This window comes from Ruegeria sp. AL2 (assembly GCF_056540845.1).
The window spans coordinates 1-225,168 of record NZ_JBQFXM010000004.1 but is presented as its reverse complement, the minus strand read 5'-3'; the positions used below and the strand labels follow the sequence as shown (position 1 = coordinate 225,168).

Genomic DNA, 225,168 nt, shown 5'->3' with positions numbered 1-225,168 from the left:
GAAGGGCTGGATTTCGCCCTGCCCCCCGGCGGCATCGTCGGCGTCATCGGCCCCAACGGTGCCGGTAAATCGACGCTCTTCAAGATGCTCACCGGTCAGGAACAGCCCGACAGCGGCACCATCACGTTGGGCGACACGGTCGAGCTGTCTTATGTCGACCAGTCCCGCGACGACCTGAAAGACAACGACACCGTGTGGGAGGCGATCACCGGCGGTGCCGAGATCATTCAGCTGGGCGACGCGCAGGTCAATTCCCGCGCCTATTGCTCGTCCTTCAACTTCAAGGGCGGCGACCAGCAGAAAAAGGTCTCGCTGCTATCCGGGGGTGAGCGCAACCGCGTCCACATGGCCCGCCTGCTGAAAGAGGGCGGCAACGTCCTGCTGCTTGACGAACCCACAAACGACCTCGACGTCGAAACCCTGCGTGCGCTGGAGGACGCGCTGGTCGATTTCGCTGGCTGCGCCGTCGTCATCTCACACGACCGCTTCTTCCTCGACCGGATTTGCACGCATATTCTGGCGTTCGAGGGCGATGCCCATGTGGAATGGTTCGAGGGCAACTTCGAGGATTACGAAGAGGATAAGAAGCGGCGGTTGGGGCCTGATGCGCTGGAGCCTAAGCGGTTGAAGCATAAGAAGTTTGCGCGGTAAACTTTGTCAATAACTTGGGAAAGAACACCTGAAGACGTCCCCTTTCTGGACGGCGAGAGAACGATTGATTTCGTCATAGGCGAATACGACTATTCGTTGACACTTCGACCTCTCTCGCCCAACAAGCTGCTTTTCGCGGATGACAGCCGAACCGAAGATTGGATCGTGGAAATTGTCAAAACAAATGGAGAATTGCTGCAGTTGCATGGATGTGCGTTCAGCGTTCCTGGCGCGGAATACACCGACTGCTGGTTCGAATTGGAAGTAGGCTCAGTAGCCAAGGTTACCTATTGGGGAGACCAAACTTTACTGAGAACCGACAAATCCAAACAAGCTTAGCAAGCGTAAGTTGAGTGCTCGCTCCCTTCACGCCAACTGGTAGGCCGGGCTTCAGCCCGACACGACTCGAAACACCCACAGGCGAAAGAAACGCAAAATCAGGAGTTTTTCTTTGTTCTCAAAGATAATTGCGACAGTGTTCATCTCAGCCATTCTTGGATCGTCGGGACAGGCCGAAACAATTCTCGTTCCAGCACTTCCCGACGGGCAAGTCGACGCGACTGCGGTGTTCGAATCCCTGACTATTAATAACAGCGAGTTCGACGGGGACGATCCGAATTTGTAATGGGGTGACGTACTCGGGAAGCGCTTTGGTGCAATCTTCGGCTCGCCTCCGTCTAAACAAATTTTCTCATTAACCATTGGGGTAGAAGAGCTTCCAGAGCCAGTGGTTCACTTGCTCGCGAATATACTAACAGCAAACCATTGCGCCAAAGCTGAGTTCGGTGGAATCAACATAGACTGGGCGGGTACCGCAATTCGTTTCGAAGGTGAACCATTCGACGGTGGGTGGTCAATGAAAACAGCGTGCCGAGACAAACTGGAACTAGATTGAGGAGTGTCAGAAAACGGAAGTTGGTCAGGCAACTGGAAGGCAAGCCTTTGGAAGGGTTTCTCAGAGTCAAACCAGAACGCACTTTGGATCAAGCGTAGGATGGGTGCTCGCACCCATCACCCCTTGCCCGTAGGCCGGGCTTCAGCCCGGCAAATCTGCCGGATTTCACAACGGGCAGAACTGTCGGTATCGGTGCCGGGCTGAAGCCCGGCCTACGGTTTGCCCTGTTCACGCCTATGGTGAACCGCGCCTTGATCGCACCCCACCGCGTGGAATAATCCGCATCGCCCGGCGGCAAGGTTCACACCGCGTGCGCATGATCCGGCAACACCACAAACGCATCACACCAAAACGGACGCTCCCACTGCGCTTCGGCAAAAGCCGCGCGCAGATGTGCGACCTCGCGGATCAACAGGTCCGATGACCGGTCGGCCAGCGACACCGTAATGAAATATCTGGCTCCGGGAATGCGGGCGCGGCGATAATCACTCATGCGCGCAAGGTGGCGCAGGTATGACTACCAAGTGTTTAACACGCGCCTTTGCAGGCAACTGCCGCAGGTCGCATGCTCCACCAACCTCCAGAGTCCCATATCACAGCATTCAAGGATGATTGCAGGCGCGGCGCTTATCCGAACCGGTTGCCGCGCAGCCGTCCGACGCCGAGCAACCCCGTCAGCGCCCCAAGCAGCAGCAGCCAACTGGCCGGAAGCGGAACGGCCGAGACGTTCACGTCCACCGGCGTTTCTTCGGTCCCGGGCTCATTGCACCACAGCTCACAGAACTCGGGCCCTGATTCCTCCACGACCTCCGTCCGTTCAGTCAGTATCTCGGGCAAATGCTTGGGTCCACCAAGCTCGACAAGACGACGACGTCTTTCATTACGGCGCGGGTTCTCTTTCGCGAAGACCGGAGCCTTCAGCTCGTGTTCAAATTCGAACATGTTGTAGAGTTTGAGCCCGCCTTCACGCGCGCCCGGCATAAAATCCTCTGTTTCATATGGAACAGTCAGGGCCTGCGCGGCTCCGGCCCAGCACAACAAGGTAATCGTATAGACAGCTTTCATATCCGCCCCCACAGCTGCCACGCAGTATAGCACCAGATCGCAAATTTTTCAAACATAGCGATTTATGAATAAAAACCGCCAGTTGTGAGGGGAACCCACGCTGAACCGGTCAGAATGACACTGGTCCTGAACACGTGCCTGCGACGAAAAAGTGTCACCCTCCCGCGCAGGCGTGGCACGTGGCGACCGCTCCGCATGGCCGACCGGGAAGGTGTGAGTCCGGGTTTCTCACTGCTGTCGCGCGCGTCAACAGACAGGGTGACCAGAGCACCCAGAATGCTGTCAAACATCGCCAAAATCAGCCTGAAACCCATCAGCGGATTCTTGTACAAATCAAGCTATCTGCCCTCTGGCACTAGTACAATCCGTACAAACCACTCTTGCCACAGGCTTACCTCAATGCCATATGCAGGGTGCTAACGTTTTTCTATTTCGACCTACTGTCTCCTTCTACGGCGCTCAGTCTATCGATACAGACATACGACGCCAGGCTGCCGCAACTCCGTGGGCAGCACCAAACAGGAGACACGGATATGCCAGCAGGCACCGTAAAATGGTTCAACACCACTAAAGGTTACGGCTTTATTGCGCCAGAAGATGGCGGCAAGGACATCTTCGTCCACATCTCGTCCGTCGAACGCTCGGGCCTGACCGGTCTGGCCGACAACCAGAAAGTCACGTACGAACTGCGTTCGGGTCGTGACGGCCGCGAGAGCGCCGACAACATCCAGCTTGCATAAGCTCTTGAAAGGGTGAGGGAAATTCCTCACCCTTTTGTTCAACCGCTGCCGTTTCAGGTGGCCGATTGATCACATCACGGATGCGTGATGCTTGCCCCAGAATTGACCAAATAACATATCATGATGAAACTGGTTCTTGGGTTTCTTTGGTCAATTGATGAGGGTTTCGATGTTTACACGCCGAGTTTTTCTGGCCGGAACAGCAGCCACGCTGCTGCCGGGCATCGCCAGCGCCAAGAAAGCGGTCGAGTATGATCCGACACCGCAATTCGTGCGCATCAAAAAGCAGTTCCTGCCCGGGCAGCTGCTGGTCGCCCCCCGTTCATTCTATCTTTACTATGTCACCGAACCACGCAAAGCGATCCGCTATGGCTGCGGTGTCGGCAAGGCAGGTCTGGAATTCACCGGCACCGCTACTATCGATGTGAAAAAGGAATGGCCGACCTGGCGCCCGACCCAAGAGATGATCCAGCGCGATCCGGTGGCCTATGCAAAATTCAAGGACAATGACTATGTCCAGCCGGGAGGTGGGGATAACCCCCTCGGCGCGCGTGCGATGTATTTGTTCCAGAACGGTGTCGATACCTATTTCCGAATCCATGGCACGACCCAGCCACAAACCATAGGCAGGGCGGTGTCAAACGGGTGTATTCGGATGCTGAATGAACATGTCATCGATCTGTATAACCGGGTCCCTATCGGAACGGTTGTCACGGTCGTCTGATCGCTATCGCGGGAATGGCTAACCTTCCCCGCCCGCCTGCGTCACAAGTTGCAACACAGAGGGGCCCAGCGCTTCGACGATCTTCGCCACCCCGGCCGCATTTGGATGAATGCCGTCCGATTGCATGAATTGCGATACGGCTGCGGGGTCACCCTCCGCTGCAAGCCCTTCAAAGAAACTGCTGAAAAACAGAACTTCAAACTCCTGCGCCAGTGCAGGGTAAATGCCATCGAACGCCTGCTTGTATTCAGCGCCGTAGTTGCCCGGCGCCTGCATTCCGATCAACAAGACAGGAACCTTTGTATCGCGTGCAACCTGAAGTATCTTGCGCAGATTGGCTTGCGAAACTGCAGGATCGATCCCGCGCAACACGTCATTCCCGCCTAAGGCAACGATCAGTCCGTCCACATCGGGTGTCAGGGTCCATTCTACCCGCGCAGCGCCACCCGCCGTTGTATCGCCCGAAACGCCTGCGTTGATAACGCGAACATCTTCGCCCTTCGCCTGCAACCAACGGTCAAGCTGGGGAACAAACCCGTTCTCCTCCACCAGCCCGTAGCCTTGCGTCAGCGAGTCCCCAAGGGCTGCGATCACCACCTGATCGGCTGTGGCCGCAAAACCGCAGAACACAAATGGACTTGCCATCAAAACCTTGCGCAATACGGTGATCACTCCATATCCCAAAAACCGCTCCTTTATCGGGAAGACCCATGACGCCTGCTGTTCTCGCTCTTCAGAATGCCGCTTTATCGCTGGATGGCAATGCCGGGCGGGTCGATATTTTGCATGACATCACGTTGACCGTGAACAGGGGGGAAACGCTGGGGCTGATCGGGCCATCGGGGTCGGGAAAATCGTCGCTGTTGATGCTGATGGGTGGGTTGGAACAGGCAACAAGTGGTCAAATCTTGGCCTTGGATCAGAATTTGACAAGCATGGACGAGGACGCCCTGGCGCGGTTTCGGCGCGACAACATGGGCGTCGTGTTTCAGAATTTCCACCTGATCCCAACGATGACCGCGTTGGAGAACGTGGCGACACCGCTGGAACTGGCGGGGCACAAAGATGCGTTCGACCGGGCCGAGACTGAACTGAATGCCGTGGGGTTATCCCATCGTCGCGATCATTACCCGGCGCAGTTGTCGGGCGGCGAGCAGCAACGAGTTGCCCTGGCGCGTGCATCGGCACCACGCCCCAAGATCTTGCTGGCGGACGAACCAACCGGGAATCTGGACGAGACAAACGGTGCCGCGATTGTTGATTTGCTGTTCGGGCTTCGGCGCAAATATGATGCGACGCTGGTTCTTGTAACGCACAGCCGTTCACTGGCTGAACGATGTGACCGGGTGATCAGGCTGCGCGACGGCAGGATTGCCGAAATAACCCGGCAGGAGGCCGCAGAATGAGCCTTCGGCTGGCCGCGCGGCTGGCCCGTCGAGAACTGCGCGGGGGCCTGCGCGGCTTTCGCATCTTTCTGGCCTGTCTGGCCTTGGGCGTCGCAGCCATCGCAGCCGTCGGATCGGTGAGTCAGGCGATTCAGACCGGGCTGACCCGTGAAGGCGCATCCCTGCTGGGCGGCGATGCCGAGCTTGAGTTCACCTATCGTTTTGCTACTGAGGCCGAGCGCCTCTGGATGCAGCAGTCATCCGAACAGGTGTCAGAAATTGTCGATTTCCGCTCGATGGCGGTTGTGCCCCGCGACGCCGGGCCGGAACGTGCGCTGACCCAGGTCAAATCCGTCGATAAGGCTTACCCGCTCATCGGATCGGTCAAACTGGAGCCGGGCATCACGCTGGACGACGCCCTGAATGGCAGGTCCGGATTACCCGGTGCCATTATGGAACCCGTTCTGATAGACCGGCTTGGTTTGTCGGTCGGTGATCACTTCGCGCTTGGCACGCAAGAGTTCATTCTGATGGCCGCACTTCGGAATGAACCCGACAGCGCCGCGGCTGGTTTTGCCTTGGGGCCACGTACAATGGTGCGTACCGAAGCGTTGCAGGCATCTGGCCTGCTGGAGCCCGGAACGCTTTTTTCGACCAGGTACCGGCTGACCTTGCCCCAAGACGCGAACCTGTCGGAGGTGTCCGCAAGAGCCAGCGCGGCGCTTGAAGGCTCGGGGATGCGCTGGAGCGATGCGCGCAACGGCGCGCCGGGCATATCGGAATTCGTCAACCGCCTGAGTGCCTTTCTGGTCCTTGTCGGATTGTCGGGGCTTGCCGTCGGTGGCATCGGTGTGTCCGCCGCCGTGCGAGCCTATCTGAGTCAGAAAACGGAAACCATTGCGACATTGCGGACATTGGGGGCGGATCGCTCCACCATTTTTCAAACTTACATGATTCAGATCGGGGTGCTGTCCCTGACTGGCATTGTAATTGGGCTGGTACTGGGCGGGATGGCACCGCTTTTGCTGGCACCGCTGCTGGAATACCAGTTGCCCGTTCCAGCAGTGTTTTCTCTGTATCCGCAACCGCTGATAGAGGCTGCGCTTTATGGCCTGCTGACAGCATTTCTTTTCACGCTCTGGCCGCTGGCCAGAACCGAAGATGTGCGCGCCGCAACCCTGTTTCGCGATGCGCTGAGTGCGGCTCGTCCCATCCCACGCGCAATTTACGTCGTGGCAAGCGGGATTGGATTGGCGTCCCTGATCGCGATTGCGTCCTGGTTCAGCGGCTCAACGCGCCTAACCCTGTGGACCAGCGGCGGACTTGCGGGCGCACTGATCCTGCTGGCGCTCGCAGCCCATGCCATTCGCAAACTGGCACGGGCTGGGACACCTTTGGCGCGGGGCCGCCCTGCCCTGCGATGGGCTTTGTCCGCCATCTCTGATCCGCGTGAGGGTGCGGGGTCAGTGGTTTTGTCACTTGGTCTGGGTTTGTCAGTGCTGGCGGCGGTTGGGCAGATTGACGGCACGCTGCGCAACGCGATCTCCGGCAATCTGCCGGATGTCGCGCCCTCATACTTCTTTGTCGATATTCAAAAAGACCAGATGCCCGGTTTTACCGAACGGCTGCAAACCGATCCTGCTGTCAGCCGCATTGAAAGCGCACCAATGCTGCGGGGCATCATCACCCAGATAAACGGTCGCCCTGCGCGCGAGGTGGCCGGAGATCATTGGGTTCTGGAGGGAGATCGCGGCGTCACCTATTCAGCCCGCCCCCCGGCAAATGCACGGGTGACAGCGGGGGAGTGGTGGGCAGAGGATTATTCTGGCGCACCACAGATCAGCTTTGCAGCCGAAGAAGCCGAAGAGATGGGTCTGAAACTGGGCGATCAGGTAACTGTCAACATCCTGGGGCGGGATATCACCGCAGAGCTGACCTCAACCCGAGAGGTGGATTTTTCCACAGCGGGTATGGGTTTTGTCATGTCGATGAACCCGTCGGCACTGGCGGGTGCGCCACACAGCTTTATTGCGACGGTATATGCAGAAGAACAGGCCGAAGCCGCCATTCTGCGAGATCTTGCAGGCCAGTTCCCGAACATCACGGCCATCCGTGTGCGCGACGCAATTGACCGTGTTTCGGGCCTTTTGGCAGGGATCGCCGCCGCAACCTCGTATGGCGCGGGCGTGTCTTTGTTGACAGGATTCCTGGTGCTGATCGGGGCGGCAGCCGCCGGCGAACCCGCCCGCAGATACGAGGCGGCAATCCTCAAGACGCTGGGGGCTGACCGTGGCCGCATCCTGCGCAGTTTTGGACTACGCTCGGTCCTGCTGGGCGCCGCAGCGGGCTGCGTCGCCTTGCTGGTTGGCATCCTGGGCGGATGGGCTGTGGCCACCTACATCTTCGACACAGGTTTTACCGTGATCTGGTCTTCGGCCTTTGGCATCGTTCTGGCCGGTGTCGGCGTCACGCTCTGCGCAGGTTTCGCATTCGCGCTGCGCCCTCTCTCTGCCCGGCCAGCCCGCATTTTGCGGGCCAGCGACTAAGGTCAGCGTACGCAGGCCACGGGCTGCAACAGCTTCAGCAACGGGTCGTTGTCACAAACCAGCGCATCCAACGACACTTCGTCCAGAGATGCATAGAAAACTTCCGCCGCATCCTGCAATGCCAGCCGCAGCCTACAGGCATCGGTCAAAGGACAGGTGTTGTCCGCATCCGCAAAACACTCGGCGATGGGCAAGGCCCCTTCGACGTGCCTGAACACCGCGCCGATCCGGATTTGGCTTGCCGGACGCGCCAACGACATACCGCCGTTGCGGCCGCGCTGAGTGCTCAGGTAATTCAACTGGCTTAACTGGTTGATCACCTGAGCCAGATGGTTTTCCGAGATGTTGCAGACTTCGGCGATCTCGGCTTTGGTGACCAGCCGGTCCGGGTGTGCGGCGCAATACATCAACAGGCGCACAGCGATATTCGTCCGTTTGGTAATCCGCATGAAGGCCTCCCTGAATAAAAGATGAAGCCTTATTGCATGTCGCGGAAAAAAGCGGTTTGACATACATCAATCGACCCAAAGGACACCTCTCGCATGGCCGACCCCTATTTCTTTGGTTATGGAAGCCTTGTGAACCTCGCCACACATGATTTTCCCGACCCCCGCCCAGCAAAACTGAAGGGGTGGAAACGCGCATGGCGACACACTGATCTGCGCCCGGTCGCGTTCCTGACAGCTGTCCCGGACCCCGAGTCTGAGATCGAAGGCATGATCGCACATGTCCCCAAGAACGACTGGGCTGCGCTGGATGAACGGGAATGGGCCTATGACCGAATTCCGGCAACCCGGTCGGTTTCACATCCGCTGAAACATGAAGTTGAAATAGCTGTCTACGCCGTCCCGCAGGATCGGCACAACGAGCCCAGCAACCGCCATCCCTTGCTGCTCAGCTATATCGACGTTGTTGTTCAGGGTTATTTGCGGGCGTTCGGAGAAGACGGGGCAGACCGGTTCTTTGCAACAACCAGCGGCTGGGATGCCCCGATCCTGAATGACCGGGCCGAGCCACGTTACCCGCGACATCAACAACTCAAACCTGTCGAGCGTGATTTTGTCGATGACCGCCTGACCGGTTTGTCGGTTCGGATTGAACAACCGGTTTGACGACAAAGGGCCACTCCGAAGGCGTGGCCCTTAAATGTCGCGTACTACCGCGTTAGACGCGCGCGCGGATCACCTGCAGCAACGGCAGCAACGCCGCCATTTCCGGGCCACGTTCTGCACCTGTCAACGCCTTGCGCAGCGGCATGAACAGGCCTTTTCCCTTGCGGCCTGTTGCCTCTTTCACGGCATTGGTCCAGGCTCCCCAGGTTTCACCATCGAACGGGCCTTCGGGCAGCAGCGACATGGCCTGAGCGATGAATTCGCGATCTTCATCGGCAACCAACGGTTCGGCGCCGTCACGGCACAGGTCCCACCACCCTTTGAGGTCGGCCAAAGTGATGATGTTTTCGCGCGCCATGGCCCAGAACGGTTCGGCCAGTTCGGCAGGCACCCCGGCATCCGCGACAGCATCGGCCACATTCGCCAGCGGCAGCGATTGCAGGTATTTGGCGGTCAGCGGGAACAGGTCCTGCACGTCGAACTTGGTCGGCGCGGCACCAAACCGGCTCACGTCAAAGCCGTCGATCAACTCGGCCATATCCGAGCGCAGCTCGACCGGATCGGACGAACCCAGTCGCGCCATCAGGCTCAGCAGTGCCATCGGCTGCACGCCCTGTTCACGCAGATCGCGCAGGGCCAGCGTACCCAGGCGTTTCGACAGAGCTTCGCCCTGCGGGCCGGTCAGCAGCGAGTGATGCGCAAAGCGCGGGCAATCCCCGCCCAGTGCCTTGATGATCTGAATCTGGGTCGCAGTGTTGGTCACGTGATCCGAGCCGCGCACGACATCAGTCACGCCCATTTCAGTGTCATCCACCACCGACGCAATCGTATAAAGAACCTGCCCATCACCACGGATCAGAACCGGATCAGAGACCGAGGCCGCATCGATCGAGATGTCGCCCAGAATTCCATCGGTCCACTCGATCCGTTCGTGATCCAGCTTGAAACGCCAGACACCGTTGCCACGTTCAGCGCGCAGCGCATCCTTCTCGGCATCCGACAGGTTCAGCGCGGCTCGGTCATAAACCGGCGGTTTGCCCATGTTCAGCTGTTTCTTGCGCTTCAGGTCCAGCTCGGTCGGCGTCTCAAACGCTTCATAGAACCGCCCCATCGCGCGCAACTTGTCAGCCGCTTCGGCGTAGCGGTCCAAACGCTCGGATTGACGCTCGACACGATCCCAGTGCAAACCCAGCCATTCAAGATCCTGTTTGATGGCATCGACATATTCCTCTTTCGAGCGTTCGGGGTCGGTGTCATCGATGCGCAGGATGAACGTACCGCCCGACTTGCGGGCGATCAGATAGTTCATCAGGGCGGTGCGCAGGTTGCCCACATGGATGTAACCGGTGGGCGACGGGGCGAAACGGGTGGTGGTCATGGGTGTCTCCTGTTGGCGCGGCTCTTGTCACATGGGCGCGTTTTTGTCCAGCCGCCGCTTGATCCATCAGGTGATTCAACGCGGTTCCACGGGCCATATCCTGCCAAGGTCGTCCAACCCGGCGCGAATGAGTTCCGACAGAACCTGCATGTCGATATCCGCCAGCTTGTTCACATACAGGCAGGACTTGCCCAACTTGTGCTTACCCAACCGGGCCAGAATGCCGCCAAAATCCGCGTAACCCGGCATGATATAAATCACCAGCGCCGACTTGCGCGGGGAAAATCCGGTTGCCAGAAAATCGCCCTCTCGGCCCGAGGCGTAGCGATAGTGATAACGGCCATACCCTATCATCGACGGCCCCCACATGACCGGATCAAATCCGGTGGTAGCCCGAAACAGGTCGTCCAGAGCGCGCGTCTCTTCGGCCCGACGTTCTGATTGGACCGAATTAAGGAAGTCTTCTACACTTTGATCCGTTGGAACGGTTTTGTTCTGCGATCGCGACATGAACAAAAATTAACACGTATTGTTCATCCATGCACCCTGCGTGGATGTCGTAACATCTGGTCAGAATCTCACACCGTTCTAGTTTTTCTAAAGGTGTTCTGACAGGGAGAACGATAATGACGATCAAACTTACTCGCCGTGCCGCCTTGGGAACCGCTGCCGCCTTGCCGTTTGCCACGGCAGCAGCGCCGGTTTTGGCCGCAGGCTCTGACGCCAAGGCCAACTCGACCATCGCCAAGTCATTCCATGTCGGCGACTTTACCGTCACGACCTTGCTGGATGGCAGCCTGCCCCGCGATGGCGCCCAGGATATCTTTGGCGGCGGAGCGTCAGATGAAGACTTCGCAAAGGTTTCGGCCGAGAACTTTATTCCCGCCGACACCGCCCAATTCTTCTTTACCCCCTCACTGGTCAACACCGGATCGGAACTGGTATTGTTCGACACCGGTCTTGGGCAGGGCGGCATTCAGGCCGCTTTGGCCGATGCAGGTGTCAGCCCGGATCAGATCGACGTTGTCGTACTGACCCACATGCATCCCGACCATATTGGCGGCATGACAACGGATGGCGCACCGACCTTTGCCAACGCACGCTATGTGACTTCGGCAACGGAATACGATTTCTGGTCCGCGCAGGAGGCCGGAAACAATGTCGGTGATCTTGTGGCCGCAAAAGTCACACCGATGGCCGAGAAGATGAGCTTTGTCGGTGATGGAGAGCAAGTGGCGTCAGGCATAACTGCGGTTGCGGCCCACGGCCATACCCCGGGTCATACGGTTTATCATCTGGAGAGCAACGGACAGCGCCTTCTGCTGACAGCGGACTTGGCCAACCATTACGTGTGGTCCTTTGCCCATCCGGAATGGGAGGTTCGGTTTGACATGGACAAGGCCGCCGCAACCGCCGCGCGCCGAAACGTTCTTGGCATGCTGGCAGCCGACAAGGTGCCGATGGTCGGCTATCACATGCCCTTCCCTGCCGCGGGCTTTGTCGAGACACGGGGCGAGGGCTTCCGCTTTGTTCCAGTCAGCTATCAGATGATGGGCTAAGCCCCTAGTAACCTGGATCCGGTCGCACTTTTGAGCCGTCAGTGAACCGAGACAGACGGAACGCGGTCGGATCCACACAAGGGGTTGAATCAGTGACAAGGTCCGCTGTCAGGCGGCCGGCGCCGGGCCCGATGCCAAAGCCGTGGCCGGAAAAGCCCGTGGCGATATACATACCCGGTACGTCATCCACGCCCGAGATTACGGGAATGGCGTCGGGGGTGACATCAATCATACCCGCCCAACTTTGGACGATTTCACTGTCCAGCAAAGCAGGAAATCCTTTTCGTGCACTGGCCCAGGCTTGTCGCAAAAACTTCTGCGAAGGTTCAGGATCCAAAACCCGGCACAGCTCGAACGGGGTTATGTCGGTCGGCAACCATCTTCTGTTTTGACGGGCCTCGATAGCCCACTGATTTGACCAGCGAAAGCGCAGGGATTTCCATTCCTGCGCAAAGGCAAAGCGAAACTGCAACCCCAGCCGGAAACTGTCCGGTACGATATCGACCGTGTTCTGATGTCCGGACGCGATGGTGTGCCCCCCATCAGCGCGCTTTCGGATCGCAACATCATCCGACCATAACGCAGTTTCGGGCCCATCTTTCACCGGAGAAGTCCGCAGAACCGTATTCAGAACCTTAAGCTGCGGCAGGTTGATACCTGCATTTCCCGCAAACAAACGCGACCACGCGCCCCCCGCCAGAACCACGCGCCCGCAGGCGACCTTGCCGCGCTCGGTGAATACACCAGCAATACGCCCATCCTGAATGTCTACACTTCGCACGGCGCAGCCTGTCATGATTACAGCACCCAGACGCCGTGCGGCTTCGGCTATGGCCGGGGCAGCCCATTGCGGCTCGGCGCGCCCGTCCTGCGGCATGTACAGGGCAGATGTCAGGCCGGTTTCATGCCCGTGCAACAACTCTGCCAACTCGCGTCCCGACACCATTTTTGCCCCGGTCTGTAATCCTTCTACATGGCGCATCCAACGCTTCAGATTGACTTCGCCCCGCTTGCCGGACGCGCCAAAAAGAATGCCGGATTGCGTATATCCGGTATTGCCATCCAGGCGGGCATCAAGGGTCGGCCATATCCGCAACGCCTCTTGCATCAGGGGAATTTCGCGGGGGTCTCGCATACCCAAACGCACCCACCCCCAATTGCGCGAGCTTTGTTCAGCCGCAATCTGTCCCTTTTCGCACAAAAGGACGGAAGCTCCGCGTTCTGCCAGTTCCAGCGCTGTTGAAACGCCGATTATGCCGCCGCCAACAACGACGACATCAACAGATTTGGGAAGGGCAAGATTGGATTCTACGGGGTTCGGTTTTGGTGCCGTCATAAATACGCATTACTCTGTCGCCTGAACCCGTATGGGGACCAAGGTCTAGAAGTTTGGCAACACGAATTGTCGCAATGTTGGCACTATTTATGACGCCTGTGGCCCAGACGCCAACGGCATCGAAAATCCTCAGCACATCACGCTGCGCCGGACAGTTCCGCCCATTTCTGACGCAGCTTCGCGGTCAACCCGGTGTCTTTTTGCACGGTCTGGGCGGTTACGTCCTTCTGCGGCAACAAGCTTGGAAACTCAGCCCGAAGCGACGCCGCTGCCTGTTCGTCGGACAGCCGCTGTTCATTCAGGACACCGACAATCGCCGCTTCCAGCTTTTCCTCATCCAACTCCTGCGGCGGAGATTCCATCGTCCGCCGTTTCAAAAGAGCATGATGCGATCTCTGATATTCACTATACATGTCAAAACCAAACCATTTACTCAGACATCCAACCCCGGATGCGTCACACTTCATCAAAATCGGCTTGCGACTTTGAGAATTGCATCGCACCAGCCCCACATAGGGCAATTTTCAAGCTGAAATGTGGCAGAAAGTTGTCACTGCAACAAGTCAAAGGCCGGATTTTGTTCCTCTGGCAGGCCCAAAACGAGAAATCGGAAAACAATCAAAAGGAGGGAAACTTTACTGTTTCCAATGCAACGCGCGAATTGCGGCAATCAGGGGCGATCGCGCCAGCGATTCACAATTGGATACCGCCGGTCCAGCCAGAACGCGCGGTTGCTCAGGCGCGTACCGGGGGCGGACTGGAACCGTTTATACTCGCTGATATAAACCAGATGCTCGACCCGCTGAGCATCTGCTTCGTTGTACCCGGCGGCGACGCAGTCCGCGATCGATCCGTCCTGATCGACCAGGATCTCAAGTATTCCGTCCAGCACCGGGTAATCCGGCAGGCTGTCGCTGTCTTTCTGATCTTCGCGCAGTTCCGCACTGGGCGGTTTGTCGATGACAGAGGGACGGATCACTTCGCCTGCAGGGCCCATCATCCAGTTGCGGTGATTGGCATTGCGCCAGCGGCAGGTTTCAAACACACGGGTCTTGTACAGATCCTTGATCGGATTATAGCCGCCGTTCATGTCGCCATAGATCGTGGCATAGCCCACGGCGACCTCGGATTTGTTGCCGGTGGTCAACAACATTTCGCCGAACTTGTTCGAGATCGCCATCAACAGCAACCCGCGCAGGCGGGATTGAATGTTTTCTTCGGTCAACCCTTCATCCAGCCCTGCAAACAACGGGGCCAAAGTACTGGTGACGGCTGCGCGGCTGTCCGAGATCGGCACGTAGTCATAATGGACGCCCAGCGCTTTGGCGACCGCCTCGGCATCGTCAAGCGAGGCCTGACTGGTGTACTCCGACGGGAGCATCACGCAGCGGACATTTTCGGCCCCGATGGCATCGACTGCAATGGTCGCGACCAGCGCGGAATCAACCCCGCCGGACAAGCCCAGCAGCGCCTTTTTGAAACCGGTTTTCCCCATGTAGTCGCGAAGAGACTGCACCATCGCGCGGTAATCCTGCTCCCACTCATCCGGTTGGGGCACGATTTCACCTGATGCGATCCGCCAGCCGTCTTCGCCGCGCTCAAGGTCGACTTGAGAGAGTAGCTCGTCGAAAATAGGCATCCGGAACGCCAATTCCCCGCCCGGGTTTAGGCCAAAACTGGCACCGTCAAAGACCTGATCATCCTGCCCGCCAACCATATTCAGGTAAATCAGTGGCAGTCCCGTTTCGACCACGCGCGCGACCATATGGTTCAACCGCACATCGTATTTATCCCGGAAATAGGGCGACCCGTTGGGGACCAACAAAAACTCGGCCCCGGTTTCCTCCAGCGTTTCTGCCACGTCCGGGTGCCAGCTGTCTTCGCATATCGGGCTGCCAATCCGGAAATTCCCTACCGAATACGGCCCACCCAGAGGTCCCGCATCGTAAAGGCGCACTTCGTCGAACACCGTCTCGTTCGGCAGGTGGTGCTTCAGAACCTTGCTGGTGATCCGGCCACCCTTCAGGATCAGGTAGGCGTTGTACAGCTTTCCATCATCGACCCAGGGACCACCTATGGCAATTGCAGGACCTTCGGCGCATTTTGCAGCCAGCGCTTCAACCGCAGACATGGCTGCGCGGTGGAATACCGGTTTGAGAACCAGATCCTGCGTGTTGTAGCCGGTGATGAACATCTCGGGGAAAGCCACCAGATCCGCGCCCGCTGCCTTGCCTTGTTCCCATGTCGCAAAGGCCTTTGCTGCGTTGCCTTCGATATCGCCAACGGTCGGGTTCAGTTGCGCCAGAGTGATGCGGAAACGGTCGGCCATGCTGCCCTCTTGCCTCGTAAGTCCTATTGCCATTTAGCAGATCACCGCGCGAGTAAAAGACCAATGCGGCAAAAGCCGTTGCTCTGCCTGCAACGGTACCTTAGTTTTGCGCAAGAGATATCACCAGCGACGACCGGGCAGACAGGACCAGAAATGAACGTGATCCGAAACTCAATTTTGGCAGCGGGGATGAGCCTGGCAGCTGCCACTGCTTTCGCGCAGGACGGGACTGTCATCGTCAAGGATGATGAAGTTGGCGGTGTCTATGAAGGCACTTACGAGAACGGGTTGCGGCACGGGACAGGAACGTATCGGCTGCCGAATGGGTTTGAATACACGGGGCAGTGGGTAGAAGGCGAAATTCAGGGTCAGGGTACGACACGCTACCCCGACGGGTCAGTCTACGAAGGCATGTTCGCCAAGGGTCAGCCCGAAGGGCGCGGCAAGATCATCTATGCCAATGGCAGCAGCTACGAGGGCGATTGGTCCAAAGGGTCAATCAACGGCACCGGCATCGCTGAATTCGCGAACGGCACGCGCTATGAGGGTGAGTTCAGGAACGCTCAGCGACATGGCAAAGGCGTGCTGAGTTTTCCCGACGGATATATCTATGATGGCGACTGGGTCGACGGTGAGCGGCAGGGCAAGGCCAGGATCACCTATACGGATGGCAGCGTTTACGACGGCGACGTCAACGCAGGTTTGCGCGATGGAACCGGCACGCAGACGATGCCCGACGGAATGGTGTATTCAGGGGATTGGTCCGGCGACCAGATCACCGGGACGGGCAGCCTGACTTATTCCAATGGCGATATATACGAAGGCGAACTTCAAGAAGGGCGCCGCTACGGTAAGGGCAAAGTGACCCACGCGCAGGGGGATGTGTACGAAGGCGATTTTGTCGACGACCGTCGCCACGGCAAAGGAACGTTCACCGGAACAGACGGCTTTGTGTATACCGGCGACTGGAACGCCGGGCAGATTGAAGGCCTAGGCGAAGTGACCTATCCGGATGGCTCTGTCTATGTCGGCGATTTCGTTGCCGATCTGGCCGAAGGAAACGGCAGCATCATCTATCCGGACGGGTCGACCTATGAAGGCGAATGGATCGCGGGTGTTATCGAGGGTCAAGGCACGGCCACGTATACCAATGGTATGATCTACAAAGGCCAATTCAAAAACGCGCAAAGCCACGGCAAAGGTGTGGTTACGCGCGCAGATGGCTCGGTATATGACGGCGACTGGGTTGAAGGTGTGCGTCAGGGCAAAGGCAAGGCGACCTATTCCGATGGCACGGTCTACATCGGTGATTTCCTGAACGGAAAACGGCATGGCAAAGGCGAAATCGTAACCCCCGCCGGGTTCAAATATTCGGGCGACTGGTCGGACGGAAAAATCAACGGCGTGGGTACCGCCACCTACTCGAACGGCGACGTGTATGAGGGCAGCTTTGTTGACAACAAACGGCAGGGCAGTGGGACGATGCGCTATGCCAACGGCCAGGAGGAAAGCGGTGTCTGGGAAAACGGCGTGTTGCCGGACCAGACCTCGGACCAGCAGAGTGACGCTGACACCCCTGCCCCGCAACCCAGCCCGGATGCAAATACTGAGGCAACCGGAAGCTCGGACGGGTGAAGGCTCACCACGGGACCGGCTTACCGGCCCAATCATAGAACCCACCGGTATCAGCCAGCGTTAACCCGCGTATCACGTTCAACAGGTTGTCGGCGGCTGCTTCAGGTTCGACGGCAGGATGACGACCCAGGTATTTGTTCGTGAACTCTGTTTTTACCGTGCCGGGGTGAAGGGCGACGCAAATTGCTTGTTTATGTGTTCGGGCCAATTCAATTGCGGCGGTATGGACGACCTGATTGACCGCTGCCTTAGCCACACGGTAGCTGATCCAACCACCTGTCCGATTATCCCCGACTGATCCCACCCGCGCCGAAAGCACCGCGAATACAGATCGTCTATGTCGCGGCAACAGCTGATACGCGCGGCTTAGCACCAATGCTGGACCAACGGCATTCAACGCAAACTGATCCATCATGGCTTTGGCTGAAATCGCCCGAATGGTCTTTTCCGGCACAGCGCCGTCTATCTCCAACGCGCCCGAAGCCACCAGAATCAGATCAAACTGGTCTGGCAGGCTTTCAAGCATCAGCATCACCCTGTCCCGATCAGTCAGGTCAAAGCCGTCCTCCGACCGGGACAAACGCGTGACCGAAACGCCCTGCTCAACCAGCCGTCCGGTAACAGCTGCGCCAATCCCGCCAGAAGCACCAATTATCAATGCAGTTTCCATCCGTGACCAGCTAGCGGCGCAGTGCGAACAATCAAGGCTGTCGAAAAAGGGCAGTTGCCAGAAGTTCGCGTATTGCAAATTGGTTCTTTCCATTCCCGGCGGGCTCTGTATAACCTCAATCCCATGATCAACCGCGCAGATATCCCTTGTGTCGACACCGCCCTTCGCGGTGCGTCGCTGCGTGGCCTACTGATCCTAATCCGCCTCTGAGCGTGCCATCCGGCGCGCCCGCTCAGAGGAGGACGCCAGCGCGCCATAGGCTTTAGGACAGAAGAAGAAAGAGAACCCCATGACCAACGTGACCGACCAAGACCGCGTCTTGATCTTCGATACCACTTTGCGCGACGGCGAGCAGAGCCCCGGCGCCACCATGACCCATGACGAAAAGCTCGAAATCGCCGAGCTGCTGGACGACATGGGCGTCGATATCATCGAGGCCGGTTTCCCCATCGCGTCCGAAGGCGATTTCAAGGCTGTGACCGAAATTGCACAGCGGTCGAAAAACAGCCGCATCTGCGGTCTGGCCCGTGCAAATTTTGCCGATATCGACCGCTGCTGGGAGGCGGTAAAACACGCCGAGAAGAACCGCATTCACACATTCATCGGCACTTCGCCGCTGCACCGCGCCATCCCGAACCTGACCATGGACGAGATGGCCGACAAGATCCACGAAACGGTCAGCCATGCGCGCAACCTGTGCGAAAACGTGCAGTGGTCTCCGATGGACGCGACCCGAACCGAATGGGATTACCTGTGTCGTGTGATCGAGATCGCGATCAAGGCCGGGGCAACCACGATCAACATCCCGGATACGGTGGGCTATACCGCTCCGGTGGAAAGCGCGGACCTGATCAAGCGGCTGATCGAAACGGTGCCGGGGGCGGATGGCGTGATCTTTGCCACCCATTGCCACAACGACCTTGGCATGGCGACCGCGAACTCGCTGGCCGCTGTCGCAGGCGGTGCGCGCCAGATTGAATGCACCATCAACGGTCTGGGCGAACGCGCAGGCAACACGGCGCTGGAAGAAGTGGTCATGGCACTGCGCACGCGCAACGATATCATGCCGTGGCACACTGGCATCGACACCACCAAGATCATGCACATCTCGCGTCGGGTCGCGACGGTCTCGGGCTTTCCGGTGCAGTTCAACAAGGCAATTGTCGGCAAGAACGCTTTTGCCCATGAAAGTGGCATCCATCAGGACGGGATGCTGAAAAACCGCGAAAACTTTGAAATCATGCGTCCTGAGGACATTGGTCTGTCGGGAACATCCTTGCCGCTTGGCAAACATTCGGGCCGCGCAGCCTTGCGCGACAAGCTCGAAACGCTGGGGTTTGAGGTTGGTGACAACCAACTCAAGGATATCTTCGTCCGGTTCAAGGATCTGGCGGATCGCAAGAAAGAGGTGTTCGACGACGATCTCATTGCGCTGATGACGCTGGACGAGGCTGACGACCACCTGCAACTGGTTTCGATGAAGGTGACTTGCGGCACGGGTGGTCAGGCGGAATCGACGGTCGAGCTGGAAGTTGAAGGCGTGGACAAAATCGCCACCGAACATGGCGACGGCCCGGTGGATGCAACCTTTAAGGCGATTCGTGCGATTTATCCCAACACGGCGCGTCTTCAGCTTTATCAGGTTCATGCCGTAACCGAGGGCACGGACGCGCAGGCAACGGTTTCCGTGCGCCTGGAAGAGGATGGCATGATCGCAACAGGCCAGTCGGCAAACACCGATACCGTCGTGGCGTCAGCTAAGGCTTATATCCACGCTCTCAACCGCCTGATCGTGCGCCGTGAAAAGGCTGGACCGGGCGCAGATGCGCGCGAGATCAGCTATAAAGACCTGACCTGATCGACGAAGCTCCAGAAAACGGCCCGAACTTCCGGGCCGTTTTTTACCTCAGGACAATCCGGCCTTAGCCAGCCCCTGGATAAGATGCTGCAAATCCTCTTCGCGTCCGTAATGAAGGTTCGCGACAAGGTCCTGAACAGTCAAATCCGGCTGTGACACATGGATTTCCTTGACATGTTGGCGGGCTTTGGCCTCGTTGCCCAGCCAACTGTGACACGCCGCAACATAGGCGTGCTGAACCACATCCAATGCCGGCAAGCGCGAAAAGTCCTCGATCGCAGCTTCATATTGCTTTGCGCCGAAATGGGCTTTGCCCAAATGGCTCCAGAACCGGGCCGGATGATGGGGGTTCAGCCGCATCGCTTTTTCGATCCACTCGGCGCCTTCCTCGGGCCGACCAGACCAGGTCAGCAACTCTCCCATCTGCACCACGACCAAATCGTAGTTTGGATTCAAAGACAGCGCGCGTTCCTGATGGTAGCGGGCGCGCCCAAGGTCATTTTGCAAAATTTCCACCGCCGCCATCAGTCTGTGTACGTCGGCATCGTTATCGTCCAGTGATGCCGCCTTCTTGGCCGAATCCAGCGCCAGCATCTTCATCGCCTCGCCGTCCTCGGCCCAGCCGTACCCCCAGGCCTGACCGCGAATGCAACCGCGCCAGGCATGGGCATGAGCATATTCCGGGTCCAGTTCGATGGCCCGCTCGATCAGTTTCATCGCTTCGGCATTGTCCTCACGTGTGCTGCGGTGGTGCAGAACCTTTGCGGCCAGAACGCATTCATACGCCGCGAAATTTGAAGGGGTCTTTCGCTTTAACTCTTCCTGTTGCGACGCTTCGATGCGGCCCGGCAGTGTCGCCACAACTGCCGAAGTGACCTCGTCCTGGATGGTAAAGATATCATCCAGGTCACGGTCGTATTTCTCGGCCCAGATATGGGCGTCGTTCTGACTGTCGATCAACTGTACCGTGACGCGCAGGCGATTTCCGGCTTTGCGCACACTGCCTTCGACGATGTATTGCGCGCCCAGAGTCTCGCCGACTTGGCGAAGGTTCACGGCCTGCCCCTTGTAGACGAAACTGGAATTGCGCGAAATCACGAACAACTCGTGCCGACGGCTGAGTTCGGTTAACAGGTCTTCAGTCAAACCGTCGACGAAGAACTCCTGTTCGGGATCGCCGCTCATGTTCTCGAACGGCAGAACCGCAATTGTCGGTTTGACGACTCTGGTTGAGCCGTCCTCTTTGGAATTTTCACCAGCCGCCGCAGCGGGCGCGTCCAGTTCAACGCGGAAGGCATGAACCGGCTGGGAAATATTCTTGAGCGACAGCTCCCCCAGATCCTGAAAGCGAAGATCCAGCCGACTGGTCACCTGGGTGTGCACCGCGCCGGAAATCAACACGTCACCAGGAGAGGCAGATTGTTCCAGGCGCGCGGCCACATTGACCCCACTGCCGAAAATATCCCCGTCTTCAAAGATGATTTCATCCAGATTGATGCCGATCCGAAATTGGATGCGCTGATCCTTAGGCACATCGGCATTTCTGCGAAACATCCGGTTCTGGACTTCGACGGCACAAGCCACGGCATCGCAGGCGCTGGTGAACTCGACCAACATCCCGTCGCCAGTTGTCTTGATAACAGTGCCTCGGTTTTTTTCGATCGACGGGTCGATTAATTCGATCCTATGAGTGCGCAAACGGGCCAAGGTGCCTTGTTCATCCGCTTCCATCAGGCGGCTGTAACCCACCATGTCTGCTGCCAGAACTGCTGCGAGTCTGCGATTCATTGCGATCCCCCCAGCGCCAAGTCTAGTGCCGCATGCCCTGACCGAACAAGAATTTTAATCGGTACATGCAGGGCGTGTATCGGCGAGGTGGCGTGCGCCTTCAACATGTCGTCTGGTGTCAGCCGAGACCGGAAAACAGCGCATCCAGTTTTTGCGTTTCTTCGGCAAATCCGAATGGCGCATTCACAAAGAACATCCCGGACCCCACCATCCGATGCCCCGCGCGCGCGGCGGGAAAGCGGACCTCATGACGCACAGATTTCGGCATATTCTGAGCCTTCAAAGCGGCGACCATCCTGACGTGCCTCTCATCTGTCAGGATCGGGTACCAAAGGGCAATCACGCCCACATTCCACTTGCGGTGCAGCTTGGCGATAATGCCGGGCATGCGGTCGTAATCGGTTTTCACCTCGTAACTGGGGTCAATCAGCATCATGCCCCGGCGCGGAGTCGGAGGCAGCAAAGACTGTGCCAGATCGAACCCATCCTGCTGATAGACCTTCGCCCCAAACGGCGACATCGCCAACGACAGGGCGGCAAATTCCTGTGGGTGCAGTTCCGCGAGGTTCAAACTGTCCTGTTCCCGCAACATAGTCGCGGCAATCATCGGCGATCCCGGATAGGCCGTGTCGCCGTACCGGGCCTGTACCTGCTTCAGGACCTGCTCCATCGGGTGGTCGGGCCCGAACCACCCTTCCCGCTGTGCGCGACCGATCCCTTCCGCTGCCTCTCCTGTCCGAATGGATTCGTCTGCATCCAACCGGTACAACCCACGCCCGGAATGCGTCTCGATATAGCTGAGCGGCTTGTCTTTGCGTGTCAGATAATCCAGCACCCACGCCAGTAATGCGTGCTTTTGGACATCCGCCAGATTCCCGGCGTGGTAAATGTGTTGATAAGAGAGCATTTTGCCTTCTAAAGTCCCATTCAATAAGGCGGAAAGGTGCTGATTGTCGCGGAATCAGCCCTTTTACCGGGCGTGATGGCACCCTATAAGTCATCCGTCCCGGAACCGTCGAGTCGCGGGCAGTAGAAAACCGACATTACAGGATCAGGGAAAACATGGGGATCTTTGGCAATCTGGGCGGCCTGTTCACAGCGGACATGGCTATCGACCTTGGAACAGCAAACACGCTGGTTTACGTCAAGGGGCGCGGTGTCATCCTGTCTGAACCTTCGGTTGTGGCCTATCACGTCAAGGACGGTGTGAAGAAAGTTCTGGCCGTTGGCGAAGATGCAAAGCTGATGCTGGGTCGGACACCCGGTTCGATCGAGGCCATCCGTCCGATGCGCGAAGGTGTGATCGCCGATTTTGATACTGCCGAAGAAATGATCAAGCACTTCATCCGCAAGGTGCACAAGCGCTCGACTTTCTCGAAACCCAAGATCATTGTCTGCGTTCCCCATGGCGCAACCCCGGTCGAAAAGCGCGCAATTCGTCAGTCGGTCCTGTCAGCAGGTGCCCGTCGCGCGGGCCTGATTGCCGAACCGATTGCGGCCGCGATCGGGGCCGGCATGCCGATCACCGACCCGACCGGCAACATGGTTGTCGATATTGGCGGGGGCACCACCGAGGTTGCGGTTCTGTCGTTGGGCGACATTGTCTATGCCCGTTCGGTCCGTGTTGGTGGTGACCGGATGGACGAGGCCATCATTTCCTACCTGCGTCGCCAACAGAACCTTCTAGTGGGTGAATCCACGGCTGAGCGCATCAAGACAACCATCGGCACCGCCCGCATGCCCGACGACGGGCGCGGTCAGTCGATGCATATCCGGGGGCGTGACCTGTTGAACGGCGTGCCCAAGGAAATCGAGATCAGCCAGGCCCAGATAGCCGAAGCGTTGTCAGAGCCCGTGCAACAGATCTGCGAGGCGGTTATGACCGCACTTGAGACAACGCCGCCCGACTTGGCTGCGGACATTGTCGACCGCGGTGTGATGCTGACCGGTGGCGGTGCGCTGCTGGGCGATCTGGACCTGGCCCTGCGCGAACAGACAGGCCTGGCGGTTTCCATTGCGGACGAAAGCCTGAATTGTGTGGCTTTGGGCACCGGCAAGGCACTGGAATATGAAAAACAGCTGCGCCACGCGATTGACTACGAAAGCTAAGGCGCGCACCCTCGGAAGATAGGGTTATATCGGCGCGAGCAGCACGGGAAGGTAACCTGTGGCAAAAGACCGATCACAGCGCGATGAGTACACGACCCCCCTGCGACGCTTGTTGCTGGGGATCGTTGTGTTGTGCCTGCTTGGTATCTTCCTTTTGTGGCGGATCGACAGCCCGCGCGTAGAACGGTTCCGCGCGCGAATCGTGGATTCGGTTGTACCATCGATGGAATGGGCCATGGTCCCGGTGACTGCCGCCGTCAATCTGGTGCGTGACTTCCAAAGCTATCAGCGCCTGAGCGAGCAAAACAGGGAACTGCGTAGCGAACTGCGCCTAATGCGCGCCTGGAAAGAGGCTGCTTTGCAGCTTGAACAGGAAAACGCGCGACTGCTGGATCTGAACAATGTCCGCCTTGACCCTCGTCTGACCTACATCACCGGCGTTGTCATGGCCGACAGCGGGTCGCCATTCCGGCAATCCGTTCTGCTGAATGTCGGAGAGCGTGACGGGATCGTAAATGGATGGGCCACGATGGACGGCATTGGCCTGGTGGGCCGGATATCAGGTGTTGGCCCTGACACGGCACGCGTGATCCTTGTGACGGACGCGACCAGCGCCATTCCCGCAACCATTCAACCTTCTGGGCAGACCGCTCTGATCAAAGGCGACAACAACCCCGCGCCCGCGGTGGAGTTTCTTGAGAACCGCGAGTTGGTTCGCCCCGGTGACCGGGTGATCACTTCGGGTGATGGCGGCGTGTTTCCTGCGGGCCTGCTGATCGGTCAAATCGCGGCAGACCCAGGGGGGCGCCTGCGGGTCCGACTGTCGGCAGATTTCGAAAGGCTCGAGTTTCTCAGGGTTCTGCGGTTTCACTCGGCTCCGCCCATTCAGGATCCGGGCAGTATCGTAGGCCCCACCCGCCCAGAGGTGGCATTGACCCCGGATGAGGTCAGCGATGGATAGACCGACCTCGCAAATCTGGGCCATGCGCAGCCTTTATGCCTTGCTAGCTTTTGCTGTGCTTTTTCTGCACCTGTTGCCATTGGACGCTCAACCCGATCGTTGGCCTTTTCCCGACGTCCTGATTGCCCTGACTTTTGCCTGGGTGTTGCGGCGGCCCGATTACGTCCCGACTGTTTTGGTCGCGCTTGTCATGCTGATGGCCGACTTTCTGCTGCAACGTCCACCGGGTCTATTGGCAGCGCTGACCGTAGTCGGGTCGGCCTATCTGCGGTCAGCGGCTTTGGGTATGAGGGATGCGGGATTTGCCGGGGAGTGGATGTCTGTCGGCATTGTGATCACGGCGGTCATCTTGATGAACAGGTTAGTACTAACGGTGATGTCCGTGCAGCAGGCTGCACTGGGGCCGGTCGTGGTTCAGCTTGTGCTGACGGTCGCTGTCTACCCGTTGGTCGTGTTGCTTAGCCAAAGCGCGTTGGGAGTCCGCCGCATATCCGCTGCTGATGTCAGCGCTGTGGGAAGCCGGGCATGAAACAGCGCAAATCCAAATCCCAGGGCCTTGCCTATAAGCGACTGCCACGCAGAGCGCTGTTGCTGGGTGGTCTACAGGCGGTGTTCATAGGCAGTCTGGCGGCACGAATGCGGTTCATGCAGGTAGAACAGGCCGACGAATATCGTCTGTTGGCCGAAGAAAACCGCATCAACATCCGGCTTATCCCACCGACCCGTGGGCGTATCTATGACCGGAACGGTCAGATCATCGGCCAGAACTCACCTTCCTATCGCATCGTCATTGTGCGTGAGGATGCCGATGACGTGGAAAAAGTCATCGCCAAACTGTCGGAACTGATCCCTCTGAACGAAGATGAGATCGAGCGCGCCAGGACTGAAATGCGCCGCTCGGCCCCGTTTCTGCCGGTGACGCTGGCGGATCAGGTTACGTGGGAGGATATCTCGAAGGTTGCGGTCAATGCTCCGGCGCTGCCGGGCGTAACGCCCGAGGTCGGCCTGACGCGGCAATACCCACGATACGAGGATTTCGCCCATATCGTCGGCTATGTCGGCCCGGTCAGCGACTATGACCTCAGCAAAATCGAAGACCCTGAGCCGGTATTGCGCATCCCAAGATTCCAGATTGGAAAGGTCGGCCTTGAGGCAAAGCAGGAAATCGAACTGCGCGGCAAAGCCGGTGCAAAGCGGGTCGAGGTCAACGCGACGGGGCGTGTCATGCGCGAGCTTGACCGGCAGGAAGGACAACCCGGGGCAGATCTGCAACTGTCCATCGACGCTGAACTGCAACAATATGCACAGGCGCGACTGGCGGGCGAAAGTGCGGCCGCAGTTGTCATAGACTGCGAAACCGGCGACCTGCGCGCGGTCGCCTCGGCACCCAGTTTTGATCCGAACCTGTTTGTTCGCGGCATTTCGGTCGCCGATTACCGGGCACTGACAGAAGACAAGTATCGTCCGCTGGCGAATAAGTCCGTGCAAGGCACATATCCTCCGGGATCGACCTTCAAGATGGTCACCGCGCTGGCCGCGTTGGAAGCTGGCGTAGTCTCCCCCGGCAACACCGTGTACTGCCCCGGGCACCTGAAGGTCGGCAGTCGTCGCTTCCATTGCTGGAAACGTGGTGGGCACGGGACGGTCGACCTCAACCTCTCGCTGAAACGCAGCTGCGATGTCTATTACTATGACGTGGCTCTGCGGGTTGGCATCGACAAGATCTCTGACATGGCCCGCACTTTGGGACTGGGGGTCAAGCATGATATCCCGATGTCTGCAGTGGCAGATGGGCTGGCCCCCAATCAGGAATGGAAGCAGCGCGCGTATGGTCAGGAGTGGCTTGTGGGCGATACGGCAAACGCGTCCATCGGTCAGGGCTTCATGCTGGCTTCGCCGCTGCAACTGGCTGTGATGACCGCCCGCATCGCCACCGGTCGTGCAGTCACGCCGCGCCTGGTGCGCTCGATCGACGGTGTTGAACAATCCTCGGGCGCCGGAGAACCACTGGGCCTCAATTCCTACAATCTGGAACAGGTCCGCAAGGCCATGTTCTCGGTCTCGAATGACAGGCGGGGCACGGCATATCGAAGCCGCATCATCGCGGATGAGTTCCGGATGGCAGGGAAAACCGGAACCAGCCAGGTTCGAAACATAACCAAGGCCGAACGGGCGGCAGGCGTGATCCGCAACGAGGACCTGCCGTGGGAACGCCGCGACCACGCACTGTTCGTTTGCTTTGCACCGTTTGATAACCCGAAATACGCCGTAGCCGTGGTTGTTGAGCATGGCGGCGGCGGGTCCACGGCCGCAGCCCCGATTGCACGCGACATCATGCTGCAAGCTCTTTATGACGGCACTCCGCCGCTTGAAGCCTACCCCGTCGCCGACCGCGAACACATCAAAGAACAGCAAAAACGGCTGGAGGGTGAAAAACGCCCCAAGGCGCGACCGGATGGAAAGGACCGTGCATGAGCTATCTTGAATATGCCGTCAAATCCACGCCGTCGGGGTTTCGCAAATTCCTGTATATGAACTGGCCGCTGACGTTGCTGTTGATCAGCACCGCCAGCGCGGGCTTTCTGATGTTGTATTCCGTTGCGGGCGGTTCGTGGACGCCCTGGGCCGAGCCGCAGATGGAACGTTTCGGGCTTGGTCTGGCAGTGATGTTCATCATCGCACTGGTTCCGATCTGGTTCTGGCGCAACATGTCGGTGCTGGCCTATCTCGGCTCGGTGGCTTTGCTGGTATTTGTTGAACTGTTCGGCACCATCGGAATGGGTGCGCAGCGCTGGATCGACCTTGGGTTCATGCGCCTGCAACCCTCGGAGGTCATGAAAGTCACGCTGGTCATGTTGCTTGCGGCCTATTACGACTGGCTTCCCTCGCATAAAACATCCCGCCCGCTTTGGGTTCTTATCCCGGTTGTCCTGATCATCCTGCCTACATTGCTGGTTCTGAAACAGCCCGATCTCGGCACATCTATCCTGCTTCTGGCCGCAGGAGGTGGGTTGATGTTTCTGGCAGGGGTTCACTGGGCCTATTTTGCCGCCGTTATTGCTGCTGTCGTGGGTCTGATCGCCACTGTTTTCAACAGCCGTGGGACCGACTGGCAATTGCTGAAGGACTATCAGTTTCGGCGCATCGACACCTTTCTGGACCCGTCCACCGATCCCCTGGGGGCCGGTTACCACATAACCCAATCCAAGATTGCCTTGGGTTCCGGGGGCTGGAACGGGCGTGGGTTCATGCAGGGCACGCAGTCCCGCCTGAACTTCCTGCCCGAAAAGCACACCGATTTCATTTTCACGACGTTGGCCGAAGAGTTCGGATTTGTCGGGGGAACGACCCTGTTGACCCTTTATGCCTTGATTCTGGTTTTCTGCATGGTCACGGCACTGGCAACCAAGGACCGGTTTTCATCTCTGGTCACGCTGGGTATCGCGCTGAACTTCTTCCTGTTTTTTGCCGTCAACATGTCGATGGTGATGGGCATGGCTCCTGTCGTGGGTGTACCATTGCCGATGGTCAGCTATGGTGGCTCGGCCATGCTGGTTCTAATGGCAGCCTTTGGCATCGTCCAAAGCGCCCATATTCACCGCCCCCGTTGATCTGAAAGGTCTCTGATGTCTGTGAACGTCCTGTTTTCCGCGCGCCCTGCCCTATGGCCGGTGTATGAGCCGCTGCTGACACAATATCTTGATGAGGCGGGTCTGGACGTTCAGCTTGGAACCGAGTTCGAACCGGATCAGGTCGACTACGTTGTTTACGCCCCAAACGGAGGGGTACAGGATTTCAGACCTTTCACGCGCCTGAAAGCGGTGCTGAGCCTTTGGGCCGGGGTCGAAAAAATCGTGGGTAACGAAACACTGACCGTTCCGCTGGCGCGGATGGTGGATCACGGTCTGACGCAGGGTATGATCGAGTGGGTGGTTGGCCACGTGCTGCGCTACCATCTGGGGATGGACCGGCACATCATGGTACAGGACGGTGTCTGGACCCCAGACGTCCCACCGCTGGCGCAAGAGCGCAACGTTTGTATTCTGGGGCTTGGTGCATTGGGCGAAGCCGTGGCCCGCGCGGTGACAGCGCTTGAGTTTCGGGTCTCAGGCTGGAGCCGTACAGCCAGGGACATTCCCGGTGTAACATGCCTGCATGGTGCCGAAGGGTTGCGCCAGGCGCTTTCTCACGCAGAAATTGTAGTACTGTTGCTGCCCGATACTACTGCCACTGAAAATGCGCTGAATGCGGAAACGCTGGCCCTGCTGCCCAAAGGTGCGCGGATCATCAACCCGGGACGCGGGCCGCTGATTGATGATGATGCGCTGTTGAATGCCCTGAACTCGGGTCAGGTGGGCCACGCAACGCTGGATGTGTTTCGTGTCGAGCCCTTGCCCGCCGACCACCCCTATTGGGCGCATCCGAATGTCACCGTGACCCCTCACATAGCGTCCGAGACACGCCCTGTCACTGCCGCACAGGTCATTTGCGAAAACATCCGGCGTGGCGAAGCCGGTGAGCCCTTTTTGCACCTGGTCGACCGCACGCTGGGCTACTGACGTCACGCCGCAATCAAACCGCGGCCTTTTAGCAGGGCATCCACGCCCGGCAATCGCCCCCGGAACGCAAGATACAGGTCCTCTGCCTCGCGCGAACCGCCGGTGGACAAGATACTATCTTCCAGCGCTTTGGCCCGTTCGGGATCGAAGGCGCCACCTGCTTCTTCGAAGGCGGCAAAGGCGTCAGCATCCATCACCTCGGACCACATATAACTGTAATAGCCCGAGCTATAGCCATCGCCTGCGAATACATGCGCAAAGTGGGGCGTGGCATGGCGCATTCCAATGGCTTGCGGCATCCCCAACCCGGCTAGAACCTCGGCCTGTTTTGCCATCGGGTCTGCTGGGGCGTCGCCATCGTGGAAGGCCAGATCAACAAGGGCCGAGGCGACATATTCCACCGTCTGGAACCCCTGGTCGAAATTGGCAGCATTCAGCACTTTTTCAAGCATCTCTTGCGGCATCGGCTCGCCCGTTTCGGCATGGGTGGCAAACTCGGCCAGAACTTCGGGCACTTCCAGCCAGTGTTCATAAAGCTGGCTGGGCAGTTCGACAAAATCGCGCGCAACCGAGGTACCCGAGATGCTTTCGTAGGTCACATTGGACAGCATCTGGTGCAAGGCGTGGCCAAATTCGTGGAACAGGGTGCGTGCATCGTCATAAGACAGCAGTGCCGGATCACCCTTGGCGAAGTTGCAGACATTGATGACAATCGGTGCCTGTTCATTCGGGAATCTGGCCTGTGCCCGCATCGCGCTGCACCAGGCACCTGATCGCTTTGACCCCCGTGCAAAGTAGTCACCGATGAACACGGCGACGTGCCGACCGTTGCGTGTAACCTCCCACGCGCGGCAATCAGGGTGATAAAGCGGCACGTTCAAAGGCTTGAATTCCAGCCCGAACAGGCGATTTGCGCAAGCAAACGATGCCTCGATCATTCGGTCAAGTTGTAGGTAGGGTTTCAGTTCCGCCTCATCCAGATCATGTTCCGCCTTACGCCGCTTTTCAGCATAATAGCGCCAGTCCCATGCTTCCAGCGGGCCGTTGACGCCGTCGTCCTGCATCATCCGGGTCAGGATTTCTGCGTCCGCATCGGCGCGGGCCCTGGCAGGTTCCCACACCTGCATCAACAGCTCACGCACCCGGTCCGGCGTGCGCGCCATCTCGGTTTCCAGCTTGTAATCGGCGAAACTGTCATAGCCCAACAGCTTGGCGCGTTCCTCACGCAAGCCCAGAATCTCAGCCGCGATCTCGCGATTGTCGGTCTCGCCGCCATTCGCCCCGCGGGCAGCCCAGGCGCGATATGCTTTTTCGCGCAGGTCCCGACGAGGTGAAAACTGAAGAAACGGCACGATCAGCGACCGGGACAGAGTAACAACCGGCCCCCCCGCACCCTTTTCCGCACCAGCAGCGCGCGCCGCATTCACAACGAAATCCGGCAGGCCCTGCAGATCTTGTTCGGTCAGGTCCATGAACCAATCCCGCTCATCCGCCAGAAGGTTCTGGGTAAAGGATGTCCCCAACGAGGCGAGGCGCGACTTGATTTCTTGCATACGAGTGTCTTCCTCCCCGTCCAACGCCGCACCTGCACGAACAAAACCTCGATGGGTCAGCATCAGAACGCGTGCCTGTTCCTCAGTCATTTTCAGGTCATCGCGCCGTGCCCAAAGGTCGGCAACGCGTTCAAACAGCGCCTTGTTCGAGGAAATCCCCGAGAAATGCGCCGACAACTTGGGGGAAAATGCGCGCTGCAACTCCTCCCGCTTGGGGTTGCTGTCTGCTCCTGCAACGGTGAAGAAGACCGACAGAACCTTGTCCAGCTGCTCGCCCGCAGCCTCGAGGGCTTCGACCGTGTTGGCGAAAGTAGGGGTCTCTGCATTTGCTGCAATCGCGTCGATCTGGGCGTTATGCACGGTCATCGCCTGATCCAGAGCCGGGGCAAAATCATCATCCGAAATATCGGCGAAAGGGGCTATTTCGAATGGGGTGGTCCAGTTGGACAGGATCGGGTTGGTCATGCGGATCTCCTTTGACCCTATAGCTAGTTCGCCATGGCCGGGTGTTCCAGAACCCCCAGCCCACGTTAAGAAAGGTTAATTGCTTGCGGTACCGCAGATGGGGCAATCGGCACGGCGGGTCAGAGTGATCCTGCGGCTTTCGCCGTATAGGGCGTCGTAGATCAGCATCTCACCCCGCAGCGCAATGCCAGCGCCCGTGATCACCTTTATCGCCTCAACCGCCATCATCGATCCGACGACGCCCGGCAACGGGCCAATCACACCGGCCTCGGAGCAGGACGGGGCCAGATCGGGGGCCGGGGCTTCGGGAAAGATACACTGATAGCACGGGCTGCCATTGGCTGGGTCAAACACGCTGAGCTGCCCTTCCCATTGCGACAAGGCCCCCGAAATCAGTGGCTTGCCCAGCGCGGCGGCAGTCCGGTTGGCCAGATAGCGGGTCTCAAAATTATCCGTACCGTCAAGGATCAGATCGAAGTCGGCAAAAAGATCTGCCGCGATTTCATCGCTCAATCTGCGATGAAAGGGCAGAACCAGCACATTCGGGTTCTGCGCCTCCATCGCTTGCTGGGCGGAAAAGACCTTGGGCATATCGATATCTGCATCGCGGTGGATCACCTGCCGCTGAAGGTTCGCATTCTCGACTATGTCGTCGTCAATGACCCCGATTGTACCCACACCTGCGGCCGCCAGGTATTGCAGCGCCGGGGCGCCCAAACCTCCCGCACCGATCACCAGAACACGGGCTTGTTTCAACTTTTTCTGACCCGGCCCGCCCAATTCGCGCAGCACGATGTGGCGGGCATACCGGTTCAGCTCGGTTTCAGTGAAACGGTCAGCGGGCATGGTAGATTCCGGTTTGGAGGCCTGTACTGCGCGGTTGCGCAGGGCCTTCAGCACACGGCCATATAGCAAAACGATGGCAGCGAATCCCGCAAGGTTCAGCCACAGTGCCGCAGACCCACCGGTTGCTTCGCGCAGGGGATGCCCATCCGGCAAGATCAGATGAGACAGGATCACCCCGACCAACAACACACTCACCGACACCACGCGCGCGGTTTTTGACGCGCCCGCGATATAGCCGACGCCCCATAGCCCCGCTGCCAGAACAAGAACCAGCAGCATCAGCCGCGCCCGGTCGAGCCGAAACCACCAGCCCCGCGATCTGTTTCACCCAATGCCTCAGCCAGTTCGAATGCCGCCTGCACGACAGGGGCAACTACCAGCTGCGCGATACGATCACCATGGGCAATCTCGAACCGTTCCTGACCGGCATTCATCACGATCACCCCCAAAGGTCCGCGATAGTCACTGTCGATAGTGCCCGGCGTATTGGGCAGCGTGATCCCGTGTTTCAGTGCAAGGCCCGAGCGGGGTCGAACTTGAACCTCGTATCCCTGCGGGATTTCAATGCGCAGACCGGTCGGCACAAGCGCCCGCTGTCCGGGCTCCAGCATAATCGAAGCCCCCTCGGGCAAGTTGGCACGCACGTCCGCGCCAGCAGCACCCGCAGTTTCGTAGGACGGAAGCGCCACGGCGGGGTCTGCCCCGTCTTCGCGGATCACTCGAATTGCAACCATGGTTTTGCCTTTCCTTCAGCCCGCCAACGCGTCTGCGATCCTGCTTGCCAACCGCCGCGCAACCTCGGCCTTGCCCATACGCGGCCATTCTTCGGCTCCGCTGTCCGAGATCAGGATAACTGCATTCTCGGACCCGCCCATGATCCCTGTGGCAGGGCTGACATCGTTGGCAACAATCCAGTCACAGCCTTTGCGCAGTCGCTTGGCGGTGGCATGTTCGATCACGTCATCGGTCTCGGCTGCAAAGCCGACAACCAAAGGTGGGCGCCCATTTTCCATCCGCGAGACGCGTCTGAGAATGTCGGGGTTCTCGGCAAATTCCAGAACCGGCAGACCGTCGCGGCTTTTCTTCAGTTTCTTGTCCGACGCACTGGCCACACGCCAATCTGCCACCGCCGCCGCAAACACGCCCGCGTCGACGGGCAGCGCCGCATCAACCGCGTCCGACATCTGCTGCGCGGTCTCGACCGGCACGACCTGCACACCCGCCGGTGGCGGTACGTCAGCAGGGCCCGTGACAAAGATCACCTCGGCCCCCAAATCCGCAAGCGCCTGTGCCACGGCCGATCCCTGCGCCCCGGAAGAGCGGTTCGCGATATACCGAACCGGATCAATCGGCTCATGCGTCGGGCCCGATGTTACCAGCACGCGCTTTCCTACCAAGGGTCCTGCCGCAAGCTGCGCCTCAACCGCCGCGACGATTTCCAGCGGTTCTGACATGCGTCCGGGGCCATATTCACCGCAGGCCATATCACCTTCATTTGGGCCAACAAAGCGCACGCCATCCGCTTGAAGCTGCTTCAGGTTGCGTCGCGTCGCCGGGTGTTCCCACATGCGCACATTCATCGCGGGCGCGCACAGAACAGGCGTGTCCGTCGCCATCAGAAGGGTCGATGCCAGATCATTTGCCAACCCCCCGGCCATCTTGCCCATCAGGTCCGCGGTTGCTGGGGCCACAACAATCAGATCGGCAGAGCGTGACAGCTGGATATGGCCCATCTCGGCCTCGGCGGTCAGATCGAACAGATCGCCAAAGACCTTTTCTGAGGCAAGAGCAGACACGGACAGAGGTGTTACAAATTCCTCTGCCGCACGCGTCAGCACAGGCGTCACGGCCGCGCCACGCTCACGCAGCTTGCGGATCAGATCCAGCGATTTGTAGGCCGCTATGCCGCCGCCAATGATCAGCAGAATGCGTTTGGATGACAGCATGTTCAGCCCTTCCTGTCCCGGTCGGCCCCGACATTAGGCAAGGCCAGCAGGTTGTTCCAGCGATTAATTCTGAACCTGAAACGCCACACAGGGGTCTTCACGCTCTACTGTGGGGCTATCGATTACGAGATCAAAGTCGCCATCGATAATATCGTCCTCAGACTGTCCGACCGAGACCACCTTCCATCCGGGTTGTAGCCGTTCAAGATACGTCGGGATACCTCGGTCTTTGCGCGCATGTCCGTTCCCAGTGATCACGGCAACCGGGCCACCCGTTTCTTCCATCGCGCGCATCACGGCGCGAGCCAGCACAGCATCGCGCAGTCGCTGGATCGCAACCATCTGGGGTAACATCTCTGGCGGGAGAGCATCGCAATGCGCGGCCAGTTGATCCGCCTCGCGCGCCTCCTGCTCCTCAGGCGTCAGCGGTACAGTCAAACCATAGCGCGCCGCATCTGCACCCAACGCGGTGGCTGCTCCGCGTTCCATCGCGGCCCGCGCGGCAGCACGCGGCACCATGGCCCCGTAAACCGGCGCGCCTGAGGCCTTGAACACCGGATAATACAGCCTAAGAGGTGGCCAACCGCTTTCTGCCCATTGCAGAATGCGGCTCAACTCTTCAGGGTTGGACACCGCTTTTTGCGCCAGCCGTTGCGCGCCTTCTTCGGTAACCATCTCCCAGACAACAGCCGAGGGTGAGATTTTCATAATCGCTTCAGCTTGAATAAGGTGGTGGCGGGGATTGTCGTGAACCTCTCCCAGAATGACCACATCCGCATCCCGCATCGCGAGAGCCACATCATCAGAAATAAGATTTTCCGCCAGTCCGGGTCGCGCTGCTGTAACCGTAAGGCCCAGAACACAGGCAAGAATCGCAAGCTGTTTCATGCGATGAAGTGTTGCACCTCGCTCGACTGGGCTTCAAGGTTCTTGCGCATTTTTGCGAACGCCGCAGCCTCAAGCTGTCGCACGCGTTCCTTGGACAGACCCAACTCGACGCCGAGACTTTCCAGTGTCCGCGCAGGCTCGCGCAGTTTGCGTTCGCGCACAATGAACCGCTCGCGGTCATTCAGTGCGTTCATCGCGATCAGCAACCATTGGCGCAATTGTTTGGTATCGTGGGTGTGTTCAACTGCTTCGGCGGCCTGTTCACGTTCATCTTCCAACGCATCGATCCATTCACGCCCGTCTTCGTCGGCGGATTGCACCGCGTTCAGGGAAAAATCCGACCCTGACAGCCGACCTTCCATCAGTTCCACGTCGCGCAGAGGAACCCCGATTTCCGTGGCGATCATCTGATGCAACTGGTGGCGATCCAGTTCAAGACCTTCGGTCGCGGCCTCGCGTTCAAGGCGAGCCTGAACCCGACGCATGTTGAAAAACAGCGATTTCTGCGCCGAGGTGGACCCCGTTCGCACCATGGACCAGTTCCGCATCACATAGTCCTGAATGCTCGCCTTGATCCACCACACCGCATAAGTCGAAAACCGCACGCCGCGATCAGGGTCGAACTTGTCTGCGGCCTTCATCAATCCCAGACCGGCCTCTTGGATAAGGTCATTCATCGGCGCGCCATAGCGTTTGAACTTGGCTGCCATCGAAATTGCCAGCCGCATATACGCTGTGATCAGGCGGTGCAGTGCCTGTTCGTCACGCTGGTCACGCCAGGCATAAGCCAGCTTCAGTTCCGTTTCCGCATCCAGCAACTCGGCCTTCATCGCTTGCCGGGACATCGAAAAATCTGTCGCGTTGTCCAGTGCCATAAACCTCTCCCCTGTTTTGCAGGCGTTGGCCGGGCTTGCCATGCCGACCTATGACCGATACGCAAAACAGCACCAATTGGATCATCTTTAGGTAAGTACTGTGACGTCAGATTTAACCTTAATTCTGGGTGGAGCTGCTTCGGGCAAGTCGGCATTTGCCGAGAACCTCGTTGTTTCCACTGGGAAAAATCGAGTTTACCTAGCGACATCACAAGTGTTTGATGACGAGATGCGGCAGAAGGTTGATCGCCATCTGGTACAGCGGGGCGGCGGTTGGACCACGATTGAAGAGCCTCTTGACCTGGGACCGGTGCTGTCCAGCCTATCCTCGGATCAGGTGTGTCTGGTAGATTGCGCCACTTTATGGGTCAGCAATCATTTGCTGGCCGAAACCGATCTGGGGGCAGTCCAAACTGACCTGCTAAAGGCCCTGCGCGCATGCACAGCGCAGGTAGTGATCGTGTCGAACGAGGTCGGGCACGGTATTGTTCCCGATAACCCGCTTGCCCGTCGCTTTCGCGAAGCGCAGGGTCGGCTGAACATCGCACTTGCGGCACAGGCTGATCTGGTGGTGCAAGTGACCGCCGGGTTGCCGTTGGTCCTGAAAGGGCAGCTGCCGTGACGCGACTGCATCTTGTTCGCCATGGGCCTACGCATGCAAAGACGATGGTTGGCTGGTCCGATCTGCCTGCTGATCTAAGCGATACAGCAGCGCTGAAGCGCCTGCACGATCATTTGCCACCCGATGCATTTGTGATTTCGTCCGACCTGTCGCGTGCAATTGACACTGCTTCGGCCATTCAGGGCCAGCGTCACCGTCTGCCACATCACCCGAACCTGCGGGAAATCCATTTCGGTCAGTGGGAGCTTCGCGGGTTTGCCGATATTGTAGCCGAAGACCCCGAGCTGGCTTTTGCCTATTGGGACAACCCCGGTGATGTCCGCCCACCGCAAGGTGAAAGCTGGAATGAGGTCCGCGACCGGGTCGATTCCGCGATCGACGCGCTTATGTCCGCGCATACGGGCCGCGATCTGGTGATCGTCGCGCATTTCGGCGTAATCCTAACTCAAGTACAACGCGCCCTTGGTCTGGACGGGCAGCGGACCTTTGCGCATCGGATCGACAACCTTTCCGTTACGGATATTGCTGTCAACGGCGGGGTGTGGACTGTCGGATCGATCAATCACCTTCCGTGAACAGGTCCAACACAAATCACTGATTTACCGGTCCGCAAAGCTGAGGCATCGTCCGCGCATGACTTATGACCTTTATATCGGCGATCGCCTCTTCTCCAGCTGGTCAATGCGCGGCTGGTTGATGCTTGAGAAATTCAACCTGCCCTATCGCAGCCACATGATCGGCCTCTATTCCGGCACCATGGCGCAAGACATGGAACCGCTGGCCCCTGCCCGCCTTGTCCCTGCCCTGCGCATGCCGGATGGAACGGTTGTGGGGGAAAGCCTGGCGATGGCCGAAACCCTGGCCGAACGCCACCCCGATGCCGGGTTGTGGCCTTCGGATGCCGCAGCCCGGGCAACAGCCCGCTGGCTATGCGCCGAAATGGTAGCCGGTTTCAGCGCCCTGCGTGGAGAATGCGCCATGCAGCTGCGCAACGTGTGGCAAGGCTTTACGCCGTCTGAGGCGACTTTGTCAGACCTGGAGAGGATTGAAACACTCTGGGCACATGCGCGGAGCGTGTCAGGGGCAGACCAAGGCCCGTTATTTGGTGCCTATTCACTGGCAGACGTCTTCTACACACCCGTTGCTGCGCGGATTATAGGATATGGGCTGCCGGTGTCAGAGGCGAACCGGGCTTATTGCATGGAATTGCTCTCTGATCCCATAGTCAGACAGTGGCGCGCCATGGGATTGACCGTTGTGTACGACACCTTCCCATACGCGCAGGATTTACCGTCCAGCCCCTGGCCGGTCGGGGGTGTATCTGCTGCGAAGCCGGTTTCAGGTGGTCCGTCAATCAACGCCGCCTGCCCGTATTCCGGCAAGCCTGTCACCGATTTCCTGGAGCTAGACGGACAATGTTGGGGGTTCTGCAACCCATTCTGCCGGAACAAAACCGTGGCCGATCCCGAAGCATGGCCCAAATTCGCGGCCATGCGCGCAGCCGTTAACGACTCTTAAACCAGAACCGTGGCAGCAACGTCCTGTTAACCAAAACAGGACTGCCATGGTCGCCCGCGCCCACACCGTTGCTTTTCAAGGCGTTGATGCCCGCCCGGTCGAGGTGCAATGCGCAGTCTCACCCGGACTGCCAGCCTTTTCCATCGTGGGCCTGCCCGACAAAGCCGTGTCCGAGGCGCGTGACCGCGTCCGCAGCGCGCTGAACGCTATGGCCATTGCGCTGCCGTCCAAGCGGATCACCATCAATCTGTCCCCTGCCGACCTTCCTAAAGAAGGCAGCCATTTCGACCTGCCCATTGCGGTCGCGCTTTTGTCCGCGCTCGACATCATCCCTGCCGATGCCGCGGAAAGCACCGTTGCGTTGGGGGAGTTGTCACTCGACGGTTCTCTGGTGCCCGTTGTTGGTGCTTTGCCCGCCGCGATCACGGCCGCGTCAGAAGACCGCACATTGCTTTGTCCGCGCGCCTCCAGCGCCGAGGCGGCCTGGGTCGATGCCACTCAGGTGATCGGTGCCGGATCGCTTGGAGAGGTCGTGCGCCATTTCTCAGGCCAATCCCCTTTGCCAGCGGCACAACCCGGCGAAGTGAACCTGACACCGTCCAACCGCGACCTGCGCGATGTGAAAGGGCAGGAGCGCGCCAAACGCGCCCTGGAAATCGCCGCCGCCGGACGTCATCATCTGATCATGATCGGCACGCCGGGATCGGGCAAATCCATGCTGGCGGCGCGGCTTCCCGGAATTCTACCGCCGCTTACAGCCGTGGAAGCCCTGGAAACGTCGATGATCCAATCGCTATGCGGGTTGCTGGATGAAGGCGGAATAAACCGCACACGCCCGTTCCGCGAACCGCACCACACGGCCTCGATGGCGGCCATAGTTGGTGGTGGGAAAGGGGCCAAACCGGGCGAAATCTCATTGGCCCACAATGGTGTGTTGTTCATGGATGAATTCCCTGAGTTTCCACGGCCGGTTCTGGAAACCCTGCGCCAACCCATTGAAACCGGCGAAGTCATGGTGGCGCGCGCGAACGCCCATGTGAAGTACCCTTGTCGTTTCATGCTGGTGGCCGCCGCCAACCCTTGCAAATGCGGCTATCTGACCGACCCGTCCCGTGCCTGTTCGCGGGCACCGGGATGTGGCGAAGATTACCTGAACCGAATCTCGGGCCCTTTGATGGACAGGTTCGATCTGCGGATCGAAGTTCCGCCCGTGGGCTTTATTGACCTTGATCTGCCCCCATCGGGCGACAGTTCGTCGACGGTTGCAGCACGTGTCGAAAGGGCGCGTGCCATACAGGCAGACCGGTTCCGTGACACGCCGGAGTTACGACAAAACGCTGACGCAGAAGGCAAAATACTGGAAGAGATCGCCACGCCCGATGCCGAAGGAAAAGAACTGCTGTTGAAAGCTGCGGATCGGTTCGGCCTGTCAGCTCGGGCCTTCCATAGAATCCTGAGGGTGGCGCGCACCATCGCCGATCTGGACGGCGCGACCGATATCCGCCGCCCACACGTGGCCGAGGCACTGAGTTTTCGCATCTCTGCCCGGGTTATGGCCTAAAGCCTGGCCTCGATGGCCTGCCAGATCTTTTCCGCAATATTTACGCCATCAAACCGTTCCAGCTCTTGAATGCCAGTCGGTGAAGTCACGTTAATCTCGGTCAGATAGTCGCCAATAACGTCAATTCCGACAAAGACCTGACCCTTTTCCTTCAGCAGAGGCCCAATCGCCGCGCAGATCTCAAGATCGCGTTCGGACAAGCCGATCTTTTCCGGACGTCCGCCAACATGCATGTTCGACCGCGTTTCGCCTTCGGCTGGTACACGGTTAATCGCGCCGACCGCTTCGCCATCCACCAGGATCACCCGTTTGTCGCCATTGCTGACATCCGGCAGGAATTTCTGCACGATCAAAGGTTCGCGCGAGAATCCGGTGAACAGCTCATGCAAGGAAGTCAGGTTGCGGTCATTGGCATCAAGCCGGAACACACCCGCGCCGCCGTTCCCGTAAAGCGGTTTGAGGATGATATCGCCGTGCTTTTCCTTGAACGCCTTGATCGTCTGCAAGTCGCGCGCAATCGTTGTTGGCGGGGTCAGTTCGGGGAAATCCAGCACCAGCAGCTTTTCCGGGTAATTGCGCACCCAGAACGGATCGTTGACGACAAGCGTCTGCCCCTTGAGACGATCCAGCAAATGCGTGGACGTGATGTAATGCATGTCAAAAGGCGGGTCCTGACGCAGCCAGACGACATCGAAATCGGCCAGATCCACCTCACGTTCGGGGCCCAGAACCGCAGGATCTCCGGCAACCCTTTGCACGGTCATGTCGTGACCTCGCGCGGTGATGCGACCTTGCTGATAGGCCAAGTGATCCGGACCGTAGAAAAACAATGAATGCCCGCGCGCCTGTGCCTCTTCCGCCAGACGGAATGAGCTGTCGGCGTTGATATCCACGGCCCCGATCGGGTCCATTTGAAAGGCGATTTTCATGGCATGTCCCTCAGTTTCCCGCCAGATACATGGACCAGCACGCCTGTGGGTTCAATGGGGCTTAGCCAAAACCAAAGGCGTTTTCGATGATGTGAACAGCGCCAGAGCCATCCACAAGTGCCGCGTCAAAGCGTACGTTTGTCAGCTGCCCGGTCGGCTCGTTTTCCAAGAACTGAGCGGCAGAGGCATAGATTCGTTCGATCTGCCTGCGGCTGATCCGGGCAGCGGCCTTTTCAAAGCTGGTGCTTTTCTTAACTTCGATGAACACAAGCCCGTCGCCGTCGCGTGCAATCAGGTCGATCTCTCCGCCAGCGCCCCGCCAGCGGCGATGCGCTATGGCAAAACCCCGACGTTCGTAATCTGCGGCGACCTGTGACTCTGCGGCCTGTCCAGCGTGGTATGAGATCGAACCCTGTCGTTCACGCCGCCCCATGTCATCCCTTGCCCAATTTCAGAGCTTTCTGGTAAATCGGTCGGCGCGGCAGGTCGTACATTTCCGATACAAGATCCGCTGCATCCCGAACCGAGTGATTTTCCAAAGCTCGTTTCAAAGCTTCTTCTAGGTCGGATTCGTTAACACTTTGCGAATGACTGCGGTCCACCAACAGGACGATTTCGCCTTTGACGGTCTTGCCCCGATACTCCCCTGCCAGTTCGGACAGGCTGCCGCGGCGGACCTCTTCAAACTTTTTCGTTAGCTCTCGACAAAGCGCAGCCTGCCGTTCAGGTCCCAGGCATTCAGCCAGGTCCGACAGACAGGCGGCAAAGCGTTTCGGAGATTCGTAGAACACCAATGTGCCGGGGATGTCCTTCAACGCCTCGATGCGGGTGCGGCGCGCTTTGGTTGCGTTAGGAAGGAAGCCTGCAAAAAAGAAGGCGTCGGTGGGAAGCCCCGCCAACGTCAGGGCCGTTACAACGGCAGACGCGCCGGGGGCACAGGTCACGGTATACCCGGCTTCTGCGGCCTGCTTGCCCAGATCATAGCCCGGATCGGCAATAAGCGGCATTCCCGCTTCGGACGCGTAGGCCACCGATTGCCCTTGCGCCAGCGCCTCCATAATCTTGCCGCGTGCGCCTGCGCCGCTGTGGTCGTGATAGGCCTGGATACGCCGGCCTTCCAGCGGGATGCCATGTATTTCCATCAAGCGACGTAAACTGCGGGTGTCTTCTGCCGCAATTACATCGGCTGAGGCCAAAACATCCAAGGCTCTGAGCGTAATGTCGCGTGCTGTTCCAATCGGAGTGGCAACAAAATACAGGCCCGCAGCCAACTTGATCTTTTGGAAATTCAAAGCTGGACCCTCACAGCGTGACGTTTATTATCGCGGCTCAACAGAACAGAAGCATTCGCAGCCGTCGGATCAGGGAGTTTTCATTTAGATGTTTACCGTTTGCAAGCCCGTAAGCAAGCTGGCGAAAGTCGCCGCTGCCCTGACGACCGCAGCGTTTCTTGCTGCCTGTGAACCGGGTGGTCTTGGCGGAGGCCCCTCGATCAATACCTCAAAGCCGGTTCCTGTCGCCTTGCTGGTTCCCAGAGGATCTGCGCAATCTGGTGATGCGGCGCTGGCGCAAAGCCTTGAGAATGCCGCGCGGCTTGCGATGTCGGATTTGCCGAATGTCCAGATCGACTTACGCGTTTATGACACAGCCGGAAACCCGAACACGGCGACAGCCGTTGCACAGCAGGCTGTTGCGGACGGGGCAAAAATCATCATTGGTCCGGTATATGCCCAGGCAGCAAATGCTGCCGGGTTGGCGGTGCTGAGCAAGAACGTCAACGTTCTTTCGTTTTCAAACAACGCCAGCATTGCAGGCGGCAACGTCTTTGTATTGGGCCCGACCTTTGACAATACGGCCAACCGGCTGGTGAATTATGCGGGCAGTCAGGGCAAGGTCAACACGGTGGTCGTGCACAGCAACGACGCCGCAGGACAACTGGGCCAGTCCGCAATCGCCAATGCCATAGCGAACAGCCGGGTCAACAATGCAGGGACCGTCGCATACGACCGGTCGCAACAGGGCGTCATCAATGCGGTTCCCACGATCAAGGCCACTGTTGATTCGACAGGCGCGGATTCGATCTTCCTGACGGCGACCACGGCGGGGGCATTGCCGCTGTTCTCGCAATTGCTGCCAGAGGCCGGTGTTTCTCCGGCAACCACGCAATACATTGGCCTGACACGTTGGGATATCCCTCCTCAAACTCTGGAGCTTCCGGGGGTTCAAGGGGGGTGGTTTGCATTACCTGACCCGTCCAAGGCACAGGCCTACCGTCAGCGTTACAACGCAACTTACGGCGAAGCACCGCACCCAATCAGCGGTCTGGCCTATGACGGTATCGCCGCAATTGGTGCCTTGGTCAGCCAGGGCAAATCAGACGCCCTGACCGCTTCGGCCCTGACACAGAACGCCGGTTTCCAGGGCGTTGGCGGCATCTTCCGCCTGCGCCCGGACGGCACCAACGAACGCGGTCTGGCAGTTGCCACGATCCAGAACAAACAGGTGGTTGTGATTGACCCTGCCCCACAAAGCTTCTCTGGCGCCGGTTTCTGATCTGACTGGCGCGATCAACGTGCCCGAAAGCGCGTTGATCTGCCCTGCCGGGGACATCTTCGACAGCACTGCCGTCAATGATGCACTGGCTCAGGCCTTTGAGGCCTGCCCGGACAACACCAAAATGCGGTCCGAGACGGTGCGCATTCTGCGCGAGGCTCAAAAGTCTGGCCGCGCGGTCATTGCAGAGGCATTTGGCGAACGTCCTTTCGACGCGCGGGCACTCACGCGCTCATACACTTACCTGACGGATCAACTGGTTGGGACGGCGATGCTGGTCTCAAGCACACGCCTGCATCCGCTTGCAACGCCCACCCAAGGTGAAAAGATCGCCGTTCTGGCTGTTGGCGGTTATGGGCGCGGGGAAATGGCGCCGTTTTCCGACGTCGATCTGCTGTTTCTCACCCCCTACAAGATCACCGCATGGGCCGAGAGCGTTATCGAGTCGATGCTTTATATCCTTTGGGATTTGCGGCTGAAGGTCGGGCATTCCTCACGCACAATCAAGGATTGTCTGCGGCTGGGCGCCGAGGATTTCACGATCCGCACAGCGATGTTGGAGCAACGCTATCTGGCCGGTGACAAGGCGCTGGCGGACGGGTTGGACCGAAGGCTGAAAGACGAACTGTTCAAGGGAACTGAACGCGAGTTCATCGAAGCAAAGTTGCACGAACGTGATGAACGCCACCACAAACAAGGCGAGCGTTACATGGTCGAACCCAACGTGAAGGAAGGCAAAGGCGGCCTACGCGATTTGCAATCCCTCTACTGGATCGCGAAATATGTCTATGGCGTTCAGGACGTGGCCGAACTGGTGCCTTTGGGCTTGTTCACACCCGAAGAGTTCAAGACCTTTGTTCAGGCCGAAGAATTCCTTTGGGCTGTGCGTTCGCACCTGCATCTTGTCACCGGCCGTGCGACCGAGCAGCTTACCTTTGACATGCAGGTCGAGGTTGCCGCGCGCATGGGGTACGAGGACCGCGCCGGGCGTCGTGCGGTCGAAGTGTTCATGCAGCGGTATTTCCGCGAAGCCACCCGCGTGGGTGAGTTGACGCGCATCTTCCTGACCAAACTCGAATCGCTGCACATGAAAGGTGCGCCGTTGCTGGAACGCATTTTCCGCAGGCGTCGACGGGTCAAGGCAGGGTACAAGGTGGTTCACGGCCGTCTGGATCTGGTGGAACCTGAAAAATTTCTATCCGACAAAGTGAACCTGCTGCGCCTGTTCGAAGAAGGTTTGCGGACAGGTATGCTGATCCATCCCGATGCCATGCGGCTGGTGAGCGCGAACCTGCATCTGATCGATGACGAGATGCGCGGCGACAAGGAAGCCCAGCGCATTTTCCTGGATCTGATGTTGAAACACGGCAACCCGGAACGTGCATTGCGACGTATGAACGAACTGGGCGTGCTGTCCGCTTTCCTACCCGAGTTCGAGCACATCGTGGCGATGATGCAGTTCAATATGTATCACAGCTATACGGTGGACGAGCATACGATCCAATGCATCGTCAATCTTGCCCAGATCGAACGCGGAGAGCTGGTCGAATCCCTGCCTCTGGCGTCATCGATTCTGAAAGGCGGGGTGAACCGAAAGGTGCTGTACGTCGCGCTTCTTCTGCATGACATTGCGAAAGGTCGCCCCGAAGATCACTCGATCCTTGGGGCACAGATCGCGCGCAAGGTGGCGCCTCGGCTCGGCCTGAACAAATCGGATTCCGAAACCGTTGAATGGCTGGTGCGTTATCACTTGCTGATGTCCGACATGGCGCAAAAACGCGATATCTCCGACCCTCGGACGGTGCGCGATTTTGCCAAAGCCGTTCAGACAACCAAACGGCTGGATTTGCTGACGGTTCTGACGGTTTGTGACATTCGCGGTGTTGGCCCGACCACCTGGAACAACTGGAAGGCCACCTTGCTGCGCGCCCTGCATGCTGAAACAAAGCGTGCACTGGAAACCGGTATGGAAGATCTGAACCGGGCGAACCGGGGGGCCGAGGCCAAAACAGCGCTACGCCGCGCCTTGGACAACTGGTCCAAGGCTGACCTCAAGGTCGAGACCGGGCGCCACTACGCCCCGTATTGGCAGGGCCTGAACCTTGCGACGCATATCGAGTTTGCCGAGATGCTGTACGCGCTGGAACAAAGCGGCGATCCCGGCGCGATGGAAATTCGCCTGCAACCTGATGAAGACCGTGATGCGACGCGGGCCTGTTTCGCCATGGGAGATCACCCCGGTATTTTTGCCCGCATCGCCGGGGCACTGGCTCTGGTCGGCGCGAATGTCGTGGATGCACGTAGCTATACCACCAAAGACGGCTACGTGACGGACGCGTTCTGGATTCAGGACGCCGAAGGGCACCCGTTCGAGGCATCGCGCCTTCCACGCCTGACGCAGATGATTCACAAGACCCTGCGCGGCGAAGTCGTCGCCAAGGAAGCGCTGAAGTCGCGTGACAAGATCAAGAAACGCGAACGCGCTTTCAACGTGCCAACTCATATCACGTTCGACAATGAGGGCTCTGAAATCTACACAATCATCGAGGTGGACACACGCGACCGCCCAGGCCTGCTGTTTGATCTGACCCGGACCCTGGCCGCGGCGAACGTGTATATCGCCAATGCCGTGATCGCGACCTATGGCGAACAGGTGGTCGATACGTTCTACGTCAAGGATATGTTTGGCTTGAAGTATTACTCGGAAAGCAAGCAGCGCGGGCTTGAGGCCAAGCTGCGCACGGCAATCACCGAAGGCGCCGAGCGTGCGGCCTCATGAAGCAAATACGGTTGTTCTCTGGCCTGTTCACGGTCGGCTTCTGGACGCTCGCCAGCCGAATTCTGGGGTTTCTACGGGAAATACTGCTGACGGCCTATATCGGACCGGGCCCAGTGATGGATGCCTTTGTTGCTGCCTTTCGCCTGCCCAACATGTTCCGCCGCTTTTTCGCCGAGGGGGCATTTAACGCGGCCTTTGTGCCGATGTTCTCCAAACGACTGGAAGCCGACGAAGACCCTCAGGGTTTCGCGCAGGACGCATTCAATCTTCTGGCCGTGGCTGTTCTGGCGCTGGTCGGGCTGGCCATGGTTTTCATGCCCGGTCTGGTGTGGCTGACCGCCGAAGGGTTTTACGGCGATGAACGGTTCGATCTGGCGGTGGATTATGGATATGTTGTGTTTCCATACATCCTGTTCATGTCTCTGGCTGCCTTGTTTTCTGGTGTTCTGAATGCAACCGGGCGGTTTGCGGCAGCGGCAGCTGCACCTGTTCTGCTGAACATTTTCGCCTGCACCGCCCTGATCGCCGGTGCCATGTCCGGCGGCGAAGTGATCCGGTGGTTGATCCCGGTCATTCCGGTGGCCGGTGTCGCGCAACTGGCGCTGGTCTGGGTTGCTACCGAACGCGCCGGCATCCACATCCGCCCCAGCATGCCGCGTCTGACGCCCGAAATGCGACGGATGGTACGTATCGCAGTCCCGGCCGCGCTGGCGATGGGGGTCACGCAGGTCAATCTGGTTGTCGGGCAATTGGTTGCGTCGAAAACCGAAAAGGCCGTCAGCTGGTTGTTTGCCGCAGACAGGCTCTACCAGTTGCCTTTGGGTGTTGTAGGCATTGCTGTCGGCATAGTCTTGTTGCCGGACCTGTCCCGCCGCTTGCGCGCGGATGACAAAGAGGGCGCACGCAATGCCTTTTCCCGGGCCGGTGAGTTCACACTGCTGCTGACGCTGCCTTCGACTGTCGCCCTCGTGGTTATGCCAACCCCCCTCGTATCCGTGCTGTTCGAACGCGGCCAGTTCGGCCCCGAGGATACGGCCGCCACGGCCCTTGCGGTTGCCATCTACGGGGTAGGGCTTCCGGCTTTCATGTTGCAAAAATTGCTGCAACCGCTGTTTTTTGCGCGCGAGGATACACGTTCCCCGTTTCACTACGCGGTTGTTGCGATGATCGTGAACGCAGCTCTGGCGTTTGGTCTGTTTCCACTGGTGGGCTGGATCGCACCGGCAATTGCTGCATCGACTGCCGGGTGGGCGATGGTTGTGCTACTGGCCTTGGGCTCACGACGTATGGGTGAAGAGGCACGCTTCGATGTCCGGTTAAAAAAGCGGGCGAACAGGATTGTGGCCGCTTCGCTTGGGATGGGCGCGATCTTATACGCCGCGCTCTACCTGTTCGGGTGGGCGTTGGAAGTTCCCGGCTGGCGTTATCTGGCACTGCTGATCCTGATCATGGTCGCTGCCGTCTCATATTTCCTTCTGGGTCATATCTTCGGCGCCTTCAAACTGTCGGAGTTCAAACACACTCTGCGCCGGTCCTGATCAATCCCGGCGAATGCGTCCGACGATCCGGGACCACGCGCCCGGTGCAACAAGAAAAGACAAGCCAAAACCGGTGGCAAACCCACCCAGATCGGCAACCCATTCCCAGTTGCCACCAAAGATCAGGCCGAAAAGAAACTGTATGCCCATAAGGACTGCAATCAATTGAAATGCCCGTGCTTGGTTTGCACCTACAAGTGACAGTTTGCGCCACAACAGCCACGTGAATGCGCCGATCAGGCCATACACCGGCGGGAACCCTCCAATCAGCGGATAGCGTGGGTCCAGTAACACAGCGTAGGCAAGCGCGCCGCCAATGCCTGATACGATAAAAATCAGCAGCATCGAGAAACCGCCGAACACTTCGCCAACCATTTTGCCCATCGCCAGCACGAAAACACAGACGAAAATCGCCTGCGTGAAATTTGCGGACACGAAGGGGTAGGTCACGAAGCGGATGACATGTTCGAATGGCCAGCGCCCGTTCAGTACCATCCAGTCGAAAATATCCGCCGAGAACGCATAATGCTGGATCGCATCCAGCCGCCAGCCCACCGCTGCTGGTCCTCCAACCAGCCCGCGTGATCCCAGCGTGAAGGCAATTTCTATCCCGATGATGAACAGAACCAGCGCCACCACGGCAGGGGGCAGGGGGTTCACAGGCGGTGTGTAATGTTCACTGCTCATTGGGCTGGCCTTTCGCGGCTGTTGACGTCCCTTTGCCTCATGGGTAAGCGACGGGGGCTGATTTTTCCAGACAGGAGTTCCCTTTGATGACTGAGTCCCAATTCACGCCGCGCGTGTTTTCTGGTGCGCAGCCTTCGGGCAATCTACACCTCGGCAACTATCTCGGGGCGCTTCGGAACTGGGTGAGAATGCAGAGCGAGGAGTTTGAGACTATCTATTGCATGGTCGATCTGCACGCGATCACCGTCTGGCAAGACCCAACCGAGTTGCAGCATGCAACGCGGGAGCTTTGTGCCGGTTACATCGCTTCCGGTCTAAACCCGGAAAAATCAATCTTGTTCAACCAAAGTCAGGTGCCGGAACACGCGCAACTGGCCTGGATATTCAACTGTGTCGCGCGCATGGGATGGATGCAGCGCATGACCCAGTGGAAGGACAAGGCTGGCAAAAACCAGCAGAACGCTTCGCTTGGCCTGTTTGCCTACCCTGCTCTGATGGCAGCCGATATTCTGATCTATCACGCAACCCATGTGCCAGTTGGCGAAGACCAGAAACAGCATCTGGAGTTGACCCGCGACATCGCCATAAAATTCAACAACGATTTTGGCGTCGATTTCTTTCCCATCACCGAACCGGTGATCGAAGGGTCAGCGACAAGGGTCATGAGCTTGCGGGATGGGTCCAAGAAGATGTCAAAGTCCGATCCCTCGGACATGAGTCGGATCAACCTGACCGACGATGCAGATGCGATCGCAAAGAAAATCCGCAAGGCCAAGACCGACCCTGACGCTTTGCCGTCGGATGTCGAAGGTCTGGAGGGCCGCCCCGAAGCGCGTAATCTGGTCAATATCTACGCAACACTCAGCGAACAAAGCATCGAGCAGGTTCTGGCCGAAGTTGGCGGCAAGCAGTTCGGTGATTTCAAACCGATGCTGGCTGATCTGGCGGTCGCCAAGCTGGCCCCAATCTCGACTGAGATGTCGCGCCTTATGGGAGAACAGGCCGAGATTGACCGGATTCTGGCTCACGGGGCCGAACGCGCCCGCCAGATCGCTGCTCCGATCCTGCAAAAGACCTATGAAATCGTCGGTATGGTCGGATCGGCATCACGCTGAATGCACTGGACCTTCGCCTGACGCCCACCTAGGGTCTGCCTGAACCACAGGAGGGCGTCATGGCAACCGGCAAAAACATCCGGACCTACTTTCAGGGCCAGTGGCATGACGGGGATACTCCTATCATGCGCGCAGCGGATCATGGGGCCTGGCTTGGATCATCCGTATTCGATGGTGCCCGCTATTTCGACGGGTTGGCCCCTGATCTGCACGCCCATTGCGCCCGGGTGAACCGGTCCGCTGAAGCCCTGATGCTGACACCAACCATGACAGCCGAACAGATGGTCGAATTGGTGCATGAAGGGTTGCAAGCCTACAGCCCTGACACAGCTGTTTATATCCGCCCGATGTATTGGGGCATTGATGGCGACAGCACGGCAATCGTTCCGCAGGAAAACAGCACAGGGTTTGCCATCTGTCTGGAAGAAATCCCGATGGCACCGGAAACGGCTTCAGCCACGCTGTCGACCACGCGATTCCGTCGCCCGGTACTGGAATCGGCTGTGGTCAATGCCAAGGCCGGGTGCCTTTACCCCAACAATGCGCGCATGTTGCAAGAGGCGCGCTCCAAAGGGTTCTCGAACGCACTGGTCGCTGACGCGATGGGCAATGTGGCCGAAACGGCAACAGCCAACATCTTCATGGTCAAGGATGGCGAGGTCTTTACCCCGATCCCCAACGGCACATTTTTGGCAGGGATCACGCGGGCGCGACATATCAAGAATCTGCGCGAGGATGGTGTTACAGTTCATGAAACGGTCTTGGGTTTCGAGGATTTTCATCAGGCGGACGAGGTTTTCATGTCCGGCAATATGAGCAAGATCACACCGGTGACTGCGCTAGAAGACACACAGTTTCAGCTTGGTCCAATTGCCCGCCGTGCCCGCGCACTTTACTGGGACTGGGCTGCAAGCGAACGCTAGTACATCGACATGAACGTGTCCGAGTTGCCAGCACGCAAACGCTCGGGCATGATCTCTTAAAATTGAAGAGGACACCCATGCGTAAGTTCTTAGTTGTTCTGGATGACAGCCGTGAATGCCTGAACGCAATGCGGTTCGCCGCGATGCGTGCCGCGCATACAGGTGGCGGCGTGACGATCTTGTCGGTTATTCCGCCGGACGAGTTCAATCACTGGATCGGTGTTGCCGAAACCATGCGCGAAGAAGCCCGGGAACGTATCCATGCCCATTTCGAAGTCTTCGCCAAATGGATGCGCGACAAACAGAATGTAGAACCTGAACTGGCCATTCGCGAAGGTGATCCGGTGCCGCAGATCATCGAACATGTTCAGTCTGACCCTGAGATCGGCGTTCTCGTTCTTGGGGCGGGAACTGACAAGAAAGGCCCCGGCCCGCTGGTGACCCAGCTCACAAAGAACTCTGGCAGCCTGCCGATCCCGATAACGATTGTTCCCGGTGATCTGAGCAAGGAAAAGCTGGAAGAAATCACCTGAGGATAGAACGTGGCGAAGACGTTGCAGTTCTGGTTCGACTTCGCCTCGACCTATTCTTATCTCAGCGCGATGCGAATCGAACAGGCCGCACGGGGCACAGGTGTCTCGGTCGACTGGCAACCTTTTCTGTTGGGGCCGATTTTCGCGGATCAGGGATGGCGCACATCGCCGTTCAACCTGTATCCGGCCAAAGGGCGCTATATGTGGCGTGACATGGAACGTCTTTGCAGCGCACGCGGGCTGAAATTAGTTCGGCCTGACCCGTTCCCGCAAAACTCCCTCACCGCAGCGCGCCTGACTCTGGCCCTTGCGCATCGCGAAGAACGGGCTGCCTTCGCAAAGGCTGTCTTCAGCGCTGAATTCGGGGACGGGAAGAACATCTCTGACGAAGGCGTGCTTGAGGATTGCCTGAAGGTGGCAGGTCTGCCTGCGGCAGTGATGAATCGCGCAAAAGATCCGAGCATCAAGGCTGCTCTGTTCGAGCAATCCGCGCGCGCAAAAGCACTTGGCCTGTTCGGCGCACCGAGTTTTGTGGCGGGGGCAGAGCTGTTTTGGGGAGATGACCGGCTGGATGAGGCGATTCGTTACTCGCTCACGATTTAGAATCGTTCCAAATATTGACTTCTCCGACCCCTGAGCGCATATCAGAAACACCTCAGACGGAGCTGCCTCATGTTCATCCAGACCGAATCCACCCCAAACCCGGCCACATTGAAATTTCTGCCCGGCCAAACGGTGCTTGAGGCTGGAACCGCGGATTTCCCGACAGCCGAGGCTGGTGATAAGTCCCCACTGGCCAAACGAATCTTTGCGGTAAACGGTGTGACCGGTGTGTTTTTTGGAAACGACTTTGTCACTGTGACCAAATCCGACGAAGTTCAGTGGGATCACATCAAACCTGCAATTCTTGGCGCAGTGATGGAGCATTATCAATCCGGCCAGCCTGTCATGGGTGCAGACGCGGCAGCGGCCTCGGGTCATGCCGAACATACCGGAGAAGATGCGGAAATCGTCAATCAGATCAAAGATCTGCTGGACAGCCGCGTGCGCCCGGCCGTGGCACAGGATGGTGGCGACATTACCTTTCATGGCTTTGATCGCGGCGTGGTCTATCTGCACATGCAGGGTGCCTGCGCGGGGTGCCCGTCATCGACCCTGACACTGAAGATGGGTATCGAAAACCTGCTGCGCCACTACATCCCTGAAGTGACCGAGGTTCGACCAGTTGCCGTCTGACCCGACGATCCTGGCATTTGATACATCGGCCGCGCATTGCGCGGCCGCTTTGTTGCGTGGCGGTGTGATCGCAGTATCCCGTGTCGAAGACATGGCACGCGGCCAGGCCGAACGGTTGATGCCCTTGTTGCAAGAATTACTGACCGAAGCCGGTTGCGTATGGGCCGATCTGGACGCCATCGGTGTTGGGATTGGGCCCGGCAATTTCACGGGTATACGCATCTCGGTCTCTGCCGCCCGGGGCCTTGCCTTGGGCCTTGGCGTCCCCGCGGTGGGTGTTTCTGGATTCGATGCTCTGATTGAACTGGCAGAAGAGAGCCAACGTCCAGCCATCCCTGCGCCGCGCGAACAGGTGTATGTACAACTTCCCGGAACCGGCCCTTGCCTGTTGCCTTTGGGCGAGGCCGAACAGCATGGGCCTTTGTATGTCTGCCCCGACCCCGCATTGCAGGTACAAGCCGTTGCCAGACTTGCCGCAAGACGATGGCACAGCGTCAGTGCGCCTCCAGCCCCGCTATATGTCAGACCTGCGGACGCGGCCCCGTCCCGAGATGTGCCGCCTGTGTTGCTGGACCAATGACGCCTTACGAGATGGCAGCGACACATGCAGCGGCGTTCACCCAGTCACGCCCATGGACTGCCGATGAATTCGCCAGCCTTTTGGAAAACCGGTTCACTGATTACGTTGGGGATGCCCGTTGCTTTGCCCTGTTTCAGGTGATCGCGGGTGAGGCAGAGTTGCTGACGATTGCGACTCACCCCGCGTTTCAAAGACAAGGGCTCGGGTCACAGGCGATGCACGACTGGCACGACCGGGCAGTCACTTTGCAGGTAAACCGCGCTTTTCTGGACGTCGCTGCCGACAATGTTGCAGCAATCGCTTTGTATTGGCGATGCGGGTATCGCCAGTGCGGTCAGCGCAAGGGTTATTATTCCAGAAAAACAGGCCCAAATATCGATGCTCTTGTGATGGAACGCCGACTGCCCTTACGGCAACCAAAGATTTTTTAGACCATTTGGTCAGAAATCAATTGACCATGACGGTTGCAAACGTCCTTAATTCCCGCCATCACAACACTTATGCTCGCTAAAAGTGGGTAAACGGGGCTAATCTTACCTCGTGCCAACAAAAAAAATGGGAGACTTAAATGACCCTGATGAAATCCTTGATGGGTGCTGCCGCTGCTGTCGCTCTGACCGCAGGTGCAACTTTCGCCGAACCGGCGCTGATCTTTGACCTGGGCGGCAAGTTCGACAAATCTTTCAACGAAGCCGCGTATAATGGCGCGCAGCGTTGGGCCGATGAGACCGGCGGCGAGTACCGCGAGATCGAGATCCAGTCGGAAGCACAGCGCGAACAGGCTCTGCGCCGTTTCGCAGAATCAGGTGCCAATCCGATCATCACCATGGGCTTTGGTATGGCCGATCCGTTGTCGGCCGTTGCAGGCGATTATCCCGAAACCAAATTCGTGGCTGTCGACGTGAACTGGCTGGACATCCCCAACATCCGCCAGATCGGCTTTGCCGAGCATGAAGGATCGTACCTGGTTGGCATGATGGCAGCGATGGCATCGAAATCGGGAACCGTTGGCTTTATCGGCGGTATGGACATTCCGCTGATCCGCCACTTTGGCTGCGGATACGCACAAGGCGCCAAAGCCGTGAACCCGGACATCAATGTTGTCGCCAACATGACCGGCACCACCCCTGCGGCATGGAACGACCCGGTAAAAGGTTCGGAACTTACAAAAGCACAGATCAGCCAGGGTGCTGACGTGATCTATGCCGCGGCTGGCGGTACAGGTGTTGGCGTTCTGCAAACGGCAGCCGACGAAGGCATCCTGTCGATCGGCGTGGACAGCAACCAGAACCACCTGCATCCGGGCAAGGTCCTGACGTCGATGCTGAAACGTGTGGACGTCGCGGTGTATGACGCGATGAAAGCAGGTGACGCCGTAGAAACCGGCGTGTTCACCATGGGACTGGCCGAAGAAGGTGTAGGCGTCGCCATGGACGATAACAACAAAGAGCTTGTTTCGGTCCAAATGAACGATGCGGTGGAAGAAGCCCGCAAAGCCATCATCAACGGCGATATCACCGTTGTCAGCTATTACGAGAACGACAGCTGCCCCGCACTGCAGTTCTGATATCGCGCGGGGCGGAAGGAACCCTTCCGCCCCGCCATCCACACTGCCATCCGTGCCACCTGCCGGATGGGCTTTTCGGCAGTTGAGGGTAAGACATGACCGTCCCCGCCATTGAGCTCAAAGGGATTTCCAAATCCTTTGGGCCGGTTCAGGCCAACAAAGACATCTCAATCAGCGTCGCCCCCGGTACGATCCATGGGATCATCGGTGAAAACGGTGCGGGCAAATCCACGCTGATGAGCATCCTCTACGGCTTTTACAAAGCCGACAAAGGTGAAATTTGGATCAACGGGACAAAGACCGAAATCCCTGACAGCCAGGCGGCTATCGCCTCGGGCATCGGGATGGTGTTTCAGCACTTCAAGCTGGTGGAGAATTTCACTGTTCTGGAAAACATCGTTCTGGGTGCCGAAGATGGCGGCCTTCTGGCTCCGTCTCTGGCCAAGGCCCGCAAAGAACTGAAAGAACTGGAAGAAGAATACGAACTGTTCGTTGACCCCGACAAACGCATTGATGAGATCGGTGTGGGGATGCAGCAGCGTGTCGAAATTTTGAAGGCATTGTATCGCAAGGCCGAGATTCTGATTCTGGATGAACCGACTGGCGTTCTGACCCCGGCAGAGGCTGACCAACTGTTCCGTATTCTGGATCGTCTGCGGGCCGAAGGGAAAACGATCATCGTGATCACCCACAAGCTGCGCGAAATCATGGAAAACACCGATACCGTTTCGGTCATGCGCCGTGGGCAGATGACGGCTACGGTGAAAACTTCGGACACCAGCCCTGAAGAACTGGCCGAACTGATGGTAGGCCGTAAGGTTTTGCTGCAAGTCGACAAGGTGCCTGCGACGCCGGGCAAACCCATTCTTGAGATCGAAAAGCTGAGCGTTTTCGATTCCGCCGGTGTTGAACGGGTCAAAGGCATCGACCTGACCGTGCGTGCCGGTGAGATCGTCGGCATTGCCGGTGTGGCGGGCAATGGGCAGTCGGAACTGCTGGAGGTTCTGGGCGGGATGCGTCCGGGACAAGGCTCGATCAAGCTGAATGGCGAACCGCTGGCACTAAGCGGTGCCGGATCAGACGGTCAGGCGCGTCGTGCACAGCGCATCGCGCATGTGCCCGAAGACCGTCAGCGCGAAGGCCTGATTATGGATTTCCACGCGTGGGAGAACGTGGCCTTTGGCTATCACCGGGACCCCGCTTATCAGCGAGGCCTGTTCATGGACAATTCCGCGCTGCGCGCTGATACCGAAGCCAAGATCGAGAAATTCGATGTTCGGCCACCGGATCCTTGGCTTGCCGCCAAGAGCTTTTCGGGCGGGAACCAGCAGAAAATCGTCGTTGCCCGCGAAATCGAGCGAAACCCTGACCTGCTGCTGGTCGGCCAGCCGACACGTGGCGTTGATATTGGTGCGATCGAGTTCATTCACAAGCAGATCGTTGCCCTGCGCGACCAAGGCAAGGCGATCCTGCTGGTTTCGGTTGAGTTGGAAGAGATCTTCTCGCTGTCCGACCGGATCGCAGTGATGTTCGACGGGCATATCATGGGCGAACGCCTGCCCAGCGAAACAGATGAAAAAGAACTTGGCCTGCTGATGGCCGGTGTTGCAGGAGAGGCCGCGTAGGATGGAAAAAATGCCTAAATGGGCCGATGTCGTTCTGATCCCGCTGATCAGTCTGTTGCTGGCCGCTTTCCTGTCTGCGCTAGTCATCCTCGCCATCGGAGAAAACCCCGTCGAAGCTGTTAAGCTGATGGTTACAGGCGCGTTGGGGTCAACCTATGGCTGGGGCTATACGCTCTATTACGCGACAAACTTCATGTTTACCGGCCTTGCGGTCGCCGTCGCATTCCACGCCCGCTTGTTCAACATTGGTGGCGAAGGTCAGGCGATGTTGGGCGGTCTTGGGGTGGCCATGGTTTGCCTTTACGTCGACTGGCCGCATTGGAGCATTGCATTGCTTGCGGCCTGCGCGGCATCAATGCTGTTCGGTGCGTTTTGGGCCGCTATCCCAGCCTACCTTCAGGCCAAGCGCGGCAGCCATATCGTGATTACCACGATCATGTTCAATTTCATTGCCGCTGCCTTTCTGAACTACATGTTGGTCAACATCATGCGCCCGCAAGGGTCGCAGGACCCGGCAACCGCGCGATTCCCCGAAACCGTCCATCTGCCAACTTTCCAGTCAATGTTCTCGACCGCAGAAAACGTGGTGTTCCGGGGGGCTCCGGTAAACATTACATTCTTCATCGCGTTGCTGGCCTGTGTCGTCGTCTGGGCGCTGATCTGGCGGACCCGGCTGGGCTATGAAATCCGAGCTTATGGCCACTCTGAAACCGGCGCGGTCTATGCCGGTATCTCACCGGTTCGCATTACTATTGTTGCGATGCTGATCTCGGGTGCGCTGGCAGGTTTGATGGCCATCAATAACGTCATGGGCGAGGCGGAGCGCCTTGTCCTGAACTCGACCGAAGGCGCTGGGTTCATCGGGATTGCCGTGGCCCTTATGGGGCGCTCACATCCTTTCGGCGTATTGCTGGCCGCGCTTTTGTTCGGGTTCCTGTATCAGGGCGGGGCCGAGCTGGCACTGTGGGCATCGATCCCGCGCGAGCTGATCGTGGTCATTCAGGCGCTGGTGATCCTGTTCACCGGTGCGCTGGACAACATGGTACGGATGCCGCTTGAGAAACTGTTCCTTGGTATGCGGAAGAGGGCAGAGTAATGGACTTCTTTGTAACCCTCATCCAGGTTCTGGATTCGACCATCCGCCTATCCACGCCTCTTTTGCTGGCCTGTTTGGCCGGTCTGTATTCGGAACGGGCTGGCATTTTCGACATCGGGCTGGAAGGCAAAATGCTGGTGGCCGCGTTCTTTTCTGCGGCTGTCGCGGCGGTTACGGGTTCAGTCTGGCTGGGCTTGCTGGCTGGCATCGGATCCTCATTGGCGCTGTCAGGGCTGCACGGGTTGGCATCGATAACCTTCCGGGGCAACCAGCTGATTTCGGGTGTTGCAATAAACTTTCTCGCCTCGGGCCTGACAGTGCTTGTCGCCCAAAGCTGGTTCCAACAGGGCGGTCGTACGCCCTCGCTCTTTGGTGGCGGCCGGTTCGAGCCTATCAATTTTCCATTTGCCGATGCGCTTGGAGGGGTTCCGATTGTCGGCCCGATCTATTCCGAACTGCTCTCGGGCCATTCGATCCTTGTTTATGTGGCATTCCTGATGGTTCCAGCAACGTGGTGGGTGCTTTTCCGCACACGGTTCGGCCTGCGCCTGCGGGCTGTGGGTGAAAACCCGGCAGCCGTCGACACGGCAGGCGTATCCGTGGTTGGCCTGCGCTTCGCAGCCGTCGCGATCTGTGGCGTACTTTGTGGTATCGCAGGCGCTTATCTGGCGACGGCTTTGCAGGCGGGGTTCGTCAAGGAAATGACTGCTGGTCGTGGCTTTATTGCGCTGGCCGCCTTGATCTTTGCCAAATGGCGCCCGTGGCACGCCATGTGGGCCTGTTTGCTGTTTGGCCTGCTTCAGGCGGTAGCACTTCGGTTCCAAAACATCGATCTTGGTGGCGTAGTGATTCCGGTCCAGGTGATGGACGCCCTGCCCTATATCCTGACAGTTGTTATTCTGGCCGGTTTTGTCGGCAAGGCCGTGCCACCACGGGCAGGCGGAGAGCCCTACATCAAAGAGCGCTGATAAGGCCAGTTCCGAATGGAGTTTCGGTCCTGTTCGCTGCAAGGCGGCATGCAGAGTTGATTTTGCATGCTGCAACCGTTCTAAGAGGGTATGCACGTATACCTTCCCATAGCCGAAGTTTCTGTCAGCCCATTCCTGCTGTTGGGGATCGGTGGGGTCGTCGGTGTTTTATCTGGTATGTTCGGGGTCGGCGGAGGATTTTTGATCACTCCGCTGCTGTTTTTTATCGGCATTCCCCCGGCGGTTGCCGTTGCGACATCAGCCAATCAGGTTGTCGCTTCTTCCATTTCGGGATTGTTGGCGCATCTCAGGCGCAAGACCGTGGACCTGAAAATGGGAAGCGTTCTGCTGACCGGAGGGTTGTTTGGCGCGGCCCTGGGTATGGTGGTTTTCAATTTTCTCAAGCATCTCGGACAGGTCGATCTGGCTGTACAGATTTGCTATGTCGTGTTTCTGGGGGCCATCGGAACCCTGATGTTCATTGAAAGCCTTGCCGCCATCCGAAAAGCCAGAAAGTCCGGGTATCAACCTGCCCCCAAGCGACGCCAGCGTACATGGGTTCACGCACTGCCCTTCAAGATGCGGTTTCGGGCATCAAGCCTTTACATCTCGGTCATACCACCTGCACTGGTCGGGTTTGGTGTTGGCATCCTGTCGGCGATCATGGGTGTCGGCGGCGGGTTCATCATGGTACCCGCGATGATCTATGTTCTTGGCATTCCGACCAAAGTGGTTATCGGGACATCCCTGTTCCAGATCATTTTCGTCGCCGGTTTCACAACCATGATACATGCGTCGACAAATTTCAGCGTCGACATAGTGCTTGCCCTGTTCTTGTTGCTTGGCGGCGTTCTGGGCGCGCAATTGGGGACGCAGATCGGTGCACGTCTGAAAGCCGAACAGCTGCGCATTCTGTTGGCGTTGCTGGTCATGGGCGTTGCCGGAAAGATCGGATTTGACCTTCTATTGCCGCCGTTGGAGATCTTTTCTCTGGCAGAGCCTGGAGGGGTATGATGTTGTTTTCTCCGTACCACGCGACAATAACCGCTCTTGAATTCGAGTTTGATAGAAGGCAAGCCAAGACCCAGCGCAAAGTGACGGTATCATGCATATTTACCTGCCCATAGCCGAAGTCTCGGTAAATGCATTTCTACTCCTTGGTCTGGGTGGAATGGTTGGAATTCTGTCGGGGATGTTCGGGGTCGGCGGCGGGTTTCTCATGACGCCGCTGCTGTTTTTCATTGGCATACCACCGGCTGTTGCGGTTGCGACAGAGGCCAATCAGATTGTTGCATCGTCCTTTTCCGGGGTGCTGGCCCATTTTCGACGAAAGACCGTTGACCTCAAGATGGGTACGGTTTTGTTGACAGGCGGTCTAGTCGGGGCTGCATTGGGCGTTGTTGTCTTTAACTATCTAAAAAGCCTAGGCCAGGTCGACCTTCTGGTAACCCTTTGTTACGTGGTCTTCCTTGGTATTATTGGCAGCCTGATGTTCATCGAAAGCTTGAGGGCGCTGCGCAAAGCCAAGAAAGGCGGGGCAGCGCCAGCCAAGCGCCGCCAACGTGGCTGGGTTCATTCGATGCCCTTCAAGATGCGCTTTCGCACATCAGGTCTTTATATCTCGGTCATTCCACCGGTTGTAGTTGGTCTAAGCGTCGGGGTCTTGTCCGCGATTATGGGGGTCGGTGGCGGCTTCATCATGGTCCCGGCGATGATTTACCTGCTGGGAATGCCCACGAAAGTCGTTGTCGGCACATCGTTGTTTCAGATCATCTTCGTAACCGCATTTACCACGATGCTGCACGCGACCACCAACTATACAGTGGACATTGTCCTGGCGGTATTGCTGCTGGTCGGGGGCGTCATTGGCGCCCAGATCGGAACCGTAATCGGTTCGCGCATGCCGGCAGAACAACTACGCGTTCTGTTGGCGGCGCTGGTTCTGGTCGTCTGCGGCAAGCTGGCCCTTGATTTGCTTCTTGAACCATCCGAGCTTTATTCGCTTGGCAACAGCGGGGGGCATTAAGAATGCTGCGCTATGTCTTTGCCGCTTTGTGCCTGTTCTGCCTGCCCGCAGCAGCCGATGAAGAGCAGGTCGTCCTGGGCCTCAGCCAGGATCGTGTTGCGATCACTGCCGACTTTGACGGGTCTGAGATCCTCATTTTCGGGGCCATCAAACGGGAATCACCCATTCCGCCAGGCCCACCAGTCGCGGTTATTGTAGCGGTTGCAGGCCCGTCCGAGCCCGTAACGGTTCGCCGCAAAGAGCGAAAGCTTGGGATTTGGGTAAACACCGATAGCGTTCTGGTCGACCTGGCACCAAGTTTCTACGCAGTTGCCACCAGCGAACCGTTGGATCAAATTCTGACCGATACCGAAGACCTGCGTCACCGCATTTCGATCGAACGCGCGATCCGGTCGGTCGGAGCGGCGATGCACATCCGTGGTGCTCAGGATTTTGCAGATGCCGTGATCCGTATCCGTGAATCTGAACAGCTGTATTCCATCCGCGAGAACACTGTGGCCGTGGACGAACAAACCTTGTTCCGGACGTCAATTGACATGCCTGCGGACCTGACCGAAGGGGATTACTCAGCTCGGATCTTCCTGACCCGCGGAGGAGAGGTTGTATCGCAATACGAAACCAAAATCGACGTCCGCAAAGTCGGGTTGGAGCGGTTTCTGTACAATATGTCCCGTCAGCAACCCGTTTGGTACGGGCTGATGTCATTGGTTATCGCAATTGCCGCGGGTTGGGGCGCGTCGACAGCGTTCCGTCTGTTGCGGGAAAACTGACACTCACCCCCTGCCGATATAGGGCATGGTCGTGGCCATGACCGTCATGAACTGCACATTCGCTTCGGGCGGCAGGGTGGCCATATGCAGAACGGACCGCGCGGCATCTTCAACCGCCATGGTTGGGTCCGGCGTCTGGCCTGCCGCCTGCGCCGCATCCACCAGATCCTGAACCATCTGCGTGCGTGCGTTGCCGATATCGATCTGACCACATGCAATTCCAAAGGATCGTCCATCCAGTGAAAGGCTGCGCGTCAGCCCCGTAATGGCATGTTTGGTCGCCGAATAATGTACAGAATTCGGACGCGGAACATGCGCTGCAATCGATCCGTTATTGATGATCCGCCCGCCCTGCGGGCTTTGATGACGCATGATCCCAAAGGCCTCACGCGCGCATAGAAACATACCGTTCAGGTTGACGTTGACGGTTTGATACCAATCGTCCAACGCGATTTCGTCGATTGTGCCCCCGCGGGCAAAAATACCAGCGTTGTTAAACAGAACATCAAGTCGCCCTGTCCGATCCATGAATACGTGGAACGCCTGTTTGACTGCGTCCGGGTCGGTCACATCGGCGGGCATTGCTATGGCCGCCGGGTATTCTTGCGCGAGGGCATTCAGCTTGTCCGCGCTGCGCGCCAGCAGCCCGACCGTCCAGCCCTGCGCCAGAAAAAGCTCGGCGGTGGCCCGACCGATGCCAGAGCTTGCACCAGTTACGATTATGGAACCCATGTCTCTTCTGCCTCCAGTGCGAGTGAAACTGCGGGGACCGCGCGCAAATCATCTATCTGCAACGGGTAAGTGGGTTTTGACAATCGATTGCGAACCACCCAGATCAAACGCTCCTGTGCGCGGGTGATCGCGACATAAGCCAAACGCTTCCACAAAGGCTGCCCGGCCTCAGTACGGCCCATCCGGGCGGCGGCGTAAATGTCAGGGGCAAACACCTGAACCGTGTCCCACTGTGATCCTTGTGCCTTGTGTATCGTCACTGCAGCCCCGTGCAAAAACGTCGCCCCCATACGGGCGGCAAAAGGAATGAAGGGCTCTTCCTCATCCGGTTTTTCGATCTGGACAATCGACGCGGCGCTGACCTGTGGGTCTTCGGCCCCGATCACATGCAAGCGAGAAAACCCCGGCTTGCGACCGGGACCAAGATAGACAACCTGGGCCCCCTTGATCAGGCCGCGCGCCTCAAGATCCAACCGCTTTTTGCGGTGCTTCAACGGCAACTCGATCCCGTCGCAGATCAGCGGCTCACCTTCCAAAAGCTCCGTATCCGGTGCGCCATGAACTTGCCTGAACGCCTGTATCAAACGAATGCGCGTGGCGTTGCGCCAGACCAGAACCGGGCTGCGCGCCATCAGATCAACTTCGACCCGCTGCCCCCTAACGACCCTGTCATCCCGGCGGGCGGTGTCTTCGACCAAACGCTCAAATTCTTCAAATCCCATCGACGGATTGGCAAGAGCGTGCGCCAGATCCAGGATCGGGTTATCCGCGTCTTGCCGATGTACCCGCTGAAGCGTCAGCTTTCGTGGTTCGGGCAAGGCTTCAAACACCATGCTGCCGGACTGATTGACCGGAGCCAGCTGTGCGGGATCACCGAACAGCAGAAGGGTCGGGAATATCTCTTTCAGGTCTTCGAACTGACGATCATCCAGCATCGACGCCTCGTCGACAAACCCGATGTCCAGCGGTTCCTCGCGGCGTTTCCAACCTGTAATGAAGTCAGATCCGCGCAATCCGGCAGCGGCCAGCGCTCCGGGAATCGATTTGTTGTTACGATAAAACGCAGCAGCACGGTCCAAAGCTTCGTCTGTCAGACCTTCGATCTCGGGGCGCTCGTCATTTCCGGCCAGCCATTCGGCGATACGCTCGTATTCCGGGTCATAGACCGGCGTATAAAGGATGCGGTGAATTGTGGTTGCCGGAACACCTCGAAGGCGCAGAACACTTGCGGCTTTGTTCGTAGGGGCCAGAATAGCAAGGCTGCGCTTGTCTCTGGATTTACGACTTTCGTAGTCGCCGGACACGACCTGAACACCGGTCTCAGCCAGCGCTTTGTAAAGTTTGGCCAACAGCAACGTCTTGCCGGACCCGGCCTTGCCGATCACAGCCATCACGCCAGACTTCCCTGCCCCCGGCAGTTTCAGAAGGGCATCGTCCTCCAGGTCGACACCGGCTGAGCGCAGCATCTCGGCGATGCTGTCATACGCGGCGGCCTGATCATCTGAGAAGGTCACATTCGGCAAAGACATGGCGCGACCCTACAGGGCCGCGCCAACCATCACCAGATGCGGATTTGCGTTTTCCGGTCCTTAGGCAGACAGGGCAAATCGGTGCAGTTTGGATCGCCCGAAAGCTGCATTGAACCACATGCGCGAAAGCTCACGCGGGATGCCCGCCCGTTCGGCCACGCGGTTGCAATCATCCGCTGAATAGGGCCATAGCCCGACCGAGATCTGGTCACGCCCTGTGCCTTGGGTTCCAAGAACCTCGGGGGACGACCCGATCAGACGATAGATCCGGATCATGCGGGCATCAAATACACCGGCAATATGCGTCAGGCCAAAGCCCTCCATCATCTCACCGCCGCTGAGCATGATGGCCCCGGCAGTGTGCGGGCTGGCTGTGCGGGACAGGCAGAACCGGGTCACCTCCCAGATCAGAGGGCTGCAAATCGGCTTTCCACCGTTGAGATGCCCAAACACCTCATTGATCATTACCCGGCCGGTTGTCGGCAATACCCGCATTGACCCACCATGGCTGCCATCCGGTTCTTCCCAGATGACATAAAGCGGGTTGAGGTCGTCGTACTCATCCCGCTCTTCTCCTTTTTTGTTGACATGGACGTCCCACCCCAACCGGGTTTTGAACTGATCTGCGCGATCCTTGAACATCCCCTCAGCCAGAGTCGGAAATCTGTGTAACTCATCGGCATATAGATAACGCAACATGACTTTTCCCCTTGTCGTCCTGTGCAGGAACGAAGGGGGTACAGAGTCGTGGTTAATATTGCGTTTTGAGGACGCTTTGCCCTTAAACGACTATTAATCCCCGGCTGAGTGCCGTTGCGATTGCGTGGGTCGTGTTAAGGGCTCCGAGTTTCGATCGGGCGCTTTCAATGTAAACGCGTAACGTGTGTTCGGAAATCGACAGGGAATGCGCCACCTGAGCGCGGCTGTAACCCAGTGCCAAAAGGGTAATGGCGTCGATTTCACGGGGCGACAGGCTGCGCGTTGCATCCGGTTGCCTGTCTTTTTCAAACTCCAGCGCTTTGCGATTGATATAGTGCGCAACAAGAATCAACTCGCGCCCAAAGGTCGAGATGAAGGTCTGCCAAGTTTGATCGTCGCAACTATGGTTAACGGTAAAAAGAGCGAACTGGCCGTTTGGCCCTCGGATCGGGATCGAGTATCCCTGATTGCCGACCCCATGGTCGTGGGCATCCTGAAGGAATGATTTGGCCACCTTGCTGGACCAGTCCAGAGACTTCCAGTCAACCGGGTGAAATCGCTGGAAACACCCCAGAATTACAGGATCAATACGATGATAGTTTTTTTCCCTGTATCGTTCGTCCCAGGCGTCTGAGTAGGTCGTATAGCCGTATTGGTCCCCCGCGCCGTCAACCCAGTGATATGTCAGATGTGCGACCTTCAAAGTGTCTCGCAGACATTCGGCAACGGTGCTGAGCTCTTCAAGCGTGCTGGTGTTTTCCAAATCCTGAAGGATTTGACCCAAATCGGTTTTCGTTCCCATCCGCGGGCGCCCGTGCCTCGTTCTTTAGGGACGCGATCTCGGCCGCCGCAATCAGCCTTGTATCATCAAGCTGTTCTGCAAGCGCGCTCAACCCATTCGCAACGGCAAAAGCGTTGAGGTCCGATAGTACGTCCAATATCCACTCATTTTGCGCCATCAGGGTCTCTCTGAAACAGTTAACGAAGCGTTAACACAATCATAACATGTATGATCTTTTTCGACCTATTCACCGGTTTCTACTCCCCAAAAATAGCGGGAGTAATAATCGCAAGCATTTGAAACCATGAAAAAGGTCTGCAAACAGCAAACCACCCGCGAACCGGCAGTGCGATTCGCGGGTGGTTTTTGTCTAAGGTCCTGAACTGTTTCAGCCTGCGTCCAAAACTTCTTCGAGTGTGCGCAGCCCGGTACGCGGCGCCTGAACAAGCACAGACATGTTGCCCGGCTTGTGTTCATTCCGCAGCATTTTCATATGTGCTTCCGGAAGGTCGTTCCAGGCAAACACCTCGGACATACAGGGGTCCAGACGGCGCTCGACCATCAGCTTGTTCGCCGCTGCCGCTTGTTTCAGATGGGCAAAATGCGAACCCTGCAGGCGTTTCTGGTGCATCCACATGTAACGTACGTCGAATGTGCAGTTGAACCCGGACGTCCCCGCACAAATCACAACCATGCCGCCTTTTTTCACCACGAAGGTCGAGACCGGGAAGGTGCTTTCGCCCGGATGCTCGAACACCATGTCGACATTGTTGCCCTTGCCGGTGATATCCCAGATCGCCTTGCCGAACTTGCGGGCCTCTTTGAACCACTCGGCGTATTCAGGCGTATTGACCGTGGGCAGTTGGCCCCAGCAATTAAAGTCGCGGCGGTTCAAAACCCCTTTTGCGCCCAGACCCATGACGAAATCGCGCTTGCTTTCGTCCGAAATCACCCCGATCGCGTTTGCCCCGGCTGTGTTGATCAACTGGATAGCATAAGACCCCAGACCGCCCGAGGCACCCCAGACCAGAACGTTCTGACCCGGTTTCAGGTCGTGCGGTTCGTGACCAAACAGCATACGGTAAGCTGTCGCGAGTGTCAGCGTGTAGCACGCCGCTTCTTCCCAGGTCAGGTGCTTGGGGCGCGGCATCAACTGCTGAGCTTGCACGCGTGTGAACTGGCTGAACGAGCCGTCAGGTGTTTCATAGCCCCAGATCCGCTGACTGGTCGAGTACATTGGGTCGCCGCCGTTGCATTCTTCGTCGTCGCCATCGTCCTGGTTGCAGTGGATGACAACTTCATCGCCAACCTTCCAGCGCTTGACCTTGTCACCAACAGCCCAGACGATACCCGATGCATCAGAGCCTGCGACATGGTACGGTGCCTTGTGGCCATCGAAGGGGCTGATCGGCTGGCCCAGTGCAGCCCAGACACCGTTGTAGTTAACGCCTGCTGCCATCACCAGAACAAGTACCTCATTGCTGTCCAGCGTGGGTACATCGACCACTTCCTGCTGCATCGCAGTGTTTGGCTCGCCATGGCGTTCCTTTCGGATGGCCCATGCGTACATTTGTTTCGGGACATATCCCATCGGAGGGATCTCACCCATTTCATAGAGGTCTTTTTCAGGTGCCTCATACGACGCGATACCGGTTTCGGTGTCCAAAGCCATGCTGGCCTCCTTTTTCAATACTTTTGCCGCGACGCAGAATCGCGTGCTTTATCAGATGAAATATTGGCCATCGCGAAATATTGCAACCGTTTTTGATGCTAAATTGTAATTTTATGACCCAGCGGTTGCAGAAATTATTTTGCATACGCAGAAACAGAAGGGCGCGCGGAAACCGGTACAGATGCTGCATAATACTCCAGCAAATCACCGCGTTGCCCAGATTCGGAAAGAACATGCCCCTGCCGCTTGAGTATCCGTCGTTCAATCAACTGATCCAAAGCGCTTGATATGGCCGACGCATTGTCTTGGGTCTGCTTACCGTCACGTTCCATCATCGCCTGAATACAGGACCGCAGATCCTGTTCCGCCATCGGCCCATTGTCACGTATCAGCAAACAAGCCGCAGGGGCCGGGACCAACGGGATCGCGTTCTGGATACGCTGCATCAATGTGCGCGCCAGATCGGTCATCATGTCATCACTGCCCTTGGCCCGGAACTCTTTCAGAGAAATCGGGATTCCGTACCGGACCGATGCCAGCCCAAACCGCTTGTAACGCCCGATCACTCGCCGCCAGAACTGTTTGAGAATCCAACGCGTGATGACCCCGATCCGGGCCCGAAAACGACGCTCTTTTCCCAGTGCCGCACGGGTCAGAATGGTGTCTTCGAGCACACGGTCATAATTCAAAGCGACAGGAACGAATACGACATCACGCCCCTGCGACGTCGTCCCATCCATTATATACTTGAGCAATCCAAGCTTTGGGCGGGCGAGCGCTCCTGTCAGGCTTAAACCACCTTCTGGAAACATGGCTTGCGTAACACCGGCTTCGGTCGCATGGCGCACATAGGTGGACAAAACCTGCCGGTAGAGCTCGCTGCCTGACTTGCGCCGGATAAAGTAGGCCCCCATTGCCCGGATCAACCGGCTCAGCGGCCAAACCCGCGCCCATTCTCCTACTGCGTAGGATAAAGCAGAGTGCGGGGCCGCCAGATATGTAACCAATACGTAGTCCATATTGCTTCTGTGGTTCATCACAAAAACAACGGTTGCATCAGGGTCGATTGTCCTGACCGCGTCTTCGTCCTCGTAGCTAAGCCGCACCTCGTAGAACGTGTTGCTTAACAGCCGGGCTAGCCGGATCGCAAAACTGAAATAGGCGAAGGCGGAAAAGGACGGCACGATCTCGCGGGCATAGCGGCGTGCCTGCTCGGACGCAACGGCTTCGGGTATTCCAGTTTCGAGGGCGTGATGCTGAACCGCTTTACCAACCTGCGGATCATAAATCAGCCGTTGAATCATGTCGTGCCGACGGGCCAGCTTGAACGGTTGGATCGGACGTTGCAGGCGCTGGTTCAAACGCGCCACGGCACGTTCCAACCGGCGGCGGAAAAACCATCGGACTGACGGGAACAGAAAATGTGAAGCGAAAGTAACCATGGCAAAGACCACGATCAGCACAAAAAGCCAAAGCGGAAGTTCCACGGTTTGCGTCATGGCCGCACCTTGCCACCAATCGAAGCTGCTCACAATCTGAACAATTGCAGGATGCCGCAACGCAGCGAATTGACATGTCCCGAAAATTGCGCTTTAGAACCTCAGGACGTAATTTTATTGCCCACCGAAACGCGAGGCCCCTTCATGACGCAGATGCAGAAAGATCGCCCCTGGCTCATCCGGACCTATGCCGGTCATTCCACCGCCAAGGCCTCGAACGCGCTTTATCGTGGCAACCTCGCCAAAGGGCAAACCGGTCTTTCGGTTGCCTTCGATCTGCCCACCCAGACCGGATATGACAGTGACCACACGTTGGCACGTGGCGAAGTTGGCAAAGTCGGGGTGCCCGTCTGCCATCTGGGCGATATGCGGGTTTTGTTCGATCAGATTCCGCTGGAACAGATGAACACGTCAATGACGATCAACGCGACCGCCCCTTGGTTGCTAGCCCTTTACATCGCCGCGGCCGAGGAACAAGGCGCTGACGTTTCCAAATTGCAGGGCACGGTCCAGAACGACCTGATCAAGGAATATCTGAGCCGGGGCACTTATGTTTGCCCGCCAAAACCGTCGCTGAAGATGATCGCAGACGTGGCTGAGTATTGCTATTCCAATGTCCCCAAGTGGAACCCGATGAATGTGTGTTCCTATCACCTGCAAGAGGCAGGCGCGACACCGGAACAAGAACTTGCTTATGCGATGGCAACAGCCATTGCCGTGCTGGACGAGCTGCGCCCCCGTGTTCCGGTCGAAGATTTTCCGGCACTGTGTGGTCGGATTTCGTTTTTCGTGAATGCAGGAATCCGTTTTGTTACCGAAATGTGCAAAATGCGCGCGTTTGTTGATCTTTGGGATGAAATTCTGCAACAGCGGTATAGTGTTGAGAACCCAAAGTTCCGCCGCTTCCGCTATGGTGTGCAGGTAAACTCACTGGGCCTGACCGAACAGCAGCCTGAGAACAACGTATACCGCATCCTGATTGAAATGCTGGCCGTGACGCTGTCGAAAAGCGCGCGCGCCCGCGCGGTGCAGTTGCCTGCATGGAACGAGGCACTTGGCCTGCCACGCCCCTGGGACCAGCAATGGTCCATGCGGATGCAGCAAATTCTGGCCTATGAAACTGATCTGTTGGAATTCGATGACCTGTTCGATGGCAACCCGGCTGTTGATGCCAAGGTCGAAGAATTGAAAGCAGGCGCGCGGGCAGAGCTGGCAAACCTAGATTCGATGGGCGGTGCGGTTGCGTCTATTGAGTATATGAAATCCCGCCTTGTGGATTCCAACGCCGAACGTCTGAACCGGATCGAACGCAACGAAACCGTCGTTGTCGGCGTGAACAAATGGATGGAAGGCGAGGCTTCCCCCCTTCAGACTGAAGATGGCGGCATCATGGTCGTTGATCCTGCCGTGGAACAGGAACAGATCGACCGCTTGAATGCGTGGCGGGCTGAGCGGGACGAAGCGGCTGTTGCAGCGACCTTGGCCGCGTTGCGCCAAGCGGCTCAGACAGGAGCAAACGTCATGGAGCCGTCCATTGCCGCTGCCAAGGCAGGTGTGACCACCGGCGAATGGGCCGAAGAGATGCGCAAGGTCTTCGGCACTTATCGTGGTCCGACCGGCGTTTCCGGATCGGTCTCGAACAAAACCGAAGGGTTGGATGACCTGCGCGCGGCGGTTGATGCCGTCAGCGACAAACTGGGGCGACGCCTGAAATTTCTGGTTGGAAAACCGGGATTGGACGGCCATTCCAACGGCGCCGAACAAATCGCGTTCCGTGCCCGCGACTGCGGCATGGATATCAGCTATGAGGGTATCCGGCTGACCCCGGAAGAAATTGTCACCTCAGCCCGCGACGATGACGCAGATGTCATCGGGTTGTCGATCCTGTCCGGTAGCCATCTGCCTTTGGTCGAAGATGTAATGGATCGGCTGCAGAAGGCTGGCTTGTCTCACATTCCCGTGGTTGTTGGCGGAATTATTCCGGATGACGATGCCGCAAAATTGAAAGCCATGGGTGTAGCCAAGGTTTACACCCCCAAAAACTTTGAACTTAATGCGATCATGAGCGATATCGTAACACTGGTTGACCCCAAAAACCTCGCAGCCGAGTAACTGAGGTTTTAGACCCTTAATTCCCCGTTTCTTCCCTTTTGATATTTGGGATGGAATAAACCATTCGTTAGAATTACGGTGCGCACTCAAGTGCACCGTAAATAATATCCTTCGGAGATGAATGATGGGGGTCAATCTTGAACAGATGTCGCGTAAAGACCTTTTGGCATTGCGTGACGATGTCGAAAAAGCCTTGGTAGGAGCCGAAAAACGCGAGCGCCGTGAGGCTTTGAAAGCCGCAGAAAAGGCTGCCGCGGAATTCGGATACTCGCTGTCCGAGCTTTCAGGCGACGCACCCCGCGCATCCAAGAACACGAAAACAAAAGAAAAATACCGCAACCCTGCCAATCCGGAACAAACCTGGACAGGTCGTGGCCGCAAGCCGAAATGGGTGCATGACGCGTTGCAGGCGGGTGCCGATATTTCCGATCTTGAAATCTGATCGGGGCGGAACAAACAATGACAATTCATATCGGCGCTGAAAAAGGTGAAATTGCAGAAACCGTTCTATTACCCGGAGATCCTTATCGGGCGAAATGGGCGGCCGAGACGTTTTTGGACGATGTGAAGCAAGTCAATAACGTTCGGGGGATGCTTGGGTTTACCGGAAATTGGAAGGGAAATCCTGTAACGATACAGGGTAGCGGCATGGGAATGCCCTCGCTCTCCATTTACGTAAACGAGTTAATTTGCGATTACGGCGCAAAAACCCTGATCCGAATTGGGTCGTGTGGCGGAATGCAGGACAGCGTAAAAATTCGAGACGTCATTCTGGCAATGACGTCAACAACGCTGAGTACGCCGTCACGCGGTATCATGAAAGAACTGAACTTTGCACCCTGCGCCGATTGGAGTTTGTTGCAGGCGGCCGCAAAGGCGGCGGCTGCCAAAGCAACCCCTACCCATGTCGGCGGGATTTATTCTTCGGACGTTTTCTATGATGATCGCCCGGACCTGAATGAACAGATGGTGCGCCACGGGATTCTCGGCGTCGAAATGGAGGCGGCCGAGCTCTATATCCTTGCAGCGCGCCACAAATGCCGTGCTCTGGCAGTTCTCACCGTTTCCGATCACCTTCTAACGGGAGAGGCTCTGCCATCCTCGGAACGTGAAAGCAGCTTTGGAGACATGGTGGAAATCGCGCTACAGGCCGCATTTCCGAGCAGCTGACAATGATGTAGTTGCCCGCTGAACCTAGCGCCCGTGCGTGCGATCATAGCCATTGCGCGCCGGGCTTTCCCAGCTGTCCAGGTCTGTGACCGTCGCGGCAAATGTTTCGACCAGCAAGGGAAAACACGCGGCTGTGTCCGAGGAATGTTCGGAGGAACAATCCCCACCCGGACAAGCGCTGAGATTGCCCAGCAGATCGATCTCAGCAAAGAACTCCAGATAGTCGCCGGGGCGAACGGGCGATGCTTTCATGAAATACTGACCTGTATCCCGAGTGAAACCGGTACACATGAAGACGTTCAGAACGTCGTGCACCACAGGTTCGGCCTCATCCATCGGAATACTCAGATGATCCGCCAGCGCGCGGGTCAGGTTGGAATGACAACAGTGGTGATACTGCGTGCCGGACAGCAAATTGCCCGTATATGGATCACAACGCGTGCCGATTACGTCATGAACCGATCCCCCGTATGCATCGATCCCGTACCATTCCAGTGTATCCGCTATGATCGTGGCCATCGGGCGCAGATGTGGGAAACTGGACCACATCCGCTCTCCGGTGGTCAGGTGCGTGCCATGCAAAGCCCGCGTTTTTCCGGAATAAAAGCGCTCGGATAAATCATTGCGGTTCCACAGGTTCAAATCGCCAACCTGCGGGCCTTCAACCGATGTGATGCGAAAGAAATGCCCGGCAGGTACATCAAAACAGCACGCCTCACGCGGAGGAACCAGGACTTCGCCGGTTTTGACTGCCCGTTGGCGTACAGATCTCATCCAGGGCAAATCTGGTCGCGGCAAGGCATCGTTCGGATAACAAATAACAGGGGCGACCGAACGACGGGCTTCGGCATCTTCGGGGGGGCGGGCAGTATTCTCAGAACCAGTCATGGCGTGCAGAGTGGCGGATTCTCTGGCTCGCGAAAAGCCCTATTCTCAACCATCACTTGCCTTCAGGCATCGCATAGGTTGGTCCGTCGCAGCGATTTCCGCTCCACAATAGTTGCACCGCCAGATGCCATGACGTCTGTCCTGTCGCCAGCGACAATCACGTGTCAGCGTTGAATGGCGCGAGCGCCAGAAAAAATAGGCGAACACTCCGGCGACCAACAAAAGCAGAAGAACAGGCATTCCTCTGCTTTGCCGATTGACCGAAGTTTTTCAAGGGCTGTCGTATTGGATCAGGCCGCGTTTGCGTATTCGAACAGCTCGGGCTCTTTGTCGGCTTTAACCGGTTCCGGCGTGTAGTAGGCCCATGCCTGCTCCAGCAGTTTCAGCGCCTCTTTAGCGTCGATTTTTTGTTTGGATGTGTTTGCATTCATTGGAGTGATCCTGACTCGAACTCATCACTCCTCCCTGACCAAAAAATAAGGCAATGCAGCCGGGGCCACATCGCCTTATTTTGCAAGATCGACATGCGTTTACCGCAATTCGGTGCAGGTTATTATACCGCGCGTTCGACCATCATCTTTTTAATCTCGGCAATCGCCTTGGCCGGGTTCAAACCTTTGGGGCAGGTCTTGGCACAGTTCATGATGGTGTGGCAGCGATAGAGCTTGAACGGATCTTCCAACTCGTCCAGACGCTCACCCGTGGCCTCATCCCGGCTGTCGATGATCCAGCGATATGCGTGCAACAGAGCAGCAGGGCCGAGATACCGGTCGCCGTTCCACCAGTAGCTCGGGCACGAGGTCGAGCAGCTGGCGCACATCACACACTCATAGAGACCATCCAGCTTTTTCCGATCTTCGATCGACTGCTTCCATTCCTTTGCAGGACGGTTGGTCTTGGTTTCCAGCCACGGCATGATCGACGCATGCTGGGCATAGAAATGGGTCAGATCAGGGATAAGGTCCTTGACCACAGGCATATGCGGCAGCGGATAGATTTTCACGTCGCCCTTGATCTCATCCATCCCATAGATACAGGCCAGCGTGTTGATCCCGTCAATATTCATCGCGCACGAGCCGCAGATGCCTTCACGGCATGACCGGCGAAATGTCAGGGTCGGGTCGATTTCGTTCTTGATCTTGATCAGCGCGTCCAAAACCATCTGCCCGCACGTGTCCATATCGACAAAGTAGGTATCGACACGAGGGTTCTGTCCGTCATCCGGGTTCCAGCGATAGATCTGGAACTTTCGCACATTGGTCGCGCCATCCGGCTTTGGCCAAGTCTTGCCGGTGATAATCCGGGAATTTTTGGGCAGGGTCAGTTGAACCATGTCAATTCTCCATTCAGCACAAGGCCGCCTTTCAGCCTGTCCGGGCGCGCTGAGACGCCCCTCGGTTATAATGCCCCCAATGGGCGATGTTCACGTCAAAATCCGACGCGAGCCAGTCCGCAACGCGTTGCGGATCGTCACAGTCGATATCAAAGCGCAGGAAGCGCGGGTTGCCGTGGAAATAGGCTTCTACTTCGGCATGGTGCACATCATACATATGTGCCCAGCCGTGTTTCACTTCATCGGCCGTTTGTCCATTGGCCTTGCAGCATCGCTCAAGGTACCTACCGCCGGAATGGTTGGCACGGGATGCGATCCAGTCATCGCGATTGCGCGTGTTCAGCAAGAAAAAGGCGTCCGGGTAAGCCGCATGCAATTCACGGAAGAAACGCGCCCCGTCCAGCATGAAGCGTGAGCTGACGAAAGCGATGTCGGTGAAGGCCCGCACCGCTCCGAACCCGTCCAGTGGTCGTCGCCCCATGGCTATGTTGGTCAACATGCGGTGCGCAAGGTTTCGGCCCTGGTCATCTTCCCAATGAACTGACGGTATCCCGCTGTTCTGGAACAGCCTGTGAAACGAGGTCGTTGCACAGCGGTTCAGCCCGATCAGGATGATCTTGGGATAGCCTGAACCGGATTGCAGGACCTCGACCGTCATGACAAGCACCGGACACGGACCGACCACTGGCCAATGGCCTTTGCGGTTTTCGTGGGTATTTGGCGCTTGCTCACCATTGCCTGCTGTCCGAGCCTTTTAGAACGTACGTGCCTTGGGTGCGATTTTCTTCAGGCTGATGCCACCTTCGTCTTCGGTCGTCAGCGGATCGACGATCACGGGACGATAGCTGAGCTCAACCTTGTTGCCTTCGACCCGACTAACCGTGTGAACACGCCAGTTTTCGTCATCACGTGCAGAGAAATCCTCGTGCGCGTGGGCACCACGGGATTCCTTGCGCGCCTCTGCGCCGACGATCGTGGCCAGCGCGTTAGGCATCAGGTTGGTCAGTTCCAGCGTTTCCATCAGGTCACTGTTCCAGACCAGCGACCGGTCGGTGACTTTCAGATCGTCCATCTTCGCAGCGATTGCCGTCATCTTCTCGACGCCTTCGGCCATGGTCTTGGCGGTACGGAACACGGCAGCATCCGCCTGCATGGTTTTCTGCATCTCAAGCCGCAACTCGGCGGTCGGGATGGAACCGCTAGCGTTGCGCACCGCGTCGAACCGGTCAAAGGCCTTATCGACCGATGCCTGGTTCAGAACCGGGTTCGCAGCTTCAGGATTCACGACTTTGCCTGCCCGGATCGCCGCCGCGCGGCCAAAGACCACAAGGTCAATCAGCGAGTTCGAGCCCAAGCGGTTCGCGCCGTGGACCGAGGCGCAACCGGCTTCGCCCACTGCCATGAGGCCCGGAACCACAGCTGTCGGGTTCTCGGCCGTTGGGTTCAGAACTTCACCCCAATAGTTTGTGGGGATACCGCCCATGTTATAGTGCACGGTTGGCAGAACCGGGATCGGTTCCTTGGTGACATCCACGCCGGCAAAGATCTTGGCGCTTTCCGAGATGCCGGGCAGACGTTCTGCCAAAGCTTCGGCTGGGAGGTGACTGAGGTTCAGGTGAATATGATCCCCTTCCGCACCGACACCACGGCCTTCGCGGATTTCCAAGGTCATCGAGCGCGAGACGTAATCGCGCGGTGCGAGGTCCTTGTACTGGGGGGCGTAACGCTCCATGAACCGTTCACCTTCCGAGTTGGTCAGGTAACCGCCCTCGCCACGCGCGCCTTCGGTGATCAGGCAGCCCGATCCGTAGATGCCGGTCGGGTGGAACTGAACGAACTCCATATCCTGCAGCGCCAAGCCCGCGCGGGCCACCATACCGCCACCGTCACCGGTGCAGGTATGGGCCGAGGTCGCGCTGAAATAGGCGCGGCCATACCCGCCGGTCGCCAGCACAACCATCTTGGCATTGAAGACATGCATCGTGCCATCGTCCAGCTTCCAGCAGACAACACCCTGACACTGGCCGTCATCGGACATGATCAGGTCGATGGCGAAGTATTCGATATAAAACTCGGCATTGTTCTTCAGCGACTGGCCATACAGCGTATGAAGGATCGCGTGGCCGGTCCTGTCCGCAGCGGCACAGGTGCGCTGGACTGCCGGGCCTTCGCCGAATTCAGTGGTGTGACCACCAAACGGGCGTTGATAGATCTTACCCTCTTCGGTTCGGCTGAACGGAACGCCATAGTGCTCCAGTTCGTAAACAGCCTTGGGCGCTTCCCGAGCTAGGTATTCCATCGCATCGGTATCGCCCAGCCAATCCGAGCCTTTCACAGTGTCGTACATGTGCCACTGCCAGTGGTCGGGCCCCATGTTTGACAACGACGCGGCGATACCGCCCTGAGCGGCCACAGTATGCGAACGGGTTGGGAAAACCTTGGTTACGCAAGCCGTGCGAAGACCCTGTTCCGCCATACCCAGTGTTGCCCGCAGACCGGCCCCACCGGCACCGACAACGACCACGTCATATTCATGCGTTTCGTATTCGTATGCAGCCATTTCTTTCAGCTCCGGGAATTAAAGGGCAATGCGAGCGACGGCAAAGATGCCAGCCGCAGCCGCGCCATAAGACAAGCAGGTCAACAGAATGATCAGGACCTTTTCAAGCGTGCCGTGAACATAATCTTCAAGCATCACCTGCGCACCGTCCGCGAAGTGTTTGAAGCCAACCGCCAGCGTCAGTGCTGCCACGATGGCAGGGAAAGGTCGCGAGTAGTAGTCGAGAACGACCTCGAATGGCTGGCCCAGGATCGGGCCAAAGGTGAATACAAACAACGGCACAAGGATCAGCAAAGCAACCGAGCTGACTTTCATCGCCCAGAAATGGGCAGTACCGGATTTCGCCGAGCCAAGTCCAGCGGCGCGTTTGCGGTCGGTCAGATAACGCATGTCATGCCTCCAATCACGCGACGAGGACAAGGGTCAGAAGGGTCAAGACGACCGATCCGATAACAACAGCCCAACCCATTTTGTTCGCTGTCGGAATATCCAGACCAACTGCATTGTCCCAGATCAGATGCCGCACACCGGCCAGCGTGTGATACCAAAGCCCCCAAACGGACAGCGCCATCACAAGGTCTCCAAGCATCGAGGTTATTACCCCATTCGCTACGGCAAAGGCCTCGGGCGAGGTTGCAGCGGCCAGAAACCACCAGACGATCAACAGAGCTGCGAGCAGAAGGGCGTTACCGGTGATGCGCGTCAGGATGGACGTGATCGACGTCAGCTGCGGGCGATAAATCGACAGATGCGGCGAAAGTGGGCGATTGCCCCGATTTACATCGGCCATGGCGGCTCCTTTTCGGTTGGCTACCGAACGTTTTACTGGTTTTTGCGACACTGTCACGTGCTGCGAGTGCAAAAACCATCAAATTGCGCTCAATTATACGGATAATTCAATTATGTGATCACACAAAATAATCTCGTGATCACATATCACATTCCGCACTGTCAATGTTAGCGTTTTCAAGGCCGAAGAGATGTGATCACGAATCTCTCAAGCCGTCATTTCAGGTCTGCCGTTTGCTGCGTCACTTCGCGCAGCAGTTTTCGACGAATTCGTTCCGGGTAATCCGCGAACCCGGTGGCAGAAACGACAAAGGCACCTTCGCCCACGATGACATTCTCAAAGAAATATGCCGTCAGGTCCGGTTCGCTTTCCTCAATAGCCAGCGCGTTGACAACGATTCCCTCGGCGCGCAGGGCCGCATGTACCCGTGTAGGTTCAATCCCTTCATTGGACACACCGTCCCCTGACAGGTCAATCAGATGCCGTCGGCAGTCGGAAACCGAATCGAATGAACTCAGGGTCATTTGAAGCGCCTCGCCGATTGCCGTCGAAAAATTCCGCCAGATGCGCGGATCGGCGGCGACCCGGTCTGCAAACTGATCCAGCGTGGCAAAGCTATCGATACGGGTCCAGGGGATAGTGATCCGCTGGCGTGATGAGCCGGTCCACTGCACTAGCATCAGCCGCGCCTGCCCCCGCACCAGTGCCTCGGACACGATCGGGTCGCGCAAACTTGCGGCCAACCCATCCATCTGGATGCGATATTCGCTGCTATCGACCGAACCAGAAACGTCCACAGCCAAAGCCAAGGCCAGATCGCAGGCCTGAGCCGCAGGTGCCAGAGTGACGCTGGCCAATATCGCGCGTAGCAGGTTCATTGTGCAAACCTATCACGCCTTGCAAGCCGTGGCGTCACATATCCGTCAGATCACCTATTTGGGCATCAATGCCCAATAGTCGAGATCCAGAAGAACATCTGGCAGGTACCGCCCTTCTTCGTTCTTCAGCTTGAACGGATCACCGCCCTTGGTCGCGACCAGACGCAATCGCACAGCGCCTATGCCGTGAACCCCGGTTTCCGCTTTGTCCAAAACTTCGGACCATGCCTTGATCGTATCACCCGCAAAACACGGGTTAGCATGGGCGCCACCATTCAAGCCGACAATCATCTGCGCATTTGCAAGGCCATTGAAGGACAATGTCCGCGCCATCGAGATTACATGCCCACCGTAAATGAGCCGCCCTTCCGGACGGAACGTCAGGTCGTAATGCACCTTGGCGGTGTTCTGCCACAAACGTGTGGCCAGCATATGCTCGGCCTCTTCCACGGTGACACCGTCCACATGATCGATGGTTTCACCGACCTCATAATCGCCCCAGCGGTGCGCCTCGCCCGCGAGGGCAAAATCGTAGTTTGCAAAATCGAGCCCTTCCGGCACGATCAGGTCCTGCGGATCAAGCACAGCCTTCAAATCGGGAACAACCGTCTCGGGCGCGGGTGCATCCATGTTTGCCTTGCTCACCATGACCCAGCGCACATATTCAAGAACCACCTCGTCCAACTGGTTCAACCCGCGGGTACGAACCCAGACAACACCAGTTTTTCCGTTGGAATTCTGCTTCAGGCCGATAACCTCTGATACGGATCGCAGCGTATCGCCGGCAAAAACAGGTTTCAGCCAACGACCTTCGGCATAGCCCAGATTGGCAACCGCGTTCAGAGAAACATCAGGCACGGTCTTGCCGAACACGATGTGGAACGCGGCCAGATCATCTATCGGGCTTTCCGGCAACCCACAGTCCCGGGCAAATTCATCCGAGGAGTAAAGCGCGTGACGTGCGGGATAGAGCGCGTGATACAAGCCGCGCTCTCCCTCGGTCACGGTGCGAGGTACTGCATGCTGCAACACCTGCCCGACAGAATAGTCCTCGAAAAATCGGCCCGGATTTGTTTTTGCCATTACTGCTGTCCCAGTTTCATGTCGGGGGAATAGTCGGCCTCGACCTCTTTGGTCACGGCCTGCGCGCAACGCATTACATTGCCGTTGGCATCAAAGGCGTACGCCGGGTCACCATACAGCTCCCATCCCTTTGAAAGGGCGTCGGACACCTTGTGACAGAAGGCCGAAGTGTCTTCTTCGGTCAGCAAGCGATAAAGCTTCGACATCAAATCAAATCCTTATGAGCCGAACGGAGATGGGCCAACCAGCCCATGGATGTATCCGATAATTCCCATCAGAACGATCGAAGCCACAAAGAACATCGCATCCTTGCCGTAAGTGCCAGGCTCTGCCGGGGTCCACTCGGGTTCAGACTTGTTGATTACAATGACTTCGACCACCGCCCAGGCCAGAAGGCCACCAAACAGGATGATCGAGGCCAAATCGCCGTTCACCAACAGGTGCGCAAAAGCCCACAGTTTGAACCCGCCCAGCATCGGGTGGCGCAGCTTGTACAGCAGCCGGCCTTTTGTGCCCGCAGGGCTCATCAAATAAATCGCGATCAAAACCAACAGATTGTTGACGTGAATCAGAAAGGTCGGCGGCGCCCAAACATGGATGAAGTCGGTCATGCGATACCCGAAGATCATCAGAAGGATCGACGCGACCAAAGCCAGGGCAACAGCGCCTTTACCCGCGTTACCCATTGCGGCGCGGCGTTCAGGTGCCACACGTTTGAACAGATGCGCCCCCCACCACAGCGCCACACCCAAGATCAGAAGAACAAAGCCCATGCTGGCCTACCCCGCTTGCAAAGCTAATATCGCCTCTGCTTTTGCCAGAATTTCGCGGGCAGTTACAACGTGCAGATTTTCGACAATCTTGCCATCGACAACGGCGACCCCTTGGCCTTGGGCTTCGGTCTCTTCAAAGGCCGAGATCTGGCGGCGAGCCAGGTCGATCTCATCATCCGATGGCGCGAAGGCGGTATTTGCCACTTCGACCTGGGCCGGGTGGATCAGCGTTTTGCCATCAAAGCCCATATCGCGGCCTTGCGCACATTCGAACGCCAGACCTTCGACATCCTTGAAGGCGTTGTAAACACCGTCGATGATGATCAGCCCTTCGGCCTTGGCAGCCAACAAGCACAGCCCTAACGAGGTCATCATCGGCAGGCGATCTGGGCGGAAGCGGGTTTGCAGCTCTTTCGCCAGATCATTTGTTCCCATCACGAATCCGGCCATCAGCGGATGCGCGGCGATTTCTGCTGCGTTCAGCATTCCACGCGGGGTTTCCATCATAGCCCAGATCGGCAAATCTCCGGTGATCGCAGCCAGCGCGTCTACGTCAGCCGCCGAATTCACTTTAGGCAACAGGACAACGTCGGCATCCATTTCGCGCACAGCCTCGGCATCCGCACGGCCCCATTCGGTGTCTAACCCGTTGATCCGAACAATCTTGACGCGTGATCCGTACCCTCCGGCAGCCAAAGCCGCCTTGAGCGTTTCGCGCGCATTGTCCTTTTCGTCGGCTGCGACCGCATCTTCCAGATCAAATATGATTGCATCTACCGGCAGAGTGCGGGCCTTTTCCAAAGCCCGATCCCGGGACCCGGGGATATAGAGAACCGAACGATAGGGGCGCTGACGAGGATCCATGGACCACTCCCATTGAAATAAAGTTGCGCGGAATGGGGCATTTTTTACCGGAAAGTTCAAGCCCAAAATTGCCGCACCGCAGCAAACACGACGCAACGTGCTTTGCCTTAACTGAATTTCGGCCCCTGAGCGGCACCCTGACCGGCAGAGGGAACCGAAAGGATTCGGGATGCGAAAGACAATGTTCAAGATGACGATGGGGCTTGGGATCATGGTACTTGCGGCACAACAGGTGCAGGCCTAGGGGCAAAACTGCGCACCGCGAGAGGATGTGCTGGAAAGGCTGACCGACACTTATGACGAAACGCGCAGGGGCTTTGGTCTGGCCCAGCAAGGCGCGGTCATGGAGCTTTTCGCCTCAACTCAAAGCGGCAGCTGGACCATCACGGTGACCTTGCCCAACGGGATCACCTGCCTTGTCGCTTCGGGACAAGCTTTTGAGGCTGTAGCCGAAGCGCTGCCCCCGAACGCCTGATCAGGTAAGTGCGTCCCAGATCAGCTTACCGCCGGTGAGGGTCAGCAACACATACGCAATTCCAAAGAACAGGCGTTCGGACAACATGAAATGTGCACGGACGCCCAGCCAGGCACCGAGAACAGCAAACGGTGTTAACAGCATATCGGCCCATGCCGTCTGCCACGTGAACATGCCAAGATAAGCGTAGGGTACAAACTTCGCGATATTAATAACCCAGAAAACCAACACTGTACTGGCTTGAAACTCGGTCTTTGTCAGCCGTTGGGACAAAAGATAAACGGCAGCCGGAGGGCCTCCGGCATGGCTGACAAAGCTGGTGAATCCCGCGACCAGCCCTGCAAACAGGCCAGCGGAAGGCGGCAACCGTCTGGCAAACCCGCGCACCCAGCCTTTTGACTGTGCGATGTGCCAGATCACGAACCCGACCGAGATGCCGCCTATCAGCAGGCGCAGCAGGTCATCATCCGTTGAACGGTAGAGCCATGCCCCCATTGCCACACCGGGTACAGCACCCAGGATCAGCAGGCGCGCATCCCCCCAGTTCCACCGCTTCCAATAAGGGCCCAAAGTGGCCACATCGATCACCATCAGAATCGGCAGCATCAGGGCCAGGGCCTGCCCAGGTGTTAGGATCAAGGCCAGAATCGATGATGACGCAAAGGCCACGCCCGAGCCGAAACCACCCTTCGAGATACCCGCAAAAATCACCGCCGGGATCGCCACTGCAAAAAACATCAGGTTCAATTCAAACATGCACCGGTCCCGGTTTTGGCTTGTCTCAAAGGCCCTTTAGCGCAACCACATAGGGTCTCGCAAACGGTATGCGGTTGTATGCCACGTCGCAGAACTCTTGCCTAATGCCGTTTTAGCGACTAGCACAGCCGCGATTTCAAAACCGACCGGAGATATTCCAAATGGCCAGACCCAAGATTGCGCTAATCGGCGCGGGGAACATCGGCGGCACGCTTGCGCATCTTGCAGCTGTCAAAGAACTGGGTGACGTTGTCCTGTTTGACATCGCTGACGGGTTGCCACAGGGCAAGGCGCTCGACATCGCCGAATCCGGCCCGTCCGAAGGCTTTGACGCCTCGATGAAAGGCACTAGCGATTATGCCGATATCGCCGGCGCGGATGTCTGCATCGTGACCGCAGGCGTAGCCCGCAAACCGGGCATGAGCCGCGATGACCTGCTGGGCATCAACCTGAAAGTCATGAAGTCGGTCGGCGAAGGTATCGCAGCACATGCGCCCGATGCGTTCGTGATCTGCATCACCAACCCGCTGGACGCCATGGTCTGGGCGCTGCGCGAATTTTCGGGCCTGCCGCATAACAAAGTCTGCGGCATGGCTGGCGTGCTGGATTCGGCACGTTTCGCGCATTTCCTGTCGGAAGAGTTCAACGTCTCGATGCGCGATGTCACCGCGTTCGTATTGGGCGGCCATGGCGACACCATGGTGCCGTCGGTTCGTTATTCGACCGTTGCCGGTATCCCGCTGCCTGATCTGGTTGAAATGGGCTGGACCTCGCAAGAAAAGCTGGACGCCATCGTACAGCGCACCCGTGATGGTGGCGCCGAAATCGTAGGCCTGCTGAAAACCGGATCGGCTTATTACGCGCCCGCCACCTCGGCGATCGAAATGGCCGAAGCCTATCTGAAAGACCAAAAGCGTGTTCTGCCTTGTGCGGCGTACTGCAGCGGTGAGTTGGGCGTTAACGGCCTTTATGTCGGGGTGCCGACAGTCATTGGCGCAGGCGGCGTCGAACGCATCGTAAACATCAAGCTGAACGAAGACGAGCAAGCCGGTTTCGACAATTCGGTCAACGCCGTGAAAGGCCTGATCGAGGCGTGCAAAGGCATCGACAGCTCGTTGGCGTAAAACTGCCAGACAATCCGAATTTGAGGCCGGCCCAATTATGGGCCGGTTTTCATTTTCCACCGCGGACCCCGGCCGCATATGTTGGCGCAAACGTCGCAAATCCCTTTTTTCGAATGTGATTTCAAAAAACTGTGCAGGAATATCGAATCAATCGATGGCACTTGAATTTTTGTGATCACACCCTAAAAACCCGTGATCACAAATGTTGAAAATCTTCGACAATTTCCCGTCTCAGGTCAAAAAACCCTTTAAATTTGCCCGCTAGACACGCCTATAACGGTTAAACGCAGTCAGACGGGACAATTTCGATGAACATTCACGAATATCAGGCCAAGGCTCTTCTTCGCAGCTACGGCGCTCCGGTCTCCGATGGTCGCGCCGTGCTGCGCGCCGAGGAAGCCAAAACCGCAGCCGGTGAACTGGATGGGCCGCTTTGGGTCGTCAAGGCGCAGATACACGCGGGCGGCCGCGGCAAAGGATCCTTCAAAGAGGCCGATGCAGGTGAAAAGGGCGGTGTCCGTCTGACGAAGTCGGTCGAAGAAGCGGCCGAAGAAGCCAAGAAGATGCTGGGTCGCACTCTGGTCACTCATCAGACGGGTCCGGCAGGCAAGCAGGTCAATCGCATCTATATCGAAGCCGGTTCCGGCATCGAGCGTGAACTGTACCTGGCCCTGCTGGTGGATCGTCAGACCAGCCGTATCTCGTTTGTCTGCTCGACCGAAGGCGGTATGGACATCGAAGAGGTTGCTGCCGCGACGCCCGAGAAAATCCTGTCCTTCTCGGTTGACCCGGCCACCGGCTACCAACCCTACCACGGCCGCCGCATCGCATTTTCGCTGGGTTTGGAGGGCGCGCAGGTCAAGCAATGTGTCAGGCTTATGGGCAACCTCTACAAGGCTTTCGTCGAGAAAGATATGGAGATGCTGGAGATCAACCCACTGATCGTATCCGACAGTGGCGACCTGAAAGTGCTGGATGCCAAGGTTGGCTTTGACGGCAATGCGGTCTACCGCCACCCGGATATCGCCGAACTGCGCGACACGACCGAGGAAGATCCCAAGGAACTGGAAGCCAGCAAATACGACCTGAACTACATCGCACTGGATGGTGAGATTGGCTGCATGGTGAACGGTGCCGGTCTGGCGATGGCTACGATGGACATCATCAAACTGTATGGTGCCGAACCTGCCAACTTCCTCGACGTGGGTGGCGGTGCAACCAAAGAGAAGGTGACCGAAGCGTTCAAGATCATCACCTCGGACCCGCAGGTCAAAGGCATTCTGGTCAATATCTTCGGCGGCATCATGCGCTGTGACGTCATCGCCGAGGGCGTGGTGGCTGCGGTGAAAGAGGTCGGTCTGCAGGTTCCGCTTGTCGTGCGACTGGAAGGCACCAATGTCGAGAAAGGCAAAGAAATCATCAACAACTCGGGTCTGGACGTGATCGCGGCGGACAACCTGAAAGACGGTGCCGAGAAGATCGTCAAGGCGGTTAAGGGGTAAGCAAGTTGCTGTGGAGTGGGCTACAGGCCGACCCCACGGCAACTACAATCCAACTTTATCCATTTCACGCAGGAAATCGAAAGAAACAATCGATCTGATGTCCATCCCCATCTTCCTCATAGGTCTTGAACGCGCCACCGGGCGGGCGCGTTTGATGGCGCAGGAGCTGCAAAAGGCAGGCCTGTCGGCGACGCGCATCAACGCTGTTGATTGCGACTCCGCCACCCGCGAGGATTTTCTGCGTGAATGCCGGTCCGAGGGACCTTGGGGTTATTTCCATACCAAGGACATGGCCTGCACCCTAAGCCATGCCAAAGCGTGGGAGGCCGTTGTCGCCTCCGGTGCGGAACTGGCCTTGATACTTGAGGATGATGTTTTCCTGTCGCCAGAAATGGCGGAATGGTTGAACGATGCGTCCTGGTGGCCAGAGGATGCCGATATCGTGCGGTTCGAACGCTGGCGCAGTACAAAGTTTTACCTCGCACTTGGGCGCAAGCGTTTACCCCATCTGGGTCGGGAGCTGTGCCTGATGCGCTCGCGCCACCCTGGCGGTGCCGCATATGCGTTGACCCGAAAAGCAGCAGAACATTTTCTGGCGCAAAAGCCTTATGACATCGCGCTGGATGGCCTGTTGTTCAACCCGTCAGCCTCGCCCGCGGCGCGTCGGGTCAATGTCTATCAGGTGATCCCTGCCATGGTCGAGCAAGGCAACGATGCACCGGACGAAATCCAGATGGGTGCCCCCCGCGCACGCCCTACGGGCTGGCCGCTGGTCCGACAAAAAATCAGGCGCGGTATCGCCGAAATCAGCAGCGGCCTGCGCACGATGGCCGATCTGGCCCTTGGTCGCGCCACGCTTCAGAAAATCACCTATGCGCCGCAGGTTCTTCCAGCGGCTGAACCCTATCAATCCCACACCGCCTAGAGAAAGGGACAAAATGGCAGTCCTCATCGATGAAAACACCAAAGTGATCTGTCAGGGCTTTACCGGCTCGCAAGGTACATTCCACAGCGAACAGGCTATTGCCTATGGCACCAAGATGGTCGGCGGCGTGACCCCCGGCAAAGGCGGGATGGAGCATCTGGGCCTACCCGTGTTCAACTCGGTCCACGAGGCCAAGCACGTGACCGAAGCCAACGCATCGGTGATCTACGTACCGCCCCCATTCGCGGCGGATTCGATCCTCGAAGCGATTGATGCCGAGATGGAAGTGATTGTCTGCATCACCGAAGGTATCCCGGTTCTGGACATGATGAAGGTGAAACGCGCGCTGGAAGGCAGCAAGTCTCGCCTGATTGGCCCGAACTGCCCCGGTGTCATCACGCCTGACGCCTGCAAGATCGGCATCATGCCCGGCCATATTCACAAACGCGGCAGCGTGGGTGTCGTTTCCCGCTCGGGTACGCTTACTTATGAAGCCGTGAAACAGACAACGGACGTAGGACTGGGCCAGTCCACCTGTGTGGGCATTGGCGGCGACCCGATCAAAGGGACTGAGCATATCGACGTGCTGGAATGGTTCCTGGCAGATGACGAGACCACGTCGATCATCATGATTGGCGAGATCGGCGGCTCGGCCGAGGAAGAAGCCGCACAGTTCTTGGCGGATGAGGCCAAGAAGGGCCGCAAAAAGCCGGTTGCCGGTTTCATCGCAGGCCGCACAGCCCCTCCGGGCCGCCGCATGGGCCACGCGGGCGCGATTGTCGCCGGCGGCAAGGGTGGAGCAGAAGACAAGATCGAAGCCATGCGCTCGGCCGGTATCGTTGTGGCGGAAAGCCCGGCTCAGCTGGGAGAGGCTGTGTTGGAAGCGATTGGGTAAGATGCCCGCTCGCAGACTCTATGGTGGATTGGTCGCGGCAGCGCTTTGCTTATCAGCAAACGCGCTGGCTGCCGATGAACTCAATTGGCCCGAGTCTGTTTGCAGTGAGACTGAAATTGACAGCCGGGAAATCGTATCCCGGCTGCGTCAAGAGGGCTGGATCGACGCGGATGACGCAACTCAAAGATCGGCTATGTTATCCGAACAATGGATAGGTATTCTTAACACTTATTTCTGGGAAAATGGCCTAGATGGGGCAGAGAAACGTCTCGAGGTCCTCAACTCGTACACTGGCGATATAAAGGAGCTATATTTTGATGCGTATACGAGCCGCCCGGACATTTTAGTCGACCCAAAAGGTGAGGAGATCATAATCGCAGGCACCACTGCAATCAAAGGCGCAGAAGCCAACCGTTTCTATTTTGATTTGTGCTACCACTTGATGAAAAAAAGCCAGATTACATCAGAGTTTATATCGGCAGCGGTTGCAGAAGAAGCTTATGGAACGAAAGTGACACCCGCTTCTCGAGCATACAATGTCAGTTTCAGAAAAGGTGAGCCAAGACGCACCGACGGGTTACTCTACGTAGAATTATTGCCGGATGCCTTTGAGGTCTTTGGTCCTAACGCGCCCGTCTACTGGACCCAAATCAGGCGAACCTCTCAGCAATTAGTCGCGCCAGAGGTCAACGAGTAAACATGACCTTCTCCGACGCCATACGCACCTGCTTCTCCAAGTTCTTCACCTTTTCGGGCCGTGCTTCGCGGCCCGAATACTGGTTCTTTTTTCTGTTCATCGTGATCTGGAACATCATCGCTGGGATCATCGACTGGCAGTTCTTCACGCAGGTCGCGGTGACGGAAACCGAAACCTCGAAATCCGTGTCGGCCACGTCCTCGCAACCGGTGCAGGGCATCGTCAGCCTGATCGTCTTCTTTCCCCATCTGGCAGTTGCTTTCCGGCGGATGCACGATACCGGGCGCAGCGGGCTGTATGCTCTGCTGCCGATTCTGTTGATCCTTGGCGCCGGAGCTGTGCTCGTTTTTGGTATCGGCTTGGCCTCTCATTTCCAGCATGGTGGCAGGCTGGATATTCTGTTCACCCGCGCCACGTTGCTCATCGTTCTTCCGACACTACTGGTACTGGTCGTGTCGCCCCTCCTGGTTCTATGGTGGCTGACACGCCCCAGCCAGCCAGGCACCAATCAATACGGTCCCAACCCAACAGAGGTAGCCCTATGACCGAACATTCGCCCAATTCCGCCTTTCATGCCTCAAGCTTCATGCAGGGGCATAATGCCGAATATCTGGAGCAGCTTTATGCGCAATACACAAAGAACCCCGGTGCGGTGGATGCCGCATGGGGCGCGTTCTTTGATGCCATGGGTGATGATGCCCCCGATGTTCAACGCGAAGCCGAAGGCCCGTCCTGGGCGCGCACCGACTGGCCGCCGATGCCAGCAGACGACCTGACTGGTGCGCTGACTGGTGAATGGGCCGAGATTGACGCTAAAGCGGCGGGCAAGAAGATCAAGGACAAGGCGGCTGAAAAAGGGGCTGAGGTCAGCGACGACCAGATCAAACGCGCCGTGCTGGACAGTTTGCGAGCACTGATGCTGATCCGGGCCTATCGCATCCGGGGCCATCTGGCCGCGGATCTGGACCCGCTGGGCATGCGCGCTGCCAGCACCCATCCTGAGCTGGACCCGAAGACTTACGGTTTCACCGATGCCGACATGGATCGCCCGATCTTTATCGACAACGTGCTGGGATTGCAGGTCGCTTCGATGCGGCAGATCGTTGAGATCGTGAAACGCACATATTGCGGCACCTTTGCGCTGCAATACATGCATATCTCGAACCCGGAAGAGGCCGCGTGGCTGAAGGAGCGGATCGAGGGCTATGGCAAGGAAATCGCGTTCACCAAGGAAGGCCGCAAGGCGATCCTGAACAAGATGGTCGAGGCCGAGGGCTTTGAGAAGTTCCTGCACGTCAAGTACATGGGCACCAAGCGGTTCGGTCTGGACGGTGGCGAGGCGCTAATCCCGGCGATGGAACAGATCATCAAGCGCGGTGGCGCGCTTGGCCTCAGTGACATCGTCATCGGGATGCCGCACCGGGGTCGCCTGAACATTCTGGCCAACGTGATGGGCAAGCCTTATCGCGCGATTTTCAACGAATTCCAGGGCGGTAGCTTCAAGCCAGAGGACGTGGACGGCTCTGGCGATGTGAAATATCACCTCGGCGCCTCCAGCGATCGCGAATTCGATGGCAACAGTGTGCATCTGTCATTGACCGCCAACCCCTCTCACCTTGAGGCGGTAAACCCGGTAGTTCTGGGTAAGGTTCGCGCCAAGCAAGACCAACTGGGCGACACGGACCGTACCAGGGTCATGGCGATATTGCTGCACGGTGACGCGGCCTTTGCCGGTCAGGGTGTTGTGGCCGAGGGCTTTGGCCTGTCCGGCCTGAAAGGGCACAGAACCGGCGGCACCATGCACATCGTGGTCAACAACCAGATCGGGTTCACTACCGCGCCGCATTTCAGCCGCTCGAGCCCCTATCCCACCGATATCGCGCTGATGGTCGAGGCCCCGATCTTCCATGTGAACGGCGACGACCCCGAGGCGGTAGTTCACGCCGCGAAGGTGGCGACCGAGTTCCGCCAGAAGTTCCATAAAGACGTGGTTCTGGACATCTTCTGCTATCGCCGGTTTGGCCATAACGAGGGCGATGAGCCCATGTTCACCAACCCGATCATGTACAAGAAGATCAAAACCCATAAGACAACGCTTTCCTTGTATACCGAGCGGCTGGTCAAGGACGGGCTGATCCCCGAGGGTGAGATCGAAGATATGAAGGCCGCCTTTCAGGCCCATCTGAACGACGAATTCGAGGCCGGGAAAGACTATAAACCCAACAAGGCCGACTGGCTGGATGGGCGCTGGTCGCATCTGGACAGGAACAAGGATGATTATGTCCGGGGTGAAACAGCGATCTCGGCAGAGACACTGGCGGAAATCGGAGCCGCGCTGACCAAGGCTCCTGACGATTTCGCAATGCACAAAACCGTTGAGCGGTTGCTGGAACATAAGAAACAAATGTTCGAGACCGGTGCAGGCTTCGACTGGGCCACGGGCGAGGCACTGGCGTTTGGCTCGTTGCTGACCGAGGGATACCCCGTGCGTCTGGCCGGACAGGATGCAACACGGGGCACGTTCAGCCAGCGTCACTCTGGGTTTGTTCATCAGGAAACCGAAGAACGGTATTACCCGCTTAACAACATCCGTGCCGGGCAATCCCAATACGATGTCATTGATTCGATGCTGTCCGAATACGCGGTGCTGGGTTTCGAATACGGCTATTCGCTTGCAGAACCGAACGCTCTGGTTCTGTGGGAGGCGCAGTTCGGCGACTTTGCCAACGGTGCGCAGATCATGTTCGATCAGTTCATCAGCTCGGGTGAAAGCAAGTGGCTGCGGATGTCCGGTCTGGTCACACTGCTGCCGCATGGCTTTGAAGGGCAAGGCCCAGAACACTCGTCAGCGCGTTTGGAACGGTTCCTGCAAATGTGCGGTCAGGACAACTGGATCGTGGCGAATTGTACGACACCCGCGAACTATTTCCACATCCTGCGCCGTCAGTTGCACCGGACCTTCCGGAAACCACTGATCCTAGTGACGCCGAAGTCGCTGTTGCGTCACAAGCTGGCCGTCAGCACGGCGGATGACTTCACCACAGGCTCCAGCTTCCACCGGGTGCTGTGGGATGACGCGCAAAAAGGCAACTCTGACACCAAGCTGGTGGCCGATGACAAGATCAAGCGCGTCGTCATGTGTTCCGGCAAGGTCTATTTCGACCTGTTGGAGGAACGCGATGCGCGTGGCATCGACGACATCTACCTGATGCGGATCGAACAATTCTATCCGTTCCCGGCACATTCACTGATCAACGAACTCGAACGGTTCAAGAATGCCGAGATGGTCTGGTGTCAGGAAGAGCCCAAGAACCAAGGTGCGTGGACCTTTATTGAACCCAACATTGAATGGGTCCTGTCCCGTATCGATGCAAAACACACGCGCCCGACCTATGCCGGTCGCGCCACATCGGCCTCGCCCGCAACGGGGCTGGCCAGCCAACACAAAGCCCAACAAGAAGCGCTGGTAAACGAAGCGCTGAGCATTGAAGGAAAGTAAGCGATGACGATTGAAGTTCGTGTTCCCACGCTTGGCGAATCGGTCACCGAAGCCACAGTTGCAACCTGGTTCAAAAAGCCCGGTGATGCGGTCGCCATGGATGAGATGCTGTGTGAGCTGGAGACAGACAAGGTCACCGTCGAGGTTCCTTCACCCGCAGCGGGTGTAATGGGTGAAATCGTGGCAGCCGAAGGCGAAACCGTCGGTGTTGATGCCTTGCTGGCAACGATTGCGGCTGGAGAAGGCGCAGCGCCAGCTGCAGCTCCGGCAGCGGCACCTGCCGCATCGGCCGGGTCGGTTGAAGTGATGGTGCCGACACTTGGTGAATCTGTGACAGAAGCAACCGTTTCGACCTGGTTCAAAAAGGTTGGCGACAACGTCGCGCAGGACGAGATGCTGTGCGAATTGGAAACCGATAAAGTCTCGGTTGAAGTTCCCGCACCGACTTCGGGTGTTCTTGCAGAAATCGTTGCTCCAGAAGGTTCGACCGTGGATGCGGCTGCCAAGCTGGCTGTCATCTCCGGAGCAGCCGCTGGTGCAACAGCCGCGCCGGCCCAGGCAGCGGCGGCTGCGCCCGCAGCAACCAGCACAGGAAAAGACATCGCAAACGCGCCGTCAGCCCAGAAGGCAATGGCCGAAGCCGGACTGTCAGCTGATCAGGTCACCGGAACAGGCCGCGACGGTCGCATCATGAAGGAGGACGTGGCCAAAGCCGTTGCAGCAGTTTCGGCCCCGGCACCTGTGGCGGCTGCCCCCACCCCTGTGGCCCAAGCCCCGCGCGCCCCTGTGGCTGCCGAGGACGAGGCACGCGAAGAACGCGTGCGGATGACCCGCCTGCGTCAGACAATCGCCAAGCGTCTGAAAGATGCACAGAACACAGCCGCGATCCTGACCACCTACAACGAGGTGGACATGACCGAGGTCATGGCCCTGCGCAATCAGTACAAGGACCAGTTCGAGAAGAAGCACGGCGTAAGGCTGGGCTTTATGTCCTTCTTCACCAAGGCCTGCTGCCATGCCCTGAAAGAAGTGCCCGAGGTCAATGCCGAGATTGATGGGACCGACATCGTCTACAAGAACTTCGTGCATATGGGCGTCGCCGCCGGTACGCCGCAGGGTCTGGTCGTGCCTGTCATCCGCGATGCGGACAGCATGTCCTTTGCCGCGATCGAAAAAGCCATCGCCGAAAAGGGCAAGCGCGCCCGTGACGGCAAGCTGAGCATGGCTGAGATGCAAGGTGGCACCTTCACCATCTCGAATGGTGGTGTCTATGGCTCACTGATGTCCTCGCCGATCCTGAACCCCCCGCAGTCGGGTATTCTGGGCATGCACAAGATCCAGGACCGTCCGATGGTCATCAATGGTGAGATCAAGATCCGCCCGATGATGTATCTGGCCCTGTCCTATGACCACCGGATCGTCGATGGCAAAGGTGCCGTGACCTTCCTCGTCCGTGTGAAAGAGGCGCTGGAAGACCCGCGCCGCCTGCTGATGGACCTGTAAGCATGGCAACGCATGTCCTCTGGCAGGCCGATGTAGCCGATTTCAACGCCTGGCTGAAAGTGTTCCGCGAGGACAAACCGATGCGCAAGGCCGCGGGTATCCGCGACCTGCACGTCTGGCGCGACCCCGACCAAAAGGACCACGCTATCGCGATGTTCGAGGTTACAAACCTGGACAAGGCCAAAGCCTTCTTTGGTTCCGAAGAATTGGCAATGCATCACGAGCGGGGCGGAATTGCCCATATCTCGATCAAGCTGCTGGAACCTGTTTGACAAAGACTATTTCCAACCCGCGAAATCGGGTCGGGGAAGCGCCGGATCGTCCGGTCGATTTAGGAGAATGTAATGGCAAATTATGACGTCATCGTAATCGGCGCCGGACCCGGCGGCTATGTCTGCGCGATCCGCTGCGCTCAACTGGGTTTGAAAACCGCCGTGGTCGAAGGGCGCGAAACACTGGGTGGCACTTGCCTGAACGTGGGCTGCATTCCCTCTAAGGCGCTGCTAAATGCCAGCCATCAGCTGCACGAGGCCGAGCATAACTTTGCCAAGATGGGCCTCAAGGGCAAAGCGCCTTCGGTCGATTGGAAGCAGATGCAGGCCTACAAGGACGAGGTCATCGACGGCAACACCAAGGGCATCGAATTCCTGTTCAAAAAGAACAAGATCGACTGGCTGAAAGGTTGGGGATCAATCCCTGCCGCAGGTCAGGTAAAAGTGGGTGATGAAGTCCACGTGACCAAGAACATTATCATCGCATCCGGGTCGGAACCATCTTCCCTGCCCGGTGTTGAAGTTGATGAGAAAGTTGTCGTGACCTCGACCGGTGCTTTGTCACTGAACAAGATCCCGAAGAAAATGGTTGTGATCGGCGCGGGTGTGATCGGTCTGGAGCTGGGATCGGTTTACAGCCGCCTGGGCGCTGAAGTTACCGTGATCGAGTTCCTCAAGGAGATCACGCCGGGCATGGACCCAGAGGTGCAAAAAACCTTCCAGCGCATTCTCAAGAAACAGGGCCTGACATTTGTCATGGGCGCGGCGGTGCAGAAAACCGAAGCGACCAAGACCAAGGCCAAAGTTACTTACAAGCTGCTCAAAGACGACAGTGAACATGTGATCGACGCCGATACCGTGCTGGTGGCCACCGGGCGGAAACCCTATTCGGATGGTCTGGGATTGGACGCTTTGGGCGTCGAGATGACCCCGCGCGGCCAGATCAAGGTGGGCAAGGACTGGCAGACCAACGTACCGGGCATCTACGCCATCGGCGACGTGACCGAAGGCCCGATGCTGGCACACAAGGCCGAAGACGAAGGCATGGCCGCCGCCGAGCAGGTTGCAGGAAAGCACGGTCATGTGAATTATGGCGTGATTCCGGGCGTGATCTACACTTGGCCCGAAGTTGCCAATGTCGGTGAAACCGAAGCGACGCTCAAAGAACAGGGTCGTACCTATAAGGTCGGCAAGTTCATGTTCATGGGAAATGGGCGCGCCAAGGCGAATTTTGCGGCAGACGGGTTCGTCAAGATTCTGGCCGACAAGGAAACCGATCGCATTCTGGGTGCCCATATCATCGGCCCCGGCGCGGGTGATCTGATCCATGAGGTCTGTGTGGCAATGGAATTCGGTGCTTCTGCCGAGGATCTGGCGCTCACCTGCCACGCACATCCGACCTATTCCGAAGCGGTGCGCGAGGCTGCCCTGGCTTGCGGCGACGGCCCGATCCACAGCTAACATCCCGGACCCCGGTGGCGATCAGCCTGCCGGGGTCAACCACGCATCCAGATATGTTTCCAGCCTGTCTGTGAACGTTGTTGCTGAGTGCAACGCACAATACTGTAAGGACATGGCCTGAATGGCAAAGGCCTGCACGCCTTCTGCCAACAGCTCAGATGGTACATCCTTGCGCACCTCTGCGGTTTCAAGCCACATCATCACGACCCGAAAATATCGTTCAAAACAATAGGCAATCGGCCCGATATCTGCGATGGCCGTTGCCCCCGAGTATCTGATCAACAGATCGAACACGTACCGTTCGGATGTCATGAATTCGTGGACCGGTTCCAACGATGCGATGATCTCTGGTACCGTTTTGGGTGGAGTTTCGGATTGGGCCTGATCCAGACAGGCATTCAGCTTGTCCGCGACCAGGATTTCCATCAGTGCGTCCTTGTCGCGGAAATGCGCGAAGAAGGTCCCCTTGGCAACACCCGCGGCCTTTACAACTTCTTCTACCCGCAATGCTTCATATCCGCCATGTCGGATAACCTCTTCCGCAGCTGAGAGAAGCTTGGCGCGGGTCTTGATCGTACGTTTCTGGATCGTTTTTTGCATACCGCTCAGTCGCACATTTTTTGACCGTGGTCAAATTTAATGTTGACCGTGGTCATTTTTTGATTCTATAAACTGACCGTGGTCATTTTTAGGAGAACCCCGATGCACCCCAAGAAAATCCTCATCCTCGATGGACACCCGGCAGAAAGCAGCTTGTCACGCACATTCGCAGAAACCTATGGCGAGGCAGCCCGCAAAAACGGACATGATGTCCGAATGGTCCATCTGAGCGACCTGCAGTTCGATTTTGACTTCGGTCAGGGCAACTATCACGACTTCAAGCCGCTTGAACCGGTTCTGGAACACGTGTTGCAGGACTTCGAATGGAGCGACCATCTGGTCCTGACCACACCTATGTGGTGGGGCGGGCTGCCTGCAAAACTCAAAGGATTGATTGATCGGATGTTCATACCTGGACGGACATTCGACACCCGCAACACGACGATGGCCGGCCTGCCAGCCCCGATGCTGACCGGGCGCACCGCGCGCGTTATCCTGACCTCAGATACGCCCGGCTGGTTCATGCGTCTGATGTACAGGCAAGCGCTTATTCGGCAGGTTCGCGGCCAGATCCTCGGGTTTGTTGGCTTCAAACCAACGCGGTTTACGTACTTTTCAGGCGCAAGCTATCCCAAACCGGGCAGCGTTGATCGCTGGATCAAAAAGGTGTCCAGAATCGGAGCCGCCGCAGCTTGACTGAACAGCCGTCCGTTACCTACCACATTGTTTTGGCGGCGCGTGCAGCCCAGTCTTTGTCATATTGCGCGCCGCCCTCTTCACCTTCTGACGCCTCGGACAGAAGCTGCCCAATCGTCGGAAGGTCCTTGCTTTCGTCGCCACAAGTCCAAGTTCGGGCGCGTATCAGTGCACGCGCGCACTGGCTGTAAATTTCATCAATCTGCACAACGATAACCGTCGCCGGAACCTTGCCAGCCTTTTCGAACTGGTTGCGCAATGCCGCGTCTGCAGTCAATCGGGCCGTTCCGTTCACCCGAACGACATTGTCAGAGCCCGGCACAAAGAACATCAGCGAAACGCGCGGGTCCCGAACGATGTTACGCAAGCTGTCCAGGCGGTTGTTTCCCCGCCAGTCAGGCAGGGCCAATGTTTTTTGGTTCAATTCGCGCACAACAGCACCATCGTCCCCGCGTGGGCTTCCGTCTACCCCCTCGGGACCAACTGTACTGAGAATGCAAAGACGCGAGGCTTCAATCCACTTGCGATAGAGCGGAGTTAAGTGTCGAACGACCTTTCGTAACGAAGCAGCACCTGGCGTTCCGTACAACGCCTCGAGATCTTCTACTTTTTCAATGAATTCCATCAGGATCAAACCCCACTTCGCGCATCAATTCGTTCGAGCGTGTTTCTATGACTTCCTCCAACCGAGCGAGGAACTCATCGCGGGCAACACCTGGTTTGATCGGCTCCAGAAAATCTACAATGGCAAGGCCGGGTTTACGCAAAACGCCTGTGCGGGGCCAGAACACGCCAGCATTCGTCGCAACCGGAACGCACGGAAAACCAAGGCCTTCATACAGAATCGCCGTACCAACCTTGTAGGGTTTCTTTGCGCCCGGCGCCACACGCGTGCCCTGCGGATAGATTACCAGCTGTCCAGGTTCAGAAAACTCTTTTGAGACGTCCTTGACCATTTTTGCCACAGCCGCACCGCGCTTGCCTCGATTGACCGGGATACAGCCAAGGCGTCGCGCATACATGCCAATAACGGGTGTGAACAACAGCTCGCGCTTCATGATAAACTTGCCGTGCGGAATGGCGTCGAAAATCATGATGATATCAAGGAACGACTGATGTTTGGCCCCGATGACCACTTCATTCGTCGGGGCATTGCCCCGCACCTCGCAGTGAATACCAACCATCCACCGGGCCAGCCACATGGTGCTTTTGGCGTAGGTTTTACACGCTTTCAGCGCACCGTTTCTGGAAAACAGCGCATAAGGCAGAAACGCGATGCCAAGGATCAGCATCCAGGCATAGATCACAATCATGAAGATGAGGGAACGAACCCACTGAATTGCCATCAACATCAGGAAAGCTCCTTCAACTTGCGTCGGGCTGCGGCCCATGTGGCAACAAAGGCAACGGCTGCCCCAAGGACGGGGATAAGAACCGGCAACACCCAGTCTTTACCCTGAAATCCAACTCCGGTCAGAAATCCACCCGCATCCGAAGCCTCGGGCAAAAGCAAGACACCTGTCATTCCCAGCAGGGTCCCAACCGAGGCGCCGAAAAACGCGCGATAGGTAAACCGCCGTACAAAAGCACCTGCGATGAAACCATCCTGCGCGCCAACCAATCGCAGAACTTCGATAATCTGCGCATTGGCCGCAAGTGAGGCGTTGGCTGCAAGGGTAATCATCGCAGCGGTCGCACCGCCAATCAGCAGGATTGATATCCACCCCAGACGACGCAGGGACATCGCAGCATCGACCAGCGGTTCGCGCCATCGCGTATGATCATCCAGAACCGCGCCGGGTACCTCGGCCCCCAATCGCAATCGCAGCCCGAGCGCATCCAGACCGGGTTCGCCCTCGATGATCTCGATCAGCTGTGGGATTGGCAAAGTATCCAACGGCAGGTCCGGCCCGAACCAAGGTGACAGCAACGCGGCTTGTTCATCTGCGCTAAGCGCACGGGCAGACGCGACACCGGGTGTCTGGCTGAGGACGGTCAATGCCGCTTCTGTTTGGGCAGCAAGCTGCTCGGCCGGTGCATTGATGCGTAAGGTTGCGGCGCCTGCCAGTTCCGAAGCCCACCGATCCGCGATGCGGCCAGAGGCGAGGGACAAAGCCAAAGCGAAAACAGCAAGAAATGCCATGGCACCAGCGACAAACAGGGTCAGGTGGGCAGTGTAGCCGGTTGGCGGAACAACGCGGTCAGCACGGGTATCGCCGCGCAGCAGGTTTCGGATATCAGCCCCAGTCACAGGTCTGCCCCCGCCAGATGCAGCTTTCGCTGCGAAATCCGCAAAACACGCGCCTGAACATGGCTTTTTGCAGCTCGGATCAGGCTCAGGTCATGGGTGGCAATCAGAACGGTCTTTCCCATGCGGTTCAGTTCAACCAGAAGGTGCAACAAACGTTGCGACATCTCCCAATCGATATTGCCCGTGGGTTCATCCGCCAATATGACATCGGGCGACAGGATGACGGCACGCGCCAGAGCTGCTCGTTGACGTTCACCGCCGGATAATTCCGGTGGCCGTGCTTCGAGACGTGCACCAAGCCCCACCCAGCTAAGCAGTTCGGTCAGATTGTCTTGCCCGGACGATTCCCCGCGCCCGGACACCATCAGTGGCAAGGCGACATTTTCAGCAAGCGTCATATGGTCAAGAAACTGGCAATCCTGATGCACAACGCCGACACGGCGGCGCAGCACGGCCAGCTGATCCCGATCAAGGGTCGAGACGTCCTGATCAAACACGCTAAGACGCCCTGAGGTCGGCAACAGCGCCCCGTAACACAACTTGAGCAATGTCGTCTTGCCCGCCCCCGACGGCCCGGTCAGAAAATGGAACGACCCTGGCTGTAATTGAACCGAGACATCGCTCAGCAACTCGCCGCCACCGTAGGTATAGCTGACATTTTCCAGCTCGATCACACGTGCCCCCAATATTTTGCCGCTCTTCTTGCCCGAGCAGGGCGACGGTTTCAATGGCTCTACCGAGTCCAATTGGTGACACTTGACCTATGAAACCGAAAACGCCCTTTGCTGTTGGGTCTTAACGGAATATCATCCCTGAAAAAACTATTATCGGCCCTTCACCCGGTCGAGGAGGCAGTATGCGTCTTACATGTCCGAATTGCACTGCGCAGTACGAAGTTCCTGACGAGGTCATCCCCGAGGAAGGCCGCGACGTGCAGTGTTCGAACTGCGATCAAACCTGGTTTCAGGCCAAGCATCCATCCGAGCCGACGGTTGAACCGAACGCGCCCGAGGACAAGCCTGTTGTGGCAGATACACCTGACACCGAGGTCGAGGCCCAGAAGGACGCCGAGCCCGCAGAAAAAACAGCGCCAGAGGTTGAAAAACCTGCTGCATCCACAGGAAATGTTGCCCCATCAGTCGCCAGTATCCTGAAAGAAGAAGCCGCACGAGAAGCAGAGTTGCGCGCGCAGGAAGGCGGCGGCCTGGAAAGCCAGCCCGATCTGGGCCTAGAAGCCCCACCAGAGCCAAAGGTCAGGCCCAAACGCCCTGCAACTTCGGAAACCGCCGTTGATGCCGGGCAAAAGGATGCACTGCCGGATGTCGATGCCATCAACTCGAGCATGCGGTCCGACCCCGCAGAAGATGTGGCGCAGGCGCCCCGCAAGTCCGGCGGGTTCTTGCGCGGTTTTGCGCTGATGCTGATCATCGGCGTGGTTCTGTACCTGATCTACGGGAATGCCCGCCAAATCAGCGAGGCTGTACCGCAGGCCGATCCGCTGCTCAGCTCATATGTGTCGCTGGTGGATCAGGCGCGAATCTGGCTCGAAACTCAGGCAGGATCTGGAGCGCAGAACTGAGAGCTAGAACCGCTCCAGCAACCGCTTGAGGTATTCCAACTCGATCTGGGGACGGTCTGTTTCACCGGTCCGGCGACGGATTTCATCCAGCAACTCGCGGGCCCGGCGATAGACATCTTCGCCTTGCAACAGGTTCTCGTCGGTTGAAATCGAACCCGCAGCACCCGGGTTTCGGCCCAGCGGATCGCGGTTGTTGGCCTGCATGTCGCCGTCTTGTGTTCCCTGCCCCGGTTGGTTCTGCTGTTCCTGCGCCATAGCTTCACCCAGCGACCGCATCCCTTCGCGCAACGCTTCCATCGCTTCGGACTGACGGTCGATAGCTTCGGCGAGATCATCGCCACGCAGGGCCTGCTCGGCCTCGTCCATGGCACGCCCGGCCCGATCCAGCGCTTCGCGGGCGGCGTCACCTTCGGGTGTGCCTACACCGGGCAGTCCTTGTTGCTGGCGACCCAGCTCGTCTCTCAACGCTTGCTGTCGGTCGGCGAGCGAACCTTGCCCCTGCTCACCGTCTCCCGCCTGATCCGAACCTTCACCCTGTCCGCCCTGCCCTTCGTGGCTTTGCCCCCGACCTTGACCACCGTTGCGGCCTTCGTTCCCTTGGCTTTCACCTGATTGCGCGCCGGGGTTGAACTGTTCCTGCAAATCACGAAAGGCCTGATCGCTAAGACCCTGCTGTTCGCGCAGGGTTTCGGCGAGACCTTCCATGGCCTGCTGGCCTTCAGATTGCTGCCCTTGGCCCTGACCCTGAGTTACACGCATGTTCTCCATCATCTGCTGGAATTCTTCCAGCGCCTGCTGAGCTTCGGCCATGCGACCTTGTTCCATCAGTTCCTGAATACGGTCCATCATGCGTTGCAGGTCATCCTGCGTCATTTGCAAAGATTCACCATTCTGGCCGGGCTGACGCTCGCCGTCTTCACCATTTTGCTGTGCCAGCCGTTGTAATTGCTGCAGGTAATCCTGCGTCGCCTCGCGCAATTCCTGCATCAACTCCGCTATTTCTTCATCGCTGGCCCCGTTCTTCATCGCTTCGGTCAGACGTTCCTGCGCGCGGCGCATTCGTTCCAATGCATCCGCCAGCGTCCCGTCCTCGATCAGTACGGCAAGGTCCCACAAGGCCTGTGCAATCTCTTCTTGTTGTTTGGGTTTCAACCCGTATCGATGAAAAGTTTCCAATCGCCGCAGAACAACCCGCAGACGCAGATAGGCTGTGTCAGAACGAAACAGTTCCTCAGGGCGGTGCGACACAGCCCTCAGGACTTGCGAGACACGAGGCGCATTGGATCGCGACCAAAGAAGATCGCGCCTTTGCTCAATCACGGCTGCCGCGAGGGGATCAAAGAAGCGCCGTGCTGGCAATGCCGTCGCATAGGGATCCGAAGACGTTTGCTGATCCGCTGCATCCGTTGCCATCAAGGTAACCCTGACCGGCAGATGCGCCCACGGATGTTGCGAGAAATCCTCGATCAGGTCTTCGGTGAAATCTGCGCGGTCGCCGGTGATCGGCATTGGCAATTCGATTTCGATCACCTCGCGCGGCTCTGGCTCGACCGCCAGTCCGTACCGACGGTCAATCGCCGCCTGATCCAACTCGATCCGGGCCAAGCCCGAAACCACGCCGTAATCATCGCTGGCGGAAAATGGCAGCTTCATCTGCCCGCCCGCTTCAGACTCGGCGGTTCCGGAAACCGCGATCTTCGGAGCCGCGTCATCAATGACCAGCACCGACCAGTCCTGCCCCGCCGGTCCATCTATGCGCAACTGACCCGAGCGTTCGGCGACAAACTCCAGTTCCGGGTCTGTTGCCGCCTCGGTTCCGCTGGCAGAACTGCTCTCGGTCAGACTATGTGCGCCGACCTCACCGTACAGTCTCAAGGTGATGCGACTGCCCTTGGGAACAGAAAGCGCCGCCCCCGTTTGGTCGGCAAGATATAAGGTCGGCAAACCTGTGTATCTGGGGGGTTCCACCCATCCTTCCCAAGTTGGACCCTGTCCAGCCACGGCCGTGCCCGGGGTCATGTCCGCCACTGAACCCACACGCCACAACGATCCAAAGATCAGCGCCACAACAAATGCCAGCAGAGCGGCATAGCGCAACGCATACGGGTCGCGCGACGCAAGCCGAAGATCTGGTTTCACAGCCTCAGCAGTGGCCGCACGCTGTGCCATGCGGGCTTTGTGCGCCTGCCACAAGGCAACCGAGTCCCCATCGTTGGCACCGATTGCCTGATCATCGAGCAAAGCCTGAATCGGTCGACCGGGCAGAGCCTCATCCAGCCGCGCCAGCGCATCAGCGCGGGACGGCAGTTTGAATTTCGTGACACCCCGGACAGATGCTGCACCAAAAGATATCAACGACAGCGCACCAGCACCCCAGACAATTTCAACGGGCAGATGATCCTGCAACCCCAGCATCAGAGCGGCGAGCAAAGCCAGAACAATCGAGAACGCAGGCCAGAACGCGCGCAGCACCTGTTCAGCCACCATACCGAGATGGGTTAGCCACAGGGACAGGCGCGGAATGGGCAGGTTCGTTCTGTTGGTCAAGACGGGCCTCCGGGACGGGCCCGCGCGGTTATCGCGTCAAAGCCACGATGGTATGGTATCGCGGTTTATGATTTCGTCAAAGCTTGGCCGTTCACGAATGACTGCAAATTGATCGCCATTCACCAGAACTTCGGGGATCAACGGGCGGGTGTTGTATTCGCTGGACATCACCGCACCGTATGCACCCGCGCTGCGAAATGCGACCAGATCACCCGATTTCAGCGGCGGCATATTGCGCTGCTTGGCAAAGGTATCCCCGGATTCGCAGACCGGACCGACAATGTCGTAAGGGCGCTGTTCCACACCGGCGACAGGTTCCTGCACCGAAACGATATCATGGTAAGCTTCGTACATTGCGGGGCGGATTAGGTCGTTCATCGCCCCATCAAGGATCAAAAAGTCGCGACCTTCGCCTGATTTCACATAGATCACCTTGCTGACCATGATCCCGGCGTTGCCCGCGATCAGGCGTCCGGGCTCAATCTCGATCTCACAGCCCAGATGGCTCAGAGTTTTCTTGACCAGCGCACCATATTCAATCGGCAATGGGGGTGCGTTGTTCGACCGGGTGTAAGGAATGCCCAGACCGCCACCCAGATCAAGACGCCGAATGTTGTGACCTTCAGAGCGGAGTCGTTCGGTTAGCTCGGCCACCTTTGTGTAGGCCAGCTCATACGGTTCAAGTTCGGTCAGTTGCGAGCCAATATGAACGTCGATGCCGATCACCTCCAGCCCCGGCAGGCTGGCGGCGTAGGCGTAAACTTCCGAGGCACGGGCAATCGGAATGCCAAACTTGTTCTCAGACTTGCCGGTGGCAATCTTAGCGTGCGTCCTGGCATCGACATCCGGGTTCACCCTGACGGTGATCGGCGCGATTACGCCAAGCTCAAGCGCAATGGCGTTGATCACTTCCATCTCGGGCTCGGACTCGACGTTGAACTGGCGAATGCCACCGCTCAGCGCTATGCGTATCTCGTCCGCTGTTTTCCCCACACCTGAGAACACGATTTTGTCACCGGGAACACCAGCCGCCTTCGCCCGCAGATATTCTCCGCCCGAGACCACGTCCATCCCAGCGCCTGCTTGGGCCAATGTCTTAAGGATCGCCTGATTGCTGGCCGCTTTCATCGCGTAGCAGATCAGGTGATCGGTGCCGTCCAACGCGTCATCGAACAGTTTGAAATGCCGCAACAATGTAGCCGTGGAATAGACGTAGAACGGTGTTCCAACCGCGGCTGCAATTTCGGAGACGGGGACATCCTCGGCGTAAAGCGCGCCGTCGCGGTACAAAAAGTGATCCATGCTTGCGCGCTTAGACCATAAAAGGACTTCGGATCAATGGATTCCGTATCCTTGGTCGCGGTTTAGTTTTGAGTTGAAACACCAACTCGGCCATAGCCCGAGATAGAAATGCCGGTGCCCGATTGTTTTGGTTCGGCCGCAGGTTCCGGGCGTCGCGCTGACGAAGGCTCACAGGCCGCCAAAACCGCAAGTGCACAAACCAGTCCCAGAATTCTCATCTCAATACCATTCCTTTGTGTGACAGGTTATCGATACGCGCGCGCAACATGAGGTGTCAGGACCGGAGGCGCAACACGCAAAGGGGTCAGAATCCAAGATAAATGCCCAGCGGCCCGCGACTTAGGCCGACACCTCCGCCGACATACGCACCGCTTGATCCAACCCCGATTGTGGCACTGACCGTGGGCTGAGGGGCAGTTGGTTGGTCAGGCTCGCCATCAGCCCCGCACCCGGCCAGTACCAGGCCGGAAACCGTAATCAGGGTCGCACGTAGCGCGGTCGTCATACCATTGCCTTCCATCGTTCGATCTGGACCCGCACCTGATCGGGGGCGGTACCGCCGTAGGACTGGCGCGAGTTTACCGAATTGTCGACGCCAAGGACAGAGTAGACGTCATCCGAAATTTCACCATGGACCGATTGCATATCGTCCAGTGTCAGGTCGGGCAGGCCACAACCCTTACCCTCGGCCATGGCCACCAGTGATCCGGTGACGTGATGCGCATCCCGGAACGGCAGGCCCAGCACGCGTACCAGCCAGTCGGCCAGATCCGTCGCGGTCGAGAAACCCGAGCCGGCGGCGGCGGCAAGGCTGTCGCGGTTGGCGGTCATGTCCTTGACCATCCCTTCCATCGCCGCCAGCGCCAGCATCCAGTTGTCGGCGGCGTCAAAGACCTGTTCCTTATCTTCCTGCATGTCCTTTGAATAGGCCAGCGGCAGGCCCTTCATCACCATCATCAGCGCGGTGTTGGCCCCATAGATGCGCCCAACCTTGGCGCGGATCAGTTCAGCTGCATCCGGGTTCTTTTTCTGCGGCATGATCGACGAGCCGGTCGAAAACCGGTCGGACAGGGACACGAAACGGAACTGGGCCGAAGACCAGATCACCAATTCCTCGGCAAAACGCGACAGGTGCAAGGCGCAGATCGAGGCGGTCGACAGGAATTCCAATGCAAAATCGCGGTCGCTGACGGCATCCAGCGAGTTGGCGGCGGGGCGATCAAAGCCCAACGCCCGCGCTGTCATATGGCGGTCGATGGGGAAGGATGTGCCTGCCAGCGCGGCAGCCCCCAACGGGGATTCGTTCATTCGGGCACGGGCGTCGCGGACTCGGCTCAGGTCGCGGCCAAACATCTCGACATAGGCCATCATGTGATGCCCCCAAGTTACGGGTTGCGCAGTTTGCAGATGGGTAAAGCCCGGCATGACCCAATCGGCGCCTGCTTCGGCCTGCGCCAAAAGCGCGCGGATCAGGGCCAGAATACCGGACTCCGCCGCATCAAACTGATCCCGGACCCACAGTTTGAAATCCGTCGCCACCTGATCGTTACGCGAACGCCCTGTGTGCAAACGGCCTGCCGGCTCGCCAATGATCTCTTTCAGCCGCGCCTCGACATTCATGTGGATGTCTTCCAGCGCGGTCGAAAACTGAAACGTGCCGCTCTGGATTTCTGACAAAACGGTGAGCAGCCCTTCCCGAATGGCCTGCGCATCACTATCACTTATGACGCCTGTGGCAGCCAACATGGCCGCATGGGCGCGCGAGCCTGCGATGTCCTGGGCTGCCATCCGCTGATCGAACCCGATCGAGGCATTGATCGCCTCCATGATCGCGTCTGGACCGGCGGCAAAGCGGCCGCCCCACATCTGGTTCGAGGATTGATCGGTCATGTAAGAAAACCCGGAGTTGATATGCGCCTAATTCGTTTGATCCCCCTTTATATGGCCCTTGCGCTGGGTGCAAACGCCGCTTTTGCGACCGATGCAGAAACGCTGGCTCCTCTGCGGGAAGACAGCCTGAAACGTCTGATCCTGCACGAGGAGCCCAAACCGGCAAAAGTGATCGAGTTTCAGCGGGAAGATGACGGGGGTGTCGGCACGCTGGCCGATTATGAGGGTAAGTATGTTCTGCTGAACTTCTGGGCCACCTGGTGTGCCCCCTGCCGCAAAGAAATGCCGCAGATCGCCGAATTGCAGGACGAGTTTGGGGGTGACAAGTTTCAGGTCCTGACCCTTGCCACAGGCCGCAACTCACCAGCAGGGATCAAGAAGTTCTTTGAAGAGAATGGCATCTCCAACCTGCCGCGTCATCAGGACCTCAGCTCGGCTGCCGCGCGCGAGTTTGGCATCATCGCGTTGCCCATCACGGTCATTCTGAATCCCGAAGGTCAGGAAATCGCGCGGCTGATCGGTGATGCTGAATGGAACTCGGATAGCGCGAAGGCGATTATCTCGACGCTTGTTGGCGCAGAAAACTGAGGAAATAGCCTTAATATCAGCAAATCTTGATTTCCTCCGGGCATTCAACTCGGAGGATTTTTGATGAATTCTATTGCAGGAGTTGTCGCGATGGCGGGTGTTTTTTGGATGGCCACCGATGCTGCTACCACCAAAGATGTACGCAAGAGAGGCAAGGGAGATCAAGTAACCTACATGATCTCCGACTAGTATTCCTGCTTGTCGGATGGCTGCGATCAAAGCCTTGGTTTTGGAACACAGCTGACGCGACGCCACCTTTGACAGTGTTTCGACTCCTTTGCACTCTGCGCTAAGGAGGACGGAATGCCGCTGGAAATTCTATTGGTGTTGGTCGTTGGGGGCATAGCCGGGATTACGCTGTTGCTGCATCTGACAGGCAAGTCGCGGTTGCATGTGCTGACGCCGGACACGGCGCCACGCCAGTGGCTCCGGCATTTTCCCGATGACACGGTGATCGGAGTGACAATCGCCCATGACGGTCACGCGGCGCTGGTGCGGACACAGAATGGGGCCGGGTTGATCTGGTCCTTCGGGGCCGACACCGTTGCGCGGCAACTCCAGGATTTCGACTGGCTTGAGACTGCCAATGGCATCGAAGTTCGGTTTCACGACTTCAGCACCCCACGCGCGACCCTTCACCTTGACCAGACCGAACGCCAACACTGGCAACACTTGATGAGCCCCGCATGACAGACCAGGTAAGCTTCCCCGATGCGGTGCAATGGGCCGTCCCGTTTTTTATCGCTGCTATTCTGGCAGAATTCCTGTGGATCGCAGTCAAAGGCAAAGGCGGTCGGTATGAAACGCGCGATGCGGTGACCTCGCTGATCATGGGGGCCGGGAACATCGCGTCGGGCTTTTTGCTGGGCTTTATCGCCTATGCGTTTTTCATGTGGCTTTGGCAGATCACTCCTCTGGATCTTGGCACGTCAATTCCCGTTATCATTCTGTGCTTTGTTCTGGATGATCTTCGCTATTACTGGGTACATCGTTTTGGGCATCGCATTCGCTGGGTCTGGGCCAGCCATGTCAACCACCACAGCTCGCAGCACTACAATCTGACCACAGCGCTGCGGCAAACTTGGACCTATACCTTTACGTTCATGATGGTCGTTCGCGCGCCGCTGATCCTGCTGGGTTTCCATCCGGCCATGGTTCTGTTCGTTGGCGGATTGAACCTGATCTATCAGTTCTGGATTCACACCGAGGCCATCGGCAAGATGCCCCGATGGTTTGAGGCGGTCATGAATACCCCCAGCCATCATCGCGCGCATCACGGCCGAAACGCACGGTATCTGGATTGCAATTACGCCGGAGTTTTCATCATCTGGGACAAGATGTTCGGGACATTTGTGCCTGAACAGGAAAACGACCGGGTCGATTACGGGCTGGTTCACAATATCGGCACCTTCAACCCTTTGCGCGTTGCGTTTCACGAATGGGTCGGCATCTGGCACGACGCCACGCAGCCCGGCCTGACACTGCGGCAACGTCTGGCCTATTGTTTCGCACCGCCGGGTTACAGCCACGACGGCAGCCGCGACAACTCGGAACAGATAAAAGCTAAGCACCTGGCTCGCCACCCCGAGGACCGGGGAACGCCCGGATTTGAGCAGGTCGACAAGATCCTGCCGAAAGGACAGGCGGAACAGGCCTGACACAGCTGTCAGGCCCCACTACGACTTGAACTCCAGCCTTTGCACGCCATATCGGTCATTGAATGTGGCGCATAGTTGAGCGAGGGGCGGCATGAAACGTTTGGCAACCATTTCGACCTTCGTCGGGTTATTTGGCCTGTTGCTGGCCATGCTTGCCGCGCTCGGCAGCTTTGTTGGCACGCTGATCGCACTGGGTTTTGTCCTGATGATTCTGGGTGCGACAGGAGCCCTTCTTGGAGCCGCGGTATCACTGGCCCGTGCCGGACAGTCCGCGCGCTGAAACCGCATTAAGCAACTTCTTCTGACGCTTTAACCGCAGATTCATCTGTTTGCCCCGAAACTGTGTCAAAACACCTGTTTCGGACACAAGAGAATCTGCGCCTATGGGAAACAAAAAGCTCGCCAATCTTCCCGAAGGGTTGGACACCCCTTTGAATGCAGCAGTGTCAACACGGGATCGTTCGGTGGTTCAGATGGCAACCGATGCTGTGAAGCACAAGCAATGTCGGTTGGCCTTTCAGCCAGTTGTTCAGGCGCACCCGCCGCATGGCATCGCGTTTTATGAAGGGTTCATTCGCGTGATGGATGAAACAGGGCGTGTTATACCCGCCCGCGAATTCATGCCGCAGGTTGAAAACACCCCGATCGGACGTGATCTCGACTGCGTCGCGTTGGAACTTGGTCTGCGCACGTTGGTGAAGAACCCCCAGATCCGCCTGTCGATCAACATGTCCGCCCGCTCGATCGGTTATTCCAACTGGTCCGGTATACTGGACCGGTTTCTGAAACGGGACCCGCAGCTGGGCGAATGGCTGATCCTAGAAATCTCCGAAAGCTCTTCCATGCAGGTGCCTGAATTGGTGGTCGACTTCATGGACCGCCTTCAGGATCGCGGCATCGCCTTTGCGCTGGACAACTTTGGTGCCAGCAACTTCAGTTTCCGCCACTTTCGCGAATTTCTGTTCGACGCCGCAAAGATCGATGGTCAGTTTATCAGGGGTATCAGCGACAGCCCCGACAACCAGGCTTTGGTGCGGGCCTTGATTGCCGTGGCGCGTGAGTTTGAAATTCTGGTCACTGCCGAATCAGTCGAAACACAGAAGGATGCGGCATTTTTGCTTGCAAGTGGCGTGGATTGCATGCAGGGATTTTTGTTCGGTGCGCCCAGTGTTTCACCCCCGTGGAAGCAGGAAAGAAGTTCAAAAACAGCAAGTTGATCCGTGGGTGATCGACATTTTTCCGCCATTTCCCAAGCTGAGACAAGCTGCCCGTTGCTGCAAGTGCAGCATTACGCTATTGCAGAAGTACTTGAGCGGGGGATAACGGGGCGCTCTTGTTTCGAGAGGGAAACTCTCGGCCTGCGCCGTCAGACATTCCGCCAGATAATGACGGTAAAGGACTGATCATATGACCAACGTAGTAATCGCATCCGCCGCACGAACAGGTGTTGGCAGCTTTAGTGGTTCGTTTGCGAACACCCCCGCACATGATCTGGGCGCGGCCGTCCTGGAAGCAGTTGTCGAGCGCGCCGGGATTGAAAAAGGCGAAGTCAGTGAAACCATCATGGGTCAGGTTCTGACTGCGGCTCAGGGCCAGAACCCGGCTCGGCAGGCGCATATCAACGCCGGTTTGCCGCAGGAAAGCGCCGCCTGGGGAATCAACCAGGTTTGTGGCTCGGGCCTGCGTGCCGTCGCATTGGGCGCTCAGCACATCCAGCTGGGCGATGCCGATATCGTCGCCGCTGGTGGCCAAGAGAACATGACCCTGTCACCCCACGCCGCCGCCCTGCGCGCGGGTCACAAGATGGGCGATATGAAGTATATCGACACCATGATCCGCGATGGTCTGTGGGATGCCTTCAACGGCTATCACATGGGTCAGACGGCGGAAAATGTTGCCGAGAAATGGCAGATCAGCCGCGACATGCAGGATGAATTCGCTGTCGCTTCGCAGAACAAGGCCGAGGCGGCGCAAAAAGCTGGCAAGTTTGTCGACGAAATCGTGCCCTTCACCATCAAGACCCGCAAGGGCGACATCGTGATGGACAAGGACGAATACATCCGCCACGGCGCTACAATGGAAGCCATGGCAAAGCTGCGCCCCGCCTTTACCAAGGACGGATCGGTCACAGCTGCAAACGCTTCGGGCCTGAACGACGGCGCCGCCGCGACCCTGTTGATGTCGGCTCAAAACGCAGAAAAGCGCGGAATCGAACCTTTGGCTCGCATCGCGTCCTACGCAACTGCCGGGCTGGACCCGTCGATCATGGGCGTTGGCCCGATCTACGCTTCGCGCAAGGCATTGGAAAAAGCAGGTTGGTCCGTCGACGATCTGGACCTGGTTGAAGCCAACGAAGCCTTTGCGGCGCAAGCCTGCGCAGTGAACAAGGACATGGGCTGGGACCCGTCGATTGTGAACGTGAACGGCGGCGCAATTGCCATCGGCCACCCGATCGGTGCATCAGGTTGCCGCGTTCTGAACACGCTGCTGTTCGAAATGAAGCGCCGCGACGCAAAGAAAGGTCTGGCCACTCTGTGCATCGGCGGCGGCATGGGTGTCGCCCTGTGTGTGGAGCGCGACTAAGTGCGCCAATACCCAAATAGAAAAGGGCGTCCATGGGACGCCCTTTTTTGTTACACTGGGGTCGTACCCCTTAGATGCGACGATATTGCCATCCGAAATAAACACCTTAACGACGAAACAATATTGCGCACAAGCATCTCTCAAAGTAACAGCATTACCAAGGCGACTAAAATTGGAGGAGTCCTAAATGGCACGTACAGCACTCGTTACCGGCGGTTCTCGCGGCATTGGCGCAGCAATTTCCAAGGCGCTCAAAGCCGAAGGATATAACGTTGCGGCCACCTATGCAGGGAATGACGAAGCCGCCGCGAAATTCACCGAAGAGACCGGCATTAAGACCTACAAGTGGAACGTCGCCGATTATGACGAATCCAAAGCAGGTATCGAAAAGGTTGAGGCCGAGGTTGGCCCCATCGATATCGTTGTCGCCAACGCTGGCATCACCCGTGATGCACCTTTCCATAAAATGACACCCGATCAGTGGAAAGACGTGATCGACACCAACCTGACTGGCGTGTTCAACACTGTGCACCCTGTCTGGCCTGGCATGCGCGAGCGCAAGTTTGGCCGTGTCATCGTCATCAGCTCCATCAACGGTCAGAAGGGCCAGTTCGCTCAGGTGAACTATGCTGCGACCAAAGCTGGCGATTTGGGCATCGTGAAATCTCTGGCGCAGGAAGGCGCGCGGGCGGGCATCACGGCCAACGCAATCTGCCCCGGTTATATCGCAACCGAGATGGTGATGGCGGTGCCTGAAAAGGTACGCGAATCGATTATTGGCCAGATCCCTGCCGGTCGTCTGGGCGAGCCTGAAGAGATTGCACGCTGTGTGACCTTCTTGGCCTCGGACGAATCTCAGTTCATCAACGGCTCGACCATCTCGGCCAACGGTGCTCAGTTCTTCGTCTGATCCAGGCTTGTGAACAAAAAAACGGGCCGGCCCCTTTGGACCGGCCCTTTCTGATCCCGTAAGAACGCGCGCGCTGCGATCAGCGGGAACCCAATACCCAATTCCACATCTGCCGGACCACCTTGCCACGCTCTTCATGAGCGCGCAGGATCGCCACTTGGGCGGCGGGATTTGTTGTCATCTCGATCATGTCAGCCGCCTTTCAATTCAGTTTTGCTTGACCTGATGTGAATATGAAGGTCACTTAAAGCCGTGACAAACGAAGTTTCCTGAACCTTCAGTTAAGAATTTCTTGGCTATGAGTGATTATCTGCCCCCACTTACCGCGCTTCGGGCTTTTGATGCCGCGGCCCGGCACATGTCCTTCGCGAAAGCGGCGGAAGAGCTGCACGTGACGCCAGCGGCCCTGTCCTTACAGATCAAATCGCTTGAGGAGCATCTGGGCCGCCCTCTGTTCCGCCGTCTGAACCGCGCTGTGGAACTCACCGATGCGGGCCGCGCCCTGGCCCCCGGCGCGGCAGAAGGCTTTGCCACCTTGCAAGCCGCGTGGCGTGCCGTACGCAGGCAGGAGGATGGCACCGGACTGACCGTCACCGCAGGTCCGGCGCTGACCGCAAAGTGGCTGGCGCCTCGCCTTTACGAGTTTGCCCGTGCGCATCCGGAAATCGATCTGAAATTCTCGGCCACGTTGCGCAACATGGATCTGGAGCGGGATGATGTAGATGTTGCCATCCGGTTTGGCAATTCCGCCGATGAGGGGCTGTATTCCGTACCTGTAAGAAAGGAGTGGCTGACCCCAGTCATGACCCCGGAGCTGGCGGAACAATTCACCACGCCAGACAGCCTGCGCGACGCACCGTTGATCCACGACGATTCGATCAACTTTCTGACCCCACCCTGCGACTGGCCTGCCTGGTTCCGCGCTGTGGGTATCGATTTCATACCCACTCATGGGGCGTATTTTTCCAACGCAGATCACGCGATTGACGCCGCTGTCGCCGGTGTTGGTGTCGCCCTTGGACGGCGTGCCATGATCCTCAAGGACTTGACCGAAGGTCGGCTGGTTGCCCCCTTCAAGGTCGCGCTGGAAACGCAGGGCCGGTTCCGATTCCTGTGCCTTCCGGGGGCCGAGAAACGTCCTCAGATCGCAGCATTTCGGGATTGGTTCCTGACCGAGATTGAAAAGACCGCACATATTTCGGATGAGTTCGACATTATTCCGATCGAAGAGGTTCCCGGATCATGACCAAAACGCGCGCAACAGCCATCGGTTTTGGGGCCGTACTATTATGGGCTTTGCTGGCGCTTTTGACCGTCGGCTCTGCACCTACACCGCCTTTGCTGCTGAACACGATCTGCTTTTCGATTGGTGGTACACTTGGGTTGATCTGGACAGCCGCAACCGGTGGGTTCAGCGGGTTGAAACAGATCCCCTGGACGACCTACCTGTTCGGTTCATTGGGCCTGTTCGGGTACCACGCATTGTATTTTTCAGCCCTACGCATGGCCCCCGCGGCCGAGGCCGGACTGATTGCCTATCTCTGGCCCCTTCTTATCGTTCTGTTTTCCGGCCTGCTACCGGGCGAGCAGCTTCGCGCTGGTCACTTGATCGGGGCGTGCCTTGGCTTTGCTGGGGCTGCTTTGATCATCACCGGAGGCGGGAGCGCAGGTTTTCAGGCGCAACATCTGCCAGGATACACATTGGCCCTGCTTTGCGCGATGACATGGTCAGGCTATTCAGTTCTGTCACGCAGATTGGGTGATACGCCGACCAGTTCGGTTGCGGTCTTTTGTCTGATGGCTGCGTTGGCTTCGGGTCTGCTGCATCTGGCCATTGAAGACACCGTGCTGCCCGACTCGACACTAGGGTGGGTTTCTGTACTGGCACTTGGCCTTGGGCCCGTTGGGCTGGCCTTTTATGTCTGGGATATCGGGGTGAAGCAGGGTGATATTCAAATGCTCGGGACCTCATCTTACGCGGCCCCGCTATTGTCGACACTTGCTTTGGTGATGGCCGGGATCGCTGCCCCATCCTGGGGGCTGGCGATCGCGGCTTTTCTGATTACCGGCGGGGCCTTGATCGCGGCCCGTTCCAGTTTGAAATCTTAAGCAGACAGTCGCTCGATCTCTTCCTTCAGCTTGAGCTTCTGTTTCTTCAGCTGGGCTATGTGGAGATCATCGATGCCTGGCGAGCGTTGGGCTTGTTCTACTTCTAGACCGAGAGATTCGTGCTTTTTCTTCAGTTCTGTCAGATGTGCGCTCACGCTCATTGCGATCCTCCTTTTATACGTGTCTGTATGTCACGTAAGAAGTTGATCACATCGTTTCCACCCTGTCACGCTGCAGACGCACAGAATCTGAAACAAATCCGACAAAATCGGCTGGACATTGCCGGTCGTCGTCAGAACCCGGGCAGGGCAGCGGCCTTCCGAAGCGCAGCCGATACCGCATCCGTATAGCTTTCGCCGTCTTTTTCGTGACGTTCACCCGCGTGCAGAATCAAAGGTGGGTGGAGGCGAAATGCCGCACGCCCTCCTTTGCGGGCACGCAGAATGATCAGCTCAGCCTCTCGCCCTGTCCGTGGGCTTAGCGGCAACAACTCTACCGATCCCAATTTCCCTTGGCACGCTGCCAGCATGTCGGGCAGTCGATCGGCTTTCTGGATCATGTGCAGGTACCCTTTTTGCGCAAGGCGTCTGGCAGCCACTGCAATCCAGTCGGCCAACTGGGTGTCTTCGCTCAGGGCCACACTTCTTCCAGCATCCTTTGCAGGGCTATGCGCCCCCGCCCGATAATAGGGCGGATTCGCAATGACGTGATCGAACTGGCGCTGCCGAAGCGCCTCGGGCAAAGCGGTCAGGTCGGCTTGGACAACTTCCAGCTCTATCCCGTTGATTTCCGCGTTTCTACGGGCCAATTCCGCATAGGAAGGCTGTAGCTCGATACCTGTCACGTGCAAACCGGGCACTCGTGAGGACAAGCAAAGAATGGCAGCCCCTGCACCGCACCCCAGCTCCAACACAGACTGACCTGCCCTGGCCGGAACGGATGCAGCAAGCAATACCGGGTCTACCCCTGCACGATAACCCGACTGAGGTTGCAGCAACCGGATCCTGCCCCCCAGGAAATCATTGCAGCTGAGTTCACTATCGGAAAACCGGTTCATCGGCCCAGCGGAATTTCATTGTCGCGCATCACACGTTCGGCACGGGTCAGGTCTTCGGCGCGAACCATCAGTCGGCGGGGAAAGATCCCGATCCCACCTTCGAGGATGCTCATATTTACGTCCATCTGAAAGCAGTCTATATCCTCGCCTTCAAGGAGAGCGGATGCAAAGGCCAGGATCGTCGGATCGGTACTGCGCAATAGTTCTTTCATGGGGATGGATGTAAGGGCAAGGCGGGGCGGAAGTCGAGCCTTGTATCAGGAGTGTGATGACCGTCGGCATGATCTCAAAACCGCATGAGCGCCTCGCTGAAATTCTGGCGGGTGAAATGGAGGCTGTGAACACGTTGATCCGCGCCCGGATGGCGTCGGACCATGCCCCACGTATCCCCGAAGTGACCCAGCACCTGGTCGAGGCAGGCGGAAAGCGCCTGCGCCCAATGCTGACATTGGCAGCGGCGCGGCTGTTTCGCTATTCAGGTGAGCACCACGTGCGCCTTGCTGCCACGGTCGAGTTCATCCACACCGCCACCCTTCTGCACGACGACGTTGTGGATGAGAGCGCCCAACGGCGCGGACGCCCGACCGCAAATCTACTTTGGGATAACAAATCCAGCGTGCTGGTCGGTGATTACCTGTTTTCCCGCAGCTTCCAATTGATGGTCGAAACGGGTTCGCTGCGGGTTCTGGATATCTTGGCTAATGCCTCAGCAACCATCGCCGAAGGCGAGGTGCTGCAAATGACCGCGGCAACCGACCTGCGTACAGATGAAAGCGTTTACCTACAGGTCGTGCGCGGCAAGACAGCAGCTTTGTTTTCAGCTGCGACCGAGGTGGGTGGCGTGATCGCCGGTGCATCGGAAGAACAGATCAAAGCTCTGTTCGATTATGGTGACGCATTGGGGATCGCATTCCAGATTGCGGACGACCTGCTGGATTATCAGGGTGACAGCAAGACAACCGGCAAAAATGTGGGCGATGATTTCCGCGAACGAAAGCTGACCCTGCCTGTCATCAAGGCAGTTGCACAGGCCACGCCCGAAGAACGCGCGTTCTGGGAGCGTACGATCGAAAAGGGCCGCCAACAGGAAGGCGATCTGGATCATGCGCTGGGCCTGATGGACAAATACGCAACGCTGGAAGAAACCCGGCAGGACGCATTGGGCTGGGCGAACAAGGCAAAGGCATCTTTGGATGTTCTACCTGATCATGAAATTCGCAGCCTGCTGCGCGAACTGGCCGATTACGTGGTCTCGCGCCTTAGTTAAGCTGCGTCGCGCGGCACCACCAATCAGGATGCGCCGCACCGATCTCATAGGCCGCGAAATGCGCATCTTTCATTGTGGGGTACAGCGCATAACAGGTCGAGCCGGAGCCCGACATGCGCGTTACAAGGGCACGATTGGTCATGTTCAACTCGTCCAGAACCTGCTCGATCTCAGGTGCAACGCCCATGGCAGGTACCTGCAGGTCATTGCGTTGATCACGCAACCACAGGGCACAGACTTCAGCGTCTACAAAATCTGGGACTAACTCAGGCATCGGCGGATTGTCTCTGGACGACAATGCGTTGAAAACGGCATTTGTCGGCACCGGCACATTCGGGTTGACCAAAAGGGCGGGTAAGTGCGGAAGGTTCACCGCCGCCAAACGATCGCCAATGCCTTGCATTCTGATCGCCCGGCTTTCCAGGCAAACGGGCACATCTGCCCCCAGTGACAACGGCAAGTCAGGCGGGACGTCACATCCCTGCCCTGCCAATGTCCAAAGCGTGGCGGCCGCATCCGATGACCCACCCCCTATACCTGCCCCGTGGGGCAGCGACTTGATCAGGTCTACATGCCCGGTCCAGCCGACGCCTTCGGCCGCTTTCCAGACCAGATTACGGTTGTCCGTGGGCACGCCTTCAGCAAACTCCCCAATCACGTCCATAGACAGTTCGGGGCCGGGTGTGAATGTCAATTGATCGCCCAGATCAGCAAAAACCACTAACGAATCCAACAGGTGATAACCGTCCTTACGACATCCGGTCACATGGAGGGTCAGGTTGATCTTGGCGGGCGCAAACGCCTTAATTTCCATTTGCGACTTTCAAAGGTTCCGCACCTTCTTCGGCCAGAACGGCGCTTAGTCCGACTTCGATCTTGCGTCGAATGCGATCCGGGTCAGCCTCGCCATCCGTGTCTTCGGGGTCAACGAAGGACAGAGCCCGTTTCCACTGGAACTCGGCCTCACGCGCTCGTCCAACAGCCCAATAGACGTCCCCCAGATGATCATTGACGACCGGATCAACGGGCATCAGCTCGACCGCGCGCTCCATATGCTCGACCGCTTCTTCGTAACGACCCAGACGGAACAAAACCCAACCCAGACTATCCACGATGTAGCCACTATCCGGGCGGGCCTCGACCGCGCGCTGGATCATGTCCAGCGCTTCATCCAGCTTTTCTTTCCTTTCTACCAAAGAATAGCCCAGATAGTTCAGCACCTGCGGCTGATCCGGATTCAACTCCAGCGCCCGGCGGAAATCGGATTCAGCCTGATCCCACTGCTTCAGCCGCTCGTGGCTTATACCGCGCGCGTAGTGCAGGAACCAATTCCCACCTGCCTGCCTGTCCGTCAAACCAATCGCAGTGTCATAAGAGGCAACCGCAGCCGCATAGTTTTCCTGACGACGTTGAAGATCTGCCAGAGAAACATGGACGCTGGGTAAATCAGGATTTTGCAGCGCCAGGTTTTGCAGAACTTCAATGGCCGCATCGGTTTTTCCGGACTTGTCCAGGATTTCGGCCCGTCCAAGTTCTGCGGCATGGTGGTCATTACTGCCGGCCGGGACCATGCGATAGGCGGCAACAGCCAGATCATACTGTTGCAGCTTATCCAGCAATTCCGCGCTCAGCAGAATGGCGTCCACGTGGTCAGGGCGCAGAAAACTCGCCAGTCGTGCGTAAAGCAGGACGTAGTCAGCCGAAGCCTCGCTGTTCAATGCGGCACCAACGGTAAAGAATATTTCCGCCATTCCATCCAGCGCAGAACCAGCGTGGGTGAACGGAAGCGTCTCGCCCGCAGTCAATTGGCCGGTATAGGCTTCAATGGTCGGATCGCTACCGGAAACAAACACATCGTCCAGAAACTGTATGGCGTCTTCGTTGCGATCCAGCTGTGACAGCACCTCTGCACGGGCCAGCGCGGCCCGACGCGAGAACCGCGCAACCGCGCCGTTGTTATCCTCAAAAATCACCTCGGCACCTTCGAAATCGCCGATAGAGGCCAGTGCCATGGCTTTGTGATACAGCGCAAATTCCCTGAGGCCTTCCTGCGTTGCCACGGCATCGAACTGATCCATGGCCTTTGTCATTTCACCTTGCCCCAGATGGGCCCATGCGATCATCAGCCCATCAACCAAAGGACCGATCCCCTGCGTTTCAGGGTCACGCGCCAGAAGTTCGTCAAACTTGCCGTCTGCGATCAAATTGGCCGAAATCGCCATGCGTGCGGCCTGGCTTGGAATGTTGGCTTCCTCGATCTGCTTTGCAACAGGCAAAGCACGGGCAATTTCCCCCAGCGCAAGGCGGGCGACAACAACGCTTTCCAAGAGCAGCGCGTTTTCCGGATCAAACCTGAGAGCTTGGGCGTAGTATCTTTCCGCCGCAGAATAGTCGCTTTCGTAGATCGCCTGACGCCCGGCCAGATAAGAACCGGCACCCGATTCTGAAAAGGCCGGAACTGCGACCGACGACATGAGCAGCACGGACAATGCCGCGCGACGAACCAGGGAAACCACCGAAATCCTGCCTTGCTATCGTTGACTGACGGTTAAGGTAGGGCTTCGGTCGGCAAGAGGCAATGGCAGAGCCTTCACGACCCTGCCATTACCGGTTTTTTGCTTACATGTTCGGATAGTTTGGTCCGTCGCCACCCTGCGGCGTGGTCCAGGTTATATTCTGGCTTGGATCCTTGATGTCGCAGGTTTTGCAGTGAACGCAGTTCTGGAAGTTGATGACGAATCGCGGACCGTTGTCATCCTCGACCATTTCGTACACGCCTGCCGGGCAATAGCGCTGCGCCGGTTCGTCGAACTTGGGCAGGTTGACCTTGACCGGGATATCCGGGTCCGTCAGGCGCAGGTGGCAGGGCTGGCTTTCCTCGTGATTGGTTGCCGCAAAGGACACGTTGGTCAGACGGTCAAAGGACAGCGTCCCATCGGGCTTGGGATAATCGATCGGCTTGTGCTTGCTGGCTTCCTCAGTCGACTGGGCATCGTTCTTGCCGTGTCCCAGCGTACCAAAGAACGAAAAGCCCAATGTGTTGGTCCACATGTCCAGACCACCCAGCACTAGCGAGGGGATCATGCCCCACTTGGACCACATCGGCTTGACGTTGCGCACCTTCTTCAGGTCCTTGCCAATCGCGCCATTGCGAACATCGGCCTCGTAAGCGGTCAGCTCATCGCCCGAACGGTCAGCATTGATCGCGTCATAGGCGGCCTCGGCGGCAGCCTTGCCCGATAGCATCGCATTGTGGTTGCCCTTGATGCGCGGCACGTTGACCATGCCCGCTGAACAGCCCAGCAGCGCTACGCCCGGCGCCACCAGCTTGGGCATCGACTGAAGACCACCCTCGGTGATCGCACGGGCACCGTATGCCACGCGCTTGCCGCCTTTCAGCAGCTCGGCCACCATCGGGTGATGCTTGAAGCGCTGGAATTCCATATAGGGGTACAGGTGCGGGTTCTTGTAGTTCAGGTGAACCACAAAACCGACATAGACCTGATTGTTTTCAAGATGGTAGATGAACGATCCGCCGCCTGCGTTGCCGCCCAGAGGCCAGCCCATTGTGTGCGTGACCGTACCTTCCTTGTGCTTGGCCGGGTCAATCTCCCAGATCTCTTTCATGCCGACGCCGTATTTCTGCGGCTCTTTGCCGACAGACAGGTCATATTTGGCGATGACTTCCTTGGACAGTGATCCGCGCACACCTTCCGACAGGAAGACGTATTTGCCGTGCAGTTCCATGCCCGGCTCAGTATTGGGGCCATAAGAGCCATCCGCTTCCAGACCAAAGACGCCGGCCACGACGCCTTTGACTTCGCCATTGTCGCCGTAAACCAGCTCGGAACAGGCCATGCCGGGGAAGATTTCCACGCCCAGCTCTTCGGCCTGCTCGGCCATCCAGCGGCAGACATTGCCCATCGACACGATATAGTTGCCATGGTTGTTCATCAGCGGCGGCATCGGGAAGTTGGGGATTCGGATTTTGCCTGCCTCACCCAGCATGTAGAAATTGTCTTCATGCACCGGCACGTTCAGCGGAGCACCTTTTGCCCTCCAATCCGGGATCAAAGCGTCCAGCCCGCAGGGATCGAGAACTGCGCCAGACAGGATATGAGCGCCCACTTCTGAGCCTTTTTCCAACACGACAACATTCAAATCCGCGTCCAACTGTTTCAGTCGAATGGCCGCCGACAGGCCCGCAGGACCTGCGCCTACGATCACCACGTCATATTCCATTGCTTCGCGTTCAATCTCGGCCATCGCGGGCTCCCTAGCTTACTTTCCGAATTGGCGCTGTCACTGCAGGATCTGCGCAATTTTGTTTCACGGCTGATTACATGGTCAGAAAGACTTTGGTCAATCGAAACACGGCGTAACAAGGGCGCTATTCGACACATCAGTCCTCTGGTGCATCACCCATCAGGTATCTGGGACCGCTACCATGGGATTTTGCCCTGTCATCGGGGTTATAAAGCTTGCATTTCGGCAAGCTGAGGCACCCGCATCCGATGCAGCCGTCCAGATTGTCGCGCAATCGCATCAGGGTATCGATTCGCTGGTCCAGATGAGTGCGCAACCGCACGCTTATGGCTTTCCAATCCTGTGGTGTCGGTGTTCGCTTTCCCGGCAAGCCCGACAAGACCTCGCGAATTTCAGGCAAGGTCAGGCCGAACTGCTGCGCGATCATGACAAAGCTCAGCCGCCGGATATCTGCCCGCTGGTAACGTCGCTGCCCACCCGCATTGCGCCAGGGCGCAATCAAACCCTGTGCTTCGTAATACCGTATCGCTGAAACGGCCAACCCCGTACGTCGGGCCAATGCCCCGATTGCCAACCCTTCTGAAACAGCCATGTCACCCTCGAAGAAATACCTTGACCTAAAGTTAGGTTTATAAATTACGGTGAGTCGAAACAAGCCAAAAAGGAGATCCCATGATGGCAACGCTTGAGCATACCAATTTCACTGTCAGCGATCCACAGGCCTCGGCCGCCTGGATGCAGCAGGTCTTTGGCTGGAAAACACGGTGGGAAGGACCCGCAATATCAGGCGGATATACAGTGCATGTCGGATCGGCCCACACCTATCTTGCGCTTTACAAACCCGATGCGCCGAAACCATTGGTCGAAAGCAGCTACGATGTCGTCGGCGGGCTGAACCATGTTGGTGTTCTGGTCGAAGATATCGACGCAACCGAGGTCAAGGTGCGCAAGGCCGGGTTCGAACCCCATAATCATGCCGATTACGAACCGGGGCGTCGGTTCTATTTCAGGGATGACAACGGCATCGAGTTTGAAGTGGTTCAATATGATTGAGATGCTGTGGCTCTGCACGCCTTCGAGGCGATGGTGCAAGGGCGGGCAACCGGACCATCGCCACAGGCCAAACCCGAAACAATCCAGACGGCACGATGTTGCGAATTGATCGCTGCACCTGCTGACACCTCTTGCAATTCACGTGGTATTTGGGTCAGGTAATCGTCAACCTAGGACTCGCCCCGACGCTTCTGTGCGGCGGGGCGAGTCAGTTTATGCGTGGACGTAGAGAGTATGGAAAAGATCCCTATGACGCCTGCGGGCAATGCCGCACTCGCAGCTGAGCTGAAGAACCTCAAATCCGTTGAACGCCCTGCGATCATCGAAGCCATCGCATCGGCGCGTGAACTTGGCGACCTGAAAGAAAATGCCGAATACCATTCAGCCCGCGAAAAGCAGGGGTTTATCGAAGGCCGCATTAAAGAACTGGAAGGTATCCTGTCGCTGGCGGATGTAATTGATCCAACAAAACTGTCCGGCGCAGTCAAATTTGGCGCAAAGGTTACTTTGGTTGACGAAGATACCGACGAAGAAAAGACGTGGCAAATCGTCGGTGAATATGAAGCCAATATCGAAGCCGGCCTTTTGAATATCAAATCCCCCATCGCCCGCGCCCTGATCGGCAAGGACGAAGGTGACAGCGTCGAGGTGCGCACCCCTGGCGGCGTGCGTTCTTATGAAATTCTGAGTATCAAGTACGCCTGACCGGAGCGCATGTAATGTCGGGGCCCAAACCTGACCCGGAAACTGAAAGACCGACTTCGCTGGGCATCTATGACCGCCCAAAGGCACCGTCTGTCACCGAGATTGAGATTGCCGCACTGGTGCTCAGCCTAATTTGGCTGGTGGTGTCGGTTGTTTTTCTGGTGTTGCCAGATAAGGCGCAAAGCGGTGGTTTTGTTGTCACCTTTCTGGCCGTTTTCATGCCTGTGGCGATGATCTGGGTCGCGGCCACTGCCATGCGTGCCAGCCGCGTGATGCGCGAGGAAAGCGCGCGGCTGCAAACTGCGATTGATGCGATCCGTCAGGCTTATGTGGCGCAGCAGCAGCGCGCATCCAGCACCTACGAACCGGCAGTGGCCAAGAAACTGGATGAGATCGCAGCCGCGACGCGGAAAACCGAAAGCACGCTGGCAACATTTTCGACCAAGCGCACAACGCCCCCTTATGCCCCGGCAAAACCACTCGTTGCGGGTGCTCAGACCTCGCTTGAACTGGGCACATCTGCGGAAGAAATTGCGCCACCGCTGAGCACCGATATCTTTATCCGCGCCTTGAATTTTCCGGAAACTCAGAATGACACCGAAGGGTTCAACGCCCTGCGCGTGGCGCTGAAAGACCGCAAGACGGCACAGATCGTGCAAGCATCGCAGGATGTTCTTACACTGCTCAGCCAGGAAGGCATCTATATGGACGACTTGCGCCCTGACATGGCCCGGCCCGAAATCTGGCGCCAGTTCGCGCAGGGCGCGCGGGGTCGCGCCGTTGCCGCGCTGGGGGGTGTACGAGACAGGTCCTCGCTGGCACTGACAGCTGCGCGGATGAAACAGGATCCGATTTTCCGCGACGCCGCCCACCATTTTCTCCGCCGCTTCGACAAGATGATGGCCGAGTTCGAGCCCACCGCAAGCGATGCAGAACTGAGCGCTTTGGGTGAGACCCGCACGGCGCGGGCGTTCATGTTGCTGGGGCGCGTGGCCGGGACGTTTGATTAGTCCGATTTGACGACCCAAGACATCTTGGTCGCGCTGCTGAAACCAAACACGTAACTTAAAGGTCCGGTTTTTTCTTCACCCACAGGCCGAAATCCTTCGCGCTCATATAAAGCGCGGGCGCGGGGGTTTGTGTCGATAACGTCAAGCTGAACGACTGACATGTTTTGTTTCCGCGCCTCACGCTTAACGGCATCCAGCAAGGCCGTACCAACGCCTTTGCCACGCGAGCCCGCGGCCACAAATATGCCATCCATCTGAAACACGCCGGGTTTCAGTTCGCGCTCCAAAATGCTGAGGATGAGGGCGCGCCAAATGGCCCCAAACCAGCCATAGACCTTTGCTAGGTCTGACATTCTGCCTCCGGCCAATGCACCATCGCGTGTCTTGAAACCTGCAAGCCCCAAAACCCGGTCTTCCTTGTCCCGTGCAACCAGCGCATAATCCGGGTTCAACGAAGTTTCGAAGAAAGCCAGCCCCTTTTCATCCGGGCCCATGACTTTATTCAGTTTCGCCGAAAATGCCTGCCAGAACAGGGTCGCCACCAGTGGGCGTTCAGCATCAGAAAAACCGCGTGAGACCGTGATTTTCACAATCCGAAACTTCCATACGGTATGAAGCGAACCATATCCCCGGGTTGGATGTGCCGAGCTCCATCTTCAATTTCGACCAGCCCTTCGGCCCAGCTGAGCCCGCTGATCCTGCCCGATCCTTCTGACTTGAAGACTTCAACCCGGCCTTCCCGTATGCGCGCGCGCAGGTATTCGCGGCGGCCCGGTTTCTTGCGCTTTTCAAAGGCCGCGGGAACTTCGAACCCTTGCGGTTCGATCCAGCCTTCGCCAGACATCAGGCCCAGCGCCGGTCGCGCAAAGATCAAGGTGCAGACCAAGGCGGCAACGGGATTGCCGGGCAGTCCAAAGACAGGGGTTCCGGACCACAACCCCAAAGCCAGAGGGCGACCGGGTTTCAAGGCGATCCTCCAGTGTTGCATCGCCCCCGCCTGGCGCAGCAAGGCAGATACGTGGTCTTCGTCACCAGCAGATGCGCCACCACTCGTCAGTATCACATCTGCCTGTTCCGCAGCCTGATCCAGCCGTTCCCGCAGGGCGTCCCGATCATCTGAAACACGCCCCATATCCACAGGTATAAACCCCAGCCTTTCGACCAGAGACAACAGCATCGGGCGGTTGGCGTCGAATATCTGACCCGGTCCGGCGCGCGCTCCGGCGTCGATCAGTTCATCGCCGGTCGATACCACGGCGACACGCAGCGGCTTGCGCACATTCACCTCGGCAATGCCCAAAGCGGTGAGTAACGCAAGATCAGCCGGTGTCAATCGGCGTCCTGTAGGCAGGGCCAGATCGCCTGCGGCCACATCCTCGCCCGCTTGCCTGGTATTTGCCCCCTTTTTCAGCGGACCATGGAACGCGATATGCCCGTCTTTAACTGTGACATCTTCTTCCAGAATAACCGTATCCACCCCGTCAGGCAGCGCCGCACCCGTCAGAACGCGCAATGCCTGGCCCACGGGAACGTCACCTTCAAACGGGATACCGGCTGCTGCGCGCCCATCGACCAGCGGCAGGATCTGTGGCCCATCTGAAACCGGACCAGCGAACCCGAACCCATCCACGGCTGTATTCGGTTGCGGCGGGTTGGAACGTTGGGCTGTAACATCTTCTGCCAGAATGCGCCCACTCGCCTTATTCAGCGCGACCGTGTCAACCGAGGTAATCGGATGCAACCTGTCGCGCAAATAGGCCAAGGCGTCATCAACCGGCGTCCACTCCACACCCGCTGGCAGCGCAAAACAATCGTTGCGCAACGGTGGCGGGGCTATGTTCGGCTTGTTCTGTGTAACACCCAATATCCAGCCTTCCTCTGCCGCAGAAACATCTAATTGCGCATTCAACTCCTGCTCTGTCAAACGCGACAGAGTCAAGGCGACCTGTTCGACTTGCCAAGCATCCTTGATCCGCCCATCTGGTTGCGCTCCCAAGGTGAGCGACGGCCAGATCTCCACAAAGGCGACGGGTTTATCCAACGGCTCGAACGGCCAGACCGCGACTTGTCCGGCAAAGCGATGGCGGAGCCTGCTTAGGACTGGAAGCCCCATCATCACCTGCCCACCGACCGCGCCTGCACCCGCCATCTGCCAGCAGGTGAAACTGCCTTTTGCCGAGGCTTCAACCGCACGACGGTCGGAAAACGGATTGGAATAGCCCGTCTTGGTTCGCGGCAAACCATCAATTTCGCGCCCAAGGCCATTCATCCAAAATGGGCCTCTTCCTCCGAATTGTCGATTGATCCGGCCTGCCAAGTCGAAACGATTGTTCGTTTTCGGACCGTCCTCGACATGCTGTTCGAACCAATCCCACAAGACCAAGGGGTCATCCGTTCCGGTCATCGCGCGGGCAAAACCCTTCGGGTATCCAAAAGGGAAGTCAAACCCCAGAAATAGGCGTCGGCCTGCTTTCAGTTCGGTGTGGATCAGGGCATCCAGCCACGCCTCGGCAAGCGCCCGGTTGCGTAGGTATTCAGGTCCCTGTGCCCGCCCTTCACGCGCAATACAGACCCAGATCGCGTCTTTGCGCGGTGTTGGCCCGGTGTCATTTCCACCAGACCAGTCCACCATGGCAAAGGTCTGGAACAGGGTCACAAACCGACCTCATCCAATATGAAGTCCGCGATCCTGACTGTATCATTCAAGTCGAAAACCGGGCAATCCAGTTCCAGCGCCGTGTCGCTGGCAACGGCTCGAACGGTATCGTTTTCAATCGCGATCAAAGGGTTTCCCGCCTCGGCGCGAAACGCCTCGATCTTTGGGTGACCTTCCCGCTTGAAGCCTTCGACCAGCACCAGATCAACCGGAGAAAGCCGCGCCAGCAATTCGGCCAAAGTTGGCTCGGGCGCACCGCGCAGCTCTTGCATCAAGGCGACGCGCTGCCCCGACGCAAGCAACACCTCGCTGGCACCAGCAACGCGGTGACGATGACTGTCCGTGCCCGGCTGGTCCACATCGACGCCGTGATGCGCATGTTTGACAGTTGAGACGGTAAAACCCCGCCCCGTGATCTCGGTCACCAGCCGTTCCATCAGCCCGGTTTTGCCTGCGTTTTTCCAGCCAGTGACACCGTAGACTCTCATACCTGCTCCAACAGTGTCCGGGCGCGGTCCAAATCGTCAGGTGTATTGACGTTGAAGAACGGATCAAACGGGTCAGCCTGGAACATAGCCTCGCGTCCGTCATGTTTATCAGTCCACAGCACGACCTTGCGCAACCCGTCCGTCAGAGCCGCCCGCAGATCATCGCGCAGAGCCACAGGCCAGAGCCCAAAGGTCGGGTGCCGGTTGACCCGCCTGCCCCCTCCGGATTTCAGCGCTTCGTCGCCCGTTCGCGGAGTAGTGGCCAAGACCAGAGGATGCACCTGCCCCTCTGCCGCCTCTTGCAGGCGCGCCACCAAATCACGCGGGAAGAACGGTGTATCTGCGGCAGCCGTTACGATACTGTCGGCCCCCTGATCTGCCGCCCAGTCGAGCCCCGCCAGAACACCGGCCAAAGGGCCAGCGAAGCCTTCAATCGTGTCAGGCAGAACGGGTAGCGTCAAATCGCTGAAACGCTCGGGGTCACCATTTGCGTTCAGGGCCAAACCACCGACTTGAGGAGACAGCCGATCAACGACATGGGACAGCAGGCTCCGCCCGCCAATCTGCAATAAACCTTTGTCACCACCACCCATCCGGGTGGCCTGCCCGCCTGCGAGGATGACGCCGAGAGGTTTTTTGTTTTCATCACTCATTGGCTACTCTTCCGCCGGTGTTTCCTGTCTTCGGCCACAACCGTCGACGGGTCCACATCGCGAACCAACCGTTCCTCACCGGAAAGACAAACAAAGCGCTGTCCGCGCATCCGGCCGATCAGCGTAAGGCCGAGCTCACGCGCGATCTCGACACCCCAGGCGGTGAAGCCGGAACGGGACGCCAACACAGGAATACCCATCATCGCCGTTTTGATCACCATCTCGGATGTCAGGCGACCGGTGGTATAGAGGATCTTGTCCTCTGCCGTCGCCCCCTCGGACAGCATCCAGCCTGCGATCTTGTCGACGGCATTATGGCGACCCACGTCTTCCATATAAACCAGCGGACGGTTTTCGCGGCACAATACAGTCCCATGAATTGCCCCGGCCTCAAGATAAAGCGACGGGGTGCGATTGATCTTGGCAGCCAGTTCGTAAAGCCACGAGGTACGCACCTGCACTTGCGGCAGCTGAACGCCCTCAAGACCCTCCATCATGTCCCCGAACACCGTTCCCACAGCGCAGCCACTGGTGCGCGTCTTTTTCTTCAGCTTGTCCTCGTACGAAGTCGCGCGTGCGGTGCGGACAACAACGGCTTCAAGATCATCGTCGTAATCGACACGGGTAATCTCATCATCAGCCAGCAACATGCCCTGATTTCGCAGAAAACCCAGCGCCAGGTATTCGGGATAGTCGCCAATGGTCATCGCCGTCACAATTTCCTGCGCGTTGAGGAAGATCGTCAGTGGGCGCTCTTCGACTACTGAAATCTGGCTGACCTCGCCATTCTGGTCCACGCCCTCGACCGCACGGGTCAGGCGGGCCGCGCCCGGATCAGGAGCGATTACATAGTCTGACACGTCGGTTTCGGTGACCAATTGCAACCCCTCCACAAGACCGATACTGCTGCTGGCGTCACCATAGGATTTAGCCATGGCCTCTGCCACATCCAAGTCATACTTCTGGAAAGGTTTTCGCGACGGCACGCCGTTTGTCTTCGTGGCTGTGCCTTTTGGCCTGTTGTTTGGTGTCTTCGCGACAGAAGCCGGGTTGAATATCGTGCAGACCATTGCCTTCTCCGTCACCGTTTTTGCTGGCGCGGCGCAGTTCACAGCTCTGCAACTTCTGCAGGATGAAACGCCTACAATCATCGTTTTGATTTCGGCGCTGGCAGTGAACCTGCGGGTTGCGATGTATTCCGCATCGCTGACGCCGTTCTTGGGTGCCGCCCCCTTGTGGCAAAGAGCATGTGCGGCTTACCTGATCGTGGATCAGTCTTACGCCTGTTCAATCGCGCAGTTCGAAAAAGAGCCTGATCTAACGATCCCCCAGCGAATGGCCTATTTCCTGGGTTCGGTCACTCCGATCACACCGCTGTGGGTTCTGGGAACCTGTCTGGGTGCCGTGCTGGGCGCTCAGATCCCAGAGAGTTGGGCGCTGGACTTTGCCCTGCCGATCACCTTTCTGGCGATGATCGGACCAATGATGCGTACGCTGGCCCATGTCATCGCCGCCCTGGTCGCCATTGTCGTTGCCCTGCTGACCGTGAGTGTGCCGTTCAATCTGGGCCTGCTGATCGCAGGCGCGGCAGGGATGATGGCCGGCGCGCAGGCGGAATTGATGCTAAAGCGGAACACGCCATGAACCAGATCGATCAGACAACAATATGGATCATCATCGTGGGTCTTGCGGTGGGCAGCTATGCTTTGCGCTTTACCTTTATCGGTCTCGTCGGTGATCGCCCAATGCCGCCCTGGTTGTTACGTCACCTTCGATATACAGCCGTGGCCATCCTGCCCGCACTGATCGCGCCGCTGGTGGTTTGGCCTGCGGCCACCGAAGGACAACCGGATATACCCCGTATGTCGGCCGCAGCGGTTGCATTGTCTGTGGGCATTCTAACCAAGAACGTGCTGGCGGCCATTTTTACCGGGGCGGCAACACTTTACACATTGCTGTATCTAGTTGGATGAAGCCGCGTCCAGCTGGTTCAGCCGCGCATTGTTGAACGCCAGTCCCTTTTGCAGGTCCGCGTCGTCGTTTTCACGGTATTCCGCCGTTTGAACACCTTGCAACGCTCCAAACTGATCCGACAGTTTGACCGGATAGAATGTAGTCGTGATCTGTTCGAACCCCGGAACCTGCTGCAACAGTTGCGAAGTAGAGTTCGCACAGAAAGCACCAGCCACCGGGCCCATCTGCTTGGCCAGTTGCAATGCGATTTCGGCCTGCTGCGGAGAGACCTCGATCGTCTGGATGCGCGCATAATGTGTTTCGCGGGCGTGGCTGCTGCGATACGCACGTTCGACATTCGGAGTGATTCCGTACAGCACGTCGTTCCTGATCGGTACAACATCCGCCCGGAACGATCCTGCCGGGTCGAAAATAACCCGCTCACTGCCACTGATCATCAGCGACGTATGCGCACCCGAACCGGTCCGGGTGCTGATCATCGTGTACAAGGTCAGGGTCGATGGCCCCGGATCGCGATAGGAGCGGGACGTGATTTCAGTCTGATCCGCTTGCGGGCGCTGTGATGCAGCGCAACCAGCCAACGTTGCGGCCACAAGGCACGCAGTCAATATCCTGAGCAAAGCCGCCCCCGAGTTGCTTACGAGGCGAAAACTGCCAGGAACAGGCACAACAAGGCGATTGCAACCACACACCAGGTGGTGGCTTTGATGAAACCGTTGAAAGTTTTGGTTTGAACATCGATGTTCATTTCGCCGTGCTTGTATTCAGCCATGAGTCTCAGAATCCCAATTCGCGTGTTTGACTTGTTGGATAATGGAAAACAAAACGCCTGTCACCACGTCATTCGCGCGCAGGGCGCGCTTACTTGAGGACCGAGCATCCGGGATAACCGAACCCCCATCGCCAGGGCAGGCCGCTGCACGGCCCGCCACCGAAACGAACCGCCCCATACATGGCATCCGCGGTGATCGCGTGAATGGTGCGGATCTGGTCAGGTTCCATATCATAGCGATCCGCGTATTCGTCGGCATACAGATCTCCATGCGCCGCAACACAGGCATGCAGGGCATCATCCGCCGCCAAACGCGCGTCATAGCTTTCCTCGGCCGAATCCGCGCCGTCGGCATTGTGATATGCCCGGTCGTGGATCACACAACAGTTTTCCCAAGGCGGATGTTCTTCAAAAAGCTCGCCAACCTGCGGGAACTGCTTTGCCACCCAGCGCCAGCTTGCGGACAACCCACCCGAACACCCGTCTGTTTCGAATGGTTGCAGCTCGGCGCTTTCGCTCTGGTCCATCAAGGCGCGATGGGCAGGCATTTCGAACCGGCGCATCAAGTCCTGTGCCAAGGCGGCGTGCGGAATAACGAGCAACAGCAGCGAAAGATTAAGGGCTTTCATCGCGCATCGCCTTGGTGTCGACCTGCAATCCGAAAGTCGTGGCCAACCACAACATCAGCCGCTCTGCTGGTCCCATTTCAGCACGCACGCGCAGAACCTCATTGGCCATGGCCGGGCGGTCGGTGATCAGACCATCAACACCCATAGACGCCATTTTGGACATTTGCAGCGGATCGTTCACTGTCCAGACATAGATATCCTTACCGGCATCGTGAACCTTTCGGATCAGGCCCGGCGTTGCCATCCCAGCATTGATAGCGACAAACTCGCCCTCCAACCCCGACAGATCACCAATGGCTGTGGCCGCCAATACACCCGAACGCCAGTCCGGGCGCAGTTTCTTCATCTTTTGGACGGCCGGATATTTCAACGACATGGTGGCGACCTCGTCCTGCATCTCCAACTCTTCCACCAGATTGATCACCCGGTTTTCCAGATCAATATCATGGCCATAGTATTTCAGTTCGATAAGAACCCTGGACTTGCCTTTGGCCGCCTCCAGCACATCACGCAGAGTTGGCGTTCGTTCCGAGGCGTATTCCGGATCAAACCAGCTGCCGATGTCGATATCTGCCACATCCGCCATCGTTGCATCCCAGACCTTCAGGTTAACACCCGCCAGCTTCATGAAATCGCTGTCATGGGCCACGATGATCACATCATCCGCAGATTCCTGAACGTCGATTTCAACCCAATCCGCGCCGTCCTCGATGGCTTTCAGAACCGAGGCCATCGTGTTTTCCGGCCGCAAGGCCGCTGCACCCCGGTGGCCAATGACCTCGGCATGATCCGGGGCCTGCACACGTTCCAGCAGACTTTGACCTGACCAAAGGCCAATAACCAACGCGGCAAGGGATGCGCCCACTGTCACAAATACAGGCGCCCGAATTTTCCGGGGTTCTGGGTGGGCGATCTTTTTTGCGTCAATATCGAAAAACCCGTCCAACAAGACGGCCAACGCGCCCAGCGCCGTTGCCGCCAGAACCAGCCCCGCCAATGACCACAGCCCTGCGACGACAAAACTGAAGGTCAGGGCCAGCTTGAGGTTGCTGCCGTCCTGCACGGGTACGAAAGTAAACAAAAGGCTGGCCACTGCGGCAATCAAAGCGGCGATGACAAGGCGCATCCCCAGCCAAAGGGCAAGTTCGATCTTCAACCGCCCGCGCCTGCCTTCCATCTTCTGCGCACTTTGGGCAAACGCCGTTCGGGGCGCAGTTCGTTCGAAAAGGACCAAATGCAGGGCCAGCGCCCAGGCGGACAGGCGACGGATCAAAAGCCACGCCAGTACAAGAACAACCACTCCGATCAGAAGAACCGCCACCTTGAAGGCGGGGGGGCGGAAGGTCAGGTAATAGTTGATGTCGTATTCAGTCAGCGTCCACCAAGCGATCAGGCCAGCGACAGCCACGAATGGCAGGGCAAGCAACAGGACACGCAGGATGAAACGCACGGCAAATCCGAACAACGCCGGGAAACGGGACAGGATCAACGCGAGCGCCGCACTGCCAGCGCGCCAGGGATCTTGTTCGCCCATACGCAGCGACCCGGCCATGACCGAGAACACAAAGACCTCGGCCAGCAGAAACAGGCTCAGAACTACAACAGACGAGATAAACCCGACCGGAGACAGCAGGAACATGGCAATGTCCTGATCCGTCAAGGCCGTCTGGTCAGACAGAGAGACTGCCAGATTGACCGTCAGTGCCACCCCTGGCGCAATCAGCGCAACAAGCAGTAATCGCACAGCGATATAAATTGGCACAAAAACCCGACGCCGGGCCCAAGCCCCCGCGTAGGCATGTGTTACGGCATGGAAATATCTGTTCACGCGGTCGCCTCCGAACTGATACATTCATTCAAAGGCGCGCAAACGTGAATTGCAAGTCAGCTGTCTTTCAGGTCCGCAGCCAGGCGGAACCCGATGCGGTTGGCTGGCTTGTCTTCAACCGATTTGGGAAGCGCACGCAACATCACGTTCAACTGGCTGACATGTTGCACCAGTTGCGTGCGGGCTCCGGTCCCGTCGGACCCGTAAAAGGTTATCATGTCGGGGTCGAAATAACCCATCCCCTCGATCCGCATCACGCCTGCATCGCCGCCAGTGAAACCCATGGCGACCTCATGATCGCCGTCCAATGTCTGTTCGAAATTCTGGATATACAGGATTAGCCGCTCGTAGGCCCATTGTGCGGGGCTTTTGCTGGCCACCGGTTTTTTCAACGTCTCTGGCAGTTTTTTGGTTCCGGATTCCGCTTTTGGATCAGCGTGCACCTCGTAACATCTTGGCAACGCTGCGGCTTCTGCGGCCTCGGCCGAGGTTTCGATCTGGTCCTGCATTCGTCTACCCTTTGCGCTGATACAGCCATGCCCCGTCCGCGCGTTGCGTCCGGGTTACTGCACCAATGTGGTAGAGGTGATTTACATGTGCAACCGCCTCAACCAGCGCAAGGCCATACTCACCCTCTTGGATTGTACGTTTGAACAGCGGCATAAAGCAGTCAGCGGCAGATTTGGGCTGATCCAGATGATCCAGCAACCGTTCCAGCGCGCCATGGTGGTTGTCAATCAACTGCTTCATGCGCAACGGCAGACCGGTGAAGGGCAATTTGTGCCCGCCTAAAACCAGATGATCGGGACGGGCGAGTACCTGAAGCCTCTCACAGGCCTCCATCCATCCTGACACCGGATCTGCCATGGGTTCGGTCGCATAGACACCCAGATTGGGACTGATTGAACTGAGGATCTGATCACCGCTGAGTACCAGATTGTCATCGCGGCTCCAGAAGGTGGCGTGTTCCGGCGCATGGCCATTGCCCATATGAACGTCCCAGTCACGTCCACCCATACGGATCACGTCACCCTGCTTGATCCCGGTAAAACCCAGCGGCATGGGATAGACCGTGTCGGCAAAATTAAAGGGCCGGTCCGCCATCCGTTTGTTCAGAACATCGGATGCCATCCCCGCACTGCGATAGAATTCCAGCGTTTCTTGCGGCCAGGTTTCCTGCACATCCAGCGTCAGCATCCGCGCAAACAGCCACGAGGTGCGGCTTGTCACCAGCTCGGCGCCGTGTTCCGTCTGAAACCATCCGGCATTGCCAACATGGTCGGGATGATGGTGAGTCACCACCACCCTCCTGATCGGCTTGCCTGCAAGTGGCCCGGCCATCAACGCTTCCAAGATGCGCCGCGTCTTGTTCGAGGACAGCCCCGTATCGATCACGGTCCAGCTGTCGCCATCGTCCAGAGCGTAGATGTTTACATGGTCCAGCGCCATCGGCAGGGGCAGGCGCATCCAGAGAACACCTTGGGCAATCTCGGTGGCTGCGCCCTGCGCGGGCGGTTCAGCCCACGGATATCTGATCCCCAAGACGTGATCCCCATCCATCAGGCTGCAAACTCGTCCGTGCTCAGCGCGAAAAGGTCATCCGCCCCGTTCTGCGCCCGCGCCAAAAGGCCCGAATGTTCGGGCAACAGGGCGTTGATATAATATCGCGCCAGTTTCGCCCGCGGTCCCTCTGGGTCGGCAAGGGCTGCGGTCAGGTGATAATGCCCGCCCAGCACCCGGGCAAAAGCCTGCAAATAAGCAACTGCGCCTGCAAAGCGGTTATTCAAATCGTCCTGTGCGACCAGCCACTCTGTCGCCTCGCGCAGTGTTTCGGTGGCTTCCCAGACCGGACCCGCCAGATCAGGCAGCATTGCACGGGCGCGTTCGGCCTGGTCTTCGATCTCATCCAGCAAGTTCGAAGCAGCCTCGCCCCCGTCCATCATCTTCCGCGCAACAAGGTCCATCGCCTGAATACCGTTGGTGCCCTCGTAGATCGCGGTGACACGCGCATCGCGATAGAACTGTGCCGCGCCGGTTTCCTCAATATATCCCATGCCACCATGCACCTGGACCCCGGTTTCAGCCACACGCATCCCGGTCTGAGTACCAAACGCCTTGCTGATCGGCGTCAACAGCGCGGCCCGCGCAGCCCAATCGGCGTCACCAGTGGCCTCTGCCATATCGATCGCGACCGCATTAGCCAACAGGATCGCGCGCGCGGCATAAACATCAGCACGCATATCCAAAAGCATGCGGCGCACATCCGCATGATCGATGATCGTCCCGGACGGCGTTTTGCCTTGTTTCCGTTCCAGGGCATAGGCCAACGCGTGCTGGTATGCACCTTCGGCCACGCCCACGCCCTGTCCGCCAACACCAAGACGCGCATTGTTCATCATGGTAAACATGGCAGCCATACCGCCATGTTCGGCACCCACCAGCCAGCCTTTGGCTCTGTCATATTGCATCACGCAGGTGGGCGATCCGTGCAAACCCATCTTGTGTTCCAGCGAAACCACTTTTAGATCATTGGCCGCGCCCGGGTCACCATTTGCGTCAGGCAGGAATTTAGGGACAAGGAACAATGAAATCCCTTTGGTGCCGGGCACTCCATCGGGAAGGCGAGCCAGTACCAGATGGCAGACATTCTCGGTAAAATCGGTATCGCCCCACGAGATGAATATCTTTTGACCGGTGATCGAATATGTCCCGTCACCGTTCGGCTCAGCCTTCGCAGACAGCGCGCCAACATCCGATCCGGCCTGAGCTTCGGTCAGGTTCATGGTGCCCGACCATTCCCCCGTCATCATCTTAGGCAGATACAGCGCTTTCAATTCGTCGCTGGCGTGATGCTCCAACGCCTCAATCTGGCCCTGAGACATAAGCGGCGCAAGTTGAAGCGACAGGCAAGCGGCACTCATCATCTCGTTGACCGCCGTGGTGATCGTCATAGGTAGCCCCATCCCCCCGTATTCAGGATTGCCACTGATCCCGATCCAGCCACCTTCGGCAATTGCCTTCCAACCGTCTGCATATCCCGGAGAAGTTCGCAGCACGCCATTTTCAAGTCGTGCAGGTTCCAGATCACCGGGGCGCTGTAGAGGGGCCATCACCTCTTCGCACATTTTTCCAGCTTCGGTCAGGATCGCACTGACCACATCCCCGCTGGCATCAGCAAATTTATCCGTCGCAGCGACCTGGTCGAACCCGACCACATGGTCCAGCAGGAACTGGTAATCTGAAATTGGGGTGCGATAGGGCATGATCACTCTCGAAGGCTAACAATTCAGAACATATCGGCAGGCTTGGAATTGTGGGCAAGCGCCGGTAAGCGTATGAGCTTGGATCAATTACCTACTGTCCCCTATGTTTCAAGCAACCAAAACGCGGCGTCACCAGTTATGATCTCAACCGGCACTCAGGAATTGACGGCGGATCCCGGCGGTATCGCGCGGGCTGCAGATATGTTGCGACAGGGCCTTCTGGTCGCCTTCCCGACCGAGACCGTCTATGGCCTGGGCGGCGATGCACGCAACGGGCAGGCGGTGGCGTCGATCTACGAGGCCAAGGGGCGGCCCAGTTTCAATCCGCTGATCGCACATGTCGCTTCGGTCGCCGCGGCGCAACGGTATGTGCAATGGTCAGATCAGGCCGAGCATCTGGCGCAGGCCTTTTGGCCCGGTCCGCTTACCTTGGTTTTGCCCTTGCGCGAAGGGCACGGGATTTCATCGCTGGTGACGGCAGGTTTGGATACGTTGGCCGTGCGCGTTCCGGCACATCCGACAGCGCACGCGCTGCTGGCCGAATTTGATGGCCCGGTTGCTGCGCCATCTGCAAACCCGTCGGGTCAGATCAGTCCGACCAAGGCAAGTCATGTCTGGTCAGGTCTTGGCGGCAAGATCGCGGCTGTTCTGGATGACGGGCCGTGCGGTGTCGGGCTTGAATCCACCATCATCGGTCTGGCTGGGGAACCCGCGCTTTTGCGTCCAGGTGGCATCGCGCTGGAGCAAATCGAAGAGACGCTGAAAACACACCTACATCTGCATCAATCCGGTGACCTTCTGACCGCCCCCGGCCAGTTGCAATCGCATTATGCGCCGGATGCTCCGGTCCGTTTGAATGCCGAAACCCGTCAGGGTGATGAGGTGTTGCTGGGATTTGGACAGGTTGAGTGCGACCTGAACTTGTCCGCCATTGGCGACCTGACCGAAGCGGCGGCAAATCTGTTTGCGTTTCTGCATCAACTGAACGAAACCGGGCGACCGATTGCCGTTTCTCCGATCCCAGGCACGGCATTGGGGGCGGCAATCAATGACCGGCTGCGGCGCGCTGCAGCACCTCGCGACAGCTGATCAGGCCCGCCCTGCGCTGGCAGAAAGGGTCAGCGGGTCCACGCCCAAAGTAGCCAACGCTGCCTCCCATTTCGCATCATCGGGCACATCGAAAACAAGCTTGGGTGTCGCGTCGGTGGTCAGCCAACCGTTCATGGCAATTTCATCCTCAAGCTGACCGGGCCCCCAGCCGGAATAACCCAGCGCCAGCATCGAGTTCAGCGGCCCGCTGCCTGACGCCAAATCCTCGAGCACATCAAGTGTCGCCGTCATGCTGAAGTCCTCAGAAATCTGCATTGAATGCAGGTTGGCCTCGTAATCGGCGCTGTGAAGGACAAAGCCGCGCGACATCTCGACCGGCCCACCGAAATGCACAAGGCGCTCTCCGACAATCGGAATACGGCAGGCGATGTTCAGTTGACCCAGCAAGGTCTTTATCCGCAGGTCCGAGGGCTTGTTCACAATCAAACCCATGGCTCCATCGTCGCCGTGGCTGCACACATACACCACCGAATGGTCGAATCGCGGATCCCCCATACCGGGCATCGCAATCAACAGTTTTCCGGTCAGGTCCATGGGCCGCCATCTCTTTCTCAGAACACCTCAACAATGGCCCCGCAGCATGTCTATTGGCAAGAGAACAACGGGTATTTTGGCGGATTTCATCCCAGTGAACAGAACGTGACTTGGAATCCGGGCCAACGCCGCGCATTTAAGAGGGATGAAGATGTCGATGAAACACACTGCTGTCGCCGCACTTGCTTGCCTGCATCTGTCCGCCCCGGTTGCCGCACAGGGTCTGGATGGTGTCGTTCAGCTGGATGTTCTGGATGGTGGCCGGACTGCAAACGGCACTTATCTTACCGCCTTAAAGCTGACGCTCGAGGATGGTTGGAAAACCTACTGGCGCGCGCCCGGAGACGCTGGCATCCCGCCGGAAATCAACTGGAAACGGTCAAGCAATGTCGGGCGGATTGAGATCACATGGCCTGCCCCCGATGTCTTTGATCAGAACGGGTTGCAGTCGATCGGTTACAAGAACCAACTGGTCCTTCCTATTGAGATTACGCCGCGCAACCCTGCCAAGCCGGTCCGATTGCAGGGCGAAATGGATCTGGGCGTCTGCAAAGACGTTTGTATTCCGGAACGTCTGGGCTTTGACCACACGCTCGACGCCAATGCCGGGCGCCATCCCGCGATTGCCGCGGCACTGGCGCAACGTCCCTATTCCGCGCAGGAAGCTCGCGTGTCCAGTGCCACGTGTCGTCTGACGCCAACGAAAGATGGTATGCGTATCGAAGCACGAGTGACCATGCCATCGGCAGGTGGTCATGAAGTTGCTGTGATCGAACCCGGCAATCCCACCCTCTGGGCTTCGCAGCCGGTTGCGCAACGGCAGGGCGATACGTTGGTGGCCGAGGCCGAGATTATCAATGCATCGGGTACACCCTTTGCGCTGGATCGGTCTGAAATCCGGATTACAGTTCTGGGCGCCAATCACGCAGTTGATATTCAGGGTTGCAGCGCAGGCTGAATTCATGACCCAATCGCCAAAAATCGGTGCCCTGGCCGTTGTTCTGCACCAGGATCAGGTTCTTCTGGTTCAGCGCAGCAAGCAGCCCGACGCCGGGCTGTGGGGGTTTCCCGGTGGCCATGTCGAATGGGGTGAAACCGTATTGGAAGCGGCGCAACGCGAATTGCTGGAAGAAACCTCGGTGATCGCGCAACCGTCACATTATCTGAACAATCTGGACCTTCTGCGCCGAACCCCAGATGGGCTGGTCGTGTCCCATTACCTGCTGGTCGGGGTCGCATGTCAGTATCGCTCGGGCACGCCGAGGGCCGGTGACGACGCACTTGATGCCCGGTGGTTTCCCATCGATCAGATACGCCAGGGCAACCTGCCCATGAGCGCGCGGGTCATTGAGCTTTTGGAATATGCCTTGCTTGCGGTTTAAGTACCTGCCGATTTCGTGAGGCGACCATAGAGTATACCTGAGGCAGCAATGCTTAGAATCACAATCGGTACAGCGCCGGCAACAAACGCGCCCAGCCCCATTTTCAATGCGGCAATGCCATCATCACCGGGATAAAGGCTTTGTAGCATGGCAAGCGGTGCACCGTTGACAGCGGGCCAGATCATCGTCAAGGCAAACCAGATCCCAAGTATCACGCCGGTTCCGGCCAACGCGCCACGAACAACCTTGTCAGGGGCCCGTGCAGCACGGCGCATGGCTGTCATCGGACGTGCCACGTCATTAAGAATTCCCAGCAAGGCAGGTACAAGAACCAACACCAGCAACATTCCGAAACCAAGCCCGTAGACCAGTGTGATTACAGTCGGTTTCAAGAATTGCGCCTGTTGAGAGCCTTCATATAGTAAGGGCGCAAGGCCAAGAACCGTCGTCAGCGTGGTCAGCATCACGGGGCGCAACCTGTCTGCCGTGCCATCCAGAATAGACGGAATCAACCCGCGATCCTGCTGGTATGCGTCGATCGTAGTCACCAAAACGATCGAATCGTTGATGATGATCCCTGTCATGCCCAACAACCCGACAACCGTGAACATGCTCAGCGGAACCTCCCAGATGTAATGGCCCCAAATTGCCCCGACCAGGCCAAAGGGAATAATCGCCATAACCACAAGGGGTCGTGTCCAGCTGGCAAAAACCCAGGCCAGTACAAGATAAATACCGGTCAGGCACAGGATCAGACCGTTGCGGGCCTCGGACAGGAATTCGTTTTCCTGTTCGCTCAGACCCGACATGCGCCACTCAACCTGCCTTTCGGCCGCGATATTGGGAAGGATCTCGTCCTGCATCACGCGTTCAATTTCGGCGGCCCGTGCCGGATCGTCTTCCGAAATATCGCCTGTTACCGAAACCACCCTCAGGCCGTTTTCACGCCGAACCGTCGAAAACCCGGACTTGCGCTCGACCGAAACGATATCAGCCAAAGGTACGTAGACCCCATCAGGAGAACGCATCAGAGTTCGTTCCAGAAAATCTGCTGTCAGTTCACCTTCGGGCAGTTCGACACGGATCTCGGCACTGCGCGGCCCGTCGGGGAAGGTTGCGGCCTCAATCCCGTTCAAACGGTTGCGCAAAGCCCGCCCCAGCGTTTCGATCCGAAAACCCAGCGCCTGACCCTGCGCTGTCAGGTCCAGAAGAAACTCTTCCTTGTCATATGCCAGAGTGTCTTCGAGCGCCGAGACTTCAGGAAACTTCGACAGCGCGGTTTGCAGATCTTCTGACGCGGCTTTCAGGACATTTACGTCCGAGCCATAGAACTGCACGTCGATGGCGTCGCCACCGGGGCCGGACCGCCAACCGCGGAAGCTGATCACCTCGACCTTGGGGTGGCGCGGTACGAAATCCTGTAGCTCGCCCACAAACTCAAAACTCGAATATGGGCGCAGATCGGCGTCGATCAATTCAATCGAAATGCCTCCCAGCACACTGCCGTCCTTGCCGTCAGCCGCAGCAAGCGCACGCCCGGCATTGCCACCAACCTCAGCCAGGACATAGTCAATTGGATTTCGGCCATGACGCTCTTCGTAGATCCGGCCCAGCTCGTTGGTCGCATCCTGTAGAATGCGCATCATTTCAAGCGTATCTGACCGGGTCGACCCTTCGCGCATGATAAACCCGCCGCTGACTGAGCTGCGTTCAGGTGCGTTGAAGAACCGCCAGTTCACGTCGCCACGAATGAACAATGCAACCTGACTGGCCAGAATAGCAATCATCAACGCCGCGACCACATAACGCGCCCAGATCACCCAAGCGATCAACGGGCGGAACAAGTGATCCCGGACCCAACGAAAGCCACGATTGACGACACGGTTCGGCAGATCGTACCAGTGTTCCTTGGCCGAATGCGCAATTGCGTGCGCCATGTGATTGGGCAGGATCAGGAAGCATTCCACCAGCGACGCAACCAGAACTGCGATCACCGTGAAGGGGATATCGCGGATCAGCTCTCCGAAACGTCCTCCAACCAACGTCAGGCCGAAAAACGCAATCACGGTCGTTACTGTGGCGGCCAGAACCGGCATTGCCATTCGACGGGCGGCACGCTCAGCGGCTTCCACAGGTGTCTCACCCAATCGGCGGGCGCGATAATCGGCGTGCTCTCCCACGACAATCGCATCATCTACGACGATCCCCAAGGTGATGATCAAACCGAACAGGGAAACCATATTCACCGACAAACCGCCCAGATACATCAGTGCAATCGCCGCCGACATCGCCACCGGAATGCCCGCAGCAACCCAAAAGGCAATGCGCGCATTCAGAAACAGGAACAACAGGATGACAACCAGCCCCAACCCCATCAGCCCGTTATCCACGAGGATATTTAGCCGGTCGGTAATTGCTTGCGCCCGGGTGCGGATCAGATCAATTCTCACACCTTCAGGAAGGCTGGCCTGCATCTCGCGGGCAACGTCCTCGACCGTGTGCTGAATACCTATCGCATCGCCCAGGTTCGACCGGTCCACTCTGATGGACATGGCCGGATTGTCGCCCACATAATAGCTGCGCTCGCGGGTGACGCCTTCAACCCAAATTCTAGCTATGTCACCAACCTTCAGCTTGGAGCCATCTTCGTTCGTCCTCAGCGCGATGCCTTCGATCTGTTCCGGCGTGCGTTTTTCAGCTCCTGCCCGGACAAGAGCACCCGCACCCTCAACATAGCCAGCGGGGTCGGTATTGACTTCGGCACCTATCGCTGCCGCGATTTCGGCCATCGTGATATCGTTTGCGACCAACTGCGCGGTGGTGACCTCGACAACGATGCGCGGTGCGGCAATACCCCGGATTGTCGTGCGGGTCACACCTGATGCGAACAAACGATTGATAAGCTCATCCGTCAGTTTCGCCAGCTGAGCAGTATCGGTCGGCCCCGTGATCACCACATCCGTCACCCGATCACGCCACGCACCACGTTGAATCCTGGGCTCCTCAGCGTCTTCCGGCAGATCTGTGACAGCGTCTACGGCGGTCCTAACATCCTCGACAGCGCGGGACACATCCCAGTTGGGTTCGAATTCCAGCCTGATCCGGGTCCAGCCCGGATGCGAGGAAGCCTCGGTACTGGTCACCCCTTCGACGGCCAGCAGCGCCGGTTCCAGCAACTGCACGATCCCGGTGTCCATGTCCTCGGGCCCGGCACCATCCCAGGTTACGGATACATCGACGCGTTCCAGAATGACGTCCGGAAAGAACTGTGCCCGCATGTTCGGGATTGCCGCCGCGCCAAGAACCAGCATGACAAGCAACAGCAGGTTGGCAACTGTCCGATGCCGCGTGAAATAACTGAGAAGGCCACCCGCCGCGCCAGGTATCTCGCGCATCATGGCGTTTATCCCCCAGCCCTGGTTTCAATACTGCGCACCAAAGATGTCGGCACTCGAGCTTCGCGCAGCCGGGTTAGAACCTTCGTCTTTTCCTTCGGTGGCATCGCACTGTTCGCCTCGACTTGAGCTACAAGTTCGGCGCGTTTCTCGTCCGTAAGCTCGACCATTCCGGGGTCTGCACCCGCCTCAAGTCGCAGGGGCCGAACACGCACGCCCGACCCAAGCAGGGGGGTTCGTCCGACGACGACCTCACGCCCTTCCAACCCGTCGCCCCGCAGCAGAACTTCATCCCCCTGGCGGCGGATGAGCTGAACCGGCAGACTTTCCAATCGGTCATCAGGGCCAAGAACCAGAACTGTTCCGGATGCATCAAGGACCGAAGACGGCAGTCGGTAAACTCCGGCAAGGGGCTGTTCCTGAACTGAAACCGTAACGAAATCTCCAGGTTTAAACCCCGATGCCTCTTGCAGGCGGGCATAGATCAACCGCCCGGTCTGGCCTTCACCGGCAGACCCGCTATCGCGGCTAATCTGGCCAATTGCGGTCAGATCGGTCCCTGTGACTTCAAGAGATATGGTGACCGGCGCATTGATCAGACGATCGCCGCCATCCAGAAGCCGCACATATTGCGCGGTCGACACCCGAAACGCCACCTCTAAGTCGTTGGGATCAAACAGTTCAGCAAGCTTTTCATTTGCAGATACCAGCCGCCCTTCCACAAGCGTAACATCCGTTAAAGTGCCGCCAAAGCCCGCCCGGATTGTCATGTCGCCCAGATCGCGCTCCGCAGCTTCCAGTGCTATCATGGCTCGGGCAAACAGGGTTGATGCCTGATCCACACGGGATTCAGCCTGTGCCAGCGCAATACGCCGCGCCAGAACGGCCTGTTGCGATGATGCTGCGGCCAGTTCGGCCTCTTCCACGCTGGCGGCGGCCCCCACGCCCCGTGATTCCAGATCCCGTTGGCGTTGCAACGCCCTTTCCCGCAGTTCCGCCTGAGCCTCGGCCGATTTCAGCTCGTCCTGCGCCAGCAGCAACGAGCGTTCTGCATCTCGCTCTTCAAATTGGGCGTCCAAGAGATCGGACTTTGCCCGATCCAGCGCAGATTGCGCATCTGCCGGATCCAGTTCGACCAGCACTTCGCCAGCCTCAACAATTCCACCATCTTCAAAGTCTTCTGCCAGCGCGACAACGCGACCTCCAAGCGCCGCACGCAGCTCCAGCCTGCGGCGGCTTTGAACCTCTCCGAAAGCTTCAAGATATGGGGTGACGGTTTCCGCCTCGGCAGGCCGAACCGCAACAGCAAAGATCCTTTCTCGCGAGGGCGGTGTCGCGTTATCGTGCGTCAAAGCCTCCTGAACGGCCCCCACGATCATCTGCACGGCAACGAACAACAAAGCCAGCGCCAGAAACGCCAGAAAAATACCGACAAGACTATGCCGCAGAAATCGCATCGATCAGTTACCCCGGTTGCACCACGCTGCCGTCCACAACATGTAGCTGGATCAGGAAATATGCCAAGCCACAAGGCGGTTATACGGAACGGAACGTATGACCAGTCTACTTCCGTCGCAGATGTTCGTCCAATCTGGGCATTATTTCCACAAAATTGCACGGGCGATGGCGATAATCGAACTGTTTTTCTAATATACCGTCCCACGCATCCTTGCAGGCTCCCGGGCTGCCGGGCAAGGCGAACAGGTATGTCCCCCCGGCAACGCCCCCCGTCGCCCGCGACTGCACCGCCGAAGTTCCAATCTTCTCCATCGAGATGATCGTGAAGACGGTGCCAAAGGCTTCTATCTCTTTCTCATAGACATCGCGATGCGCCTCGACGGTGACATCGCGCCCGGTCAGGCCCGTTCCGCCGGTCGAAATCACAACGTCGATCTGTTCGTCCGCCACCCACGCGCGCAACTGATCTGCGATCTCTCTGCGCTCGTCCCGAATTATCCTCCGATCTGCGACGACATGGCCTGCCTTTTCGATCCGGTCCACCAATGTCTGACCCGAGCGGTCCTCTTCCATCGATCTGGTATCCGAGATTGTCAGAACGGCGATCTTAACCGGGATGAACTCCATTGTTTCGTCAATGCGCGACATGTGGTGTCAGGCCCTTTCCAGGATGGCAAGCCGGACCGCAAGGGCCGCAAAAATGCCCCCTGCAATCCAGCCCAAAATACGTGAGGCGCGCGGATTCGAGACCAGATGACGCCCCGCGCTTCCGGCGAAAACACCAACCAGCCCGTTCACCACGAACCCACCGGTGCCGATGATTGTGCCAAAGATCAAAAACTGCACCAGGACTGATCCCCGCGACGGGTCAACAAATTGAGGGATGAAGGCAAGAACGAACAGGATAACCTTGGGGTTCGTCAGATTGACAAGCATTCCGTCCCAAAAAGACAACCGGGCCGGTTTGACGGGTGCCTCGGCTGATACTGCGCCATTTCGAATGGCACACCAGGCCAGATACAACAGGTATGCAACACCAACCCAGCGAATGACATCGAACAGCGATGGCACGGCCGTAACCGCCGCGCCAAGGCCCAGCCCAGCCAGAAGGACCTGTATCATTCCACCCGCGGAAATCCCGGCACTTGCGGCAATTGCAGCACGCGGACCTGATCGCAAACCCTGACCGAAACAGAACATCATATCCGCCCCCGGTGTCAGGTTCAGCGCCAGCGCAGCGGGAATGAAGGCAAGCAGCGTTACCGTCTCGATCATACGGCGACCTCGAACCAGTTTACCTTGGGACCGAGATTGGCGATCCGGGTGCGGCCAATCGAGCCGCGATAACCCCAGCTGTCGTGAATATGGCCGCAAAACGTGAAACGGGGCTGTATCCTTTCGATCGCGTTCCGGACAGCGACCGAACCAACAGCCATACCTTGCGAGGTCACATCCCCATGACCCTTGGGCGGTGAGTGCGAAATCAGGATATCTGCTCCGCTGCAGCGCGCCAGCAGTTCGGCGGCCTCACCCTCGGTCAGATCACAGGACCAATCACCAAACGGTGTGGGTGGAACACCGTAGCCAAGCCCGAACAGGCGCAATCCATCCACCGTCATTCCCGTTCCATGCAGAACATGCACACCCTCGGGCACAGCTTTGCCCAGATCCTCTGCGCTTTCTGCATTCCCGGGTATCAGGACCAGGGGCGCTGAAACGCCCGAAAGCATCTGCATCGCTTCGTCCAGACCCAGACGCATGTTACAATAATCCCCGGCGCCAATAACCAGGTCGGCATCAGCGCTGGCCGCCACCAGATCAGCGGCGCGATTGCGCGCCATGTGAAGATCGGAAAACGCCAAGACCTTCATGACTCACCTCGCAGCCGGGCTTTCAACTCCAGCAGATCAGCCCAGGCCTGACGCTTCATTTGCGGCTGGCGCAGCAAATAAGCTGGATGAAACATCGGGATCACAGGCAGGTCCAGCGCCTGATCCCACTGGCCGCGCAATCGGGTAATCCCGCGCTTGCCCAGAACGGCCTGACAGCTGATATTACCCATCACCACCAGCACCTCGGGCCGGGCCAGCGCCACGTGACGTTCCAGGAACGGCTTCATCATCCCGATTTCTTCGGGCTTTGGGTCACGGTTCTGTGGGGGCCGCCATGGCAGCACGTTTGTGATATAGACGTTCTGCCTGCGATCCAGATCAATCGCGGCCAACATGCGATCCAGCAACTGGCCCGCGCGCCCGACAAAGGGTTTGCCCTCGCGGTCTTCATCGCGGCCCGGAGCCTCACCGATGATCATCACCCGCGCACCGGGCGTTCCATCAGCAAAAACCATCTGCCGCGCCCCGCGCTTCAGCTCGCAGTGATCAAAAGCTTCCATCGCATCGCGCAGCTGATCCAGTGACCCCGCCCCCTTGGCCGCTGCTTGCGCAACCGTTACCGGGTCAATCTGTCCGGGCTTTGACGGGGTGGTTGCCGCAACCTCTGCCTTTTTGGGCTTTGGTGACGTATCCGGCACCGAATATCGATCAACCGGAGCGTCCCCGATTGCCTCGGTCACGCCCAGTTCGACCTGCCATTCCAGCAGGGCCCGTGCAGAGTAATAGTCCAAGCCCGATTCCATAAGGGTAATTTACCTGCCTGAGGGCTGATGGAAAGCGAATTGGGCTTGATCGGTCGCTCTGTCGCGTCGACCATCAGGGCACGATGCTCAGAACCTTGCGAATACTCCTGATCGGGCTTGGACTGGTGCTTACCGGCAATCCGGTATTGGCGACGTTCCACAACGAACAGGGCCAGTGCCGTGCGGGCCAGTTCAAATGCGGCACCACCTGCTGTTCCGGCGGTCAAAGATGCAGCTTTGATGGGCACTGCATACCGCTGGGCGGCACCTATTGCGGTGGCGGGCGCAGTTGCGGTCCGTTTGAACGCTGCGTTGCCGGAGGAGCGAGCTGTGCACCCACAGGCGCGAACAAATGCACATCGCGTCTGGATTGCCCCGGTGACAGTTTTTGCAATGGGCGCGGCGAATGTGAACGGATCACACCAGATCCGGGTACAGCCCCCCCCACAATATGCGAGGATGGCCGCACTTGCGCGCGCGGCGCGTCCTGCTTGCCGGGTGGGGGTTGTTCCCGCCCGGGATGGTTCCTGTGCGAAGAAACAGGCTCGCAGTGCCGTCCGGGATTCAAATGCTCGACCCATCAGGGTTGCGTGCCGATCAAAGCCATCGACTGTGGATACGGCAAATGGTGCAAACCGGGTGAACAATGCCTGCCAGAAGGCGGCTGCGAAAAACTGCCAGAGGGTTCTGATCCCTAGGTTGCTTTGCCCCGCGTGGCTTTCTATAAGCGGCCCGATTGACAGACAGGAGCCCGCCCATGCGTTTCGCCCATCGTCACCTTCTTGGCATCGAGCATCTGTCGCAATCCGATATCACCGAAATTCTCGACCTGGCCGAAACCTATGTCGACATGAACCGCCAGTCGACCAAACATTCGGACGTGCTGTCGGGGCTGACCCAGATCAACATGTTCTTTGAAAACTCAACCCGAACGCAGGCAAGCTTCGAACTGGCTGGCAAGCGTCTGGGCGCGGACGTGATGAACATGGCGATGCAGGCCAGTTCGATCAAAAAGGGCGAGACGTTGATCGACACTGCGCTGACCCTGAACGCGATGCATCCCGACCTTTTGGTGGTGCGTCACCCGCATTCAGGCGCGGTCGATCTGCTGGCGCAAAAGGTCAACTGTGCTGTTCTGAACGCAGGCGACGGGCGGCATGAACATCCGACACAAGCGCTACTGGACGCGCTGACGATCCGCCGCGCAAAAGGTCGCCTGCACCGTCTGAACATCGCCATTTGCGGCGATGTCGCGCACTCCCGTGTTGCACGCTCGAACCTGATCCTGCTGGGCAAGATGGAAAACCGCATTCGTCTGATCGGCCCGCCCACACTCGTGCCGTCGCAATTCGCCGAGTTCGGGGCCGAGGTATATGACGACATGAACGAAGGCCTCAAAGACGTCGATGTGGTCATGATGCTGCGCCTTCAGAAAGAACGAATGGATGGGGGCTTCATCCCGTCAGAACGCGAGTACTACCACCGGTACGGCCTGAATGCGGAAAAACTGGCGCTGGCCAAACCCGATGCCATTGTCATGCACCCCGGCCCAATGAACCGCGGGGTTGAGATCGACGGAACCCTGGCTGATGACATCAATCGATCCGTTATACAGGAGCAGGTGGAGATGGGGGTCGCTGTCCGGATGGCCGCCATGGACCTTCTGGCCCGCAACCTGCGCGAGGTTGCATGAACAGTCTGAAGGTCGCCCCCCATGAACGCGGCGTCCTGCGCCTGTTCTCGATGGACATGCGCCCAGAAGAGGCAAAGTTCCTGCGCGAACCGGGTGCCGCCGATCAGGTGCTTGGCGTCGACGGGCTGGACCCCGAGCAGATCGACATCTTTCCGGTGTCCGACCTCGAGGAACTTGGGCTTTACGGCTATCTGAACGAAGGGTGTGGCGTGTCCGAGGATCAGTTGGACCGTGCCGCGCTGGCGCAGATCGGCGGATGGGTCATGGTCCTGCGCAGCGCAGCGTTCAAAGACCAGACCATGACACTTGAACCCGATCCCCGGCTGCACCTGACGGGCCTTTTCACGGAAGAGGCAACCAATTGGACCGGCGGAACGATCGAAACCGAAAGCGCCAGACCTTTCTCGGCCCCGCAAACCGCGCCGGTTGACAACAAACCGCTCCGCATAGGCTCGGCTGTTATGGCATTGGTAGTACTTTTGATCACCGGAGGGATTCTATGGCTGATCCTGTAGTCTTTGCCCCGGACAAGGGCGCGTATATCCGCACCAATGCGTGGCTTGCGGCCGCTGCCATGGCCGGTGCAATGGCTGTGTTGTGGTTGACCGGCAACCCATATGTCTGGACCGGAGCACCTGCTGGCCTCGCCGCTATCGGCATCCGCGCGTGGTATCTGGCATCGGAAGAACTGGCCGCAAACTGGAAGATGACCGACACTTTGTTGACCGGTCCCGGCGAGCGAAAAGTTGCGCTGAATCAGATCGAGGCGGTCAAAACCATGGGCAGTTTCGTGCAAGTCGTTACCAAGGGCGGAGACAAACACCTGATCAAGTATCAGGCCGATCCCGCCGCCACGAAGGCCGCCATCGAAAGGGCTGTTCCATGAATACCGTTCTTTTCACCAACGCACGCCTGATCGACCCCGAAGCGGGAGCAGAGTCAACTGGCTGGTTGCAGGTGAACGATGGCCGGATTACCGCCCGAGGCGAAGGAATTGCTCCGAGTACGGAGGGGCATATCGTAGATTGCAACGGCAAGTGCCTCGCCCCTGGCATCATCGATATTGGCGTCAAGGTCTGTGAACCCGGTGAACGTCATAAGGAAAGCTATCGGTCAGCAGGACTTGCTGCCGCGGCTGGCGGTGTCACGACGATTGTCACCCGACCAGATACTCTGCCAGCAGTCGACACACCGGAAACGCTGGAATTCGCGACACGCCGGGCGCAGGCCGATGCGCCGGTCAATGTTCTGCCGATGGCTGCCCTGACCAAAGGGCGCGAAGGGCGCGAGATGACCGAAATCGGGTTTTTGTTGGACGCGGGCGCGATCGCCTTCACCGATTGCGATCACGTCATCACCAATACAAAGGTGTTTTACCGCGCCCTGACCTATGCGAAGTCCTGTGGCGCGCTTGTGATAGCCCATCCGCAAGAGCCGGGGCTGAGCGCCGGGGCCGCGGCGACCAGCGGCAAGTTCGCAGCATTACGCGGCCTGCCTGCGGTTTCGCCAATGGCGGAACGAATGGGGCTGGACCGCGACATTGCCCTGTTGGAGATGACCGGCGCCGCCTATCACGCCGACCAGATCACCACGGCCCGGGCGCTGCCTGCACTGGAGCGCGCCAAGCACAATGGGCTGGACATAACCGCAGGGACGTCGATCCACCACTTGACGTTGAACGAGCTTGACGTGGCCGACTATCGCACCTTCTTCAAGGTCAAGCCGCCGCTGCGATCAGAAAACGACAGGCAAGCGGTTATCGAAGCCGTTCGCACCGGGCTGATCGATATCATCAGCTCGATGCACACCCCTCAGGACGAAGAAAGCAAGCGCCTGCCGTTTGAAGAAGCGGCCTCGGGTGCGGTCGCACTGGAAACGCTTCTGCCCGCGGCCTTGCGCCTGTATCACGCGGGCCAGCTGGATCTGCCGACGCTGTTTCGGGCCATGGCCCTTAACCCGGCCAAGCGGCTTGGGTTGGACAGCGGTCGCCTGTCGAAAGGCGCGCCAGCCGATCTGGTTCTGTTCGATCCGGATGTGCCTTTTGTGCTTGATCGGTTTGCACTAAAATCAAAATCTCAGAACACTCCATTTGACGGCCAGCGGATGCAAGGTAAGGTCATTTCGACCTATGTAGCAGGTAATGAAGTGTTCCGGAGACCCTGATGCCCCCAATCGACAACTCGACTAGCGAACTGCTCCAATGGGCGGTGGTTGGATACCTGATGGGCTCCATTCCCTTCGGCTTGTTGCTTGCCAAGATCATGGGGCTGGGAAATCTGCGCGAGATCGGGTCCGGCAATATCGGGGCGACAAATGTCCTGCGCACCGGCAACAAGGCCGCTGCGGCGCTGACCTTGCTGTTTGACGCAGGTAAAGGCGCGGCGGCCGTTCTGATTGCACGTGCCTATGCGGGTGAAGATGCGGCCCAGGTTGCCGCTCTTATGGCGTTTCTGGGCCATTGCTTTCCGGTTTGGCTGAGCTTCAAGGGTGGCAAGGGCGTGGCGACCTTTCTGGGACTTTGGCTGGCACTGGATTGGCGCGTTGGTGTTGCCTGCTGCCTCACCTGGCTGGTCGCGGCGGCAATCTGGCGGATATCCTCGGTTGGTGCACTGGCAGCTGCTGCGCTTTCCACAACCTGGTTGTTGTTGCTGACAAACGGGACTACATTTATCCTTGGGATAATTCTGACACTTCTTGTCTACTGGCGGCACAGCTCGAACGTTGCGCGGATCAAGGCCGGAACGGAACCCAGAATCGGAAAACCGTGACTGCGTCAGACGCGTTTCTGTCTGCCCTTATTGCACTGCCGTTGGGCAGTTTCACCGGAACCTCCAGCGGTCGACGCTATGTTGTTGTGCGTCAACAAATGGCGCATGGTAAATCCCACAAGCTGGTTGCGCACGAGCTAGGCGGAACCGACTATATTAGCCTGAACCTGTATCAGACCCAGGGCAGCGGCGCGTTGCTTCGACCCTGTGAAATGCCCGCACACAAAGTCATCGCATTTGTCCTGAACCTAAGGCCGGATACCTGAGGCGGCTCGGCAAAAAAGAACAGTGGCTCTATCACCTGCGCACAATCACAATTCATTGTTTTGAACGTGATCAGCCCGCTTCCCAAATCGCTATCGTGACGGTCAATTACGGGCCACACAGGACAACAATCTGGGCCTTACGGCGGCAATTATTGCGGTGCTGAACGGGCTCATTTCACGAAAGGTGAAGCAATGAACAAGTTTAAATCTCTGATCAGTGGCGTGGCACTGTCTGTCACGTTGGCAACCTCCGCACTGGCGGCTGGCGTCGAAATCAACGCAAGCTCGACTGGTCTGGCCATGCAGGGCTATGATCCGGTGGCGTACTTCACCGCTGGCGAAGCGACCAAGGGCGATTACCGCATTACTGCATTGCACGATGATGCACTGTACCGGTTTTCGTCAGAAGAAAACAAAGTAGCCTTTGAAGCCAATCCTGATGCATATCTGCCCGCATATGGCGGCTATTGTGCCTTCGGCGCGGCCATGGGCTTTAAATTCGACGGCGACCCGAACCACTGGAAGATCGTTGACAACAAGCTGTATCTGAACCTGTCCAAAGACATTCAGGAGCGCTGGGAAGGCGACATCCCGGGTTTCATCGAAAGCGCGAGCGCAAACTGGGAAACGATTGCTGAAAAATCCCCGGCAGAGCTGCAATCGCAGTAAAACCTGATTATTTCAGGCACAGCGGCGGCGGGTTTTCCGCCGCCGTATGTTATTGAAGACCTCTTGCCCTTCCCATTCAGCGCATCAAGTGTCCCAATTCAATGGGCAATATTGTTTGGATACTGCGTTACAGGTCCAGAGTTACAGGTCCAGAATTGTGCTGCCAGTCGTTTGCCGCGCCTCAAGCGCACGATGCGCATCAGCAACCTGATCCAAGGCAAAACGCTGATCGACATGGATTTTGACCTCACCCCCCTCGACTTTGCCAAACAGGCGACGCGCCATTGCCTGACACACCGCATGATCCGCGATATGAGTAAACAACGTGGGCCGGGTGATCTTGAGCGAGCCTTTCTGGCCCAGAACCCCAAGGTTGAACGGTGGAACCGGGCCCGAGGCGTTGCCGAAGGAAATCATCATGCCCAGCGGTTTCAGGCAATCCAGTGATCCTTCGAACGTGTCCGCTCCGACCGAGTCCATCACCACGTCTACGCCCTGACCCTTTGTAATCTCAGCCACGCGTTCTGCGAAATTCTCGGACCTGTAATTGATGCAATGCGCGGCCCCGTTAAACCGCGCAAGGCTGCATTTCTCGTCACTCCCCGCCGTTCCGATCAAGGTGATGCCTTCGGATTTAGCCCATTGGCATGCGATCAGCCCGACCCCGCCAGCTGCCGCATGGAACAGGACCGTATCACCCCGTTTCAATGGTGTGGTCCGGTGAAATAGGTATTCAACCGTCAGACCTTTCAGCATCATCGCTGCACCGGCTTCGAATGTGATGCCATCCGGTAGCGGGCAAACCTGCGCAGCGGGCATCACGCGCGCCTCACAATAAGCACCGGGCGGGGCTGCGGCGTAAGCGGCCCGCTGCCCCGGCTGAAGGTGGGTCACCCCATCCCCAACCGCCTCAACGGTTCCCGCCGCTTCCATGCCTAAAGCATGGGGAAGATCAAGGGGATACAGGCCGGTGCGTTGATATACGTCGATGAAGTTCAACCCGCAGGCCTGATGCCGAATACGTATCTCACCCGGACCGGGGTCACCTACAGGCCTGTCTTCGATCCGCAAAACCTCAGGCCCACCAAATTCGTGAATCACAACCGTTTTCGCTGTTTTCTGCATCCTGACCTCCTCTTGCCTGCCATCAAGCTAACATGACTGTGACACAGGGCAATCCGTCCGATGCCGGAGTATTGATCCAGATTTCGAAAATTTATGTTATACTGAGGCATGGCGTTGCCGGTTGGGCCGGCCACGGGCAACTGAATGCCGGATCCGTTCCGCGGCGCAAGTCTCGCCAGGGAAGGGTGAAGAAATGGCTAAGACAATCGGAAACCCGATCAGCTGGGCGGCCCAGGCTCTGGGCGCCACAGGTGACCACGTTACAGAAAGCGTCTCGCAACTTGGCAGTGCAGATCCAACGCAAGTGCCAATGGTGCAGACCTTGACCCTGCAAGACCTACGCGCCTGCCTGAGGGCGGGGTATCAGGATTTTCTCGAAACCCGAGCGGATGTGGTGTTCATTGTCCTGGTATACCCGGTTGCCGGGCTTTTGATGTTCGGCTTTGCCCTGAATGCCAACCTGGTTCCGCTTCTGGCCCCTCTGGTCGCTGGCTTCGCGCTGATCGGGCCAGTTGCGGCCGTGGGCCTCTATGAGATCAGCCGCAAGCGTGAACAGGGCAGCGAGGTTCACTGGCTGGACGCATTTGGTGTGCTCCGCTCGCCGTCATTCGGAGCAATTCTGGTTTTGGGGTTTTACCTTGTGATGCTGCTGCTGCTTTGGCTGATGGTGGCACAAAGCATTCACACCTACACGATGGGCCTCGAGGTTCCAGCGTCGCTCAGCGCATTTGCCACGCAGGTGTTCACGACCTCCGCGGGCTGGACGATGGTCATTGTTGGAACAGCGGTTGGATTCGTTTTTGCGCTTTGCGCACTGGCGATCAGCGTCGTCAGTTTTCCCTTGCTGCTGGACCGTAAAGTAGGCCTGCCGGTTGCTGTTGTGACATCATTCAGGGTGCTGCGTCACAACCCCGGCGTCATTCTGACCTGGGGATTCATCGTAGCGGTGCTTTTGTTCCTGGGGGCTTTGCCACTGCTGTTGGGGCTTATCGTGGTGATGCCCGTTCTGGGTCATGCCACGTGGCATCTGTATCGCCGCGCCGTTGCGTGAACGCGCGGGAGACGCCCGCGCATTCTAAACTCAACCCGCGATCTTCAGAACAATCTTGCCGATATGACCCGAGCTTTCCATGCGCGCATGGGCGGCGGCGGCCTCGGTCAGATCAAACTCGCTGTCCATCACGGGCGCAACTTTTCCGGCATCCAACAGAGGCCAGACAGCTTCGCGCAGGTCCTGCGCGATTTGCGCCTTGGCCAGATCACTTTGTGGGCGCAATGTGCTGCCGGTCAGGGTCAGGCGCTTGACCATCATCAGGGCAAAGTTCAGCTCGATCACAGGCCCTTGCAGAAACGCGATTTGCACCAGCCGCCCATCTTCGGCCAGGGCCTTGACGTTGCGGGGGATGTAATCACCTCCGACCATATCGAGGATCAGGTTTGCCCCACCTTCGGCGCGCATGGCTGCTACGAAATCCTCGTCGCGATAGTTGATCGCTTTTTCGGCGCCCAGCTTGATGCAAGCCTCACATTTCTCATCCGACCCAGCCGTGGCGAAAACGCGCGCGCCAAAGGCATTGGCCAGTTGGATTGCCGTCGTACCAATACCGCTGGACCCACCGTGAACCAGAAAACGTTCACCTGCCCTCAACCCGCCACGCATGAACACGTTGGACCAGACTGTGAAGAAGGTCTCGGGCAGACACGCTGCCTCTTTCATTCCCATACCCGCGGGCACAGGCAAACAATGAGCCGCTGGGGTCGAAACGTATTCCGCATAGCCACCGCCGGGCAGCAGTGCGCAGACCTGATCACCGACAGACAGTCCTTCGACCCCCGCACCGACCGAGACCACTTCGCCCGAAGCTTCAAGCCCCGGCAGGTCACTGGCGCCCGGCGGCGGATCGTAAGCGCCCGCGCGTTGCAAAGCGTCGGGGCGGTTCACCCCGGCATAGGCCACTTTCAATACAACCTGTCCGGCCCCCGGCTTAGGGATAGGACGTTCGGTCAGCTGCAAAACATTGGGACCACCCGGTTGAGAGATCTCAACAGCACGCATCATCTGGGTCATAGGCACCTCCTTTGCCCAATGCCTAACAGGCATCAGAGGCAAGGCCCAGCACCAAGACGCGTTACTTTCGGGGGTTCAACATGCCAGGCAGATCATCCCGCATCTTGGCCGGCGCCCTCACCTGACCCGCCAGCCAGTTTGGAACTGCAAGAAAGGGTTTCAAGACCGGGTTGTCACGCACCTGAGCCTTGAGCTTTTCGAACTCCATGACATTTGCGATCCGGCGATCCAGAAACTCCCACGTGCGCTGATGGTCAGGGCTGTCATCACCCAGCCAGAACAGCAAGGTCGAGGAATAGACCCCCGACAAGGTTGCCCGTTTGGTATACCAGTTCACATCTTCCGACGTATCGCCCAGTGCGTCCCATATCAGGTCGCAGGTCTGCCATAAGGCCTTGGCCCCATCGGTCGCATACGCTGGCAGGGAAAACAGCGTCATGCCCCGGCGCACCAGCTCTTTGTCTTCAACAGCCTGCAACCGGAACCGGACCGCAGCGGCAATCTTGTCGCGAAATTTTAGCCCGCTCATGTCCTCGGACCTGAGGCGGTCCAGCATCACCTGATCGCCGCGCGCATGAAAGGCCAGTGCCAGATCAACCGCCCCGCGCGGGCAAATTGCACGTGCCAAACCGTCATCCAGACCACAATCGGAAACCGAGGCGCGAAAGCTGGTTTCCGACCAGCCGTCGAAAGGAACATGGTTCAGCATCGCGTCCAAAAGCTGCCGTTTTGCATCTTCATATGTGGTGGTCATGACAGTTCTCCGGTTGTCAGGTCCAGTACTAGACAAGTTAGGGCGGCTTTGCTATACGGCCAACTCCTGCAATTTCCTTGCAACTCTATCTAGAAAGGTGGTGACAACCACATGCAGGTTAGTGTTCGCGACAATAACGTCGATCAGGCGCTTCGTGCCCTGAAGAAAAAGCTGCAGCGCGAAGGCGTGTTCCGTGAAATGAAGCTCAAGCAACATTTCGAGAAACCGTCCGAGAAGAAAGCGCGCGAGAAAGCTGAAGCGATTCGCCGTGCCCGTAAACTGGCGCGCAAGAAAGCCCAGCGCGAAGGTCTGCTCTGAGATCTTTGATTTCGTCCAGCTTTGGATGACACTATTTGACGACCCCCGAGGCATGGCCCGGGGGTTTGTCGTTTCAGGGCTCGGATACAATCCGCCGACTCGTGGTTCAGGTTGTGCGGCAAGCTGCCATTTCCGTACAGGCAGTGTTTTGCCCGGCGCTTTGCAGCGCAGCGAATCTCGTCTCGGTAGCATCGGGCCGCCAAAACTCGCCTGAATTGCGCCGCCCTCTATCACCCGCGACGTCCCCGCCTCTAAGTGAGCTCGTCCGCAAGGACACAAACACAAACGGAGGCAAATATGTCGACTGCAAGTACATACGAACGCGAGATGCTGGCGCTGATAAACCAGGAGCGCACGTCCCGCGGTCTCAACCCGCTGCAACTTGAAACGCAGCTGAACGACTCGTCCGAAGATCACAGCACCTGGATGCTGAATACTGACACCTTCAGCCACACTGGTTCAGGCGGTTCCAACGCAACCCAGCGGATGCAAAACGCGGGGTTCGATCTTGAGGGAAGCTGGCGCACCGGGGAAAACATCGCATGGCAGTCCGAACGCGGCGCGCCGGGTATCAGCGACGATGTCGCCCAGTTGCATCAAAACCTGATGAACAGTCCGGGTCACCGCGCCAATATCCTGAACCCGGATTTCAAGTATGTCGGGATCGGGATCGAAACCGGTGACATGCAGGGCTTCGATGCGGTGATGGTCACGCAAAACTTTGCTGCGACTGACGCGGCTGTCATGCTGGACAACGGCAATACAAACACACCGCCCGTTCCCCCGACAACACCGGATGAAGTTGCAGAGCCAGAGGAACCGGAAACCGAAACCCCAGATACTGACGTCACCGTGACCGAAGAGCCTGGGACTGAGACCCCCGAAACCGAGGAGCCGACACCCGAGACACCGGACACCGACGTCACAGAGACGGAAGAACCGGACCCCGAATCGCCTGATACCGACGTCACTGAGAACGAAGAACCGGAACCTGAAACCCCCGATACCGAGGAGCCGACACCCGAGACACCGGACACTGACGTAACCGAAACTGAAGAACCGGAACCTGAAGCGCCCGATACTGACGTAACCGAAACCGGGGAACCGGAACCTGAAGCGCCCGATACCGAAGTCGTCGATGGCGGTGAGCCGGAAGCCTTCTGCTTTGACATTCAGGCCTTCCTGGATGAAATCGCCAGCTTCCTTGAAAACCTGCAAGCGCAGTTTGACGAGTTTGATTGGGCCGACGACATGAATGGCGGCACTGATGTGGCAGATGTCGACGACGTCGATATCATGCCGACCCTAGATACCACCCCGGAGACCGAGATTGAGCCTGTCGACACCGAAACAGCCGAAGACGATGGCTGCGATGTCTTCATGATCAATATCTTCACCCATGACTGCATGATGGATGCAGCCTGATCACTTGAAATTGTGCGAGGTCGGCCCTGCCGACCTCGCATGCGTTGCTCAGTAAATCTTTGGAACGTAAAGCTCGTCTGGCAAAACCCGCCGCTCGTATTCAGGATTGTACCGACGGTCCGGCAAATTGACCTTTTCCTGTGGCACGTCTTCGTAGGGGATTCTGGTCAACAGATGCTCAATACAATTCAGACGTTCGCGTTTCTTGTCATTGCCCTCAACGATATACCACGGTGCTTCGGGTATGTTGGTTCGGAACAACATGTCTTCCTTGGCCTTCGTATACGCCTCCCAGCGAATACGGGATTCAAGATCCATCGGTGACAGTTTCCACTGTTTCATCGGGTCGTGAATACGCATGAGGAACCGCAGTTGCTGCTCTTCATCCGTGATCGAAAACCAGTATTTCAGCAGAATGATCCCTGACCGGACCAGCATCCGTTCAAATTCGGGAACGTCCTGAAAGAACTGTTCAACCTGGTCCTCGGACGCAAAGCCCATCACACGTTCAACCCCTGCCCGGTTGTACCACGAGCGGTCGAACAACACGATTTCACCGGCCGCAGGCAGATGCGGCACGTAGCGTTGAAAGTACCATTGGCTCTGCTCGCGGCGACTGGGCGCTGGCAGGGCAACCACACGGGCGACACGGGGGTTCAGACGCTGCGTGATCCGTTTGATCACGCCCCCCTTGCCCGCACTGTCACGGCCTTCAAACAGGATACAAACCTTGGCACCAGTGTGCTGCACCCAATCCTGCACCTTGATCAACTCGGCCTGCAATCGCAGCAGGTTTCGGAAATAGACCTTGCGATCCAGCATTTCGGGGTGCTGGTCCCGATAGATTTTGCGGACTTCCATGGACAGCATAGGCTCGCTGAACTCGATCTCGAAATCTTCGTCCAGCGTGTCTTCCAACTCGGCCTCAAGCCAGTTCTTGGTGCCCCCATCGTTTTCGTAAGCCAAGATCAGCTCCTTCTCAGTCATCGGGTTCGAACCATATCGGGCCTGTGTAACCGCCTGATGTCATCAGGTAAATTGAAGCCGATCCGTTGCAGCAGTCTCAATCGGAAATCAGCGTCTGGACGGGTATATGGTCTTTTACCCGAATGTGTACGTCTGGCCCAAAGGATACAAGCACAAGAATTGACACAAGGCATCAGTCGCGCGCTTTCTAGTTGCTTGCATTGCCTTGTTTTTGTGCGGCATGACTGGGTCCACAATTCAGACGAGAACGCCGTGACGTTATTCTTTTCGACATTGCCTGTCATCTGGCCCTGGCTGATCCTGATCACAGCGCAAGTCGCGGCGATGGTGCGTCGAACTGGCCTTGCGTTTGCCCTGCTGGTTCTGTTCGTCAGTGTTGCTTGGGTTGCCGGGCTGATGTCACCGACAGCAATCGTGGCGGTGGCGCTTGGTCTGATCGTGGCCTTCTTCCTCCCACGCCAGACAGGTCTGCTCGCTATCGCAGGGCATACGCTGTTGATCCTGTGGTCCCTCGCATTGGGGGCACATCTGTTCCCAGGGTTCAACAATTTGAAACTGCTGGATCAGGTGCAGGCAAGTGTTTTCAGCACAAGTTTCACACTGCACCTGAATCTGGACAAACCCATGGTCTTCTTTGCTGTTCTTCTGGCCAGGCCCGGAATGCTGAACAGCGCAATCCAGACCAGAATAAGACCTTTGCTAGCGGGTTTGCTGATTTTGCCTGGCCTGTTTCTGCTGGGTCTATCGCTGGGCGCGGTGCGCTTGGACCTCTCAACCCCTTATTGGTGGATGGTATTTTGCCTGTCCAACCTGTTTCTGACTTGTCTTACGGAAGAGGCGTTCTTTCGCGGCTACTTGCAGTCGGCCATTACCTCGCGCCTTGGAGTAACAGGCGGTCTGGTCTCCGCCAGCCTGCTGTTTGGATTGGCGCATATCGGCGGAGGACCCGCGCTTGTAGTATTCGCAGCCCTTCTCGGGCTGGGGTGCGGGTTGGGATATTATGCTACCGGTCGGCTCTGGGTGCCTGTTGCGATGCATTTCGGGTTTAACCTGACCCACCTGCTGCTGTTCACCTATCCCGGCTCATTATGACGGTCAGACCGGCAAGGCCGTGGTCTTGAACACGGTACGCAACGCAAATGAGCTTTGCATCTGCGCCACCCCCGGCAAGCGCGACAGGTATTGCCGGTGGATACGCGCGAAATCTTCTGTATTTTCCGCCACAACTTTCAGAATGTAATCTGCGGTACCTGCCATCAGATGACACTCCAGCACATCCGGTATTCGGGCCACCGCCTTTTCGAACACATCCAGAACCTCTTCGGCCTGACCTTGTAACGTGATTTCGACAAAAACGGTGGTTGGCACGTTCATTTTCCGCGCATCCAGCAGAGCCACGTAGTTGCGGATATAGCCGTCAACCTCCAACCGTTGAACGCGGCGGTGGCACGCAGACGGAGACAGGTTGACCTGTTCAGACAACTCGGAATTCGACATCCGGCCATTCTTCTGAAGTGCGGCCAGAATCTTTCGATCGGTCGTGTCCAGGCTCATTCCTGCAATTCCTTTGCGAGTTTTTCGAATAGTACGGGAAATTCTTCCAAAGAAAAGTCCATTAGCACGTTTTCTTTCACAGAAATTGCGCCACGAAATGCACATAATTTAAGCAGCTTATGAACGGAGAGCCCAATGAAAATCGGTTGCCCCAAGGAAATCAAACCTCAGGAATTCCGCGTCGGGATGACGCCCAATGCCGCTCAGGAAGCGGTTGCACGCGGACACCGAGTCCTGATCGAATCCGGTGCAGGCATCGGCGCAGGTTTCGACAATGACGCCTATGTTGCAGCAGGCGCGCAAATCGTTGACACCGCAGAAGAGGTGTTTGCCACCGCTGACATGATCGTCAAGGTCAAGGAACCTCAGGCGGTTGAACGCAAGATGCTGCGTGAAGGGCAGTTGCTGTTCACCTATCTGCACCTGGCTCCGGACCCTGATCAGACGCACGACCTGCTGGAGTCGGGCTGTACCGCAATCGCCTATGAGACCGTAACGGATGCTAACGGCGGTCTGCCGCTGCTGGCACCCATGTCCGAGGTCGCCGGTCGGCTGGCACCTCAGGTTGGATCCTGGACCTTGCAGAAGGCAAATGGTGGCCGTGGGGTTCTGATGGGCGGCGTTCCCGGCGTTGGCCCGGCCAAAGTAGTTGTGATTGGCGGCGGCGTCGTCGGGACACATGCGGCCAAGATTGCCGCCGGAATGGGGGCTGATGTCACCGTTCTGGATCGGTCACTGCCGCGTCTTCGCTATCTGGACGATGTCTTTGGCGGAACTTTCAAGAACCAGTATTCGACAGCGGGCGCCACCGCTGAACTGATCCAGGACGCTGATATGGTCATCGGTGCTGTTCTGATCCCCGGCGCTGCCGCACCGAAACTGGTGTCGCGTGCTCAACTGTCGACGATGAAACCCGGCGCAGTACTGGTGGATGTCGCCATCGACCAAGGCGGGTGCTTTGAAACGTCAAAAGCCACTACCCATGCAGACCCGATCTACAATGTCGATGGTATCATGCACTACTGTGTGGCCAACATGCCGGGCGCTGTTGCGCGCACCTCGACCATCGCACTGGGCAATGCCACGATGCCGTTCATGCTGTCGCTGGCCGACAAGGGATGGAAACAGGCATGTCAGGACGATCCGCACTTGCTGGAAGGTTTGAACGTTCATGCTGGCAAACTGACCTACTATGCCGTTGGCAAGGCCCTTGGCATCGACGTCGTTTCGCCAAATGTGGTGGTCAAATCGTAAGTGCCTCCTATCCTGAAGTTGCCTGGTGATGGTAATTCTCAGGGTGGCGCGTTCGGTACCGAACCGACGGCTTTCACAAAAAAGGGCACCGCGTTTCTACGCGGTGCCCTTTTCAATACGCGGACGGTATGAAAGACTGTCAGATCATTGAGCGCCAGCCGTCACCCCTTTTTTTGAATTTCGACCGAATGTGGATACGGAATCGAAACACCTTTGGCGTCAAACGCCTCTTTCACCACTTTCGTAAGCTCGAACTTGACGTCCCAGTAATCGGCTGCCGCACACCATAGCCGCGCAGTCAGATCGACCGAGCTGTCACCCAGATTCGTGACCCGCACCCAGGGTTCAGGGTCGCTGTGAATGCGCTGGTCGGCCTTGGCCACATCCAGAATGATCTGCATGGCGGTATCTGCGCTGTCCCCGTAATCAATTCCAAACACCAGATCGACACGCCGTGTGTCATGGGCTGAATAATTGGTGATGATCGACCCCCATGCCTGACCGTTTGGAACAATGATCTGCACGTTGTCGGGGGTCACAAGCTCGGTCGTGAACAGGCTCAGGTCCATAACGGTTCCTGCCGTGCCACCGATATCCACATACTGTCCCAGCTTGTAGGGCCGGAAAACCACCAACATCACACCGGCCGCAAGATCACTCAGCGTACCCTGAAGTGCCAACCCGACAGCCAGCGAGGCAGCACCCAGAATGGCGACGATACTGGTGGCTTCTATCCCGAAGATACCCAGAACGGCGACCAGAACTATGGCCAGAATTGCCCACTTGATCACACTGGCGGCAAAATTCCCAAGTGTCGGGTCGATCTGTGGTGTTTTGTTGATCCGGCGGCGTACTACACCCGCGATCGTTCGGGCGGCGATCCAACCCAAAACAAGAACGATCAGAGCTTTCGCTGCATTCAAGGCAATGGGCAAGTATTGATTGGCCATACCAATCGCCTGCTCGGCCAAGTCGGCGGTTTGTTCCATCTCGAATTTCCTCGTGTTTTCTGTTCGGCAATTCTAATAATACAGGCTCCGCGATTTGTGCGGAGCCCGATGTCGCGATGAAACGACAGGCCTACTTCTTCAAAGCGTCCCGGATTTCCATCAGGATGTCCAATTCGCTAGGACCTGTGGGGGCTTCTTCAGCCGCTTCTTCCTCTGCTTCGGCAGCGTCTTTGACCTTGTTCACCATTTTTACCAGCATGAAGACAACCCAGGCGATGATCAGGAAATTGATGATCGCCATTATGAAAGCACCATAGGCAAAGACGGATGCGCCTGCTTCACGTGCCGCTTCAAGGCTGGCACCTTCGGCCACATCGCCTGCCAGAACGGCGTAGTTGTTCGTAAAGTCGATACCCCCTGTGAACAATCCAATAAGCGGATTGATCAGGTCGCCCACCAACGAGGTAACAATTGCGGTAAACGCGGCACCGATAATGATCCCGACCGCCATGTCCATGACATTGCCCTTGGCAATGAAAGTCTTGAATTCTTCCAGCATAGCATCCCTCTTGTTTTTTTAAGTCCACGCCTCTGTTCACGCATGAGCGCATAGGAATTGTGCGTTAAACGCATGAAGAAGGGTATGTTTTTTAGGGGAAAGCCACCCTACTTTTCCCCAAACGGCATTACTCAGGAGGTTTCATGTCTCAACTTACGCCTTTTTTCGTAACCGACAGATGGCCTGCGAAGGATCCCAGCATCCTTCAACTTTACTCCTATCCAACGCCAAACGGCGTAAAAGCCTCGATCATGCTTGAGGAAACCGGCCTGCCCTATGAGGCGCATCTGGTGACACTGGCAGATGCGGATGTCAAAAGCTCCGAGTTCCTGTCGCTGAACCCGAACAACAAGATCCCGGCGATAATCGACCCCGACGGTCCGGATGGCGTGCCGCTGGCCCTGTTCGAAAGCGGTGCCATCCTTCTGTATCTGGCCGAGAAAACAGGTAAGTTTCTTGGCCAAAACGCGGCAGACAAGCACCGGATCACACAATGGCTGATGTTTCAAATGGGCGGCATCGGGCCAATGTTTGGCCAGCTAGGCTTTTTCTACAAATTCGCAGGCAGCGCGATAGAAGATCCGCGCCCGCGCGAGCGTTACATTAACGAAGCCAAGCGCCTGCTGAACGTGGTGAATACGCAACTGGAAGGACAGGATTGGATCGCGGGCGAGTATTCCATCGCGGATATCGCTCTTGCTCCGTGGCTGAATGCACTGGATTTCTATGGTACTAAGGATGTTGTTGACTGGGACGGTTATTCCAATGTCGTTGCTTATGTCGATCGTTTCTTCCAACGCCCAGCGGTTCAGCGCGGCAAAGCCATACCCGCACGAGACTGATAACAGTTAAAAGAAATGGGGCGCCAAACCGGCGCCCCTTTTATCGATCAGCCGGGCAGAGTGCCTGTCAGCACGTAACGTAGAATTTCGACCACCTGAACGGGTTCTTCCGCCACAGCCAACGCGGCGGCATCAACCTCTTTCAGCGCGTGCTGGTGATCCGGGCCATGCAGAACGATGATCGACTTGCCCAATGCTGCAGCATAACCCGCGTCAAAGGCGGCGTTCCACTGCTTGTATTTGTCGCCAAACCTGACGACGACAACATCCGCATCCGCAATCCCCTTGCGGGTCCGGATCGCATTGACCATCGCTCCCTTGTGGTCGTGCCAATACTTGTTCGGCTCGGCCCCAAGAATGGCCACACCACAATCATCACTGGCCGCGTGATCGGTTACAGGGCCGTTGAAGGTCACGTCCAAGCCTTGCGCCCCATCGATGATCTGTTCACGCCAGTCAGTGTGGATTTCTCCGGAAAGATAAACGTTCAGGCCCATGGCAAACTCCGCTGTTGTTTCCGACCAATTTAAGGGTCCCACACCCAAAGCCCAACGCGGATTCCGGAAAAACGCTTACATTTTACGAGCCACTAGGAATCGGCGAGCGTCACGTACGGGGAAACTGTCGCTCTCGATGATGCGGAACCCGGCGTGTTCAATGGCCGCATCAAGATCCGCCTCAGACAGGAATCGCACAAACGGAGCCTTACCAAAGAACTGCATGATCGGAAGCGCGAGACGAATAGCGTAATACTTCAGGCTCGCTCCGCTGGACGGTCGGCAAAATGTTTTCGAGATAAACAGTCCGCCGGGTCTAAGGACCGAATGTACTCGGCTCAATGTCAGATCCAGATCTTCGACCAGGTGCAAAAGATTGAATGCCAGCACCGCATCAAAAGAACCCTCAGGCGGTCGATTTGCATCAGCCTCGGTAAAGGTGACGTTTTCGATGCTTTGCGAAGCGGCGTTTCGACGTCCAACGGCCAACATACCGGGGGACACATCGGTTGCAGTGATAGATCCTACATATCCGGACAGCTTCAGCGCAGTCATGCCTGTGCCGCACCCAAGTTCCAGAACATCATCGGATTTCTTCAGGTAAGACGCTGTCCGTTCCAGCGTATGCTCGTACGAAGCCATGTCTTTTATGGGCGAGCAGGCATATTTCTCGGCCACTCCATCCCAGAATTTCGCAGTGGTGGTCATTGAGGAGTCTCCTTTCGGCGAGAATTTATTCATGCGCAGACCGAATATAAATTGCCGAAATTTGCAGGTTTACTATACATTTTTGTATGAATGAGTTTGGCGATTTTGATTGGAACCACATCCGGGCCTTTCTGGCGACGGCTGAAACTGGGTCATTTTCCGCGGCGGCACGGCAGCTGCGGCAAACGCAGCCTACCCTGAGTCGCCAGATAGCAGCGCTTGAACAGGACTTGGGCGTGATGCTGTTTGAACGGGTTGGCAGAACCCTTGAGATCACTCAGGCCGGATTGGAGCTGCTGGATCATACTCGCAAAATGGGGGACGCCGCCAACCGCATCGCGCTGACGGCGTCCGGACAGGCACAATCCATTGAAGGCCGGGTTCGCATCACCGCCAGTGACGTGATGTCGGCCTATGTCTTGCCCGACCTGCTGCGCGAAATCCGGGCGCAAGCCCCGCGCCTGCGGATTGACGTGATTGCCTCAAACGATATTCAGGATCTTATGCGGCGCGAGGCAGATATCGCGATCCGCCATGTCCGTCCTGATCAACCCGACCTAATCGCGAAGCTGGTACAGGAGGCGTCGGGGCATTTCTATGCAACCACAGAGTATCTCAACCGTGCGGGACGCCCAAAATCAAAGCTGGACCTTTCACGGCATGAGTTCATCAGCTTTGGCGACAACAATCAGATGATCGCCTATCTGAAGCCGCTTGGCATTCACCTGACCAACGAGAATTTCCGGCTTGGGTCTCAGAACGGAATAGTGGCTTGGGAATACGCCAAACAAGGCTTTGGCATCGCGCCCATGTCGCAGACCGTCGGCGATGCGACACCAGGTATGGAGCGTGTATGCCCCGGGATGGAGGCTATCACATTTCCGATCTGGTTGACCACGCATCGCGAGTTGCACACCAGCCGCCGCATCCGGCTGGTCTATGACTTACTGACCAAGTTCCTGTCCAAATAAAAAACGCGCCCGAAGGCGCGCTTTCCATTGGAGCCTCAGAGCTCTAACCGCGCAGAACTCCGCCCGTCGCCTTGGCAACCTTAGCAATGATCTTCTCGGCCACGGCTTCGATGTCTTTTTCCTTCAGCGTCGCCTCAGTCGGTTGCAGGCGCACGGTAATGGCAAGAGACTTTTTGCCTTCGCCAAGGCTGCCGCCGATGAATTCGTCAAAGACACGCACGCTCTCGACCAGCGCCTTGTCGGCACCCGCGGCTGCGTTCACCAACGTCAGCGCTTCGACATCGGCATCGACGACAAAGGCAAAATCACGCTCGACCGCCTGCAAGTCGCGTAGTTCCAGCGCAGCGCGAGTGGCACCGTATTTGCGGGGCAAAGGCACTTCGTCCGGCCAGATGGTGAACGCCATTGCCGGACCTTTTATGTCCATCGCCTGCAAAACGCGCGGATGCAGCTCTCCGAAGACACCCAGTACTTTTTTCGGACCCAGACAGATTTTGCCATGGCGACCCGGATGCCACCATGGATCGCCGTCGCGCAAAATCTGAACCTTTTCGGGCGCACCAATGGCAGCCAGTACAGCCTCGACATCAGCCTTGGCATCGAACACATCCACCGGACGCGCAGCACCGTGCACATCCTTGGGGCCCGAACGTCCAACCAGCAGGCCGGTGATCTGGGTTTTCTGATCACCCGGCTCGCCATTGTGAAAGACCGGGCCGACCTCGAACAAGGCGACATCCGCGAAACCGCGCGCCTGATTGCGGGCCGCAGCCTGCAACAAGCCAGGCAGCAGATCGGGGCGCATATGGCTCATCTCGGATGAAATCGGGTTTTCGAGCATGGTCGTAGTATCGCCACCACCGAACAAAGCCGCCGAGGCCTGATCAATGAACGTATAACTGACGCATTCGTTGTAACCCAGCACCGCGCAGGTACGGCGCGCCATGGACTGACGGCGTTGTGTCGGGGTCATTACCGGTTTCGGTATCCCCTCGGTCACGCGCGGCAGCGGCCTGCCTTGCAGCTTTGTCAAGGAAGCAATCCGCGCGACTTCTTCCACCAGATCGGCCTCGCCCAGGATATCCGGGCGCCAGCTGGGGACATGGGCCATCTCACCTTCCAGACGAAAGCCCAGACGGGTCAGGGTCTGTCGCTGTTCGCTTTCGGGAATATCCATCCCGACCAGAGACTGCACCCTTTCCGCATTCAGCTTGTAGGCACGCGCATGGTTCGGCGCTTTACCAGCCTCAACCACGTTGGAGGCTTCTCCACCGCAGATGTCCAGAATCATCTGGGTCGCGTGTTCCAGCCCCTCGCGGGTGTATTCCGGGTCGACACCGCGCTCGAACCGATAGCGCGCGTCAGAATTGATCTTGAGCGCACGGCCTGTGAGAGCGATCTGAACATGATCCCAGAACGCGCTTTCAAGGAAGACGTTTACCGTTTCCTCGGTACATCCGGTTTCCTCACCGCCCATGATGCCCGCAATCGACTCCGGACCTTTGTCATCCGAAATCACCATCATTCCGGTTTGCAGCGTGTATTCTTTTTCATCCAGCGCAACCAGCGTCTCGCCGCCTTTGGCGCGGTGCACCCGCAGGTTGCCCTGAACCTTGTCGGCGTCGAACACGTGCAGCGGGCGATTGTGATCGTAGGTCATATAATTGGTGATATCCACCAGCGCCGAGATAGGACGCAGACCTATGGCCTTCAACATATCCTGCAGCCATTGCGGGCTGGGGCCATTCTTCACGCCACGGATCAGACGGCCAGTGAAATGTGGCGCGCCATCCAGCGTGTCTTCGTCGATCGTCACCTTGATCGGGCAATCGAAATCACCCGGAACATGCGTATAGTCACGCTGCTTCAACGTGCCAATTCCACGCGCGGCCAGATCGCGCGCAATCCCTTCAACCCCCAGCGCATCCGGGCGGTTCGGAGTGATCGCGATTTCGATCATCGGGTCGACTTTGGAAGGGTCGTTTTCTGCAAGCCAGTCCACAAATGTATCACCCACTTCGCCCGAGGGCAGTTCGATGATGCCGTCATGTTCATCCGACAGTTCCAGCTCACGCTCGGACGCCATCATGCCAAAGCTTTCGACACCGCGGATCTTGCCGACGCTGATGGTCAGGTCCAGGCCAGGGATGTACATGCCCGGTTTGCAGACCACGACCGTGATCCCTTCACGCGCATTGGGTGCACCGCAAATGATCTGTAGCTCGCCCTCGTCTGTATCGACCTTGCAAACGCGCAGCTTGTCTGCGTCAGGGTGTTTTTCGGCGTGTTTCACATAGCCCAGCGTAAAGCCTGCCAGCCGTTCGGCCGGGTTCACGATCTCTTCGACCTCAAGCCCGAGATCGGTCAGCGCCTCGGCGATTTCATCAACCGAAGCATCAGTGTCGAGGTGGTCTTTCAGCCAGGACAGAGTGAATTTCATTGCACGGGGCCTTTTTTGGCAAACATCCAGTCGGCACAGGCAATGGCAAAGAATGCGCCGGGGTGCAAGCTCTGCGCGTCACGGATAGGTGGGGGTGCGGCCCAAAAGCTCATCCAGCTGCCATCCGATCCAGCCATGGGGGATGAAATGCCCACCGGGATGCGTGTCCAGCGTCACCTGCCCCTGCGCGCAATCGGTCCATTCCACTCGTCTGAGCGTCAGGAACGGTTCCACACTCCAATCACCGCGCGGAGTCGCTGCACCGCAGCCATATTTCTCACGCCACAGCGCCACCGGGTATGTCATGTCGCCACCCGGACCAAACGGGAAATCCATTACCGTGTCATCTGTCCCATGGACATGCCGCGCCTCTCGCGGGGCTTGCGGGCAGGTCTCGGTCTGGCGGAGTGTTCCCGCCACACCCAGCAGTGCCGCGATATCATCGCCGGTTTCGCAGACAAAGCGCCACGCCATCGCACTGCCAAAGGAATAGCCTGATACATAGATGCGGGTCGGGTCTATCGGATAGCGCCTGGCGATATCCTCAAGCACCCGGTCGGCAAAAGGCACATCATCCGAGCTTGCAGACCAGAAATTCCAGCTTTTGCCCAAACCGTTCGGGGCCACCAGCAGCACACCCCGACGCTTCGTGGCCCCTGCAATCCGTTCGTGGTTCACCACCACGGTTCCTTGCCGCGCCCAACCATGGAAATGCAGCAGCACGGGCAGAGGTGTTTCACCATCCCAGCCATCAGGTTCGAGAACGTGATACGAACGGTCACCGAGATCACAGGCAATATCGCCGTGGCATTCTGTTTTCCAGGGACCCATGGCAAAGGCGGGCGAGGCAATTAACAGGAGAAGGCAGAGCAATCGACAGATCATGCGCCCGACCCTAACGAGGCATTCCGCCCTGTCACTTAACATATCGGTGTGGTCCGAACGCAGGCCGCGCTTCAGCCCGGCACCCACCCATCGCACATGGCGGGCTGAAGCCCGCCCTACATCAGGTCAAAGCATCAAGCCGCGCTGTGGCCAGACCGCGGGATGGCGATCCTTGGGTTGTGGTGGGCAGTTTATGCTGGCCAAGTCCGAGCGCTGTTCGAGCGTTGTACTGTCGGGGACAAATCGCCAGCCCGTGCGGGCAGTCTGGCGATAGCGCGGCTGCCTGTCGGCCTTTGCTCCGCGCAATGTAGAATCTCATTAGTCTAGTCGAGCCCCAATTGTTTGAGCGCCCAAGCAATAAACACCGCTGTAACAACGGACACAAAAACGGTTGGGATGTTACCAACTACATTCGCGAACCACTTTCTCCACCAAGGTTGCGATAGCCTCTCAAGTTCGTCAAAGCCCTTACTATTCAGGCGCAAGAGATATTCACAAGGATCATCCGGTGTGAGGTAAGAAGATCTGCTGCTCGATTCATATCTTTCTTCAAAAAGCTCTTCGTCACGCAAGAACCTTATTTGGTCAAACTCCTCATTTGACCAATCTGGATAATCCTCAAAGGGATTCCCATGCTCGTCTGACCAAGCACGCTTCCATCGGAGCCATGGGTGTGGCGATACTTCAAATCGCTGAAGTACCGCTTTCCGAACCCGCTGGTTTTTATTCACCGCGACAAACCACCATGCAGGTTCGGCATATCCAGCGCCGCGAACCCATAGTGGCGCAGCCAGCGCAGGTCAGAATCAAAGAACGCCCGCAAATCCGGAATGCCGTATTTCAGCATCGCCAGACGGTCGATGCCAATCCCGAATGCAAAACCCTGATAGACCTCGGGGTCGATCCCTCCAGCGGCGATCACCTTGGGGTGGACCATGCCGGAACCCAGAATCTCCATCCAGTCGTCGCCCTCGCCGATCTTCAGCTGACCGTTATCCCAGGAACAGCGGATATCGACCTCGGCCGATGGCTCGGTGAAGGGGAAATGCGAGGCGCGGAAGCGCAGTTCGACATCGTCGACCTCGAAGAACGCTTTCACGAATTCTTCCAGAACCCATTTCAGGTTCGCCATCGAGATGTCTTTGTCGATGGCCAGCCCCTCGACCTGATGGAACATCGGCGTGTGGGTCTGGTCGTAATCGGCGCGGTAGACGCCGCCCGGACAGATCACGCGGATCGGCGCGCCCTGTTTTTCCATCGACCGGATCTGTACCGGCGAGGTATGGGTGCGCAGCACGTGCGGCGGGCGGTTATCACCCTCGGCGCGGTACATATAGAACGTGTCCATCTCGGCCCGTGCGGGGTGGTGACCGGGGATGTTCAGCGCGTCGAAATTGTACCAGTCGTCTTCAACACGCGGCCCTTCGGCCACCGAGAAGCCCAGTTCAGCAAAGATCGCGGTCAGTTCCTCGGTCGCCTGGCTGATCGGGTGGATTGACCCCTGACGGCGCGGGCGGGTCGGCAGGGTGACGTCCAGCCATTCGGTCCGCAGGCGCTCATCCAGTGCAACATCGGCCAGCGCGGCTTTTTTGGCGGACAGCGCCGAGTTAATCTCATCCTTCAGGGCATTCAGCGCCGGGCCTGCGACCTGACGTTCCTCGGGCGTCATCTTGCCCAGCTCGCGCATCTTCAACGCGACCTCGCCTTTTTTGCCAACAGCCGCGACGCGGATCGCCTCAAGCGCGTTTTCGTCGCCTGCCTCGGCGATTTGGCCCAGATACTTTGCCTTAAGATCGTCCATGACGGCCCTCTGAATTTGGTCGAGAACCTGCTATCGGCCCCGCCCCGCGAATGCAAGCGGGACGGTACGCATCAATAGCTGTATTCGGGATAAATCCGGGTCAGGTCTCCATTCCAGTCGCCATTGTAGTGTTCCAGCAACTCATCTGCCGGAACCTTGCCGGTGTCGATGCTTTCCTTCAACGCATTCAGGAAATGCGTCTCATCCGGGACCAGCCCACCAGCACCGGGGCGCGCGCGGGCTTTCAGGCCCGCCTCGGAGATCGCCACGACTTCACGCGCCAGATCATGCATGTTGACGTTGCCAACCTGCGCCTGAAGCCCGTCTTTAGCCGCCGCAACACGCAGCCCCTCGCGCGTTTCGGCATCCCAGCCCTTGACCAGATCCCACGCCGCATCCAGCGCGGTTTGGTCATAGGTCAGCCCGACCCAGAAGGCCGGCAAGGCGCAAAGTCGTCGCCAAGGGCCACCATCCGCGCCGCGCATCTCCATGAACTTCTTGATCCGCGCCTCGGGGAAGGCCGTCGTCAGGTGATCGGCCCAATCCGACAGGGTCGGCGTTTCTCCCGGCAATGCAGGCAATTCACCCTTGAGGAAATCGCGGAACGACATGCCCAGCGCGTTGATGTACTGCCCGTCGCGGTAGACAAAATACATCGGAACATCGAGCGCGTATTGGACATAGCGTTCGAATCCAAAGCCATCCTCGAACACGAAGGGCAACATGCCCGTGCGCGCATCGTCCAGATGTCGCCAGATATGGCTGCGCCAGCTTTTCTGGCCGTTCACCTTGCCTTCGAAGAACGGAGAATTGGCAAACAGCGCCGTCGCCACCGGCTGCAACGCCAGCGCCACGCGCAGTTTCTGTACCATGTCGGCCTCGGACCCGAAGTCGATATTGACCTGAACGGTACACGTCCGCCGCATCATGGCGCGGCCCATGGTGCCGACTTTTTCCATATAATCGTTCATCAGCCGATACCGCCCCTTGGGCATCAGCGGCATCTGGTCATGCGTCCAGATCGGCGCCGCGCCCAGACCGATGAATCCCACGCCGATCTCATCGGCGATATCCTTCACCTCGCGCAGGTGAGTGTTCACCTCATCGCAGGTTTCATGGATCGTCTCCAGAGGGGCGCCCGACAGCTCCAGCGCGCCACCCGGTTCAAGGCTGACATTTGCGCCGTCCTTTTCCAGACCGATCAGATGACCGGATTCACGGACCTCTCCCCAGCCGTGGCGATCCCGCAACCCCTCCAACACGGCGACAATGGATCGCTTTCCTTCAAAAGGCAGAGGTTTCAGCGTGTCCTTGCAATAGCCGAATTTCTCATGCTCGGTGCCGATGCGCCAATCTTGCTTGGGTTTGCAACCCGATTCCAGATATTCGGCCAGTTGTTCATGGCGTTCGATCGGACCGCCGCCGGACTGAGGGATGGACATGAACCGTGCTCCGATCCTGCTGTGTCTGTTTTGAAGGTCAAGTGGTGGTCGTAAATGGCGCCAGTGTCAATGCAACGGCAAATGCGCCGGGCGCGACGGTGTACGTTCCCAGATAACGACCGGATGCTGCGATTTGCCGTTGAGTTCCGACAGCATTTGCTCGGTTTTGAGGCCCGGCAGGTTTGAGAATACGTCGAACAACGCCTCGGCTCCTTCTGCATTCACAGGAATGTGAAGCGCTGGCTGGCCCGGCTGATCCAGAACCCAATGTGCGGGGTCGGAGGTCGGGTCAAGGGCCAGACGCTCAATTTCGCGGGACGCGACGATGCCGCCATCCAAGGGACCCAGATAAGTGATCTGGCCTTCATCAATCGTCACGACACCTTGCCCACCCGCCCCTGTTCTGAAACGCGCGCGCTGAATGCCGATCACAGCCAAAGCCGCTGACACGACAATCAGAAACCAGCCTACCCAGGCCAACAGCCCACCCGGCCCGCTGATCCAGCTCAGACCAAGGATCAGGACAAAAGCCGCGACCAGAACCTCGCGCCAACGCCAAAGCGCCAGTTTTGCTTCGGGTCGGATGAAACTCATGAGAGCACCCTTTGCGGTTCCTGAAGCAAAGCGACCTTGTACCAGCCCACCTGTTGGAACCCGATCGCCTCATAGGCACGGGCGGCAGGTGCGTTGTTCGCAAACAGGATCGCGGCCGCCGCGCCCTCGGTTTTTGCTTTCTGCATCAATGCGGTCGTGACCCGTCGACCCAGGCCACGGTTTCTGTTTTTACGTGGAACAAAAACACCACCGACCTGAACTTGGTCGTGAACCCTGGCATTTACAGACGCCATGGCAACCGGCGCGTCGCCTTCCATCAGGACAATCGCCCTGCCTGCGGTCATTTCCGCCTCGACGCGCTCTGCGGCAAGCTCACGCGCCTCTTCGCCTGCGGCTTGTCCGGTATCCTCGATGTAATCCGCAAACCAAGTGTGCAGCCTTGCTCGATCCTCGGCGCGCAAAGCGCGATAAGGAACAGGTACCTCAGTCAGACCGCGCAGGTCACGTCGATAAAGCGGTTCATCGTGATTCAACCGGTACTTCGCCTTCCCCAATCCCAGAGCGCCCAACGTCAACTCGACCTGAGGTGCATCCCCCGTCATACCCAAAACGGTTTCGCCTTCGATTATCCGAGCGAACCACTCGGCAGCTTCGGTTTCAGCGTTGGGCAATTGAACCATCAGATAGCCCTTCTTGCTGAGCCCGAAGACACCCTGAACCTGATCCTCACCCCAGATGAAGTAGCGGCTGGAATATTCATTCGCATTCAACCCCACCCCATGAGCCGCCAAATTGCCGCGCAAGAACATTGAACTGTCAGGGTAGCGGGCCAGAAACCTCTCAAGCGCCGGGGCATCCGATTGAACCGCCTCGCGAATCACGACCAATCTCCCAATGCCTGCTGCCACATGGTCAACGCGGCCACCGCCGCTGTATCCGCCCGCAGAATACGCGGGCCAAGACTGACCACATGCGCATAGGGCAAAGCCGATAGCCGTGCGCGCTCAGCGTTGGAAAACCCGCCTTCCGGGCCGATGAGAATAGCCCAGGGGCGCCCTTTTTCATTCGCTGCCAGCCGCAAGGCCGAGCCGACCTCGGCTTCGTTGCAGAACATCAACTGCCGACCTTCAGGCCAGGTCTTCAGCACGCCGTCCAGCCGCTGAAGGTCTGCCACTTCGGGCACGTAGGTTCCTCCGCATTGTTCAGCGGCTTCGATTGCATGAGCCTGAAGCCGGTCTTGCCGGATACGGTCTGCGTTGGTGAATTCGGTCTGAACTGGCAGGATGCGAGCCGCGCCCATTTCAGCGGCTTTTTCAACAATGAAATCGGTGCGCGCCTTTTTGATCGGCGCAAACAGGAACCACAGATCGGGGGGCAGCTGCAAAGGTTTGGTCTGCCTGATACAGGTCAGAGCGCCGCCACGTTTTCCGGACTCAGCCACCTCGGCTAGCCACTCTCCATCTTTGCCGTTAAATAGCGCCACTGCTCCGCCAACCGGCAGTCGCATGACGCCAAACAGATAGTGCGCCTGATCGCGTGTCAAAGGAACCGATTGCCCCTGACCCAAGGGCTGCTCTACATACAGTCTGATTTTCGCACTCATGAGACCTACATATGCAAGGCAATGCCCCAACACCAGATGGTCAAGTCGCCGATGCCGTCACCGGCAATTGGGTCGACACCCATGCCCCAGCCTTTGCCCGTCCGTATCTGCGCCTCAGCCGCGCGGACCGGCCCATCGGCACATGGCTGTTGCTGCTTCCATGTTGGTGGGGGCTGGCGCTGGCCATCCTGCATGACGGCCAACCGCGTTGGGAAGATCTGTGGATTGCCCTAGGCTGCGCATTCGGAGCCTTTTTGATGCGAGGTGCCGGTTGCACGTGGAATGACATTACAGACCGGGAATTCGACGCACAGGTTGAACGCACACGATCACGCCCGATACCGTCGGGGCAAGTCAGTGTCCGGCAAGCTGCGGCCTGGATGATCCTGCAAAGTCTTCTGGCGCTTGGCATTCTGCTCAGCTTCAATCAGGCGGCCATTGCCATGGGTGTGTTATCTTTGCTGCCGGTGACCGTTTATCCGTTTGCCAAGCGGTTTACCTGGTGGCCTCAGGTTTTTCTGGGTCTGGCCTTCAACTGGGGCGCATTGCTGGCCTGGACGGCGCATAGCGGGTCGCTCGGCTGGCCTGCTGTCACACTGTACCTGTCCGGCATCGCGTGGACCCTGTTCTATGACACGATCTATGCACATCAGGATACCGAGGATGATGAACTGGTCGGCATCAAATCCACCGCGCGCCTGTTCGGCACCGACACGGCGAAATGGCTGAAGTATTTTCTGGTCGCAACAGTATCGCTGATGGGGCTGGCCATTATTGATGCCGGGGTGCCTGACGCGTCGATTCTGGCGTTGGGGATCGCGCTTTGCGGTCCCTGGGCCATGGGCTGGCACATGATGTGGCAATTGCGCGGGCTAGATACCGAAGACAACGCCAAACTACTGCTGCTGTTTCGGGCCAACCGCGATACCGGCTTTATTCCGCTGATCTTCCTCTGCGTCGCCTTGCTGCTCTGATTGCACCCGCTGTACGGGGCCTGTAAAGATCGGCGCAAACGCCTGAGGAGTGCCAAACCCAAACATGCGTCTGCCGTATTTTATCGCTGTTTCCCTGATCTTTCTCGTATCAGCCGGCCTGTCGCTTCTGGCAGCCAGCTATGCTGTTACCGAGATCGAAGAATCATCAGAACTGGCTGTACGGCGCTCGCTGGACCTGAAAGGACATGATTGGGCCGAGGTCGAGGCCGATGGTTTGCGGGTGGTCCTGACTGGTACAGCGCCAGATGAGGCGACCCGCTTTAACGCTCTGACCGCCGCGGGAACCGAAGTTGATACATCTCGCGTAATCGATGAAATGGAGGTTATCGCAACTTCTGCCCTCGCAGCACCGCGCTTTTCGGTAGAAATCCTGCGCAATGACAGTGGAATCTCGGTGATTGGTCTGATCCCGGCCAGTGAGAACAGGGACAAGCTGATCCAACGGCTGGGCAATCTGGACAGATCCGTTGCCGTGTCGGACCTGATGGAAACAGCGGATTATCCAAAGCCCAAAGGATGGGATGCCGCAATTTCTTACGCGTTAGAGGCCCTAACCCACCTGCCCCGCGCCAAAATTTCCGCCAACCCGGATTTGGTCAGGATCACGGCAATTGCCAACAGTCAGCAAGAAAAACAAAAACTGGAACGCGACCTGACCCGTACGGCACCGCCCAGCCTGCGGGTTGGGCTGGCAATTTCAGCACCTCGCCCGGTCGTCACGCCTTTTACTTTGCGTTACCTGATCGACGAAGGAGGTGGGCATTTTGACGCCTGTTCCGCCCAGGATGAGAAGGCACGTGACCGTATCGTGGCCGCCGCGAAGAACGCGGGGTTGACGGGGTCTTATTCCTGCACCGTCGCCTTGGGCGAACCATCGCCACGCTGGCCAGAAGCAGCCGAGAAAAGCATTCAGGCGCTGTTCAGGATCGGCCAGGGTTCGGTCACCATTTCCGACGCAGACATTACCCTGATTGCTGCCGAGGGCACCGATCCTACGGTGTTCGACCGGGTTGTGGGCGAGCTTGAAACCGAGCTGCCTGCGGTTTTCGCACTGCACGCCGTTTTGCCAGAGCCTGAAACAACGAACGCAAACGGCCCGGTCGAGTTCTCGGCCACCCGCAGCCCTGAAGGGCTGGTGCAATTGCGCGGACGGCTGGGTGATGAAACTCTGCGCGACATGGTCGACAGCTACGCGCGCGCGGCCTTTGGGTCCGATCAGGTGTATACCGCCACCCGCATCGTTTCGGATCTTCCGGCGGACTGGCCAGTACGTGTTTTGGCCGGTCTGGAGGCTTTGGGTCAGCTCCACAACGGCGTATTGACCGTTACACCCGATACGGTCGAACTGATCGGCCTCAGCCACGAAGAAGACGCCAAGGCTCGCATCGCAGGTCAACTATCCGACAAGCTGGGCGAGGGGCAGGAATACACCCTGACCATCACCTATCAGCCCCCACCGGAACCCGAGGACGCTCTGCCCGACCCGGAAATCTGCGAGACCCAGATCGCCGAAATTCAGGCTACCGGTAAGATCGCCTTTGAGCCCGGATCGGCCACGATTGCATCAGACTCGCGCGATGTGGTGAACCAGATTGCGGATATCCTGCGCGACTGCGGTCCGATCCGTATGGAGATTCAGGGCCACACAGACAGTCAGGGCCGTGAAGAGATGAACCAACAACTCAGCCAGGCGCGGGCACAATCCATCCTGAACGAATTGCGCGGGCGGCGCATTCCTACCAGCAGCTACACCGCTGTGGGATATGGGGAAACGCAACCCATCGCTGACAACGACACCGAAGAGGGCCGGGAAGAAAACCGCCGGATCGAGTTCCGTCTGATCCGCCCTGAGCCTGTTGCGAGTACCAAAACAGGCCTTGAAGCGCTTGAGACCGAGGCTGCGACTTCCGCAGAGGACCAAACCGACACGACCGCACCTGATGCGGATGCAGGGGACCAGTAAGTTGAACAGAACAGAATTCGTCATTGTCACTGCCATTATCCTGTTCGCCGCCTTCTGCATGGGCTGGTTTGCCAACTGGCTGGCGCACCGCCTGTCCCGCGTAAGTCAAAGCGATGTCGCTGATCTGGACCGGATGAGTCAGGAGTTGCACGAGGCCGAGGAAACACGCGATCAGGCCATCACCTATTTGCAGCAACGTGAGGCCGAATTGACGAACCAGCTAACCCAGACAGAGGCCGAGCTGGCAGCCGCAATGGATGGCCTGCGGGCCGCGCGTCAGGAGGCCGAAGAACTGCGCGGACGGATCAACAACGCGGATTAAGCGCACGACCTTGCGCCGTCGCCGAAGTTTGCAAGAATAAACGGTCGCTAAGTACTACCACCGGGTCAGCGCGTCTTCGTCTTCGTCTTTGGCTGCGACCCATTCCGCACCAGAGTGGGTGATTTCCTTCTTCCAGAAGGGTGCGCGAGACTTCAGATAATCCATCAAGTATTCCGCTGCCTCAAACGCATCTTTACGATGCGGCGCAGCGGTGGCCACCATCATGATCCTGTCCCCCGGGGCCAGTCGGCCATGACGGTGAATCACCAGGACGTCACCCAATGACCACCGCTCCTTGGCTTCCTGGGCAATCTTGGTCAGGGCCCGTTCCGTCATACCCGGATAGTATTCAATCTCCATCACGTCCAGATCACCGCTTGCCAAGTCGCGCACAACGCCAGTGAAGGTGACAATGGCTCCGTTGGCATCATCCCCGGCGGCAAAAGCATTGGCCTCGGCCCCCAGATCGAATGCTTCCTGCTGAACAGCGATCCGCATGGGTCAGCCGCCTGTCATTGGTGGAAAAAATGCCACTTCCCGAACGCCCGACAGCGAGGCGTCGAAATCCGACAACTCCTGATCCAGTGCAACGCGCAGGGCGGACAAATCGGCAAATGCCGCGGCATAGCGATCTTCCCGCGCGCTCAACTCGGCCACCAGGTCATTGACTGTGACTGCCTGCGTCTCGACCTTTTCCTTTGGCAAGCCGATACGCTCGCGAACCCATGCAAAATACAGCACATCCATCCCTTAGATCTCCTTCAGATGTGGCATGGCTTTACGTAGGTAATCATAGCCGGTGATCAATGTCAGCGTCGCCGCAATCCACAGCAACCACAGCCCGATCTGGCCCGCCCAAAACATGCCATGGATGTTCCAGCGCAGGTGGTTCACATCTTCAACCTGGCCCGCGATGACCTGTTCTACCAGCGAAGCGTCCATGCCGAAACTCGCCATCACGGCATAGTGTTCAAAGATACCCTGCGAGAACAGCACGGCAATGGCGATCATCTGCGCTGTTGTTTTCCACTTAGCCAGCTTTGTAACCTTCAGCGTCCCCGCAACATCGCCCAGATATTCGCGCAGGCCCGAGACAAAAACCTCGCGGAACAAGATTACGGTGGCGGGTAGCACGAGCCATGGCGTCCAGTGTTCGGTCGAATAGCCAACCAGAATCATCAGCGCGATCACCACCATTGCCTTGTCGGCAATAGGGTCCAGCATCGCACCCATCTTGGTTTCCTGTTTCCACGCACGGGCCAGATAGCCATCAAACCAATCGGTGATCGCCGCCGACAGGAACAGGATCAAAGCGAACCAGTCCGCATAGGGCCGCGTGAAGTACAAAAACATAACGGCCAGACCGGGCGCAGCCAGCAGGCGTAGAACCGTCAGGATATTGGGCAAATTCCACTTCATGGCTTGGACCCTATATCGCCGGTTCAAGACAGAAAAGACAAACTGGTAAAAAACTACATCACTCACAACAGCTTGGTCAAAGCGCCGCAGGTCCGACGCTTTGGACCTTGTGTACTTGGCGTTTCACGTCTTTGCGGTCAGATTGCCCGTCAACTGCAAAGCGGAACGTACAGGATGACAGCGCATATTCAAACCGACGCCCGGTCGAACATGGTCGGCAGCCTGTGGATGGTGGCCGCAATGGCGGGCTTTGCGCTGGAGGATGCGTTGCTGAAAGCAGCTTCGACCGCGCTTCCGATCTGGCAGGTAATGGTGCTGTTCGGGACGGGCGGGTCCGTTATCTTTGCCGCGCTGGCGTCAGCTCGTGGAAAACGCCTGATGCACCCAGACGTTCTTTCCCGCCCGATGAAAGTTCGGGTGCTGTTCGAAGTCTTTGGTCGGCTGTTCTATGTGCTCGCCATCGCATTGACGCCCTTGTCCTCGGCCACGGTGATCCTGCAAGCGACGCCGTTGGTTGTGGTCGCAGGCGCGGCGTTGTTCTTTGGTGAAACGGTTGGTTGGCGGCGATGGAGCGCAATTTTTGTCGGTATGATCGGCGTCGTCATTATTCTGCAACCGGCCGGAGACAGTTTTTCACTGCTGTCGATACTGGCCGTGCTGGGTATGTTAGGGTTCGCAGGGCGCGATCTGGCCAGCCGCGCGGCCCCTGCCACGCTTGGAACCGAAGTTTTGGGGTTTTATGGTTTCCTCAGCATTATCGTCGCGGGCGTTGCCTATCAAGTGTGGGAAGGCCTGCCCATGACACCGGTTGGCCTGCACACCAGCCTGCATCTGACGGGCGCGGTTCTGATGGGCGTCATGGCCTATGCCTCGCTCATGAACGCGATGCGCACGGGAGAAGTGTCTGCCGTAACCCCGTTCCGCTATACCCGACTGCTGTTCGGTATTGGGTTGGGTATCGCCCTGTTCGGCGAAAGCCTGAACCGTACCATGTGGGTCGGCAGCGCGCTTATTGTAGCCTCGGGCCTCTATATCCTGTGGCGGGGGCGACAGGTCTAACCCTTGTCGTGGAAGAAATCATAGACTTTCTGAGCCAACCCGGCCGAGATCCCCTCGACCGCTTTCAGGTCCGCCAGATTGGCCCGGCTTACCGCTTTGGCGCTGCCGAAGTGAGTCAGCAAGGCGCGCTTGCGTGCTGCCCCGACACCTGGGATTTCATCCAGCGGCGTGGCACCAACGGCCTTGGCGCGTTTCGCACGGTGGGTGCCAATGGCAAAACGGTGCGCCTCGTCCCTTAGCCGTTGAATAAAGTACAAGACGGGATCGTTGCGTTTCAGCGCAAAGGGGCGCTGACCGATCCGGTGAAACTCTTCCTTGCCGTGGTCACGGTCGACCCCTTTGGCAACACCGACCATCGGAATGTCTTCGACCCCGTGAGCCTGCATGATCTCGTGCACAGCGCTGACCTGCCCGGCACCGCCATCGATCAGCAGCAGGTCGGGCCAAAGCCCCTTATCCCGATCCGGGTCTTCTTTTTGCAGGCGGGTGAAGCGACGGTTCAGAACCTCTTTCATCATGCCGAAATCGTCACCCGGGGTCAGGTCATCGCCACGAATGTTGAACTTGCGATAGGCGTTCTTCATGAACCCGTCGGGCCCTGCCACGATCATGCCGCCAACAGCGTTGGTACCCTGAATGTGAGAGTTGTCGTAGACCTCGATCCGACCGGGCGGGCCGTCCAGATCAAATGCTTCGGCCACACCGCGCAACAACTTGGCCTGTGTCGCGCTTTCCGACATGCGCCGGGCCAGAGACTCTCGCGCATTGCGCAATGCACCTGCAACCAGTTCCTGTTTTTCCCCGCGCTGCGGCACGAGAAGCTCGATCTTACGACCGGCTTTTTCCGTCAAAGCTTCCTGCATCAGATCGGCGTTTTCGATCCCGTCCGACAAAATCAACTGCCGTGGTGGTTCCTTGTTGTCGTAGAACTGGCCAAGGAAAGCTTCCATCACCTCGGCCGGAGATACATCTGGTCCTACACGCGGGTAAAAATCCTTGTTGCCCCAGTTCTGGTTGGCACGGATGAAGAATACCTGAACACAGGCTTGCCCGCTGTCCATATAAAGGCCGATCACATCTGCTTCGGTCACACCACGAGGGTTGATGCCTTGTGCGGTCTGTACCTGCGTCAGCGCCCGGATACGGTCGCGCAGACCGGCGGCGCGTTCGAACTCCATGGCCTCGGACGCAGCCATCATCTGTTCGGCCAGTTCCTCCTGAACCTTGGTCGAGCGCCCCGACAGGAAACGTTCTGCATCCTTCACGCTTTCACTGTAATCCTGTTCCGAAATCAAACCGACACAGGGCCCCGAGCACCGTTTGATCTGATAAAGCAGACAGGGCCGCGTGCGGCTGTCGAACATGGAATCCGAACAGTTGCGCAGCAGGAATGCCTTTTGCAGCTGGTTCAATGTGCGGTTTACAGCACCCGCGCTGGCAAATGGTCCGAAATAGGCGCCCTTCTCCTTCTTGGCCCCACGGTGTTTCTTGATCTGCGGAAACTCATGATCCTTGGCGACCAGGATATTCGGAAAGCTTTTGTCGTCCCGCAGCAGCACATTGTATTTCGGTTTAAGCTGCTTGATCAGGTTCTGCTCCAGCAGCAGCGCCTCGGTTTCAGTTCTTGTGGTCAGAAACATCATCGAAGCGGTCGAAGCGATCATCTTCTCGATCCGGCCCGAATGACCCGGCCTTGTATAGTTCGACACCCGCGCCTTCAGGTTTCGCGCCTTACCCACGTATAAAACCCGACTGTCGGCATCCAGCATCCGGTACACCCCGGGTGAGCTGTCCAGCGTCTTTGCGCAGCGCTGAATGCAGGCATAACCGGTCAGGGACGATTCACTGTGGGTAGTCATGGGATTCCGATATGATTCTCTTTTACTGGCTGCAATCTTGCGGGCCTCAGATCAAGAGAAAACAAATCCACGATTCCTGTGGATAAGTGTGAAGATAAGTTTTCACAGCCATAGAATTTCCCTTGTTTCATTACCACTTCATTAACATGCACAAAAAATAGGCACATTTTCAAGATATTGATTTTTAACAATATTTTTTCACAAATTTAGCAAGTGTATGAAAAAAAAGACATTTTTGTAACACGCGGGTAACACAAACGTGCGCGGTGCAAAACTTGCAGCGATATTGCTTATTCAACTCCCAGAACATCCGGCGTTTTCCACCCAAGGTGCTGACCGCCATCCACGCAAATAAGTTGTCCCGTTACCGCGTGCGCATCCAGAAAATACCCCATGGCGGCGGTGATATCCGATGGATTTGACCCGCGTTCCAGAACCGTATTCGATCTTTGCGCCTGGAAATGCTCGGCGCTTTGACGATGCCCCTGTACCGTCGGTCCGGGCCCAATGGCATTGACTCGGATTGCCGGGGACAGCGCCTGTGCCGAGGTACGGGTCAGCGTCCATAACCCCATTTTGGCGATGGTGTAAGACATGAACTCGGGTGTCAGCTTGCGTACGCGCATGTCCACCATGTTGATGATCAGACCGGTCGCAAGGGGTTCACCGTTTTCGTCTGTATCCGGGACCAGCCCCTGCCCGGCCATGGCTTGGGTCAAAACGAACGGTGCGCGCAGATTGCTGTCGAGATGGCGGTCCCAGCTTTGGCGGGTCGCTGTATGAACGCTGTCATATTCAAAGATCGATGCGTTGTTTACCAGACAGGTGATCGGCCCACCCAGAGCCTCGGCTGCTTTGGGCAGCAGGTCCTGCACCTGTGCCTCGTCCAGCAGATCGGCCTGCAATGCCACCGACCGTCGATCCAATGCCTGTACCTCCGCCACGGTCTCGTGCGCGGGGCGTTCTGAGGACGCAAAATGAACGGCGACATCATATCCACGACCCGCCAGATAAAGCGCCATGGCCCGACCCAGACGAATACCGGCACCGGTCACTAAAGCTCGGGTCATGCTTCACCTCGTTTCGTCAGATCACACCAGCAATACAGTGACATAAAGCGCATAAAGGAGGGTCAGCACCAGACCCCAAACGCGAGAGATATCCTGCTTGAAGACAACAAAGGGAACCAGAAGCAGTGATGCGCCCAACATGACCCAAAGGTCAAAATGCAGGAAACCGGGATCGACCGGGATACGCCCGAACCAGGTTGCGATCCCGATAATGGCCAGAAGATTGAACATGTTTGAGCCAATCACGTTGCCTAGGGCCACATCAGCCTGCCGGCGCAAAGCGGCCATGACAGTCGTTGCCAATTCGGGCAATGACGTTCCGACCGCAATCAAGGTCAGACCGATAACCGTTTCACTGACACCATAGTTCCGGGCGATGACCGTCGCATTTTCCACCAGCAGGTGCGCCCCCATCGGAAGACCCACAAGCCCGAGGATCAGGTAAACCGATACCTTCCAGTAAGGCATGTCAGGATCGGCTTCTTCCAGGCCGTCTAGATCGTCATCATCCGCACAGGCTTCGCCACAGGCCTTGCGGTGCGCCTTTGCTTCACGAAAGGCATTCGTCAGAACCAGGCCCAAAGCCGCCAGCAGGATCAGGCCGCTGACGACGGTGAATGTTCCACAAAACGCCAACCCTATGAACAGGGCCGTCGCCATCAGCATGAAGGCATAGTTCCTACGGCTGTCGCATTCGCTGGTATGGATCGTTGCCAGCATCGCTGGAAGACCAAGAACCAACAGGATATTGGCCGTGTTTGATCCGACAACATTGCCCAGCGCGATACCCGGTGCGTGTTCCTTGACGGCGCTGATAGCAATCAGCAACTCGGGCGCTGACGTGCCGAAGGCCACAATCGTAAGGCTGACGATCAGGGCTGGGACACCCAAACGCAGGCTCAGGTTCACTGCGCCCCGCACCAAGGCATCGCCTGCCAGCAACAGGATCAACAGGCCAAGACCAGACAGCAGCCACGTTGTAATCAAGCCCGGCCTCCTTTTTCACAGGCACAGGGGCCCTTTCCGATGCGGTACCGACCGCATCGCGGACATTTTGCCGAGCTTAGCCTTTTCTGCCCGGGAAACCGCAACTTGCCGAACATTGCCAATACGCCCATTGCGATCAGAAAAAGAGTGACAGCCTTTACGATCACGTCACAAACCGAAACGCGCGTAGGCTGCCCGCTCCTCTAACCCTGCGATGGCGTCCTGCGCCAAGCTGGCCCCAAACCGGGTCCAGATCGGTTTTTTCACGCCATAGCGGCGAAATTTGACCTTGTCGCCGAAACGGTCCTGCATCTTTGGCTTCAGATGTGCGATGCCGTCGATCAACCCCAATTCCTGCGCGCGTCGCGCCAGCCAAACCTCGCCCGTGAACAGATCAGCTTCCTGATTCAGCTTGTCCCCGCGCCGATCTTTGACATGCGCAATGAAATTCTCGTGGATATCGCCCAACAACCCTTGCAGGCGGGCCACGTCCTCTTTCTTTTCCGGTGAAAACGGATCGAGCATGGACTTCGATTTCCCGGCGGTATGGACCCGCCGCTCAAACCCTTGCCGCGCCAGAAAGACATGCGCACCAAATCCAGCCGAGATCACACCGATCGATCCCAGTACGGAACTGTCATCGGCCCAGATCTCATCCGCTGCGGCGGCCAGCCAATACCCACCGGATGCAGCGACGTCTTCGACAAAAGCGATGACCGGCACGTCCAGTTCTTCGGACAAACGCCGAATGCGCGCACCGATCATTGAACTTTGGACAGGGGATCCGCCCGGTGAATTGATCTCAAGCGCCACGGCCGCAGGTTTTCCCTTGCGAAAGGCTTTCTCCAGAACCGGAGCCAGCGTGGCGTCGTTCAAGGACCCGCGCCCGGCCATACCGATGGCGCCGGACAGGCGGACGATGGCCACACATGGGTATTTTTTGACGAACGGCAGGCTGAGCTTCATGGGTGCCGATGTAGAGTGCCACCAACCCGTAAACAAGGGACTCTTCGAACCTTGAACACGACGTGACCCAAATTCACACACTCGACCGGCAAAAATGCAACGCCCCGGCGCGGGTTAGCTGCGAATGCGCCAGCCAGTTTTGAAGATCCAGCCAATAACCACCAGACACACCCCAGTAAAGGCTATGATGGCCAGCAAACTCAGGGCTATGGGCACATCCGCAAGCCCGAAAAACGACCAGCGAAACCCCGAAATCAGATAGACGACCGGATTGAACAACGTGATCGTCTGCCACAGAGGCGGCAGCATTGAGATTGAATAAAACGTACCACCAAGGAAGATAAGTGGCGTAACCACAAGCTGCGGCACCAGTGACATCTGTTCAAAATTACTGGCCCATATCCCGATGATGAACCCCAGCAACGAGAAGCTGAGACATGACAGGATCAAGAACGCCGCCATGGCAAAGGGGTGTTCGATCCGTATGTCGACGAAGAAGGTCGACGTGGCCAGAATGACCAGTCCCACAAACAGCGCTTTGGTGGCCGCCGCACCGACATACCCAATCACGATTTCTATAAAATTCACCGGTGCCGACAACAGCTCGTAGATGGTGCCCAGAAACTTGGGAAAATAAATTCCGAAAGACGCGTTCGAGATCGACAGCATCACTACAGACAGCATGATCAAGCCCGGCACGATGAACGCGCCGTAGGATACGCCCTCGACCTCCTGAATTCGACTGCCGATGGCGGTGCCAAACACCACGAAATACAGCGAAGTGGAAAGAACCGGCGACAGGAAGCTTTGCGCCAGGGTGCGAAAGAAGCGGGCCATTTCGAACCGGTAGATTGCAGCAATTGCGGTCCAGTTCATGCCGCCTCTCCGGATACCAAATTGACAAATATCTCCTCCAGGCTCGATTGCCGTGTCTGCACATCGCGCAACACCAACCCGGCCTGCGACACGTCATTCAAAAGGGTCGTAATGCCTGTGCGATCCGCATGGGTATCGTAGGTATAGATCAGGCTATCCCCGGCGCCATTGAGGGTCAGATTGTGGTTGGCCAAATCATCGGGAATCTTGGCGATTGGCTCGGTCAGCATGACGACAATCTGCTTTTTGCCCATCTGCGCCATAAGCGTGTCTTTGTCCTGCACCAAAAGCAACTCACCCTTGTCAATGACGCCGACGCGATCCGCGATGGCTTCGGCCTCTTCGATATAGTGGGTTGTCAGAATGATGGTGACACCGTCCCGTTTCAGCTCGGCCACGATTTCCCACATATCCTTGCGCAGCTCGACATCCACACCTGCCGTCGGTTCATCCAGAAACAAAACACGTGGTTCATGCGCCAGAGCCTTGGCGATCAGCACGCGGCGTTTCATGCCGCCCGACAGCTCCTTGATGGGGTTCTTGCGCTTGTCCCATAGCGAGAGCTTGCGCAGAATGTCCTCGATCCGGGCGTTGTCTTTGCCCAGCCCAAACAACCCGCGTGACAGCCGAACTGTGTTCCAGACCTTTTCAAACGGTTCCAGCGCGATCTCTTGCGGGACAAGCCCGATCATCCTGCGCGCTGCGCGATAATCCGACTGAATGTCGTGCCCGCCGACTGAAACCGCACCGGATGTTGGCGTGGTTATTCCGCAGATCGTCGAGATCAGAGTGGTTTTCCCCGCCCCATTCGGCCCCAGAAGCGCAAGAATTTCGCCTTCTTCAATGTCCAGAGACACACCTTTCAGCGCCTCGAACCCATCGGCGTAAGATTTGCGCAGATCTCTGATGGATAAAATGGTCGTCATATCCGCTCCCCGTTCTGGCACAGACCCTATCGCCCCGAATACAGGGATAACAGGCCCATTCCGTACCATGTGATGAACAACTGCCAAAAGGAAGACCGTCCTCGTCGGCAATCATCCGGCTTGCAATCCCGACACCAGCCAGCAAACTCTGCTAGGAACGGAGGGCCCTGATGCTGAACGGAATACGTGTTGTCGAACTCGAAGGTCTGGGCCCCGGCCCGTTTGGTGCCATGTTACTGGCAGATCTGGGCGCTGACGTGATAACAATCCACCGCAAAGGGGGCGCCGCAACACCGGGTATGCCGGAACGTTCCCTGCTGGACCGAGGCAAAAGATCCATCGCGCTTGATCTGAAGGACGCCAATGATCTGGATACCGCGCTTCGCCTGATCGACACAGCCGATGCGCTGATCGAAGGATTCCGCCCCGGTGTGATGGAAAAACTTGGGCTCGGCCCGGATGTCTGCCTGACCCGCAATCCAAAACTGGTCTACGGGCGCATGACGGGCTGGGGGCAGGATAGCCCGCTGGCCGACACGGCGGGGCATGACCTGAATTACATCGCCCTGTCCGGTGCGCTCTGGTATGCTTCGCATCCCGGCCATGCACCGCAGACCCCGCCAACGTTGGTAGGTGATATCGGCGGTGGGGCCATGTATCTTGTGGCGGGCATTCTGGCCGGGCTGATCAATGCACAGCGCACTGGCGCAGGTACTGTCGTTGATGCGGCAATCTATGACGGCTCAGCCCATATGATGAACCTGCTTATGACAATGCGCCAAACCGGCAACCTGTCTGAAACCCGGGGTCAAAGCCTGTTGGACGGTCCCCACTGGAGCAGCACCTACGCCTGCGCCTGCGGCGGCTTTATTTCCGTGCAATGCCTCGAACCAAAATTCTATAAGCAGTTTCTGAACTTACTGGGCCTCACAAACGATACCGAGTTTCAGCGGCAATACGACCGTGTTCTGTGGCCTTCGCTTTCACGCCGTCTAACCGACATCTTCGCCAGTCAACCGCGCGACCATTGGGAGGCCCAGTTTCGCGGAACAGATGCCTGCGTTGCTCCTGTCCTCAGCCCGGACGAAGCCCGCTCACACCCGATGAACCTCCATCGCAACAGCTGGCAGGATTTTGACGGCACGTTCCAGGCCGCCGCCGCCCCACGGTTTTCAGGCCATGACTGGACCCCGAAACCCAGCCCCAAGCGCGGCGAGCATACTAAAGAGATCCTCGCAGAGCTCGACGGCCTGCGCTGATCCGCACTTCATCTGGCCCAAAATATCCCGGGGGATGGATTGGCCTCAGGCCAAGAAGGGGGCTGGCCCCCTTTAACCTGCTTACTGCCCGCGTACCGTATCGATCATCAGCTGAACATTCTCAGGATCGGCATCCGGCGTGATCCCATGTCCCAGGTTGAAGATATGCGGTCCCTTAGAGAACGCCTCGACAATCCGCCGCGTCTCATCCACCAGAGCCTGCCCACCGGTCACCATATGCGACGAGGCCAGATTTCCCTGTACACAACCATCAATCTGTACATGTCTGGCGGCCCAATCGGGCGACACCGAATTGTCCAGCGCGACGCAATCCACACCCGTCGTCTTGGCAAACCCGACATACCCCTCCCCCGCCTCGCGCGGGAAACCGATCACCGGGATGCCGGGGTGACGCTCCTTGATGGCCTGTGTAATCACACGACACGGTTCCACCGCGTATTTGCGAAACGCGTCACCTTTCAGGGAACCCGCCCAGCTGTCGAAAATCTTGACCACCTCGGCCCCAGCGTCGATCTGAGCTGACAGATACTCAATTGTTGCCTCCGTGATGCGATCCAGAAGCGCCTCGAATAAAGCAGTATCGCTCTCTCGCAGAGCGTGAGCTGGTCCCTGATCGGGTGTTCCACGCCCGGCGATCATGTAGGTCGCGACCGTCCAGGGCGCGCCGGCAAACCCGATCAGCGCGGTCTCAGACGGCAATTCTCGCGACAGGAACCGAACCGTTTCATAAACGGGCGACAATGTCTCATGAATCGCGTCCACCGGCTTCAGCGCTTCAAACTCGGCTTGCCGCGTGATCGTCGACAAACGTGGGCCTTCGCCGGTCACAAACCACAGATCCGCACCCAACGCCTGCGGCACCAGCAGGATATCGGCAAACAGGATCGCAGCGTCAAACCCATAGCGCCGGATTGGCTGCAATGTGACTTCGGCGGCCAGTTCCGGGTTATAGCATAAAGACAGAAAATCCCCGGCCTGGGCACGGGTGGCCCGGTATTCCGGCAGATACCGACCCGCCTGGCGCATCATCCAGATTGGCGGCACATCCTGTACTTCACCCGCCAGCGCCAGCAGCAGTTTCTTTGTCTCGGCCATATTCGCCCCCAATCTTCCGGTTTTGGCAACGGGTCGTCCTTCGGCGGCAATTTGTCAAGCTCAGCCCCCATTGTCAGGGCAATGTGACGCGACTAAAGCTGTGCACATGACTTTGACCCTGCCCACTCCCGCATCGCCCCTCAGAATTGGCACCCGTGGTTCACCGCTGGCTCTGGCTCAGGCCTATGAAACCCGCCAACGCCTGAGCGATGCTTTCGATCTGCCCGAAGCGGCCTTTGAAATCGTCGTGATCAAAACAACCGGCGACAATCGCGCCATGATCGATGCGGATCGTCCCCTGAAGGAAATCGGCAACAAGGGCCTGTTCACCAAGGAAATCGAAGAGGCGATGTTGCGCGCTGAAATCGATATCGCCGTGCATTCAACGAAAGACATGCCTGTTGAACAGCCCGAAGGGCTGGTTCTGGACACATTCCTCTCGCGCGAAGATGTGCGTGACGCTTTCATCTCACCGCGCCTTAACTCAATCCACGATCTGCCCGAAGGGGCCGTTGTGGGCACCTCGTCTTTGCGGCGCCGGGCACAACTGCTGAATCGGCGGCCGGATCTGAAAGTGGTCGAGTTTCGCGGGAACGTGCAGACGCGGCTGAAAAAACTGGAAGCCGGGGTCGCGGATTGCACTTTTCTGGCCATGGCTGGCATTCGCCGTCTGGACATGGACGAGGTTCCAGCCAACGCCATTTCTCCGGATGACATGCTGCCCGCGATTGCACAGGGTACCATTGGCATCGAACGGCGCAGCAACGACATGCGCGCAGCTGAAATGCTTGAAGCGATTCATCACGCGGAAACAGGATGGCGGCTGGCCGCCGAACGCACCTTGCTGGCCGCGCTGGACGGGTCTTGCGAAACTCCGATCGCCGGTCTGGCAGAACTGGACGGAGACAACTTAAGGCTGCGCGGCGAAGTCCTGCGCCCCGATGGATCGGAAACCGTGAACAGAGATGTGACCGGTGCTGTCAAAGACGGGCCGGAAATGGCCCGCGCGATGGCGGCGGAACTGCTGGAACAGGCGGGTCCGGGTTTTTTCGATTGGAAAAAATCAAATTAAATTGAGGCAGTGTGAACTTGATCACTGTGGCTGCCAGGAATCTCAGGCATTAATGTGACATACCGATGAGGAAGTCGGGTCAGTCTCGAAAGTATCGAAAAGTTTTCAGATTGCCGGTGATTTAATCAGTATTCGAGGGGGCGAGGCTGACCCCCGACTTCCAAAGGTAGCGGGTCGCTGTTGAATTCAACGGCGACCCGTTTACGTTGTATACATCCAACCTTCAGGAAATGGCATCAACAGCGTGACGGACAGCGTGGCGGGTCTGTTCCAGATCCGCATCGGTGATCGCCAGCGACGGATAAAGCTTGCCCGGAGACTTGAAGATTCCATGGGCGCGCAGCACCGCATTGTAAGTGGCGTTACGCTGTTGATCATCATGGTTTGCACTGCGATAATCACGGCATTCAGCGTTGGTGAAATAGATGTCAAACAAAGTCTCGTCACCGCAAATCCGATGCGCGATGCCCGCTTCATTCAAGGCGTCCGACTGAATCTGCTGCAAGTGTTTTCCAATTGCGCGCAAATGCTCATACGCGCCGTCACGCCGCAGAATCTCCATCGTCTTCAGACCAGCTGCCGAGGCGACCGGATTCCCCGATAGGGTCCCCAACTGCATCAGCCAACCTTCTTCCCCGACCTTCGATTTATCGAAATGCTTCATGATCTCGACGCTGGCACCGAGCGCAGCCAGAGGGAAGCCACCGCCCGTGATCTTACCCAAAGTGCAGATATCCGGTGTGACCCCGTATCGTTCCTGCGCCCCGCCATAAGCCAGCCGGAATCCGGTGACAATCTCATCAAAGATCAACAGCACACCATGTTGATCACACAGGGCTCGAAGGCCCTGCAAATATCCTGGTATTGGCGGGATAATCCGTTGTAAAGGCTCGACCATAATCGCGGCAACGTCGTCATTTTCATCCAGCAAAGCAGCGACGGCTTCCAGATCGTTAAAGGGCGCGATCAGCATTTGCTCGGCCACGCTGTCGGGGATACCGGCGCTGTCGGGAACTGCCTGCGGGAAATTGACTCTGCGGCTTGGGGCAAGGCTCATCTGCGCCTCGGCGCTCATACCGTGATAACCGCCTTCAAACTTCAGGATCTTGCTGCGCCCGGTATAAGCCCGCGCCAGGCGAATCGCATACATGTCGGCTTCGCCGCCCGACGCGACAAAGCGCACCTGCTCGCAGCAGGGAACGGCGTCGATGATCGCTTCGGCCAGTTCGATGCCCTTGCTGTTGTTTGCAAAAAACGTCATCCCCTTGGGCAGCTGTTTCAATACGGCTTCCATCACCTCGGGGTGGCCATGGCCCAGCAGCATCGGACCCGAACCGATCAGATAATCGACATATTCGTTGCCGTCCTCGTCCCAGACTCGGCTGCCTTCACCACGGGCGATGATGATTTCGGGATCAAAGTTGCCAAACCCCCCGGCGGGCAGAACGTCATTCGCGCGTGCAATCCACTCGGATTGTGTTCGGATTTTCAGCATCTCAGTCGATCTCCATAATTGGGGTGCCGAGAATATCGAGGTCCGGCACAACACCTAAACCCGGACCTTCGGGCGGAGCAATCCGGCCGTTTTCACGAATTGGTGCATCAGGACACAGATGTGGGGCCACGTAAGAAGACAAGTCGCACGTGTTCATCAGAGAACCTTTCGGCGTTGACGCCGCAAAGTGAAGTGAAGCCGCAGTAATAATATCAGACCCCCATGTGCATTCCGCGCAAATCTCGGCGCCCAAATGCACGGTCAGATCCCGAGCACGACGCATTGCCGACAATCCGCCGAATTTCGAAAGTTTCAGCGCCACTGCATCCATGCACCCCAGTTCATGCGCACGCATAAGCGAGGCAAGATCAAAGGCACTCTCGTCGATTTTCATCGGAAGACCGGTAGCCTGACGGACAGCGGCACAGTCTTCCAGCGTTTTGCCGGGCTGTTCCAACATCACGTCCAGATGTGCCACCGCACGCCCGGTTCGGGTCGCCTGCAAGCGCGATGCCCCACAATTCCAGTCACCATATACCAACGGCCCGGTTCCCACGGCTTCGCGCACTTTGATCAACCGTTCGGCATCCGCCTGCCAATCTCCCTCGACGCCCAGCTTGACCTGAAACTGGCGGATGCCGGTTTGAAAAGCGGATTTGGCAATGCGCGCCATCTCGTCCGGTGCAATGCAAGTAATTGAATGATAGAGCGGCATATCTACCTGCGTTCGCCCACCCAACACCGCATAAACCGGCAACCCTGCCGCCTGACCGAACAGGTCCCAAAGCGCGATATCGACGATCGATTTCGCGTATTGATGCCCTTGCAGAAACACGTCCAGCTTGCGCATGGGGGCGTCTATACCAAAAGGAGTGATCCCGAGGATTTCAGGCCCCATCTCAGCAATGGCTCCCGGCACCCCATCCGCATAGGCCGGCAGGTAATGCGGGATCGGGCAGACCTCACCCCATCCCCTGTGACCGGTATCCGTTTCAAGGCTCAGAATATGGGATTTCACAGTGGCACAAGTCTTGCCGTCAGCCATGTGGTACGTTTCGTGACTTGTCAGATCGACAGACCAGAGCGTTATCTTGTTGATTTTCAAGCGTATACTCCCACTGGATCACCTAATGTGCTTTCATCCGGATGAACGCCAAGCCCAGGTTCTTCTGGCAGGTGCAAGTGGCCATCAACATTCCGAGGCCCACGTCCCCCGGCAATATCGACCGCGATCATGTCCTGACAGGCCCATACGGCAAGGCAGTTGTTATCCGGGATGGTCGCGGCCAGATGCAATGCTTCGGTATCGGCCAGAACCGTACCGCCAGTGGCCATTACGAACATGTCTATCCCATGGGCCAACGCGATATCCCGCATGCGCGCAGCCTTGGTCAGCCCGCCGACGCGGTTCAACTTGATCCCGAAAATCTGAGCCAGACCATCGCGGGCGATACGGGCCGCATCCTGTAAAGTCACAAGGCTTTCGTCCACTGAAACGGGCGACGAATGAAGCCCCGAGATTGCAGCAATGTCATCCAGCGTCTCACAAGGTTGTTCGAACATGACATTAAGGTCCGCGCAGGTGCTCATCACACGCAACGCTTGCTGACGCGTCCAGCCACGATTGACATCATAAAGAACGATCTCGCCGGGTCGCCGAATACTCTCGACATCGCGAACACGCGCGATGTCCCTTTCAACGTCACCACCGATCTTCACGGAATGGGCGATGTAGCCCCGCTGGCGGTACCGCTCTATGACCGCGCGCGTTTCATCGACGGATTTCGCCCCGACCGAGGACGCAATCGGGCGCGGTGTCCGCGATCCACCCCCCATCAGATCGGCAATCGGCACACCCGCCGCCTGACCCGCGATATCCCAGCAGGCCATATCAATTGGGCTTTTGGCATAAAGGTGCCCGGGCAAGGTAAGATCCATCGCCCGTTCCACCTCCAAAACCCGTCGCGGATCCAGGCCCAGAATGAACGGCGCCATCGTTTCAATTCCGGCGCGGATACCCGGTCCATGCGCGGGCACATAGGTATGGCCCCATGGGGTCCCTTCACCCCAGCCAACAAACCCCGCATCGGTTTCGATTTTCACGAGTGTCGCGTCAAGGGTTTCGAATTTCAGCCGCCCACCAGACAACCAATATGGATGCTCAAGCGGGAGATCGATGTGATATACAGTGATAGCTTTGATCTTCATGCGATATCCATCCGGGGCAAGTCACCCATGCCTTCACCGCGCCACAGGACATAGGTCAGGATCGGCTGATCTGTGGTGACCATGGCATGACTTTGCCAACTTGCGTGCAAGCGCGTTTGATTGGCACCAATAAAAGTTTCGTCCCCATCGACCTTGAACAACGCACCTCCGCCAAGAACGAGGTAGAGTTCTTCGGCCTGATGGCTGTGCCAATCGTAATTCAGGCCAGCCCCCCAATACGCGATGTAGCCGCGCAGCAGGGTCGAGTGAAAATGTCCGGTTGGACCGAACAGCTCATAATAGCCGTATCGGTTCAGGAAATCCGCACCAACTTCGTCTTCGGTGTAGGTGTGTTTCCAATGTGCCAGATGCGCCGTCGCTTTGACCGCTGTGATCAGGTCACGGGTTGGCGCGTCTTCAACAAGGTCGAAGGCTGCCACCAGTCTCGTTGCGGGAATGGGTGCGGGATCCAACCCCGTCGGGGTCAGATTACCCGGCCAAGACGCGAACGCAGCCAGATCCGGATGCGCATGGTGCATTTGCCGGGCAGCTTTAAGAACATCGTCAAGCGTCATGGCATCACCACGATGTTGCCGGCGTGCTCTTTCGCAATGAACGCGGCTTGCGCATCTCGGAGATCCTCCAACGGGTATGTCGCGGCAAGCGCTGGCTGGATCTCACCAGCCTCGATGTATGTTACGAGGTTCTTCATGACCTGAGGGTCAATGACGGTCGAACCGGTGAAGGTCAGGTCGCGCAGGTAGAATGTGCGCAGATCAAGTTCGACGATCGGGCCTGCAATTGCGCCCGAACAGGTATAGCGGCCACCCCGTTCCAATATGTCGATCAGGTTCGGCCAGTATGGTCCGCCCACGACATCTGCGACCACACTGATCTTTTCTACGCCCAGCGCCTCGCGCAGGTTCGCAGGAGCGCGTGGCAGAATGACGTCAGGGCCAAGCCTGGCCACGTCCGCGTGTTTGGATTCGGATGCCATCGCGATCACCCGTGCGCCGCGCCGTTTGGCCAGTTGCACAAGCGCACCGCCCACACCGCCGGAAGCACCTGGAACCAAAACCGTATCCTCGCCGGTCACATTGGCACGGGTCAACATGCCTTCGGCGGTGGAGTAAGAGCAGGAAAAAGTTGCCAGTTCAGCATCCGTCAGGTTCGAGGTGATTGCCACAGCATTCACCGCCAGAGTTGTCGCGTATTCGGCAAAACCACCATCCCGTTCCGAGCCGAAATAACCAGTCTTGTCCATATTGTCGGGTTCCACCGGGTCGCGCAGCCAGCCATCCGTGATAACACGCTCACCAATACGCCCCCGGTCAACACCGTCGCCGACGGAAACGATATGCCCGCAGATATCGGCCCCTTGAATTCGCGGAAAGGTGATCGGATTACCGCCCCAGGTGGGATCTTCTTCGCCAACCTCTTCAAACGCACCACCGGTCGTTGCGGCTGAGACCGTCTTAGAGTACCAACCCGACCGCGTGTTGACGTCCGTATTGTTCAGCCCACATGCCGCAACCTTGATCAGCACTTCACCCTCCGCAGGTTCAGGACGCGGCCAGTTATCGTGCCAAACTATCTGCTCTAAACCTCCATGGCCCATCGTGACCATGGCTTTCATTGTGGTGGGCAGGTTCATCAGGCGGTCTCCACTACTGCGTCTATGCGGGGCAGCAGGCTGTCTGGATCGTAGGCGGGCTTATCCAGTACTCGGGCCGGACGCGGCTTGCCGTGAATCACGACCTCCAATTCGGTTCCCGCTTTTGCTGCTTCGGGTTTGATGTATGCAAAGGCCAATATCTTACCGACCGTGTGACCGAACGCGACCGAAGCCGTCGAGCCTATGACACGCCCGTCCAGCATCACCGCCTCGCCTCCATGGCCGTCAATTTCGCCATCCGGCTCGATTTGCAGATAGGCACATATCCATGGCAAATCGGCGTTCAGCGTCTTGTCCCTGCCCAGGTAGTCCTTGCCCGTACGGGCAAAGCGCAGCGCGTCAGCTTCGGCCAGCGTGACCTCGTTGGTCAGCTCACCTGCCCCTTTGAAGCCCTTCTCCATCCGCATCACGTTCATGGCGAAACTGCCATAGTCTGCGATGCCATACGCCTCGCCCGCAGCCCATAGCGCATTGTAGACATCAAGGCAGGCGGCGTTGGGCATATGCAGCTCCCAACCCAGTTCACCCGCATAAGACATGCGAAACGCCCAGAGTTTATGACCGGCAATCGTGACCTCTTGCGCCGACAGCCAGCGGAACCCGGCATTGCTCAGATCGGTATCCGTACAGCGCGCCAGAACTTCGCGTGATCTGGGGCCGTTCAGCGACAAGGCAGACCAATCAGAAGACAGCGCGGTGATCTGCACATCTTCACCCTTGCGCTGATGCGCCAAATGATCAAGCAAACGCTGTTCGAAGAACGCAGCACAGACCAGATAGAAGCGGTCTTCGGCCATGCGGACAATCGTAGTCTCCAACTCGATCCGGCCACGGCGGTTCAGCATATGGGTCAGTGTGATCGAGCCAACCTTTTGCGGCATCCTGTTAGCAGTCAACCGATCCAGCAGAGTATAAGCATCGGGCCCCGATACTTCGACTTTGGTGAAGGCAGTGACATCCATGATCCCGACACGTTCCCGCACGGCTTTGACCTCGGTCGCGACCATATCGTCGGCAGGAGTGCGGCGGAAGGAATAGTGATCGCGTTGTTCCACGCCATCGCGGGCGAACCAGCGGGGGCGTTCGAAGCCATAGACCTCTTCATGTACCGCGCCTTTTGATTTCAACAACTCATACAGTGGCGACGGCTTGATCGGACGCCCTGCAAGTCGATTGAAGTGTGGAAACGGGATTTCGTGACGTAAGCAATAATCTTCCTCGGCCTTGATCACCTGCCAGTCTTTGCTGGCATAGCTGCCAAAGCGGCGCGGATCGAAATCCCGCATCGAGATATCGGCAGCCCCATGCACCATCCAGCGGGCCAGTTCACGGGTCAGACCCGGCCCCCAGCCGATGCCGATCTGCGTCCCGCAACAGCACCAGTAATTTCGCACACCCGGCGCAGGACCGATCAAGGGGTTGCCGTCCGGCGGATGTGATATCGCCCCATGCACATCACGTTGAATGCCCAGTTCGGAAAAAATCGGCATCCGGTTCAGACTTTCCTCAAGCCATGGCATTACCCGGTCATAATCCGCGTCGAACAACCAGTTCTCGTACTCCCAAGGGCAATGATCATGCCAGACCGAGTTCGGATTCTCTTTCTCGTATATTCCGATCAGGCCGCGCTGCTGCTCCATCCGGATATAGCCCGAGACTTTGCGGTCATCGCGGATCACCGGCAGTTCCTTGTCCAAGTTCTGGAATTCGGGCACTGGCTCAGTCACGAAATAATGGTGCGTCATTGACGTCATGGGCAGTTGCAGCCCGGACCATTCGCCCATCTGGCGCGCGTAGGTGCCGCCCGCGTTCACCACATGCTCACAGATGATGGTGCCCTGTTCGGTCTCAACAATCCATTCGCCGTTTGCGCCCTGCGTGATGTTCGTCGCCCGGCAGCTGCGGAAGATGCGCACGCCCTTCTGGCGTGCCCCGGCTGCCATCGCCATGGTCACATTGGTCGGGTCCACATGCCCGTCATCCGGTGTATGCAGCGCGCCCAGAACACCTTCGAGGTTATAAAACGGATGCAGTTCAGCCACCTTCTCGGGACCGACAAGTTCGATATTGAAACCCAGCGACCGGCCCACCGACAGGGTATGGCGCAGCCAATCCATCTCATCCTCGGTATATGCGAGACGGAACGAGCCGCAGCCATGCCATGTGACAGGCTGACCTGTCTCGGCCTCAAGCAGGCCGGAATACAAACTGATGTTGTAATCGACGCATTTGCCCAGACCAAAGCTTGAGGTTGAATGCGTAATCTGCCCTGCCGCATGCCATGTACTGCCGCTGGTCAGCTCGGCCTTTTCCAGCAGAACAGTCTCTTCGCCCCAGCCTTCATGGGCCAGATGGTAGGCCAGACCAACGCCCATGACGCCGCCTCCGACGATGACCACGCGTGCGTGTGACGGCAGTTCATTCCCGGACATGATTTTTCCTCTTCCCGAGTTGCTTTTCTGCTCGACAGGCTAATTCCACATTTGTACCATCGTCAATCATGAATGACACAAATGTATCATCAACTGTTCTGGACCGCCTGACCGAAGAGTGGGACGCCCTGACCCCTGAGGCGCAGAAAGCCGCGCGTTACGTTCTGGAGAACCCTACGGATGTAGGGGTCTCAACCGTGCGCGAAATTGCCGAGGCGGCAAAGGTCAAACCCAACACATTCGTGCGCATGGCACGGCAAGTGGGGTTTGAAGGGTACGAAGATTTTCGCGAACCCTTTCGCGACGCGATCCGAAAAGGGCGCGTGTCGTTTCCAGACCGTGCCAGATGGCTTCAGGACGTCGGCAAATCCGGTGAATTGGGCGGCCTGTATGCCGATATGATCGGCGCCGCGATCCGGAATATCGAGGAAACATTTGCAGGGATCGACGCGAACCGCCTGAAATCTGCTGCCGAAGTCATCTGGAATTGTCGCCAGATTTTCACACTCGGCGTGGGCGTCAACAATTCCAACGCGCGCAACTTTACCTATCTGGCTTCGACCGGGATGAAGCAGTTTCATGCAATCCCCCGCCCCGGTTCAACCCCGGTAGACGATCTGGCATGGGCGGATGAACAGGACGTGCTGATTGCGATCACCTGTCATCCCTACCGAACCGAAGTGATCGAGGCAGTCAAACTGGCACGTCAGCAGGGCCTGACTGTCATAGGTATCTCAGACAGCCCGGCCAGCCCTGTGATCCGGAACGCCCATCACGGGTTTGTCGTCGCAGCAGATACGCCGCAGTTTTTCCCATCATCCGTTTCGACCATCGCGCTGCTGGAAACGCTGCTGTCTTTCGTGATCGCGGTATCCAGCGACGAGATCGTCGAACGGGTCGAACGTTTCCATCGTCGTCGCCATCAGCTTGGAATCTATGCGGAGGAACCCGAATGAACGTACCGCTGACCCACTCACTGGACGCGCGATATTATACCGACCCCGCCATTTTCGAGAGGGAGATGCAGGGGCTTTTGGCCCGAACATGGCAGTTCGCAGGCCATGTCGCGCAGGTTCGGGAAACAGGGGATTACTTTGCTTTTGAGATCGCCGGGCAAAATCTGTTCTGCATTCGCGGGCGCGATGGTGAAATTCGCACTTTCTATAACGTCTGCCAGCACCGTGCGCATGAAATGGTCTCGGGCGCAGGAAACACCCGCGTCGTCGTCTGCCCTTACCACGCGTGGACTTACGAGTTGTCCGGCCAGCTGCGCGCGGGTCCAAATATCAGGTCCGTCCCCGGATTTGACCCCAGTGCAATCTGCCTGACGGCGGTCCGGACCGAAATCTTCAATGGGTTCATCTTCGTCAATCTCGACGACGAGGCAGCCCCGATGGATGAATGGTATCCCGGAGTACGGCAGGAAATCCGTACATTTGTCCCACATATCGACGAGCTTGAGCCGCTGGAATGGGTCGAGATCCCTGAACACTGCAACTGGAAGGTCAGCGTCGAAAATTATTCGGAATGCTATCACTGCCCGACCAACCACCCGACTTTCGCTGAAGGTGTCGTCAAGCCCGAAACCTACGACATCCAACCCGATGCAGGCGGCGGTTTCGTGCTGCGCCACACGACCGAGTGTCAGAGTCTCGACAAGATGACTTACCCAATCGACCTGTCGGTGCCCCACTCGGGCGATTACCAGTCTTGGTTCCTGTGGCCGATGTTTTCGTTCCAGTGCTACCCGGGCAATGTGCTGAACACATATCACTGGCGCGCAAGTGACACGGATCACTGCACCGTCTGGCGCGGTTGGTACACCGAAGGTGGTTCGGAAAGCGCGGTGATCCGGCAACTGGCCGTTCAAGACAGGGAAACAACGGTCGAAGAAGACATCCGGCTTGTGGAATCCGTGCATCGCGGCCTCAGATCGCGCGGTTACCGCCCCGGCCCGCTGGTGCTGGATCCGGGTTGCGGTGTGATGTCTGAACACTCAATCGCGAAGTTGCAACAATGGATGCGCGAGGCCGTGGAATGAAACCCGCCCCAGGCAGACATAACCTGTTTGCCCTGCCCTTGAGCGGATAGATCAACCACGCTGATGCCCAAGGAATGGCACCTTTGCGAAGTCGACCGGTCCTGGCCTAAAGCCACGTAGGTATATCGACATAATGGACCATCCAAACCGGTAAAACAGATGTGCCACTGGATAATTTCGCACTACGATCCCGCATACAACCACCACCTGACACGCTGACAAACCGGAGACCCGCAATGGCCGACTTATTTGACGAAGACCTGTTCCTGAAAGGGTTGGAACAACGGAAGAATACACTGGGCGCGGACTATGTGGAAAAGAACCTTGCAGCAGCTGACGATTTCACCCGCCCGTTTCAGGAAGCCATGACCGCCTGGTGCTGGGGTTTTGGCTGGGGGGATGACGTGATCGACGCAAAAACGCGATCGATGATGAACCTGTCCATGATCGGCGCTTTGGGAAAGATGCATGAATGGGAAATCCACTGCCGCGGCGCCATCACCAACGGGGTCACCAAAGAAGAAATTCGCGCCATCATCCACGTGGTCGGGATTTATTGCGGCGTTCCGCAAGCATTGGAGTGTTTCCGCGTCGCCCGTAAAGTGCTGGAAGACAAATAAACGCCATCAAAGACCAGCTTCGGCCAACAGTCGCGCGCCTTCGTCATAGTATTTTCTGTTTTTGAAACAGCCGGGCCAGGCCCAGCGCTCGGCCGTAAATCCGGGCTGCAATTCCAGGATGCGACGGGCGTGCCGACGTGCCAGTGACTGGTTGCCTGCCGCAGCGGACAACATGCATAACACGACCCGCGCCCGCACGCTGCCGGGGTCCACTCGCAAGACATTATGCGCGTGCTGCCATGCTGCCTTGTCTTCCGAGAGGGCAAGGGTCATTGACAAGTTCGCCTCGATCCAGATCGGCGGGTGCGGAGTTAACGCAAGAGCTTGCCGATACGTGGCTATTCCGTCCTCAAGCCGGTCGTCATACATCAACAAGACACCATAATAGCCCAGCAATTCGGGGCTGCTGTGGAACCGCTCAAGAACCTTGCGCATCAGCTGGCAAGCCTTGGCAGTATCGCCAGCAACATTTTGGGTAAACGCTTCGAGCGCGGCACAATAGGGATCCGCCGGGTGTTTTTCACGCATGATGGCGCAGTCGGCCTCGACCAGAGCCAGCGTTTGTTCCGGCGAATCTTCCATGCCCAACCGGATCAGATCCAGGCGGCAGAATCCGACAGCGATCCGCGCAGGCAGATAGTCCGGATCGCGCCGCAAACAGACCTCATACTGGCGGATGGCACGAAACAGGCCGTCCTTGGTCGTAAGGCTTTCCTGAATGCGGCCATTCTGAAATGCCGTCCAAACTTCGGTGGATGTAGCGTGTGCTGACCAGATATCGGACCAGTGACCATCCCGCAGCCGCAACTGAAGCGCTTCGACAACTTTCATAGCGATTTCTTCAACGGCGTCAAACGTATCCTTTTCCCGAAACCGGAAACGTTCGGTCCACAGGCACACCTGATCCACAGTTGACGTCAATTGTGCTGCCACGCGCAGCCCTTCGGCCCCTACCACGCTGCCGCTTAGCATATAACCGTCGACAGGCCCTTCCTGTCTTCGCGCATCGCGCAATTCAATGACATCCGACAACGTGCCCAAAAGGAAAAGCAATTCGTCCCGGATCGAGGCCGCCGCCACGTTGATGTTGTTGTCGTCACCAATTACTTCAAACGGCTCGACAACAATTGCTGGTCTCTGGCGCCCCCAATGGGATGGAAAGCGCGCGCCAACCGGAACGGGCGCGGTTTCATCAAAACCAACATCCCAATAAGCTTGCCGTTCAACGGCCAACCAGTCTTCAAATTCCGGGTCTGCAACATCCAACCCTTCCAGAAGCTCGGCGCGATCCGGTTGAAGCGGTTCATCAAACAAATCAATTTCAAGCGCTTTCAGGTCGATGGAGACATTCTCGCGCCCGATGTCCAGAAACCCCAGACCGAACCCGGCCAGATGCTTGGTCAAGACACTAAGTTCCTTGCGCAACGATGCCGCACCCTGTGCGGGTGAGCTTTTGCTCCAAAGCTTGTCTTGCAGCCAGGCCCTGCTGCGAACAGCATTTTTAGACAACAACACCAAGGCGAGAAGCGCTTTCGCCTTGGTGCCGCGTGGTGTTGCATCCTGGCCGTCGTCGCAAATCACCTGAAACGGACCGGTCAGGAATATCTTGGTTTTTGCCTTACTCAAATAAACTCCTCAGGCAAGTTCAGACACTGCGGTCAGGAACCACAGCCATAAACGACAATGCCACCCATCGCTTCATAGGCCAGCTTGCAGCACCATGACTGGTGATCGGGATTTGGGTCTGGCTCTTTTTCGCTCAGATCGGGGATGACAATGTGAACCCTGTCCTTGGAATCATAGACGAACTCCACCGCAGGATTACCGACATCCGAAAGGATGTCATGTATCTTCTGCTCAGCCGCATCGCGATCTTCTGGCGACCCCAGCGCGTTGCTCCGGGCGGCGTTCAAAACTTCACACCCAAGATCCTTAAGTGTGTATTTCGGATTAATAGTCAAACGAGCCATACTAAAAGTCCTTTCTTAACAACCACAACCATTTGTATAACCCGTTACATACCTATCCGGAAACAAAAATGACCGACGCGCTGATTGAACTGGCCGAAAACGCAGGGCTTATTTCCGGACCTTCTTTTGCTGAATTTCCCAAAGGTGCTCCGATCCACACCGCCTTTCGCATGATCAATTTGCGAAACGGAACAGTGCCACCCGCTGGCGCAATGAAACATCGCGTGTCCTTCGGCACTGCGCGTAACCGGAACGAAGCCGCACGGCTTTCGGGTTTCGAAGCGATCGAACGTTATGCGCTGCAATACAGCGCGGATTCGCCTGAAACCCGCGAGAGCCTGATTTCATCGGACGGTGCCACGCGTTTTCTGCCACGTGATGCCCTTGCTCTGGGTGCGCCGGGCAGCGACGGGCAGATCACGTCGAAGGGGGGCGCAGCGGGACCAACGCATGAGGCCGCTGCGCTATGGGCCTCGCTCGAATGTCTGGAACACGCGCTTGGACCACGTGGGTTCGACCAGGTGTTGCCCGAAACAGCGCTGCCGCGCGATCTGACCCGCTGGCTGAACACCTACCTGCGCAATCTGAGCGTTCACCTTCGCGTGGTTCCGGCGGTCGGCTTGCTACTGCGTGCGGTCTGCGCCGATGCGGATGGCGGGCGGCCAACCTATGGAACGGCTTTTTCCGCCGATCTAGCGACAGGTGTCTGGCACGCGGCATGCGAGGCGGTTGTGTCCTGGCGCAATATGGTGACGCTTGACCACACCGGCGTGACAGATGACGCGATGAATGAAGAACAGGCACGCTTGTTCCGACTGTATCGCGGCGCGCAAACCGATCGCCCGCCAACTCCGGCATCCTCTTTCGATGTGGATGCCTGGCAAAGCCCCGGCCCGACGCTAATGGCTGTATTGACAGCGGCGGCCAACGCTGCCGGGCGTCCGATTGCCATATTCGATATGACGGCGCCGGAAATACCTTTGCCCGTGGTCAAAGCCGTGCCGGTTTGAAACCTTTGTCAGTGACTGAATTGGCGAGTTAGCGCTACGTTGCCAAAGACCTCGGTTTCGGTCCGGTCCGCAAATTCAGAAATCTGTTTGCATCGTTTGGTTTCTGGAAGCCCACAAACGATGTCGCCTGGATCAACAGGCGGGACTTCAACAAATTCGACCCTTGTGATCGCGCGTGGTTTGGCCGCTACTGTTATCAAGGGGCCAACTTCGATCAGGCTGGCAAGCGCGTAACCCGACACAGGCCGTGCGGTTGGCCCTGTTCCCATGGAGATATCGTCCAGAAACCGGGGATCATCGTCGCCCGGCCCGAACTCAAGGCGCATGGGCATTCCAGCTTCACCGCGCGGATAACGCACCCAATCTGTCGGCACATTCACCGCATCCACGAAGAGTTCGGAAATGTGAAACGCCCGAAAATAAAGCCCCAGAGGATTCGCGAACGCCATCGTACGCCCTGTCGGTGTCGCCGTGCCCTTGGAGAAGGCCAGATCAAGGGCTTCACCCGCCAACCCAGATCCCGCATGGCGACAATACAGATCCTGTCGGTTGGCAAAATGTAACACCTCACAAAGCCGCGCGGGCCTTCTGTTTTCACCATGGCCGACAACATAGGGGAATGAGGAAAGATGCATTGTGGCGATCAGGTCGCTCAAGCTGTTTGTCTCTGTGGTCATGAACAAAGCATGTTCGATATTCAACGGATGCTCTGGTGGATGGGCAAAATCTGTTCCCACCAGTCTTTTGTGAAAACGAGCGATGCGTTGAGGCACATCCATCTCGCACCAACCTGCTCGCGAAACCTCGAACAGCTCTTCGCAGGAATATGAACATCTGGATACGGTTTCGACGACCGAAAGGAAGTGATTCAGATCGAACACTGCCATGGTTCTCCACCACTCCATCAGTTCGGTCGTGGCGACAAAGCGCTTCGGCCGCATTTTGCCGTCGGAATCGGGACGTAAAATCAGCACATATTCCAAAAATTCATTGTGCAGTTCAGCCCGGCTTGCCCATCCCTGATCCGAAAGACTGGCGGCCAGCTCCTCGCCCAGACAATCCCGGGGTTCGCGCGGGTTGGCAGACCATTTGAACCCCGTCGATATCTGACCATCGACGATGTCGTCTGGGTCCATGACCAAGAACGGGCTCACTCCATTGCCATCGAACATCCCTTCAATTCTCGAGTTCCAATCCGACAGGACAGCTTCACTCACCCCCCTATCGGCGCAACCTGGCGATTGAAAAACAGCCATCACCGAACACCGATCCGTATCTGAAATGCAGGGCTGATCTGCCATCAATAATTGCCACGGCAGTTCCAGCCTGGTTCGAGAGATCATCATCGTTGACGGGCACGGAAGCATCATGAAAAATCTCCCTCCGAAAAAAATTGAAACTTCATCCGCCCCAACCTGCCTGTTCTGGCAGGTGGCGGGTCCACCACAATTCAGGCGAACTATTGGCAACGTGGATTTCACTGCCAGAAGACCGATTACCCAAGATGCTGAGATGATCGCCGTCAAAAGTCTCAAGCGACACTTTCGATGACGTCGGTGATTTTGCCATATGTTCTGCCAAAATGCCGACCGCGATACGCTCACCCATCCGGATACTGTCGAAATAATCGCTGTAGAAATGAACGCCCGCCAAGTTGCGCCCAAGTGCAATATTCGCAGCGAGCTTGTTCAACTCGCCATTCAGCGTCAGGCAGTCTGCACTGTCTTCCGGTCGGGTCGTGTCGATCAGGGTCTTACCCCCCGCAGCTGGCACAAGGACCCGAGGCAGACCGGCCGAAGCCAAAGACACCCGTGATCCATCCAAAGCGTGCGTTCTGAAGAAAGCTTTGAGCACAGTGACGCATGCCCCGGCAACGGCACCATGAGCCGCCCCATAAGACGGGTGCATTGGCGAGCCTCCGGGATAAGCAACCGGCAGCAGCAAGTTACGGTCATTTCGCGGCAGGCCCTTATGGGAAATGGCGTTATGCGCAAACCTCTTCACCGAAGGCGAGGCGGCGATTGCATCCATAAGACTGAAACCTTCGCTTGCCGCAGCTTCGAGTTTACTCAGATGAGCCGCGGCAAAAGGCTCGGCCGCGCCAAGAGTTGCGCCGTGACCGTTTGCCATCAAACTCGTCACACTGCCCAGCTTTTCAGGCCGGGCACGATTGTGCACCTGAAACGTCTGACGTTTCGCGGCCCTCAGGGCCCGTGCCCCGGCTTCCGTCAGCAGGGACAAAACATGCGCGCCGCCCCAGGCAGAGCCAGGATCACGCACACCGGCATATCCATCGTCAGGCAGACCTTCGTCTGTCGGAGTGCCCTGTCCAAGCATCAGCAGGCAGGCATTGAAAAAAGTCTGATAAATTCTGTCAAAATGCACGTAAGAGGCAAGGTCGCGCGGTGTTTCAATGAATTTCGTTCCGTCGCTCTCAAAGGCTTGTTCGGCCGTCGTGTCCGCCCCGTTCTGAACGTCCAGCCACTCAGCCCAATCCCGCAGATAGTCCACGCCCGCCGCCTGCGGCAAGATCTTCTGGTCGATCCTCAAAGCGCCGAAGGGAACAGGCCCGGCGGCCATTGCCTGCGTCAGCTTATGCTTCTGCCGGCGCGCTTGATCTGCTGTCAGTGGATCGTGGCCTTGTACCAGGAACTGCGACAGATACGGCCCCTGCGCACAGCCCTGCGAGCAACCACGAAACAGGGTTTGAGGGGTCAGGCCGCCACCATCCCGAACCCGCCGCGCCGCCGAAACCTTTCCAATCTCAGCGCCATCGGCTTCCCGAGGGCTGCCATCGCGCCGGAACCATTCCAACTGACCAAGGGCACCAGCCACGTTGGCCGCATCACCGGCACCATCCCTGATGGATTCGAACGGTACATCCCGCAGAATGGCCATCGCGTAGATCTCGGCCATCTCCGCCGCCAGCTCATCCGAGCCAAGCCGGGGCGCGGGGGCAATACCCAAACCCCCGGCGTCACATCCGTTGAGACCAAGCCGGTGGCCCAGGATTGGCCCTTCCCACGCACGCCACCTAAATTCACCACCCTCTGATGGCGCGGTGCGGAAGGGCCCGGAATAGGCTGGCATGTCGAACAACGCCAACCGATTGCCAAAATTGTCGGTGCAGGTCGGATCAGCCACTTCTTCCAGAAACTCGGTATAGACCTGCGCGTCGACAATTCCGTTTACGTCATGACGCAACCCCTTCGAGAAATTCGTCGGCCATGTTCCTTCAAAAAGGTCCGATTCACCGTTGTGATCCTTGAAAACCTCCTGAGAGGAACGCGCCAACACACTCAAACGGCGTCGACCCCGGCCTACCTTTTGATGGGCTTCATAAGGGTTCTGCCATGGTTCAGACGGAACGGTATGTTGCGACATGATGTTCTCCTCATCGACACCAGAACGAATCGCATCACGGCGTTACCGGATCGTGACTTCCAAAAAGGGAATGTGTTTTCTACTTTTTTTCAATAAGTTGCCAGCTTCACGCCGGCGTACAGAACGCTATCATGCAAAAAACCGTAACCCGGTCTCACGTTGCAAAGCCAACCGAGCACTTGAACGCCGCTGTAGACTTGCCACGTCTCAGAATCTCGCAAACCAGGCCTGATGCCACAGGCAAGGCCCGCGATTCTAAAGACATTGCGAACTGCATCAGTCCGGAAGAAAGTGAACCAGTTCGTACCAATGGCGGATGCAAGCCGGTGCGATTCCGTTCTATTTCAAAGAGTTCGGATGGATCTGTAAAAAAATCTAAACACTGCGGAATTGACCTTGTGTATCCGTTGCTTGCACGGATATACCCGTCGGCGGAGACGTGGCCGAGTGGTCGAAGGCGCTCCCCTGCTAAGGGAGTAGGCCCGGAAGGGTCTCGAGGGTTCGAATCCCTTCGTCTCCGCCAGAAACCCCTCTTTTCGAGGTGTTCGGAAGCCCAAACCACTAGGTTTCCACGGTTTTGTCATAGGTTGCCCAACATCTGGCCTCAATCCACCCATAAGAAATTGTGGGGTAATTTGTGGGGTAGAACAGATGGACGGTTCACACTTTGAAAAGACGCCCGCAGGCAAGAAGCCGGGGCCTCACCTTGAACGACGACTCTCTGCGGCATTCGTCAAGACTGCGCCGCCCGGTCGGCACACGGACGGCGGCGGTTTATATCTGGAAGTGGATCGCTCGGGTGCGCGGCGCTGGCTCCTTCGCATCACCGTCAAAAAGCGGCGGCGCGATTATGGGCTTGGGTCGGCCAATGTCATCTCTTTGGCTGATGCTCGTGCCAAGGCTTTCGAATTACGACGCGTGGCCGCTACGGGCGGTAACCCAAGGGCGCATACCAGAGCGGGCGACGGGCAGGATATCACCTTCGAAGTGATGGCCCGCCGAGTTCACGAGCGGAAGTTCAAAGACAGGAGAAGGTGACGCGCATCAGTTGTCAAACTGGGCCAGGCTGGCGAAGGATATTGGCATTGCCAAAGTGACCCACGTGAGGAAGATGCCAATGGACAAGCGCCACAGATCCAAAGTTGATCGGGTAAAACTCGCCCGCTTATTGGGCAACTAATTTGACGGGGTTATTCCACGCAGGTGCCAACGGAACACCTCTGTCGAACACTTTTTTGACATTCGAACGGCAATGCTACACGCACCGCTGCAGCGCGAAATTGCGGAGTTGGTTTTGATGCCATGATGTCACGCCATTTTGGCAAAATACCAAGTAAAAGGGTCGGCACAATTCCGTGACAGGCCCATAGAATTGGTCAACACGATCCGCAATGGCCAGGCACCATCCGAGCGCCATCCGTTTCCCCAAGTCATCGTCCAACCCGCAACACGTTAGTATCAAAGGATGCGCCCGACGTCGTTTTCAGAACCTGTATGTTGCCCCCAGCAACGGGCCTGACTGGTCAAACCTGAAATCATTGCCGTTGATCTCATGATCAAAGGAGATATAGCGGTAGCCGCCCCGGATCAGCCATCTGTCATTGATTTCATAATCCGCGGTCAGCAGAACTTGCCAGGTTTCGCTACCGCTCCGAAATCCACCGTAATCCACAAATCCGGTCCCTGACCATTTGTCAGAAATCCGAACTCGTGCGCGGGCAGCGACGACCGGATCAGTCCAGTTGTCGTCGATCGTCACACTTCGCCCGGCGACGATCCCCGGTTGCAATCGGAATGTGGTTTCCGTGCTGAACCACCTGAACCCGCCGGCAAGGGCCACGCTGATCGCGGGTGTCTCATAAACACGGTATCCGACATAGCCGCTGAGAAATTGCGTGGTGGCGGAGGTGTCCAAACTCGAAAACGCTGGGCCGGGAGTTGAATTACTGAACGTCAAATCGGTGTAGTTATAGTCAGCAAGCAACAACCAGCGCCCGTTAGACGCGGAAATGCCGCCCATAAACGCAAAGTCCAGGTTTTCGAGAGCGTCTGAAAAACTCAACGTGCCGTCGATTGTTCCACTTGGTGTTCTAAGGGAAATATCCGTTTCGGCCATGAACAGATAAGCGGTGCCCGCAAAAGACCAGTCAGATTGCTGGGCTGAAATAGGCGGTGCGATCAGTAACGCAAACGCTATCGCCAAGTATTGCACCTTGCTTTTCATCAGTGACCTCGTTGCCAAAATTTATATTGCATTCCTTGCATACTTCACGGTTGCACAATTTGCAGCCTTTTCCAATATCTCTATCGCTGTACCGCCAACACGGTCCTTATTAATCACAGGATGCGTTCACACAGGAAATGCTAAAGGCCGCTGTCGTGCGTCACCCGAACTGATCATACGAAGGATAAATCCCGCTTCTAACGAAGTCGCTACTGGTTTGGGGCAACAGAGGCGGTCAACAATTGCTTGGAATACTCGTGGCTTGGGTTCCCCAAACGCAGAGTTTCCGAGGACATAACCTCAACTATTTCACCATTTCTCATAACTGCCAATTGCTCGCACATATGTGCGATAACCGGAAGATCATGAGATACCATCAGATAGGTCAATCCGCGCTGTTTGCGCAGGTCAGTCAGCAGGTTGAGCACCTCGGCCTGAACGCTGACATCCAAAGCCGACGTGGGTTCGTCCAAAAGCAAGATATCCGGCTCACCTGCCAACGCCCTTGCGATTGCCACGCGTTGTCGTTGACCACCGGAAAGCTGGTGTGGATACCGAAACCGGAATCTTCGCCCAAGTCCGACGTCGTTGAGCAAATCGCTCACGCGTTTATCGATATCTCCAAACCCATGCAGATGAATTGTTTCACTGAGAACCTGATCAACAGTGTGCCGAGGATGCAAAGACGCGTAGGGGTCCTGAAACACCATCTGGACGGTCCGAAAGAATGACCGATCCCGCCGGGACCCGGATATAGCCTGACCTTCTACGCGGATTGTGCCCGACCATTGCGGTGCAAGCCCCGTTATTGCCCTCAGAATTGTGGACTTGCCGGAACCGCTTTCGCCAACAAGGCCAAAACTCTCGCCCTGCGCGACTTCAAGGTTTGCGTCTTTCACCGCATCGACCCGGTCATGTGCGTGACCAAACCAGACATTCAGATGGTTGATTTCCAGTGCCTTCATTTCAGCCCCTCACGCTCGGGGCTTCGGACCAAGACGGATCGCGTGTGAGAACACTCAGGTGGGTGCATTTTTCATCAAGGCGCGGCAGCGAGTTCAGCAAGCCCTGGGTATAGGGATGTTGGGCCTGATGCAGCTTGTCAGCCTCGCAAACCTCGACGATCCGACCAGAATACATGATGAGGACACGGTCACAGAACTCAGATACCAGATTCAGGTCGTGGCTGATGAATATCAGGCCCATCCCCCGTTCCTTGACCAATCCATCCATGATGTTCAGCACCTGCCGCTGAACACTGACATCAAGCGCCGAAGTTGGTTCGTCGGCAATCAGAATCTTGGGATTGGGGATCAACATCATCGCAATCATAATGCGCTGCCCCATACCCCCAGACACCTCATGCGGGTATGCTCGCATCACCCGCTCAGGATCACGGATTGAGACGTTATCCAACATCTCGATAGCCATCTTTTTCGCGTGGGCCTTAGAGCCGGAATTGTGCTGGAGGTATGCCTCCATAAGTTGCTCGCCAACAGTGACCACCGGGTTCAGAGAAAACTTGGGGTCCTGCATCACCATCGAGATCTGCTTGCCTCGCACCTCACGCATCTCGCGCTCGCTGAGCTTCATCAGGTCTCGGCCTTCCAGATTGATGTGTTTGGCCTCGACGATACCCGGATTTCGGATCAGGCGCAGAATGGCCCGTCCCGTCATCGACTTGCCCGAGCCGCTTTCGCCGACAATCCCCAGACGCTCGCGCCCCAGCGAAAACGACACGCCACGCACGGCGTCAAACACGCCCTGACGGGTTGGGAAACGAACCCACAGATCTTCGATGTCGAGTAAGTTCATTGGCCACCGTCCTTTGGATCAAGCGCGTCCCGCAGGCCGTCACCCAACAGGTTGAAGGCCAGCGAAACCGTGAAAATTGCTAGCCCCGGCACCGTTGCCACCCACCAGTGATCAAGGATGAAACGTCGACCCTCGGATATCATGGCACCCCATTCCGGACTTGGAGGTTGTGCCCCCAACCCCAGAAAACCAAGGCCGGCGGCGGCCAGGATGATCCCGGCCATATCCAGCGTGACCCGCACGATCAAAGATGAGATGCACAGTGGCCAGATATGCCGGGTGATGATGCGCAGCGGCCCGGCACCCTGAAGGCGGATCGCGTTGATATAGTCGGTTGACCGGATGGTCAGGGTTTCTGCACGTGCCATACGCGCATAGGGCGGCCATGCCGTGAGCGAGATTGCCAGAACCGCGTTTTCAATCCCTGCCCCAAGCGCAGCGACAAACGCCAACGCCAGAACAAGTCGTGGAAAAGCGAGGAAAATATCCGTGATGCGCATGAGGATTACATCCGTCCATCCCCCCACATATCCCGCAACCGTCCCGACCAGAAGCCCCGCAATCGGTGCGATGAGCGCCACAAGCGCCACGATGTACAGCGTAATTCGGGCCCCATAGATCAGGCGTGACAGAATATCCCGCCCCAGGCTGTCGGTTCCCAGCAAGTGCCCTTCAGCCCCGATGGGAAGAAGACGGCTGGACAGGCTCTGAACAAAGGGATCATGCGGCGCGAGAAAAGGCGCAAAGACCGCTGTCAGAACAAGGATGACAAGGATCGCAAACCCGACCATTGCCATCGAGTTTGATCGCAAAGTCAGCCAGCCTTTGTAGAAGCTGGCCAATCTGGCATGGCGGCGCGAAGTCGGCTCGTCGGTCAGCAGCCACTGGCGCAAGGTCATGTCGCTCATTTCGACCTCGGATCAAAGAAACGGTAAAGAAGATCCGAGAATATGTTCAGGCAGATAAAGATCAGCCCGACCACAACGGTTCCTCCAAGAACGGCATTCATATCGGCGCTCAGCAAAGCCGTCGTGATATAGCTGCCGATCCCCGGCCAGCTAAAGATGATCTCGGTCAGAACTGATCCTTCTAACAAGTTGGCATAGCTCAGTGCGATCACTGTGATCAGCTGCACTCGGATATTCTTGAAGGCGTGGCGCCAGATAACCTGCCTTTCAGACAGCCCTTTGACGCGGGCAGTGATGACATATTCGGCTGACAACTGTTCCAGCATGAAGGATCGGGTCATCCGGCTAATGTAGGCAAGCGAGTAGTACCCCAGCAAAGCCGCGGGCAGGATGATATGGGACAACGCATTCCGGAAAACATCCCAATCCTGGGCCAAGGCACTGTCAAGCAAGATCAACCCTGTTCGCGTGGGAACAAGGTCTTCATAGAAGATATCCAGGCGGCCCGGGCCACCGACCCAGCCAAGTATCCCATAAAAGACCAAAAGCCCCATGAGCCCCAGCCAGAATATTGGCATTGAATACCCGACAAGCGCGACCACACGGGCGATCTGATCGATCCACGATCCGCGCTTGACTGCGGCGATCACACCAAGCGGAACACCCAGAAATATGCCAATCAAAACACCCAATGTCGCCAATTCCAGCGTGGCAGGGAAGACGCGGGCAATATCCTGAGAAACCGGGCGGGCATTCAGAAGTGAATCGCCAAAATCACCGTGCAGAACATCCCAAAGGTAATATCCAAATTGAACCAGCAGCGGCTTATCAAGACCAAGCTGTTGATAGACCGCATCATAAGTCGATTGCGATGCGCGTTCACCGACGATTGCCAGCACCGGGTCGATCGGCATCACGCGACCGATAATGAAGGTCACGAAAAGCAGACCCAGCATTGTAATTGCGATGGTGCCAATAGTTTTCAGGATACTCTTGATCCAATGGATAAGAGGCGCCGAGCGGCGCCCCTCAGTTGGTCTTTCGGCCAGTGCCATTTACTTGGTCACCTGCCAATACGACGCCGAAGTTATCGCCTGACCGGTTGAGAAATTCGTCACGTTTTCACGCAGGGCCGATTGCTCGATCTGCTGGAACATGATGACAAACGGCGAAGTCTCGCGGAACTCGGCCTGGATTTCCTTGTACATGTCAGCGCGTTTCGCGGTGTCGTTTTCGACAACAGCCGCGTCCGTTTTGTCGGTCAGCCCGCCGGTATCCCAAGAATTCCGCCATGCCAGCAATCCTGTGGCATTGGCTTCGTCCGAGTTATCCGGGTTATAGGCAAAGGTACCTGCGTTCGTCTGCGGGTCGGGATAGTCCGGCCCCCATGCGCCAAGATAAACATCCAGTTCCCGCGCACGATACCGCGCCAGAATTTGTTTGGCGGTTCCCACGGTGATGTTCATCGTGATGCCAACCTGACTCAGCGCATTCTGCAGCGACTGGGCGATTTCGATCCGTTCCTGCGCTTCACGTACACCAACTTCAATCTCAAGCCCGCTTACACCTGCTTCATCCAGCAGTGCCTTGGCTTTTTCAACATCAAAGCTGAACGGCGTTTCGTCAGAGGCACCGAGATAGGTTTGGGGCAGGAAATTTTGGTGGATCGTGTATTGCCCCTTCAGGAAGCTGTCACGCATCCCTTCATAGTCAACCAGGTATTTGAACGCCTGCCGAACCTGAGGCTTGCTAAGCTCGGGGTGTTTCTGGCTCAGCGAAACATACATCAGGCGGCCCTTAAGCTCGTCTGCGATCTTTACGCCGGCAACAGATGAAGCGCCGGCAACATCTTCTGGGTTCAGGTTGCGCGCGACATCGATATCACCACGTTCCAGCAACAGGCGCTGGCTGGCGCTTTCCTGAACGTGGCGGACAACCACACGCTCCATGGCCGGAGCACCCAAGTAGAAATCAGGGTTCGACTTCAGTGTTACGCTTTCATTGGGCTTCCAACTGACCAGGCTATAAGCACCAGATCCAGCAGTATTGGTCTTGAGCCATTCGTTGCCCAGATCGCCATCCTTGTCGTGTTCCATCACCGTCTTCTTATCGACAATGCCGCCGATGGTAGCGGTCAGACAGTTCAGAACGAAGGATGTCGCATAGGGTTTGTCCGTTGTGATTGTCAGAGTGTTGCCATCCGCGACAATCGTTTGTTCGACATTTTCCGGCGTGAACCCAAACTGGGTCAGGATAAATGCCGGGGTCTTGTTTAGAATGATCGCACGACGCAGTGAAAATTCAACATCTTCGGCCGTCACCGGATTCCCGGAATGAAAGGTCAGTCCTTCCCTGATATTGAAGGTAATCGATTTGCCGTCTTCAGACACATCCCAACTTTCAGCGATGTCGGGCTGATAGCCGGCATCCAGATTGAGCGGGTCGAAGTTCACCAGCTTCTGATAGACATTCCGGCTGACATCCGAACCCGCAAACTCAAAGCTTTCGGCCGGATCCAGCGTCGTGATATCGTCGATACGATGCGCAATAACCAGCATGTTCGGCGGCGTTTCGGCCATTGCCGAAGTCGAGGTCACGGCCAGCGCCAATCCCAGCGCCGCACCGGTAAGCAATCTGTTAAATGCGTTCATTTTGTCCTCTCTGTCATCAAGTCTTCACTAACGGTTACGATCCCCAGGTCTTCTCAAGAACACGCAACCAGTTTTCGTGGCAGAGCTTCTTGATGAGCTCTTCGCCGTATCCATGGGTCACCATGGCATCCCTCAATCGAGGCAGCATCGAGACGTCCTTCACGTCGTCCGGCACGACTGCCCCGTCATAATCGGACCCAAGCCCGACCCGGTCTTCACCCATTATCCCGATCAGGTGGTCAAGGTGCTTCAGAACCTGTGTCAACGGCACATCGGACAGCATCCGACCATCCTCGCGCAGAAACGCAGTGGCAAAATTCAACCCGACCATCCCGTCGCTTTCCGCGATGGTGCGAAGTTGGTCATCGGTCAGATTCCGCGCGTGCGGACAGATGGCATGGGCATTCGAATGCGTGGCGACCAAAGGCGCATCCGAATACCGCGCTACATCCCAGAAACCATTTTCATTGAGATGCGACAAATCCAGCATGATCCCCAGCGCGTTGCAACGCTGCACAAGCCGCAGTCCATGATCTGTCAATCCAGGGCCAGTATCCGGCCCCGATGGATATCTAAACGGCACACCATGGCCGAAAATGTTGGGTCGGCTCCACACTGGCCCAAGCGATCGCAACCCCGCTGCATGAAACACGTCAAGCGAATGCAGATCGGCATCAATCGCCTCGGCGCCCTCAATGTGAAAAATGGCCGCCATCTGGCCTTGTGCCAAGCTGTTCCGGATATCCGAAACCGATCGAACCACTTTCAACGCCCCCAAACGTTCCAGTTCCAGCAGGATCGCAATCTGCCCCAGCGCTGAGGGCAGAGCATCTTCAGCGTCAATATGATTGGGAAGCGGCAGATCATAGCTGGGCTGGACCATTTCTTCCATTTTTGCATCGGCATCGATAGGCGAAGGCACCCAAACGGCAAAGAAGCCTCCGCCAAATCCACCGGCCTTGGATTTAACAGAGTCAATCGCACCTTCGAGCCCGGTCAGGAAACGGCCCGCTTCGGGCAGACCACCTGACGAGGCCAGTTTTGACAGAACATCATTGTGCCCATCAATGATAAGAGGGGAGGTGCTCAAACTCACTTTACCCAGGTTAGTGTCATTTCGACACACGCTAACAGACGTAATCATCATAATTGTAAAAAATCTTGATGAGTTTTACTCATAGAGCTAGTCGGAATCATGCGGGTGCCCAGCAATGAAGAAACCTCGCAACTGGCATTCTTTGCCGGAATACCAGGCGCTCCGTGCGCTCATGCAGTCTGGAACAACAGCAGCCGCCGCACGACAGCTCGGCTTGTCTCAGTCTGCGGTCAGTCGCTCGGTCAGCAGCCTAGAGGATCGGTTGGGTAGAACACTGTTCGAACGGGATGCAGGCAGATTGCGACCGACGCAAGAAGCCGTAAGGCTGAATATGCGATTGGATCCTTTGTTCGAGGCTTTGGACAGGATCGATGGCCCGGGCGAAACAGTGCAAGAAACACTGCGTCTCGTTGCACCACCCAGCTACGCTCATCGATACATCGTTTCCCTCATCGCCAGTTTCATTCGCGGGAATCCCGGTTTTTTCGTAAACCTTGAGGTGACAACATCAGATATGGTCACGCTAGGCGTGCTTGAGAATCGATTTGATCTTGCCGTGACCGGGATTGAACAAAGCCGCGCTGGCATCAAACTTATTCCATTTCGCGAGTCACCAGCCGTTTGCGTCATGCGCCCTGAACATCCTCTGTCTGAACGCACCGTTCTGACGCCTTCAGACCTGCATGAGCAAGAGTTGATCGCACTGACATATCGACACGGGCGGCGCGGGCAGCTGGACCGGTTGCTTCAACAGGTGCGGGCCAAACCGAGGATCGTTGCCGAAGTTTCAACCTCATTTGCCGCTGCCGACATGGCGCGCGAAGGATTGGGGCTGTCTGTTATCAATCCCTTTCCCGTCTACCATTACCGATCTCCCGATCTGGCATTTGTCCGATTTGAATCTCCAATGCGGTACCGGGGCCATTTTGTGGTCTCGGATCAAAAACCGGTTCCAAGGATCGCACGGGCATTCATGCGGCATCTGCGATTGAACACCCCTCCGGACCCTTTTTCTGACCCGAGATAATGAAATCTTTCCAAGGTTCTTCACTGGCAACACGCCATGTGACCACCCAACAGGGAAGATTTTGAAGGAGGTGTTCGAGGTACGGACCTGTCATGGCTACGTGCACAGTTTGGTATGAGTAAAGTCCGCAAACATGGCTTTATTTATCCTTATGTATCTCAGGCCGTATCACCCGGCATGCGGTTCGTTTTTTTGGCTCTTAAGTTTCTCTACCCGCAACCCGCCTGTGATTTCCCTACGTTTCGTAGCGAAGCTGGCGTATCATTATCTCGCTCAAGTCTTAGGAAGGAATACCTAAATGGCGGATTGTGTGAAACTGCGCCCCGGCGAAACCTATTCCGGGAAACAGGGGTTCGATTACTTCGAAGGCATCGCCAGACAGACGGTAGGAAGCCAAGCTATCTGCATGCATCTGCTTACGGTCCCGCCCGGAGGGCGCGCCAGGGCGCATAAACATGAGACACATGAAACCGCGATTTATGTGATTTCCGGGTCTGCGAAGATGCATTGGGGCGACAGGCTGGAACACGTTATGGAAACGCAAGCAGGAGACCTGATCTATATACCGGCAAACACTCCGCACCTTCCGTTCAACGATGGGAATGAACCCGCAGTTGCAGTTATCGCACGCACGGACCCAAACGAACAGGAAAGCGTTGTTCTGATGCCTGAACTTGAGGACCTTGTACTGAGGTGACGCAAAATACTGTTGGGGACCAGCTGCGCAGTTTTCTAACCCCTATTGCTTCCACGGTGCTTCCCGCGCCAAAGTTCCAATGCAAAACGCCCCGCGGGTTGCGAGGCTAAGTGTTTGATATTCGGCCTAGAAGAATGGTTGCGGGAGGGCACAACCACCGTTGCCGAACGCAATTGAGATGTCAGATTTGAAGCGCCAAGCGGACTTGATAGTTTCTACGACTAGACTTCCGCTGAGCGGAGAGGGTGTGTGGAAACTTGGTTGATCTCGGAGCGTCCAATCGGTTTTGACTTTTGTGTCCTTTTTGGCTTGGGATCATCATTTTGATGGACAGGATGGATTGTGAGGTCGGCGGAAGCCATCTGAGACGGATAGGGCCATTTGGGCGCAAATTTCAGGGCAAACGAGGGCTCTTACGCGTTCATAGCTGCGATGATCGCTGGTACGCCCATGATCTTCAGCACGCGGGTCATGTTGTAGGCGAGTACGTGCAGCGCCATCTCGGTGGCGACATTTTTCAACCTGCGCATCGTGAAGTGCGTCGCGCCCATCCATGATTTGATCGTGCCGTAGGGATGCTCGACGGTCATGCTGCGGACGGCCAGTTGGGCTGGGTCTGCGTCCAACCTTTCTTGTACTCGCTCAAGCACATCCTCTTTCTCCCATCGACGCACGCGCCGTTCCTTGCTGGCCGTGCATTTGTCCTTGATGACGCAATCGGCGCAGGCCCCAGACCAATACGCTCTGATGGCCTTGCCGTCTTGCTGGCCGGTAAATCTGTAGGTCAGTTGCTTGCCTGCCGGGCAGACATAGACATCCTTGCCGCTGTCATATGCGAAGTCAGCCTTGTCAAACTGACCGCGTGCAGCGGCGTTTGATGTCATGGGTTTGGGAACGACAACCCAGATACCAGCCTCTTCGCTGGCGACAATCTCCTCGCTCTTGTAGTAACCTTTATCCGCGATTGCTGTGAGCTGATCTGTCGTCATGACATCATTTGCTGCCGCGGCCATCATCGACAAGGCATCCCGGTCGAACCCAAGCATTGTTACTTCATGCGCAACGATCAGGTGGTGATTGGCTTCGACGGCCGTTTGAACATTGTAGCCGACAATGCGGGGCATCCGGGCCGTTGTTGCCATGGATCGGGCATCAGGATCACTAAGTGAGACTTGGGTTTCGCCGGTCTCATCCATGCGCTGCCCGATTGATCTGTAGCGCACCGCCTCCTTTTGCAGATGCTCTAACTTTCTCAAAGTGCGTTCCATGCGGGCCTCTGGCAGCACCGTGCCGGTCTGTTCAAACACTTCGTCGGCGCGATCCAACTCACCCAAATAGCGCTCGATTGCCTTGTCAATCTCACCAACTTCTGGCGCAGCTTACCGCGCGTGTAATTCTTGGCCTTGGAGTTCAGCGCCTTGAACCGGCTACCGTCAATGGCAACCACATCCCCATCGAGCAGGTTCATGTTGCGGCATAGCGCGACAAACTGCTGGCACACCTTGCGGATCGCGGGGCCGTTGTTTTTCCGAAAGTCGGCAATCGTCTTGAAGTCCGGCTTCAACCGACCCGTCAGCCAGACAAGTTCCAGATTGCGACCGCACTAGCGCTCCAGACGACGCGATGACTGGATCTGGTTCAAATACCCGTAAAGATAAATCCGAAGTAACAAGCCAGGATGATAGCCAGGCCGTCCAGTTGCCGCTGTCATCGCATTGAATCCCAGCACCGCAAGATCAAGCAGGTCTGCAAAGGCATCAATGGCACGGACAGGACTGTTCTCATCAACATAATCGTCCAGACATTCGGGCAGCAACATCGCCTGCTGCCGGTCCAGACCCTCGATAAATTGCGTCATCAACAACCTCCGTACCGAATACGGAAATTATACCATCAGTCCGGTCAAAATAGGGGAGTTTTCACACACCCTCCGGACTAAGCTACCGTTGCCCTTTCGGGTGTTTGCTGACGCAGCATTTGCTCGCAGGTGCGGCACACGGTTTGTAGCATCGCAGAGGGTTTTTCGTTTTCGGTCACTCATCGGTGTGAAATTCAGCTAAATCTATACTACCCTTTCGCTGCGCTCGGTTTCGGCAATCAAGGAGCGGACTTTGCGGCCATCCGCATTTTTAGTCCGGAGGACAGCAGTCAGCCCAAAGCAGACACGATCAGCATGGCGCTTCGCCCGACCAGTATTCGAAGGTCGGGCGGAAACCGGCCATTCGCTGCGTGCGTGAGCCTGTCAGGTCGAATATTCGAACGCAGACATTCAAGTAGCCTTGAGACCGGATTTCAATCTGCGCGACTGAATGACGCCGGAGCGTTAATATATAGATAGTGTCAAGAGTTTTCCGGAATGTGGTTAAGGTCTCGTGCCCAGCTCTTCATTGTCTGGTCGAGTAGATGTTTATTTTGATGATTTTATCGTTTCCTGGCCAATATGTTCGAAAATATGCCACTAACGTTCGCCGCGTCGGTAGGGTGCCATCAACGCCGCTGGGACTTCGGCTCTGCGGGCGACAAGGACCAGCGCAACGATCGAAAGTACATACGGTGCCATGAGGAACAACTGATATGGCACACCCTCAACCGTTGTCTGCAATCGCAGTTGGTAGGCATCGAAGAAAGCGAACAACATCGCGCCAATCAAAGCCTTACCGGGCCGCCAGCCAGCGAAGACTACCAATGCGATGCAGATCCAACCGCGCCCCTGCACCATGCCCGGGAAAAAGCTGTTGAACGCCGTTGTAGTCAGGAAGGCCCCGCCGACGGCCATCAAAGCTGACCCGACAACAACTGCGCCGATACGGATACGGATCGGGTTCAACCCCTGCGCCTCAACCGCATGAGGGTTCTCTCCGGTCATACGAATGGCCAATCCCAAAGGCGTACGGGCAAGAACATAGGCCATCACAGCCACTGCAGTGAGCGCCAGATAGGTCGGCAAAGCTTGGTTAAAAAGGATCGGTCCCAAAACGGGAATATCTGACAGGACCGGAAAATCGAGCGGCTTAAAAGCCTCGATCGTAGGAGGCAGATCTCCCACCTCAACAAGTAACCTGTACAGGTAATAGGCTAAAGCGGATGCAAACAGCGTTATGCCCAGCCCTGAGACGTGTTGCGAAAGCCCAAGTGGAACTGTCAGCATAGCATGAAGCAATCCCATCACCGCGCCGCAAAACGCTGCAAAAATGAGGCCTGCAAGCAATGGCGCGCCCATGTAGACGACAAGCCAACCGCTCATCGCCCCCATGGTCATGATCCCCTCGATTCCCAGATTGAGCACGCCCGAACGTTCGCAAAGCAACGCACCAAGAACACCAAATATGAGCGGTGTCGCAATACGCAGCACGGAAGCCCAAAGACTGGTATTCAGCAGCAGATCAATTGCATCGCTCATCGGCGCACCCGGTAGGTTGTGAAAAGAAGGGCCACGATCATGGTGAGCAGGCACAGCGCCACGATCACATCGGCAATGAAACTGGGTACACCCGTCGCACGGCTCATGGCGTCGGCCCCGACAAAGACTGTGGCGACGAATACAGCGGCAGCGACCACTCCGGCCGGATGCAAAGCGGCGAGCATGGCGACGACAATGCCTGCATAACCAAATCCTGGGCTCATAGTGGTGGTGACCCCCGCAGTGACCCCCAAGACTTCGACAGACCCGGCAAGCCCTGCCAGCGCGCCCGAAAGCAAGGCAACACCCATGATCGTTCGGGGCAGAGAAATTCCGGCAAAGGCAGCGGCACTGGCATTTAAGCCTGCGGCGCGTGTTTCAGCGCCAACAACAGTACGCGCAAGAATCAGCCAAACAGCACTTGCCGCTGCGATAGCAACAAGCAGCCCGATATGGAGACGTGTACGGGGGATCAGATCCGGAAGGCGGTAATCCCCGTCTACGGGCACCGAAGAGGGCCACCCAAAGGCCAGCGGATCGCGCATAGGGCCCTCAATCATGAGGCCAACAAAAAGGATCACGATGAAGTTGAGCAGCAGGGTTGTCACCACCTCATCCACGCCGAAACGTAAGCGTAAAAAGGCAGGTCCTGCCAAAAGGGCCGCGCCTGCCGCCATGCCCGCCAACATCAAGATCGGAATACCTATCCACCCTGGAACCCCGAGTGAATGACCGATCCAAGCCGTGATTAGCGCCCCAACAAAGAACTGTCCCTCGCCCCCGATGTTCCAAAGCCGCGCTCGGAAGGCGACAGCTGCGGCAAGCCCCGTAAAGATAAGCGGAGTGGCGCGGGTCAACATCTCGGCGATGGAAAGGCGCGAGCCGAACGCGCCATTCACCATTTCGCCATAAGCCGTTAGCGGATTTACGTCAGCAGCAGCGATGAGACCGGCGGCCAAAAGCAATGCAGCAAAGATCGCGGCCAGTGGTGCAATGATCGCAAGATGCAGCGGCACATGTGAGCGTCGTTCAAGCCGCATCATCATTTTCCTTCCAGACACCTGCCATCATCAGGCCAAGGCGTTGTGGGTCGGCTTCATCAGTCGATATCGATTCTGACAAGCGACCATTTACGATGGCCTGTATTCGGTCTGACAGGGCTACAGCTTCTTCCAATTCTTCTGAGATGAGCAGGATTGCGGCACCTTCGGCCCGTGCTGCCAAAAGCTCGGCATGAACTGAAGCAATTGCACCTTCATCAAGACCACGCGTTGGCTGGTTTGCGAGCACAAAACGCGGCCCATTGGTCAGAACCCGGCCAAGGATCAGCTTTTGCATATTGCCGCCGGACAGCAGCCTTGTTCGCGTGTCGGGGCTGGCGCCGCGGATATCAAAACGTTCTATCAGCCCCGCAGTGTATTCCCGGGCGGCGCGTTGTCGAACAAAGCCGCGGTGCGAAAATCTCGGTGTGCGCAAGCGCTCAAGCACCGCGTTTTCCCACAAACTCAATTCGCCCACAACGCCTTCTGCGTGCCGGTCTTCAGGCACCCTGCCTGCGCCCGCGCGGATCATGCCGCGCGGACCCAGATGGCTGATATCTTCGTTCAAGAGTGTTAACTGACCCGCACTTGGGTGTGCCAATCCTGACAGCAGCGCACCGAGGGAGGACTGACCATTGCCTGAAACGCCGACGATACCAAGGATTTCACCGGCATGGACATCGAAAGACACATCATCCAGCCGCAAATCACCGTCTTCTTCCACGCTCACGTCCTTTGCGATCAGGACTGGCGCTCCAATCTCATGGTCTTGACGTACGGGACGCTCAACCTTGCGGCCAACCATCAGTTCCGCCAACTCTTCTGGTGTGGTTTCGGGTGTTTTGCGTTCCGCGACCATCCTGCCGCCACGAAGCACCGCCACACGGTCAGAGGCTGCCATGACCTCATGCAGCTTGTGGCTGATGAAAATAAGCGAGAGGCCCTCTTTTGTCATATCACGCAGCGTTTCGAACAGGCGCATCGCCTCGGGCCGGGCCAGAACGGCAGTCGGTTCATCCAAAATCAAAATACGTGCGTCGCGATAGAGTGCTTTCAGAATCTCGACCCGTTGACGTTCACCAACGGAAAGCGTCCGAACCTTGGCCTCGGGGTTCACAGGCAAGCCGAACCGCTCAGAGATCTGCAACAGCTTTTTGCGCGCCTCGCCACGAGCGGAACGCGCGCGCGTCAAGGGTTCGGAACCAAGCATGACGTTTTCCAGAACCGTGAGGTTGCCCGCAAGCGTGAAGTGCTGGTGTACCATCCCCACACCCACCTCGATCGCTGCACGCGGCAGGCCTGGGGGCAGCTCTTTTCCAAACACCCTGACCGAGCCTTTATCGGCTGCGTAATGGCCGAACAGGATATTCATCAGCGTCGTCTTACCCGCACCATTTTCGCCCAACAGAGCAAGAATTTCCCCGTCTTCTAGTGTCAGGGTCACATCGTCATTTGCGGCAAGCGTTCCGAAACGCTTGGTAATGTCGTTTAGTTCCAGAACCTTGGTCATGCGGGCAGGCCTGCGATTGGGTGCGGAAAAGTGATTGCGGGCGCGCGGTCTTCGACAAGTGCGCCAAGTTTCAGCAGCGCAAAATCCGAGCCAGGGGGACCAATCAGTTGAACGCCGAGTGGAAGACCATTTGCCATGCCAAAAGGCAGCGCCAAAGCTGGCAAGCCCGCTACATTTGCAAGTGCGGCGTTCGGGGCAAAAGCCTCGAGCCGCGCCATGTGATCGTCTGGGGAGGTGCCGGACAGATCCAAAGTGCCTACAACGGGCGGTGCAGACGAGAGGATCGGCATCAGGACGGCATCGGCAGACTTAAAAAGCTTGCGAGATCGATTTGTCAGACGTGCGAGCTGTCGTGAGGCCGCAAAAAGCGCTGTGGCCGGTGTCGCACGGCCCTCGGCAGCCATGGTCGCGGCAAGCGGTGGAATCTTATCATCAGAGATCCTGAGCGCAGTCAGCCACTCGGCCAAGGAAACAGCAAGTATGGTTCGGGCGATTGCGTGAGCCTCATCCCCCAATCGGTCGGGGGCACGAATATCGCACACCTCACAGCCTGCATCGCGCAGCGCGTCGGCAGCACTTTTCGCGGCCTTGCACTGGTCGGCACCGCAACGCTCCGGCAATGCCAATGCGACGCGGGGGCGTTCTGGCAGATTTACCGGGGCCATGGGCTGGGCTACCGCGTCAAAGGCGGTCTTCACATCGCGGACCGACCGCGAAAGGATCAGTTCAGACGCTATGCCCATCAGGTGATTGGCAAAATCAGGGCCTCCGGGCACCGCGCCACGAGAAGGCTTGAGCCCGGTCAAGCCACAACACGCAGCGGGAACCCTGATGGACCCGGCTGCATCCGTGGCATGAGCAATTGCAACAATACCAGCTGCAACCGCGGCTGCGGCGCCACCGGATGAACCACCGGGTGTCAACGCAGGGTTCCATGGATTGCGGGTCGCCGCCATGCCATCGGGTTCGCATGTCAGGGAAAGGCCAAAGGGAGGTGTTGCGGTCAAGCCGAAAGGGATCAGGCCGGTTCGGCGAAGACTTTGCAGCAGGTGGCTGTCACTATCGGGTTTACGACATTGCGCACGGATCTCCGCGGATCCTGCCGCCGCAGGCAGCCCTTTTGCGAAACTGCCGAGGTCTTTCACCAAAAACGGAACCCCATGAAATGGCCCGCGCTGGTCTGGTGGCAAAGCGTCTGCAACCTTTGCCCCATCGCGGGCCATATCTTCGTCCAGATATACCACGGCCCCCAAATCTGCCCGTGCGTGGCAGGCGGCAAGGCTGGACTCCATCAGTTGGCAGGCAGAGATCTGCCCTGCCGTGATGGCAGCTGCAAGAGCTGTGGCATCGGTCACGTCAAAGCCCTCGGGATCAGGAGGGCTCGCTTTCGTCAATCGGAACGTCCCATTCACCGGATTGAATAGCGGCCTGTTTGGCCTCCATCCCCGGGATGGCGTCGGCAGGCACTTCATCGGCGACATAAATCAGCTCATTGCCGCCATGGGCCATAAAGGAATATTCCGTGTAGTTACGACCTGTTGGATTACCGGCCTGAACATCCGCCACGATGGCCTCGATTGTGGGACCGTAATTCCAGATTGCATTGGCAAAAACCGTGCCCGGGTATCGCGGGGTATAATCGATAAGCGAACCGATCGCCTTCACACCTCGCGCTTGGGCCGCATCCGCAGTGCCAATGCGCTCACCAAACAGAATGTCTGCACCCGCATCAATCTGGGCAATCGCAGCCTCTTGTGCGCGGGCCGGATCGAACCATGCACCGATAAAGCCGTTGACGAAGGTGGCGTCTGGGTTCACTTCGCTTACGCCCATGCGGAAAGCATTGATCAAAAGGTTCACCTCGGGGATCGGATAACCCCCGACCGAACCATAGACATTGCTTTCGGACATATGACCCGCGAGCATACCAGCCAGATAGGCTGCCTCGTGGTTGCGTGTGCCAAAGACACCGAAGTTGTCACCTTCTGGCCCACCGGAAGACCCCATCAGAAACGCGGTGTCGGGGTAGTCACCCGCCACTTCGCGTGCTTCACGCTCCACAGCATAAGATTCACCCCAGATGATTTGCGCACCTCCCTCGGCATACTCGCGCATCGCGCGGGGATAGTCGGTCGGCGCTACTCCTTCTGAAAACTCATACTCTATCAGGCCAGCGTCGGCGGCTTCCTGCATCGCCAGGTGAATGCGGCTGTTCCATGCATTTTCAACCGGAGACATGTGCACTCCGGCGACGCGGATCGCAGATTGCGCGTTCACGCGATGGATATAAGCCGGCAGGGCCAGCGTGGCCGCAGCGCCGACCATCAGTTGACGGCGGGTTGTGGTGAGTTTCATTGGTAGATCCTCTTCTGTTGGTGGCAATTCTTCTTGTTAATGAACTTCCTAAGTATTGGGCCTGGGCGCGTAATCTGCGGGATCCAGGGTCGTGGGACGGCCAGGCAAAGAAAGCGCGGCCATTCGTGGTTCTGTGCGGGCCAGCACCTTTCCGTTTTTGATAACGGCAAGCCGGGTGGCTTTCATGCGAACTGCTTCAATCGGGTCCTGCGCTTGCAGCACTACCATATTGGCAGGGCCGCCTTCGCGGATCGTCGGGTCGGGCAAGCCCATTGCTTTGGCACCATTCTGAGTAACGGACGTAAACGCCCACTCCATCGCCTCGCGGGATGTCATCGGCACGGCATGCACGCCCATATGAGCCACTTCCAACATGTCGGCGGAGCCAAGCGAATACCACGGGTCCATCGTGCAATCCTGCCCGAAGGCGACATTTACACCCGCCGCGCGCAGCTCTGGCACTCGGGTCAGCCCCCTACGACGCGGATAGGTATCCGAGCGACCTTGCAGCGTTATATTGATGAGTGGGTTGGGCACCACGTTCATACCGCTTTCTGCGATCAGAGGTATGAGCTTCGATGCATAGTAGTTGTCATACGAGTGCATCGCGGTGACATGACTTGCCGTCACCCGCCCGCCAAGCCCAAGGCGCGTGGTCTCATAGGCTAAGGTTTCCACGTGGCGCGACATTGGATCGTCGCTTTCATCGCAATGCAAATCCAGCATCAGGCCTCGGTCCACCGCTATCTCGGCCAGTCTCCTGACCGACCGGGCACCTTCCGACATCGTACGCTCAAAATGAGGGATACCGCCCACTACATCGACACCCATATCAAGGGCTTGGATCAAGTTTTTTTCTGCATTCTCTGCGCGGTAAAGGCCATCTTGCGGGAATGCTACCAGTTGCACATCAATATAGGGAGCGACCTGCTTGCGGACCTCCAACAGCGCTTCAACGCCAACCAAAGGTGTGGATGAAACATCCACATGCGAACGGATGGCCAGCAATCCCTGCGATACGGCAAGGTCGCAATATCGCATGGCGCGCTCAATTACTGCTTCGGGTGTCAGCAGAGGCTTTAGCTCACCCCAAAGCGCGATGCCTTCCAATAGTGTGCCCGAGGCATTCATGCGAGGCGTTCCAAGGCTCAGGGTCGCATCCATATGGAAGTGCGGGTCGGTAAACGGGGGCGAAACCAATCGCCCAGCCGCATCAATGTCCTCGCCTGCCTCGGCCTTGATCTTGGGGGCAATTTCTGCGACGCGGTCACCCTTGATCGCAATATCCATCGGCCCTCGGCCATCCGGCAGTTGGGCTTGTCTAATGATGATGTCGAGCATTCATCTTCCCCCAAATTTGACCACAAGGTAAAAGTATTCTGATAAAATGCTACATTTTTTTGCTGTGTTTCAGGAACCAGCGCTTCGGATAGTCTGACGCAATTCGAATGCCTGCAAGGCGGAATGCGAACGCAGCAATTCGCCGTATCGATGGATGGCGGCTGTGGGCCGCTCACAAAATGTCTAACGTCAGCGCCAATGGGACAGTTTAGGGTGATTTGATAAGAGAGGGTTTCTGGCTCATCGTAACTGCCAAGGAGTGGAGATGAGAAAGAAACCCGGAACTGTTGATTTCCGCTGAGAAGTGACCCGGTATTTTCACCGAGATTTGACCCACCTTTGTTTATGTCTCAGCGTTTATGTTGTGGTCAATGTTGGCGTTTCCTTTCTCGTTTTCCTTGCTTCAGAACTTGCCTTGAAGCGGTAG

The 225,168-nt window shown here is 57.5% G+C and carries 225 protein-coding genes, 1 tRNA gene and 1 pseudogene (1 of these 227 only partly in view); 100 read left to right on the top strand and 127 right to left on the bottom strand.

Annotation, left to right across the window (positions count from 1 at the left end):
• A protein-coding gene (ettA, locus tag ACR0ID_RS08380; RefSeq protein ID WP_480604818.1) for an energy-dependent translational throttle protein EttA crosses the window boundary here: on the top strand, positions 1-651 show its 3' end. 1,017 nt of this gene lie to the left of the window's left edge; only the last 651 of its 1,668 coding nucleotides appear in the window; its start codon lies beyond the left edge, outside the window; its stop codon occupies positions 649-651.
• Positions 652-1,102: 451 nt separating this feature from the next.
• Positions 1,103-1,276 carry a hypothetical protein gene (locus ACR0ID_RS08375; protein WP_480604816.1) on the top strand — a complete coding sequence of 58 codons (174 nt, stop codon included), beginning with the start codon at positions 1,103-1,105 and terminating at the stop codon, positions 1,274-1,276.
• Positions 1,277-1,847: 571 nt separating this feature from the next.
• Here the strand turns inward: ACR0ID_RS08375 and ACR0ID_RS08370 are convergent.
• Together ACR0ID_RS08370 and ACR0ID_RS08365 are read right to left on the bottom strand one after the other, a co-directional pair.
• Complete coding sequence (locus tag ACR0ID_RS08370; protein ID WP_480604814.1) at positions 1,848-2,039, bottom strand: transposase; 192 nt, start codon at positions 2,037-2,039, stop codon at positions 1,848-1,850.
• Between the two features lie 134 nt (positions 2,040-2,173).
• Positions 2,174-2,611, bottom strand: coding sequence for a hypothetical protein (locus ACR0ID_RS08365; RefSeq protein ID WP_480604813.1), 438 nt, complete (start codon positions 2,609-2,611; stop codon positions 2,174-2,176).
• A 533-nt stretch (positions 2,612-3,144) separates the two neighbouring features.
• Here ACR0ID_RS08365 and ACR0ID_RS08360 point away from each other — a divergent pair.
• On the top strand, positions 3,145-3,351 hold the full coding sequence (locus tag ACR0ID_RS08360) for a cold-shock protein (RefSeq protein WP_209506380.1): 207 nt from the start codon (positions 3,145-3,147) through the stop codon (positions 3,349-3,351).
• Between the two features lie 169 nt (positions 3,352-3,520).
• Positions 3,521-4,075: a L,D-transpeptidase gene (locus ACR0ID_RS08355; RefSeq protein ID WP_209506382.1), complete on the top strand. Its 555-nt coding sequence runs from the start codon at positions 3,521-3,523 to the stop codon at positions 4,073-4,075.
• 18 nt (positions 4,076-4,093) lie between these two features.
• Here ACR0ID_RS08355 and ACR0ID_RS08350 read toward each other — a convergent pair whose 3' ends face one another.
• Positions 4,094-4,720: an arylesterase gene (locus ACR0ID_RS08350; RefSeq protein WP_480604886.1), complete on the bottom strand. Its 627-nt coding sequence runs from the start codon at positions 4,718-4,720 to the stop codon at positions 4,094-4,096.
• A 65-nt stretch (positions 4,721-4,785) separates the two neighbouring features.
• Here ACR0ID_RS08350 and ACR0ID_RS08345 point away from each other — a divergent pair, with 65 nt between their 5' ends.
• Both ACR0ID_RS08345 and ACR0ID_RS08340 read left to right on the top strand, forming a co-directional pair.
• Entirely contained in the window at positions 4,786-5,481 is a 696-nt protein-coding gene (locus ACR0ID_RS08345; protein WP_480604811.1) for an ABC transporter ATP-binding protein, read from the top strand.
• Positions 5,478-8,006 carry an ABC transporter permease gene (locus tag ACR0ID_RS08340; protein ID WP_480604809.1) on the top strand — a complete coding sequence of 843 codons (2,529 nt, stop codon included), beginning with the start codon at positions 5,478-5,480 and terminating at the stop codon, positions 8,004-8,006. Before ACR0ID_RS08345 ends, ACR0ID_RS08340 begins: the two co-directional genes overlap by 4 nt.
• A 2-nt stretch (positions 8,007-8,008) precedes the next feature.
• Here the strand turns inward: ACR0ID_RS08340 and ACR0ID_RS08335 are convergent, their stop codons facing one another.
• Positions 8,009-8,455: an RrF2 family transcriptional regulator gene (locus tag ACR0ID_RS08335; protein WP_267366061.1), complete on the bottom strand. Its 447-nt coding sequence runs from the start codon at positions 8,453-8,455 to the stop codon at positions 8,009-8,011.
• A 93-nt stretch (positions 8,456-8,548) separates the two neighbouring features.
• On the opposite strand from ACR0ID_RS08335, the gene ACR0ID_RS08330 reads away from it, so the two are divergent.
• The gene (locus ACR0ID_RS08330; RefSeq protein ID WP_480495485.1) at positions 8,549-9,118 is read left to right on the top strand and encodes a gamma-glutamylcyclotransferase family protein; all 570 of its coding nucleotides are present in this window, start codon (positions 8,549-8,551) and stop codon (positions 9,116-9,118) included.
• Positions 9,119-9,170: 52 nt separating this feature from the next.
• Here ACR0ID_RS08330 and gltX read toward each other — a convergent pair whose 3' ends face one another.
• Together gltX and ACR0ID_RS08320 are read right to left on the bottom strand one after the other, a co-directional pair.
• Positions 9,171-10,496: a glutamate--tRNA ligase gene (gene gltX, locus ACR0ID_RS08325; RefSeq protein ID WP_480604807.1), complete on the bottom strand. Its 1,326-nt coding sequence runs from the start codon at positions 10,494-10,496 to the stop codon at positions 9,171-9,173.
• Positions 10,497-10,571: 75 nt separating this feature from the next.
• Complete coding sequence (locus tag ACR0ID_RS08320; RefSeq protein WP_480554178.1) at positions 10,572-11,006, bottom strand: DUF1801 domain-containing protein; 435 nt, start codon at positions 11,004-11,006, stop codon at positions 10,572-10,574.
• Between the two features lie 116 nt (positions 11,007-11,122).
• Between ACR0ID_RS08320 and ACR0ID_RS08315 the strand changes: the two genes are divergently transcribed.
• Positions 11,123-12,055 (top strand): MBL fold metallo-hydrolase, encoded by a 933-nt coding sequence (locus ACR0ID_RS08315; RefSeq protein WP_480554179.1) that lies wholly within the window; start codon positions 11,123-11,125, stop codon positions 12,053-12,055.
• A gap of 4 nt (positions 12,056-12,059) precedes the next feature.
• On the opposite strand, the gene ACR0ID_RS08310 is transcribed toward ACR0ID_RS08315, so the two are convergent.
• The 3 genes from ACR0ID_RS08310 to ACR0ID_RS08300 form a co-directional block, all read right to left on the bottom strand.
• Positions 12,060-13,391 carry an NAD(P)/FAD-dependent oxidoreductase gene (locus tag ACR0ID_RS08310; protein ID WP_480604804.1) on the bottom strand — a complete coding sequence of 444 codons (1,332 nt, stop codon included), beginning with the start codon at positions 13,389-13,391 and terminating at the stop codon, positions 12,060-12,062.
• A 137-nt stretch (positions 13,392-13,528) separates the two neighbouring features.
• On the bottom strand, positions 13,529-13,753 hold the full coding sequence (locus ACR0ID_RS08305; protein WP_480604802.1) for a hypothetical protein: 225 nt from the start codon (positions 13,751-13,753) through the stop codon (positions 13,529-13,531).
• Positions 13,754-14,061: 308 nt separating this feature from the next.
• The gene (locus tag ACR0ID_RS08300) at positions 14,062-15,720 is read right to left on the bottom strand and encodes an NAD+ synthase (protein ID WP_480604801.1); all 1,659 of its coding nucleotides are present in this window, start codon (positions 15,718-15,720) and stop codon (positions 14,062-14,064) included.
• Positions 15,721-15,873: 153 nt separating this feature from the next.
• Between ACR0ID_RS08300 and ACR0ID_RS08295 the strand changes: the two genes are divergently transcribed.
• Positions 15,874-17,355, top strand: coding sequence for an MORN repeat-containing protein (locus ACR0ID_RS08295; RefSeq protein ID WP_480604799.1), 1,482 nt, complete (start codon positions 15,874-15,876; stop codon positions 17,353-17,355).
• Between the two features lie 4 nt (positions 17,356-17,359).
• Here ACR0ID_RS08295 and ACR0ID_RS08290 read toward each other — a convergent pair whose 3' ends face one another.
• Positions 17,360-18,025, bottom strand: a complete 666-nt coding sequence (locus ACR0ID_RS08290; RefSeq protein ID WP_480604797.1) for an SDR family NAD(P)-dependent oxidoreductase — start codon at positions 18,023-18,025, stop codon at positions 17,360-17,362.
• Between the two features lie 289 nt (positions 18,026-18,314).
• On the opposite strand from ACR0ID_RS08290, the gene ACR0ID_RS08285 reads away from it, so the two are divergent.
• A complete protein-coding gene (locus ACR0ID_RS08285; RefSeq protein WP_480554184.1) occupies positions 18,315-19,883 on the top strand; it encodes a 2-isopropylmalate synthase in 1,569 nt (522 codons plus the stop codon).
• Positions 19,884-19,931: 48 nt separating this feature from the next.
• Here the strand turns inward: ACR0ID_RS08285 and ACR0ID_RS08280 are convergent, their stop codons facing one another.
• A complete protein-coding gene (locus ACR0ID_RS08280) occupies positions 19,932-21,671 on the bottom strand; it encodes an adenylate/guanylate cyclase domain-containing protein (protein WP_480604795.1) in 1,740 nt (579 codons plus the stop codon).
• A gap of 118 nt (positions 21,672-21,789) precedes the next feature.
• Positions 21,790-22,578 (bottom strand): 23S rRNA (adenine(2030)-N(6))-methyltransferase RlmJ, encoded by a 789-nt coding sequence (locus tag ACR0ID_RS08275; RefSeq protein WP_480604794.1) that lies wholly within the window; start codon positions 22,576-22,578, stop codon positions 21,790-21,792.
• A 155-nt stretch (positions 22,579-22,733) separates the two neighbouring features.
• On the opposite strand from ACR0ID_RS08275, the gene ACR0ID_RS08270 reads away from it, so the two are divergent.
• Genes ACR0ID_RS08270 through ACR0ID_RS08245 form a run of 6 tightly spaced genes read left to right on the top strand, consistent with a single transcriptional unit; the run spans position 22,734 to position 29,300 of the window.
• Positions 22,734-23,780 carry a rod shape-determining protein gene (locus ACR0ID_RS08270; protein WP_480475196.1) on the top strand — a complete coding sequence of 349 codons (1,047 nt, stop codon included), beginning with the start codon at positions 22,734-22,736 and terminating at the stop codon, positions 23,778-23,780.
• Between the two features lie 58 nt (positions 23,781-23,838).
• Complete coding sequence (gene mreC, locus ACR0ID_RS08265; RefSeq protein WP_480604793.1) at positions 23,839-24,741, top strand: rod shape-determining protein MreC; 903 nt, start codon at positions 23,839-23,841, stop codon at positions 24,739-24,741.
• Complete coding sequence (locus tag ACR0ID_RS08260) at positions 24,734-25,270, top strand: rod shape-determining protein MreD (protein ID WP_480604791.1); 537 nt, start codon at positions 24,734-24,736, stop codon at positions 25,268-25,270. Before mreC ends, ACR0ID_RS08260 begins: the two co-directional genes overlap by 8 nt.
• Positions 25,267-27,216: a penicillin-binding protein 2 gene (mrdA, locus tag ACR0ID_RS08255; protein ID WP_480604790.1), complete on the top strand. Its 1,950-nt coding sequence runs from the start codon at positions 25,267-25,269 to the stop codon at positions 27,214-27,216. The genes ACR0ID_RS08260 and mrdA overlap by 4 nt, the downstream gene beginning before the upstream one ends.
• On the top strand, positions 27,213-28,352 hold the full coding sequence (gene rodA / locus ACR0ID_RS08250; RefSeq protein ID WP_480475188.1) for a rod shape-determining protein RodA: 1,140 nt from the start codon (positions 27,213-27,215) through the stop codon (positions 28,350-28,352). Before mrdA ends, rodA begins: the two co-directional genes overlap by 4 nt.
• Before the next feature lie 15 nt (positions 28,353-28,367).
• The gene (locus ACR0ID_RS08245; RefSeq protein WP_480604789.1) at positions 28,368-29,300 is read left to right on the top strand and encodes a 2-hydroxyacid dehydrogenase; all 933 of its coding nucleotides are present in this window, start codon (positions 28,368-28,370) and stop codon (positions 29,298-29,300) included.
• A 2-nt stretch (positions 29,301-29,302) separates the two neighbouring features.
• Here the strand turns inward: ACR0ID_RS08245 and ACR0ID_RS08240 are convergent, their stop codons facing one another.
• The 6 genes from ACR0ID_RS08240 to ACR0ID_RS08215 form a co-directional block, all read right to left on the bottom strand.
• The gene (locus tag ACR0ID_RS08240; protein WP_480604788.1) at positions 29,303-31,318 is read right to left on the bottom strand and encodes a M3 family metallopeptidase; all 2,016 of its coding nucleotides are present in this window, start codon (positions 31,316-31,318) and stop codon (positions 29,303-29,305) included.
• Between the two features lie 75 nt (positions 31,319-31,393).
• A complete protein-coding gene (locus ACR0ID_RS08235; protein ID WP_480604786.1) occupies positions 31,394-32,443 on the bottom strand; it encodes a HesA/MoeB/ThiF family protein in 1,050 nt (349 codons plus the stop codon).
• Positions 32,443-32,898, bottom strand: coding sequence for a dUTP diphosphatase (gene dut, locus ACR0ID_RS08230; protein WP_267365417.1), 456 nt, complete (start codon positions 32,896-32,898; stop codon positions 32,443-32,445). Before dut ends, ACR0ID_RS08235 begins: the two co-directional genes overlap by 1 nt.
• A 15-nt stretch (positions 32,899-32,913) precedes the next feature.
• On the bottom strand, positions 32,914-34,110 hold the full coding sequence (coaBC, locus tag ACR0ID_RS08225) for a bifunctional phosphopantothenoylcysteine decarboxylase/phosphopantothenate--cysteine ligase CoaBC (protein WP_480604784.1): 1,197 nt from the start codon (positions 34,108-34,110) through the stop codon (positions 32,914-32,916).
• 63 nt (positions 34,111-34,173) lie between these two features.
• Positions 34,174-34,998, bottom strand: a complete 825-nt coding sequence (locus ACR0ID_RS08220; RefSeq protein WP_480518503.1) for a ChaN family lipoprotein — start codon at positions 34,996-34,998, stop codon at positions 34,174-34,176.
• Positions 34,995-35,873: an RNA polymerase factor sigma-32 gene (locus ACR0ID_RS08215; protein WP_480475174.1), complete on the bottom strand. Its 879-nt coding sequence runs from the start codon at positions 35,871-35,873 to the stop codon at positions 34,995-34,997. The genes ACR0ID_RS08220 and ACR0ID_RS08215 overlap by 4 nt, the downstream gene beginning before the upstream one ends.
• Before the next feature lie 100 nt (positions 35,874-35,973).
• Between ACR0ID_RS08215 and cobU the strand changes: the two genes are divergently transcribed.
• From cobU to ACR0ID_RS08195, 4 genes are read left to right on the top strand one after another with little or no spacing between them, the layout of a single operon-like run.
• The gene (gene cobU, locus ACR0ID_RS08210; RefSeq protein ID WP_480475172.1) at positions 35,974-36,495 is read left to right on the top strand and encodes a bifunctional adenosylcobinamide kinase/adenosylcobinamide-phosphate guanylyltransferase; all 522 of its coding nucleotides are present in this window, start codon (positions 35,974-35,976) and stop codon (positions 36,493-36,495) included.
• On the top strand, positions 36,492-37,070 hold the full coding sequence (locus ACR0ID_RS08205) for a histidine phosphatase family protein (RefSeq protein WP_480604781.1): 579 nt from the start codon (positions 36,492-36,494) through the stop codon (positions 37,068-37,070). The genes cobU and ACR0ID_RS08205 overlap by 4 nt, the downstream gene beginning before the upstream one ends.
• 58 nt (positions 37,071-37,128) lie before the next feature.
• Positions 37,129-38,013: a glutathione S-transferase gene (locus ACR0ID_RS08200; RefSeq protein WP_480494273.1), complete on the top strand. Its 885-nt coding sequence runs from the start codon at positions 37,129-37,131 to the stop codon at positions 38,011-38,013.
• Between the two features lie 46 nt (positions 38,014-38,059).
• A complete protein-coding gene (locus ACR0ID_RS08195) occupies positions 38,060-39,574 on the top strand; it encodes a YifB family Mg chelatase-like AAA ATPase (RefSeq protein ID WP_480604778.1) in 1,515 nt (504 codons plus the stop codon).
• On the opposite strand, the gene gshB is transcribed toward ACR0ID_RS08195, so the two are convergent.
• The 3 genes from gshB to rsmI form a co-directional block, all read right to left on the bottom strand.
• The gene (gene gshB, locus ACR0ID_RS08190) at positions 39,571-40,503 is read right to left on the bottom strand and encodes a glutathione synthase (RefSeq protein WP_480518495.1); all 933 of its coding nucleotides are present in this window, start codon (positions 40,501-40,503) and stop codon (positions 39,571-39,573) included. The genes ACR0ID_RS08195 and gshB overlap by 4 nt on opposite strands.
• A 61-nt stretch (positions 40,504-40,564) precedes the next feature.
• Entirely contained in the window at positions 40,565-40,936 is a 372-nt protein-coding gene (locus ACR0ID_RS08185) for a YraN family protein (RefSeq protein WP_480494278.1), read from the bottom strand.
• A 1-nt stretch (position 40,937) separates the two neighbouring features.
• On the bottom strand, positions 40,938-41,795 hold the full coding sequence (gene rsmI / locus ACR0ID_RS08180; protein ID WP_480604776.1) for a 16S rRNA (cytidine(1402)-2'-O)-methyltransferase: 858 nt from the start codon (positions 41,793-41,795) through the stop codon (positions 40,938-40,940).
• 88 nt (positions 41,796-41,883) lie between these two features.
• Here rsmI and ACR0ID_RS08175 point away from each other — a divergent pair, with 88 nt between their 5' ends.
• The 3 genes from ACR0ID_RS08175 to murJ are packed head-to-tail and all read left to right on the top strand — an operon-like array spanning position 41,884 to position 47,373.
• On the top strand, positions 41,884-43,056 hold the full coding sequence (locus ACR0ID_RS08175; protein ID WP_480475158.1) for a penicillin-binding protein activator: 1,173 nt from the start codon (positions 41,884-41,886) through the stop codon (positions 43,054-43,056).
• Entirely contained in the window at positions 43,016-45,835 is a 2,820-nt protein-coding gene (locus ACR0ID_RS08170; protein WP_480475156.1) for a [protein-PII] uridylyltransferase, read from the top strand. Before ACR0ID_RS08175 ends, ACR0ID_RS08170 begins: the two co-directional genes overlap by 41 nt.
• Positions 45,832-47,373: a murein biosynthesis integral membrane protein MurJ gene (murJ, locus tag ACR0ID_RS08165; protein WP_480518489.1), complete on the top strand. Its 1,542-nt coding sequence runs from the start codon at positions 45,832-45,834 to the stop codon at positions 47,371-47,373. The genes ACR0ID_RS08170 and murJ overlap by 4 nt, the downstream gene beginning before the upstream one ends.
• Here the strand turns inward: murJ and ACR0ID_RS08160 are convergent, their stop codons facing one another.
• Positions 47,374-48,060, bottom strand: a complete 687-nt coding sequence (locus ACR0ID_RS08160) for a rhomboid family intramembrane serine protease (protein WP_480604774.1) — start codon at positions 48,058-48,060, stop codon at positions 47,374-47,376.
• 86 nt (positions 48,061-48,146) lie between these two features.
• Here ACR0ID_RS08160 and trpS point away from each other — a divergent pair, with 86 nt between their 5' ends.
• The 14 genes from trpS to ACR0ID_RS08090 all read left to right on the top strand — a co-directional run bounded on the left by trpS (position 48,147) and on the right by ACR0ID_RS08090 (position 60,499).
• Positions 48,147-49,175 carry a tryptophan--tRNA ligase gene (gene trpS / locus ACR0ID_RS08155; RefSeq protein ID WP_480604773.1) on the top strand — a complete coding sequence of 343 codons (1,029 nt, stop codon included), beginning with the start codon at positions 48,147-48,149 and terminating at the stop codon, positions 49,173-49,175.
• Between the two features lie 59 nt (positions 49,176-49,234).
• Positions 49,235-50,098, top strand: coding sequence for a branched-chain amino acid aminotransferase (locus ACR0ID_RS08150; RefSeq protein WP_480604772.1), 864 nt, complete (start codon positions 49,235-49,237; stop codon positions 50,096-50,098).
• Between the two features lie 77 nt (positions 50,099-50,175).
• Positions 50,176-50,631 carry a universal stress protein gene (locus ACR0ID_RS08145; RefSeq protein ID WP_267366250.1) on the top strand — a complete coding sequence of 152 codons (456 nt, stop codon included), beginning with the start codon at positions 50,176-50,178 and terminating at the stop codon, positions 50,629-50,631.
• Between the two features lie 9 nt (positions 50,632-50,640).
• A complete protein-coding gene (locus ACR0ID_RS08140; RefSeq protein WP_480604770.1) occupies positions 50,641-51,234 on the top strand; it encodes a DsbA family protein in 594 nt (197 codons plus the stop codon).
• A gap of 69 nt (positions 51,235-51,303) precedes the next feature.
• Positions 51,304-51,867 (top strand): NifU family protein, encoded by a 564-nt coding sequence (locus ACR0ID_RS08135; protein WP_480475144.1) that lies wholly within the window; start codon positions 51,304-51,306, stop codon positions 51,865-51,867.
• Entirely contained in the window at positions 51,857-52,447 is a 591-nt protein-coding gene (tsaB, locus tag ACR0ID_RS08130; RefSeq protein ID WP_480604767.1) for a tRNA (adenosine(37)-N6)-threonylcarbamoyltransferase complex dimerization subunit type 1 TsaB, read from the top strand. The genes ACR0ID_RS08135 and tsaB overlap by 11 nt, the downstream gene beginning before the upstream one ends.
• Positions 52,444-52,878, top strand: a complete 435-nt coding sequence (locus ACR0ID_RS08125) for a GNAT family N-acetyltransferase (protein WP_480604765.1) — start codon at positions 52,444-52,446, stop codon at positions 52,876-52,878. The genes tsaB and ACR0ID_RS08125 overlap by 4 nt, the downstream gene beginning before the upstream one ends.
• A 137-nt stretch (positions 52,879-53,015) precedes the next feature.
• The gene (locus ACR0ID_RS08120) at positions 53,016-54,014 is read left to right on the top strand and encodes a BMP family lipoprotein (RefSeq protein ID WP_480486668.1); all 999 of its coding nucleotides are present in this window, start codon (positions 53,016-53,018) and stop codon (positions 54,012-54,014) included.
• Between the two features lie 95 nt (positions 54,015-54,109).
• Positions 54,110-55,639 (top strand): ABC transporter ATP-binding protein, encoded by a 1,530-nt coding sequence (locus ACR0ID_RS08115; protein ID WP_480475136.1) that lies wholly within the window; start codon positions 54,110-54,112, stop codon positions 55,637-55,639.
• A gap of 1 nt (position 55,640) precedes the next feature.
• On the top strand, positions 55,641-56,735 hold the full coding sequence (locus tag ACR0ID_RS08110; RefSeq protein ID WP_480475134.1) for an ABC transporter permease: 1,095 nt from the start codon (positions 55,641-55,643) through the stop codon (positions 56,733-56,735).
• Positions 56,735-57,703, top strand: a complete 969-nt coding sequence (locus ACR0ID_RS08105; protein ID WP_480475132.1) for an ABC transporter permease — start codon at positions 56,735-56,737, stop codon at positions 57,701-57,703. The genes ACR0ID_RS08110 and ACR0ID_RS08105 overlap by 1 nt, the downstream gene beginning before the upstream one ends.
• A 90-nt stretch (positions 57,704-57,793) precedes the next feature.
• Positions 57,794-58,717 carry a sulfite exporter TauE/SafE family protein gene (locus tag ACR0ID_RS08100; RefSeq protein ID WP_480483182.1) on the top strand — a complete coding sequence of 308 codons (924 nt, stop codon included), beginning with the start codon at positions 57,794-57,796 and terminating at the stop codon, positions 58,715-58,717.
• 91 nt (positions 58,718-58,808) lie between these two features.
• Positions 58,809-59,729: a sulfite exporter TauE/SafE family protein gene (locus ACR0ID_RS08095; RefSeq protein ID WP_480475128.1), complete on the top strand. Its 921-nt coding sequence runs from the start codon at positions 58,809-58,811 to the stop codon at positions 59,727-59,729.
• A 2-nt stretch (positions 59,730-59,731) separates the two neighbouring features.
• A complete protein-coding gene (locus ACR0ID_RS08090) occupies positions 59,732-60,499 on the top strand; it encodes a TIGR02186 family protein (RefSeq protein WP_480483180.1) in 768 nt (255 codons plus the stop codon).
• A gap of 3 nt (positions 60,500-60,502) precedes the next feature.
• On the opposite strand, the gene ACR0ID_RS08085 is transcribed toward ACR0ID_RS08090, so the two are convergent.
• The 6 genes from ACR0ID_RS08085 to ACR0ID_RS08060 all read right to left on the bottom strand — a co-directional run bounded on the left by ACR0ID_RS08085 (position 60,503) and on the right by ACR0ID_RS08060 (position 67,411).
• Complete coding sequence (locus ACR0ID_RS08085; RefSeq protein WP_480554204.1) at positions 60,503-61,231, bottom strand: SDR family oxidoreductase; 729 nt, start codon at positions 61,229-61,231, stop codon at positions 60,503-60,505.
• Complete coding sequence (locus tag ACR0ID_RS08080; protein WP_480604762.1) at positions 61,219-62,760, bottom strand: ATP-dependent DNA helicase; 1,542 nt, start codon at positions 62,758-62,760, stop codon at positions 61,219-61,221. The genes ACR0ID_RS08085 and ACR0ID_RS08080 overlap by 13 nt, the downstream gene beginning before the upstream one ends.
• Before the next feature lie 60 nt (positions 62,761-62,820).
• Positions 62,821-63,459 carry an acyl-homoserine-lactone synthase gene (locus tag ACR0ID_RS08075; RefSeq protein ID WP_480518471.1) on the bottom strand — a complete coding sequence of 213 codons (639 nt, stop codon included), beginning with the start codon at positions 63,457-63,459 and terminating at the stop codon, positions 62,821-62,823.
• Between the two features lie 82 nt (positions 63,460-63,541).
• The gene (locus ACR0ID_RS08070; protein WP_480518469.1) at positions 63,542-64,261 is read right to left on the bottom strand and encodes a helix-turn-helix transcriptional regulator; all 720 of its coding nucleotides are present in this window, start codon (positions 64,259-64,261) and stop codon (positions 63,542-63,544) included.
• 367 nt (positions 64,262-64,628) lie between these two features.
• Entirely contained in the window at positions 64,629-65,912 is a 1,284-nt protein-coding gene (gene ccrA, locus ACR0ID_RS08065) for a crotonyl-CoA carboxylase/reductase (RefSeq protein ID WP_480475116.1), read from the bottom strand.
• A 134-nt stretch (positions 65,913-66,046) separates the two neighbouring features.
• Entirely contained in the window at positions 66,047-67,411 is a 1,365-nt protein-coding gene (locus tag ACR0ID_RS08060; protein WP_480475114.1) for a 1-acyl-sn-glycerol-3-phosphate acyltransferase, read from the bottom strand.
• Between the two features lie 51 nt (positions 67,412-67,462).
• On the opposite strand from ACR0ID_RS08060, the gene ACR0ID_RS08055 reads away from it, so the two are divergent.
• The 3 genes from ACR0ID_RS08055 to deoD all read left to right on the top strand — a co-directional run bounded on the left by ACR0ID_RS08055 (position 67,463) and on the right by deoD (position 70,693).
• Positions 67,463-69,523 (top strand): methylmalonyl-CoA mutase family protein, encoded by a 2,061-nt coding sequence (locus ACR0ID_RS08055; protein ID WP_480604759.1) that lies wholly within the window; start codon positions 67,463-67,465, stop codon positions 69,521-69,523.
• 124 nt (positions 69,524-69,647) lie between these two features.
• Complete coding sequence (locus ACR0ID_RS08050; protein WP_480604758.1) at positions 69,648-69,965, top strand: H-NS histone family protein; 318 nt, start codon at positions 69,648-69,650, stop codon at positions 69,963-69,965.
• 17 nt (positions 69,966-69,982) lie between these two features.
• Positions 69,983-70,693: a purine-nucleoside phosphorylase gene (gene deoD, locus ACR0ID_RS08045; protein WP_480604757.1), complete on the top strand. Its 711-nt coding sequence runs from the start codon at positions 69,983-69,985 to the stop codon at positions 70,691-70,693.
• 24 nt (positions 70,694-70,717) lie between these two features.
• On the opposite strand, the gene ACR0ID_RS08040 is transcribed toward deoD, so the two are convergent.
• From ACR0ID_RS08040 to ACR0ID_RS07985, 12 genes are all read right to left on the bottom strand, one after another.
• Positions 70,718-71,581 (bottom strand): urea carboxylase-associated family protein, encoded by an 864-nt coding sequence (locus tag ACR0ID_RS08040; protein WP_480604755.1) that lies wholly within the window; start codon positions 71,579-71,581, stop codon positions 70,718-70,720.
• 290 nt (positions 71,582-71,871) lie between these two features.
• Positions 71,872-72,012, bottom strand: coding sequence for a hypothetical protein (locus tag ACR0ID_RS08035; protein WP_267363816.1), 141 nt, complete (start codon positions 72,010-72,012; stop codon positions 71,872-71,874).
• Positions 72,013-72,134: 122 nt separating this feature from the next.
• On the bottom strand, positions 72,135-72,914 hold the full coding sequence (locus tag ACR0ID_RS08030) for a succinate dehydrogenase iron-sulfur subunit (RefSeq protein ID WP_480604754.1): 780 nt from the start codon (positions 72,912-72,914) through the stop codon (positions 72,135-72,137).
• Positions 72,915-72,945: 31 nt separating this feature from the next.
• Positions 72,946-73,572, bottom strand: coding sequence for a sulfotransferase (locus ACR0ID_RS08025; RefSeq protein WP_480604752.1), 627 nt, complete (start codon positions 73,570-73,572; stop codon positions 72,946-72,948).
• Positions 73,573-73,668: 96 nt separating this feature from the next.
• Positions 73,669-75,474: a succinate dehydrogenase flavoprotein subunit gene (sdhA, locus tag ACR0ID_RS08020; RefSeq protein ID WP_480554209.1), complete on the bottom strand. Its 1,806-nt coding sequence runs from the start codon at positions 75,472-75,474 to the stop codon at positions 73,669-73,671.
• An 18-nt stretch (positions 75,475-75,492) separates the two neighbouring features.
• Positions 75,493-75,864, bottom strand: a complete 372-nt coding sequence (gene sdhD, locus ACR0ID_RS08015; protein ID WP_480475100.1) for a succinate dehydrogenase, hydrophobic membrane anchor protein — start codon at positions 75,862-75,864, stop codon at positions 75,493-75,495.
• A 13-nt stretch (positions 75,865-75,877) separates the two neighbouring features.
• Entirely contained in the window at positions 75,878-76,264 is a 387-nt protein-coding gene (gene sdhC / locus ACR0ID_RS08010; RefSeq protein WP_480604750.1) for a succinate dehydrogenase, cytochrome b556 subunit, read from the bottom strand.
• Positions 76,265-76,479: 215 nt separating this feature from the next.
• Positions 76,480-77,142 (bottom strand): DUF1194 domain-containing protein, encoded by a 663-nt coding sequence (locus tag ACR0ID_RS08005; RefSeq protein ID WP_480604748.1) that lies wholly within the window; start codon positions 77,140-77,142, stop codon positions 76,480-76,482.
• A 54-nt stretch (positions 77,143-77,196) separates the two neighbouring features.
• A complete protein-coding gene (locus ACR0ID_RS08000; RefSeq protein ID WP_480604746.1) occupies positions 77,197-78,225 on the bottom strand; it encodes a MaoC family dehydratase in 1,029 nt (342 codons plus the stop codon).
• Positions 78,225-78,431, bottom strand: coding sequence for a DUF1737 domain-containing protein (locus tag ACR0ID_RS07995; RefSeq protein WP_209506521.1), 207 nt, complete (start codon positions 78,429-78,431; stop codon positions 78,225-78,227). The genes ACR0ID_RS08000 and ACR0ID_RS07995 overlap by 1 nt, the downstream gene beginning before the upstream one ends.
• A gap of 12 nt (positions 78,432-78,443) precedes the next feature.
• Positions 78,444-78,998, bottom strand: coding sequence for an NnrU family protein (locus ACR0ID_RS07990; protein WP_480475092.1), 555 nt, complete (start codon positions 78,996-78,998; stop codon positions 78,444-78,446).
• Between the two features lie 6 nt (positions 78,999-79,004).
• The gene (locus ACR0ID_RS07985) at positions 79,005-79,862 is read right to left on the bottom strand and encodes an HpcH/HpaI aldolase/citrate lyase family protein (protein ID WP_480604744.1); all 858 of its coding nucleotides are present in this window, start codon (positions 79,860-79,862) and stop codon (positions 79,005-79,007) included.
• A gap of 271 nt (positions 79,863-80,133) precedes the next feature.
• On the opposite strand from ACR0ID_RS07985, the gene ACR0ID_RS07980 reads away from it, so the two are divergent.
• Positions 80,134-80,337, top strand: coding sequence for a hypothetical protein (locus tag ACR0ID_RS07980; RefSeq protein ID WP_480604742.1), 204 nt, complete (start codon positions 80,134-80,136; stop codon positions 80,335-80,337).
• Here ACR0ID_RS07980 and ACR0ID_RS07975 read toward each other — a convergent pair whose 3' ends face one another.
• Entirely contained in the window at positions 80,338-81,093 is a 756-nt protein-coding gene (locus tag ACR0ID_RS07975) for a sulfite exporter TauE/SafE family protein (RefSeq protein WP_480475086.1), read from the bottom strand.
• Between the two features lie 161 nt (positions 81,094-81,254).
• Between ACR0ID_RS07975 and mdh the strand changes: the two genes are divergently transcribed.
• The 10 genes from mdh to lpdA all read left to right on the top strand — a co-directional run bounded on the left by mdh (position 81,255) and on the right by lpdA (position 92,971).
• Entirely contained in the window at positions 81,255-82,217 is a 963-nt protein-coding gene (gene mdh / locus ACR0ID_RS07970; protein WP_267363196.1) for a malate dehydrogenase, read from the top strand.
• A 308-nt stretch (positions 82,218-82,525) separates the two neighbouring features.
• Positions 82,526-83,719: an ADP-forming succinate--CoA ligase subunit beta gene (gene sucC / locus ACR0ID_RS07965; protein WP_480604740.1), complete on the top strand. Its 1,194-nt coding sequence runs from the start codon at positions 82,526-82,528 to the stop codon at positions 83,717-83,719.
• Positions 83,720-83,816: 97 nt separating this feature from the next.
• On the top strand, positions 83,817-84,644 hold the full coding sequence (locus tag ACR0ID_RS07960; RefSeq protein WP_480604739.1) for a glycosyltransferase family 25 protein: 828 nt from the start codon (positions 83,817-83,819) through the stop codon (positions 84,642-84,644).
• Between the two features lie 13 nt (positions 84,645-84,657).
• Positions 84,658-85,539, top strand: a complete 882-nt coding sequence (sucD, locus tag ACR0ID_RS07955; RefSeq protein ID WP_209506539.1) for a succinate--CoA ligase subunit alpha — start codon at positions 84,658-84,660, stop codon at positions 85,537-85,539.
• Position 85,540: 1 nt separating this feature from the next.
• On the top strand, positions 85,541-86,236 hold the full coding sequence (locus tag ACR0ID_RS07950; protein ID WP_480604737.1) for a hypothetical protein: 696 nt from the start codon (positions 85,541-85,543) through the stop codon (positions 86,234-86,236).
• 2 nt (positions 86,237-86,238) lie between these two features.
• Entirely contained in the window at positions 86,239-86,781 is a 543-nt protein-coding gene (locus ACR0ID_RS07945; protein WP_480475080.1) for a DUF805 domain-containing protein, read from the top strand.
• On the top strand, positions 86,778-89,735 hold the full coding sequence (locus tag ACR0ID_RS07940; RefSeq protein WP_480475078.1) for a 2-oxoglutarate dehydrogenase E1 component: 2,958 nt from the start codon (positions 86,778-86,780) through the stop codon (positions 89,733-89,735). Before ACR0ID_RS07945 ends, ACR0ID_RS07940 begins: the two co-directional genes overlap by 4 nt.
• A 3-nt stretch (positions 89,736-89,738) precedes the next feature.
• Positions 89,739-91,238 (top strand): 2-oxoglutarate dehydrogenase complex dihydrolipoyllysine-residue succinyltransferase, encoded by a 1,500-nt coding sequence (gene odhB / locus ACR0ID_RS07935; protein WP_480604735.1) that lies wholly within the window; start codon positions 89,739-89,741, stop codon positions 91,236-91,238.
• A gap of 2 nt (positions 91,239-91,240) precedes the next feature.
• On the top strand, positions 91,241-91,510 hold the full coding sequence (locus tag ACR0ID_RS07930; protein ID WP_480483134.1) for a hypothetical protein: 270 nt from the start codon (positions 91,241-91,243) through the stop codon (positions 91,508-91,510).
• A gap of 72 nt (positions 91,511-91,582) precedes the next feature.
• Positions 91,583-92,971, top strand: a complete 1,389-nt coding sequence (lpdA, locus tag ACR0ID_RS07925; protein ID WP_480604733.1) for a dihydrolipoyl dehydrogenase — start codon at positions 91,583-91,585, stop codon at positions 92,969-92,971.
• Positions 92,972-92,992: 21 nt separating this feature from the next.
• Here the strand turns inward: lpdA and ACR0ID_RS07920 are convergent, their stop codons facing one another.
• A complete protein-coding gene (locus ACR0ID_RS07920) occupies positions 92,993-93,571 on the bottom strand; it encodes a TetR/AcrR family transcriptional regulator (protein WP_480604731.1) in 579 nt (192 codons plus the stop codon).
• 102 nt (positions 93,572-93,673) lie between these two features.
• Here ACR0ID_RS07920 and ACR0ID_RS07915 point away from each other — a divergent pair, with 102 nt between their 5' ends.
• Positions 93,674-94,267: an NAD(P)H-dependent oxidoreductase gene (locus tag ACR0ID_RS07915; RefSeq protein ID WP_480475068.1), complete on the top strand. Its 594-nt coding sequence runs from the start codon at positions 93,674-93,676 to the stop codon at positions 94,265-94,267.
• A gap of 19 nt (positions 94,268-94,286) precedes the next feature.
• Here the strand turns inward: ACR0ID_RS07915 and ACR0ID_RS07910 are convergent, their stop codons facing one another.
• Genes ACR0ID_RS07910 through ACR0ID_RS07895 form a run of 4 tightly spaced genes read right to left on the bottom strand, consistent with a single transcriptional unit; the run spans position 94,287 to position 97,192 of the window.
• The gene (locus ACR0ID_RS07910) at positions 94,287-94,892 is read right to left on the bottom strand and encodes a pyridoxamine 5'-phosphate oxidase family protein (RefSeq protein WP_480604729.1); all 606 of its coding nucleotides are present in this window, start codon (positions 94,890-94,892) and stop codon (positions 94,287-94,289) included.
• A complete protein-coding gene (locus tag ACR0ID_RS07905; RefSeq protein WP_480518431.1) occupies positions 94,879-95,619 on the bottom strand; it encodes a lysophospholipid acyltransferase family protein in 741 nt (246 codons plus the stop codon). Before ACR0ID_RS07905 ends, ACR0ID_RS07910 begins: the two co-directional genes overlap by 14 nt.
• Positions 95,619-96,518, bottom strand: a complete 900-nt coding sequence (locus ACR0ID_RS07900; RefSeq protein ID WP_480518429.1) for a cell division protein FtsX — start codon at positions 96,516-96,518, stop codon at positions 95,619-95,621. The genes ACR0ID_RS07905 and ACR0ID_RS07900 overlap by 1 nt, the downstream gene beginning before the upstream one ends.
• Positions 96,515-97,192: a cell division ATP-binding protein FtsE gene (locus ACR0ID_RS07895; protein ID WP_480476894.1), complete on the bottom strand. Its 678-nt coding sequence runs from the start codon at positions 97,190-97,192 to the stop codon at positions 96,515-96,517. The genes ACR0ID_RS07900 and ACR0ID_RS07895 overlap by 4 nt, the downstream gene beginning before the upstream one ends.
• A gap of 182 nt (positions 97,193-97,374) precedes the next feature.
• Here ACR0ID_RS07895 and ACR0ID_RS07890 point away from each other — a divergent pair, with 182 nt between their 5' ends.
• Positions 97,375-98,097 (top strand): zinc-ribbon domain-containing protein, encoded by a 723-nt coding sequence (locus tag ACR0ID_RS07890; RefSeq protein ID WP_480475061.1) that lies wholly within the window; start codon positions 97,375-97,377, stop codon positions 98,095-98,097.
• Between the two features lie 3 nt (positions 98,098-98,100).
• On the opposite strand, the gene ACR0ID_RS07885 is transcribed toward ACR0ID_RS07890, so the two are convergent.
• The 4 genes from ACR0ID_RS07885 to argH form a co-directional block, all read right to left on the bottom strand.
• Positions 98,101-100,584, bottom strand: a complete 2,484-nt coding sequence (locus ACR0ID_RS07885) for a TIGR02302 family protein (RefSeq protein ID WP_480604884.1) — start codon at positions 100,582-100,584, stop codon at positions 98,101-98,103.
• A gap of 96 nt (positions 100,585-100,680) precedes the next feature.
• Positions 100,681-101,946: a diaminopimelate decarboxylase gene (gene lysA, locus ACR0ID_RS07880; RefSeq protein ID WP_480604727.1), complete on the bottom strand. Its 1,266-nt coding sequence runs from the start codon at positions 101,944-101,946 to the stop codon at positions 100,681-100,683.
• Between the two features lie 304 nt (positions 101,947-102,250).
• Complete coding sequence (locus ACR0ID_RS07875; RefSeq protein WP_480604725.1) at positions 102,251-102,451, bottom strand: argininosuccinate lyase; 201 nt, start codon at positions 102,449-102,451, stop codon at positions 102,251-102,253.
• A complete protein-coding gene (argH, locus tag ACR0ID_RS07870) occupies positions 102,448-103,836 on the bottom strand; it encodes an argininosuccinate lyase (RefSeq protein ID WP_480604723.1) in 1,389 nt (462 codons plus the stop codon). The genes ACR0ID_RS07875 and argH overlap by 4 nt, the downstream gene beginning before the upstream one ends.
• Before the next feature lie 21 nt (positions 103,837-103,857).
• On the opposite strand from argH, the gene ACR0ID_RS07865 reads away from it, so the two are divergent.
• The 10 genes from ACR0ID_RS07865 (at position 103,858) to yddG (ending at position 111,684) form a co-directional block, all read left to right on the top strand.
• Positions 103,858-104,424, top strand: coding sequence for a TlpA family protein disulfide reductase (locus tag ACR0ID_RS07865; protein ID WP_480554219.1), 567 nt, complete (start codon positions 103,858-103,860; stop codon positions 104,422-104,424).
• A gap of 63 nt (positions 104,425-104,487) precedes the next feature.
• Positions 104,488-104,613 (top strand): hypothetical protein, encoded by a 126-nt coding sequence (locus tag ACR0ID_RS07860; protein ID WP_480604721.1) that lies wholly within the window; start codon positions 104,488-104,490, stop codon positions 104,611-104,613.
• 114 nt (positions 104,614-104,727) lie between these two features.
• Complete coding sequence (locus tag ACR0ID_RS07855) at positions 104,728-105,114, top strand: hypothetical protein (protein ID WP_480604719.1); 387 nt, start codon at positions 104,728-104,730, stop codon at positions 105,112-105,114.
• The gene (locus ACR0ID_RS07850; RefSeq protein WP_209506579.1) at positions 105,111-106,082 is read left to right on the top strand and encodes a sterol desaturase family protein; all 972 of its coding nucleotides are present in this window, start codon (positions 105,111-105,113) and stop codon (positions 106,080-106,082) included. Before ACR0ID_RS07855 ends, ACR0ID_RS07850 begins: the two co-directional genes overlap by 4 nt.
• Before the next feature lie 91 nt (positions 106,083-106,173).
• Positions 106,174-106,362 carry a hypothetical protein gene (locus ACR0ID_RS07845; protein WP_480518417.1) on the top strand — a complete coding sequence of 63 codons (189 nt, stop codon included), beginning with the start codon at positions 106,174-106,176 and terminating at the stop codon, positions 106,360-106,362.
• Between the two features lie 103 nt (positions 106,363-106,465).
• On the top strand, positions 106,466-107,299 hold the full coding sequence (locus tag ACR0ID_RS07840) for an EAL domain-containing protein (RefSeq protein ID WP_480604717.1): 834 nt from the start codon (positions 106,466-106,468) through the stop codon (positions 107,297-107,299).
• A 190-nt stretch (positions 107,300-107,489) separates the two neighbouring features.
• The gene (locus tag ACR0ID_RS07835; protein WP_480475041.1) at positions 107,490-108,665 is read left to right on the top strand and encodes an acetyl-CoA C-acetyltransferase; all 1,176 of its coding nucleotides are present in this window, start codon (positions 107,490-107,492) and stop codon (positions 108,663-108,665) included.
• A gap of 187 nt (positions 108,666-108,852) precedes the next feature.
• Complete coding sequence (gene phbB, locus ACR0ID_RS07830) at positions 108,853-109,575, top strand: acetoacetyl-CoA reductase (protein ID WP_209506587.1); 723 nt, start codon at positions 108,853-108,855, stop codon at positions 109,573-109,575.
• Positions 109,576-109,873: 298 nt separating this feature from the next.
• Positions 109,874-110,821 carry a transcriptional regulator GcvA gene (locus ACR0ID_RS07825; RefSeq protein WP_480604715.1) on the top strand — a complete coding sequence of 316 codons (948 nt, stop codon included), beginning with the start codon at positions 109,874-109,876 and terminating at the stop codon, positions 110,819-110,821.
• Entirely contained in the window at positions 110,818-111,684 is an 867-nt protein-coding gene (gene yddG / locus ACR0ID_RS07820; RefSeq protein ID WP_480604713.1) for an aromatic amino acid exporter YddG, read from the top strand. The genes ACR0ID_RS07825 and yddG overlap by 4 nt, the downstream gene beginning before the upstream one ends.
• Here the strand turns inward: yddG and ACR0ID_RS07815 are convergent.
• The 3 genes from ACR0ID_RS07815 to ACR0ID_RS07805 form a co-directional block, all read right to left on the bottom strand.
• Complete coding sequence (locus ACR0ID_RS07815; RefSeq protein WP_083445267.1) at positions 111,681-111,845, bottom strand: YdcH family protein; 165 nt, start codon at positions 111,843-111,845, stop codon at positions 111,681-111,683. The two genes, yddG and ACR0ID_RS07815, sit on opposite strands and share 4 nt — an antisense overlap.
• A gap of 131 nt (positions 111,846-111,976) precedes the next feature.
• Complete coding sequence (locus ACR0ID_RS07810) at positions 111,977-112,741, bottom strand: tRNA1(Val) (adenine(37)-N6)-methyltransferase (RefSeq protein ID WP_480604711.1); 765 nt, start codon at positions 112,739-112,741, stop codon at positions 111,977-111,979.
• Positions 112,738-112,953 (bottom strand): putative signal transducing protein, encoded by a 216-nt coding sequence (locus tag ACR0ID_RS07805; protein WP_050604033.1) that lies wholly within the window; start codon positions 112,951-112,953, stop codon positions 112,738-112,740. The genes ACR0ID_RS07810 and ACR0ID_RS07805 overlap by 4 nt, the downstream gene beginning before the upstream one ends.
• Positions 112,954-113,009: 56 nt before the next feature.
• Between ACR0ID_RS07805 and ACR0ID_RS07800 the strand changes: the two genes are divergently transcribed.
• Positions 113,010-114,008, top strand: coding sequence for a polyprenyl synthetase family protein (locus ACR0ID_RS07800; RefSeq protein WP_480554227.1), 999 nt, complete (start codon positions 113,010-113,012; stop codon positions 114,006-114,008).
• Here the strand turns inward: ACR0ID_RS07800 and ACR0ID_RS07795 are convergent.
• The 4 genes from ACR0ID_RS07795 to soxR all read right to left on the bottom strand — a co-directional run bounded on the left by ACR0ID_RS07795 (position 114,001) and on the right by soxR (position 118,866).
• Complete coding sequence (locus tag ACR0ID_RS07795) at positions 114,001-114,822, bottom strand: 4-(cytidine 5'-diphospho)-2-C-methyl-D-erythritol kinase (RefSeq protein ID WP_480604709.1); 822 nt, start codon at positions 114,820-114,822, stop codon at positions 114,001-114,003. The genes ACR0ID_RS07800 and ACR0ID_RS07795 overlap by 8 nt on opposite strands.
• A complete protein-coding gene (locus tag ACR0ID_RS07790) occupies positions 114,812-116,524 on the bottom strand; it encodes a tetratricopeptide repeat protein (RefSeq protein WP_480604707.1) in 1,713 nt (570 codons plus the stop codon). The genes ACR0ID_RS07795 and ACR0ID_RS07790 overlap by 11 nt, the downstream gene beginning before the upstream one ends.
• 103 nt (positions 116,525-116,627) lie before the next feature.
• Entirely contained in the window at positions 116,628-118,274 is a 1,647-nt protein-coding gene (locus ACR0ID_RS07785) for an electron transfer flavoprotein-ubiquinone oxidoreductase (RefSeq protein ID WP_480604705.1), read from the bottom strand.
• A 136-nt stretch (positions 118,275-118,410) separates the two neighbouring features.
• Positions 118,411-118,866, bottom strand: coding sequence for a redox-sensitive transcriptional activator SoxR (gene soxR / locus ACR0ID_RS07780; protein WP_209598669.1), 456 nt, complete (start codon positions 118,864-118,866; stop codon positions 118,411-118,413).
• An 80-nt stretch (positions 118,867-118,946) separates the two neighbouring features.
• Between soxR and ACR0ID_RS07775 the strand changes: the two genes are divergently transcribed.
• From ACR0ID_RS07775 to ACR0ID_RS07765, 3 genes are all read left to right on the top strand, one after another.
• Positions 118,947-119,327: a VOC family protein gene (locus ACR0ID_RS07775; protein ID WP_480518401.1), complete on the top strand. Its 381-nt coding sequence runs from the start codon at positions 118,947-118,949 to the stop codon at positions 119,325-119,327.
• A 234-nt stretch (positions 119,328-119,561) separates the two neighbouring features.
• Positions 119,562-120,032: a transcription elongation factor GreA gene (greA, locus tag ACR0ID_RS07770; protein ID WP_480518399.1), complete on the top strand. Its 471-nt coding sequence runs from the start codon at positions 119,562-119,564 to the stop codon at positions 120,030-120,032.
• A 14-nt stretch (positions 120,033-120,046) separates the two neighbouring features.
• On the top strand, positions 120,047-121,042 hold the full coding sequence (locus ACR0ID_RS07765; protein ID WP_480604702.1) for a hypothetical protein: 996 nt from the start codon (positions 120,047-120,049) through the stop codon (positions 121,040-121,042).
• Here ACR0ID_RS07765 and ACR0ID_RS07760 read toward each other — a convergent pair.
• The 5 genes from ACR0ID_RS07760 to ACR0ID_RS07740 are packed head-to-tail and all read right to left on the bottom strand — an operon-like array spanning position 121,039 to position 125,774.
• On the bottom strand, positions 121,039-121,632 hold the full coding sequence (locus ACR0ID_RS07760; RefSeq protein WP_480604700.1) for a GNAT family N-acetyltransferase: 594 nt from the start codon (positions 121,630-121,632) through the stop codon (positions 121,039-121,041). The genes ACR0ID_RS07765 and ACR0ID_RS07760 overlap by 4 nt on opposite strands.
• On the bottom strand, positions 121,629-123,698 hold the full coding sequence (locus ACR0ID_RS07755) for a molybdopterin-binding protein (protein WP_480604698.1): 2,070 nt from the start codon (positions 123,696-123,698) through the stop codon (positions 121,629-121,631). The genes ACR0ID_RS07760 and ACR0ID_RS07755 overlap by 4 nt, the downstream gene beginning before the upstream one ends.
• Positions 123,695-124,186 (bottom strand): molybdopterin-guanine dinucleotide biosynthesis protein B, encoded by a 492-nt coding sequence (gene mobB / locus ACR0ID_RS07750; RefSeq protein WP_480494332.1) that lies wholly within the window; start codon positions 124,184-124,186, stop codon positions 123,695-123,697. Before mobB ends, ACR0ID_RS07755 begins: the two co-directional genes overlap by 4 nt.
• Positions 124,183-124,839 carry a molybdenum cofactor guanylyltransferase MobA gene (mobA, locus tag ACR0ID_RS07745; protein ID WP_480494334.1) on the bottom strand — a complete coding sequence of 219 codons (657 nt, stop codon included), beginning with the start codon at positions 124,837-124,839 and terminating at the stop codon, positions 124,183-124,185. The genes mobB and mobA overlap by 4 nt, the downstream gene beginning before the upstream one ends.
• Positions 124,836-125,774, bottom strand: a complete 939-nt coding sequence (locus ACR0ID_RS07740; RefSeq protein WP_480604696.1) for a formate dehydrogenase accessory sulfurtransferase FdhD — start codon at positions 125,772-125,774, stop codon at positions 124,836-124,838. The genes mobA and ACR0ID_RS07740 overlap by 4 nt, the downstream gene beginning before the upstream one ends.
• Here ACR0ID_RS07740 and ACR0ID_RS07735 point away from each other — a divergent pair.
• Together ACR0ID_RS07735 and ACR0ID_RS07730 are read left to right on the top strand one after the other, a co-directional pair.
• A complete protein-coding gene (locus ACR0ID_RS07735; RefSeq protein WP_480494338.1) occupies positions 125,773-126,483 on the top strand; it encodes an AzlC family ABC transporter permease in 711 nt (236 codons plus the stop codon). The genes ACR0ID_RS07740 and ACR0ID_RS07735 overlap by 2 nt on opposite strands.
• Positions 126,480-126,812 carry an AzlD domain-containing protein gene (locus ACR0ID_RS07730; RefSeq protein ID WP_209506607.1) on the top strand — a complete coding sequence of 111 codons (333 nt, stop codon included), beginning with the start codon at positions 126,480-126,482 and terminating at the stop codon, positions 126,810-126,812. Before ACR0ID_RS07735 ends, ACR0ID_RS07730 begins: the two co-directional genes overlap by 4 nt.
• Here ACR0ID_RS07730 and ACR0ID_RS07725 read toward each other — a convergent pair.
• The 7 genes from ACR0ID_RS07725 to ACR0ID_RS07695 all read right to left on the bottom strand — a co-directional run bounded on the left by ACR0ID_RS07725 (position 126,801) and on the right by ACR0ID_RS07695 (position 133,305).
• A complete protein-coding gene (locus ACR0ID_RS07725) occupies positions 126,801-127,433 on the bottom strand; it encodes a hypothetical protein (protein ID WP_480604694.1) in 633 nt (210 codons plus the stop codon). The genes ACR0ID_RS07730 and ACR0ID_RS07725 overlap by 12 nt on opposite strands.
• A gap of 17 nt (positions 127,434-127,450) precedes the next feature.
• On the bottom strand, positions 127,451-127,585 hold the full coding sequence (locus ACR0ID_RS07720) for an aa3-type cytochrome c oxidase subunit IV (protein WP_267364539.1): 135 nt from the start codon (positions 127,583-127,585) through the stop codon (positions 127,451-127,453).
• 89 nt (positions 127,586-127,674) lie between these two features.
• Positions 127,675-128,214: a hypothetical protein gene (locus tag ACR0ID_RS07715; protein ID WP_480475005.1), complete on the bottom strand. Its 540-nt coding sequence runs from the start codon at positions 128,212-128,214 to the stop codon at positions 127,675-127,677.
• The gene (locus ACR0ID_RS07710) at positions 128,201-130,042 is read right to left on the bottom strand and encodes a glycerophosphodiester phosphodiesterase (protein WP_480494341.1); all 1,842 of its coding nucleotides are present in this window, start codon (positions 130,040-130,042) and stop codon (positions 128,201-128,203) included. The genes ACR0ID_RS07715 and ACR0ID_RS07710 overlap by 14 nt, the downstream gene beginning before the upstream one ends.
• A gap of 56 nt (positions 130,043-130,098) precedes the next feature.
• Positions 130,099-130,551, bottom strand: coding sequence for a DUF6173 family protein (locus tag ACR0ID_RS07705; protein ID WP_480475001.1), 453 nt, complete (start codon positions 130,549-130,551; stop codon positions 130,099-130,101).
• Between the two features lie 4 nt (positions 130,552-130,555).
• Positions 130,556-131,602, bottom strand: coding sequence for an MBL fold metallo-hydrolase (locus ACR0ID_RS07700; protein ID WP_480604692.1), 1,047 nt, complete (start codon positions 131,600-131,602; stop codon positions 130,556-130,558).
• Positions 131,602-133,305: an acyl-CoA dehydrogenase gene (locus ACR0ID_RS07695; protein ID WP_480474997.1), complete on the bottom strand. Its 1,704-nt coding sequence runs from the start codon at positions 133,303-133,305 to the stop codon at positions 131,602-131,604. Before ACR0ID_RS07695 ends, ACR0ID_RS07700 begins: the two co-directional genes overlap by 1 nt.
• 138 nt (positions 133,306-133,443) lie before the next feature.
• Between ACR0ID_RS07695 and ACR0ID_RS07690 the strand changes: the two genes are divergently transcribed.
• Positions 133,444-134,394: an L-threonylcarbamoyladenylate synthase gene (locus ACR0ID_RS07690; RefSeq protein ID WP_480474994.1), complete on the top strand. Its 951-nt coding sequence runs from the start codon at positions 133,444-133,446 to the stop codon at positions 134,392-134,394.
• Here the strand turns inward: ACR0ID_RS07690 and ACR0ID_RS07685 are convergent, their stop codons facing one another.
• Positions 134,395-134,949, bottom strand: a complete 555-nt coding sequence (locus ACR0ID_RS07685) for a YqgE/AlgH family protein (protein WP_480474992.1) — start codon at positions 134,947-134,949, stop codon at positions 134,395-134,397.
• A 157-nt stretch (positions 134,950-135,106) separates the two neighbouring features.
• Between ACR0ID_RS07685 and ACR0ID_RS07680 the strand changes: the two genes are divergently transcribed.
• Entirely contained in the window at positions 135,107-135,907 is an 801-nt protein-coding gene (locus tag ACR0ID_RS07680) for a protein-disulfide reductase DsbD domain-containing protein (RefSeq protein WP_480554239.1), read from the top strand.
• A 4-nt stretch (positions 135,908-135,911) separates the two neighbouring features.
• Positions 135,912-136,331 carry an NUDIX hydrolase gene (locus tag ACR0ID_RS07675; RefSeq protein WP_480474988.1) on the top strand — a complete coding sequence of 140 codons (420 nt, stop codon included), beginning with the start codon at positions 135,912-135,914 and terminating at the stop codon, positions 136,329-136,331.
• Here ACR0ID_RS07675 and ACR0ID_RS07670 read toward each other — a convergent pair.
• The 7 genes from ACR0ID_RS07670 to ACR0ID_RS07640 form a co-directional block, all read right to left on the bottom strand.
• Complete coding sequence (locus ACR0ID_RS07670) at positions 136,328-139,729, bottom strand: efflux RND transporter permease subunit (protein ID WP_480604688.1); 3,402 nt, start codon at positions 139,727-139,729, stop codon at positions 136,328-136,330. The two genes, ACR0ID_RS07675 and ACR0ID_RS07670, sit on opposite strands and share 4 nt — an antisense overlap.
• 5 nt (positions 139,730-139,734) lie before the next feature.
• Complete coding sequence (locus ACR0ID_RS07665) at positions 139,735-141,183, bottom strand: efflux RND transporter periplasmic adaptor subunit (protein WP_480604686.1); 1,449 nt, start codon at positions 141,181-141,183, stop codon at positions 139,735-139,737.
• A gap of 106 nt (positions 141,184-141,289) precedes the next feature.
• Entirely contained in the window at positions 141,290-141,832 is a 543-nt protein-coding gene (moaB, locus tag ACR0ID_RS07660) for a molybdenum cofactor biosynthesis protein B (RefSeq protein WP_480604684.1), read from the bottom strand.
• A 6-nt stretch (positions 141,833-141,838) separates the two neighbouring features.
• Positions 141,839-142,459, bottom strand: a complete 621-nt coding sequence (locus ACR0ID_RS07655; RefSeq protein ID WP_480604682.1) for a LysE family translocator — start codon at positions 142,457-142,459, stop codon at positions 141,839-141,841.
• Positions 142,456-143,055 carry a metallophosphoesterase family protein gene (locus ACR0ID_RS07650; RefSeq protein WP_480604680.1) on the bottom strand — a complete coding sequence of 200 codons (600 nt, stop codon included), beginning with the start codon at positions 143,053-143,055 and terminating at the stop codon, positions 142,456-142,458. Before ACR0ID_RS07650 ends, ACR0ID_RS07655 begins: the two co-directional genes overlap by 4 nt.
• A complete protein-coding gene (locus ACR0ID_RS07645) occupies positions 143,052-143,819 on the bottom strand; it encodes a uracil-DNA glycosylase (protein ID WP_480604678.1) in 768 nt (255 codons plus the stop codon). Before ACR0ID_RS07645 ends, ACR0ID_RS07650 begins: the two co-directional genes overlap by 4 nt.
• Positions 143,753-144,067, bottom strand: coding sequence for a hypothetical protein (locus ACR0ID_RS07640; protein WP_480604676.1), 315 nt, complete (start codon positions 144,065-144,067; stop codon positions 143,753-143,755). The genes ACR0ID_RS07645 and ACR0ID_RS07640 overlap by 67 nt, the downstream gene beginning before the upstream one ends.
• A gap of 509 nt (positions 144,068-144,576) precedes the next feature.
• On the opposite strand from ACR0ID_RS07640, the gene ACR0ID_RS07635 reads away from it, so the two are divergent.
• From ACR0ID_RS07635 to ACR0ID_RS07605, 7 genes are all read left to right on the top strand, one after another.
• On the top strand, positions 144,577-145,512 hold the full coding sequence (locus ACR0ID_RS07635; protein WP_267366053.1) for an aspartate carbamoyltransferase catalytic subunit: 936 nt from the start codon (positions 144,577-144,579) through the stop codon (positions 145,510-145,512).
• A complete protein-coding gene (locus ACR0ID_RS07630; protein WP_480604674.1) occupies positions 145,509-146,027 on the top strand; it encodes a hypothetical protein in 519 nt (172 codons plus the stop codon). The genes ACR0ID_RS07635 and ACR0ID_RS07630 overlap by 4 nt, the downstream gene beginning before the upstream one ends.
• Positions 146,012-146,398: a hypothetical protein gene (locus tag ACR0ID_RS07625; RefSeq protein ID WP_480474974.1), complete on the top strand. Its 387-nt coding sequence runs from the start codon at positions 146,012-146,014 to the stop codon at positions 146,396-146,398. The genes ACR0ID_RS07630 and ACR0ID_RS07625 overlap by 16 nt, the downstream gene beginning before the upstream one ends.
• Complete coding sequence (gene pyrC / locus ACR0ID_RS07620) at positions 146,395-147,675, top strand: dihydroorotase (RefSeq protein WP_480554247.1); 1,281 nt, start codon at positions 146,395-146,397, stop codon at positions 147,673-147,675. The genes ACR0ID_RS07625 and pyrC overlap by 4 nt, the downstream gene beginning before the upstream one ends.
• On the top strand, positions 147,675-148,280 hold the full coding sequence (gene plsY / locus ACR0ID_RS07615; protein ID WP_480604672.1) for a glycerol-3-phosphate 1-O-acyltransferase PlsY: 606 nt from the start codon (positions 147,675-147,677) through the stop codon (positions 148,278-148,280). The genes pyrC and plsY overlap by 1 nt, the downstream gene beginning before the upstream one ends.
• Positions 148,277-148,546: a hypothetical protein gene (locus ACR0ID_RS07610; RefSeq protein ID WP_480604670.1), complete on the top strand. Its 270-nt coding sequence runs from the start codon at positions 148,277-148,279 to the stop codon at positions 148,544-148,546. The genes plsY and ACR0ID_RS07610 overlap by 4 nt, the downstream gene beginning before the upstream one ends.
• A gap of 192 nt (positions 148,547-148,738) precedes the next feature.
• Positions 148,739-149,215: a YHS domain-containing (seleno)protein gene (locus tag ACR0ID_RS07605; protein WP_480486578.1), complete on the top strand. Its 477-nt coding sequence runs from the start codon at positions 148,739-148,741 to the stop codon at positions 149,213-149,215.
• 141 nt (positions 149,216-149,356) lie between these two features.
• On the opposite strand, the gene ACR0ID_RS07600 is transcribed toward ACR0ID_RS07605, so the two are convergent.
• On the bottom strand, positions 149,357-150,340 hold the full coding sequence (locus tag ACR0ID_RS07600) for a quinone oxidoreductase family protein (RefSeq protein WP_480604668.1): 984 nt from the start codon (positions 150,338-150,340) through the stop codon (positions 149,357-149,359).
• 193 nt (positions 150,341-150,533) lie between these two features.
• Between ACR0ID_RS07600 and ACR0ID_RS07595 the strand changes: the two genes are divergently transcribed.
• Entirely contained in the window at positions 150,534-151,391 is an 858-nt protein-coding gene (locus tag ACR0ID_RS07595) for a DUF2189 domain-containing protein (protein ID WP_480604666.1), read from the top strand.
• 30 nt (positions 151,392-151,421) lie between these two features.
• On the opposite strand, the gene ACR0ID_RS07590 is transcribed toward ACR0ID_RS07595, so the two are convergent.
• Together ACR0ID_RS07590 and ACR0ID_RS07585 are read right to left on the bottom strand one after the other, a co-directional pair.
• Complete coding sequence (locus tag ACR0ID_RS07590) at positions 151,422-152,408, bottom strand: NAD(P)H-quinone oxidoreductase (RefSeq protein WP_480474960.1); 987 nt, start codon at positions 152,406-152,408, stop codon at positions 151,422-151,424.
• Positions 152,409-152,469: 61 nt separating this feature from the next.
• The gene (locus ACR0ID_RS07585; protein WP_480474958.1) at positions 152,470-153,162 is read right to left on the bottom strand and encodes a COQ9 family protein; all 693 of its coding nucleotides are present in this window, start codon (positions 153,160-153,162) and stop codon (positions 152,470-152,472) included.
• 111 nt (positions 153,163-153,273) lie between these two features.
• On the opposite strand from ACR0ID_RS07585, the gene rpsU reads away from it, so the two are divergent.
• Complete coding sequence (gene rpsU, locus ACR0ID_RS07580; RefSeq protein WP_005614280.1) at positions 153,274-153,480, top strand: 30S ribosomal protein S21; 207 nt, start codon at positions 153,274-153,276, stop codon at positions 153,478-153,480.
• Between the two features lie 297 nt (positions 153,481-153,777).
• Complete coding sequence (locus ACR0ID_RS07575; RefSeq protein WP_480604663.1) at positions 153,778-154,905, top strand: CAP domain-containing protein; 1,128 nt, start codon at positions 153,778-153,780, stop codon at positions 154,903-154,905.
• 48 nt (positions 154,906-154,953) lie between these two features.
• On the opposite strand, the gene ppk2 is transcribed toward ACR0ID_RS07575, so the two are convergent.
• Positions 154,954-155,892, bottom strand: coding sequence for a polyphosphate kinase 2 (gene ppk2, locus ACR0ID_RS07570; RefSeq protein WP_267365547.1), 939 nt, complete (start codon positions 155,890-155,892; stop codon positions 154,954-154,956).
• A 252-nt stretch (positions 155,893-156,144) separates the two neighbouring features.
• On the opposite strand from ppk2, the gene ACR0ID_RS07565 reads away from it, so the two are divergent.
• Positions 156,145-156,984: a CPBP family intramembrane glutamic endopeptidase gene (locus ACR0ID_RS07565; RefSeq protein WP_480604661.1), complete on the top strand. Its 840-nt coding sequence runs from the start codon at positions 156,145-156,147 to the stop codon at positions 156,982-156,984.
• 3 nt (positions 156,985-156,987) lie between these two features.
• Here the strand turns inward: ACR0ID_RS07565 and ACR0ID_RS07560 are convergent, their stop codons facing one another.
• Positions 156,988-157,446: an Lrp/AsnC family transcriptional regulator gene (locus ACR0ID_RS07560; protein ID WP_209506641.1), complete on the bottom strand. Its 459-nt coding sequence runs from the start codon at positions 157,444-157,446 to the stop codon at positions 156,988-156,990.
• A gap of 135 nt (positions 157,447-157,581) precedes the next feature.
• Here ACR0ID_RS07560 and ald point away from each other — a divergent pair, with 135 nt between their 5' ends.
• Positions 157,582-158,700, top strand: a complete 1,119-nt coding sequence (ald, locus tag ACR0ID_RS07555) for an alanine dehydrogenase (RefSeq protein ID WP_480474952.1) — start codon at positions 157,582-157,584, stop codon at positions 158,698-158,700.
• 161 nt (positions 158,701-158,861) lie between these two features.
• On the opposite strand, the gene ACR0ID_RS07550 is transcribed toward ald, so the two are convergent.
• Together ACR0ID_RS07550 and mscL are read right to left on the bottom strand one after the other, a co-directional pair.
• A complete protein-coding gene (locus ACR0ID_RS07550; RefSeq protein WP_480604882.1) occupies positions 158,862-159,650 on the bottom strand; it encodes a mechanosensitive ion channel family protein in 789 nt (262 codons plus the stop codon).
• A 130-nt stretch (positions 159,651-159,780) separates the two neighbouring features.
• A complete protein-coding gene (gene mscL / locus ACR0ID_RS07545; RefSeq protein WP_480474950.1) occupies positions 159,781-160,209 on the bottom strand; it encodes a large conductance mechanosensitive channel protein MscL in 429 nt (142 codons plus the stop codon).
• Positions 160,210-160,352: 143 nt separating this feature from the next.
• Here mscL and ACR0ID_RS07540 point away from each other — a divergent pair, with 143 nt between their 5' ends.
• Entirely contained in the window at positions 160,353-161,051 is a 699-nt protein-coding gene (locus ACR0ID_RS07540) for a glutathione S-transferase family protein (RefSeq protein ID WP_480604659.1), read from the top strand.
• Positions 161,052-161,098: 47 nt separating this feature from the next.
• Here ACR0ID_RS07540 and ACR0ID_RS07535 read toward each other — a convergent pair whose 3' ends face one another.
• Entirely contained in the window at positions 161,099-161,548 is a 450-nt protein-coding gene (locus ACR0ID_RS07535; RefSeq protein ID WP_480604657.1) for a YtoQ family protein, read from the bottom strand.
• Between the two features lie 75 nt (positions 161,549-161,623).
• A complete protein-coding gene (locus ACR0ID_RS07530; RefSeq protein WP_480604655.1) occupies positions 161,624-162,256 on the bottom strand; it encodes a class I SAM-dependent methyltransferase in 633 nt (210 codons plus the stop codon).
• An 86-nt stretch (positions 162,257-162,342) separates the two neighbouring features.
• Between ACR0ID_RS07530 and ACR0ID_RS07525 the strand changes: the two genes are divergently transcribed.
• Positions 162,343-163,227, top strand: coding sequence for a LysR family transcriptional regulator (locus tag ACR0ID_RS07525; RefSeq protein WP_480604654.1), 885 nt, complete (start codon positions 162,343-162,345; stop codon positions 163,225-163,227).
• 43 nt (positions 163,228-163,270) lie between these two features.
• Here ACR0ID_RS07525 and pheT read toward each other — a convergent pair whose 3' ends face one another.
• The 7 genes from pheT to ACR0ID_RS07490 form a co-directional block, all read right to left on the bottom strand.
• Positions 163,271-165,667 carry a phenylalanine--tRNA ligase subunit beta gene (gene pheT, locus ACR0ID_RS07520; protein ID WP_480604653.1) on the bottom strand — a complete coding sequence of 799 codons (2,397 nt, stop codon included), beginning with the start codon at positions 165,665-165,667 and terminating at the stop codon, positions 163,271-163,273.
• 78 nt (positions 165,668-165,745) lie between these two features.
• Positions 165,746-166,552, bottom strand: coding sequence for a CE1 family esterase (locus ACR0ID_RS07515; protein WP_480604651.1), 807 nt, complete (start codon positions 166,550-166,552; stop codon positions 165,746-165,748).
• A gap of 727 nt (positions 166,553-167,279) precedes the next feature.
• On the bottom strand, positions 167,280-168,353 hold the full coding sequence (pheS, locus tag ACR0ID_RS07510) for a phenylalanine--tRNA ligase subunit alpha (RefSeq protein ID WP_480518332.1): 1,074 nt from the start codon (positions 168,351-168,353) through the stop codon (positions 167,280-167,282).
• A 71-nt stretch (positions 168,354-168,424) separates the two neighbouring features.
• Positions 168,425-169,795 carry a glutamate--cysteine ligase gene (locus tag ACR0ID_RS07505; RefSeq protein ID WP_267365439.1) on the bottom strand — a complete coding sequence of 457 codons (1,371 nt, stop codon included), beginning with the start codon at positions 169,793-169,795 and terminating at the stop codon, positions 168,425-168,427.
• A 66-nt stretch (positions 169,796-169,861) separates the two neighbouring features.
• The gene (locus tag ACR0ID_RS07500) at positions 169,862-170,389 is read right to left on the bottom strand and encodes a hypothetical protein (protein WP_480474930.1); all 528 of its coding nucleotides are present in this window, start codon (positions 170,387-170,389) and stop codon (positions 169,862-169,864) included.
• Positions 170,386-171,231, bottom strand: a complete 846-nt coding sequence (locus tag ACR0ID_RS07495; protein WP_480604650.1) for a GNAT family N-acetyltransferase — start codon at positions 171,229-171,231, stop codon at positions 170,386-170,388. Before ACR0ID_RS07495 ends, ACR0ID_RS07500 begins: the two co-directional genes overlap by 4 nt.
• On the bottom strand, positions 171,228-171,953 hold the full coding sequence (locus ACR0ID_RS07490) for a 16S rRNA (uracil(1498)-N(3))-methyltransferase (protein WP_480604649.1): 726 nt from the start codon (positions 171,951-171,953) through the stop codon (positions 171,228-171,230). The genes ACR0ID_RS07495 and ACR0ID_RS07490 overlap by 4 nt, the downstream gene beginning before the upstream one ends.
• An 11-nt stretch (positions 171,954-171,964) precedes the next feature.
• Here ACR0ID_RS07490 and ubiA point away from each other — a divergent pair, with 11 nt between their 5' ends.
• The 3 genes from ubiA to ACR0ID_RS07475 all read left to right on the top strand — a co-directional run bounded on the left by ubiA (position 171,965) and on the right by ACR0ID_RS07475 (position 175,233).
• Positions 171,965-172,927, top strand: coding sequence for a 4-hydroxybenzoate octaprenyltransferase (gene ubiA / locus ACR0ID_RS07485; RefSeq protein ID WP_209598711.1), 963 nt, complete (start codon positions 171,965-171,967; stop codon positions 172,925-172,927).
• Positions 172,928-172,991: 64 nt separating this feature from the next.
• Positions 172,992-174,911, top strand: coding sequence for an OmpA family protein (locus ACR0ID_RS07480; RefSeq protein WP_480604647.1), 1,920 nt, complete (start codon positions 172,992-172,994; stop codon positions 174,909-174,911).
• 1 nt (position 174,912) lies between these two features.
• Positions 174,913-175,233: a hypothetical protein gene (locus ACR0ID_RS07475; protein WP_267365430.1), complete on the top strand. Its 321-nt coding sequence runs from the start codon at positions 174,913-174,915 to the stop codon at positions 175,231-175,233.
• A gap of 54 nt (positions 175,234-175,287) precedes the next feature.
• On the opposite strand, the gene ACR0ID_RS07470 is transcribed toward ACR0ID_RS07475, so the two are convergent.
• From ACR0ID_RS07470 to pgsA, 3 genes are read right to left on the bottom strand one after another with little or no spacing between them, the layout of a single operon-like run.
• Positions 175,288-175,731, bottom strand: coding sequence for a molybdenum cofactor biosynthesis protein MoaE (locus ACR0ID_RS07470; RefSeq protein WP_480604646.1), 444 nt, complete (start codon positions 175,729-175,731; stop codon positions 175,288-175,290).
• Between the two features lie 3 nt (positions 175,732-175,734).
• Complete coding sequence (gene moaD / locus ACR0ID_RS07465; protein ID WP_480474923.1) at positions 175,735-175,980, bottom strand: molybdopterin converting factor subunit 1; 246 nt, start codon at positions 175,978-175,980, stop codon at positions 175,735-175,737.
• 3 nt (positions 175,981-175,983) lie between these two features.
• Positions 175,984-176,652, bottom strand: a complete 669-nt coding sequence (gene pgsA, locus ACR0ID_RS07460) for a CDP-diacylglycerol--glycerol-3-phosphate 3-phosphatidyltransferase (protein WP_480604645.1) — start codon at positions 176,650-176,652, stop codon at positions 175,984-175,986.
• 174 nt (positions 176,653-176,826) lie between these two features.
• Here pgsA and ACR0ID_RS07455 point away from each other — a divergent pair, with 174 nt between their 5' ends.
• The gene (locus tag ACR0ID_RS07455; RefSeq protein ID WP_480604643.1) at positions 176,827-177,711 is read left to right on the top strand and encodes a DMT family transporter; all 885 of its coding nucleotides are present in this window, start codon (positions 176,827-176,829) and stop codon (positions 177,709-177,711) included.
• On the opposite strand, the gene uvrC is transcribed toward ACR0ID_RS07455, so the two are convergent.
• From uvrC to ACR0ID_RS07425, 6 genes are all read right to left on the bottom strand, one after another.
• On the bottom strand, positions 177,708-179,570 hold the full coding sequence (uvrC, locus tag ACR0ID_RS07450) for an excinuclease ABC subunit UvrC (RefSeq protein ID WP_480604641.1): 1,863 nt from the start codon (positions 179,568-179,570) through the stop codon (positions 177,708-177,710). The genes ACR0ID_RS07455 and uvrC overlap by 4 nt on opposite strands.
• A 290-nt stretch (positions 179,571-179,860) precedes the next feature.
• Positions 179,861-180,640 carry an SDR family oxidoreductase gene (locus ACR0ID_RS07445; protein WP_480554263.1) on the bottom strand — a complete coding sequence of 260 codons (780 nt, stop codon included), beginning with the start codon at positions 180,638-180,640 and terminating at the stop codon, positions 179,861-179,863.
• A gap of 21 nt (positions 180,641-180,661) precedes the next feature.
• Entirely contained in the window at positions 180,662-181,624 is a 963-nt protein-coding gene (locus ACR0ID_RS07440) for a calcium/sodium antiporter (protein WP_480518634.1), read from the bottom strand.
• A 171-nt stretch (positions 181,625-181,795) separates the two neighbouring features.
• Positions 181,796-182,593: a S49 family peptidase gene (locus ACR0ID_RS07435; RefSeq protein ID WP_480604639.1), complete on the bottom strand. Its 798-nt coding sequence runs from the start codon at positions 182,591-182,593 to the stop codon at positions 181,796-181,798.
• A 114-nt stretch (positions 182,594-182,707) separates the two neighbouring features.
• Positions 182,708-183,469, bottom strand: a complete 762-nt coding sequence (locus ACR0ID_RS07430; RefSeq protein WP_480604637.1) for an ABC transporter permease — start codon at positions 183,467-183,469, stop codon at positions 182,708-182,710.
• On the bottom strand, positions 183,466-184,395 hold the full coding sequence (locus tag ACR0ID_RS07425; RefSeq protein WP_480474917.1) for an ABC transporter ATP-binding protein: 930 nt from the start codon (positions 184,393-184,395) through the stop codon (positions 183,466-183,468). The genes ACR0ID_RS07430 and ACR0ID_RS07425 overlap by 4 nt, the downstream gene beginning before the upstream one ends.
• A 170-nt stretch (positions 184,396-184,565) precedes the next feature.
• Between ACR0ID_RS07425 and ACR0ID_RS07420 the strand changes: the two genes are divergently transcribed.
• Complete coding sequence (locus ACR0ID_RS07420; RefSeq protein WP_480604636.1) at positions 184,566-185,654, top strand: CaiB/BaiF CoA transferase family protein; 1,089 nt, start codon at positions 184,566-184,568, stop codon at positions 185,652-185,654.
• Between the two features lie 81 nt (positions 185,655-185,735).
• On the opposite strand, the gene hemE is transcribed toward ACR0ID_RS07420, so the two are convergent.
• Positions 185,736-186,770, bottom strand: coding sequence for a uroporphyrinogen decarboxylase (gene hemE, locus ACR0ID_RS07415; protein ID WP_480604634.1), 1,035 nt, complete (start codon positions 186,768-186,770; stop codon positions 185,736-185,738).
• A gap of 106 nt (positions 186,771-186,876) precedes the next feature.
• Between hemE and hemC the strand changes: the two genes are divergently transcribed.
• Positions 186,877-187,842, top strand: coding sequence for a hydroxymethylbilane synthase (gene hemC / locus ACR0ID_RS07410; RefSeq protein WP_480604632.1), 966 nt, complete (start codon positions 186,877-186,879; stop codon positions 187,840-187,842).
• Between the two features lie 223 nt (positions 187,843-188,065).
• Here hemC and ACR0ID_RS07405 read toward each other — a convergent pair whose 3' ends face one another.
• Genes ACR0ID_RS07405 through ACR0ID_RS07380 form a run of 6 tightly spaced genes read right to left on the bottom strand, consistent with a single transcriptional unit; the run spans position 188,066 to position 195,652 of the window.
• Positions 188,066-189,337 (bottom strand): aspartate aminotransferase family protein, encoded by a 1,272-nt coding sequence (locus tag ACR0ID_RS07405; protein WP_480604630.1) that lies wholly within the window; start codon positions 189,335-189,337, stop codon positions 188,066-188,068.
• A gap of 1 nt (position 189,338) precedes the next feature.
• Positions 189,339-190,442: a mandelate racemase/muconate lactonizing enzyme family protein gene (locus tag ACR0ID_RS07400; RefSeq protein ID WP_480604628.1), complete on the bottom strand. Its 1,104-nt coding sequence runs from the start codon at positions 190,440-190,442 to the stop codon at positions 189,339-189,341.
• Positions 190,439-191,545 (bottom strand): mandelate racemase/muconate lactonizing enzyme family protein, encoded by a 1,107-nt coding sequence (locus ACR0ID_RS07395; RefSeq protein WP_480518306.1) that lies wholly within the window; start codon positions 191,543-191,545, stop codon positions 190,439-190,441. Before ACR0ID_RS07395 ends, ACR0ID_RS07400 begins: the two co-directional genes overlap by 4 nt.
• Positions 191,542-192,120, bottom strand: coding sequence for a dimethylsulfonioproprionate lyase family protein (locus ACR0ID_RS07390; RefSeq protein ID WP_480604626.1), 579 nt, complete (start codon positions 192,118-192,120; stop codon positions 191,542-191,544). The genes ACR0ID_RS07395 and ACR0ID_RS07390 overlap by 4 nt, the downstream gene beginning before the upstream one ends.
• The gene (locus ACR0ID_RS07385) at positions 192,117-193,199 is read right to left on the bottom strand and encodes an alcohol dehydrogenase family protein (RefSeq protein WP_480604624.1); all 1,083 of its coding nucleotides are present in this window, start codon (positions 193,197-193,199) and stop codon (positions 192,117-192,119) included. The genes ACR0ID_RS07390 and ACR0ID_RS07385 overlap by 4 nt, the downstream gene beginning before the upstream one ends.
• Positions 193,199-195,652, bottom strand: a complete 2,454-nt coding sequence (locus ACR0ID_RS07380) for an FAD-dependent oxidoreductase (RefSeq protein ID WP_480604622.1) — start codon at positions 195,650-195,652, stop codon at positions 193,199-193,201. The genes ACR0ID_RS07385 and ACR0ID_RS07380 overlap by 1 nt, the downstream gene beginning before the upstream one ends.
• Positions 195,653-195,720: 68 nt before the next feature.
• On the opposite strand from ACR0ID_RS07380, the gene ACR0ID_RS07375 reads away from it, so the two are divergent.
• The 3 genes from ACR0ID_RS07375 to ACR0ID_RS07365 all read left to right on the top strand — a co-directional run bounded on the left by ACR0ID_RS07375 (position 195,721) and on the right by ACR0ID_RS07365 (position 198,313).
• On the top strand, positions 195,721-196,608 hold the full coding sequence (locus ACR0ID_RS07375; RefSeq protein WP_480604620.1) for a MurR/RpiR family transcriptional regulator: 888 nt from the start codon (positions 195,721-195,723) through the stop codon (positions 196,606-196,608).
• A complete protein-coding gene (locus ACR0ID_RS07370) occupies positions 196,605-197,693 on the top strand; it encodes an aromatic ring-hydroxylating oxygenase subunit alpha (RefSeq protein WP_480604619.1) in 1,089 nt (362 codons plus the stop codon). The genes ACR0ID_RS07375 and ACR0ID_RS07370 overlap by 4 nt, the downstream gene beginning before the upstream one ends.
• A gap of 236 nt (positions 197,694-197,929) precedes the next feature.
• On the top strand, positions 197,930-198,313 hold the full coding sequence (locus tag ACR0ID_RS07365) for a carboxymuconolactone decarboxylase family protein (RefSeq protein WP_480604617.1): 384 nt from the start codon (positions 197,930-197,932) through the stop codon (positions 198,311-198,313).
• A 6-nt stretch (positions 198,314-198,319) separates the two neighbouring features.
• On the opposite strand, the gene ACR0ID_RS07360 is transcribed toward ACR0ID_RS07365, so the two are convergent.
• Positions 198,320-199,939 (bottom strand): hypothetical protein, encoded by a 1,620-nt coding sequence (locus ACR0ID_RS07360; protein ID WP_480604615.1) that lies wholly within the window; start codon positions 199,937-199,939, stop codon positions 198,320-198,322.
• Positions 199,940-199,971: 32 nt separating this feature from the next.
• Positions 199,972-200,283 (bottom strand): hypothetical protein, encoded by a 312-nt coding sequence (locus ACR0ID_RS07355; protein ID WP_480474903.1) that lies wholly within the window; start codon positions 200,281-200,283, stop codon positions 199,972-199,974.
• A 68-nt stretch (positions 200,284-200,351) separates the two neighbouring features.
• On the opposite strand from ACR0ID_RS07355, the gene ACR0ID_RS07350 reads away from it, so the two are divergent.
• Positions 200,352-201,293, top strand: coding sequence for a YcaO-like family protein (locus tag ACR0ID_RS07350; RefSeq protein WP_480604613.1), 942 nt, complete (start codon positions 200,352-200,354; stop codon positions 201,291-201,293).
• Positions 201,294-201,301: 8 nt separating this feature from the next.
• On the opposite strand, the gene ACR0ID_RS07345 is transcribed toward ACR0ID_RS07350, so the two are convergent.
• Both ACR0ID_RS07345 and ACR0ID_RS07340 read right to left on the bottom strand, forming a co-directional pair.
• Complete coding sequence (locus ACR0ID_RS07345) at positions 201,302-202,510, bottom strand: hypothetical protein (protein ID WP_480604611.1); 1,209 nt, start codon at positions 202,508-202,510, stop codon at positions 201,302-201,304.
• A gap of 184 nt (positions 202,511-202,694) precedes the next feature.
• The gene (locus ACR0ID_RS07340) at positions 202,695-204,677 is read right to left on the bottom strand and encodes a phosphatase PAP2 family protein (RefSeq protein ID WP_480604609.1); all 1,983 of its coding nucleotides are present in this window, start codon (positions 204,675-204,677) and stop codon (positions 202,695-202,697) included.
• A 433-nt stretch (positions 204,678-205,110) separates the two neighbouring features.
• Between ACR0ID_RS07340 and ACR0ID_RS07335 the strand changes: the two genes are divergently transcribed.
• Both ACR0ID_RS07335 and ACR0ID_RS07330 read left to right on the top strand, forming a co-directional pair.
• Positions 205,111-205,200, top strand: a tRNA-Ser gene (locus ACR0ID_RS07335).
• Between the two features lie 128 nt (positions 205,201-205,328).
• Positions 205,329-205,715, top strand: a complete 387-nt coding sequence (locus ACR0ID_RS07330) for an Arm DNA-binding domain-containing protein (RefSeq protein ID WP_480604607.1) — start codon at positions 205,329-205,331, stop codon at positions 205,713-205,715.
• Between the two features lie 445 nt (positions 205,716-206,160).
• Here the strand turns inward: ACR0ID_RS07330 and ACR0ID_RS07325 are convergent, their stop codons facing one another.
• The 7 genes from ACR0ID_RS07325 to ACR0ID_RS07295 all read right to left on the bottom strand — a co-directional run bounded on the left by ACR0ID_RS07325 (position 206,161) and on the right by ACR0ID_RS07295 (position 213,365).
• A complete protein-coding gene (locus ACR0ID_RS07325; RefSeq protein ID WP_480474891.1) occupies positions 206,161-206,901 on the bottom strand; it encodes an outer membrane protein in 741 nt (246 codons plus the stop codon).
• A 209-nt stretch (positions 206,902-207,110) separates the two neighbouring features.
• Positions 207,111-207,866: an ABC transporter ATP-binding protein gene (locus ACR0ID_RS07320; protein ID WP_480474890.1), complete on the bottom strand. Its 756-nt coding sequence runs from the start codon at positions 207,864-207,866 to the stop codon at positions 207,111-207,113.
• A 1-nt stretch (position 207,867) separates the two neighbouring features.
• Positions 207,868-208,716 (bottom strand): ABC transporter ATP-binding protein, encoded by an 849-nt coding sequence (locus ACR0ID_RS07315; RefSeq protein ID WP_209506685.1) that lies wholly within the window; start codon positions 208,714-208,716, stop codon positions 207,868-207,870.
• The gene (locus ACR0ID_RS07310) at positions 208,713-209,624 is read right to left on the bottom strand and encodes an ABC transporter permease (RefSeq protein WP_480474889.1); all 912 of its coding nucleotides are present in this window, start codon (positions 209,622-209,624) and stop codon (positions 208,713-208,715) included. The genes ACR0ID_RS07315 and ACR0ID_RS07310 overlap by 4 nt, the downstream gene beginning before the upstream one ends.
• The gene (locus tag ACR0ID_RS07305) at positions 209,621-210,679 is read right to left on the bottom strand and encodes an ABC transporter permease (RefSeq protein WP_480474888.1); all 1,059 of its coding nucleotides are present in this window, start codon (positions 210,677-210,679) and stop codon (positions 209,621-209,623) included. The genes ACR0ID_RS07310 and ACR0ID_RS07305 overlap by 4 nt, the downstream gene beginning before the upstream one ends.
• Positions 210,680-212,275 carry an ABC transporter substrate-binding protein gene (locus ACR0ID_RS07300; protein ID WP_480474887.1) on the bottom strand — a complete coding sequence of 532 codons (1,596 nt, stop codon included), beginning with the start codon at positions 212,273-212,275 and terminating at the stop codon, positions 210,680-210,682.
• 34 nt (positions 212,276-212,309) lie between these two features.
• A complete protein-coding gene (locus ACR0ID_RS07295) occupies positions 212,310-213,365 on the bottom strand; it encodes a dipeptidase (protein ID WP_480482946.1) in 1,056 nt (351 codons plus the stop codon).
• Between the two features lie 121 nt (positions 213,366-213,486).
• Between ACR0ID_RS07295 and ACR0ID_RS07290 the strand changes: the two genes are divergently transcribed.
• Both ACR0ID_RS07290 and ACR0ID_RS07285 read left to right on the top strand, forming a co-directional pair.
• Positions 213,487-214,398, top strand: a complete 912-nt coding sequence (locus ACR0ID_RS07290) for a LysR family transcriptional regulator (RefSeq protein WP_480518276.1) — start codon at positions 213,487-213,489, stop codon at positions 214,396-214,398.
• Between the two features lie 298 nt (positions 214,399-214,696).
• The gene (locus ACR0ID_RS07285; RefSeq protein ID WP_480604605.1) at positions 214,697-215,095 is read left to right on the top strand and encodes a cupin domain-containing protein; all 399 of its coding nucleotides are present in this window, start codon (positions 214,697-214,699) and stop codon (positions 215,093-215,095) included.
• 413 nt (positions 215,096-215,508) lie between these two features.
• Here ACR0ID_RS07285 and ACR0ID_RS07280 read toward each other — a convergent pair.
• From ACR0ID_RS07280 to ACR0ID_RS07250, 7 genes and pseudogenes are all read right to left on the bottom strand, one after another.
• Positions 215,509-216,953 (bottom strand): annotated as a pseudogene (locus tag ACR0ID_RS07280) (IS1182 family transposase).
• Positions 216,954-217,553: 600 nt separating this feature from the next.
• Positions 217,554-218,495, bottom strand: a complete 942-nt coding sequence (locus ACR0ID_RS07275) for an ABC transporter permease (protein WP_480521495.1) — start codon at positions 218,493-218,495, stop codon at positions 217,554-217,556.
• Positions 218,492-219,535 (bottom strand): ABC transporter permease, encoded by a 1,044-nt coding sequence (locus tag ACR0ID_RS07270; RefSeq protein ID WP_480556030.1) that lies wholly within the window; start codon positions 219,533-219,535, stop codon positions 218,492-218,494. Before ACR0ID_RS07270 ends, ACR0ID_RS07275 begins: the two co-directional genes overlap by 4 nt.
• On the bottom strand, positions 219,525-221,045 hold the full coding sequence (locus ACR0ID_RS07265; protein ID WP_480604603.1) for an ABC transporter ATP-binding protein: 1,521 nt from the start codon (positions 221,043-221,045) through the stop codon (positions 219,525-219,527). The genes ACR0ID_RS07270 and ACR0ID_RS07265 overlap by 11 nt, the downstream gene beginning before the upstream one ends.
• The gene (locus ACR0ID_RS07260; RefSeq protein ID WP_480521501.1) at positions 221,042-222,439 is read right to left on the bottom strand and encodes an amidase; all 1,398 of its coding nucleotides are present in this window, start codon (positions 222,437-222,439) and stop codon (positions 221,042-221,044) included. The genes ACR0ID_RS07265 and ACR0ID_RS07260 overlap by 4 nt, the downstream gene beginning before the upstream one ends.
• A complete protein-coding gene (locus ACR0ID_RS07255) occupies positions 222,417-223,400 on the bottom strand; it encodes a BMP family protein (protein ID WP_480521503.1) in 984 nt (327 codons plus the stop codon). Before ACR0ID_RS07255 ends, ACR0ID_RS07260 begins: the two co-directional genes overlap by 23 nt.
• A gap of 48 nt (positions 223,401-223,448) precedes the next feature.
• Complete coding sequence (locus ACR0ID_RS07250) at positions 223,449-224,741, bottom strand: amidohydrolase family protein (RefSeq protein WP_480604601.1); 1,293 nt, start codon at positions 224,739-224,741, stop codon at positions 223,449-223,451.
• Between the last annotated feature and the right edge of the window lie 427 nt (positions 224,742-225,168).

What these genes read in the sequence shown, in the direction of transcription:
- ACR0ID_RS07740 (WP_480604696.1), bottom strand. Translation starts at nt 125,774, where the DNA reads ATGGCTAAATCCTATGGTGACGCCAGCAGCAGTATCGGTCTTGTGGAG.
- ACR0ID_RS08125 (WP_480604765.1), top strand. Translation starts at nt 52,444, where the DNA reads ATGACGCCTTACGAGATGGCAGCGACACATGCAGCGGCGTTCACCCAG.
- ACR0ID_RS08235 (WP_480604786.1), bottom strand. Translation starts at nt 32,443, where the DNA reads ATGCTGCTGGTTCTTGTTCTGGCAGCGGGGCTATGGGGCGTCGGCTAT.
- ACR0ID_RS07795 (WP_480604709.1), bottom strand. Translation starts at nt 114,822, where the DNA reads ATGGAAATTAAGGCGTTTGCGCCCGCCAAGATCAACCTGACCCTCCAT.
- sdhC (WP_480604750.1), bottom strand. Translation starts at nt 76,264, where the DNA reads ATGGCCGATGTAAATCGGGGCAATCGCCCACTTTCGCCGCATCTGTCG.
- ACR0ID_RS07835 (WP_480475041.1), top strand. Translation starts at nt 107,490, where the DNA reads ATGACCAACGTAGTAATCGCATCCGCCGCACGAACAGGTGTTGGCAGC.
- ACR0ID_RS07845 (WP_480518417.1), top strand. Translation starts at nt 106,174, where the DNA reads ATGAAACGTTTGGCAACCATTTCGACCTTCGTCGGGTTATTTGGCCTG.
- moaD (WP_480474923.1), bottom strand. Translation starts at nt 175,980, where the DNA reads ATGGATGTGCTGTATTTTGCATGGGTTCGCGAGCGTATCGGCTTGCCA.
- plsY (WP_480604672.1), top strand. Translation starts at nt 147,675, where the DNA reads ATGCCCCCAATCGACAACTCGACTAGCGAACTGCTCCAATGGGCGGTG.
- ACR0ID_RS07975 (WP_480475086.1), bottom strand. Translation starts at nt 81,093, where the DNA reads ATGTTTGAATTGAACCTGATGTTTTTTGCAGTGGCGATCCCGGCGGTG.
- ACR0ID_RS07385 (WP_480604624.1), bottom strand. Translation starts at nt 193,199, where the DNA reads ATGAACCTGCCCACCACAATGAAAGCCATGGTCACGATGGGCCATGGA.
- rpsU (WP_005614280.1), top strand. Translation starts at nt 153,274, where the DNA reads ATGCAGGTTAGTGTTCGCGACAATAACGTCGATCAGGCGCTTCGTGCC.
- ACR0ID_RS07920 (WP_480604731.1), bottom strand. Translation starts at nt 93,571, where the DNA reads ATGCAAAAAACGATCCAGAAACGTACGATCAAGACCCGCGCCAAGCTT.
- ACR0ID_RS07375 (WP_480604620.1), top strand. Translation starts at nt 195,721, where the DNA reads ATGAATGACACAAATGTATCATCAACTGTTCTGGACCGCCTGACCGAA.
- ACR0ID_RS08145 (WP_267366250.1), top strand. Translation starts at nt 50,176, where the DNA reads ATGCGTAAGTTCTTAGTTGTTCTGGATGACAGCCGTGAATGCCTGAAC.
- ACR0ID_RS08030 (WP_480604754.1), bottom strand. Translation starts at nt 72,914, where the DNA reads ATGGTTCAACTGACCCTGCCCAAAAATTCCCGGATTATCACCGGCAAG.
- gltX (WP_480604807.1), bottom strand. Translation starts at nt 10,496, where the DNA reads ATGACCACCACCCGTTTCGCCCCGTCGCCCACCGGTTACATCCATGTG.
- ppk2 (WP_267365547.1), bottom strand. Translation starts at nt 155,892, where the DNA reads ATGACTGAGAAGGAGCTGATCTTGGCTTACGAAAACGATGGGGGCACC.
- ACR0ID_RS07590 (WP_480474960.1), bottom strand. Translation starts at nt 152,408, where the DNA reads ATGACCCAGATGATGCGTGCTGTTGAGATCTCTCAACCGGGTGGTCCC.
- odhB (WP_480604735.1), top strand. Translation starts at nt 89,739, where the DNA reads ATGACGATTGAAGTTCGTGTTCCCACGCTTGGCGAATCGGTCACCGAA.
- ACR0ID_RS07330 (WP_480604607.1), top strand. Translation starts at nt 205,329, where the DNA reads ATGGACGGTTCACACTTTGAAAAGACGCCCGCAGGCAAGAAGCCGGGG.
- ACR0ID_RS08345 (WP_480604811.1), top strand. Translation starts at nt 4,786, where the DNA reads ATGACGCCTGCTGTTCTCGCTCTTCAGAATGCCGCTTTATCGCTGGAT.
- ACR0ID_RS07650 (WP_480604680.1), bottom strand. Translation starts at nt 143,055, where the DNA reads ATGAAGGTCTTGGCGTTTTCCGATCTTCACATGGCGCGCAATCGCGCC.
- ACR0ID_RS07690 (WP_480474994.1), top strand. Translation starts at nt 133,444, where the DNA reads ATGATCTCAACCGGCACTCAGGAATTGACGGCGGATCCCGGCGGTATC.
- mobB (WP_480494332.1), bottom strand. Translation starts at nt 124,186, where the DNA reads ATGAGAGTCTACGGTGTCACTGGCTGGAAAAACGCAGGCAAAACCGGG.
- ACR0ID_RS08350 (WP_480604886.1), bottom strand. Translation starts at nt 4,720, where the DNA reads ATGGCAAGTCCATTTGTGTTCTGCGGTTTTGCGGCCACAGCCGATCAG.
- ACR0ID_RS07670 (WP_480604688.1), bottom strand. Translation starts at nt 139,729, where the DNA reads ATGATGCGCGAGATACCTGGCGCGGCGGGTGGCCTTCTCAGTTATTTC.
- ACR0ID_RS08025 (WP_480604752.1), bottom strand. Translation starts at nt 73,572, where the DNA reads ATGACGGTCGAGGTCCTGCAATCCGGTTCAGGCTATCCCAAGATCATC.
- ACR0ID_RS07270 (WP_480556030.1), bottom strand. Translation starts at nt 219,535, where the DNA reads ATGCGGCTTGAACGACGCTCACATGTGCCGCTGCATCTTGCGATCATT.
- pgsA (WP_480604645.1), bottom strand. Translation starts at nt 176,652, where the DNA reads ATGAAGTGGAATTTGCCCAATATCCTGACGGTTCTACGCCTGCTGGCT.
- dut (WP_267365417.1), bottom strand. Translation starts at nt 32,898, where the DNA reads ATGGTTGCAATTCGAGTGATCCGCGAAGACGGGGCAGACCCCGCCGTG.
- ACR0ID_RS07860 (WP_480604721.1), top strand. Translation starts at nt 104,488, where the DNA reads ATGAATTCTATTGCAGGAGTTGTCGCGATGGCGGGTGTTTTTTGGATG.
- ACR0ID_RS07595 (WP_480604666.1), top strand. Translation starts at nt 150,534, where the DNA reads ATGGCTAAGACAATCGGAAACCCGATCAGCTGGGCGGCCCAGGCTCTG.
- hemC (WP_480604632.1), top strand. Translation starts at nt 186,877, where the DNA reads ATGACTTTGACCCTGCCCACTCCCGCATCGCCCCTCAGAATTGGCACC.
- ACR0ID_RS08185 (WP_480494278.1), bottom strand. Translation starts at nt 40,936, where the DNA reads ATGGGGCGGCGTGAACGACAGGGTTCGATCTCATACCACGCTGGACAG.
- ACR0ID_RS08060 (WP_480475114.1), bottom strand. Translation starts at nt 67,411, where the DNA reads ATGACGCAAACCGTGGAACTTCCGCTTTGGCTTTTTGTGCTGATCGTG.
- ACR0ID_RS07645 (WP_480604678.1), bottom strand. Translation starts at nt 143,819, where the DNA reads ATGGAATCGGGCTTGGACTATTACTCTGCACGGGCCCTGCTGGAATGG.
- ACR0ID_RS08240 (WP_480604788.1), bottom strand. Translation starts at nt 31,318, where the DNA reads ATGACCAACCCGATCCTGTCCAACTGGACCACCCCATTCGAAATAGCC.
- ACR0ID_RS08340 (WP_480604809.1), top strand. Translation starts at nt 5,478, where the DNA reads ATGAGCCTTCGGCTGGCCGCGCGGCTGGCCCGTCGAGAACTGCGCGGG.
- ACR0ID_RS07300 (WP_480474887.1), bottom strand. Translation starts at nt 212,275, where the DNA reads ATGAACGCATTTAACAGATTGCTTACCGGTGCGGCGCTGGGATTGGCG.
- ACR0ID_RS08200 (WP_480494273.1), top strand. Translation starts at nt 37,129, where the DNA reads ATGACTTATGACCTTTATATCGGCGATCGCCTCTTCTCCAGCTGGTCA.
- ACR0ID_RS07445 (WP_480554263.1), bottom strand. Translation starts at nt 180,640, where the DNA reads ATGACCCGAGCTTTAGTGACCGGTGCCGGTATTCGTCTGGGTCGGGCC.
- ACR0ID_RS07355 (WP_480474903.1), bottom strand. Translation starts at nt 200,283, where the DNA reads ATGGCTCGTTTGACTATTAATCCGAAATACACACTTAAGGATCTTGGG.
- mscL (WP_480474950.1), bottom strand. Translation starts at nt 160,209, where the DNA reads ATGCTGGAAGAATTCAAGACTTTCATTGCCAAGGGCAATGTCATGGAC.
- ACR0ID_RS07320 (WP_480474890.1), bottom strand. Translation starts at nt 207,866, where the DNA reads ATGAAGGCACTGGAAATCAACCATCTGAATGTCTGGTTTGGTCACGCA.
- ACR0ID_RS08160 (WP_480604774.1), bottom strand. Translation starts at nt 48,060, where the DNA reads ATGAGCAGTGAACATTACACACCGCCTGTGAACCCCCTGCCCCCTGCC.
- ACR0ID_RS07805 (WP_050604033.1), bottom strand. Translation starts at nt 112,953, where the DNA reads ATGAAAGAACTATTGCGCAGTACCGATCCGACGATCCTGGCCTTTGCA.
- ACR0ID_RS07840 (WP_480604717.1), top strand. Translation starts at nt 106,466, where the DNA reads ATGGGAAACAAAAAGCTCGCCAATCTTCCCGAAGGGTTGGACACCCCT.
- sucC (WP_480604740.1), top strand. Translation starts at nt 82,526, where the DNA reads ATGAACATTCACGAATATCAGGCCAAGGCTCTTCTTCGCAGCTACGGC.
- ACR0ID_RS07505 (WP_267365439.1), bottom strand. Translation starts at nt 169,795, where the DNA reads ATGTCCATCCCTCAGTCCGGCGGCGGTCCGATCGAACGCCATGAACAA.
- ACR0ID_RS07585 (WP_480474958.1), bottom strand. Translation starts at nt 153,162, where the DNA reads ATGACCACCACATATGAAGATGCAAAACGGCAGCTTTTGGACGCGATG.
- ACR0ID_RS07490 (WP_480604649.1), bottom strand. Translation starts at nt 171,953, where the DNA reads ATGAGTGCGAAAATCAGACTGTATGTAGAGCAGCCCTTGGGTCAGGGG.
- ACR0ID_RS08335 (WP_267366061.1), bottom strand. Translation starts at nt 8,455, where the DNA reads ATGCGGATTACCAAACGGACGAATATCGCTGTGCGCCTGTTGATGTAT.
- ACR0ID_RS07265 (WP_480604603.1), bottom strand. Translation starts at nt 221,045, where the DNA reads ATGACCAAGGTTCTGGAACTAAACGACATTACCAAGCGTTTCGGAACG.
- trpS (WP_480604773.1), top strand. Translation starts at nt 48,147, where the DNA reads ATGACTGAGTCCCAATTCACGCCGCGCGTGTTTTCTGGTGCGCAGCCT.
- hemE (WP_480604634.1), bottom strand. Translation starts at nt 186,770, where the DNA reads ATGGCCGAGACAAAGAAACTGCTGCTGGCGCTGGCGGGTGAAGTACAG.
- pheS (WP_480518332.1), bottom strand. Translation starts at nt 168,353, where the DNA reads ATGGACGATCTTAAGGCAAAGTATCTGGGCCAAATCGCCGAGGCAGGC.
- ACR0ID_RS07800 (WP_480554227.1), top strand. Translation starts at nt 113,010, where the DNA reads ATGACCGTCGGCATGATCTCAAAACCGCATGAGCGCCTCGCTGAAATT.
- ald (WP_480474952.1), top strand. Translation starts at nt 157,582, where the DNA reads ATGAAAATCGGTTGCCCCAAGGAAATCAAACCTCAGGAATTCCGCGTC.
- ACR0ID_RS08080 (WP_480604762.1), bottom strand. Translation starts at nt 62,760, where the DNA reads ATGTCTTTGCCGAATGTGACCTTCTCAGATGATCAGGCCGCCGCGTAT.
- rodA (WP_480475188.1), top strand. Translation starts at nt 27,213, where the DNA reads ATGAGCTATCTTGAATATGCCGTCAAATCCACGCCGTCGGGGTTTCGC.
- pyrC (WP_480554247.1), top strand. Translation starts at nt 146,395, where the DNA reads ATGAATACCGTTCTTTTCACCAACGCACGCCTGATCGACCCCGAAGCG.
- mdh (WP_267363196.1), top strand. Translation starts at nt 81,255, where the DNA reads ATGGCCAGACCCAAGATTGCGCTAATCGGCGCGGGGAACATCGGCGGC.
- ACR0ID_RS07525 (WP_480604654.1), top strand. Translation starts at nt 162,343, where the DNA reads ATGAATGAGTTTGGCGATTTTGATTGGAACCACATCCGGGCCTTTCTG.
- murJ (WP_480518489.1), top strand. Translation starts at nt 45,832, where the DNA reads ATGAAGCAAATACGGTTGTTCTCTGGCCTGTTCACGGTCGGCTTCTGG.
- ACR0ID_RS07995 (WP_209506521.1), bottom strand. Translation starts at nt 78,431, where the DNA reads ATGTCGAAGCTTTATCGCTTGCTGACCGAAGAAGACACTTCGGCCTTC.
- ACR0ID_RS07540 (WP_480604659.1), top strand. Translation starts at nt 160,353, where the DNA reads ATGTCTCAACTTACGCCTTTTTTCGTAACCGACAGATGGCCTGCGAAG.
- ACR0ID_RS08120 (WP_480486668.1), top strand. Translation starts at nt 53,016, where the DNA reads ATGACCCTGATGAAATCCTTGATGGGTGCTGCCGCTGCTGTCGCTCTG.
- ubiA (WP_209598711.1), top strand. Translation starts at nt 171,965, where the DNA reads ATGCAAGGCAATGCCCCAACACCAGATGGTCAAGTCGCCGATGCCGTC.
- sdhA (WP_480554209.1), bottom strand. Translation starts at nt 75,474, where the DNA reads ATGGCTGCATACGAATACGAAACGCATGAATATGACGTGGTCGTTGTC.
- ACR0ID_RS07605 (WP_480486578.1), top strand. Translation starts at nt 148,739, where the DNA reads ATGAACAAGTTTAAATCTCTGATCAGTGGCGTGGCACTGTCTGTCACG.
- ACR0ID_RS07720 (WP_267364539.1), bottom strand. Translation starts at nt 127,585, where the DNA reads ATGGCTGAATACAAGCACGGCGAAATGAACATCGATGTTCAAACCAAA.
- ACR0ID_RS07285 (WP_480604605.1), top strand. Translation starts at nt 214,697, where the DNA reads ATGGCGGATTGTGTGAAACTGCGCCCCGGCGAAACCTATTCCGGGAAA.
- ACR0ID_RS07685 (WP_480474992.1), bottom strand. Translation starts at nt 134,949, where the DNA reads ATGGACCTGACCGGAAAACTGTTGATTGCGATGCCCGGTATGGGGGAT.
- ACR0ID_RS07365 (WP_480604617.1), top strand. Translation starts at nt 197,930, where the DNA reads ATGGCCGACTTATTTGACGAAGACCTGTTCCTGAAAGGGTTGGAACAA.
- ACR0ID_RS07910 (WP_480604729.1), bottom strand. Translation starts at nt 94,892, where the DNA reads ATGGAATTCATTGAAAAAGTAGAAGATCTCGAGGCGTTGTACGGAACG.
- ACR0ID_RS07815 (WP_083445267.1), bottom strand. Translation starts at nt 111,845, where the DNA reads ATGAGCGTGAGCGCACATCTGACAGAACTGAAGAAAAAGCACGAATCT.
- ACR0ID_RS08050 (WP_480604758.1), top strand. Translation starts at nt 69,648, where the DNA reads ATGGGGGTCAATCTTGAACAGATGTCGCGTAAAGACCTTTTGGCATTG.
- ACR0ID_RS07380 (WP_480604622.1), bottom strand. Translation starts at nt 195,652, where the DNA reads ATGTCCGGGAATGAACTGCCGTCACACGCACGCGTGGTCATCGTCGGA.
- ACR0ID_RS08290 (WP_480604797.1), bottom strand. Translation starts at nt 18,025, where the DNA reads ATGGAAACTGCATTGATAATTGGTGCTTCTGGCGGGATTGGCGCAGCT.
- ACR0ID_RS07765 (WP_480604702.1), top strand. Translation starts at nt 120,047, where the DNA reads ATGTCGGGGCCCAAACCTGACCCGGAAACTGAAAGACCGACTTCGCTG.
- ACR0ID_RS08280 (WP_480604795.1), bottom strand. Translation starts at nt 21,671, where the DNA reads ATGAATCGCAGACTCGCAGCAGTTCTGGCAGCAGACATGGTGGGTTAC.
- ACR0ID_RS07735 (WP_480494338.1), top strand. Translation starts at nt 125,773, where the DNA reads ATGGCCTCTGCCACATCCAAGTCATACTTCTGGAAAGGTTTTCGCGAC.
- ACR0ID_RS08360 (WP_209506380.1), top strand. Translation starts at nt 3,145, where the DNA reads ATGCCAGCAGGCACCGTAAAATGGTTCAACACCACTAAAGGTTACGGC.
- ACR0ID_RS08100 (WP_480483182.1), top strand. Translation starts at nt 57,794, where the DNA reads ATGCACGTATACCTTCCCATAGCCGAAGTTTCTGTCAGCCCATTCCTG.
- ACR0ID_RS08245 (WP_480604789.1), top strand. Translation starts at nt 28,368, where the DNA reads ATGTCTGTGAACGTCCTGTTTTCCGCGCGCCCTGCCCTATGGCCGGTG.
- sdhD (WP_480475100.1), bottom strand. Translation starts at nt 75,864, where the DNA reads ATGCGTTATCTGACCGACCGCAAACGCGCCGCTGGACTTGGCTCGGCG.
- yddG (WP_480604713.1), top strand. Translation starts at nt 110,818, where the DNA reads ATGACCAAAACGCGCGCAACAGCCATCGGTTTTGGGGCCGTACTATTA.
- ACR0ID_RS07985 (WP_480604744.1), bottom strand. Translation starts at nt 79,862, where the DNA reads ATGGATCCTCGTCAGCGCCCCTATCGTTCGGTTCTCTATATCCCCGGG.
- lpdA (WP_480604733.1), top strand. Translation starts at nt 91,583, where the DNA reads ATGGCAAATTATGACGTCATCGTAATCGGCGCCGGACCCGGCGGCTAT.
- ACR0ID_RS08115 (WP_480475136.1), top strand. Translation starts at nt 54,110, where the DNA reads ATGACCGTCCCCGCCATTGAGCTCAAAGGGATTTCCAAATCCTTTGGG.
- ACR0ID_RS08110 (WP_480475134.1), top strand. Translation starts at nt 55,641, where the DNA reads ATGGAAAAAATGCCTAAATGGGCCGATGTCGTTCTGATCCCGCTGATC.
- lysA (WP_480604727.1), bottom strand. Translation starts at nt 101,946, where the DNA reads ATGGATCACTTTTTGTACCGCGACGGCGCGCTTTACGCCGAGGATGTC.
- greA (WP_480518399.1), top strand. Translation starts at nt 119,562, where the DNA reads ATGGAAAAGATCCCTATGACGCCTGCGGGCAATGCCGCACTCGCAGCT.
- ACR0ID_RS07990 (WP_480475092.1), bottom strand. Translation starts at nt 78,998, where the DNA reads ATGGGCTTTGTTCTTCTGATCTTGGGTGTGGCGCTGTGGTGGGGGGCG.
- ACR0ID_RS07470 (WP_480604646.1), bottom strand. Translation starts at nt 175,731, where the DNA reads ATGCGGATCGCTGTTCAGCAGGAAGCATTCGATCTGGGGGCCGAGGCC.
- ACR0ID_RS07600 (WP_480604668.1), bottom strand. Translation starts at nt 150,340, where the DNA reads ATGCAGAAAACAGCGAAAACGGTTGTGATTCACGAATTTGGTGGGCCT.
- ACR0ID_RS07350 (WP_480604613.1), top strand. Translation starts at nt 200,352, where the DNA reads ATGACCGACGCGCTGATTGAACTGGCCGAAAACGCAGGGCTTATTTCC.
- soxR (WP_209598669.1), bottom strand. Translation starts at nt 118,866, where the DNA reads ATGGCTGTTTCAGAAGGGTTGGCAATCGGGGCATTGGCCCGACGTACG.
- ACR0ID_RS07290 (WP_480518276.1), top strand. Translation starts at nt 213,487, where the DNA reads ATGAAGAAACCTCGCAACTGGCATTCTTTGCCGGAATACCAGGCGCTC.
- ACR0ID_RS08330 (WP_480495485.1), top strand. Translation starts at nt 8,549, where the DNA reads ATGGCCGACCCCTATTTCTTTGGTTATGGAAGCCTTGTGAACCTCGCC.
- ACR0ID_RS07515 (WP_480604651.1), bottom strand. Translation starts at nt 166,552, where the DNA reads ATGATCTGTCGATTGCTCTGCCTTCTCCTGTTAATTGCCTCGCCCGCC.
- ACR0ID_RS08315 (WP_480554179.1), top strand. Translation starts at nt 11,123, where the DNA reads ATGACGATCAAACTTACTCGCCGTGCCGCCTTGGGAACCGCTGCCGCC.
- ACR0ID_RS08070 (WP_480518469.1), bottom strand. Translation starts at nt 64,261, where the DNA reads ATGGGAACGAAAACCGATTTGGGTCAAATCCTTCAGGATTTGGAAAAC.
- ACR0ID_RS07855 (WP_480604719.1), top strand. Translation starts at nt 104,728, where the DNA reads ATGCCGCTGGAAATTCTATTGGTGTTGGTCGTTGGGGGCATAGCCGGG.
- ACR0ID_RS07700 (WP_480604692.1), bottom strand. Translation starts at nt 131,602, where the DNA reads ATGGATGGGGATCACGTCTTGGGGATCAGATATCCGTGGGCTGAACCG.
- ACR0ID_RS07915 (WP_480475068.1), top strand. Translation starts at nt 93,674, where the DNA reads ATGCACCCCAAGAAAATCCTCATCCTCGATGGACACCCGGCAGAAAGC.
- ACR0ID_RS07905 (WP_480518431.1), bottom strand. Translation starts at nt 95,619, where the DNA reads ATGTTGATGGCAATTCAGTGGGTTCGTTCCCTCATCTTCATGATTGTG.
- ACR0ID_RS07480 (WP_480604647.1), top strand. Translation starts at nt 172,992, where the DNA reads ATGCGTCTGCCGTATTTTATCGCTGTTTCCCTGATCTTTCTCGTATCA.
- ACR0ID_RS07425 (WP_480474917.1), bottom strand. Translation starts at nt 184,395, where the DNA reads ATGACGACCATTTTATCCATCAGAGATCTGCGCAAATCTTACGCCGAT.
- ACR0ID_RS07715 (WP_480475005.1), bottom strand. Translation starts at nt 128,214, where the DNA reads ATGAAAGCCCTTAATCTTTCGCTGCTGTTGCTCGTTATTCCGCACGCC.
- ACR0ID_RS07250 (WP_480604601.1), bottom strand. Translation starts at nt 224,741, where the DNA reads ATGCTCGACATCATCATTAGACAAGCCCAACTGCCGGATGGCCGAGGG.
- phbB (WP_209506587.1), top strand. Translation starts at nt 108,853, where the DNA reads ATGGCACGTACAGCACTCGTTACCGGCGGTTCTCGCGGCATTGGCGCA.
- argH (WP_480604723.1), bottom strand. Translation starts at nt 103,836, where the DNA reads ATGACCGATCAATCCTCGAACCAGATGTGGGGCGGCCGCTTTGCCGCC.
- ACR0ID_RS07455 (WP_480604643.1), top strand. Translation starts at nt 176,827, where the DNA reads ATGACAGCGCATATTCAAACCGACGCCCGGTCGAACATGGTCGGCAGC.
- ACR0ID_RS07945 (WP_480475080.1), top strand. Translation starts at nt 86,239, where the DNA reads ATGACCTTCTCCGACGCCATACGCACCTGCTTCTCCAAGTTCTTCACC.
- ACR0ID_RS07675 (WP_480474988.1), top strand. Translation starts at nt 135,912, where the DNA reads ATGACCCAATCGCCAAAAATCGGTGCCCTGGCCGTTGTTCTGCACCAG.
- ACR0ID_RS08220 (WP_480518503.1), bottom strand. Translation starts at nt 34,998, where the DNA reads ATGAAACAGCTTGCGATTCTTGCCTGTGTTCTGGGCCTTACGGTTACA.
- ACR0ID_RS07340 (WP_480604609.1), bottom strand. Translation starts at nt 204,677, where the DNA reads ATGTCGCAACATACCGTTCCGTCTGAACCATGGCAGAACCCTTATGAA.
- ACR0ID_RS08040 (WP_480604755.1), bottom strand. Translation starts at nt 71,581, where the DNA reads ATGACTGGTTCTGAGAATACTGCCCGCCCCCCCGAAGATGCCGAAGCC.
- ACR0ID_RS07810 (WP_480604711.1), bottom strand. Translation starts at nt 112,741, where the DNA reads ATGAACCGGTTTTCCGATAGTGAACTCAGCTGCAATGATTTCCTGGGG.
- ACR0ID_RS08260 (WP_480604791.1), top strand. Translation starts at nt 24,734, where the DNA reads ATGGATAGACCGACCTCGCAAATCTGGGCCATGCGCAGCCTTTATGCC.
- ACR0ID_RS07680 (WP_480554239.1), top strand. Translation starts at nt 135,107, where the DNA reads ATGAAACACACTGCTGTCGCCGCACTTGCTTGCCTGCATCTGTCCGCC.
- mobA (WP_480494334.1), bottom strand. Translation starts at nt 124,839, where the DNA reads ATGAGTGATGAAAACAAAAAACCTCTCGGCGTCATCCTCGCAGGCGGG.
- ACR0ID_RS07435 (WP_480604639.1), bottom strand. Translation starts at nt 182,593, where the DNA reads ATGAAGCTCAGCCTGCCGTTCGTCAAAAAATACCCATGTGTGGCCATC.
- ACR0ID_RS08090 (WP_480483180.1), top strand. Translation starts at nt 59,732, where the DNA reads ATGCTGCGCTATGTCTTTGCCGCTTTGTGCCTGTTCTGCCTGCCCGCA.
- ACR0ID_RS07960 (WP_480604739.1), top strand. Translation starts at nt 83,817, where the DNA reads ATGTCCATCCCCATCTTCCTCATAGGTCTTGAACGCGCCACCGGGCGG.
- ACR0ID_RS07850 (WP_209506579.1), top strand. Translation starts at nt 105,111, where the DNA reads ATGACAGACCAGGTAAGCTTCCCCGATGCGGTGCAATGGGCCGTCCCG.
- ACR0ID_RS08305 (WP_480604802.1), bottom strand. Translation starts at nt 13,753, where the DNA reads ATGGAATCTCCGCCGCAGGAGTTGGATGAGGAAAAGCTGGAAGCGGCG.
- ACR0ID_RS08150 (WP_480604772.1), top strand. Translation starts at nt 49,235, where the DNA reads ATGGCAACCGGCAAAAACATCCGGACCTACTTTCAGGGCCAGTGGCAT.
- ACR0ID_RS07255 (WP_480521503.1), bottom strand. Translation starts at nt 223,400, where the DNA reads ATGAAACTCACCACAACCCGCCGTCAACTGATGGTCGGCGCTGCGGCC.
- ACR0ID_RS08175 (WP_480475158.1), top strand. Translation starts at nt 41,884, where the DNA reads ATGTTTACCGTTTGCAAGCCCGTAAGCAAGCTGGCGAAAGTCGCCGCT.
- ACR0ID_RS07550 (WP_480604882.1), bottom strand. Translation starts at nt 159,650, where the DNA reads ATGGCCAATCAATACTTGCCCATTGCCTTGAATGCAGCGAAAGCTCTG.
- sucD (WP_209506539.1), top strand. Translation starts at nt 84,658, where the DNA reads ATGGCAGTCCTCATCGATGAAAACACCAAAGTGATCTGTCAGGGCTTT.
- ACR0ID_RS07535 (WP_480604657.1), bottom strand. Translation starts at nt 161,548, where the DNA reads ATGGGCCTGAACGTTTATCTTTCCGGAGAAATCCACACTGACTGGCGT.
- ACR0ID_RS07575 (WP_480604663.1), top strand. Translation starts at nt 153,778, where the DNA reads ATGTCGACTGCAAGTACATACGAACGCGAGATGCTGGCGCTGATAAAC.
- ACR0ID_RS07530 (WP_480604655.1), bottom strand. Translation starts at nt 162,256, where the DNA reads ATGACCACCACTGCGAAATTCTGGGATGGAGTGGCCGAGAAATATGCC.
- ACR0ID_RS08365 (WP_480604813.1), bottom strand. Translation starts at nt 2,611, where the DNA reads ATGAAAGCTGTCTATACGATTACCTTGTTGTGCTGGGCCGGAGCCGCG.
- ACR0ID_RS07730 (WP_209506607.1), top strand. Translation starts at nt 126,480, where the DNA reads ATGAACCAGATCGATCAGACAACAATATGGATCATCATCGTGGGTCTT.
- ACR0ID_RS07390 (WP_480604626.1), bottom strand. Translation starts at nt 192,120, where the DNA reads ATGACGCTTGACGATGTTCTTAAAGCTGCCCGGCAAATGCACCATGCG.
- ACR0ID_RS08295 (WP_480604799.1), top strand. Translation starts at nt 15,874, where the DNA reads ATGAACGTGATCCGAAACTCAATTTTGGCAGCGGGGATGAGCCTGGCA.
- ACR0ID_RS07885 (WP_480604884.1), bottom strand. Translation starts at nt 100,584, where the DNA reads ATGGTGGCTGAACAGGTGCTGCGCGCGTTCTGGCCTGCGTTCTCGATT.
- moaB (WP_480604684.1), bottom strand. Translation starts at nt 141,832, where the DNA reads ATGTCGCGCATTGACGAAACAATGGAGTTCATCCCGGTTAAGATCGCC.
- deoD (WP_480604757.1), top strand. Translation starts at nt 69,983, where the DNA reads ATGACAATTCATATCGGCGCTGAAAAAGGTGAAATTGCAGAAACCGTT.
- ACR0ID_RS07370 (WP_480604619.1), top strand. Translation starts at nt 196,605, where the DNA reads ATGAACGTACCGCTGACCCACTCACTGGACGCGCGATATTATACCGAC.
- ACR0ID_RS07705 (WP_480475001.1), bottom strand. Translation starts at nt 130,551, where the DNA reads ATGCAGGACCAGATCGAAACCTCGGCCGAGGCCGCAGAAGCCGCAGCG.
- pheT (WP_480604653.1), bottom strand. Translation starts at nt 165,667, where the DNA reads ATGAAATTCACTCTGTCCTGGCTGAAAGACCACCTCGACACTGATGCT.
- ACR0ID_RS08215 (WP_480475174.1), bottom strand. Translation starts at nt 35,873, where the DNA reads ATGGCACTGGACAACGCGACAGATTTTTCGATGTCCCGGCAAGCGATG.
- ACR0ID_RS08035 (WP_267363816.1), bottom strand. Translation starts at nt 72,012, where the DNA reads ATGAATGCAAACACATCCAAACAAAAAATCGACGCTAAAGAGGCGCTG.
- ACR0ID_RS07325 (WP_480474891.1), bottom strand. Translation starts at nt 206,901, where the DNA reads ATGAAAAGCAAGGTGCAATACTTGGCGATAGCGTTTGCGTTACTGATC.
- ACR0ID_RS08005 (WP_480604748.1), bottom strand. Translation starts at nt 77,142, where the DNA reads ATGAACCTGCTACGCGCGATATTGGCCAGCGTCACTCTGGCACCTGCG.
- ACR0ID_RS07625 (WP_480474974.1), top strand. Translation starts at nt 146,012, where the DNA reads ATGGCTGATCCTGTAGTCTTTGCCCCGGACAAGGGCGCGTATATCCGC.
- ACR0ID_RS07785 (WP_480604705.1), bottom strand. Translation starts at nt 118,274, where the DNA reads ATGGCCGAGATTGAACGCGAAGCAATGGAATATGACGTGGTGATCGTA.
- ACR0ID_RS07305 (WP_480474888.1), bottom strand. Translation starts at nt 210,679, where the DNA reads ATGGCACTGGCCGAAAGACCAACTGAGGGGCGCCGCTCGGCGCCTCTT.
- ACR0ID_RS08105 (WP_480475132.1), top strand. Translation starts at nt 56,735, where the DNA reads ATGGACTTCTTTGTAACCCTCATCCAGGTTCTGGATTCGACCATCCGC.
- ACR0ID_RS07665 (WP_480604686.1), bottom strand. Translation starts at nt 141,183, where the DNA reads ATGCGATTTCTGCGGCATAGTCTTGTCGGTATTTTTCTGGCGTTTCTG.
- ACR0ID_RS08000 (WP_480604746.1), bottom strand. Translation starts at nt 78,225, where the DNA reads ATGGCAAAAACAAATCCGGGCCGATTTTTCGAGGACTATTCTGTCGGG.
- ACR0ID_RS07630 (WP_480604674.1), top strand. Translation starts at nt 145,509, where the DNA reads ATGAACAGTCTGAAGGTCGCCCCCCATGAACGCGGCGTCCTGCGCCTG.
- ACR0ID_RS08355 (WP_209506382.1), top strand. Translation starts at nt 3,521, where the DNA reads ATGTTTACACGCCGAGTTTTTCTGGCCGGAACAGCAGCCACGCTGCTG.
- mrdA (WP_480604790.1), top strand. Translation starts at nt 25,267, where the DNA reads ATGAAACAGCGCAAATCCAAATCCCAGGGCCTTGCCTATAAGCGACTG.
- ACR0ID_RS07825 (WP_480604715.1), top strand. Translation starts at nt 109,874, where the DNA reads ATGAGTGATTATCTGCCCCCACTTACCGCGCTTCGGGCTTTTGATGCC.
- ACR0ID_RS08075 (WP_480518471.1), bottom strand. Translation starts at nt 63,459, where the DNA reads ATGTTGCGTTATCTATATGCCGATGAGTTACACAGATTTCCGACTCTG.
- ccrA (WP_480475116.1), bottom strand. Translation starts at nt 65,912, where the DNA reads ATGGCTTTGGACACCGAAACCGGTATCGCGTCGTATGAGGCACCTGAA.
- uvrC (WP_480604641.1), bottom strand. Translation starts at nt 179,570, where the DNA reads ATGACTACCCACAGTGAATCGTCCCTGACCGGTTATGCCTGCATTCAG.
- ACR0ID_RS07635 (WP_267366053.1), top strand. Translation starts at nt 144,577, where the DNA reads ATGCGTTTCGCCCATCGTCACCTTCTTGGCATCGAGCATCTGTCGCAA.
- ACR0ID_RS07930 (WP_480483134.1), top strand. Translation starts at nt 91,241, where the DNA reads ATGGCAACGCATGTCCTCTGGCAGGCCGATGTAGCCGATTTCAACGCC.
- ACR0ID_RS07395 (WP_480518306.1), bottom strand. Translation starts at nt 191,545, where the DNA reads ATGAAGATCAAAGCTATCACTGTATATCACATCGATCTCCCGCTTGAG.
- ACR0ID_RS08055 (WP_480604759.1), top strand. Translation starts at nt 67,463, where the DNA reads ATGCCGCAACGCAGCGAATTGACATGTCCCGAAAATTGCGCTTTAGAA.
- ACR0ID_RS07560 (WP_209506641.1), bottom strand. Translation starts at nt 157,446, where the DNA reads ATGAGCCTGGACACGACCGATCGAAAGATTCTGGCCGCACTTCAGAAG.
- ACR0ID_RS08135 (WP_480475144.1), top strand. Translation starts at nt 51,304, where the DNA reads ATGTTCATCCAGACCGAATCCACCCCAAACCCGGCCACATTGAAATTT.
- ACR0ID_RS07950 (WP_480604737.1), top strand. Translation starts at nt 85,541, where the DNA reads ATGCCCGCTCGCAGACTCTATGGTGGATTGGTCGCGGCAGCGCTTTGC.
- ACR0ID_RS07865 (WP_480554219.1), top strand. Translation starts at nt 103,858, where the DNA reads ATGCGCCTAATTCGTTTGATCCCCCTTTATATGGCCCTTGCGCTGGGT.
- ACR0ID_RS07875 (WP_480604725.1), bottom strand. Translation starts at nt 102,451, where the DNA reads ATGACGACCGCGCTACGTGCGACCCTGATTACGGTTTCCGGCCTGGTA.
- ACR0ID_RS07775 (WP_480518401.1), top strand. Translation starts at nt 118,947, where the DNA reads ATGATGGCAACGCTTGAGCATACCAATTTCACTGTCAGCGATCCACAG.
- ACR0ID_RS07420 (WP_480604636.1), top strand. Translation starts at nt 184,566, where the DNA reads ATGCTGAACGGAATACGTGTTGTCGAACTCGAAGGTCTGGGCCCCGGC.
- ACR0ID_RS08370 (WP_480604814.1), bottom strand. Translation starts at nt 2,039, where the DNA reads ATGAGTGATTATCGCCGCGCCCGCATTCCCGGAGCCAGATATTTCATT.
- ACR0ID_RS07695 (WP_480474997.1), bottom strand. Translation starts at nt 133,305, where the DNA reads ATGCCCTATCGCACCCCAATTTCAGATTACCAGTTCCTGCTGGACCAT.
- ACR0ID_RS08285 (WP_480554184.1), top strand. Translation starts at nt 18,315, where the DNA reads ATGACCAACGTGACCGACCAAGACCGCGTCTTGATCTTCGATACCACT.
- ACR0ID_RS07315 (WP_209506685.1), bottom strand. Translation starts at nt 208,716, where the DNA reads ATGAACTTACTCGACATCGAAGATCTGTGGGTTCGTTTCCCAACCCGT.
- ACR0ID_RS07430 (WP_480604637.1), bottom strand. Translation starts at nt 183,469, where the DNA reads ATGAACTGGACCGCAATTGCTGCAATCTACCGGTTCGAAATGGCCCGC.
- ACR0ID_RS07655 (WP_480604682.1), bottom strand. Translation starts at nt 142,459, where the DNA reads ATGATCGAGACGGTAACGCTGCTTGCCTTCATTCCCGCTGCGCTGGCG.
- coaBC (WP_480604784.1), bottom strand. Translation starts at nt 34,110, where the DNA reads ATGCTGTCATCCAAACGCATTCTGCTGATCATTGGCGGCGGCATAGCG.
- ACR0ID_RS07310 (WP_480474889.1), bottom strand. Translation starts at nt 209,624, where the DNA reads ATGAGCGACATGACCTTGCGCCAGTGGCTGCTGACCGACGAGCCGACT.
- ACR0ID_RS08085 (WP_480554204.1), bottom strand. Translation starts at nt 61,231, where the DNA reads ATGGGTTCCATAATCGTAACTGGTGCAAGCTCTGGCATCGGTCGGGCC.
- ACR0ID_RS08320 (WP_480554178.1), bottom strand. Translation starts at nt 11,006, where the DNA reads ATGTCGCGATCGCAGAACAAAACCGTTCCAACGGATCAAAGTGTAGAA.
- ACR0ID_RS08310 (WP_480604804.1), bottom strand. Translation starts at nt 13,391, where the DNA reads ATGACGGCACCAAAACCGAACCCCGTAGAATCCAATCTTGCCCTTCCC.
- ACR0ID_RS07275 (WP_480521495.1), bottom strand. Translation starts at nt 218,495, where the DNA reads ATGAGCGATGCAATTGATCTGCTGCTGAATACCAGTCTTTGGGCTTCC.
- ACR0ID_RS08270 (WP_480475196.1), top strand. Translation starts at nt 22,734, where the DNA reads ATGGGGATCTTTGGCAATCTGGGCGGCCTGTTCACAGCGGACATGGCT.
- ACR0ID_RS07890 (WP_480475061.1), top strand. Translation starts at nt 97,375, where the DNA reads ATGCGTCTTACATGTCCGAATTGCACTGCGCAGTACGAAGTTCCTGAC.
- ACR0ID_RS08195 (WP_480604778.1), top strand. Translation starts at nt 38,060, where the DNA reads ATGGTCGCCCGCGCCCACACCGTTGCTTTTCAAGGCGTTGATGCCCGC.
- ACR0ID_RS07500 (WP_480474930.1), bottom strand. Translation starts at nt 170,389, where the DNA reads ATGAGTTTCATCCGACCCGAAGCAAAACTGGCGCTTTGGCGTTGGCGC.
- gshB (WP_480518495.1), bottom strand. Translation starts at nt 40,503, where the DNA reads ATGAAAATCGCCTTTCAAATGGACCCGATCGGGGCCGTGGATATCAAC.
- ACR0ID_RS07405 (WP_480604630.1), bottom strand. Translation starts at nt 189,337, where the DNA reads ATGCTGAAAATCCGAACACAATCCGAGTGGATTGCACGCGCGAATGAC.
- ACR0ID_RS08300 (WP_480604801.1), bottom strand. Translation starts at nt 15,720, where the DNA reads ATGGCCGACCGTTTCCGCATCACTCTGGCGCAACTGAACCCGACCGTT.
- ACR0ID_RS07940 (WP_480475078.1), top strand. Translation starts at nt 86,778, where the DNA reads ATGACCGAACATTCGCCCAATTCCGCCTTTCATGCCTCAAGCTTCATG.
- ACR0ID_RS08095 (WP_480475128.1), top strand. Translation starts at nt 58,809, where the DNA reads ATGCATATTTACCTGCCCATAGCCGAAGTCTCGGTAAATGCATTTCTA.
- ACR0ID_RS08275 (WP_480604794.1), bottom strand. Translation starts at nt 22,578, where the DNA reads ATGCTCTCTTATCAACACATTTACCACGCCGGGAATCTGGCGGATGTC.